Consider the following 230,686-nt stretch of genomic DNA (forward strand, 5'->3'; position numbering starts at 1 on the left):
AGGGGTATGGGTGGAAGACCCTGAAGGCCGCCGTTATATGGATATGCTAAGTGCATACTCTGCATTGAATCATGGTCATAGACATCCTGTGATCATACAGGCGCTCAAGGATCAGGCAGATCAGGTTACGCTGACATCACGGGCATTCCACAGCAGCTCCGCTTCTCTTTTTTATCAGAAACTCTCACAATTCACGGGGAAATCCAAGATTCTCGCCATGAATACAGGAGCGGAAGCGGTGGAGACTGCGGTGAAGGCGGTACGTAGATGGGCTTATCGTTGCAAAGGTGTACCGGGAAATCAAGCCGAGATTATCGTATGCTCTGGTAACTTTCATGGAAGAACTCTGACGGTTACGTCTTTTTCTTCTTCAGCGGAGTATAAAAAAGATTTTGGACCGTTCACACCTGGATTTCGGATTATTCCCTATGGAGATATAGAAGCGCTGAAGCAGGCCATTACACCAAATACGGCTGGTTTTCTTGTAGAGCCTATTCAGGGCGAAGCAGGAATCGTTATCCCGCCTGATGGATATTTGGCAGAAGCTTTTGCTCTGTGTGAGAGCCAGCAGGTGTTGACTGTATCTGATGAGATCCAGACCGGATTTGGAAGAACAGGTCGCCGTTTTGCCTCCGACTGGGAAGGGGTTGAACCGGACATTTGGATTATGGGCAAAGCGCTGGGGGGAGGAGTCATGCCGATCTCGGCTATTGCTGCTGATGCGGAGATACTTGACTTGTTTGAGCCGGGGTCTCATGGTTCTACGTTTGGGGGTAACCCACTCGCCTGCGCCGTAGCTATAGCAGCTCTGAAAGTTCTTGAAGATGAGAAGCTTGCCCAGCGATCGGAGCGTCTGGGGAACTATTTTATGAAAAGACTTCGAGATATTCGCAGTTCAGCCATACGGGATATTCGGGGGAAAGGCTTGTTTATCGGTGTTGAACTGCATGAACCAGCCCGCCCTTATTGTGAGCGTTTGATGTCTGCTGGACTGCTGTGTAAAGAAACGCATGAGACAACCATTCGATTTGCCCCACCACTGACGATTAAAGAGTCCGAGATTGATTGGGCACTGGAGAGAATTGAGCAGGTATTGATCACCAAAGAGGGAGCTGACCTACATGAAAAATGATGATGATGTCCATGGTGGAATAAAAGATACTTCTATTGATACAAGTCAAACATCTGTGCGACGTAATATTGCTATCATTAAGGTTCCTTTTGGACTCGGTGGAGCAAGAGGTGGAGCAGAGTTGGGGCCGGATGAATTGATTACAGCTGGACTGAAGCGGGAGATTGCGAGTCTTGGGCTAGTGCTTTCCAAAGAAGTGCGGGTAGATTGTCCTTCTGAACCAGCTGCCCCTATTGAGCGAAATCGTGTAAAACACTTAAATGAGGTACGTCAGGTCAGTGAGAAGGTGTGTAGTGAAGTATCAGGCGCAGTAGAGGAGGGGGCTTTCCCACTTGTGCTTGGGGGAGATCATAGTGTAGCGATTGGTACTTTTGCCGGGCTAACAGCACACTATTCGAATTTGGGTGTGATCTGGTTTGATGCGCATGCAGACTTGAATACGGAAGAACGCAGCTTGTCCGGTAATATGCATGGGATGAGTGTGGCTGCATCCTTGGGGCATACTGCATTCAATCTGTCGCACATTGCTGGAGCAGGCGCGTTTATTGATCCGTCCAACTTGGTCTATATTGGTCTGCGTGATCTGGATGAGTATGAGAAAGAGCAGATTAAGGGACTGGGAATCCGAGCATTTACGATGCATGATATTGACCGGATGGGAATAAAGCAAGTTATTGAGGAAGCAATAGCTACAGCGGGAAAAGGGGCAGATGGTATTCATGTCAGCTTCGACATGGATTGTCTGGATCCGCGGGAAGCTCCGGGTGTGGGCACTCCAGTACCTGGTGGTCTGAATTACCGAGAGGCACATTATGCATTGGAGATACTTGCTTCCACAAATCAAGTTACGTCGATGGAACTGGTTGAGGTGAATCCGTTGTTTGATCACAATAGACATACGGCAAGGCTTGGTGTGGAACTGATCGCTTCCTTACTTGGTAAGCGCATATTGTAAGCACTGAGAAGTGAAACGGAATGTGTAAGCTGTACCCAAGGAATATACTTTCTTATCTATTATAGAAGGAAAGAAAACTGAGATCTCCGAAAACTAGGGCTAGTCACAATCAATTGTTCACTGCAATCGCAGTGGAAGTGGCTTCCCTGGTTATGTTTAATGGATATGTATATTAGAAGCGCTGTAATAAGGATGCTGAGAGTTATTTGTATGTACAGGAGCGTCAGATTACATATTGTGCTGATGATGTGGGTTGATTATAATTTTTGAAAAAAGACTTGCAATTGAAATCTGTACATGATATATTCTAATTCCGGCCAAGAAAACACGGTTTACACGGTGCGGCAAGCGAATGAAATAAGCTTCGAAAGAAACTTAAAAAAAGAGCTTGCAAAGTTGGTTCGGACATGATATTATATAAGAGTTGCTGAAGAGAACAATATTTAGTAACGAAACAAGTTTGATCTTTGAAAACTGAACAACGAGTGAGTAAACATTCTGCTTGCAGAATGAACGCGAAAGTTTGAAACAAGCCTTGGCTTGAATCGACTGGAGCACAAATGAGATTTTTAATCTCGTCAGATTCAAAATGAGCTTATCGCTCTTTTCAATACTTTATTGGAGAGTTTGATCCTGGCTCAGGACGAACGCTGGCGGCATGCCTAATACATGCAAGTCGAGCGGAGTTGATAGGAAGCTTGCTTCCTTGATACTTAGCGGCGGACGGGTGAGTAACACGTAGGCAACCTGCCCTCAAGTTTGGGACAACTACCGGAAACGGTAGCTAATACCGAATAATTGTTTTCTTCGCCTGAAGAAAACTGGAAAGACGGAGCAATCTGTCACTTGGGGATGGGCCTGCGGCGCATTAGCTAGTTGGTGAGGTAACGGCTCACCAAGGCGACGATGCGTAGCCGACCTGAGAGGGTGATCGGCCACACTGGGACTGAGACACGGCCCAGACTCCTACGGGAGGCAGCAGTAGGGAATCTTCCGCAATGGGCGAAAGCCTGACGGAGCAATGCCGCGTGAGTGATGAAGGTTTTCGGATCGTAAAGCTCTGTTGCCAGGGAAGAACGCTTGGGAGAGTAACTGCTCTCAAGGTGACGGTACCTGAGAAGAAAGCCCCGGCTAACTACGTGCCAGCAGCCGCGGTAATACGTAGGGGGCAAGCGTTGTCCGGAATTATTGGGCGTAAAGCGCGCGCAGGCGGTCATTTAAGTCTGGTGTTTAATCCCGGGGCTCAACCCCGGATCGCACTGGAAACTGGGTGACTTGAGTGCAGAAGAGGAGAGTGGAATTCCACGTGTAGCGGTGAAATGCGTAGATATGTGGAGGAACACCAGTGGCGAAGGCGACTCTCTGGGCTGTAACTGACGCTGAGGCGCGAAAGCGTGGGGAGCAAACAGGATTAGATACCCTGGTAGTCCACGCCGTAAACGATGAGTGCTAGGTGTTAGGGGTTTCGATACCCTTGGTGCCGAAGTTAACACATTAAGCACTCCGCCTGGGGAGTACGGTCGCAAGACTGAAACTCAAAGGAATTGACGGGGACCCGCACAAGCAGTGGAGTATGTGGTTTAATTCGAAGCAACGCGAAGAACCTTACCAGGTCTTGACATCTGAATGACCGGTGCAGAGATGTACCTTTTCTTCGGAACATTCAAGACAGGTGGTGCATGGTTGTCGTCAGCTCGTGTCGTGAGATGTTGGGTTAAGTCCCGCAACGAGCGCAACCCTTATATTTAGTTGCCAGCACTTCGGGTGGGCACTCTAGATAGACTGCCGGTGACAAACCGGAGGAAGGTGGGGATGACGTCAAATCATCATGCCCCTTATGACCTGGGCTACACACGTACTACAATGGCCGGTACAACGGGCTGCGAAATCGCGAGATGGAGCCAATCCCAACAAAGCCGGTCTCAGTTCGGATTGCAGGCTGCAACTCGCCTGCATGAAGTCGGAATTGCTAGTAATCGCGGATCAGCATGCCGCGGTGAATACGTTCCCGGGTCTTGTACACACCGCCCGTCACACCACGAGAGTTTATAACACCCGAAGTCGGTGGGGTAACCGCAAGGAGCCAGCCGCCGAAGGTGGGATAGATGATTGGGGTGAAGTCGTAACAAGGTAGCCGTATCGGAAGGTGCGGCTGGATCACCTCCTTTCTATGGAGAATCGTTTCCTGCAACGGAAACATTCAAATACGCAGCTTAGCTGCAAAACACTTACTCGTTGTTCGGTTTTGAGAGCTCAAACTCTCAAAACAGCTTGCTTTTGCATGGAGCTTGTTCTTTGAAAACTAGATATCGAAACGAAACAAACGCGAATTAGAACATTCCTTTAAGCTGATCTTGTGTAAACAAGTGAAGTGTTTTTATAAGGTAGATTGCACGTACGATGGTATCGAATGGGAGCGACTTTTGGCTTTGCGCAAGCAAAACAAGGGAAGTGAGCAGTCGAAACCGGAGCACGAGGTTAAGCTACTAAGAGCACACGGAGGATGCCTAGGCGCTAGGAGCCGATGAAGGACGTGGCGAACAACGAAACTGCCTCGGGGAGCTGTAAGCAAGCTTTGATCCGGGGGTGTCCGAATGGGGAAACCCAGCTGGGGTAATTTCCAGTTACTCATAACTGAATACATAGGTTATGCAGAGGCATACCAGGGGAACTGAAACATCTAAGTACCCTGAGGAAGAGAAAACAATAGTGATTCCGTCAGTAGCGGCGAGCGAACGCGGAGAAGCCCAAACCAGAGAGCTTGCTCTTTGGGGTTGTGGGACGTCTCACATGGAGTTACAAAGGAACCGGTTAAGCGAAGAGGTCTGGAAAGGCCCGCCAAAGAAGGTAAAAGCCCTGTAGTTGAAAGTTGGTTCCCTCCGAGACGGATCCCGAGTAGTGCGGGGCACGTGAAACCCCGTATGAATCCGGCAGGACCATCTGCCAAGGCTAAATACTTCCTAGCGACCGATAGTGAAGCAGTACCGTGAGGGAAAGGTGAAAAGCACCCCGGAAGGGGAGTGAAATAGAACCTGAAACCGTGTGCTTACAAAAAGTCAGAGCCCGTTTTAGGGGTGATGGCGTGCCTTTTGTAGAATGAACCGGCGAGTTACGTTCCCGTGCAAGGTTAAGGTGAAGAGCCGGAGCCGCAGCGAAAGCGAGTCTGAATAGGGCGACTTAGTACGTGGACGTAGACCCGAAACCGGGTGATCTACCCCTGTCCAGGGTGAAGGTGCGGTAACACGCACTGGAGGCCCGAACCCACGCATGTTGAAAAATGCGGGGATGAGGTGGGGGTAGCGGAGAAATTCCAATCGAACTCGGAGATAGCTGGTTCTCCCCGAAATAGCTTTAGGGCTAGCCTCGGAAAACAGAGTCGTGGAGGTAGAGCACTGATTGGGTGCGGGGCCCGCAAGGGTTACCAAGCTCAGTCAAACTCCGAATGCCATAGACTTACTTCCGGGAGTCAGACAGTGAGTGCTAAGATCCATTGTCAAAAGGGAAACAGCCCAGACCATCAGCTAAGGTCCCCAAGTGTGTGTTAAGTGGGAAAGGATGTGGAGTTGCACAGACAACCAGGATGTTGGCTTAGAAGCAGCCACCATTGAAAGAGTGCGTAATAGCTCACTGGTCGAGTGACTCTGCGCCGAAAATGTAACGGGGCTAAACACACCACCGAAGCTATGGCTTGATGCTTTGCATCAGGGGTAGGGGAGCGTTGTATAAGGGTTGAAGGTGTACCGTAAGGAGCGCTGGACATTATACAAGTGAGAATGCCGGTATGAGTAACGAAAAGATCAGTGAGAATCTGATCCGCCGAAAGCCTAAGGGTTCCTGAGGAAGGCTCGTCCGCTCAGGGTAAGTCGGGACCTAAGGCGAGGCCGAAAGGCGTAGTCGAAGGACAACAGGTCGAAATTCCTGTACCACCGTAAGCCGTTATGAGCAATGGGGGGACGCAGTAGGGTAGTGACGCGGACTGATGGATGTCCGTCTAAGCAGTAAGGCTGATGTGTAGGCAAATCCGCACATTGTAAGGCTGAGCTGTGATGGGGAGCGAAAATTATAGTAGCGAAGGTCATGATCTCACACTGCCAAGAAAAGCCTCTAGCCAGGTGATGGTGCCCGTACCGCAAACCGACACAGGTAGGCGAGAAGAGTATTCTAAGGCGCGCGGAAGAACTCTCGTTAAGGAACTCGGCAAAATGACCCCGTAACTTCGGGAGAAGGGGTGCCCCGGTAGTGTGAATAGCACGAGGGGGCCGCAGTGAAAAGGCCCAAGCGACTGTTTAGCAAAAACACAGGTCTGTGCGAAGCCGTAAGGCGAAGTATACGGGCTGACGCCTGCCCGGTGCTGGAAGGTTAAGGGGAGTGGTTAGGAGCAATCCGAAGCTGTGAACCGAAGCCCCAGTAAACGGCGGCCGTAACTATAACGGTCCTAAGGTAGCGAAATTCCTTGTCAGGTAAATTCTGACCCGCACGAATGGCGTAACGACTTGGGCGCTGTCTCAACGAGAGATCCGGTGAAATTTTAATACCTGTGAAGATGCAGGTTACCCGCGACAAGACGGAAAGACCCCATGGAGCTTTACTGCAGCTTGATATTGAATTTGGGTACGATCTGTACAGGATAGGTGGGAGCCTTTGAAGTGTGAGCGCCAGCTTGCATGGAGGCAACGTTGGGATACCACCCTGATCGTATCTAGGTTCTAACCTGGTACCGTAATCCGGTGCGGGGACAGTGTCAGGTGGGCAGTTTGACTGGGGCGGTCGCCTCCTAAAGAGTAACGGAGGCGCCCAAAGGTTCCCTCAGAATGGTTGGAAATCATTCGAAGAGTGCAAAGGCATAAGGGAGCTTGACTGCGAGACCTACAAGTCGAGCAGGGACGAAAGTCGGGCTTAGTGATCCGGTGGTACCGCATGGAAGGGCCATCGCTCAACGGATAAAAGCTACCCTGGGGATAACAGGCTTATCTCCCCCAAGAGTCCACATCGACGGGGAGGTTTGGCACCTCGATGTCGGCTCATCGCATCCTGGGGCTGAAGTAGGTCCCAAGGGTTGGGCTGTTCGCCCATTAAAGCGGTACGCGAGCTGGGTTCAGAACGTCGTGAGACAGTTCGGTCCCTATCTGTCGTGGGCGTAGGAAATTTGAGAGGAGCTGTCCTTAGTACGAGAGGACCGGGATGGACGTACCGCTGGTGTACCAGTTGTTCCGCCAGGAGCACCGCTGGGTAGCTATGTACGGACGGGATAAACGCTGAAAGCATCTAAGCGTGAAGCCCCCCTCAAGATGAGATTTCCCAGTATGTAAGACCCCTTGAAGACGACGAGGTAGATAGGCTGGGGGTGGAAGTGCAGCAATGCATGGAGCTGACCAGTACTAATCGGTCGAGGGCTTATCCAATAGCAAGTGATAATTCGCGTGTTTCGTTTCGAATCTAGTTTTCAGAGAATGATCTCTGAATGTAAGCTAAGCTATGCGTTTGGTGGCGATGGCGGAGGGGTTCCACACGTACCCATCCCGAACACGACCGTTAAGCCCTCTAGCGCCGATGGTACTTGGACCGCAGGGTCCTGGGAGAGTAGGACGCCGCCAAGCGATTTCCCTTTGGGGTATTTTTTTTGCCCCCCTTGCTAAGGAATAAGGGATATATATTAGGGCCCTTAGCTCAGTTGGTTAGAGCGCACCTCTGATAAGGGTGAGGCCGGTGGTTCGAGTCCACCAGGGCCCATAGCAAGACCACAACAAGAAATACACAGTGTATGGGGCCATAGCTCAGCTGGGAGAGCGCCTGCCTTGCAAGCAGGAGGTCAGCGGTTCGATCCCGCTTGGCTCCACCATTCCCTGATAGCTCAGTTGGTAGAGCACTCGACTGTTAATCGAGTTGTCACAGGTTCGAGCCCTGTTCGGGGAGCCATATGGAGAGGTGTCCGAGCTGGCCGAAGGAGCACGATTGGAAATCGTGTAGGCGTCACAAGCGTCTCGAGGGTTCGAATCCCTCTCTCTCCGCCAGATATTTTTTAGCAAGGCCCGTTGGTCAAGGGGTTAAGACACCTCCCTTTCACGGAGGTAACAGGGGTTCGAATCCCCTACGGGTCATATTATGGAGGCTTAGCTCAGCTGGGAGAGCATCTGCCTTACAAGCAGAGGGTCGGGGGTTCGATCCCCTCAGCCTCCACCATATAACTTTATAACGACGCGGGGTGGAGCAGCCCGGTAGCTCGTCGGGCTCATAACCCGAAGGCCGCAGGTTCAAATCCTGCCCCCGCAATTATACTTTCCTTGAGAAAGTGATCTGGAACCGTGGTGTAGTTGGCCTAACATGCCTGCCTGTCACGCAGGAGATCGCGGGTTCGAATCCCGTCGGTTCCGCCATTTTTTAATTAAATATACACCGTGCCGGTGTAGCTCAACTGGTAGAGCAACTGACTTGTAATCAGTAGGTTGGGGGTTCAAGTCCTCTCGCCGGCACCATTTTTAGTATTTACATCTGAATTTGTGATAGAATGTATATTACAAGTAAAATTGTTAATACTAAGATTCTCTTAGTGGATGAATGGCTTACTCTATGGCGGTCGTGGCGAAGTGGTTAACGCACCGGTTTGTGGATCCGGCATTCGGGGGTTCAATTCCCCTCGATCGCCCCATGATTTTTTAATGGGGATTAGCCAAGCGGTAAGGCAACGGACTTTGACTCCGTCATGCATAGGTTCAAATCCTATATCCCCAGCCATTTCATTACGAGTCATTAGCTCAGTTGGTAGAGCACCTGACTTTTAATCAGGGTGTCGAAGGTTCGAGCCCTTCATGACTCACCATTATATTTTGCGGTCGTGGCGGAATTGGCAGACGCGCACGGTTCAGGTCCGTGTGGGCTAACCCCCGTGGAGGTTCGAGTCCTCTCGACCGCACCATATGTTTTGCGGAAGTGGCTCAGCGGTAGAGCATCGCCTTGCCAAGGCGAGGGTCGCGGGTTCGATTCCCGTCTTCCGCTCCAATATTTGCGCCCTTAGCTCAGCTGGATAGAGCGTTTGACTACGAATCAAAAGGCCGGGAGTTCGAATCTCTCAGGGCGCGCCATTATTCTCATAAGTATCGGGATGTAGCTCAGCTTGGTAGAGCACCTGGTTTGGGACCAGGGGGTCGCATGTTCAAATCGTGTCATCCCGATTTTTTTTATTTGCGGGTGTAGTTCAATGGTAGAACTTTAGCCTTCCAAGCTAATAGCGTGGGTTCGATTCCCATCACCCGCTTCCTAGTAACATATAGAAGAGCCTTTGCTTATAGCAAAGGCTTTTTTTGTGTACAAAAGAATAAGTGTAATTTATTTAAATTAGGGTCAATTGTCATTTGATTAAGGATGGAATCTTTGTTTAAATAAATAGAACAATTCGTATCTGATTAACCGTATTTATTTATAAAGGAGGACAAACAGTAATGAAAAGAGCTCTGGTCATTGGTGGAAACGGAACATTAGGTAAAGCCGTTGTTGCGAAACTGAGAGATTATTCCGTTAAGGTTATTACAGCAGGTAGAAATTCCGGGGATGTTCAGGTGGATATGACGTCGACAGAGAGTATTACTACCCTCTTCGAAACGGTGAGAAATATTGATTACGTCATTGTGGCGGCGGGCCAGACCCATTATGCTAAACTCGAAGAACTGACACCTGAGAACAATATGATTAGTGTGCAGGGTAAACTGCTTGGACAAGTCAATATCGTATTGATTGGACAGCACTATATTAACGACAAGGGGAGTTTCACGCTGGTCAGTGGCATTATACAAGACCACCCTATTGAGAAAGGCGCATCAAGTGCTATGGTCAATGGGGCTATTGATTCGTTTGCCAAAGCGGCAGCGTTTGAGTTGCCAAGAGGCATTCGTTTGAATTCGGTTAGTCCTAATCTGTTTGTAGAGTCTGCGGAAAAATATAAGGATTTCTTTATTGGATTTAATCCTGTACCTGTAGAGAAAGTGGCTAATACGTTTATCCAGAGTGCACTTGGGATTGAAACAGCCCAAAATTTCAAAATATATTAAAAGCCGGAAAGTTATATATGATTTTGATGATTACCTATCCCTAATTAATTGCAGGATGAGAAAGGTGTACATGAAATACATTTAGTTGTTAAGCATGTAGAATGATTTTTCATGAAACAGAACTGAATGAGGCCATTTGAAATATTAAATAAAAAGGAGATCCACCGAAAATCCGGTGAATCTCCTTTTGTTTGTTGTGGATGAAACAGAGGTATATTGACTATTATGGAGCAGGTAGTCCAAGAACTTCGAGCATTTCATTACGTTTGAGCGATTCGGCAATGGGGCCGTCAATGAGCCATTTCTTAGCATTGAGGACATAGACATGACCATTTTGGACAGCGGGTAGGCTTTTCCATACTTGGAGTTGCTGGATTTCGTTGAGTTCATCTTTTGTTTTTTGCAACGCTTCAGCTGACCCATCTGAGCTAATGGACACGATAAACAGATAGTCTGCTTTGATTTCAGGCAAAAGCTCAACCGAGATACTGGCATTCATCCGATCCGGATTCTCTGCCTCGAGTTTGGTAACGAGAGCATCGGGAGTGAATCCAACCTCATAACCCGCTCCTACATAACTGGAAGCTGGAAATGGCGTGGATGGAATGGAAGAGAAGAACAAACGCATATCCTTCTCTTCCAGGCGCAGGAATGCAGCTGTAGGTTTGGTCTTGGTGATATCGGCTGCGAGCTTCTGAGCTTCAGTTACTTGGTCTTTATTTTTTTGTAAAAGCTGTTCAGCCCGCTCTTCAATATCTAGCGCAGTAGCTACCTGTACGATAGATTCCTGCCAATTACGGCGATCATAAGTGATCGTAGGCGCGATCTTCTCGAGTTGTTCGAGAATTTTGGCATCCAAACTGGCATTGGCAATAATGAGGTCCGGGTTGGCGCTGACTACAGCTTCAAAATTGACACTTTCATTGATGGGTTCGACATCCACGCCTTGAGCTTCAAGTTGCTCATTCAGGTAATCTTGCCGACCAATAGGTGTAGCAAGTACCAGTGGTACCTCCAAGGAGAGGAGAATGTCCTCCATATTAATGGACACAATCCGTTCGGGATGTGCCGGGATTTCTTTGCTGCCACTGGCGCTCTCCACGGTCTTAGTAGCTGATTCAGTGGATGAGTCGCCATCTGTCCCCGCAGCTGATTTTACGCCATCTGCAGATGGCTGCGAAGTGCTTGCAGGTGTCTGCCCACACGCAACAAGTAACATGGCGAGTATGAACATGATCCCCGTTATTTTGACATAATGCTGTTTGTACATCATAATCCCCCTGTGTTTCTAATGATATTGATTCTCAGTATACTTTATATTGTAGCGGTCTCATGTTGAGGGAGACATAGCCTTCTGTGCTATCCGGTCATGGATTAATGTGCTGAGTCCCACCAAAAAGTTTCAGGGTTTCATCGATGATCTGATCATGGGCATATGGTGAATAATCCAACCAAGGCATTTCATCAAGCAGATATACATGTTGGTTCTGCACAGGCATCAAATCTTGCCATAGCTGAGTATGTTGTAGTTTATGCCAACGTTGCTGGGATTCTGAGTCCTGGTCCACAATCAGTAACATGCGATCTCCAACCATTTGAGGCAACTCCTGTTCATCCAATGCACGATAGACTTGCCCCGGAAGCAGATCGTGTGAAGGGGACACGCCCAGGTCGTTATATAGAACAGCGCCCCCATTGCGTCGCCCGTAGATTAACAGATGACCCATCATGATATGAATAATGGAGACCGTATCCTTACCGATTAAATGAGTAAGCTGCTCTTTGGCTTGGATTACCTTGTCATCGTACTGCTCCAACCATTGCTGAGCATCTTGTTGCTGTCCCACAATGGAGGCAACTTGTACGAAGTGTTCCCTCCAGCTCAATCCTTTCCATGGAATAACGATGGTAGGCGCAATTCGCTGCAGTGTTCTTTTTAACGTATGGGCTTCGTACTCATTACAGAGTATGAGGTCCGGGCTCGCTTGCATCAACAACTCAACGTTGGTTTGCCAGATATGAGGATTCATTCGTTTGCTACGCCCCAGATGATAAGGGATATTGGAGAAAAAAAGATTCCTGTGTTGATCCCGTCGGTTATCGATCAATGCCGCATGGGGGATGATCTGCAATGCCAGCAGATGGCCAGTGGTTCCGAAGGAGAGAGTAGCAATTTTACTGCGTTTCTGCCGTTGATAGGTAGAGGGAGACACGCCAACATATTTTTTGAATTTGCGACTAAAGTAAAACTCGTCCTGAAAACCAACCTGTGAGGCGATATGTTTGATGGTTTGGCCGGGGACGAGCAGCATCTCTTTGGCCCGGTCCATGCGGATGTTATTCACGTATTCCATGGGACTGATGCCAGTGCTGTTTTTGAATACCCGCGAATAGTGCCATACACTCATGCCTGCCACTCCGGCAAGAACTTCCCGAGAAAGATGCTCAGCATATCCAAGCTCAATAAGTTCAAGCGTTTGATCCAAAGCAGAGGTGTGTTCGGAATCTCCTATTGCACTTTCTTTGGGAGGAGCATACACATGGGTCAACAATTCATGCATCAAAGTCTGAATACGAAATGGACGATTTTCTTGAGGTACAGAGATGCATTCATAGAGCTGGGAGGCAATTCTGGTACATTCCTGAAAAAGTTCATGCGGTAATTCATCAGCGTAAGATGAACGAAGTAACCCTTTTTGGTAAATCTCCCTTACAGTAGAGCCGGAAGTAGCTTTATTGATATCGGAGAGAGGCTTCAACATATCAAAATATATCGCGATGCCCTGTAAAGGATGAACCTCATCCGTTGTATATTCTATCGCTGTTCCTGGCAGGATCAGATACATCTTGCCGAGTGTGGCATGATTCAGTCTGTGCCCAATACGAATATCGGCTTCACCACCAGTACAGATGAGCAGAAGATGTGAGTCCGCTAATACGAATGGGGCAAGAAAAGACGCTTGATCGAGAACTTCGGATGTCTTGAATCTTGCATATAGGTCACGGGTATGGTCACCGTTAGATATCAGTGGAAAGACTTGCAAAGTCACCAGAATCCCTCCTTAACTTACGATAGTAACATTACATATGATGTATTTGAGAATAATTATCAATTATCGCATATTGTCATACAAATAAGAAGTCATATGATAATATGAAAATGAAATAGCGAATTCTGATCATTTAACCGCGTAATTCTCCACTATAAATTGAATTGATAGGTTGTAGATTTGGAAAATAATACATGTTTCCCATCATCCAAACTGTTGAGCGAATAACCAGTAAAATTGCAACCGATGTTAATCTTAGAATTACTTAAATAACTGATCTAATTTAGTTCACTACACAAAAAAGACAAGCTCCTCTCCTATGATGTCCGCCGGAAGAGGAACTTGTCTTTTTAATTAAAGCTTGCGATTAGTATCTTTCCAGAATGGTTTGTGTTTTCAAGCCATCGGCAGGAATCAGCCAGTTGTTGTTCTCCAGCAATTGCAGCAGTTGGGTACGCAGTCCGGATACGGCTACAGCATCATCGGTTTTGAAAGAAACCTCTACGATATTCTCAATACCTGTACCTGCTGCGTCACGGATCGGCCATACTTCGAGCGTAAGCTCTTGACCATTCCACGTACCTTCATAACGTTGGAATGTGATTGGTCCATATGCACGGGATTGAGTCAGTTGCTGCTTGCCCCAGTTGGAGGAAGTCCAGTTTTTCAATTTGCCCGGAAGCTTGTCCAGTAACATGTTCAAGGCTTCTTGCTGCGAAGGAAGTTGGACTCCTGTCGCTTTGGTATCGACTTTTTTGGTGTTGGAGAAGCTCAGCGTCTGTTTGCCATATCCCCAATCAATTTCAGCCTCGTAGTTATCATCCGATTGATCAAATCCCTCTTGGTTAGCCAGAGTCAGCGCTGCGTTGATATCGCCATTGATCACAGGGTAGCGTTTTTTATAAGTCAATTCGTAGTTATTCTTGTCATCCTTTTTGCGAAAACGTACGTTCCATCCTTGTTGATCCAATCCGAGAGCATTGGTGTCGAAGTACTCCACGTTAATGTTTCTTGGCGTGGAACTCAGGCCGAGTGTCTGAATCACTTCACTGCGTGGTGTCCCATCTGTATTCAATACAAGTTCCGGCTTGGCCAGAAACTTTACTTCATATGCAGGAACGGCATTGGCAGCAGCTGAAGCCTGGGGTGCCCCCAGAAATGTCATTCCACTTCCCAATGTTACGATGCTCAGCATCAATGAGGCGGTTACCTTTTTCCACTTTTTCAAAACCAATCACTCTCCTAATCTGGATTAACGTACAGACTCACTTTATCGCCTGAATATATGAAAGCGATTAAAGGGAAGAGCACATTGCGTTAACCCTGCATAGATTTGATGAATGGCAAACGATAGTTTATAGCGGATCATGGCAATCAGCCATGGAAAATGGGAGAGCCGTGACTCACCTCTCGCAGCACTTCTTTGAAGCGGTTTACCTGAACGGAAGGGTGGCGGTCCTTGTTATGTACCGTATAGATATGGCGCGGCGCTTGCTCTCCGGGAATGGGAAGAACTTGAATGAGCCCGTGCTGTTCCTCCCACTGTACCGCCATCCGAGACATGAATGAGACATGCCCCCCGATTAACACGAGCTGTTTGATCGCTTCCAGGGAATCCATCTCCACGGTACTCCGCAAACGAATATCATGTTGCGCAAGCCATTGATTGGTTAGCCGCCGTGTACTGGATTCATTGCCATGTAAGGCAAAAGGAATCTGCGCGATATGATCAGGTGTTAATGTATCCTTCTGGGCCAATCCATGCTGCGGAGAACAGATCAATACTAAGTCGTCTTCACACAGCGTCTCAGCTTGCAGGGCGGGTCCAACAAATGGCTCGGAAGAGATCACACCCAGATCAATCTGATGCCGAATCAGCATCTCGCGAATAACAGGTGATGGTTTGACGGATAAGACGATACGGATGCCCGGGAATTCCTGAGAAAAGGTGTTGAGTATGGTAGGCAGCAAATATGTAGCCGGTACATAGCTTGCTCCAATGTGCAGGGTGCCCCGATAGAGACTGTCATATTCCTTCACTACCCGCCTTGCCTCTTGGGTCAGAGCATTGATTTTGACGGAATAATGGAGCAAAGCCTGTCCGGCCTCGGTCAGAAAGGTCTTTCCACTGCGCGATTCGAATAATCGCACACCCATCTCTTCCTCCAATGACTTCATATGAAATGTAACGGTAGGTTGTTTGATCCCCAGTAACTCGGCCACGCTTGTCATGTGATGATGCTTGTCGATCAGCTCAACAATTTGCAATTTGATCAGATTCAATGTCCCGACACTCCTCTCACTTCTACTAGCCCCAATATATAAGATGATCTAATGTTTTTCATAAAGACGGAGAGTACAGAACCAATCTGAAGAAGCGAAGCGTTCGCCTTTATCCCCGGATTTCTCCCTTCATAAAGGGAATATAAGAAATCTGGGGATAACAGCGATCGGAAGATGGTGCTGTAATCGAAGCGACAACATGAAAATTAATTTAGTTCACCTACTATAGATTTAATCTATGAACATCAACAGAATTCATCTAAAAAGTTAATTCCAATTTTACATACAAGAGATACAACTCGCGAAAGCGGACGTTAGACTGAGAACAGTGCAAGAGATCAAGTAACAGAAGACAGGCAGGGATGCTTATGAAATTAGAGATGACAGGAATTCAAAAATCATTTAATCAAACACCCGCACTGCTGCCAACAGATCTAACGCTTGAACATGGAAAGTTCACGACCCTGCTCGGCCCATCGGGCTGTGGCAAAACAACACTGCTCCGCATGTTAGCCGGGCTGGAACAGCCGGACGCGGGGGAGATTCGTGCAGATGGTCAGTGTATCTACTCTGCGGCGAAGCGGATTGATATACCAACACACAAGCGTAATCTGGGCATGGTGTTTCAGGATTTTGCATTATGGCCGCATATGACCGTATACGAAAATGTAGCGTTTGGCCTGAAGGCCGGAAAACAGAAATCTAATCTGCGGCAAAAGGTGAACGAAGCGCTTGGCATGGTTCGCCTGCAAGGCATGGAAGACCGATATCCTCATCAGCTGTCTGGTGGACAGCAGCAACGGGTTGCTTTTGCCAGAGCCGTAGCGGTCAGACCTGGTGTGATCCTGTTCGATGAGCCACTAAGTGCACTGGATGCTGTACTTCGGGAAGAGATGCGGATTGAGATGATGTCGCTGGTCCGGGACATGGGACTGACTGCGCTGTACGTCACACATGATCAGATTGAAGCGATGTCGATGTCGGATGAGATTGTGGTGATGCAGAAGGGGAGGATATTGCAAAAAGGAAGCCCGGAAACGATCTACTCGGCACCAAGTGATCCGTATGTCGCTTCGTTTATCGGAAAGTCCAACTGGCTCACGCCTAATCAATCGATGGTGCGACCAGAGCATGTCACCTGGAACAAAACAGGTCATGACGATCTGTGTTATCCGGGGACGGTACTTAGTGTCAGCTATGTAGGCGAGCGTTATGAAGTACGAGTTCAGATGGAAGGGCTTGGCGTATGGACAGCCTATATGAACCAAAGAGTGCGCGTAGGGGAGCGGGTGCAGCTCTATGTAACCCCTGAGCGGATATGCCGAATGGACGGTTATGACCACCCGAGTATGAAGCAGAACGAAGCGATCGCAGTGGCATATTAAATTGTTGAACGAGCACGCAGTTGAAAGCAGGGGTACACATTTTATAAGAAACCAGGGGAGATGGACGAATATGTTGGGTATGAAAACACGGAAAAAGAGCGCAATGCTGTTATTAACAGCGGTAATGAGTATCAGTTTGTTCGGATGTAGCACAGGGAACTCGACCACAGGCAACGCGGCACAACCCGCGGGCGAAGGAAACTCGGCAGCAGCGGCGGAAACAACGAAACCAGCTGGCGGCAAGTTGGTCTTGTACAGTGCTGGCCCACAGAAGCTGGCGGATAACATCGTGAGCGGATTTACAGACAAAACAGGGATCGAAGTTGAGATGTTCCAGGGAACGACAGGCAAAATTCTGGCTCGTATGGAAGCTGAGAAATCCAATCCGGTTGCAGACGTTGTGATCCTGGCCTCTTTACCTTCAGCACAGGCTCTGAAAGCCGATGGACTGACTATGCCATACCCTGAAGCAGCCAATGCAGACAAGTTGAACAAGGACTGGTCGGATGCAGAGGGCAACTATTTTAGCAGCAGTGCTTCCGCACTGGGCATTGTGTATAACACCAAACTAGTATCTACACCACCAACAAGTTGGGCAGAGCTGGCTACGCCTGCGTGGAAAGATGCAGTAAACATTCCCGACCCTACATTATCAGGTTCAGCACTCGACTTCATCACAGGCTACCTGAGTGCGAATGGTGAAAAAGGATGGGATCTGCTGAGTGCCTATAAAGCCAATGGTGTAGCGATGGCAGGCGCCAATCAGGAAGCACTTGATCCAGTCATTACGGGTGCCAAAAGCATCGTAGCAGCAGGTGTGGACTACATGGCGTATTCCTCTAAGGCAAAAGGCGAACCACTGGATATCGTATATCCTGAGGAAGGAACGGTAATCAGCCCAAGACCGGCAGCGATTCTGAAATCCAGCCCAAATGTAGAGAACGCCAAAGCGTTCATTGACTACTTGTTGTCCGATGAAGCACAGAAGCTTGTTGCAGATGCCTATCTGATCCCGGGCCGCGAAGACATTGAAGCGACTAACCGTGCCAATGTGAAGGATATTCCACAACTTAAAGTGGATTGGAACTGGATGAGTGAGCATGGTGAAGAAACAGCGGCACGTTTTTCCGAGACTTTTAAATAATAGGATAGGGACAACTAGGCAAAAGGAATACCTGCTGTCTGTGGAAAGTCATGTGAGGTGAACGTAGTGAAACCTGTTGTAATGGACAACAACCGAATTTTTCGGAGAGTGGGCGTGATTCTGGCCCTCTTTCTGCTGACCATAAGCATTGGCGTACCGCTCTTGCTGATCTTCTGGCAAAGTGTGTATCCGGACGGGCAGTGGGATTGGATGGCTCCGATTCGCACGATTACAGGTCATCATCTATCAGGTGTATTGCTGAATTCCGTCTGGCTTGGCATCTGCGTTGTAGCGGTAACTACGCTGCTGGCGCTACCGCTGGCTTGGATGATGGCGAAGACTCGGATGGGTGAGCATCGCTGGGTCGATGTAATCCTGATGATTCCGTTCATGACTCCGCCGTATATCGGATCGATGGGCTGGATTCTGTTTATGCAAAAAGGGGGATATCTCCAGCAATGGGTGCCCTCATCTGCGGGCTGGAGTGAGCTGTTCTTCAGTTTCTGGGGCATGGTGCTCATCATGAGCTTGCACCTGTTCCCGTTCCTGTATCTGCTGCTTAGAGATGCGTTGATCCGCATCGGTGGCAATCTGGAAGAAGCGGGAGCCGTGCATGGTGCACGTGCAGGGTACCGTTTCAGACGTATTATTTTACCCTTATTGTTGTCGTCTTACGGCATGGGGATCATGCTGGTCTTTGTCAAAACGATTGCGGAATTCGGGACACCGGCAACCTTCGGGCGCAAGATTGGCTATTATGTCATGACCTCCGAGATCCATAAGTACATCTCCAGTTGGCCGATTGACTTCGGTAAGGCGACTTCGCTGGCATCGGTGCTGTTGTCCGTCTGTCTGGTGATGTGGTATATGCAGTCTGCCATGAGCCGAAAGTTCACGTATCGTCTGGTTGGTGGCAAAGGGCAACGTTCGAAGCGATATTCTCTTCGTGGCGGAGCAGGATGGTTATGCGGGGTGTATCTTGCAATCCTGTTGATCCTGTCGATAGGTATCCCGTATTTCTCCATCATCGCCGCTTCGACCATGAAACTACGGGGATCGGGAATTGCTTTTGATAATCTGACTTTGGATCATTATAAAGAGCTGTTATCTTGGGGATCAGTGAGTATGAAAGCCATCGGGAACAGTCTGGGATTATCCCTCGCGGCTTCAACCGTTGCTGTTATTATCGGAACGGGGTTTGCGCTGGCGATCGGCAGATCATCTTCATTCATGCAGCGTGTGATTGATTTGTTCAGTTTGTTGCCTAATACGGTGCCGGGCATCGTGATGGTCGTGGGTCTGATTCTCTTCTGGAACTCACCCTGGATGCCAGTCACGTTGTATAACACCTATGGCATGGTTGTGCTAACGTACGTTGTGCTCTTCTTGCCTTACACCGTACAGTATGTAAAATCGAGCTTTACCCAGATTGACGGAACGTTGTTCCAGGCTGGGCAAGTCTTTGGCGGGAAGCCGCTGTATATTCTGCGGCGTATCCTGATCCCGCTGATCCTGCCCGGCATGCTGGCGGGTTGGATGATGACCTTTACGATTGCTACCCGGGAGCTGGTAGGTTCGTTATTGATTCTTCCACCGTCGATGCAGACGTCGGCTACGTATATTTTTGCTCAGTTTGAACAAGGTCAGGTATCACTGGGAATGGCGATGGCCGTTGTGACTGTAGGTATGACGGTGCTGATGCTGCTTGGAATTGAACTGCTGAATTCAAAGAGAAAGTGGAATGCATCATGATCAAACTGAACGTATGGGGCGGTGCAGGGGAACACGGACGTTCCGCCTATCTCCTGAGCGGGAGCCAGTTCCACCTTTTGCTGGATTGTGGTGTGAAAAAAGAAGGCACGGGCGAGTATCCGATGATTGACCCGGAGATTGTCCCGCAACTGGATGCGGTCCTGTTGTCCCACGCCCATGAGGATCATTCGGTCGCCATCCCTTTGCTGTACAAGATGGGCTACCAGGGTGAAGTGTGGACGACGAGAGAGACGAGGGCGCAGCTACGTACGTATTTTGCCAACTGGCGAAGGTTTGCAGAACGTGTCGGAGAGAAGCTCCCTTACGATGAAGCAGATGAGCAGGCTATTCGTTATCGGTATCTGGAAGATGAGGTCGTATCCCAAACCTGGTTCGAACCGATTCCCGAAGTAAAAGTGATGTGGGGCCGTAGTGGACATCTGGCTGGATCGGTGTGGTTTGGGGTTGAAATGGAAGGTAAGCGGATTTTTTATTCCGGGGACTACACGTCAGAATCGATGCTTTTACAGGAGGATTATCCAGCGGAGGCGTTCTTACGGGAAAACATGATTCGTGAAGATACGTTGTTCGATACTCCGAGCAGTGAACAGTGGGGCGCGGAGGAACTAATTACTATAAACAGTGGGCAAAAGGCTGGAGAACTCATAACGTCACCAGATCAGACATCTGTTGCATCAGAAGCGTCGTCAAGAACACTTGTATCCATGGAGATACCCATGAAGCAGAGAAATTTCACATCCAATGGAGCAGATGGAGCAGTCAGAGCAGGCAGAGCAAACGTAGCAGACGCTGCGCCAATATCTTCCGTTGGGCTGGTAGATCTGGCGATCGTTGATGCGGCCTACGGTACGGACCAGGATACACAGGCGGACAAACTTGAACAGCTTGAACGAGCCATTCGCCAGACGATTGCTCAAGGTGGAAAGGTGCTCTTACCTATGCCTGTTGTAGGGCGTGGACAGGAGATCGTACTGTGGGCACAGCAACAATTCCCAGCTATCCCAATCGTAGTGGAACAAGGGCTGGTGGAAGGGATGAAGCAGCTTATGCATGTTCCGTATTGGTTGAGGGAGAAGGGAGAGCATGTCATCGGAAGTTCGTTGAAAGACAAAATTGATTGCTTTCTGACCGGACGAGGATGGGAGCTGCCTACAACCACCCAAGAGCGGGAACAACTGTTGGAACATCATGCTGCTTCGCTATGGTTCATTCCGGACGGTATGATGCAGTCCTCGCTTGCCCGTTGGTACTATAGTCAATTATCGGACAGGGAGGAGAATCTGATTCTGCTCACTGGGCATGTTGCTCATGGTACATTTGCTGATAAGTTGCTACGGGTTCCTGACAAGTATGGAGTGTGTGATGTGCGGAAAATACGTTATAAAGTACATCAGGGCTGGAAGGATGTTGAACGGATGCTGCATCAGATTCCAGCAAGGCATACGGTCCTTGTGCATGCTGACCGGGCAGAGACGGACCGATTAAAAGAAGGTTTGCTCAGAAATAGCCCATCACCGGGAACAGTTATACATTCACTGTCTGCTGGTGACGAGCTATATGTGTGAATTGTGCATGAATCGAATTGATGCTTCAGATTGGAGCGTCCCTGGGGACGTTCTTTTTCCCTTGTTGTCTGATTCGTTAGGGTTCGCGATGAATGGGGTGCTCCAGTTCGGCATGACCCATCAAACTATCAACGGCTTCACCATCCACCAGTATATCCAGACTCTTCACTTCATCAAATTGAAACATCGTTGTTGTTAAAGCTTCCAATGCGAGCAATTCTCCACTGGTACCGAGGTTCGCTTCAGCGGGGATATGAACATCCAAAGTCACCGTACCCTCAGCATATTGGACAGAGAGCAATTCCACCTGCTCCCAGAGGGAAACAAGCTCTGAATCGGTGTTTGTTTGCAATGCTGCAAATGTTTTTTCATATTTTTCGGAGTCATCCTTGTACTCAATTTCCTGCTCTGTTTTCTCTAGCTCAAGTACCTGAGAGTCTGCCAAATATACATCAACGACTTGTGTATTCATTGTGCCCAGATCCACCTCCGTTTCGGATGGGTTTGGTGCCTGCACCTGTCCTCCCTGAACAGCAGGTTCATTCGAACCGGATTGGCTCACTGGCTTCTGGGCACATCCAACTCCGATAAGGATCAAGCATGATAATATAAGTGCACAACCTAGCTTCTTATTCAAAGAAACACTTCCTTTATCTGATTTATTTGATGATTTATAGGCCCAAATACTCCTTGATTCCATCGGCTATCGCTTGAGCGGCTTTCATCTGAACAACTTCGGACGACATCAGTTCTTCATCGATTACATTACTCAAGAATCCTACTTCCAAAAGCACTGCAGACATGGTCGTGTCTCGGATTACTTCCAAGTTGCCATTTTTCACACCACGATCTCTGAGACCCATGGCATTCACCAAACGTTGATGAATGATAGTAGCTAATTCCTTGCTGTTACTGCGTTGATAATAATATGTCTCCGTACCTGTGGCTTGGGGGGCGGACTTCACGCTATTGCCATGGATAGATACAAATACATCCGCATTTAATTGATTGGCGAGTTGAACACGCTCAGGGCGGGTCGGATAGGTATCACCTTCACGAGTCATCACCAATTCGATATTGGGTTCATTGAGCAACAGGGCTTGTACTTTGTGAGCTAATGCCAGATTGTATTCCTTTTCGGGTTTGTTCGTGATGCTGATCGTCCCTGGATCACTGCCACCGTGTCCTGGATCGATGACCACAACCTTGCGTCCTGAGTCGCCTACTGGAGTGACTGGAGCAGGTGTGACATTGTCACCCGCAACATTCAGATCAATAATCAGTTTGTCGGCAATGACGTTCTGGTTGTACTGGACATTCTTCACATTATTCAATTCTACGACAATGCGAACTTGTGCCGGTTCTCGTTTGAACAGTGAATATCTCACTTCTGTCACATTGGGATAACCGCTCACATCCAACTTGCCATTGAGTCCTTGATCCAGCGGCTGGGAGATATCACCAAAGGTGGCTCCGGGCAAGTCCACAACCAGACGATCAGGGTACTTGAGGGTCGTTACTATCGGCTGAACGGCCCCATCGGTGGATAACACGAGCTGATTATTGGCAAATTGGATATCGGTAACCTGAGCGGTAGAGCTTGAATCCCCTTTTCCAGGACTATTACCTGGTTCAATAGCAGGTTCCTTACTGGTGTTTGTTAAGTATACGATCTTGTCTTGATTGTTCCATCTCACCTTAAGCCCCATCTGTTCACTGACAAATCGAATGGGCACCACCAGCGTTTTATTCAAAATCTGCGGTGCTGTGTTCAAAGTGACTTGTTTGTCAGCAACCATGGCTTGCTTTTGATCGACGGTTAGGGAAATCGTCTGTTGATCTTGCTGAATTTTTACAGTGCGTGCTTGTTGGTTCCAATCGACTTTGAATTTCAAATTTTCGGCAACGACACGAATCGGGATCATCACGTTTTTATTGATAATCGTCACCTGTACATCACTTGGGAGGACTAATTCCTCTCCATCCATAAAGATTTTCGACGTGCTTGCAGCGGCATTTCCCTGATTAGGGAGCAAAACGAGTAAGAATAGACTCAAAAACAGTAGTAAAATGGTTTTCTTCATTATGCACCTCGACTAGTATTAGATCATTTTCTTAATTCCAAAATATCCCTTCATATTATAAACGGTAAAAATGTAAAAATGTTTCTCTTCTGATATCTAATTATCAATTGATGGAAGAAAACATGATGTGTGATCGCAAATGGGGTGAATATCTCTCTTTTTATTTTCAATGATGTAATTAAATTTCATATAATGTTTGACTTGTGAAATTTAATATCATATACTGGGTGAAATTATGGCAGGATGGCGTGTTCATCGGGTCTTGCAGGAGGATGGAAGTGGATGGATACAGGCAGCTATCCGATGTGGGAGAAGTATCGTTTGAAGCAGGAGCATCTGGTCATCGGACTAATGTCAGGAACGTCACTTGATGGAACTGACGCGGCACTGGTGCGTATTCAAACCGATATGAGCGGGGCATTACAGCAGATCGAGCTGGTTGATTTTGTCTGTGTGCCGTATTCGAATGGATTGAGAGACGTACTGATCCGGTTATGTTCACCGAGGACGGCGCGTGTCGACGAGCTGACAGCCGCGCATTTTGGTGTATCGGAGTGGTATGCGCATAGCGTTACGGAACTGATGCAGTCTGCCGGTATCTCAACGCAGCAGGTGGATATGATTAGCATGCATGGGCAGACGGTATGGCATGCTCCTGTAGCATCTGCATTTCCAGGGCCAACGGGAGCAAGTATTGATGTGGTATCGACATTGCAGATCGGTGAATGTGCTGTCGTTCGAGAACGGACAGGACTGCCAGTGATTGGCAACCTGCGGGCAAGGGATATGGCCGCTGGTGGGGAAGGTGCCCCGCTTACGCCTTATGCGGATGCTCTGATGTTCCGTAGCCCGACGGAAGGACGGCTGGTGCAGAATATCGGTGGCATTGGCAATGTGACGGTGCTTCCCTCCGAGTCTTCTACCGAAGGTATTTCGGCATTTGATACGGGACCAGGGAATATGGTGATGGACGCCATTGTGCGGCAGGCAACGGATGGGCGGCAGCATTATGATCCGAATGGAAGTATTGCCGCACAGGGGAAGGTCGATCAGGGTCTGGTAGACCTGTGTTTGGAGGATGAGTATTTCAAAAGACTTCCACCGAAAAGTACCGGGCGAGAAGTATATGGAGCCGCGTATGCAGTGAGACTGATGGAGATGGCCGCAAAGCGTTCCTTATCCCTTGAAGATACGCTGGCTACTGCCACCTGTCTGACCGCGGAAACCATCGTGCGTGCAGTGAAGGATTTTATCCTGCCCAAGGTGCAAATATCGGCCATGCTCGCGTGCGGTGGTGGCACTTCCAATGCCACGTTAATGGAGATGATCCGTCAGAGACTACCGAAGGATATCCGTTTGGAGCGAACGGCAGATTATGGTATACCCGATGATGCTCGGGAAGCCATTGGATTTGCTTTACTTGGCCATGAGGCACTTATGGGAAGAACCAATACACTTCCGGCAGTAACCGGCGCGAAACACGCCGTAATCTCAGGCAATCTCACACTTTAGTGAGACCTGACTTTAATATGAGTTCAGTTATGGAAGGGCGAGGAATTCGATTAGACGCGAGTGGAATTATAAGATAAAATGCTTGTACATGAATGCAGTACGGAAAGGAGGAGCGAATGGAAGGCATGAAAGGTGGACTTGTACGTTTACGCGCATTAATGGATGACTTGACCCCGTCCGAACGGAAGATCGGAGCTTATATTCTCGATCACCCGCAAGAAACTGTTCAATCCTCGGTGGCCCAGTTGTCTGAACGGAGTGGAGGCAGCCCAGCTGCCATTATCCGTCTCTGCAAATCACTCAGTGTAACGGGTTTTCAGGAGCTGAAGCTGAAGATTGCCGGAGATTTGCAGACGAGTGAGCCATATCAATATACGGAGATTCGTCCCCAGGACTCCATGGAGAGCATTATTCAGCATGTGTCCGCAAACAATATTCAGTCGGTGAAGGATACGGTTCATATTCTGGACCCACGTCTGGTGGAAAAAGCCGTGGACGTGCTTCATCATGCAAACCGGATCTTTTTCTATGGAGTAGGGGCCTCCAACCTGATTGCGCTGGATGCACATTACAAGTTCATGCGAATCAATCGCACAAGCTTTTCGTTCGCCGATCCGCATATGCAAATTTCGTCCGCAACGACGCTTCGTGAGGATGATGCGGTGGTATGTATCTCGTATTCAGGGGAGACGTCGAACGTAATCTCCTGTCTCAAGCATGCTCACGATGGCGGTGCAGCGACAATCAGCATTACCAAGTGGGGCAGCAATACACTCAGTAGTATGGCAGATGTACCCCTGATGATTACTTCCACCGAAAGTGATATTCGAAGCGGAGCAACTTCGTCACGGATTGCACAGCTGAACGTGATCGACATTTTGTATCTGGCGATTGCCAGTCGGGATTACAACCAGTCGGTGGAGTATTTGGAGAAGAGCCGACAGGCTATTCTGGAGCACAAGTGAAGTAGAACCATATGAATCCCTTTCTGATTATGCAGGAGGGGATTTTTTGACGGATTATATCCGCTTTTAGAATAAAAAAAAGAGCCCAGACTAATGTCGGGCTCCTCTCTTTCAACCTCTAATAATATCCCTTGTACGGCTCAGGAAGGCCCCGCAATGGCGCTACGCACAAATCCGTCAGCCAGATCAAGCCTGTGCTGGGCTTCCGTTGCGTCCACGCCTGCCATCAGCATGACGATTGCCGTTTTTACATGACCGTCTGCACCGGTAAAAGCCTCTTCAATATCCGCTTCATTCGCTCCGGTTGCCAGATGGATCATGCGTTTGGCCCGATGAACAAGCTTCTCGTTCGAAGGATTCAGATCAACCATGAAATTACGGTAAACCTTGCCCAGACGAATCATGGCGGTAGTGGTGAGCATGTTCAGAATCATTTTCTGTGCGCTGCCTGCCTTCATACGTGTTGAACCCATGACAACCTCTGGGCCGACAACAGCCTCAATGCTCACATCAGCCAACAGGGTCATCGGTGTGCCTGCATTATTACTCAGGCTGATCACCGTAGCCCCGATCTCCTTGGCGTGTCTCATCGCACCCAGCACATACGGCGTTCGTCCACTGGCTGCAATGCCAACCACAACATCGTTTTTGTCTAAGCCATGTTCATCAAGGTCGGCAGCTCCCAACTCCTCACTATCTTCAGCACCTTCAACCGGGTCCTTCACTGCCCGGAATCCCCCTGCAATAATACCCTGTACCATGGAGGGCGGGGTTCCGTAGGTAGGCGGGCATTCCGAAGCGTCAAGTATTCCTAATCGTCCACTGGTACCTGCGCCTACATAAAAAAGCCTGCCGCCAGACTGAAACGCCTCCAAGATCCGATCCGCAGCTTGAGCAATGACCGGAATGAGGGGCTGAATGAGCTCCGCAATCCGTTGATCTTCCTTATTAATGAGTTCCATAATTTCTGCCGAAGGCAATTCATCTATATGATCCGTTAGTGGATTGGGTTGTTCTGTTAGTAGTGAATTCAGCATGTGATTCATCCGTATGGCCTCCTTCTCTCTTTTAAAATGATTCATTCAGGGAACAGCGTATTCTTGCCAGTTGTGCTGCGCCAACCGCTGGAGCGGGGGCATCTTCACGATATACAAAGTCCAACTCTCCATAATATCCCGATAACTTCAGGATAAATGTATTTCGGAAAAGTGTAGCGTATCGAAACATTGATCCGGACAGGACAACCGGAGTGGATACAAATTCGGGATGACGGGCAACCAGCGCCTTGGCGGTATCCGCCAATTGTGAGGCTTCGTCGATGATCAGTGCCCGGGCGACCTCATCTCCGAGTTCAGCTGCTTCTATAGCTAAGCGGGCGATGGATGCGGTCTCGGTTTTGCCCCAATCCGTCTGATACACTCGCGTCTTTAACTCCGATATATCCCGAAGGTTCAGATTCTTTAGAAGAAGCGGGGTTAAACAGGTTGGAGGAAGAACACCGTCATAACTCTGCATAACCACTTGGAGTGCACGTTGCCCAATACGATAGCCACTCCCCTCATCTCCGAGCAGATGACCCCAGCCTCCTGCACGGTATCGCTCGCCTTCCAGCGTAAATCCGTACACGATGGAACCTGTTCCAGAGATACACAATACACCGTGCGTATGTCCGAGAGAGGCCATCAGAGCAATCTCTCCTTCGGATACAACCCAGACTGGACAACCTTCTGATGCCTGTTGATTACGACTCTTCATATAGTTATTTACTGCTTCGGCTATAAGTTGCCGTTCTTGGATCGTATCTACACCTGACATACCAAGGCATATACCCTCACAATTTGTCGATAAATCACTTATTAGATTAAATAGCTGTTCCAGCACTCGTTGCAGTTCGGAAATGGCCTGTTCAGTTGATACGCTGTGAGGATTCGTGGGACCGCCGCTGAGTCGGGCAAGAATTTCACCAGATTCAGAAATGACTGCTGCATCAGTATTGGTACCGCCTCCATCTACGCCTACATATACTCGCAAAGTGGCTCACCTCGCTTGCTTGGGTTTTCTTTTTACATAGTATAGTTGCATGAAAAGAAAAAGTAAAATTAAATTTTATAATAAAAAATAATGTTGAATTTTTATTTTACAACTCATATAATGAATTCAATCTACAATTTTGGAAGGAATTAATACTGTTAATGTCAATTAAGTTGACGTTAATATTGCATTTAAGAGATTTAGCCTGCGACTGGCAGGCCCAATCTACAGGGGAGGTGCTTTTCCTTACTGCCGCGTGTATAGGTGGATTGCGTTTGAAGGCCGAACGATCACAAAGGGGTAGCATGGTTAGGCAATGAAAGAATCGGATGATGACATGCAAAGGAGATGAAGGGATGAAAAAGAAGGGTCTGGTATGGGCAATGTTGTTGATGATGGTCTGGGTTACAGCCTGTGGGAATAGCGGAGGTGCTGCTTCGGATGACCCGAATGCCGATGATACGGTAACGGTATGGACCTATCCTGTACATGGCACATATGAAGAAGAACTGAAGGATCTAATCTCTGATTTCAATAAAGAACACCCGAACATTACCGTGAAGACGGAAATGCTCTCCTGGGCGGAAGGGCCAAAAAAATTCGATGTCGCTTTGAACGCGGGCAACCCGCCGGATCTTTACTTTCATAGCGTAGACGGCACATATGTGAATACGGGATTGGCACTTGAGCTGGACAGCTACCTGACACCTGAGATCAAGGACGACTACCTGCCAGGTACGCTTGATTTAGGCCAGATTCATGGGAAACAGTACGGACTACCGTTGTATCAATTCCAATGGGCATGGGGTGGTAACAAACGCATTCTGGAGGAAGCGGGCATTGATTGGAAGTCCATTCAACAAAATGGCTGGACCTGGTCCGAATTCAACGATGCTGCTGCCAAGCTGACCAAAACGCTGGATGGCGGGGCCAAGCAATATGCACTGGTTACCGACGGAACTTCGCTTGACTTCATTGAAATGCTGTCTCGTAACAACGGGATGATCGATGTTCTTGATAAAGACGGCACGTTCCAATGGAATGATGGTCGCATTCTGGATACCCTCTCTTTTATCAAAAACCTGATGGATCAAGGGTATATGCCGAAGGAAACGGCGGCTCTCGCTCCAGCGAAACGGACGGATATGTTCTACGCGGGGGAAACGGCGATTATTTCCAAAGCGATTCCTTATTATGATGTGATGATTCAGAATCGCAACAAGGACATCGATGATGGCAAGGTGCAGGGAGAGAAGATTGATTTTGTCCTGTTGCCTGTACCACATAATGATGATCAACCTGCGGCCACAACGATGGGCGGCGAAGGGTATGTAGCCTTCAAACAGAAAAAGGACAAGGGCGAACAGCATGCCAAAAATACGTTCCTGGTGATGGAGGCGCTTAGTGGTGCCAAAGCAGGGAACTCGGCCAATGAACTGGCGCTTCCATTCGTAAGACAGTCCCAGGTGGATCTGTTTAAAGGAAAAGAGCTTGGTCAACCGGATAATCTGGCTGCTGCAAAAGTCATGGCAGAGAATATCGCGATGCCGGTTGTACTTGAACTGGATATCGACAAAGCATCTCAGCAAAAACAATTCAAGGAACAGGTTGTGAAGCCTAATATTCAGGCGCTGTTCTCGGGTGAAAAATCACCGGAGCAGATCGCAGAAGACTTCAAGAGCAAAGGCCAGCAGATGTTTGGACAATAACTTGGACAATCAAACATAACGTAAAACCACACTGATTAGGAGAGGAGGATTCGCCATGCAGACCGCCCTTGCGCCAAAATCGTCAGTGCCCCGGACTTCCCGGGTTGCCCGGTTTTGGCGAGACTACGGGTGGGCGTATTTGTTTATTTTGGCGCCTGTCCTGCTGTTTCTCATTTTCACACTGTATCCCGTTCTGACGGCTCTTGTGATGAGCTTCCAGAAATACAATATTATGAACTCGACGTGGGTTGGATTGGATAACTATGAGCGTTTGGTGAAGGATGAGACATTCTGGAAGTCGATTAAAAATACAGTCATCTTCACCGTAGGCACAGTCCCGGTCAATATTCTCATTACATTTGTACTGTCCTATTTCATCTATCAAATGAAAAGCAAATGGCAGACATTTTTCAAAGCTACCATGTATCTGCCTGCGGTAGCCTCCGGGGTGACCATCTCCATCGTATGGCTGGCGATCTTTGATCCGACGGATTCGGGATTATTGAACCGCTTCATCGGCTTGTTCGGCCTTGACCCGGTAATCTGGTTGGGCCAGTCGGGAACGGCACTCTTTTCCCTCATTCTGATGAACTGGCTTGGATCGCACGGAGCGGGCATTATTCTGTATCTGGCAGCCATGGGCGGTATTCCGAAATCGCTGTACGAAGCGGCGGATATTGATCATGCCAGCGGCTGGACCCAGTTCAGCAAGATTACATGGCCGCTGCTCAAACCAACGACGCTGTATCTGCTCGTCACGGGTGTCATTACATCCTTCCAGGTGTTTATCTCGGTATATCTGATGACACAGGGTGGACCAAACTTTGCGACAACTACAATCGCTTATCTGATCTATGAGACGGCATTTAAGTTCTATGAGTTCGGATTGGCTTCGGCTCAGTCGTTTGTACTGGCGATTATCATCATTGTCATCTCCGTCATTCAGTTCAAATATTTCTCCAGCGATATTGAGTATTAGAGGTAGTTCAAAACACGTACGATTAGAGCACGTTGCATTAAGCATCCGGGGGTGAATGAAATCCATGAAATCAACACAGAAAAAGATTCTGCTCGTTGTTGCATCCATTCTGCTGGTAGTCTGGGCGCTGGTGACGGTCATTCCGATGTATTGGATGCTCGTTGGTTCGGTGCAGGATAGCGCGATGTCGGCTTCGTTTAAACCACAGATGATTCCGGAGCAGTTGTCGTTATCACCATATGAGCGCTTTTTTGCCAAAACCGATGCCTGGCGCTGGTTATACAACTCGCTGCTCATCTCGATCATTCTGACCGTAACAAATGTATTCTTCGCCTCCCTGGCGGGATATGCGTTTGCCAAACTGAAGTTTCCGGGTAGTCAGGCGGTATTCTGGACTTTGCTTGGGACCATGATGATCCCGGCGCAGGTGACACTGATTCCTTTGTACATTCTGATGGTCAACGTGTTTGACCTAGGGGACACGTATACGGCCATTATTCTGCCTGCTGCCGTTAGTGTGGGCAACATTTTCTTGATGAAACAGTTCATGTCTACGCTGCCCACATCGCTGATACATGCGGCACGTATCGATGCATGTAGTGAATTCGGTATCTTCTGGAAAGTCATTCTGCCGATGGCAAAGCCGGGAATCGCGGTACTGGCGATATTCACGTTTGTGGCTTCGTGGAATGAATTCTTCTGGCCGTTCCTCATTACCAATTCCAACGAGATGCGTACCATTCAGGTGGGGCTGGCTTCATTCGTATTTGCCGAATCAACAGACTTCGGTGCGATGATGGCTGGGGCTACAATAGGTGCTCTGCCCATGATCATTCTGTTTTTCTCACTGCAACGTTACTTCCTGCAGGGCATTACGATTGGTGCAGTTAAAGGTTAATTCCAATATATGTTCAACTAAACATTTACACTATAACGGAGAGGACAGATATAACCTGAAGAAGCGAAAGCGTTCGCCTAAAAGCTTTCTGAAAGAAAGCTACATCGGAAGCTTAAGCTATCACCGGATTTCCCCTTTTATAAAGGAATCAAAGAAATCTGGGGATAACAGCGATCGGAAGGTTGTTCTGTCATCGGAGTGCCAGTGTAAGGATTCGTTAGTTGAACTTATATAGTTCAGGACAAGCGACAACGTAAAGGGGGATCTACCTATGGCACGCGTGGAGTTTCGCCAAGTGCGCAAAGAATTCAAAGACGATCATAAAGGAACGTTCACGGCTGTGGCCGGCTCGGACTTTGTTATAGAAGATAAGGAATTCGTAGTGTTTGTGGGTCCTTCGGGCTGTGGCAAGACAACGTCACTGCGGATGATTGCCGGACTTGAAAAGCAAACAAGCGGTGATATTGTGATTGGTGACCGGCTAGTTAACGATCTGCATCCGAAGGATCGGGATATCGCGATGGTGTTTCAGGATTATGCACTCTATCCGCATATGACCATCCGTGAGAATCTTTCCTTTGGCCTGAAAAACCTGAAAAAGCCAAAGTCCTACATTGATGAACAGGTGCAGAATGCGGCCTCCATTCTGGGACTGGAAGCTATGCTGGAGCGCAAACCACGCGAGCTGTCTGGTGGTCAGCGCCAGCGTGTTGCGGTGGGACGGGCGATCGTCCGTGATCCGCAGGTGTTTTTATTCGACGAACCACTGTCCAATCTGGATGCCAAGTTACGGGTACAGATGCGAGTGGAGTTGGGTGAGCTGCATAAACGTCTCGGTGCCACGATTGTGTACGTGACGCATGATCAGGTAGAAGCCATGACACTTGGGGAACGCATCGTGGTCATGAATCATGGAGATATTCAGCAGGTGGCTTCACCGAAAGAATTGTATGCGAGTCCGCGGAATATGTTTGTTGCCGGATTTATCGGTTCCCCGGCGATGAACTTCATCGATGCCCGGATTGAAGGCACGCAGGTTGTCGTGGACGGTGCATCATTCACCTTGCCAGAAGATCTACTCGCTCGTCTTCAGAGTCATCAAGGCAAGCCGGTGATTATGGGTCTGCGTCCAGAGCATATTTTTGGTGATGATGTCGCTCCGAATATCCCGACAGACCACATGCTGCAGGCGCGAGTTCAGGTTGTAGAACATCTGGGCTCCGAGAATTTGGTATATTTCCATTCCGGTGCCCGTACTGTTACGGCCAAGGTCCACCCGGAAACACATGCTTATGTAGGTATGGACAAAATTTTTGTACTGGACCTGCGTAAGGCACACTTTTTTGATCCAGAGACGGAGCTTGCGATCGGACGTGAGTAAGAGACGATGCCTGGTGAAGAAGGAACGGTGAGAAAGGGGAGAATAAAAATGCGTAAGCTGAGTGAAGTATTGATCAAGTCGGGTGCGGAAATCTATCGGGATATTATTTCGGTGGCCTTGTACAGTGTCGTTAGCTCCATCGTTTTGATTCCCATTCTGATGTTTGCTCCGTTGCCGATCGCGGTGCTGCTTCTGGCCTTGATGTATATGCCCATCCTGTTCGGGGTCTGTTATGCAGTACATCACAGATTGGAACGTAAGGAACGGCGCAATGGGCTTAAGGATATTTGGATCGGAACGTTGAAGGGAATAATTCCGGGAGGATCGGTGGGTGTGCTTTTCGCAGTGCTTGGCTTCATTCTATGGTCAACCTGGTGGTATTACGGTGGACAGGGTGGAATTACAGGTACAGCAGTGGGTGTATTCCAGACGTTCTTTGTTCTCATGGCGCTGATGTCACAGTTCTATACCTGGCAGCTTGTTTTACAAAAAAACATGGGCATCGTTCAGGCGATGGGGGAAAGTGTAAAGCTGTTCTTCCGTCACCCGGGGTACACGATGGGCGCTTGTTTTCAGGCCATGTGCCTGACGGCTCTGCTGATGCTGACTGTCGTTGGTTTCGGAGCGCTGTTTGGAGGTATGTTTGCCATCTATCAACATAAGGTTGCTCTTAATGTGCTGGAGCCTGAAGAAGAGCCTGTCGTAACAGGCGGTAATGATCACCAGCATACAGGCTGGGTCAGCCAGGGGAATGTGTGATGGGTCAGTTGAATGGGACCGAGCAGATCCCGGCTGTAAAAACGGGAGTTGATCTTCTGTCCAGAGGGTTATCGCATCCATGGATAACGGGTAACCGAATCGGTCTAATTACAAACCCGACTGGTATTACAGCGGATTTTGTATCGACAATAGATGTGTTCGCTGGACTGGCTAATACCGAGCTTACAGCGCTCTATGCCTGTGAGCACGGACTGTATGGAGAGCTTCAGGCGGGTGTCAGATTCGGAGACATGCTTCATCCACATCTGGACATTCCGGTGTTCAGCCTGTATGGAGATTACAAGAAACCTACGCCTGCAATGCTGGCTGGAGTGGATACGGTGCTGTTCGACATTCAGGATGTGGGTATCCGTTATTACACATATGCCTCAACCTTGTTCCATATGATGGATGCCTGTGCTGAAGCAGGCAAACGTATGCTGATTCTGGACCGTCCCAATCCGCTGGGTGGAAACGAAGTGGAAGGCGGTGTGCTGAACGCGGGGTATGAGTCACTCGTTGGCGCTTGGCGTATACCTGTACGTACCGGATTAACGATAGGTGAACTCGCCCTGATGGTCAACAGCGAGATGGATGTACCTTGCAAATTGGACGTGGTTGCCATGGAAGGATGGCAGCGCTCCATGGAGTTTGCGGATTGTGGGCTTCCCTGGATATTACCCTCTCCCAATATGCCCACGCTGGACAGTGTGCGCGTATATGCGGGTACGTGCCTGTTCGAAGGCACTAATGTATCGGAGGGCAGGGGCACGACCCGCCCATTCGAGTGGATTGGAGCCCCCTGGATTGAGGGTGAGCGTTTGGCGGAACGATTTCGGGAATACAAGCTGGAAGGTGTACATGTGCATCCAGTGTACATGTCCCCAACATTCTCCAAACACGCAGGTGAGCTGTGTGGTGGCGTAAGGATTTTTGTAACGGACAGTAGGAAATTCCGGGCGGTAGAGACAGGGTTGGTGCTTTTGCATGAACTGGTGTCACTCTATCCGGAGCAATTCTGCTGGCTGAAGCCACCAGAGCCGGGTTCAAGGTACTTTATCGACCTGCTGGCAGGGGGTAAGGAAGCCAGGGAAACGATTCATGACCGCGCGGAATTCATTCGTTTAATGAACGCGTGGAATGTACAGGCAGCGGAATGGAAGGAGCGGCGAAAGCCGTTTTTGTTATATGAATGAACGGATGTTTGTTAGCGGGGGGAGGCATGAAATGAGTGGGCCAAAAGAGTTATACCAGTCGAAGCTGAAACAGATGACCTTGCGTGAGAAAATCGGGCAAATGCTGCTTTGTGGCTTTCATGGCACCGAAGCTGCTGGCGATGTGGAATCCTTTCTCCGAATGTATCCAATCGGTGGCGTAATCTACTTTGCTCGCAACGTTGAGTCGCCAGAGCAGGTAGAGCGGTTATCGTCAGGGTTACAGCAGATTGCCAAAAGCAGCGGTAATGTGTCGCTCTGGATATCCATTGATCAGGAGGGCGGCATGGTTGCACGAATTACCGAAGGAATCGCCTTGATGCCTGGACCAATGGCCATTGCCGCTGCCGGTTCCATTGACGATGCATATCAGGCGGCCTATATCAGTGGGTTGGAGCTGAAGGCCATGGGCATTAACATGAACTTTGCTCCGGTATTGGATGTGAACAATAACGCGGCCAATCCGGTCATCGGAGTGCGATCATTCGGCGAATCTCCACAATCGGTTGCAGAATATGGGGCCAGAACCATTGCGGGAATACAGGACGCTGGAATTGCATCGACAGCCAAGCACTTCCCGGGGCATGGGGATACGGATACCGATTCCCATCTGGACCTCCCGATCATCACTCATGATCGTGAACGGGTAGAGCGCCTGGAGTTGATTCCATTCCGAGCCGCTATCGCCGAAGGTGTCGATGCCATGATGTCGGCGCATATTTATTTCCCTGCGCTGGAGCCAGAGCGTCTGCCCATAACGCTATCACAAACCGTATTAAGCGGTCTGCTTCGCCAGGAACTGGGTTATGAGGGTATGATCGTGACAGATTGCATGGAGATGGATGCTATTGCCGTTAACTATGGCACTGTCGATGCAGCCGTAATGGCGGTAGAGGCCGGGGCAGATCTGGTGTTAATTAGCCATACGGCTAAGCTTCAGGCAGAGGCATTTGAAGCATTGTTAGCAGCTGTGAGGAGCGGGCGGATTAGCGAGAGACGTATTGATGAGTCGGTGAATCGCTTGCTGATGTACAAGGCGAAGCGTGGTTTACTGGAGAGTGGAATGGGCGGTGCAGATGATGATGAAGTGTATGGTTTAATATCGAACGCATCATTGCCAAAGATATCAAACGCTCCTGCTCTATCCAGTTGGTCGGAGCGCAACAATTCTTTACACCAAGAGGTTGCCCGCCGTATTAGCGAGAACAGTATCACACTGGTGCGCGATCAGCTGAATATGCTGCCTCTGAAACCGGAACGTACGCTGGTCATAACGGTTGCCACGTCCGTGACGTCAATTGCCGACGAACAGCTGACTCAGACGTTCACCTTGGGCTCAGCCTTATCCATGTATGGTCTGGATGTTGTCGATCTGACGGTCACGCCCGAGGAGGTTGCCATTCGTTCCGCCCGTCTGCTTCAGGCAGCGGAAGCAGATGACATTCGGCAGATTGTGGTGGGAACCTACAATGCGGGAAGTCCCTCTGGCGATCCACAGTGCAGGCTGATTGGTTGGATACAGCAATTGGGTAAACCACTTGCTGTAGTGGCATTGCGAAGCCCCTATGATCTGCTGGCGCTTCCGGATGCCCAGGTCTATGTAGCGGCTTACGAGAGCCGGCCACTTGCCATGGATAGCGTCGCTCAGGCGATGATGGGATGCATTCCTTTTGCGGGGAAACTTCCTGTAACATTAAAGCAGACAGATGATGAAAGAGCGGATGTCTCCTAGGCAGTAATAAGAATATGAGTAAAACTACCTTTTGCAGGATGGAGAAGAGATGGATTGTGGGTTGAGCGAAACGGAAGTGTGAGTCGTTAAAATGAGAACATATACAACACAAAGAGACGATCCTTTAAAGGACCGTCTCTTTGCTCATTATAAGCTATTAATTATAGATTATTGCAATTGCAGTGCTTTGGCTGTCTGTGCCTCAACTTCATCCAAAAGTGAAGTCATGTCCATACCTGCGTGGTTGCCAAGCAGGATAATGGTGATTTCATCGGACAGATTACGTGAAAAGGCTGTGGCAAACCCGCCACCACTACCGTTGTGGAAGACGGTACGGTTTGCGCCATTCTCTTTAAGCATCCAGGCGTAGCCATAGTTTTTATCAGAATAAGGCTCATACATCTGTTCAATCGTATCCTGGCTTAGAATCTTGTCCGTATACAGCGCACGATCCCATTTCAGCATATCGTCCACCGTGGAATAGATGGTTCCTGATCCGGATTGAGACACATAGTAAGGTGCAGTTACCCATGCGTTATCTTCTTGAACAAAACCACTAATCGTGTGCACTTTACGGGAGGCCTCTCCCGAATTCTTCATACCAAGTGGTTTCAGTATCGTCTGCTGCACGTAGTCGGCATAACTCATGCCAGATACCTGTTCAACGACGTATGCAAGTAAAACATACCCGCTGTTGCTGTACAGATAGGCACTTCCTGGTTCAAACTTCAGCGTTTTGTGGCGAATCTCCTCTACAGTCTCTTCCATAGAAGTTCCTTCACCCCGACCAAATGCAGATGGCAGACCTGAAGTCTGGGATAACAGCATATGCAGCGTGATCTGATCTCCCTTTGGTATACCAGAGATATACTTGGAGATTGGATCTTGCACATTAATCTTACCATCCTCAACCAGACTCAGAATGGACGCGGCCGTGAAGGATTTGCTCAGCGATGCGATTCGGGTCTTTTGATCCGGTCGATTCAGCGTCTGTTCATCGGCAAGTCCGTAGCCTTGCTTTAGAAGTACTTCACCATCGCGGGCGATCAGAGCCATACCTGGATAGTTGATCTCGCGCAGATATGTATCAACGCTGGCAACCTCGCTGTTCAGCAGGCTGACTTGATCAGTGACCATACTTACACTCATCTGCCCCGTGGCTGTACGTTGGACCTTGATGTCTGCTTTGATTGCATTAGCCATGGCCCGAACAGGTACCATCAACGTACCGTTAACAGTACGTGAATTCACACCTGTAGCCAGATCGACCTTGTTTACTTTAATGGAATTGCTGCCAGCCTGATGAATCAGCTTGTCTCTGCCAACGGTAATGGTAGCCGTCTTGGTGCGATTATCCCATTTCAACGTGCCTTTAACCGATGTGACCACATCCCGCAGTGGAACAAACGTTGAGCCTTTGATGATAAGTGGTGCGTTCTTCCAGGATTGTTGCTCACCATTCACTTCAATGTGAACTGCTTGCGTCGCCTGCGCTGCGGATGCCGTAATACCAGCCTGTCCCAGAATCGGGCCTGCACACAGGATGAGCGCTAACAGAATGCGGAACATGGATGAATATACCGTGGAAACATGTTGCCTTTCATTTGCCTTGCGTAAGATTTGAATCCTCTCCTTCCAAACGTTTCATGAATAGCCAGCTTATGAGCATTGTAAACGATCTCGCTAAGGGGGTCAAAACGAATAGAAGGATTAGGTGAATCCATCTAAACTGACCGAAAAGATTAAATTTATTCTAATTTAGTATCTATACATAATATTTTTACAGCAATTGTCCGATAAAAGGATGGGTGAAGATTATGATGGGGGATAGTTTAATGAAGAAAAGGATTCGAAATTGGTTTACTTTAACCGTAAAAAAACGCCTGATCGCTGCATTGCTCCTGTTCCTGATTGTACCGAGCATTACTGTTGGTTGGTTGTCTTATCAAAAAGCTGCTGACCAGGTTAAAATGGAAATTATTCGTTCCGCACAAGCCAAAACAGAAATGCTTAGTCTGCAGATAAATCAAATGCTGGATATGGAGAAGGATAACGCAGCGCAGATGGCTGCGGGTATGACTTCAAACGATATTATTAATAAATCCCCTGCACTGCAAAGGCAGATGGATCGGATGTCTCAGAATCATAAGGAACTGGGTGTACTCACCGCAGGTGCGGAAGATGGTAGCTGGATGAAATCTCCTGATCCCGGGGAACAGATCTATGACCCACGTGAACGTTCATGGTATACGATGGGCATGTCCCAGGACGAACCTGTAATCTCGGATACGTTCCAGTCGGTCACAACAGGTGAATGGGTTGTAACGGCAGCTGCCAAGCTGGCTGATGGCAAAGGGGTATTCGGGGCCAATGTCAGTCTCAATCATCTGAAAGAATCCGTTGATCAGATACGTATTGGTAAAGAAGGCAAACTGTACATGCTGGATAACGGGGGTAAATTCCTTTTCCACTACAATATTGAATCCGGTACACAGTCGGATGAAAGCTACATTAATGAGATGTATACGAAGGAAAGTGGAACGGTGAAGTATACATATGATGGTCACGAAGTGGAAGCTGTGTATTTCACCAATCCGGTGACAGGCTGGAAAATTGTTGGCGAGATGGTTCCTTCCGAAGCAAGTGAAGCCGTAATGCCTATTTTGATCCGTGCAATTACAATTGTGGCATCTGCATTGGTTATCGGGTTGATTCTGCTTATATTCATTATCCGCAGCATTCACCGGCCATTGTTGCAATTAACGCAGGCAGCATCCAAAGTAAGCGCCGGGGACCTCACCGTTCGGGTAGGTTTACAGCGCCGGGATGAGTTCGGACAGCTCGGGGAAAGCTTCGACACGATGACGACTTCCCTGCGTAGTGTGCTTGGAGAGGTGCATGATACATCCAGCCAGCTGGCGGCATCTTCTGAAGAACTGATGGCGAGTTCCGAGCAGACATCCAAAGCCACAGAACAGGTGGCTGAACTGATGCAGGATGCAGCTGCGGGAACGACTTTGCAGAACAATAGTCTTGCTGCTACAGGTCAACTCGTGGGCGAAATGTCCATTGGAGTCAAAGAGATCTCATCAAGTGCTGAAGACACCGCTCGTATCGCTCTGGATGCATCCACCAAGTCGGAAGCGGGTATGGTTACCGTGGAAGAAGCGGTTACCCATATTCAGCGGGTGAATGATGAGAGCAAAGCCATGTCTGTGGTCATTGAGGATTTGCGCGCGAAAAATGAAGAGATTCTTGTGATCGTGGCCGAGATTACGGCCATTGCCAAGCAGACGAACATTCTCGCTTTGAATGCATCTATTGAAGCTTCAAGAGCTGGTGAGCAAGGGCGTGGATTCGCGGTTGTAGCCAACGAAGTGAAGACACTGGCTCACAGTTCAGGCGCTTCAGCCGAGCGGATTAATGAGCTTATGCATGAGATGCAGGAGAAAACCAATGCGGTGCAATCCACTTTTGCCCGTACGGGAGAAGGTATGGTGAAGAGTTCGCAGATGGTTACAGAAGCGGGCGAAGCATTCAATAACATTCGTACTGCGGTTCAGTTGGTGGCTGCACAAGCTGGAGAAGTATCCGCGGCTTCCCGTCAAATTGATGGGGGCATGAGTCATATCAACAAGGCAGTAAGTGATACCATGGTTCTGTCGGACAGAATTGCCTCTGGAACGGAAGACGGATCAGCGGCTGCTCAAGAACAGTTGGCTACAATGGAAGAGGTTGCAGCTTCTTCGGCAGCATTGTCACGTATGGCTGAAGATCTGCAAAGCATGATTGAACGGTTTAAGTTGTAACAGAGATTGAAATGATAATGATTGAGGATAAATGCTTATGGAAGGTGCTGAAATGCCCTTTCTGCGATGAGACTGCAGGGTTGCGACCCTGCGGTCTTTTTTCTGTTGAACAAGGGGCATCCGTTATGTCTTTAAACATAGCATTCTTTTCCGTTATATTGACATATAACAAACAAAAATATATTATATCTATAAATAAACAAACATTATTATAAATATTGATTAATATACGGTTGGAATGACCATACAATGATAAAAAGGAGCTTTTACATGAAATCATCGGAATCCTGGTTGCAAACAGCTTCATTGGAAGAGATCAAGCGTGGTTATATGGAGGAGGGTCCCGCCTATATATGTGTCTGCTGCGGATACAGGACGGAATCGGGGATTATCTACCCTGAAGAAGGAGTGCTCTATGAGGCAGCCCGTTATATGCGAGTGCACATTGAGAAGGTTCATGGATCGGTATTTGAATATTTGCTGGAGCTGGATAAAAGCGTAACCGGATTGTCTGATGTCCAGCGGGGCTTGTTGTCACAATTCTATGAAGGCAAGAAGGATGCTGAAGTACAGAAGACCCTTGGCATCGGGAGTGCTTCCACGATCCGGAATCATCGGTTTGTATTAAAGGAGAAGGAACGGCAGGCCAAAATATTCCTGGCATTAATGGAGCTTCTCAAAAGTAAGGATACACAGGCCCCAGCCGAATGGGTGTCGCCGGTGACAAGGCATGAACATACGATCCATCCGAACTCATTTGATATTACAGAACAGGATCGGGAGAAGGTGCTAAACAAGTATTTTCCAGAGGGTACTGGCGGTCGGCTGACGACGTTTCATATGCAGCAAAAGCATAAATATATTGTGCTTATCGAAATTGCCAAACGATTCGAGACAGAGCGCAAATATTCCGAGAAACAGGTCAATGCGCTGCTGAAGGAAGTTCATGATGATTACGTGGAAATACGGAGGTATCTCGTCGACTATGGTTTGCTGGAACGTGAGCCAGACGGCAGTCAGTATTGGCTGGGAAGCCACGCAGATCAACAGAGCGCCGAAGTTGGAAAACAGGAGCGCAAAGCAAAGGGGGAGCAGGAGAAGATGGATCGTCGCAAAGAATTACAGGAACAGGCCAAAGAAGTCAAAACGGAAGCGGGCGTCTACCAGATTCGGAATGAACGTAACGGTAAAGTTTATATCGACAGCACACTGAACCTGAAAACCATTAACGGACAACGGTTTATGTTACAGATGGGTAGCCATCTGAATCGAAGATTGCAGGCTGAATGGAATGAATATGGAGAGAATGCGTTTGTGATCGAGGTGCTGGAGACATTGAAACAAGACGATAACCCGTATTACGATTCCAAAGATGCACTCGCCAAATGTCTGAATCGCTGGTTTGAACAGTTAGAGCCCTACGGAGATCAAGGTTACCACGGAGATAAAAAGCAATCTGCTGAATAGGAGGGATATTTCCATTCTAGAATGCCCGACCTTTTAACACCCAAAGCCCCTTTGCCAATATGATGGCAAAGGGGCTTTGGGTATTACAGACTACTTAATTTTATAAGTTGAACTAATCGTTTGCACGATAACAGCGATTGGAAGGTTATTCTGTCATCGTAGTGTTATTGTAAACAATCTTTAGTTCAACGACTACAGCTTGAATTGTTCCACCAGCTTCTGCAGCTTGTGAGCCAGATGGGCAAGGGAATCAGCAGAGGATGATATCTCCTGCATGGAAGCCACTTGCTCCTCCGTAGCAGCAGAGATGTTCTCCGTTCCATCGGCATTGGTTTCCGATATGGCGTGGATCTGATCAATGGATTGCACCACTTCGGCTGTACTTGCAGACATCTGTTGTGAGGCGGCTGCAATGTTCTCGAGCTGATGATTGACGACCCCAACAGCCTCACTAATCTGGGCAAAAGCTTCATCTGCAAACTGAACGGCACGAATGCCGTTGCTTACATCCTGTTGCCCGATCTGTACATTGTGATTGGCCATTGAAATCTCCTGTTGAATCGCTCCGACCATCTCTACAATCTTCTGGCCGGACAGGCTCGATTGTTCCGCCAGCTTGCGGACTTCGCTGGCAACAACGGAGAAACCACGTCCATGCTCACCTGCACGTGCTGCTTCAATAGAAGCATTGAGAGCAAGCAAATTGGTCTGTGCAGCGATATCTGTAATGACAGATACCATCTCACCAATGGATGTGGAATGCTGTTCAAGTCGTCCAGCAGTATCTGCCATACCTTGCACAAAGCGACTCACGGAACTCATCTCGGATACGGCCGTCTGCATGGTAGCATTCCCTTTATCCGCGAGCTCACTTGCTTGCATGGCAGCTTCGGATACTTGCTGTGTGCTGTTCGTTACCTGTCCCACACCTCCAGCAAGTTCATTCATCTGCAGTGCCGTATGTTTCAGGTTGCTTGTTTGTTTCTCAAGTCCAGCTGCGGATTCTTCCGTGATTAGGGCGACTTGCTCTGTTGCTTTGGTTGTCTCCGATGAGTTGACTGCCAATTGTGTGGATGAGGCGGTTAACTCGTCAGCTGTATGTCGCACGTCCTGAATAACGGTTCGCAAGGATTCGCTCATCTTATTGAAGCTGGTGCTCAGCTTGCCGAATTCATCCTGTCCCAATACAGCAACCTCGATGGTCAGATTACCATTACTAATTTCGTCAGATGCCTTCACCAAGCGGTTCAGAGGTTTGGTGATTGATTGCACAATCCAGAAAATAATGATGGAGCTTACCGCAATTGCAATCGCGACAACAATAAGTGTGGTATATAGGATCGGACGGACAGAAGCCGTCACTTCCCCACTGTCAATGACACCAACCACGGTCCAGCCCGTCGTTTCATTGGTGGAGAAAAAGGCGTGTTCCTGGTTTCCATTTAGTGTATAGGTCAGACTTCCGTTTTTCTGTGCAAAAATATCTTTATAGGGTGCCATGGTTCCTTCGGTCCCCGGTTTTTCGGTAGGATGTACAATGATTTTATTGGCATTATCAATGATATAGATATAACCCTTCTCGCCAATCTTGGTGGAGTTAACCGTCTTCGAGAGGGCTTCAAGCGACAGGCTGACAGAGACGACACCGTGGCCATCCGCTGAGGTCTGAGCTACCGAAGCAACAACATTGCCGGTATTGCTTGATAAGTAGGGGGTGATTACGGTAGGGACATCTTTGTTCTGCGTAGCAGCCTGATACCACGGGCGTTCGCGCGGGTCATATCCTTCTTTGTTCACCGCAGTTACAGGGGAGTTAATATACACGCCCTGATCGGTACCGATGGAGGCAAGTTCCACGTCATCATGCGTTTCCTTATACGCGTCGAGCAAGGTACGGATGGTATCGGTTTCGTCACCCTGATTGGGTCCGACATTGCCTGCATCCAGCTGACTTGCCAGGAAATCAACATTTTTGCGTGTTGCACCAATGATCTGGTCAATAGTTTGGTTGAGCACAGTAACACTGCTGATCGCGTTCTCATACATTTTCTCTTCAACCTTGGCATCAGCTGTTTGGAACGAGATAATGCCCAGACTAATGGTTGGAATGAGCAATACAATGGCAAATGACAAAATCAGTTTCTCTCTCATCTGCATTGTTCTTTTGACCCCTTGTTTACGAATTTTTTTCATACACATTCCCCCTCTGTGTAACCCATCCCCATGTCTAGTGGACAAGCCCATCTGGTAAAAGATATTTCATTCCATCCTTTCCAGAAGTTTCTGGTGCTATCGTATGACAAATTTCGCGTTTATTCAACATAATTTATGAGTTTCGCGAAAATATTTTTCGATTTTGTAGGTATTTAGGAGTACATCTGTTCTATAAAAAGTAATCTGTCTCTCCCTTAGTGCACATCTTGTGGTATATTTCTGAATTAATGTGAAGTGAATTCTGCAAAATGTGAAATCCATAAGACATGTAACTGGTCATGTTGAATACACAAAGAAGTTGTTTTCATGAAGAGTGGACCTTGATGGATCTACATCCATATATATCGGTTTATGGGGACTGAAATTGGAGAGGGGTTGTAAGGCAGTTGGACCAAAGTACACTACAGATATCTGGACAGGAGAACATGGAAGAGGTCCAGGATCAAGCTACATTCATGCAGGGGGTCAAAGATTGTATCCCAACCCTGCTTGGTTATTTGAGTATTGGCTTTGCGGCGGGTGTTATTGAAATGACCGCGGGTCTGAGTCTGGCGGAAACGGCACTGCTCAGCCTGATTTTATATGCAGGATCAGCTCAGTTCATTGCAGCAGGCATGCTCGCATCGAATGGATCAGCAGTAGCCATCATGTTCACCATATTTTTTGTGAATCTTCGCCATTTGCTGCTCAGTGCAGCTGTATCACCGTATTTTCGGCATCTGACCCCGCTTAAAAATATGTGGATTGGTTCATTGCTTACCGATGAGTCTTTCGGCGTGGCGATGACACGTGCAATTGGCAGAGAAAGGCTCAGTGAACGCTGGATGCACGGTCTGAATATTACCGCATATCTGAACTGGTTCGTGGCTAATATGGCGGGAGCGTACTTTGGACGCTGGATCACTAACCCGGAACGACTGGGTCTGGATTATGCCCTGCCAGCGATGTTTATTGGACTGGTTGTACTCCAGTTGGTGCATCGCAAAAACAAAAAAATACACATTAATGTGGCTATTATCGCCGTTGTCTGTGTAATCTTCGCCAGCATGGCTTCACTTGGCAGCATGAGTGTCATTGTGGCTGCGGTCATTGCGGCAACGATGGGAGTGTTCATGGAACGATGGAAGTAAGATGGGATGTTTTCTGGATTATTATGGGCTCAGCGTTGTTAACATTTATTCCGCGTGTACTGCCACTGATGCTGTTCAGCAAGATACAGATTCCAATGTGGTTATTACGCTGGCTGGAGTATGTACCCGTAGCGGTCATGGCAGCGCTGATTGGTCAGGAACTGTTCATGTCGGACAACCAGTTGGTGCCGATTACGCAAAATGCAGCTCTGTGGGCATCCCTGCCTACGATTGCAGTAGCTATCTGGACACGCAGTCTGCTGGGAACCGTATTGGTCGGTATTGTGGCTATGATGATACTGCGATATTGGATCGGATAATTGCTAGGAGATTCATAAGATGGCGACCCTCAGTGATGAAAACGCTATTTTCTATTGTAGCCGAAAGGGATAAAATGAAGACTGAGGTGTACAGTGTTTCCATTTTGCACAAGAGGAAGGAACGATTTCAATCATGAGTACAAGTCCATCCGTTATATTGTTTCAGGGAGACTCGATTACAGATGGGGGAAGATCACGCAATGATGATCCAAATCATTTTCTCGGACACGGGTATGCGTATCTGATCTCCAGCAAACTGGGTATGGAACTGGCGGGTAAGCAAAAGACCTTCTATAACAGAGGCATCAGCGGGGATCGGGCATCGGACCTGTACGCACGCTGGAATGAGGATACCATTAGTCTAAAACCGGACCTGATCAGCATCCTGATTGGGGTTAATGATGCCTGGCGCACGATGAATGGTGAACCTAGCGGGGTAACGGATCGTTTCGGACGGGCGTATCGCCATTTGCTCGAAGAAACTCGGGAAGTGATGCCAGATACGGGGCTGATTTTGATGGAGCCGTTTATTCTGAGAACCGGAGCGACTGCGGAGAAATGGGAAGCCTGGGAAGAGTATGTCGGTCAATATCAGAAACTGGCCCAAGGTCTTGCTGAAGAATTTGGAGCTGTGTGGGTACCATTGCAGCAGACGTTTAATGACGCTCTGAAACAGGCGGATGCAGCGTACTGGTTGTGGGATGGCGTACACCCAACCGCAGCAGGTCATGAGCTGATTGCACGCCAATGGTTGTCTGTTGTACAGAATTCTTCGCTTGCGATTGTGTGATAACAACAGCGGACAGCTAGGATATGGGCAGCAGCATTATAGGTATTCAGGATTAATTGAGGATGAGGATATAAGATAGTTAAGAATATGAGATAACCATAAAAAGCCTGTGGTGACAGGCAGAATGCAACGGAGAACCTGGCGAAGGTTCTTCGTTTTTTTGGTTAGGAAGGAGAAGGAAGTAACGTCGTGGAAAGGGTTCTAATGGATAATTCTTCAAAAATGCTATCATATCCGGTAAAATGAAATCGATTACATTATAATATGGGCATGACAATCCATTAACGAAGAGTGGTGAATCCAGTGGAAGATTCCATTCACGAAGTCGAAAATGAAAATATAAACCAACGTGGTACTGAGAGCAGAGCATTGAGTTCCTTAAGTGCCGACAGACTCTTGGAGAAGTTATCCCGGCCTGAATTGGCTACGTTATACACAGACTTGAAGGCTTACGGTGAACGTGCCTTGAAAGAACCCATGCCTTCCTTGTCGTTCCGTCTATATCGACAGTTCAGCGATACGGGTGAGCGGAAAGCCTATGAAGAGGCTTATTTCGATCGAAGGGGCAGGCTGGCTGCTGTGGCGATGCTCGCATTAGACACAGCTAGGCCGGATGCACTGCAGGCGCTGGAAGAAATATTGTGGGACGTGTGTGGTGAGTATACGTGGTGTTTGCCCGCGCATCTGGGTACGGGAGAGGTCAACCAGGTGAATGGGAACATCGATCTGTTCGCCGCAGAGACAGTACATATGCTGGCCGAGATTGTGACCATTCACGCCGAGCGGCTGGATCGCCTTGTCATAGAACGGATCAGGTCTGAAGCAGAACGGCGAATCTTCACCCCGCTTTACCGGGAGCAACGGAAGCTCCACTGGCAGACAGCGGATCACAACTGGTCGGCGGTCTGTGGTGGGTGCTGTGGCATGGCCGCATTGTTGCTGCTCGAGGATGAGTCCACACTACAGGAATCGATCTCCCATACGGTCAGCTGTATGAACGCATTCTTGAGCGGATATGGCGAGGATGGCGGCTGTGCCGAAGGCATTGGATATTGGGTATATGGATTTGGTTATTTCACCTATTATGCCGAGATGCTTCGTGAGTACAGTGAGGGCGAACTAGATCTGCTAGCGGGTACCAAAATAGCAGCCATCGCAGCCTTCCCGCTGCGAGTTCATTTGTCAGGTGGAACATTCGTAAATTATTCGGACAGTGCCGAGCAGGAAGAGATCCCTTCCGGATTGCTTTCCCTGCTCGCATCCCGATTTGGGTTGCAGGTGGATTTGCCGCTTCATATCCCACTGCTTACCGATGATCCCTGTCATCGCTGGGCTCATCTGTTGCGGAACGTGATGTGGAGCGATCCGCCAGTGTACGGTGATGAAGGTGCCTCTGGGCAGGCTGAACGAGGATTTATTTTTCAAAATCTGGGATGGATGATTGCAAAAGGACCGTTCGATTCTCCGGATACAAAACATGCGAACGGCGCACCCCTTCATGTGGCTATTTCCATTAAAGGCGGGCATAACGATGAACCTCACAACCATAATGATCTGGGGCAGTTCATTATCCATTGCGGTGGTGAGAATATTCTGTGTGATCCAGGAGCAGGGTTGTATACCCAAGCGTATTTTGCGCCAGGCAGAGAGCAACTGTTCCACATCTCGTCATCCGGGCATAACGTTCCGCTCATTGAAGGCCAGGAGCAATGCTCCGGTCGGCAAGCGCAAGCCCATGTGTTAGAGGCAAAGCTGGCAGAGGGTGGCGGTGAGCTGGATACTACATTGGATCTGACATCCGCATACTCTGGGGCAGCTTCACTGGCTCGTTATACGCGCCAATTTCATTGGAAGATGGCTTCTGACGGGAGCGGGAATGGAGCGGAATTGCGTCTCATTGACCGTTTTCAATGGAAGAGCAGGGTGGTGTCTTCGGCAGAACGATTCTCTTCGGTGGATGATTCAGATGCAGGATGTTCGAGCGTAGTGGAGCGCTGGATGAGCAGAGTACAACCTGAGGTGATGAAGAGCGGTAATCTTCGCTGGCAAGGTGCACATGGGGCGATCCATATGACGTATGATGCGAACCAGTGGAAAATTCTTACGGAGAAACTGGACACAGTTGATCATGACAATGTTCCAGTCACATTCTATCGGACGTCACTATCATGGACAGGTGCAATTGATGAGACGGATGTTCGGACAGAACGCCCTAATCCGCTTGAAACGGTATGTGAGGTACGCTTCATCATTGAACCGAAAATGGGAGAAACCGAGGTGAGCATGCGTGAGTAAATATACATCTGCGTCCACGTATCCATGGAAAGACGAACTCGAACATTACCGTACATTGGCAGAACAAGCGGGCCCCCCTCCGGCAGACGGCTGGAATAGGGAGCGCAAGTTGGCACTTGTTGAAAGTGTTGTTCGCGCTTACACACCATATCAGGACAGCCAGGGGGCAATTATCGACCCGTTCTCAGGTGTTGAGAGATATTATTCTACACCGGCCTATGCAATGGCTGCGGCAGTTCTGGTTGATGCAGGGCGTACAGATTTGCTCCAATCGGCAGCAATAGCCCTGTCACAGAGCATTGATGCCGTGGTCAATGGTAGCGCACCTGACAATCACCCCGATTTTTTTCCGGTTCTCATGATGAGAGCTTATATGTTGTTGAAGTCACATCTGCCTGAACAAGCACAGATCTGGGCTGAGGCACTTAAGACGATCAGTTCTGAACAAGATTATATATTTACGATGAGCAAGATGAACAATCCAAATCGCATGATTAACTGGAACGCCATTATGATCTCTGGCGAATATCTGCGGTGGCATGAACAGCTGGCGAATGAGGGTACTGCGTGGATGGATCGATATCTGGAAGCCTATCATCTACCCCGGTTTACGGCCCTTGGCTTGTATCAGGATGGACCGCTGGACCGTCCAAATTGTCCATTTTCCTATGATATTGCCACCCGTTATCACCTTGGGGTGATGCTTGAAGCTGGTTACGAGGGAACCACTGCCGATACGTTACGTGAGCAACTGCGCCATGGTGCCTTCAGCTCGTTACTGACGCTCTCGCCGCTAGGTGAGATTCCACCGCGTGGTCGCAGCTCCCAGCATCAGTGGAATGAAGCGGCGGCGGCTTATGTATGCTCCACACATGTAACGCAGGCTCTGAAGGCGGGAGATCGGGTGATGGCGGGTGCTTTTGCACGTGCGACCAATCGGTGTTTTGCTGCTGTTGAGCGCTGGAAGATGGAAGATGGACGCTTGAAAATTGTGCGCAATGAATACGCGCCAGAAGATCGGCACGGGTACGAGATCTATACCAACCACACCTGTTACAACCTGTGGACGGCAGCAGCGCTTGCTCACGCTTGTCTCAGTGATCCGGGAGACGATGTGAGCGAAGTATACCTTCCTTCCGAGTTAGGCAGCAGGGTTTTGCAGACCGATGGGTGGTTTGAAACTGTGATTGCTTCCATACCTGGTCAGCAACTGGTATTACACACGGCGATGAATGATCCGTATACGATCCCTGGTTTGGTACGGATTCAGCAGACGGGGTTACCTGGTCTGATTGGTCCGTCCGCTGCCAGCCATGTGCAGGCCGGGTTTACGGAATTTGCCGAAGGGGCGGTTCGTCCGCTCAGTTACTGTCCTGCCTGGAAGACACCAGATGGGGTATGGCACAGTCTTGCAGAGGGGATTCCATCCGGTGGTGCATATGATCGGGATGTTGGATTAGACCCTGCTCAGGGAGGTGGTTCCATTGTGTATGAGAAGGTGGACTATGATACGCGGAACCACGTGGAGCAGCATCTGGCGGAAAGAGCGGCAGAAGATGACGGAGAAGGTCAGGTTAATTCTTTTGCCGTGAGATGGGTCGGTCCATTCCTGGGAATTGAAGCATTGCGTACCCATTATGTGCAACAAGCGGATGTGCTGACCATAACGTATGAATTCGAAGGTGAGATCGCGGCGGCAGGGGCGCTCATTCCATTGATGTTCAGTGATGGTCGTGAACAGGCCGTGATTAATCATACGAATCATAGCGTACGAACGGCGTATCGGGGGGCCTATGTAGAATCTACAGCACTGGATCAGGGAGCCATAATTCATCTGGAGGAACAGGCCGTGGCCTCCCGTAATGGTTTACTGAAGGAAGCCCGGATTGAAGTGAACGGAGCACGTAGGTTGTCATTTGCGATCCGATTGGGCGAGGTTAACTGAAGGTGTTCAGGTTGAGGATCATTAGATCTCCAAACATCTCAAAACAGCTCGAAGCATAGTTAAAAGTGTTATCGTGGATGATTAGTGATATTTAACTGATAGCTATTGCAGTTACGGCATCGACGCTATAGATAAGTTGAGGATGACCTGGAGCATCAAGCATAGATGTCTGGTATTGAATCGAGGAGGGATTATGTTCATGAACACATCAACGTCGGTAAAATGGCTCGAGGAAGCGTGGCAACAGGGCGCTGCCAAGACAATTCGGAATGCAAAGCGGATCAAGGATACATTTCCACACATTGCCCCGCAAGGGACGTATGATCGGAATGATCCGGAATGGTGGACAGCAGGTTTTTGGCCTGGATTGTTATGGCTGGTCTATGGGGATGCGCCGGAAAGTGAAGCGGCGGCTTCGCTACATCGCATTGCCGAAAGCTGTGAGCGGCAACTGGAAGGTTGTCTGCGTGATCCCGAATCGGTGGATCACGATCTGGGGTTCATCTGGCTGCTTAGTGGCGTAGCCAACTATCGCCAGACGGGTAGCATGGATGGACGGCGGCGCGGAATGCTTGCCGCCAACCTGCTCGCTGCCCGGTTCCACGTGCGCGGTGAGTTCATCCGCGCCTGGAACTTCAGCTCGTCAGCAATGGATACGCGCGGCGTAGCCATCATTGACAGCATGATGAACCTGCCGCTGCTCTACTGGGCATCCGAGCAGAGCGGCGACCCTCGCTTCCGTTGGCTGGCGGAAGCACATGCGGACACCGTGGCGCGCGAATTCATCCGCGCGGACGGGTCCATCTGCCACGTGGTGGAGTTCGATCCACACACGGGGCAGAAGCTGCGAGAGCATGGCGGACAGGGCCATGCTCCAGGTTCCGCCTGGGCGCGGGGCACCGCCTGGGCGTTGCACGGGTTTGCGCTGTCTTTCCGGTATACGGGCGAAGCCCGATATCTGGAGACAGCGGAGCGTGCGGCCGATTTCTTCCTCGCCATGCTTGGCGAAGAGATCGTGCCGATGTGGGATTTCCGCGCACCTGCGGAGCATCAGGTGGCGTGGGACTCGTCCGCTGCGGCGATTGCCGCGAGCGGGTTGCTTGAGCTGGCGAAGATGTCGCCACGCGGGGAGACCTATGCCGCCGCGGGAGAGCGTATCGTCCGCGGATTGCATGAGCACTATAGCTCTGGCGACTCGGCAGCGGAAGAAGGTCTGATCATGCAGGGAACGGTGCATTACCCGGAAGGGCGAGGGCTGAATGTGCCGATTATATACGGCGATTATTTCTATATGGAAGCGCTGGCGAAGCTGCGTGGACATGCGGGGTTATTTTAAAAGAAGAATTGAGAACTACGGGCAGGAAGAACCGAAAGTGAGAACGGATTAGTAAGGTTGTCGTGTTATGAGCCTTCGAATTATTTCATTAGATTCAACTAGATAACCAGTTATATATTCAGTATTTATTGTCAGTAGCATCAGTAGCAAACCATCATCACCTGTCCGCATAAGGCTGTCTCCAGGATTAGGAACGATATTCCCTCTACTGGAGAAGGAGTATACTTAAGCTTGAGCTTTGAATAGACAAATCAAGGTGAGCGGACAGGCGGATGGTGTACATAATCGAAGGAAGACAAAAGAATATCTGGCCTATGAATATTCATTCTTACGGGTCCAGTTGGGGTGCAGAATTAGCTATGCTCTACTGAAAAAATCGATTTTCACTTCGAAGGTGTACGTCTCAGGATGACAAAGTCGGCAGAAGATTGATCTGGATAGCGCTGCGGAATAATCTCATGAACTTTGAAATCAGGGTAGTCGAAGAGATACTCAAACAGATTACGGTCCTGGATTGTATCAATCCCTGGGTTGCCGTTTTCTTTCAAACGGGTGTAAAGCACCACCCATGCTGTTGAGGAGTGCAGAATATCATAGAGGGTATTACGAAAATCCGTTTCATCCGTGATGTGATATAACACATCGAGACAGACCGTCAGATCGGCTTGCAGGAAACCACGGTTAATCCATAGGCCTGGTGTATACAGCATGAAACTCTTGGACGAATCCTTGGCAAATTGGGAAGCACAACGCTTTACGGAAGAAGCCGCTACATCCACGCCCAGGTAGTCCTCATAATTCATGTATTGCAACTGGTTGCCATCCCCACATCCAAACTCAATGACACGATGAATCCCTTCACGTTGAATCAGTCCGTTCACGACCTCGGCCTTGAATTCAGCCAAAACCCCGTATGAACCCCTCCCAGAAGTTTCACCCGAACGATATGTTTCCTCCCAATACCCGATGTAATCAAAAGGCTGATGCATTATGTTTCCTCCAATCCTGTTAAAAGAAGTTCAAGACTGCCAATATACATAGGTATGCGCAATATTCGCAGGTATGATCGGTTGAAACAGGAATAGAAGATAAATTAATTTCCATAGAATTCCCTGAAAATTTCCTGAAAGTCTAAACATCTGGAAAGGACTTGCCGACATAAAACATAAGGAAAAAAATGATGATAATCGGGGGGAAATGATGTTAAAGCCAAGATTGACCAAGTACATGGTGATGATGCTGGTGTTGATGCTGAGTATTTCCAACGTAGGCTTGGCCGCTGCGGCAGATAAAGAACTGTCCAAAATTGTGGTTTCCAAGAATGAGATGTCGCTCGAAGTTGGTGATTCTGGGTCTGTTACGGTGACAGGGGTATATTCAGATAATACCTCGGCTAATGTAACGATTAGCACAACCTGGAGTAGCGAAGATACTTCGATAGCAACTGTATATAATGGTGCAATCACGGCCAAAAAAGAAGGTAAAGCGACGATTACCGCAGCTTACCAGGGCCAGAGTCAGACCGTTCAAGTGAAAGTAACGAAGAAGGTCAAAGCTCTTTCGAAAAACGTGCAAAGTCTGGATTTGCGCACGGGAGATACAAAAGAAATTATTTTGACAGCAACGTATAGTGACAATGAAACAAATAATGAAGCAGCAAGTACTGCAGAATGGTCTACCAGTGATGAGAAGGTTGCTACCGTTGTGAATGGTAAAGTAACTGGACAAAGCGCGGGTACAGCTGTGATCACAGCCAAAGTTGGCAGCCAAAGCGTGACGGTGGATGTTAACGTTGAAGTGGTTAAACGTGTAGATGTAGATAAACAGCAAGTTAACTTGCTGTTGAACAAAAGTGAAAGTGTGAAAGTGACGGCTACGTATCCAGATGGTACAACCAAAGATGTAACCGATCTGGCGGAGTGGACATCCAGCAATGAGAAGGTCGCAGACGTTCTCAAAGGCGAAATTACAGGATACTCGGCAGGTTCTGCCAAGATCACAGCCAAATACGGTACGAAATCTGTATCCGTTGACGTGGATGTGGATCTGACCAGCAAGCTGAGTGTGGAGAAACAAAGTATTTTCTTCCGTTTGGGTGGGGACAAGAATACAGCCAATATCGTATTAACGGCTTCTTATCCAACCAGCAGCGATGTGAATGTAACGGATCAGGCGACATGGACATCCAGCAACGAGAAAGTTGCAACGGTATTCAAGGGGCAGATTACAGCCATTAGCGCAGGTTCAACAACGATCAAAGCAACCTATAGTGGAAAAACTGTAGAAATTGCTGTAGATGTAGATACGGCAAGATATCTGGATATCAAAGATGTAAATGACAAGCTCGCCATGAGTGTTACCGGTGATAACAAGTCTAAGACATTGGTAGCCAATGCCGAATATATTGATGCCAGTACAGAAAATGTAACTTCCAAAGCAACATGGACTTCAAGCAATCCAGATGTCGTATATGTATCAAACGGCGATCTAATTGCATACAAATCCGGTACGGCTACGATCACTGTAGCTTATGGCGGTAAAACGGTTAAATTCACAGTGAATGTAGACGTAGCAGACAAGTATGAGATGGACAAGAAGAAAGCATCGGTAGCCGTTGGTGGAACGACTTCTGCCAAAGTACTGGCGTTGTATGGTGAAACATCCAAAGATGTATCTGAAGATGCAACTTGGAGCAGCAGCAGCGACAAAATCGCTGAGGTAGATAGCAAAGGGGTTATCACAGGTGTTGCTACAGGTAAAGTAACCATTACCGCGAAGATTGAAGGCAAAACACTGACTCTGCCTGTTGAAGTAGGTATGGCTAGTGGACTGGAAGCAGATGTGAACTTCGTTGTTCTGTCTGCCAAAGAAACTCAGACGATCCTTCTAACAGGTACGGATGAGGACGGCAACACGTTGGATGTTACATCCGAAGCAACCTGGAAATCCAGCAATGCACGTGTAGCAGATGTGAAAAAAGGCGTGATCACAGGTAACAGCAGTGGTAAAGCCAACATCACAGCAGAATACGGCTCCAAAAAAGTGACGATCCAAGTTGAAGTGGATGTCATCACACGTATTGAAGCTTCCGAGCCGGTTCTTTCCCTGAAATCAGGCGATACAGCTGATCTGACGGTAACTGCCTTCTTGAGCGACGGTAGCGAGCGTGATGTTACGGACAAAGCTGAATGGAAAACGAACAGCTACAAAGTAGCTCAAGTGACCAAAGGTAAAGTCAAAGCTACAGGTTCAGGTAAAGCCAAAATCACAGCAAAATACGGCAGCAAGTCTGTGACGATTGCTCTAGATGTGGATACACTGAAATATTTGCAGACGGATAAAGTAACGTTGACCATGAAACCTGGTGAAAAGGTAACTGTGGCTGCAACTGCAACGTATGCCGATGGCAGTGAAGCCGATGTATCCAAACCGGCTCTCTGGAAATCTTCCCGTATTGCAACAGCATCGGTGAAAGATGGAATCATTCAGGCGAACGGCAAAGGTAAAGCAACGATTACAGTAACATTTGCAGGTGTGAAAACCAAAGTAACGGTAGTGGTTGAAGCGAAGTAATTGCTTTTCCAAATGTGAGCGTGAAACGCGCAAATAAAACGGTGATGCCAGCTAGTAGCTGGCATCACCGTTTTTTGGTCTATAAACTAGAGCGTGTCTTCAAGCGCTAACGAATCTGAAACGTCTTATTCAGGGGTCTGGAGCGTTTGCAGAAATCTAAGGAATCTGAGACACGTTATATCGGAAAGTACAGTCTTTTATAGCGCTTTTATCAGGTTATTTTGGTATATAACGTGTCTGAGATTCCTTACAATTTATAAAGAGGACCTAAAGACCAAATAAGACGTCCTGAGTTCCTTAGAAAATGAAAATAATCTAGCCATTCGCCAACGTCCAGAACCCTTGCATACACCACCCTATTACAGATGTATAACCAAGTGATTCTGTGACGTTCCCTGTATGTTCTACTACTACATCGTGTGAGACAGTACCAGCGCACCATAGGCAAAAGCGATCACGATCAGAATGGCCGGATGCAGCTTGGTTTTGGTCATGACCCAGAGCGAGATGCCTGCAATGATCAACGTCTGCCAGATGCCGATGGAATCAGTGGACAGCTGCCCGAATTCCCATGTGAGCAGAATCATGAGTACGGCGATAACAGGCTGCACAAGCAGGGTCATGCCTTTGACTTTTGGTGACGTGCGATGTTTGTTCAACAGACGAAGTAATATAATTAGTGCGGTCGCGGAAGGTACGATTGTGGCAAAACTTGCGATAATTGCCCCAAACCAGCCTGCTACGTGGTACCCGACAAATGCAGCAATTTTGGTTGCAATCGGGCCGGGAAGGGCGTTACCAATCGCCAGTACATCACCGAATTGCTCGGTGGTCATCCATTGGTAGTGGTTCACAATCTCTTCCTGCATAAGCGGAATGGAAGCCGGACCGCCCCCATATCCCAAGATGTTTGCTACGAAAAATCCCCAAAATAATTCCCACCACGTCTGGAGCATCCTTAGGACACCCCCTTATCGGACTCGCCTTTGGACTTGAAGCGCTGAACCAGATCCAGATGGAAGACACCATATCCCAGGAAAACCGCGATCACAATCCCCGGATGGATATCCAGCAGCTGTAATAGTACAAAGGCAATTACGCCGAATAGGGCGGCAAAAACTTTACCAAGTCCCTTCCAGGCTTTCATGGCAAATTCATAAGCCATCATGCCCAGCATGACAAAAATGACCGGCCGCACGGCGGCTACCATGCCTGCTACCACTTTCGACTCGCGTAGCGCGTACATGGAACCGAGCAGCGCGATAATGGCAATGCTTGTCGGTAAAATATGAGCGAGTACAGACACGATCGCGCCCAGCACACCTTTGGTTTTATAACCGAGATATGCGGCCATCTTGGTCGCGATGGGACCCGGCAGGGCATTGGCGATAGCCAAAATCTCGCCGAACTCCTCATCACTGACCCATTTGTAACGCGTAACGGCTTCGTAACGGATCAACGGAATAACCGAAGGTCCACCGCCATATCCGAGAATTCCGGTTCGTACCATTCCGATGACGAGACCGTTGTAATCTTTCCAACCCATGCTGATTTCCTCCTAGAGTCTCATGCCCATCCGGCTTTTATAACGTTTCAACAATAGCTGTGATTCCACTTTGACGATACCCGGCATCTTATAGAGCTTCTCCAGCAAGAACTGCTCCATCTCTTCCATATCCGCAAAAATACCGTGCATGTGCAGGGTACTCGGGCCTGTCATATGATAAAGGCTGGTGACGGCAGGCTCTTCATCCAGTTTCTCAGCGACTTCATCCAGGAAGGGCGGTTCAACATCGACATTGAAAAAGGCCGAGACCTGAAGCCCAACCTTGCCAGGGTTGATTACAACGGTGAAGCGTTCGATGATTCCTTTTTCGGATAACGCATTGATGCGCGCCTGAACGGCTACACGTGACAATCCGATCTGTGTCCCCAGATCCGTATAGGATATTCGGCTGTTGTGGTGAAGCGCAGCGATAATTTTGCGATCCATCTCGTCCAGATTGTACATTTGTGGAATTTCTCCTCCTTTGGAGGAGCGTTTCTCTGACATGTTGACCATCCTTTTCTCTCGCTATATGAAATAAATAATAAAATTTTACTAAACATACAATGTGTATGTGGCATTCATAGTTTAATGACGAATCGTAACTGGAGTCAATCTATTTATCATGATTATTGAATTTAACCGATTTTGAGCCTTCATTTTGTCATTTCGACCAATCGGAAATAAAAAGACCACTCGCATAGTCCAATAGCGAGCAGCCGTTAAATAATAAATAAGCTGGAGTAAAGCGCAAAGTGTGATACGAAGCATGTACGGTTATCCCTGTGCTGTCTTGGGCAATAAAAGGGTAACGGTAGTCCCTTCGCCAGGCTCGGAAGAAACTCTCAACGTTCCTCCTGCACCACGGGCACGCTCTTCCATACTAAACAATCCAACGCCATTGCCAGCGGTTGCTTCGCTGAATCCAGCACCCTGGTCTTCAATAATAACCATCGTCATGTTCTCAGCGTCTTCTATAGTAACACGTGCCTCGGCAACATCGGCATACTTTGCGACATTGGTTAAGGCTTCCTGAATGATTCGGTAGATGGCTATCTCCCGGTTCATCTCCAGTCGTTTGCGCAAATTACATTCCAAATCAACTTCAATCCCGTAGTGTCGGGTGTAATTCTCGATATACGTACGAATTGCCGGAACAACACCCAGGTCATCCAGAACGGATGGTCTCAGCTCCCATGCCATACCGCGTACATCTTCCATAATACCCGTGACCTGCTTACGAAGTGCTTCAACCCCGGGTTGAGGCTGGTCTGCCAGCAGGCGATCCATCTGAATCACCAGAGAGAAGAGACTCTGTCCAATCCCGTCATGCAGTTCACGCGAGATCCGTCGTCGTTCCTCTTCCTGAATGTTCATCACTTGGGACATCATCTTTTGCAATTCGGCTTCGACGGATTTCAGTTTGGTGACCTCGCTGCGTACAGCCAGGTATTGATAGGGCTCCCCGTCGTTATCAAGGAAAGGCACGATGGTGGTGTTGACCCAATAATGACTGCCATCTCTGGCACGATTGAGAATTTCCCCGTTCCATACCTTACCTGAGGATATCGTGTCCCACAGGTTTTTCATAAAGCTTTTGCCATGGTATCCGGAATTAATGATTCGATGATCCTTACCGATCAGTTCCTCGCGCTCATACTGCGAGATTTCACAAAATTTATCATTCACATACTGGATTTTCCCCTTGCGGTCTGTCAGGGCTACAATAGAGGATTCATCCAAGGCAAATTTCAGATCACTCAGTTGATGCAGGGAACCCTTCAACCTGCTGCGAAATTCATTATCCGTAATGTGATTATCTATTTCGTTCAGCAGGAGGCGTACGGGCTGGTCTGCGAGTCCACTTAGTCTGTTCTTGCGTGCACTACTCAAAGTTCAGCAACCCCTTTTTCATGGCAAACTTCACCAGTTCCGGTCGTGTGCGCAGGCCAAGCTTCTCCATCAGATTGCTTTTGTGGGATTCGACCGTTTTGACACTGATGATTAGATGTTCGGCAATTTCCTTGTTGGCGTAACCCTTGGCAATCCAGGACAAAATCTCTTTCTCCCGCTCGGATAACGTGTCATACGGTCCGGCGTTTTCCTGTTTGGCTTTGTCCAGGTATTCACTCATCAGCCGCTTGGTTGCACTGGGGTACAGATAGGCGCTACCCTCTGCTACGGAACGAATTGCAGCAAGTAATTCTTCATGCGGCGCACTTTTGAGGATATATCCGGATGCTCCCGCGTGGATGGCGCGGAACAGATATTCTTCATCGTCATGCATGGTTAGTATCAAAATGGAGACATCTGGCATCAATTTCTTTAATTCAGCGGTAGCAGTCAGACCGTCTTTGCCTGGTGGCATGCTGAAATCCATCAAGACTACGTCTGGTTTCAACTCTTGAGCCTTGGCAATGGCTTCATCGCCATCTGCGGCATCTCCAACGATATGTATATCATTCTTTCCTTCAAGTAAGGCGATCAGCCCGGAACGCACGACAACATGGTCGTCTACAACTAATAGTTGAATCACATGATTTCCCCCTGTCCGCTTCCTTAGTTCTATCTATATCATAACAAAAAAAGAAGCTATTCAGAGCTTTAATCTCCGAATAGCTTCTCTCACGCTCTAGTTCAAACTTTATCCAAACACCTTCGGCTGAAGATGTAGAGCGATTTGCTCCGTCTGCCGGATCATGTCCGGTGAGAAGGTGCAAGGCAGTCTGCTGCCAACGAGCAGCACGGCGCCAGGCACGCTTCCTTCCTGGAACACAGGTACCGCTATGGCACATACCAGCCGCTCAGCAAGCATTAACGGGCAACGACCGGGTGTATGCTCCCCGGTGGATTGTGCATCAGATCGGGCTGTGCGTCCAGTCCGAAGGGCTGTGCCCACCAGATCTTGTCCGGAACGCATTTCCATGCGTTTCACCCGTTCATTACTAGTCCCAGAGGTATACTTCCAGCGTAGCATTGTCCCGTTCAGACAGGCAAGTCCACAGAAGTCGCTGGATGTGTTCAGGCGCAGGCCGTCGATCATCTCCTGAATGCCAGATGGCAGTTCATCATGCATGAGAGGACACTTCCTTTTTCAAAATTATAACGTACGTGACGTGTAATTATTATCATTAACCTTTGAACAGGATCATCTTAAAGTAAGGGTATTACAATGTTAATTCTATTGTAGACCCTTTCTCGTACGTTGTAATTCAGGGAAAACCCCTATTTCCGTTCTATAATCTACTGAACTTGGGCAGTGGAGGACTCCTGAGTCAGGTGCACCAAGGGATTGAAGAAATGCGAAGGATGAGGCATATCGGTGAAATGTGACTTTTCTCACAGCAAATTCAGGGAGTTTCTCGTTAATGATCAGGTAATCCCCCGATAACCCTCTCGCTACTTTCGCGGTATGATGGATACATAAGGAATCACCGAGGGGGACGAAGGTTATGGGTACAGTATTTGTAGAAAGAACAACCCAAAGAGCAGAGCAGAAACAAACGGAGGCGGGCAAAATGACACGAGAGACAGGCGGAATCCTTTCGTTCGTTACATCTGAGCAATGGGGCCTGATTGAAGCAAAAATGCAGCCCAAACGGGTGAAGTCGGGGTATAGTCTCTTTCTCGAAGGCGATGAAGCCGGATATCTGTACTACATTCGTTCGGGACGAGTGAAAATGACCAAGTCGACGGAGGATGGCAAGGAAATTATTTTATCCATTCAGCAAAGCGGCGATCTCATCGGTGAATTCGGCGGCATCGGAGGATTGAATCATAGCTACAGTGCAGAGATGGCGGAAAAAGGGGAACTGGCCATTATCTCGCTTAGCGATCTGGAAAGTATACTCAGCAAACATGGCGACCTTGCCTTGAAATTCTTGCAATGGATGGCACTCTCGCAGCGGATCACCCAGTCGAGATTCCGTGATTTGCTGCTCTATGGCAAGGCGGGTGCGCTCGCTTCGACACTGATCCGTGCCAGCAATTCGTATGGTAGGGTTACACCGGATGGTATTGTGCTGGACATGAAGCTGAACCATACCGATCTTGCCGAGATGATTGGAGCTACCCGGGAGAGCGTAACGCGGATGCTGGGGGCATGGAAGGAACAAGGTACGCTGGATATGATGGACGGCAAACTGATGATTCGGGATCTGGCAGCCCTGCGCTGTATGTGTGGATGTCCGACATTCCCGAGCTGTCCGGTAGAGCTGTGTCGACTGTAAATTAGTTTGTTCCGAGGTAATCCTATATAAGGAAAGATCAACGGTTGCATCCCTGAGGAACAAATTTGATTTGGATTCCAAATGAGGCTTCAAGGCTTCACCTCCATTGGCGATTGGGGTCGTTACGGAGTAAAAGAAAAGCTGGCGTCCCATATTTGGGAGTCAGCTTTTTGTGTTTCTTTGCAATTGTTCACCTGCATATTCCTTTGCAAGAATCGAATAGATCACAGAGTCATGAAAGGAACCTTTGTAGAACCAGTGCTCGCGTAATAGCCCTTCTCGCTGCATGCCAATCTTCTTCATGACATTCTCCGAAGCTGTGTTGTGCGGACGACATTTGGCGTAAATCCGGTGAATGCCCAGTTCGTTGAAACCGAAACCCAGTAAAGCGCGGGCTGCTTCGGCGGCATAACCTTTCCCTTGATAGGTGGGGTTAAGGACATAACCGATCTCTGCATTGGTTTTCTCCATCACGTGAATACCTACTCCGCCAAGGAGAGTTCCATTACTTTTCAAACATATTGCAAGTTCAAAGCCCTCTCTTGGATGTGCCTGCTGTGTGTCCAACACAAACTGCACGTATGCTCGTGTATCTTCTTCCGTATTCGGGCCCCATGCCGTATGCTGAGTAACTTCTGTCATGGATGTATAGCTATGTATACTTTTCCAATCGGTCTCCCGAATCTCCCGGATGATCAGTCTGTCAGTCTCCAGTTGCATCGTTGTTCACTCCTTCACGTTTGAATAACTTTACTGTTCATTGTACAACAAAAATAGCTCATAACAGATTCAACGAATGAATCGGTCATGAGCCATAATGTAGATCTATGATGTATGTGGAATGCTATTGTGGTTGTTTACATTGAACTGCGGGATAAGTATAAGCCAACTTGCGGATAATTTCCTTTTGCCATCTCGTATCACCCAGATTGGTTGCCAGGTTCAGAAGATCCAAATAATCGTCAAGCTGCAGATCAGCCTTTTGCAGAGTTGTATTCATTCGATGTTCGTTCCCCTTTATCTATAAAATCGTAAAATCATATGCAGTAGAAAGTTACAAAGAGACAAGTTCAAGAATGATAATCATTATCATGTTTATATATTCATTATGCAATGAACGTTGGTAAAATGCAATCCCAAGTCCGCATCGAATTTAACTTTTTTCTGAAAATAGGCTCATCCACAGCACATAGGGAATGTATACACCGAGATATGCAGACGGATACAGGAACCAGCCATTCAACAGGAAATGATGAATCTCGGTGGTGAATGTGGTCATATGAGCATTCGTCGCATACACATCACCTGCGATGACCGTTGCCGCACTATAGAAGCAGAGCAGCGCAAGAATATGAAACAATCGTCTAACCATCCGGGAACGAAGAGCAACATAAGCCATAATCAGCGGAACAATCAACAAGAGTATCAAAAATACCAATTTCATCATCGTTTTACTCCTTCGGTAAATGGAATTCTAATGATAATCAGTATGGGCCAATAGACTCAACTTCTAAACTTTTTCATAAACTTTACAAAAAGAAAGAGGAATTCAGCATATGAACAATTAAATTAAAGGAGGATAACCCATTATCAGGTAATTATGAGGAGGAGAAAGGGAATATGAAAAAGGCGTTATGGCAGCACTGGATCGGGGCATTCCTGGTCTTTATCATGATGGCAACTGCACTGCTGGGGCCGGGTTCGCAAAGTCCGGTACAAGCTGCAGCACCACTTACGGTATCTCAGGCCATCGCTGCCCAGAGCGGTGGAGGAACAGCAACGGTTGAAGGAATCATTGTTGGACATGCTACCGGGTCGCTTACCGCGAAGTTTACATCTCCGTATGCCAATGATTTTAATGTTCTGATTGCAGACTCAGCGTCAGAGCGAACCAACGCCAGATTATTGGATGTACAGGTTCCCTCATCTTTCCGTTCGCAATATGGATTGGCGTCCAACCCCAGTCTTGTAGGCAAAAAGATCATCGTAACCGGAACCCTCGGTGCCTACAACAGCTATGCAGGAGTCAAAAACCCAACGTCCATCACACTTTCCTCCGGAACAACCAATCCTGATCCAGAACCGAACCCGGGCACAACACTGCCGGACGGTACCGGCAAGAAAGTATTGTTCGATAATACCCACGCCCAGACAGCAGGTGCTGCCGACTGGATTATTGACGGGGCATTTTCGGATTTTGCCAATGGTTTGCGAAACGCAGGCTTTGCCGTGGATCAGCTGGAACGCAGCATCCCGTATACTTTCGGTGAGCAAGCCATCACCTATAATAAATTGAAAGATTACGACGTCTTTGTCATTGGCGAAGCCAACGTGCCGTTCAAAGCGACTGAGCAGGCAGCGCTGGTGCAGTACGTGCAGAACGGAGGAAGTATCTTCTTCATCTCCGACCACTATAATGCAGACCGCAACAAAAACCGCTGGGATTCTTCCGAAGTATTCAATGGCTATCGCCGCGGTGCCTTCCTGAATCCGGCCAAAGGCATGTCTTCGGCTGAAGCCGAATCACCAGCGATGCAGAGTGTGACGAGTTCAGACTGGCTCGCGACTAACTTTGGTGTCCGTTTCCGCTACAATGCCCTTGGAGATGTGAACGCATCGGATATCGTTGCACCTGCACAATCCTTTGGCATTACGACTGGTGTTAATTCTGTAGCCATGCATGCGGGATCGACCATTGCGATTATAGATCCTAACAAGGCCAAAGGCTTGGTGTATGTACCAAGTGGTGTGTCCAAGTGGGGCAATGCCGTGGATCAGGGCGTATACAATGGTGGTGGACGAGCTGAAGGAGCCTATGCTGCCATTGCAAAGGTTGGTGCAGGCAAAGCCGCATTTATCGGTGACTCTTCACCTGTAGAAGACGCGACTCCGAAATATTTGCGTGAAGAGACAGGTGCTACCAAGAAGACCTATGATGGATTCAAAGAAGTGGATGATGCAACGTTCCTTGTGAATACTGTGAAATGGCTCGCGGTCAAAGAGAGCTACACCAGTCTGGCACAAGTCCCAGGATTGACATTGGATACGGCAACAAGCCTGCTTCCTATCGAAGCTCCGGCCGCATCAACCGAGCCGCAACTTGAGCCATGGGTTGCACCAGCGGCAGGGTACAAATGGTATGATCCGACTACATTTAAGACAGGTTCATACGGCAAAGCGCAATAAGTAAAGTAGATAAACATCAAATTATTATGCGAATAGGGTCTGACCGTGGAGTTTTGCGGACAGGCTCTTTTTTTGCTTGTTATATCAGTTACAATGAATCCCATGATTAAATCCTACAGCCTGCCATTGCATAAGTATGTGCTCCAGAGGGGAAGGTATGGGTACTAATGATGCGGCGTGAAGCCCAAGCCAACCAAGGAGGCGGCGAATGATGACTCAGCAAGCAGACTGTGACAGTTCCTCGATGAGGCAGAAGCTTAAGGCAGACCTCCATCGTGTAGCAGAGCGTATGAATCTGACGTTATCCCAATTTGACAAAGACAGTGCCTGTCTGCTGGGGCAATTTGCAGAGATTCGAGCGGAGATCAAGCAGATCGAGGTGCTCGCCTCTTCGTTTTATCTGGATTGTTATCTGTCACCCTTTACCGAGAAGTTTGCCGAATTAACATCGAGCGTGCAGCATCTATCTGACCGGAGATATGGGGCGTTGATTGTGATTGAACGGGAGATTCCGTTGGAGTCGATCATTCACTCAGGCGTGACTGTGGATGCACGAGTGACGCATGCGTTGCTGGAATCGCTGTTTATTCCCGGTGCACCTCTGCATGATGGGGCTGTTCTGATTCGTGGTAATCAGATCGTATCTGCTGGTAATGTATTGCCGTTGTCACAGGCGGAAGTGCATGAACGGAAAATAGGCACCCGTCATCGGGCTGCACTGGGACTCAGTGAATTGACGGATGCGGTTGTGTTGGTTGTCTCCGAGGAGACAGGACAGGCTTCATTTGCTGTGGATGGCGATTTGCATCCCATTAATGTGGTTGAGACGCTCCCATAAATTTGAACGATCAAGTGGCCTACTTGGGGCGAATAGGTTGATGTAGTTGAGAGAATTGTACCTTTCTCCTGTGAGGGAGAGAGGTTTTTCTATGGATAGACGATAAAATTATAATCTAAAATTCGACCGCTTTGCTCCCGCCATATGAGAAACATCGATCGATGCTTCTCTGACATTGCGATGTGATTTTGCACAAACTGGGTATTCATGGGTACAATAGAGGATGGTCAATGAATAGAGAACAATGCGATTGGATCGCAAAAATGGTTGGAGGAGACGGTTAGCACATGAGTTGGTTTGAAGCAATGGAGCATCACGATTATGAGGAACTGGTTCTGTGCCAGGATCGAAATTCAGGGTTAAAAGCAATTATCGCCATACACGACACAACACTCGGCCCTGCGCTGGGAGGCACGCGGATGTGGACTTACGCTTCAGAAGAAGCAGCCATTGAAGATGCCCTGCGCCTTGCCCGTGGTATGACATATAAGAATGCGGTATCTGGCCTGAATCTGGGCGGTGGCAAAACCGTTATCATCGGAGATCCGCGGCGCGACAAAAACGAAGCGATGTTTCGGGCGTTTGGACGATATATTCAAGGGTTGAACGGACGTTATATCACGGCCGAAGATGTGGGAACAACGGAAGAGGACATGAACCTGATCTATCAGGAAACCGATTATGTGACAGGCATCTCGGCGAGTTATGGTTCATCCGGTAACCCATCGCCTGCAACGGCTTGGGGTGTATATCGTGGGATCAAGGCAGCAGCCAAAGAAGCATTTGGTACCGATCTGCTGGAGGGTAAAACGATAGCGGTCCAAGGTGTCGGCAATGTGGCGATGCATCTGTGCAAATATCTGTATGAGGAAGGTGCACATCTGATCGTTACGGATATCCATAAGGACTCGGTGAAACAGGCTGTGGACCGCTTCGGCGCGACAGCAGTTGATCCCGCAGACATCACGAGTGTGGAATGTGATATCTATGCACCATGTGCACTGGGCGGCACGATTAATGACGATACGCTCAGAACGCTCAAGGCAAAGGTTGTAGCGGGCTGTGCCAATAATCAGCTGCTGGAGACCCGTCATGGGGATCAGCTGTATGATATGGGCATCGTATATGCGCCTGACTATGTTATCAATGCAGGTGGCGTAATTAACATTGCGGATGAGTTGAACGGTTATAACGCGGATCGGGCGTGGAGCAAGATCGGAGAGATCTATTCCACTCTGGAGAAAATATTCGAAAGCTCACGTACCGAGGGCATCGCAACCTATGTTGCCGCAGATCGTCTGGCTGAGCGACGGATTGAACAGATGAAGAATACGCGCAGTACATTCTTGCAGAATGGTCATCACTCATTGAGTTCCCGGAGATTGCGCAAGTAAACTTAATAGATTCATAAAAAAACTTAAAACGGTCTGTTAGATAACGGCAACATCCATTTCCAAGATGGATAGTCGATCTGACAGGCCATTTTTTTATGTTGCTATCAGAATTTCAAAAAAAGAAAAACAGTGGCAATATCTCCCTAATTGATCAATTTTATTATGGATTTTTCCGATAATGTATGTACATCGTTCAGATGCAGATGGTTCAGGGAAGTGGGGAGAAGGAAATGGGGAAAAGAAAAGGTGTAGGACATAAGATCAAAAATATGTCGCTTAAAATCAAGCTGCCTTTCATGATCAGTGTATTGGTTGTTTTGGTTCTGCTTGGTGCAACGACCACAAGTTATATGATTTCATCTGATGTTGTGGTCAAGAAAAGCAAGGATGAAATGAATGTGATGGCTGACCGCCTTGGGGAAGGGCTTTGGACAGCGATGCAACTTCAACAACAATTGAGTCATTCGATATCCGTACATAGTACTTTTAAAGAACTCTTAAAGTTGCGTGATACAACTGACATGACGGATGAAGAATTTTTATCGGATGAGAACCCGTATTTCAATAAGGCCAATACGATCTTGACCGACAGTATATCGGAAACGGAAGGAAGTAAGCCAGATCTGTTCGTTTTTGATAAGGAAGGAATCATGGTGGCAGGAACCATGCCAGAAGTCATTGGTCAGTCACGGGGAGATCGGGAATATTTTAAGGAATCTATACAGGGGAAATCCTTCATCAGTGACGCGGTCGTCTCTAAGACTGGCAAGAAGCTCATTATTGTATTCTCGGAGCCTATCAGCGATGAAGAGGGGAATAACCTGGGTGTGCTTGCTATGTCGGTGGACAGCAGCTTTTTCCTGGGGCAACTCGGAGACATTAAAATCAATGCCGAGGGCAGAGTTGAAGTGCTGAGCCGTAGCGGCATCATCATGTATGATTCACTGGACCCTTCCATTGTGGGACAAACGCTGGAAGCGGACAAGGAAGCGATGGGAATCATCGAGGCCAGAGCCAATGAGAAAGTGAAAATCACTTCGATGGATCGAGAAGATACCTACTATCGTATTAATCAGATTCCGGGTGCAGATCTCTCTGTGCTCATTATTGACGATTATGACGATATCAAGCGTCCGATAGAGGATATGCAGCGCCAGATGGTTATCGTGATATTGATCGGGATTGCTCTGGCTATTGGTGTGGGATTGCTGATTTCTCGCAGTATTACAAGACCTATCATACGTCTGAGCGGTCTGTTCCAACAGCTTGCTCAAGGCAATCTGACCGTTAAGGCCAATGGCAAGTATAACAGCGAATTCAAGGATCTGGCGGAGAGCTTCAATGGTATGGTGGAGCAGAACAGGAACCTTATTACCGATATGAACAGTTCGATTCATGTCCTTCAGGCCAGCACTCAGGAGTTGGAGGAGACATCCAGACAGACGGCAAGATCCATTGATGAGACATCGGCAACGTCCATGGGGATTGCCAAAGCCATGGAGGCTCAATCGGAAGATACCGAGCAGATTGCAGGCAAATTCAACAGCTTTGGCGATAAAGTGGCTGCCATGAACAACAGTGCACAGGATGTGAAGGCAAGAGCAGATGAGATCGAAACGGTATTCCACAATGGGAATGAAGTCGTGAATGAACTGATGCGTATCAACGAGGTGAACGAACGGGAAGTGGAGAAAATCTCGGAGATTACCGTCAAACTTCAAACCAGTTCGGGCAGTATTAGTCAGATCACGGAAGCCATCAGCCAGATTGCGAAGCAGACCAATCTGCTTGCATTGAATGCTTCAATTGAAGCATCAAGGGCAGGTGAGCATGGCAGAGGATTTGCGGTTGTGGCCGAAGAGATCCGCAACTTGGCAGAGCAGAGCTCCCGCCAATCCAAGGAAATCTCCAGCATTATCGAGCAGAATCTGGCCGATGTCGCCGAGAACAACCAAAGTGTTGCCGAAATTCACACCATCTCGTCCAGACAGGATGAGCTTGTCTTGCAGACTCGCCAGGCATTTGATGTGATTTTGGAGAAGGTAACGGTCATTAATCAACAGATCGCTACGATGGCAGGACAGATGCAGGAGATGTTACAGAACAAGGATGATGTACTGGAGTCAGCCCATAGTTTGTCGGCTTCAGGAGAGCAGGTATCCGCTTCGGTTGAAGAGGTAACAGCAACCATGATGGAGCAATCTTCAACAGTACAGCAGTTGGCCAACATGGTTGATACGATCGATCAATTGACGCAAAAGCTGGCCGAATCGGCTGCGCGATTCAAGGTGGAGTAAGGTGTTAATTGAATAGGTATAAAGGGAAGACAAAAGGCACTCTGTATGAGTGCCTTTTGCTTTGTTTTTTATGGTCTCGATCAATGTGCTCTAGTCCATTTAGTAATCAAGAAGATCAGCGGTTGAAAGAGGGGTACTGAGTTACCTATATTAAAACGTAATGCACTTCTGATTCAGCAGCTTCATGAATTGATCCAGCGCACTGCTGACATACCGATCCTCACCGCGGACAAAGGTTGTCGTGGTATGGGTAAAACGATCTGCCAGATCAAATACGGAGAAATCATCCGGTTTCTTGTGAATAACGTTGCAGGGCATAATGGTAAAAGCAATTCCAGACTCCACACAGCTGAGCAGGTTTTCCATCGTACTCACTTCGATGATATTACGTGCGGACAACCCTTCTTCCTGCAGAAATTCTTCGGTCATTTCACGATAAGGACAGCCCTCGGGGAAAACAACCCATGATACTTGGCACAGACTTTCAGGTGGTGTATCCATCTTCTTGGAGATAATATGAACCGTGTCCTGCATCTCATATTCCACCTTCAGACCCTCCTTCACACAAGCCCCGCTGATAAAAGCACCATCAATCTCATCGTCCTGTATTTTCTTGCGTAGTACTTTGGGTGAAGTGGCGTTGACGAGTGAGATGGACACCTTCGGGTAGGTTATTTGATATTCATTCAGAATCTCCATAAAACGACTGGATGCCGCCGTTTCTACAATGCCGATTTTCAGTGTGCCGGAAGGCTCCCCGGGATCGGTCATATCCTGCTTCAGATCATGCAAAAGGTTGTGAATCTGTGTGGCGTACTGGACGAACTGTTCTCCTTTGGAGGTCAGTACAACACCTTTGGGAAATCGGTTGAACAACTGGATTTGATATTCCTGCTCCAGTTTTTTGATGCGCGTAGTGACATTGGATTGCGCGTAATTCAGTTCTTTGGCGGCCTGTGAGATTTTGCCTGAACGCGCCACCGCGAGAACAATATCGATATCGGAAAGTTCCATGCTGTATCCTCCTGAACGTGGATTACCTTCAATTACTTCTGCAGATGCTGATGTTAGGTATCTCTATGAGAGATACAACTATATATTTCAATCATTTTACGATATATCGGAGCCGCCGTACAATATCCTTAATGACAAAGAGAGTAGGGATATGACATGGATAACACGAATACACGTTCAACATTATTAAGCCCGGTAACGATTCATCAGTGGCAATTAAGGAACCGAATTGTGATGGCACCGTTGACCCGGGGATTTGCTGATGATCAGGAGGGGACCGTGACGGATGAGATGGTGGCGTATTATGAGCAGCGTGCGCGAGATGGTGTGGGGCTGATCATTACCGAGGGCATTAACCCCAATCTGGCAGGCAAAGGCACCTACGGCATCCCCGGTTTATATACAGATGAACAGACGACTTCTTGGAAAAGGGTAACGGATGCTGTCCACAGACATGGCGGCACCATTATTGCTCAATTATGGCATGTTGGCAGGTTGTCCCACTCCGATATGATCGGAACCACTCCAGTGGCACCTTCCAGCCTTGCGGCAGAGGGAAGAGTGCATAAGCTGCATAAGCCGTATCAGGTTCCTCAAGCGATGAGTGCACAGGATATAGCGGATACAATTCAGCATTTTCAGACGGCCGCCCGCAATGCGGTTCTGGCAGGGTTCGACGGGATCGAGCTGCATGCTGCGCATGGGTATCTGATCGACCAGTTTATCAATGAGAAGACCAACCACAGAACAGACAAATACGGAGGAGACACAGCGGGCAGATTGCGGTTCTTGCAGGATATTATTGTGGCTGTGAAAAAAGAGATCAGTGTAGATCGAATATCGGTACGATTTTCCGAGAAAAAGGATGATGATGCATCCTATGCATGGGCAGATAAAGCTGGAATGATCGATGCATATCTTAATTTGTTCCGTGAGACGGGAATTACGATCTTGCATCCTTCAACAGATCAATATACAAAAGCGTGGGAAGAGGAGCAGTCCTTTCACGAGCGGATTCGAAGTCAGTGGGATGGAATCATCATTGGTGTGGGGGATTTGGATGTTCAAACCGCAGAGCACGCGATTGGTGAGGGAAGCATAGATCTGGCAGCGTTCGGCAGACCGTTTATCGCCAATCCAGATCTAGTACAGAGATTGCATACGGGTCAGCAATTGATTGAGTATGATGCGAATGCACATTTGCCTGTTTTGGTGTGAAAATAAAGTGGAAAAAAGGGCAGAACAGGCTGCCCTGAGGTTCAGATACTTTTTGAGTGATCCAGCTGTTTCATTTCATTTCTTCTTGTTGAGCTTTTTTCGATATACCAGAGAATAATCATAGACAACGCATAGAACAGACTGACAGCCAGAATAATGATCCATACACTTTCCATGTCCATGCTTTTGATGAAAATGCCTGTCAAATATGGGCTAAGTGTATAACCCAGGCAACCTACGAATAACAGCAAGCCATTAAACCGGCCCTGATGTGTATCGGGTACACGCGAAGCAATATACAGATTGATATTGGTCTGCACGAGAATCTCTCCAATGGTCCACAGCACCGTGGATAAGGCGACGATGGAAAAATGGGGGAAGGTTCCGAGCAGGTTCAAGGCTCCAAATCCGATTCCATAGAAGAGTGCGCCTGTAGCTATGGAGTTTAGGGCAGTTAATTTGCGTGTAGCGGACAGGATCACTGTGGTAAGAATAATGACGCTAATGGCATTGATGGTCATGACAGAGCCGTAATATGCTGCCCCGTTCTCGCCAAATGAATGATTCATCTGGAGTGGGAGGCTGAATGAGTATTGCATATAGATAAAATAGTTAAGAAATGACACAACGATGAAAAAGGCAACGAGTGGATTTTTCAGCAGTAGTCTGAATAACGGCGAAGGCGGTTGGCTCAATCGTTGTTGTTCTTGTTGTCCAGCATGTTCGCTGTTTGTTGATGCCAATTCCTTGCGCGTGCCGATCTTAACCTGGTTGATGATGATAAAGGTAGATATCAGAAACACGGTGCCGATACTTATAAAGACAATGTTGACGTGATCCTTGATAAAAAAACCGGCGATCAGTGGTCCGATGGCTATACCCAGATTGGCCCCCAGATACATGAGGGAAAAGGCGGACTTTCGCTCTTTCTCCTCCGTACACAGTTGAATAATCAGTGCATTATAAGCAGGCCGGGTAATACTGATGAAAAACATGACTGCAATCAGAAGATAACCAACGGTAATGGTGCCTGACCAAAAAGAGCAGCTTATAATCATGATGGCAGACAACAGTTGCCCGATGACAATAATTGTTTTTTTGCCCATAAGATCGCTTAAATAGCCGCCGAGAAGTACACCGGGTCCGCTAATCAGGGCTGCCATGGACACAAAGATCCCTGCACTGACCACATTCATGCCCATCTTTAACGTAAGCACCAAGGTAATCAGGGAGAATACAAAATCTCCCGTGCTGTTAATCGTTCTGGCTAAACAGAGATAATAGATATCGCGGCTCAGACCCGCGTAGGTTTTGAATAAAGACAATAATTCCAGCCCTCCCCAAGATAACCGTCACTCCAGACCAAAAACAGTGAGGATGATCCGTACATCTTATACGGTTTCAGCAACCGTCACTTCAATCTTGAAGCGATCGTACATATCCAGCAGGGTTTGACGCAATTCCTCGAACGAATCACCCTCCACGATAGCATAGCCTGATCGGGTCATGGTATCGTTGACGTCCCCGGCCCGCTGCCCCACTTGATAGGATACATTGAACTCAATGATGCCAGGGATATCGGCATAATCCTCTATCCCGGATATGTGTTGAATTACCCCTGCACGTGAAGGGAAGCAGATCATGCCTGTGAATTTATGGCGTGTCTGCTGTTGCTTAAATTCATATATTCCAACTTCCAGATCAGTGACGGCTTCGAAGAAATCAACGCCATGAGTGTTCTTGATACAAGGAGGCATAACATGCGATCCCCCGATTCTTGCACCAATTTCTCCAAACACCACTTCTCCTTCTGGAGTCAGAAAAAGTTCGGCATGTGTTACGGATTGATTGATACCCAAGGCAACAATGACCTGTTCATTGAGTTCTTTGATGTGATGGATAAAATCAGCTTCCGTGCCTTCAGGGAACGTAATACTGGCTGGAGGTTTCTGCTTCGTCGCAATATCCAGGCAGTTATACAGGTATTGGGAAACAGATGCAAATACAACTTTGCCCTTGGACACAATGGAATCACAATGAAACTCCGTACCGTGGATGAATTCCTCCAGCAAATCCCTTTGCTGTGCTTGTCTTGTATGGTGTAGATAATGTACCAGTTCATCCATGCTGGACAATTTGAACGTATTGATACTTCCATATCCGCTGAGTGGTTTCACAATAATCGGGAAGCCGTGTACAGCAGTGAAACGAATATAGTCCTGTTCATGTAGAGCAATGGCAATTTGGGATGTCCGAATTCCGCGTTGATGCAGCATTTGTTTCATGATCCATTTATTGCGAACAGCCTCAGCCTGATTGCGCTGCATACCGGGGATCCCGAACTCGGAACGGAGCTGACCACCGATCTCAATCGCATTCTCACCCGGCGTTAACAGAGCAGAGATGGAATGGGATTCTCGGATCTGCATCATATGCTCCCGGATGGCATCTACGGACTCCAGATGATCGACATATCTAATTTCATCAAAGAAGTCCCTGAGGACCTCATCATGATGCAAATTATGCCGTTCAATAATCAGAATTTTCTTGTGATCAGCCAATTTCTGCAAAGGTTTAACGAAGTTTAATCCAGTTGGAAGCCTGAAATCAGATATGTATACAATGGTTTTCATACGTTCTCGTAAATCCCCTTTCAACAAAATACTAAAAATAGTAAAAATTCATTTCATAACATTATAGCTCAATATTTTCCATTTTGAATACACCTTTTGGTTAAAAATATGAACCAAAATACATATTTATGATGCGTTAAAGTGTTAATTGACAATAGGAAATTTTTGGTATACGATCTTTAGCGGATTAGAAATAAAAAGGAGGAAATAGAAATAAATGGAGATCGTTAAAGAGAAATATGCCATACTGGGAACACTGGGAGACGATGAAGGATTCCTGACTTGCAGCATGCATATCGCGAAAAAGCTAGGCAACTCGGAACGTATCAAGCCATACCCTGAATTTGAAGCGGCTGCGGAAGACTTGAGATCAGGGATCATATCCTGCTTACTGGTCCCCGGGGCGTATCCCAAGCTCAACAGCTTCATCATGGATTCTGAACTAGCGGTGTCTGAGAGCTTTGTGGAGAAAATTCCTGCGCTGGTTCTATCCGGCTTCCATGCGGTATGTCCCGATCAGATCGATATTATCTATCATCATCCAGCAACCACATACTTGTTATCTGAACTTGATACAACCTATAGAGAGAACAGCACCGTATCGTCCAACCCTGAAGCTTGCAGGAAGGTCATGCACAACACGGAGAAGTCCATTGCGCTCACGAATCAGCTATGCGCTGATCATTACGGGCTTGTGACCTACAAAGTATTGCGTGAGGGAATCAATATGCCATGGGTATGTTTTACACAAAATACACAGAGGGTGAATACAGTCATATGAAAAGAATTGCTATTATACTGGATAAAAATCTGGAACCTGGCGCCGCCGCTAATGTGGCTGCCCTGTTAATGGGACAAGCAGCCCTGAATGAGCCGGGGTTATATTCTGATCAACCTGTGCTGGATCATAGCGGCGTTCAGCATGCGGGCATCCGATATAGCACTGTCATTCTGAAGGCCGGGGAGAATCAACTGATCAATCTGGCCAAACTCTGCTCAGATGACAGCGGGGGACTGAGCCATGTTGTTTTTTCCCAGACAGGCCAATCGCTCAACAATGCCTTTGAACAATATGCAGTTGAGATTGCTTCGATGGAATTGGAAGCTACCAAAGTGGTAGGTGTCATTGTATGGGGCGAGGATGATCAAGTTAGGGCAGCGACCAAAAAATTTAGTGTCATGAAATAAGGGAAAAGGGCAGAAGCGGATCTTTAGAGATCACTCTGCCCTTCTTTATATATGAAAGAATTGTTATAGAGGTTGTTCTCGGTACTGAAAACCGACCTTTTTGAACATGCACTTATATATGTTTGCTGATAACGGCAGCTTTCTTTTCCGTAAAGTAATACACCAAAGCGAGCAGCGGCATGATCATGCCAATCAGCGTTGTGAGATTCCAGCCTCCGTTAGCATAAGACCAGCTTCCAAGGGATGAACCAATCGCACCGCCAACAAAAAAGATCGACATGAATATGCCATTCACACGTCCTCTCGCTTCACTTCCTAACGAATAGATGATGCGTTGACCCAACACCAGATTTCCCGAGACAGCCATATCGAGTGTGATCGCCACGATCACAAGCAGGGTCAATGCCAACGTGGAGTGGCTTTGGAACACATAAGCAAGACCAAACGAAGCAGCAGCGATCACCATGGCAGCACCCGTCAGAATACGTGTTAGTCCGCGATCAGCCAGTCTCCCGGCGATAGGAGCGGCAATAGCACCTCCGACACCAGCCAGTGCGAACCAGGCAATGCCTTGCTGTGACATGTCAAAATCGTTAGCGAGCCTGAGCGGAACCGTAGTCCAGAACAAGCTGAAAGCACCAAACAGGCTGGCCTGATAGAACGCCCGGCGGCGCAGCAGCGGCATCGTTCTGAACAGTGTGCCCAAGGACACGATTAATTGCCCGTATTTCAAGGTGGGTTCAGGCTGGCGAGCAGGAAGAGCACGTGATAGGAGCAGCATGAGAAGTGTTATGACAATGGCGGAGAATACAAAGACCGTCTGCCATCCGAAGAGGCTGGTGATAAAGCTTGCGACAGGACGAGCGAGCATGATACCAAGCAGTAGACCACTCATTACATTGCCTACAACCCGTCCGCGCTGTTCCTCGGAAGTAAGATATGTCGCATAGGGCACCAGAATTTGAGCGACAACAGAACCTATACCAATGAACAGAGAGGCAGTCAGAAATACAACAGCTGTAGGTGAGAAAGCCGCAGCAATCAGGGCAACAACCAGTACGATGAGGAAAAGAACGACCAGGCGTCGATTCTCGGTAATGTCACTGAGCGGCACGATAAACAGCAAACCAATGACATAACCAATCTGAGTCAACGTTACGATCAATCCGGCAGCGGCAGAAGACAGACCCGTTGTCATGCTGATCGGACCGATAACGGTCTGAGCGTAATACAGGTTTGCCACGATCAATCCACAAGCGGATGCCAGCAAAAAAATAATCCAGGTGGGCACAGGTGCCTTCTTCACTTGTTGTCTCATATCCATCATAATCATCCTCCACATTTCTAAATTGATATTCCCAATAAACAGGTGATATTTAAAAACATTAATTACTAAACGGTGTGTATACTAATTACAAATATATAATAAACTAAACGTACAGTATTGTAAATAGGCTCTACATATTTTAATGAGAAAGTTAATGAGGATAAAAAGGTGAGCGTAGGATGGAATTGTGTGTACTCATGGCAGTTTAGTATAATGAACGTATCGTTTTTATGAAAAATACTGATGATTAAATATATTTTATACATCCAGGAGGGTTCAAGATGACTGCCAAAAGAGGACGTCCACGTAACATGGAAACCCAGAATGCCATTCTTACAGCATCGTATGAGTTGTTGTTGGAGCACGGATTCGGGGCAGTTACAATCGAGAAGATTGCTGAACGTGCACAGGTGAGCAAAGCCACTATCTACAAATGGTGGCCGAATAAAGGCGCTGTCATCATGGACGGATATATGTCTGCTGCAACGGCAAGATTGCCAGTGCCGGATACAGGCTCGGTATTGGAGGATATACGCATACATGCGAGTAATCTGGTTCGTTTTTTGACCAGTCGGGAAGGAAAAGTGATTACACAGATTATTGGGGAAGGGCAGTCGGATGCAGGGCTCGCCGAAGAATACCGTACAAGGTACATCCAACCACGTCGGCGTGAAGCTCGGGGAATTCTGGAGAAGGGTGTGGAGCGCGGCGAATTAATGAGTGGGACGGACATTGGATTATACATTGATCTGATCTATGGGCCGGTGTTTTATCGTATGTTAGTAACGGGTGAAGCGATGGAGGATGCGTTTGTAGATGTGTTGCTCAGTTCATTGTTTGAAGGTATTCAGTCCAAGTAGATATAGGGATAGTCGCGATACAAATGGGAGGAAGAGGGAAGAGGGCGATTCGTAGGAATCACCCTGGAAGGAGCACATGTATATTGTACGTGGGAGATTGTTAGACCTGGAATATAGGTGAGATGGCTGTGGGCCACGAATCTGTAACACTAGAGGAATGGAAGGATGAGTGCTGGGTTAACACCGGGGGTTCATTCCATACCGAACTGGGCAGTTCGCGGCGTAATACAGGGGCAACTTCCTTGGCAAAACGCTCCACTTGCTCCAACTGCTCGCTATGCGTCAGTCCATCTACGCTGATACTCAGCACCTGATGTCCATAAGCGGCATGATAGTCCAGAATTTTCTCAATGATCTGCTCCGGACTGCCGATTAACGCAGGACCTCGTGCAATGTTATCCTCCAGATCGGTGAAGGGCGACTGGTTATGCTGTGCGGCGGCGGTGGCATGGAACGCTTCATAATATGGCTTATAACGGCGGATGGCTTCTTCACCGGTATCCGCAAGATAGAGACTGCCGGCACCAGAGCCAATCACTGCTTGCTGCGGATCATGACCATAAAAATCGAGGCGTTCCCGATAATGATCAATTAACGCTTTGTATTTGGCTTGCGGGTGAAAAGAATTCGACGTAAAGAGCGGCTCGCCATATTTGGCAGCGAGTTCCGTCGAGACCGTGCTGGACGCGCTACCATGCCAGATTGGGATGGATTGCTGAAGCGGCCTGGGCCACGTGGTCACTCCATCAAGCGGAGGGCGATACGTTCCCTGCCAGGTTACATTCTCTTCAGACCACAGCCGTCTTAGCAGATGATAGCGTTCATCGAGTGAGTCCCATTGTTCCTCTTCGCTTATGCCAAACAGCGGATAGTGCCGAGGGTCATTGCCTTTCCCGATGATCATCTCCAGCCGTCCGCCCGATAATTGATCCAACGTGGCATAATCCTCGGCAACCCGGACTGGATCAAGTATACTAAGAACAGTGACGGTGGTTAGTAACCGAATGCGTGTGGTTGCTGCGGCTATTGCGGTTAATACGACAGGTGGCGAGGAAGATAGAAAAGGCGCACCGTGTCGTTCACCGATCCCATAGGCATCGAATCCCAGTCGTTCAGCCAGCTTCGCTTGCTCTAATATATTGTGAAATTTCTGCTGAGTTGTCAGAGCTTCCCCGGTTACGGCATTAGGCAGATTCATCATGAGACTAAACAAGGCAAATTTCATCTGACCTTCTCCTCGAACTGAATTGATAGTATCTGTGTCGTATAATCCTATTGAAATAGTAGGATATATAAGTTGGATTAAATGTATCACGTTCTCACGGATTCTTCTAATGGATTTTTTCTATAAGCAGGAACAGCGAGGCCTCCTTGCATAAATGTGAAGGGAATTGCCACGATTTTTATTGACCGCTGTAAAATTTAGGATTAAAATTGTGCTTATCATATAAATTCAAAATTATGGATTTTCATTGTGGAGGTGGGATACATGGAACCTACAACTACGATACGCTCATATATTGAGGACTACATCAGGAAACAGGGGTACACCCTGCAGTATTTTGCCGATATATCGGGAGTTAACGCTGGAACGCTTAGCGCAATTATTAAGGGGACTCGGCCCATCGCTATGGCGCAACTGGATCTGATTACCCAAGGCATGAAGCTGGAAGAGGGGTATTTCTACGAGATTTATGGGGCTGAATGTTTCGTGGAATCGGCACCTCATTGGAGGAGACTGGAACCATTCCTGCAACGCTGTGCTGAATTGGACAAGCTGGAATGTATTCATAAGGTTATCCAGGAAGTGACGGATGATCGCTCGTATATCTCGGAGTTGTTTGAGATGGCCGAAGGCATGCTTGAACGTGGACAGACGAAGGCTGCACGGATGTTGTACGAATGTGTGGCGGAGTGTGAGAAATACCAACATTCGGAACGTCTGGCTCTGTGCCAGTATCGCATCTTCACGTTATCTCTCGGTCAGAATCAACATGATAACCTGCGGGCCGCTGTGCATTTTGAGCCATATATTAATCGGCTGGATGAGGAACGGCAACTGGATGCGATAAAAGACCTGGCGAATACATACTTGGCTCTAAGATACTGGGACAAGTTATTTTCCCTTTCGGATGAGTTGGATCAGAAAACTAAAATTTTACAATTATATACAAAGAAAAAAATTGATAAAAGTGAACGGTTAACCGCATACCCCTTATTTGTATATAGAGCATACTCAAATCTACTTAAATCTGCTGCTTGTGAGGGGCTGGGAAAATATGAAGAAGCACTTTACTATACAGGGGTTTATACAGATGTAGTGAATATTCATAATTCTAATGAAGAAGATCGAATGTATATATCTAAGTTTAAGGTTTGGGCAGAAGCGAACACATATGTCTATAAATTAATGATGGGTGATCTGAGTATTTTGCCAGCATACGTTGATTTTATCGAAATAAACGAATCAGAAGTGCTCCCTGCTATGACAAATATTTTGGAAGTGGCTAATAAATTCAACCAAGATATCAATGAAATACTTCATAAATTCAGTGTCCAAATCTATTCGGAAATTGATAAATTAAAAGGTTACACCGATCAGGTCAGGTCGGATATCTATATCACATTTTTACTTGGACAAAGTGTTTATCACCTTAATCGTGGTCAGTACCTTGAGGGTATGAATCAACTTTTATATTGTTTGAACGAAGCAGTTAAAATTAATAACCAAAAAGAGACTATACATTGTGCAGCGTTATATGAGAGATATAGACACATATCTACTCCAGATCATGCACAACAGTATAAAAAGATAATGATGGAGGTAGAGCGTAATTATGATAAAAAAGAAAATCGTTTATTTCATCTTGCTTAGTTTGTTAGTCGTTAATGTCAGCCAGTTGGGTTTATTTGATCATGGAATTCCTTTTGAAACATCCCTTACGACTACACATGGTGGTGGTAATTTATAGTCTTTAAGGGGAATTATCAGGTTTAAAAATGGTTTATTTCCGAGATTGGAAGTAAGCCTTTTTGTATTGATAACGTAGTTGAAAATTCTATTATACATAACGAAAAGAGGATTTATCATTGCAGATTGATATTCAGAAGCTTTACGACAAATATATAACGTTGGACCTTCCTAATCCATTCACTTTAGAGCAAATTCATGATCGACTAACCAAGAAATACTACGCTGAGAAGGTGGATTTAGAAGAGTTCTCCGACTTATGCAACGACCCATACGCCGGATTTGATCAGGCGGTTGCAGCTTATGTATTTAAGGATGAGAGGGGAACCAAGCAATTAATTAGCTTGAACAAGGATGAAGATATCCATGAGCCACTGGAATTTGCATGGATAATCAGATCCACTGTGCGAGGATTTTCTCTTCTATTAACTCTTGAGATCGATGTATTTTATGGGATGGAAGAGAGTGAGATGACTCTTGGCAATCAATGTTTTGAGGAATATCTGATCCTGCTCTATTTAACAGGTTACATTGAGTTTGAGAATGACTCCTTCATTAATCCATTACGTGCTCGTTATCGAGAGGGCTACAGACTTCGTTATTTTGGTATGCAGAACGGTGATGAAAATTACCTATACAAATAGATTACTTTTCGATAAATTTATTAACTTCTCGTGAGAGAAAGGTGCGAGAGATACTTAGGGTAAAATGGATAATATGTCCATAACGCACTTTAACGGTAAAGGATTCGCGTATTCTCGAATACGATATGTAGACATGTTATAATTTTCTTTGCCCACATCTTGTAGAAAAGAAGAGACGTCAACTCTCTATGCAAATTGCTTGATGTTGAAAGTATCTCTATGTAAATAAATATTTTATTCTGCAAAGGAATAAAATATGAATTTTTTGGCAATGTATCCTAAAATGTTATACAAAGAGGGGGTGCATGCTGTGAGTGAACCGGTACAGATCACAGATAAAATCGAACGGAACAGGCAAGAGTTGAGTCGTTTGGCGGAGAATCATGGCATGCAGGACAACAAAGTCCTCCGACAGTCCATGGTACTGGACGAGCTTATTAATGAATATAATCGATTCAAATATAAAAGCCATCTCAGGAACAGACAACCGATTGCATAATGCAGTCGGTTTTTTGGTCTAATTAGTGTTCTAAAGAAATAGCGTAGTCGACTGTAGCGATACAGTCGGCTTTTTTGCGTTCACCTGAAATCAATGCGGATAACTTGAAATTCCGTACCAATTCCAGGATTGGCAGGATAGCGGATGATCATTAAAACTGGATATGATGACCCCAGTTATATCCAGATTGATCTGCGAAGGGGGCTCATACAATGATCGGGAGAGGGAGGGATGAACGGAAATGATGGACAAGGTACGCATTTTTTTCGGAAAAAACGTAAACCTGCGCACCAAGTTGCTCCTATTGTTCCTGGCGCTGACGTTGCTGCCGCTAAGTTTGCAGGGAGTGATGAACTACAAGCATTTCTCGCAGACGATGGATCGCAAGACCGAACAGTTCACCATTGATATGGTTCGCCAGATTAACGCCAATCTGAATCGATTGCTGAAGGACTTTGAGCGGTTGTCGCTCTTGCCGCTTTACGATCAGATGGTGCTTGGCATTCTGGGCAAATACAATGCTTCAATGGGGTCGGGTACATGGGCGAGGTCTGAGGATTATCTGAAAATGAAGCTTTACACATCGGGTCAAGCTTATGACCGGCCCGAGATTCGGGGAATTCATCTGATTAGCAACAGCGGCATTTTGTTCTCCAATCTCGATTCGCTGGCGGTCAAGCCGGTATGGGACAGCAGGCAGGATGATTGGTTTGCAGAGCTTGAAGACTCGGAAGGGACATGGCGCCTGCTTCCTCCGCATGAACCCGGCTATTACACGGGTGGTCAGCAAGAATTGTATATATCGGTGGGCAGAGTGCTTCGAGATCCGGGTACGCTCCAGCGACTGGGTTACATTCTGATTGATATCCGGCTGGAGGCCTTCGGTCAACTGTTATCCAATCTCAATTATGAGCAAGATGCAAGCCTGATGATTGTAGACAGCAAACAGCGTCTTCTGTTCGAACGGACCTCAACCGGAGGAATGTCTGCGTACGACCAGTTGCTAATGCATGGACAGCTTCAAAGCTATGCAGGAAACCAAAAAGTTGTTCTGGATGGACAGCCCTATCTCTACGTACAACACCATTCCAGCTATTCCGGGCTTTCGGTTATCAGTCTTACACCTATTGCTGTGATTCAAAAGGAGTCGGGTGAGATGCTCACCTTTACAATATGGTTCGCAGTGTTGTGTATGGCGGGTATAGCGATTCTGGCGGTTCTGTTATCCTATCGTATCACCCGGCCGCTGATTCGACTGAAGCACCACATGATTCGGGTGGAGCAGGGAGATTTTAGCCAGCGTGTATCACACTTCAGCAGTGATGAATTCGGACAGATTAGCCGGGGCTTTAACCGAATGATGGAAGAGATTCATCGACTGTTCAATGAGGTGTTTCTGCTGGGCATTCAAGAGCGGGAGGCAGAGTTGTCAGCGTTGCAAAGCCAGATGAATCCCCATTTTATATACAACACGCTGGAGTCCATTAACATGATGGCCATTCGCCAGAAGCATGCTGAGGTATCGGACATGGTGACGGCGCTTGGCAAGCTGCTGCGTTATACGATTGATAAGGTGGACCGGATGGTTCCACTTGGAGAAGAACTTGCTTTTGTACAATCCTATGTATGCATTCAGCAGGTCCGTTACAACGGCAAGTTAGAGATTATCTATGACATCGAAGAAGCGATAACCGAGTATTTGATTCCCAAGCTGGTACTGCAACCGCTGGTGGAGAATGCAGTCTACCATGGCATTGAAGGGCAGGAAAATGGAGGAGTAATCTGGGTATCTGCCTTGAAATTCGACCACGAGTTGCTGATTAGTGTACGAGACAACGGTAAGGGTATGGCTCAGGCAAAGATTGACGAGTTAAATGAGTCTATATCAAAACAGCCTTCCAATGAGGCATTACGTTGTCATGCCGGTGATAGTCTGGGGCTTAACAATATCGCCCAGAGGCTTCGCCTCATGTATGGGGAAGGCGGCAACCTAAGCATTGATGGAAGTCCCGGGCAGGGCCTGGTGGTCACGATATCCATTCAACTTCTACCGAAAGGGGATTGAAGCGCATGTATAAAGTATTGCTTGTAGAGGATGAGACGGTCATCCGTCAGGGACTGAGGGAGCTGATCGTACAAGTGTCTTCTCAGTTTCAGGTAACGGGCGAAGCGTCGAGCGGTACCGAAGCACTGGATTTTCTGAGATGTGAGGTGCCGGACGTGTTAATCACGGATATCCGCATGCGTGAAATGGACGGACTAACTTTGGTAAGCAAAGCAAGAGACATGTACCCTGAATTGCTAATGCTCATCATTAGCGGCTACGGCGAGTTTGAATATGCACGCAGAGCGATGGAGTTCGGGGTGTTGAACTACCTGTTGAAGCCCATCGATCGTTATGAACTGGCATTATGCATACAAAAGATTCAATTGCTGCTGGATCGCAGATACGGTATTACAACTCTTTCTATCCCTGAGCCATCTGGCAAAACAGAACACGCTGGTGGAGATACACGGAAGATTATCCGAGATGTGAAGGAGCACATCAAGCAACATCCCGATGGAGATCTGCGACTTCAGACGATAGCCGATCTTGTTAACTTGAACCCTACTTATTTAAGCCAATTGTTCAAGAACGAAATAGGCATCAATTATTCCGAATACATCACGGAGGCACGTATGGAGCGGGCCAAGTGGTTGCTGATCAACACGGGTCTCAAAATCTATGATGTGGCACGGTTATCCGGGCATCAGAGCCCCAAACACTTCATGCTGGTGTTCAAGCAGCAGGTGGGATGGACCGCAGGAGAATATCGAGACCGATTCAGTATCTCTTGAAAAACCATACCATTTCTGTAGTTGACGTGATTTCAGGGGGAACGATGCTTTCGTTATACTTTGGTTGCACATGTATACCATGACGTCCATAAGGGGGATTTCCATGAAAAAAGCAGGACTGATACTGGTGTTTATACTCATGATGATGGCTTCAATCGCGTGCACAAGCTCCAATTCCGGCAGTGAATCTGGCAGTTCAAGCGGAGAGAATGGAGAGGTTGAGCTGAAGTTCATGATGTGGGGCAATCAGGCGCATATGGATGTGTACAACAAGTTGATCAATAATTTCACAAAGGAAAATCCAGGCATCAAAGTAACGATGGAATCCGTACCTTTCGCAGAATACCAGCAAAAAATTTCGGTGCTTGCCGCCGGAGGCTCCCTTCCCGATCTCGCCTGGGTATCGGAGCGAATGGTGCCACAATTCAAGTCCAACCACATTCTGGCCGATGTATCCGAGTTCAAGGATGATGCACAGTTTAAGCTGAATGATTATATTCCAAGTACATTGGATTTGTTCCGTGATGGCGATCAACTGCTGGGACTACCTTTTTCTACACCTCCGGTGGTCATGTTTTACAATAAAACGCTGTTCGACAAGGCCGGCCTGACTGATCCAAACACACTTGCCACCCAAGGACAATGGACATGGGGACAGTTCGAAGAGTCCGCCAAAGCCATGACCAGCAAGGATGCGACCAACCGAGTCTATGGTGCCAACTTTTTTCGCGACTGGAAGACCTGGGCGGTGCTATCCTCCTATTCCTGGTCCAATGGAAGCGGTCCATTCGACGAAGGCATGACAACGTTCACCTGGAACGATGCCTATGGCGTACAGACCTTTGAATTGCTGGAACGCATGATGTTCACCGATGAATCACACCCGAAGGCGGGCGAACAGGTCAGCTTTGATGCGGGTAATGTGGGCATGTTCTTTGATAATTACAGCTATGTTTCCAAAGCAAGAGAAATTACGGATTTTGAATGGAGCATCGCTCCTATGCCTTCCGGTTCTCAAGGCAGTGTGCCGATGCTGGGGCAGGCCGGATATGCCATGTTCAACGACAGCAAACATCCAGAGGAAACGAAGAAGCTGTTGAAGTATTTTGCCAGTGAGCAGGGGATTCAGGCGACAGCCACCTACTTTGTGCCTCCGCGTACCTCTGTTCTGAACTCAGATGCATTCATTCTTCAGCCGAATAATCCGAGCAAAGAGCATATCGTGCAGGCGGTCATTGATGAAATGCCAAAAGCGCGCTTAATCCCCGGTCATATCCGTTGGCAGGATATCGACAATGCGGTATTGCAGGGATTTGACCGACTATTTGCAAAGACTGCGACAGCTGAGGATAACCTGAAACAAATGCAGGAAGAGATCCAAAGCGTGTTGCAACCCTAAGTCATTTGATCGAAACCGGAGGTGAGAACAATGGGCAAATTCAAAGAATTACTTGAACAGAAACCACTGTCGCTGGTGATCAGCCTGCCTGAGAATGATATTGGTTTGGCTCGGGCAGCCATGGAAGAGGGCGCTGATGCACTGAAGGTGCATTATAATGTCGGTCATCGCGCCAGCGGGAATCATTTTGGTCCATTGGACATGTACGCCGAGGTGTTTCGGGCGATCCGCAGTGAGTTTGGTGGTCCGCTAGGGGTCGTACCTTCTGGCAGTATTGATGGAGCACAAAGGGAGGATGTGGAGGGACTTTCCGGGCTGGGTTTTGATTTCTATTCCATCTATGCACATCACTTGCCTTCCTTCATGTTGAATGACTTGGGGCTGGACCCAACGTTTGCGATCAATGAAGAATATGATGCTTCCCTCGTAACATCAGCAGCGCACTTCGGCTTTACCGCTCTGGAGGCATCCATTGTACCTGGAAAAGAATATGGTACACCGCTCAGCTTCGCGGATGTGCTTAAGTATCGCCGTCTGGTCCTGCAAGCTCAGATACCGGTATTGGTCCCTTCCCAGCGAAAGCTGGTGCCGGAGGATGTTCGGGTGCTGCGCGATACCGGGGTAAAGGCGATCATGCTTGGGGCGGTCGTGACAGGCAACACGGAGGAACAGCTGCGAAGGGCTGTGAACGGGTTCCGCAATGCGGTGGACAGTCTGAACCGTTCGGACTATATAAGTTGAACTAAAGAATATTTACACTTGCCACTCCGATGCCAGAACAACCTTCCGATCGCTGTTATCCCCAGATTTTTTTTGAATCCCATATATAAAGGGGAAATCCGGGGATAAAGGCGACCACTTCGCTTCTTCAGGTTTTTTCTGTCCTCTACGTTCTTGTGTAAATGTATAGTTCACCTTATATAGAATCGTCACAGAGTTCAGCTTCGGAGGAAATTTTATTAAAAGGGGGAGGCCTGATTGACCCATTCACGTAAGCGCAAAAGAGGGGGGCCGCTCGCCAGAGAGGCCCAGATCGCAGGTTGGCTGTTTGTATCGCCGATGGTGCTTGGGTTTACCCTGCTGCTGTTATTTCCCATGGGTCTCGCGTTATACATGAGCCTGACCGATTGGCCGCTGCTGGGGGATCATCATTTTATTGGATTGGAGAATTACCAGAATATTATGACAGACGCGATGTTCTGGAAAGTGCTTGCCAATACGGTTTATTTCACAGCAGGGCTGGTGCCGCTTAATATTGTGCTCGCCCTGCTGCTCGCGTTGTTGCTGTCCAGAAATCTGCGGGGTATCGGAATTTTCCGAACCGCCATCTTTGTTCCGGTCATGACCTCGTTGATCGTATGGGCCATCGTGTGGAAGCTGATGTATGCGACAGAGTCGGGATTGATTAATCAGCTTCTGTTGATGCTGGGCATCAAGGGTCCGGCCTGGCTTTACAATCAGGATCTGGCAATGCCAGCGATTATCGTGACAAGTGTGCTGAAAAATGTCGGTCTGAACATGGTGCTGTTCATAGCAGCCATTCAGCAGGTACCGCGTTCGCTGTACGAAGCGGCAACATTAGACGGGGCGGGCAAGAGGGGAACCTTCTTTCACGTCACACTGCCCATGATCACGCCAACCGTGTTTTTGACCGTAGTCATGACTGTGATTGGTTCACTCAAAGTATTCGGGCAGATCTATGTGATGACACAGGGCGGGCCGAGCAACAGTACAAAGGTATTGGTTTATTATATCTGGGAAAAAGCATTCAAATTATTTCAGTTTGGCTATGCTTCTGCTCTGGCATATGTACTGTTCTTTATCGTGCTAATTCTGACGCTGCTGCAATGGCAGCTCCGAAAGAGGTGGGTATTCAATGAAGGCGATGCCTAGTCCTTCGGGGCGGAAGATAGGAAGTACTCTGGGGACGTATTTGTTGCTGACTCTGATTTCCCTCATTATGATTGTGCCATTTATCTGGATGATATCGACATCGTTCAAGGAACCCCAGAGCATATTCACCTATCCACCGCAGTGGATACCGGAATCATTCCGATTTCAGAACTATATCGATGTCTTTCGATTGATTCCGTTTCACCGTTTTTATTGGAACAGTATCTATATTTCTGCGTTGGTTGTGCTAGGAACAGTATTTTTTGCTTCCCTCGCCGGTTACGCATTCGCCAAAATTCCGTTTAAAGGACGTAATGTGGTATTTCTCATCCTGCTGAGTGCGATGATGATTCCCCATGAGGTGACGGCGATTCCGATGTTTCTGTTCATGCGGCAGCTGGGGTGGATTGATACCCATCTTCCGCTAATATTATTGCCGATCTTTGGCGCGGGTGGTGTATTTGGCATCTTTGTGATGCGGCAGTTCTTCATTACGGTGCCAACCGAGCTGGAGGAAGCGGCGATGATGGACGGCTGCAACCGATTCCGGATATATGCGCGAATTATGCTGCCCATTGCCAAGCCGGGTATGGCTACGCTGACAATCTTTACGTTTGTGACGATCTGGAATGAGTTTTTTGATCCGTTGATCTTCATTAACTCGCGTGATCTAATGACGCTTCCGCTTGGATTATCCCTGTTTACAGATGAAGTGGGTACAGCCTGGCAATATCTGATGAGCGCCACCGTCATGGCAACCTTGCCACTGTTAATTGTTTTTTTCTTGGCACAGCGGCGCTTTATTGAGGGGGTTGCCATGACGGGACTGAAAGAGTAAGCCGTGTAATACGTGCAATAGAACGAAGGAGGGACAACATTTGCGTGAACGGATAAGCATGAAAAAGGAAGAAGCAGATGTCGTTATTGTGGGAGGGGGCCCTGCGGGTATAGCGGCAGCCATTGCGGCTGGACGACTGGGTATACGAACAGTGTTGGTGGAGCGATATGGATTCGTGGGCGGGATGTCAACCGCCGCTATGGTCTATCCCTGGATGACTTTCCATACGGAGCGCGGTGAGCAGGTTATTAAAGGTATTGCGCAGGAGATTGTAGATCGTTTGCAGGCACGTGGCGGCTCTCCGGGGCATCTGCGCGATACGGTTGGATTTGTTCATACCGTCACGCCGTACCATCCAGCCATCTTTCAGGTGGTTGCAGCAGAGATGTTACAGGAGGCAGGTGTCCGGCTGTTATTGCACAGCTTTGTGGACGAGGTGGTCGTTGTAGAGGATCGGGTGGAAGCGGTGCGAGTGACCAACAAGTCTGGAAGAAAGGAGTTCCAGGCGAACGTATTCGTAGATGCAAGCGGGGATGCGGATCTGGCTTATCTTGCGGGTGCTTCCGTGGTAAAGGGACGAGACGGCGACCATCAGTCCCAGCCGATGACCATGAAATTCCGTATGCGTGGTGTGGATCTTGGACGAGTGAAACAATACATGCTGGAGCACCCGGAGGATTTCTATGTGAAAACTCCCTTTGCTGAACTGGACAGCATTCCGTTAACCGGGGTGAGTGGTTTCTATTCCCAGTGGAAAAAAGCAGGTGTGCCGATTAATCGCGACCAGGTGTTGTTTTTTACCGGACCGGCAGAGGATGAAGTGCTGATTAATTGTACCCGGGTACAGGGACTTGATGCGACAGATGCCGAGGATCTGACCTCTGCGGAACAGGAAGGCCGGAAGCAGGTGCTGATGATCGCTGAGTTTTTGCAGCGTGATGTGCCTGGATTCGAACGGGCTTCGATATCGGCAGTAGCACCGCAGATTGGTATCCGTGAATCGAGACGGATTATAGGTCATTACGCATTGACCAAGGCTGATGTGGTTGCAGGACAAAAATTTGAAGATGTGATTGCCAGAAGTGGTTATCCGATTGATATTCATGACCCTTCGGGTCAAGGCGTTGTGGCTGCCTTTATAGAGGGAGATGGAGCATATGATATTCCGTATCGCTGTCTGATCTCTCGAAATATCCGCAATCTGCTGGCGGCAGGACGCTGCATCTCCACCACACATGAGGCGCATGCAACGACAAGGTTGACTCCAAGCTGTATGGCTACCGGGGAGGCGGCAGGGACAGCGGCTGCACTAACAGTGAAGATGAAGCTGGACCCGGTGGAACTGCCGATCGCGCTGTTACAGGCGGAATTACGTCACAACGGAGCGGCGATCTAGCGGATGATCTGATTGTGGACGAATTGGGCGAATTGGGTGAATCATTAATAGTGGGAGTGGGTGTTTATTTAATTCGCGGTGGTGGCGTAAGTTTTAACGAACCTGAGGCGTCTAATTCGGGAATATAAGCTGAAATGAAAAATGTAACGAATCTCAGTGAAGCTATTTTACTCAAAACCCTGTAATAGGGGGTAAAAGCGGGGTGAATCGGAAGAATAGAGCGTCTACGATTCGTTAGATTAGGAAATGTCCCGAAAAAGGCTAAATAAGCTTCCCTCAGTTCGTTAGAAATGCGTGGGAAGCTCGTGAATTGATGAGCATAAATGTAGCCCCAAAGACTCCAAATCGACTGCATAGGTGGGTTTGGAGCCTTTGGGGCGCTTTCATTTTTTTCATCTATTAGGTTCTTTCCTTCAAGTTCATTTCTTCATATCTGATCAATCATGGGGTCTCGGTTCCGTCATGCTCCTTCATGTTTCGTATTATCTCATGCCTTATTCTCAGCGCTTCATTCATTCAGTCATTCAATTCATCCGTGCCTCAAGTCGTCTTGCGACAATGGACAACGCGTAGTTGATGACAAAATACAATACGGCTGCGAGCAGCAGGGCCGGGATAATGTAATCAAAACTTTGACCGCCAAGGATCTGCACGTTGTGCATCAGCTCCGGCAGAGAGATGATGATCGCCAGTGAAGTATCCTTCAGGAGTGAGATGAACTGGCTGACCATCGGCGGAGACATGCGGCGTAGCGCCTGTGGCATGATGATGCCACCGAGAGTCTGCATGTAGCTCAGGCCCGAGGAGCGGGCAGCTTCCACCTGACCGCGCTCAACAGACTTCAGACCGCTACGGACGATCTCGGCGATCATCGCGCCTTCAAACAGACTAAGTCCAACAACTGTGGACCAGAAGACGGACATTTTAATCCCGAGCTGCGGAAGTACCATGTGGATGAAGAAAATGATGAGCAGCAGCGGCAGATTCCGGATCGTATCCACGATCACTGCGACGATCTGTGACAGAACAGGGATACGGGTAAATCGGATCGTACCCAGCACAGTGCCAAGCACAAAGCTGAATATAATGGATAGCCCTGCTACCTGCAGGGTAATCAGGAATCCATGAAGCAGGAAACGAAGGTTGGGCCACGCATAGGCCCCGCTAAAGTCCATATTTTATTAGCCTCCTTCTGTGTGCAGGAATGGAATATCGAAGATCAATAGATGGGGCATGGACTGTGTATAAAACAACTCAAGCACCGTAGCAGTGAATTACAATATGCACTGTGACATGATCACCAATGCCAGCAAAACACAGACGATCCAGTACTCATTTAAACCACATGGACAAGCCAATATATCTCCCTAAAATCTGCGCAGGTACAAGTCAATCTGTTACATGGTGACCTGACCTGTCGGTTTGTTCTTTTTCGGTTTGCCTTTGGTGCTGCGCGCTTCTGCATCGCTCTGTCCAAACCTGCGCTCCATATAATGCACCAGGAAGCTGAGTGGTAGTGTCAGCACCAGATAGAACAGCGCAACAATGGTGTACACACTTAGCGGCTGGAACGTATCCGAGTTAACCAGGTCGGCAAAATACATAAGATCCATACCAGCGACAACGGCAAGAATGGATGAGTTTTTGACCAAATTGATGAACTGATTGCCGATGGACGGCAGTACAATCTTGATGGCCTGGGGCAGAATGATCAGGTTCATGGCCTGTACATAGGACAAACCTGAAGACCTTGCTGCTTCCAGTTGTCCACGCGGCACGGTCTGAATGCCCGCTCGGATTGCTTCGGCAATGAAAGCGGCGGTGTAGATTGTCAAACCCAGAGTACCGGAGACAAATCCATCCAGCGAGATGCCTAGTGCAGGCAGTCCAAGATAGAAGAAAAACACAACCAGTAACAATGGGATGTTTCGGATAAATTCCACAAAAGCCGTGCCGATCCAGTTCAGCGGTTTCACAGGGGATATCCGAAAGATAGCCAGGATCGCGCCAAGGATAAAGCTGCCAATGAGAGCCATAATGCTCACTTGAATCGTATTCAGGAATCCTTCCAGAAAACGATCCGAGTGTCGCATTAGTACGCTGAAATCCAATGTGCCCATATAGGCGAAGCCTCCGTTCTCCAGATGTAGAAACGGCGATTACGTCTGCTCATGCTTCGCATCCAGCAGACGAATTCGCCGCTTACCTATCTTAATTCGGGTTACTCGGGCTTCGCGCCCAGCCATTTCTCATGTAAAGTGTCATATTCCCCACTGTCTTTCATGCTTTTGAGCAGCGCGTTGACTTCCTCCACGAAGGCAGTGTCACCTTTGCGAATGGCCATACCATAAGGTTCGCTTGTGAAATTGCCACCAACCAATTGGAAGCTGTTATCCGTCTGTTGCATACCGATGAGGATGATGTTATCTGTGGTCAGCGCTTCGCCTTTACCTGCTTTGAGAGCAGTGAATGCATCCTGATAGTTATCGAATTCAAGCACCTCAGCATCCGGGGCTTTCTCGCGAATATTCTGAGCGGATGTGGAGCCTTTCACCGCGAGTACTTTTACCCCGCTGAGGCTTTCCAGGCCGGTAATCGCACTGTCGTTTTTCACCAGCAGGGATTGGCCTGCCTCGAAATAAACATCACTGAAATCTACTTGTTCCTTACGCTCATCCGTAATTGTCATCGTGGCGATGATGATGTCGATGTCTCCATTTTGCAGCATGGGAATACGCGTCTTGGAAGTGACCTCTTTCAGTTCGACCTTGGTCTCATCTCCAAGGATCTGTTTGGCGAGTGCTTTGGCGATATCAATATCGAATCCTTCAACGTTGCCACTTGCAGGATCTTTCAAGCCAAACAGCTTCGTATCGTATTTCACACCGGCGATGAGCTTGCCACGTTCCTTAATCCGCTCAATCGTGCCTTTCGCCTCGGCGTCACCACCACCGCTCGCTGAAGGTGTATCTGTACCTGTACTACAACCTGACAATACAAGGGAGAGAATGAGGACAAGCATAAATGATGGCCATTTCAATAATTTCTTCATGAATAAAAGACCCCTTTCAAAATGGAATAGTGGATTATTCTCAATGATGAATCAGACGGCTCAGGAATTGCTGTGCTCGTTCTTCTCTGGGGTTGTCAAAAAATTCTGCAGCGTTGGCCTCTTCAACAATTCGGCCTTCGTCCATGAAGATGACCCGGTCCGCAACTTCGCGGGCGAATCCCATCTCATGGGTAACAACGACCATGGTCATGCCATTATGGGCAAGGGAACGCATGACATCGAGGACTTCCCCGATCATCTCGGGATCGAGAGCAGAGGTAGGTTCGTCAAAAAGCATGATTTTGGGCTCCATGGCGAGTCCTCTGGCGATGGCTACCCGTTGCTGCTGTCCACCGGACAACTGGGAGGGATAACTGTCTGCTTTGTCGGCAATGCCCACCCGGGTCAGATACTTCATTGCTGTTGCGGCTGCCTGTTCTTTGGGTTGTTTACGCACCTTCATGGGTGCAAGGGTAATGTTATCGATGACTTTTTTGTGAGGATAAAGATTGAAGTGTTGAAATACCATGCCGATGTCACGGCGGAAGAGGTTAATGTCCACCTTTTTCTGATGTAGAGGAATCCCACTGACGACAAGTTCACCTTCGGTAATGGTCTCCAGGCGGTTAATACAGCGGAGTAACGTGCTTTTGCCGGAGCCGGAAGGTCCGATAATGACGACGACTTCTCCTTCTTCAATGTGAAGATGGATATCCTTGAGGACATGAAAATGACCGAAATGTTTCTGGACACCCCTAAATTCAATCAAGAGTACACCCCATCCTTTCTGCAACGTCTGTGTGTAAAAGGAATAATAAGGAATAAATTGAAACTAGTTATTTAATCATACATAGTCATCCTGCTTATGGCAATTGGTTTGTGATAAAACATGACATAAGTAATGGGTTCCCTAGGGCTATAGCCAGAAAATATGTTATATATCTGTCATGTTATTAAACTCCTTGTGACGAATCCTGACAGAAAAATGAATCTATTCTCCTAGTTGCTTTCCAACCTTTGGAATAGTTGTATAGAGTATACTGAAAGTGATGTTTGATTTATGACTCTGATTAACAAAACAAATAGCATCAAGTTCCACGTGTACATGGCAAGAAAGCTCAACCCTACACGTCATGCCATTGATATGATGGAGCGAGAGAGCGTCCGTTTGAACGTAAGTAAGGAAAGTAAAAGCGATGTATTGACCCTATAACAATTCCATTACATGTAGAGAGGATGATTCTGCACGATGAATACATATCACTCCCCAATGTCGACAGGAGCAAGTGCCCAGTCCGATGTTCGAGCTTATGAAGCCAATTTGCCTGTCATTCCTGTACAGGATTTTCAGCTTACAGACTATGGAGCTGTTGGAGACGGCGTAACAGATAATACGGAGATGTTCCGACTTGCCATCGCTTCATGTGCTGAAGCAGGAGGTGGGAGAATCGTAATTCCTGCCGGGGTATGGCTCACAGGTCCGATTGTAATGCGCAGCCGGATCGAACTACATGTGGAAGAAGGGGCACTGGTTACGTTTAGCCGAGATTTTGATCAATACCCATTAATTGCATCAAGCTTCGAAGGCTGGCAGGTGGTACGTTGCCAATCCCCGATCGATGGTGATCAACTGGAGGATATTGCGATTACTGGTGAGGGGATATGGGATGGTGGCGGGGAAGCGTGGCGCCCGGTGAAACGCTCCAAAATGACCACTTCACAATGGAACCAATTGGTCGCTTCCGGTGGTGTTGTAGAGCAATCCGGCGGAGATGAAGAAATCTGGTGGCCTACCACAGCTGCACTTGAGGGCGGCACAATTGCAAATCGATTGCATCAGGAGCAGGTACGTGATGTCGCTGCCTATGAAGAAGTCAGAGACTTTTTACGCCCCAACATGGTAAGTTTGCGCAGATGCAAACGGGTATTGCTGGACGGTCCAACGTTCCAGAACTCGCCTGCATGGAATCTCCATCCCTGGGCGTCTGAGCATGTCACCATTCGTAACGTGAGTGTGCGGAATCCGTGGTTTTCTCAGAATGGAGATGGGCTGGACGTTGAATCCTGCCGTCATGTGGTGGTGGAGAAGAGTGTATTCGATGTCGGTGATGATGCAATCTGTCTGAAATCAGGCAAGGATGCCGAAGGCCGTGAACTGGGTCTTCCATCGGAGTACATCACCATTCGGGATTGCACGGTGTATCACGGTCATGGCGGGTTTGTAATTGGCAGTGAAATGTCCGGTGGAGTGCGGCATGTGCGTGTGTCGGATTGTACGTTTATCGGAACGGACATTGGACTTCGCTTCAAAAGCGCACGTGGGCGCGGCGGAGTGGTTGAGGACATTCAGATTGAGCGCATATATATGAAAGATATCATTATGGAAGCGATCTCGTTTTCCTTTTTCTATGCAAATCAGGAAGGGTCTGCCCGGGGCAGTGATCTATCTCAGGAGATTAGCGAAGAGACGCCAGTGTTCCGAGATATTCGAATATCGGATGTGGTCTGTGCGGGTGCCGACACTGCGTTGCTTGTGAGTGGATTGCCGGAACAGCCTTTGGATGGGGTGATCATCCAGCGTTACAACGTGCAAGCTCGCAGTGGTATCCAATGTGCTCATGCGAAACATCTGCATATCGCTGAATTGCAAGCGCAGATCACCGAAGGTCCATTGGTTCATTTGCACCAGTGCAAAGGGGCGGAGCTAGAGAGCATTCAGGGAAAAGGTGCGGATGGCCGACTTCTGATGGTGACCGGACACGAGTCCGCAGGCATTGTATGTCGTGAAGGCGATGCAGACACAGACGGTCGTCAGATCTCTGTGGGTCCCGAGGTACGAAGTGGTGTGATCATTCGCAGATAAAAAGTATGTAGTAGGGTTATACAATTTGGTCCAATTCAGCCGTAGTGGTGCAGCCATGATCCAGTAATCGTGATGCCTTTTGATATAAGGAATGCGTAATCTCTGGAGCGAGGCTACCCACTCGGCTTTTATATGAAGTTATCTGATGATCTACCGGTGTTCCTTACGATAGCGCAGCGGTGTTGTACCGGTAACCTGTTTGAATGTTTTGTTAAAATGAGCCGTATGTTCAAATCCTACCTTCTCAGCGATCATCTGGACACGCTCTTGTGTGGACAGTAATCTTCGTTGTGCTTCCCGGACACGAACAACCCGCAAATATTCGCTAAATCGAAACCCGGTAAACCGGCTGAACATTCGGCTCAGATAGGATGGACTGATATAAAAACGATTGGCCGCACCCTCCAGTGTAAGTGGTTCGGTATAGTTTTTATTCACATAAGTGACAATTTCACTGATTTTGTCCTGCATTGGATGCAAGGGACCGGGGCATGACTGCCGGATGTCCTCCTCTACCCGATGAATACGGATCAAAAGTTGGGCAAGCAGACTTCTTACGGCGATCTCATAGTGAGGGCGTCGCTCTTTGCATTCTTGCAGCATCTGCCACAATATACGCTCCATCTCGGGCTGTTCCGCTTCAGGCAGGCGAAGGAGTCTTGAACAATTAAAAGGCAACAGACCACATATGCCAAGTTCCATCCCCGTTGCAAAAGCAGGAGAAAAACCGATTAATATCCGTTCGAAGCCGGGAATACTTCCTTTGGAGGTGGTATGTACATCGTGTGGATTAATCAGAATAAAATCACCCTTGCGGGCGGACAGAATCTGACCATTCATGGAATACACTCGTTCACCTTCAAGTAAGTAATACAGTTCGTAGAATGGATGAGCGTGAGGTTGTGGCATACCATTCCCATCATGTCTGCGCATATGTTCAATGGTAAATGAATGTTCACCGATTCGGTATTTGGGTCCAATCCGGTCCTCTATGAGACTCATGGTACAGCTCCCCTCTGCTTCACGGATTAACAACGATATCCATATCATAACGGAACATCCATCTTTTTGTAAACGCTATCATTGGAAATGAAATATTTCTTTAATCCTATCGTTAAATACCGAGAGAATGAATTCGGCATGGTACTTATGTGCTGTCAAGGTGACAAAACTTGAATGATGTTTTAGAGTAGGGGGAGAGAGGCGAAACTCTGGTTAAGGAGTGCCTTCAATATGATTTGGAAGGAAGGAAACAGGTTATGACGACACATGAATTATCGCCATTGGTTGCTGCGCTCAATATGCAACCTCACGTTGAAGGCGGTTGGTATAAGGAAGAATGGAAGGCGTCTTATCAGATTCCACAGTCCGTTCTGCCGGATACATACTCCGGTCCACGATTCTCGGCAAGTTCCACGTATTTCCTGCTACACGCACATGAAATCTCCGAGTGGCATACGGTTCTGTCCGATGAACTTTGGCTGTGGCACAGCGGCAGTCCAGTTGAACTGAAGCTGGGTGGCAATGGGGAGAACCCGGAGAACGAGGAAGTTCTTGTTCTGGGGATGGATATTGCTGCGGGGCAATCACCACAGGTGCTCGTTCCTGCCGGCGTATGGCAGACAGCGCGTCCGCTGGGCGATGAGCCTGTACTGGTAACTTGCGTAGTAGCGCCAGGTTTCCACTTTGATGATTTCAAGCTGGTATCCAAAAGCGAATAGGTTTTAATATGTGAAAATCCCGATCCGAGATGCTCAGTGCATCCGAATCGGGATTTTTTTGGTATTAAATATGCTGAGGTCTATGCCCAGTTCAGGGATGTAGGATTCCCTTTTGGATCAGCATCACTTTTGGCAATAACTAATCACTTCGGATTCTCGTTACTCATCCAGCTGTCCACATAAAACTCCTCATGATAATCCGGTTGTTGAGCGAGTTCTTTGAGCTTCTGTTCAGCTTCTTCAGCGGTAAGATATTCTCCAATAACTGCTGTAAACTCACCAGTGGACGTTTTGAGGAAAGAGATGTCCTCATCCGGATAGGATTCTTTAATTATACCCATCGATTCTCCAAAAGGCATTGATTCTGTGCGGAGAGAGTATACCTTCCGAGGTGTGACCGGTTTGCCGTCGGAAGTCAATTTCACTTCCAGGTATCCAGGGTTCTTGAATTCCGTTACGGCATACTGTACCCCTTCTTTTAAAACAACTACGAATCCGACGGAAGAGTCGTCTAAAATCATGGAACCATAAACATCTTTCACTAAAGGCTGGGTCATGAAGTCGGCTTTGACTTTCTTTATATCCATGTAACGTGCACCGCTAAAAGTGAAGAGGATACGATTCGGTGCTTCTTTGTGTACCACATTATAATGGGGTGCATCATTAGTCTGAGCATGCTCGTCGGTGCTGAAATTGATTTTAAGCGTATTTTCGGTTGCCTCCGATCCCACAGTTACTCCATCTGTAACTTTGCCTCCATCGCCAAATTGCAACACCTGAACAATAGAGCCAACCACAGGTATTTTGGACATGGCGTTTGCTACGGAAGGGATGTTCACCACGAAGAGAAAAGCAGCACATGCCGCTATGACTGAGGCATAACGAATCATTCGAGATGAATTCTTGCGAGCAGTGGCTCTTTTCTGTGCATGATGAATAACGTCAGTAAGTTGAGCAGGGATTTCAATATTTTCGTAACGATCTTTTCCTGTCATACGTTCTCAACCTCTCCTTCAATTAAATCCATTTTTAATTTGTTGATAATCCGATAGAATTTTGACTTAACGGTATTCTCCGACAGGGAGAGCACTTCAGCGATCTCCCGGAAACGCATATTACCAAAGAACTTTAATATAATATAGGCTCTATCTTCGGGCACGAGTCGATCCAGCGCGTCATATAGATCCATTTTTTCTTCCAGTGACGCCCCTCGCTCTGGAGCCACAAACTCCTGCACATGATCCTCCATATAGGTCACTCGCTGGTTGCGTCGAATATGGTCTATCGCTGTGTTAATTACAATTCGTGACATCCAGGAATCAAAATAAGTCATGGACTCCATCTTTCCATAAGCGATGAACCCTTTATAGACCGCTTCGGATACGATATCCAGCGCTTCTTGTTCATTTTTAACATAGCAGTATGCCAGTCGATATAATTTATTTTGAATCTCTGTTATTTTTTCGCTGAACTGTTCTTCTTTTGTCTTTCTATGGTTCAGTCTAATCACTCCTGATCCCCCCTGATCAACCTAAATATTCAAGTCACCGCTCGTTCCAGGCCTGGATTCTATATAAGTGCTTGAGTTCGCTTGACACTCGTTAGACTGGTGAGGAGAAGAAATAGTTCTAAACGGTCAAAAAAACTTTTTTCTTTCGGTCCTGAACAGGATAACGAGCCTCGCCTCCATTCTTAACAACGAATAGATTGCCTATAACATCACATACCAAAACACCCGCTCTTCTAAGATCGAAGGCGGGTGTAATCGAATTCATCTGCTTATATTAGAAGTTAAAGTTGTCTGGATCAGAACCAAATCGTTTATTCTCGTTCAGACTGTTAATCTGCTCTATTTCTTCCGAAGTTAACTCAAAATCATAGAGATCAGCATTCGCGTGAATACGCTCAGGCGTAACGGATTTCGGTATGGTCACGATGCCGTTCTGCAGATCCCAGCGCAGAATTACTTGTGCGGGGGACTTGCTGTATTTGGCGGCGATATCCTTAAGCAACGGATGATCCATCAGATGACCTTGTCCGAGCGGAGACCAGGCTTCGATCTGAATCTGATGTTTGTTGCAGTACTCACGAAGCTCTGACTGAATCAATAGTGGGTGAAGCTCCACCTGATTAACTGCTGGTTTGATCGTGGCATCGATCATCAAGTCTTCCAGATGGTGAATCTGGAAGTTGCTCACACCGATCGCGCGGATGCGTCCTTCTTTATGGAGTTTCTCCAGCGCTCGCCATGTGTCTTTGTACTTGCCCTTAACCGGCCAGTGGATAAGATAGAGATCCAGGTACTCCAGTTCGAGTCGTTCCATGCTTGCTTCGAAGGCAGCCAGCGTGGATTCATATCCCTGATCACTATTCCATACTTTAGTGGTAATGAACAGATCCTCACGAGCTACTCCAGATTCACGAATACCCTGAGCGACACCTGTTTCGTTGTTATACGCTTTGGCTGTGTCGATGCTGCGATAACCAGCTTGAATGGCTGTTTTGACAGCATGAACGACTTCGTCTCCGTCTTTAACTTTGAATACCCCAAAACCCAGCCATGGCATTTTGACTCCGTTATAGAGCGTGGTTGTGTCCTGCACGTGTTTCATGGTCCGAAATTCCTCCTCTTATTGATTCATTGTTCCACTATGTAATTACCCTGCTGTTCAGCAGCCAATCGATATCGAAGGGCCGTCTTGATTGATTATACTAAAATCTTCCTGGTCTTGGTAAAGGGAGTGATCCATTTTACGAAGTAAACGCCGCTATTATCCTTTTTCTTCAACCAGAGGTTTGGTTTTGACGCTTGTGGGTGATAAGATGAAGTATACGAAATATGGAAGCCAAGACTTTGTAATTGGAGAGTTTACATAAGAACAGACGAAGTACGGAATCGGGTACAGACCAGACCGTACGACTAACGATAAAGGAGTAAGAATACAATGGCTAAACCTAAACAAACCAAAAAAGCAGCAGCCTGGTCTCTCGTGGTAATGGGAGCAGGATTTGCTGCATCCTTGCCGTTCCAGGGCGTCCCTGTGGGCAAGTTGCTGGTAGGATCATTTGAAGCGGGACTCGTGGGTGGACTTGCGGACTGGTTCGCCGTTACCGCATTATTCCGTCACCCGCTCGGCATTCCAATTCCACACACGGCATTGCTGCCGAAAAATCGCGATAAAATGACGGAAGGTCTGGTCTCCGCAGTAGAGAATAACTTGCTCAACAAAGACAGCATTACCGAGAAAATTGCAGATTTCAAAGCAGCAGAAACGGTACTTGATACGTTGACACGTGAGCTTCACAGTGACGGGATCAAGATCATGATTGATACGCTCTGCAAGCGAATTCTGGCTGGTCTGCCGTTAGAGCAGATTGCTCCGCTCGTAGCACGTGAGATCAAGTCACAAGCGGGCGCCTTTGATCTGGGTCCGATTCTGGAACGGGCTGCCCACCAGATGACAGAGCGGGGTTACGACGCCAAAGCGCTGGACTATGGACTGAAGCAAGCCGAGGAGTGGCTGGTTAAACCCGAGACGATCATGTTTTTGGGTGAAAGCGGCATGAAAGCCATCAGCGGCATTCAGATGAACGGATTGATGCAGTTTGCGATGAATGCGTTCCTGGGTTATATGAACGAGGAGCGTCTGGGTGGCATTTTACAAGGATATCTCTTCGATCGGGTAGAGGATATGAAACGTGAAGGCAGTGCTCTAAGATACAAGGTGCTTGATATGGTACGTACCCAGACGGTGCGTTTGGCAATGAGTGAGGCTATGCAAGATGGAATCAACAGCTGGAAGAACAATATGTTGGAGGGCTGGAACGCAGAGGAAACGGTGCTGAACAAACTCACCGAACTGAGAGACAAGGCGCTCGCTGCGATGGAAGATGGACAGTATGTAGATACGTATGCACTGCCTGCCATTGAGCGGGTACTGGTTGATCTGCGGGCAGATGACGAGTTGATGACAGGTATGAATGCCAAGATCGTAAATGGCGTCACAACACTGCTGGAGAAAAATCATTCCAAAATCGGTAAACTGGTACGCGAAAATGTGGACAAAATGGACAATGCCACTTTGGTTTCGATGATTGAGGATAAGGTTGGACAGGATCTGCAATGGATTCGGATCAACGGAGCCGTTACCGGATTTGTTATCGGGATTGCGCTGACTGCGCTACAGATGGCATTAGCATAACCTAAAAGAGCCACCCTTGAAGTAATAGGGCAAGGCTCTTTTTGTTATGCAAATATCAATGGAGATATAGATACGCATCTTTTTCTATTTAGAGGTTAACTGCTTGGCTTGCCCTGGCAGATCGTCCGCTGTGACCTCTTCCCAGTGTGTAACACCACGCAGCGTGGATACATATAGTTTCAGATAGGCCCCATTTTTGAGTAGCTTACTGGTGGAGAAGCTAAGTGTTTTGGATTTTCCTTCGTCTGTATAGCCGATCAGTTCATAAGCATATCTGCCATTGTCATCCTTGTTGACTGTAGTCTGATTCACAGTGGTATAGTAGGTTGTTTTGCCGGCAGGGTTATCGGGAGTCAATTTAGCAGGGTCCATGAAGAAGAGCCACAGGCAAGTCAGAATAACGAGTACCAATGCGAGAATAGTGAATGCTTTTTTCATGTTCTTGTCCTCCTTTAATCTCGGTAAATTTAGGACGATGCGATGTCTTTATATTTCAGGCGGCGGATCGACCAGGTAGCAAACAGAAGGATAAAGAGACTGTTCATGAAAAGAAAAACGATATTCTCCGAGGATGTCAGTCCCTTTTGACTCAGAACGCCCATGCCTATAGTTAACAAGGAGTAGGGGAATAACATGCCGATTTTCAGCACATACATGCCTAGTCCCAGAAAGACTGCACAAAGGCTGATGCCAATTGGCGTCGCAAAGCTTCTTATCCGGATCGACAACCCTAGTTGCAGTGCAGCAATAGAGATAGCGGCAAACCATCCTCGCAGGCTCCATACGACGGTCTCCATCGGGAACGGACCCGGAATGACGAACAGTTTGCCTGCTGCCCAGTACATGAGCATGAAGAAGGCTTGAGCCGAGAAGATCAATATGCCAACAATGACCAACTTGGCAACAAATAGGCTGGTGACTGACACTGGAGAAGCCAGAATCATATTCCAGTTGCGATTGCTGTGTTCCAGGCGGCATACAAAGGCACAACAGATAGCGATCAGGATGGGCAGGAAGAATTCTCCGTAAAACAAACTGACCTGTGTCCACAGGCTGTACCACCCGTTTTGTAAAGCCGCTTGATTAAAATAAAAGTTAAAGCATCCGATAAGCAGACTGATAATAGGCAGAATGGCCAGTACCAGGCTGATCCGGGAATGCCGAAGTTTAAGCCATTCTGCGGAAATGCTCCTCAGCATGTGTTCCCCTCCTCAAATCTCTTGTCTTGAAGCATGAATATTCCCTGCAAAATAGAAGATGGCAGCCATCAACAAGGCGGCTAAGAAAAGACCGACAGGCAGCATACCCGATACATAGGTACCCGAAGATGCGCTGTAAATATAAGTGACTGGATTCAGATCCATGTAGTAAGACCAGATGAAAAGGTGACGTACACCTGCTGGAAACAACCCCGATGTTGTTCCGATGAATCCGCCCAGCATACCCAGACATAACGCAAAAGCCTGATTGCGTACTGTAAGAGACAACCATTGCTGAAGAGCGGTGATGGCGAGTGTAGTTAGCATTGTGCCTATAGCGAACTGCCCAAGCAGGGAAAGTGGCAGCGGACCGGAAATATTTTTGGATAAACCGAAACCGACAATGAACACAGCTTGCGCAAGGATACCATAAAGGATCAGGCTGTTCGCACATATGTATTTGGCTGTGTAGACATGATTACGTCCGGTGTTGGTCGTCATTAGCATCTTCCAGGTGTTCCCCTTATGCTCCATATCACAGATGCGGGATACAACGATAGCCGATATAATGGGCAGAAACAGACCGTTCATGGAAGCGATGCTGAAGATCAAGGCTTCCCAGCTCGCATTGGCTGCACTTCGGGAGATGGAGATACTCATGGACATGGAGGCCCAGATCATCTCAGCGGCCAGAAAAAGAGATAGCATGACCCAGATCTTTTTGCGGCGGATTTTAAAATACTCTAAGGATAGAGCTTTCATTACAGGCTCCGCTCCTTTCCGGTCAGATCCAGGAATATACCTTCCAGACTTTTCTTGTATTCCTCGATACGAATCACAGGAATATCGTGTTGTACCAGCACCTTATTCATCTGCGAGACTTCTTCGTCACGAAGGTAGTCGAACACCAGTTGTTTGCCCTGGACTGTAGGCATGTAGCCTTGAGTCAAAAGGATTTTTTCCGCCCTTGCCGTATCCGTCGTCTGAAAACGTATGGTAGCCTTGTTATTGGCCTGAAGACTCTGCATGCTTCCCTGAAACAGAAGTTTGCCATCACTGATAATGCCGACTGAGGTAGCAATCTGTTCGATCTCTGATAACAGGTGGCTGGATAGCAGGACTGTTATGCCGTATTGACCTGGAAGGGACTTGATCAATTCCCTAATCTCACCGATCCCCGACGGATCAAGTCCGTTCGTAGGTTCATCCAGAATAAGCAGGCTTGGGAAGGCAAGCAGGGCCATGGCAATACCGAGTCTTTGCTTCATCCCCAGCGAATACTGATCGGCCTGTTTATGTTTTTGATTTTCAAGTCGAACAATTTTGAGAGCTTCATCAATATTTTTGTTCGGTACGTTCCGTAGTCGCTGCATGACTTTCATATTCTCAAGTCCAGTCAAGTGGCCGTAATAAGATGGAGATTCGATCAGTGAACCTGTCTGATTCAGAATGGAAGGGCGATGTTTATTCAGATCTTTGCCAAACACCTTTACAGTGCCTTCGGTAGGTTTGATCAAACCCAAAAGCATTTTTAATGTGGTTGTTTTGCCTGCTCCGTTCGGACCCAGGAAGCCAAAAATCTGTCCCGTCTCAACTGCCAGATTGACCTGATGTACGCGGTTAGTACCGCCATAAGATTTAGACAGGTTATGCGTTTCCACGATGGGGGAACTGTTTATCATTGATCTCAACTCCATTTCACTAATGTCTCTGTTGCTCTAAATATAGATCAGGCTTCTTGCTCGTAGCTGAAGATAACCTTACAATTACCTTAAATGGAAATGGAAAATATCGGATGATTGCCTTTATGATGTATAATAAAAAGGGTGATATCAATGGAATTATTGAAGAATAAGAAAATATTGATCGTAGATGATGAGCCCGAAATACGGGAAATGATTGAACGTTTTTTACGGAAAGAAGGTTTTTTCCGGATCTATACGGCTGGTAACTTCGTGAATGCCTTGGCGGTATGCAGACTTGAAAAGCCGGATGCAGCTATTCTGGATGTGATGCTTCCGGATGGAGATGGGTTCTCTCTGCTCTCTTCGATCCGGTCATTCTCGGACATGCCTGTTCTGTTCTTGTCTGCACGTGGTGAAGATGAGGATCGACTGCTCGGTCTGGGGCTTGGAGCAGATGATTATATGGTCAAGCCCTTTCTGCCAAGAGAGTTGATTCTCAGGCTGATGGCTATTCTGAAGCGGGTATATGCCTCCAATACGGTGGAGAGATTGCCTGTATTTCGTTTGGGTGGACAAACCATTGATCTGGAGAGCGCTGTTGTACAGAGGACAGACAGGGAGCTTCCATTGACAGCTAAGGAGCATGCCATACTGATCAAGTTGTATGAGAATCAGGGCCGAATTGTAACCAGTGATGCCCTGTGTCAAGCCGTCTGGGGAGACGAGAGTTATGGGTATGAGAATACCCTGATGGTGCATGTTCGGCGAATCCGGGAGAAGATTGAGGAAGATCCATCCAAACCGATATTTCTGCTGACGGTACGGGGACTTGGTTATAAATTGATGGTTCAGGAGTCTAGGTAATGGATGGCGTTGTTCGAATTCTAAGAAGGTTCGTCGGATCAACCATTCTGGTATCTGTGGTGCTATTACTATTCAATCTGATTCTGCTAGGTTCGCTGATCTTCAAGGAAATTCATGAAGGGCCTTCCCCTGGTGCGGTTGTGAAGCAGATGGCTAGTGGCCTGAGCAAGGGAGAGCAGGGGGAATATGCGCTGGACAGCGATGGAATGCAATTGCTGGATACATATCAGGCTTGGGCTATGCTGCTTGATCCCCAGGGCAAGGTACAGTGGAGCGAACAGCTTCCGGCTGAAATCCCGCGCTCTTATAACGTGACGGATGTTGCGAAGTTCTCCCGATATTATCTTATGGAATACCCAGTGTATGTGTGGGAGCGTAAAGACGGATTATTGGTCGTAGGCTACCCCAAGAATACGTACGGAAAATACCAGTTCGACTTTTTGGCAGAGTGGCTTAAGTCATTACCTGTTCGGATCATCCTATTATTGGTGTGTAATGTGGCTCTTGCTCTTCTGGTCTCCGTATTAATTGGAACACGGGTAATCCGTAGTATTCGACCGTTGATCAATGGCATTCATGCGCTGGCAAAGGAAGAGCCTGTTCATGTCGAGACCAAGGGTATATTTAATGATCTGTCTCAAAGCATCAATTCAACATCTCGCATGCTTCAGGATAAGGATGATGCTCTTAAAGCGAGAGATGAAGCTCGATCCAACTGGATCGCAGGCATTTCTCACGATATACGGACGCCATTGTCCATGATTCTGGGTTACGCGAGCGAGTTGGAAGAGCAAGTGGATTTGCCAGCTGAGCAAAAACAGCAGGCATCCATTATTCGTCGCCAGGGTGAACGTCTGCGGTCACTGGTCAGTGATCTGAATTTGGTGTCCATGCTGGAGTATGAGATGCAGCCCTTGCAGTTGAAGTCGATTCGACTCTCTGTTCTGGCAAGACAGGTCGTGTCAGATTTTTTGAACAATGGCCTGGATGAACGTTATCCGATCTCGCTTCATGTTCAGGACGAAAGTCTTCAGGTTATGGGGGATGAGCGATTACTGTATCGTGCAGTAACGAACCTGATACATAACAGTATCAGGCATAACCCGGATGGATGTGCAATTGTGCTGGAAACGAGCCGTTCAGCGGAGGATTTATGTTGTGAATTTGTGGTATCTGATGATGGGATAGGAATTCCAAAAGAGTATCTGGACGATGTGGTGGTACTCCCTTATGCCGCAGGACGTGTACGGCCCTCCCGCCAGGGACATGGCTTGGGGCTTCCAATGGTATCAAGGATTGCAAAGGCTCATCGGGGAAGGCTTATTCTCACGAGTGACAGTGGGGAAGGGTTTAGAGCTGTATTGCAGTTGCCTGCTACTTAGAAAAACACCTGCCTTGGACAGGTGTTTAAAACTTTATACATGTAACAACGAACTATCGCAATTTTGTCATCGTCATAGTAAAAGTAATGTTTCTTGTCAAAATGACGCGAAAATCCAAAGAATGGATTTACAAAAAATAGCAAATTGTGCTAGGATGAATATAGGAAATAATTACATAAATTAAATATTTTGGGATTGTAAAGACTTGAATTCAACCTTGGTGTTTAGCTTTTTTTAAGCTATACATATAAAAAAAATTGAATGGAGGTTTTTTCAATGAAACAATTCAATCTCGAAGCATTGGGAGCAATTGAGGACATCAGTGATGATGAGCTGATGGTCATTACAGGTGCGGTATCTGTAATTGATGTTGAAGCAAGCGGCGGTGTATTCTGTACGGTAAGTCATGAATGTCATTATAATTCGGTTTCACCTTCTTCTTGGCTGACTTGTTGTTAATTTTTACTCTTATCTTCGGGCACATAGCTGATTTCAGTTATGTGCTTGATTTTGTTATATGAGGTTTTGGGCACGAACCATCCAATAGAAGGGGAGATAAAACGATGAACATACAGGAGCGGTTACATGACTCCCGGTGGAGTTATGCACTCTACTTAACGGAGAAATACAAGCAGTTTGTGCAGCGATATGCTGCCCAAGTTCCCAATGATCTCTTATTTAGCGAGGAAATTGCTGTTGATATAAATGAAAAAAATATAACTGCTGACGTTCAGCATGGGGACATGCCTGTGGAGCACACTTCCGAGTCGGGAAGGATGCAGAAATGGCTTGAAAAGTTTTTTCAGGACCAGGAGCTATTGTCCAATCGCTTCCAGGCTGAATCCATGAATATGGAGACGGTGCAGGCTATGTTTAACGATACAGGCTTCATGTACGACTTTGTGCAGATGCCCTGGCATCAGGAACTCTGCAGCACATTTCTGGAGAATGAGCATTTGGAGATCGAATATTTTATTGAGGGGAATACGGAAGAAATCCCGTTCTTTGAGTTTTCTAGACCCTTCCTGCAACGATCCATTCAGATCATGACGGACGGCTTGAATGATGGATATGAATGGCTGGACAAACGACGTGTTACTGGGCTTGTTCTGAAGACCGTCTCGGATAAAGTGTTCCACATGTCTGCCAAGACACTAATCTATGAATTAAATAAAGCGAGATTGCAAGATGAATTGAGAGGTGAGGATTCCCGGCAGCGGTATCTGCACTTTGTGAACCAGAACATGCAGTCCAGGGATCAGATTCTCTCCTTACTACTGGAATATCCTGTTCTTGCACGAGGACTTGTCGAGCACACTCTTCGGATCAGTCTGAATATGATGCGTGTTCTGGAGCGGCTGACAAGAGATCGTCGTGAACTGGAATCTTTTTTTGATTTCAAGCTGGATAAGCTGGAGGATATCGTATTTCTCGGGGATTCCCATAACGGTGGAGCTAGTGTATTGCGGTTGGCATTTGCCGAAGGGGTCAATGTCATGTACAAACCTAGGAACATGGCCATCGACACCGCTTTTGCCAGTCTGTTGCAATGGTTTAACGATCAGCGAATAGGATTACCCTTCCGTATTGCCAAATCGCTGGATCGCGCCGAATATGGCTGGCAGCAATTCATTCCCTATGAGGAAGTCACCAGTCTGGAGGGAGCGGAACGCTTTTTTGAACGGCAGGGGCAGTATCTCGCTATTTTGTATGCCGTTAATGCAACAGACATGCATATGGAGAACATTGTTGCTCAGGGCGAGCATCCCTTCTTCGTCGATCTGGAATCACTGTTGCATAATCAACCTTTCAAATATGAGGAGGAGAAGGCACACTATACAGCGCTGGAGAAGACCCTTTCGATATTGAATGATTCCGTGTTAAAAACGAGCATGTTACCAACGTTGGATTCCAACGCTTTGTATCACAGTGATCTGAGCGGACTTGCAGGGGATGTGGATCAGGTACTCAATACGTATGAGATTCATGATAAAAACACCGATACCATGAGAATCCAACGAAGCAAGGTGAGTGTGAGTCGATTTAGTCATTTGCCTTCATATGAACATACACCCATTAAACCTGAGCGATATATCCAAAGTTTGAAGGAGGGTTTCTATCGCATATACAGTGCTATTATGGAGCAAAAGGAGTCATTTATCTCAACAGTCCGCAATGACTTCCATGGTTGTGCTGTACGTACCATTGTTCGTCCGACCGTTACCTATTTTACGCTGATTGAAGCCAGTTCCCATCCGAAATATCTCAGAGACGGGTTGGATAAGAATCTGTTGTTCGACATGATGTGGATGATTGTGCGGCAGGATCGTGATCGTGAAAAACTGGTGAGATATGAGTGCCATGATCTATTGCATGGCGATGTACCCATGTTCCAGACGTTTATCGGTGAGCAAATGTTGTTCCACCACTACGACAACCAAGCGATTGACGGCGTGTTTTCCTCCGATATTTTAACGCAGACCGCGGATAAAGTGCGGGCGATGAATCCCAAAGACATGGATATGCAATGGGAGTTTACCGAGCGTACAATCCAGACTAAATATGTCCTGGAACGCTCATTCGCCATGGAGAAAAGCACGGAAAGCGTCCGACCGGAAATATTGAATGAAACTCAAATACACATGACCAAAGAAGAATATTTGCAAGAAGCCGTGAGGATTGGGGAGTACATAAAAGATATTGCTATTATGGGAGATGAAGGTCTTTCGGTGTCATGGATCAGTATGGGTATGGATGCAGACGAGAAGCTGATCTACAAATCTTCCGAGTTGGGGTTATATAACGGGGTAACCGGTATTGCCTATTTCTATCTGTATCTGAGTCAGGAGACAGGTGACCACAAATATATGCAGATGGTTAATCTGTGCATTCAGACTGCCTGGGAAATGATTCGCAAAAACATCGACAAAAACATCTCATTGTTCACTGGCTACGGGTCGCTTCTCTATCTGCTGGTGCATAAAGCTAACGTATGTTCCGAGCCGGGGATCAACCCGGATACGCTGGAATTACTCGATATCTTGGACGATATGATTGATAGTGATCAGCAATTGGATGTGATCTCAGGTTGTGCGGGCACATTGATGGCATGTGTGGACATGTATACGAGCTTCCAATCGCAAAAAGCGCTGGATGTGGCCGTGCGATGCGCAGACCGATTGCTGGATCTTGCCCAGCCGATGGATCAAGGTATGGCTTGGGTGACGTCAGCGATCAATAAAACGCCACTTAGCGGTATTGCACATGGCAACGCAGGTATCTGTCTGAGTCTGGCTCGTCTATACAGTACTACAGGCAACAAAGCCTATCTTGAAACTTGTATGGAAGGACTGAAGTATGAGGAAGCCCTCTACAGCCCTGAAGTAAACAATTGGAAAGATCTGCGGTTCACCGATGGCAACATGCCGGAAGAACACTATGTTATGTACTGGTGTAATGGCGCACCCGGTCTAGGGATCGCCCGCGTAGGGATAGCGCAGCAATTGAGGTCATTGGGAGCTATGGATACGATAGAGACAGATATCCGCAGGGCGTTAGCCAAGACGATGGAAGAAGGGTTTACAGAAGTTAGCTATTCGCTCTGCCATGGGGATATGGGCAATCTCGAGCTGTTCCTTCTCGCAGCCGATTACTTGCAGGATGAAGAGTTGAAGGAGTTCTCGGTTCAGATGGCAAATTACATTGTGACACAGGTGAGACGTGATAACCATCATTGGAGATGCGGCATTCCGGGTCGTCAGCAAATCCCAGGACTGATGCTAGGGCTTGCAGGAATTGGATATCAATTGCTCCGACTGTACAATCGTGACCTGCCTTCAGTACTGATGATGGAAGGACCAAAGGGCAAGGGGATAAGGGATATGGCTCAGACATACGCTATGGAAACGGCGTCCGCTCAGCAGCAGATGACTACTATGGAGCAGTCATCCCATATGGGGCAGCATCATGCCTGAACGGCCTGTATTCCGTCTGCGCCGGAAGAGACAACGCAAAATCCCTGTCAAACTGCAAATGAATCAATATGATTGTGGTCCCAGTTGCTTGCACATGTTACTCGCATATCATGGCTATGAAGCTGATTTCACCGATCTGAGGGAACGTTTTGCAATGCTGGGAAACGGCAGGGATGGTAGCTCCATGCTCAAAATGAAAGAGGTTGCTCAGACCTATCACTTGAAAGGGATAGCCAAAAAAGCGCCTGTTGAATCACTTAACAATGATTTTCTGCCAGTCATTTGTTTCTGGGAGGACAATCATTTTGTCGTGCTTGAGCGGATCAAGACGAGTGGGCACTTCATTATTGTTGATCCGGCTTTGGGAAGGCTGGTTATCAGTACGCAGGAGTTTGCGGAGAAATATTCAGGTATTTTTTTGCTCGTATATCCGGATGAGGGCTTTGTACCCTTGTCCGAGAAAAAGATTAGTAAAGTGGCGTACTTCAAGGATTTGATTCGCAGTAACAAAAAATATTTTGGTTGGACCGTTCTACTTGCTCTGGGGCTGCAATTGGTTTCGGTGGCCTTTCCGTTCTTGATGCAGGTTTCGATTGATGCGGCCACTAGCGGTGAGGGCTACTCGTTATTTCCTGTCCTGATCACCAGCATTGTGCTGTTAACCCTATTTCAGATCGGTTTCAGTTATATGAAGGATATGTGCATCGTACGGCTTCAGGAATTGCTGGATTCCCAACTGACGACAAACTTTGTCTCTCATATGCTCAAACTGCCTTATCAATATTTTGAAATTCGTTCGCGCGGGGATTTGATGCTGCGGATTAATAGCAATACGACCATTCGAGAGATATTATCCCAGAAGATGATCTCTACGCTAATCAATCTATTTTTAATTGTTGTGACCTTCACGTATATTGTAATCCAGTCCCGTTTGATCGCTTTTACACTGCTTGGTGTTGGACTGGTTCAAATTCTTGTTTTTGTATACACACGTAGCAGATTCAAGAAACTGACACAGACCCAAATTGTTGCCCAAAGTTTGGCTGGATCATTCATGACGGAAGTGTTGGAAGGCATCTCGACCATCAAATCACTTGGGATTGAAGAGCGTACCGGGGAAAAATGGAGAGCACTATTCATGCGTCAGCTCGCAACGGTCAAGGAAAAAGCTATTTTTCAGACAAGAGTAAATACCGTGACGAATACGCTGAGTTTTATGACTCCGATGCTCATTCTGCTGGTGGGACTATATCAGATTATGCAGGGGAATATGACACTTGGTATGCTCGTTTCATTCCAGTCCCTGGCCGCGCTGTTTCTGGGGCCGCTGAACTCGCTTGCTTTGATGCTGAACGAGTTCGTGATGGCGGATGCGCTGCTGGATCGTATCTATGATGTCATTCAAGCCGAGGAAAGTAATAAATTCAAGAAGAAAACACCGACCCTCCGAGATGTAAAGCTGAATGGGGATATTACAATTGATCAGGTCAGTTTCAGGTATACCGACTACGGGGAAGATGTGCTGAAAAATATTAATATTACGATTAAAGCAGGGCAAAGGGTCGCTCTGGTTGGCAAATCAGGCTCAGGAAAGAGTACCTTGGCGAAATTGCTGGTAGGGCTGTATACGCCCACACAGGGTAATATCTATTTTGACGGCGTGGTTGTAGAAGAACTGGAGCAGCAGGATATTCGTAGCCAGATCAGTATCGTGCTTCAGGATAACTTTGTGTTTAACAACACCGTGTATGACAACATCAGGCTACATGCAGAGGGTTCAACGCTGGAGGATGTAATGTTCGCAGCGAAGCTGGCGGATATTCATGACGATATTGAGAAGATGCCAATGAAGTATAACACACTGATCTCTGAAGCGGGTTCGAATCTGTCTGGAGGGCAGAAGCAACGTGTCGCTCTCGCGCGAGCATTGGTAAGCAGACCCAAAGTTCTTCTGTTGGATGAGGCAACTAGTGCTTTGGATACTGTTACAGAAGCGACGATTGCCCATAATCTGAATATGTTGAAATGCACCCAGATTATCATTGCTCACAGACTCAGTACCATTCGAAGCGCGGACACCATATATGTACTGGATCAGGGTGTACTCGTGGATGCTGGAACACATGATGAATTGATTGGACGGTGTAAATCCTACAATGATCTCGTGTGTGAACAACTGGACGAAACCGGGGCCAGACAGTATGGATGAGGCTAGTGAGGATGATGTTGACGGAAGACAAAAGGCTTTCTTTTCTACACAATATGTGTTGAAGAGAATGCTTTTTTGTTATATATGGAAAATTCGAGAAGCTAAACTGATGCAAAATTCAGGAAATCGGGTAATATACACGCGAACACGCGTATGAATCATATTAGGAAGAAAGATACATAAAAACGATGCTCTCAGCCGATGTGGTCATGTTGATTTTGTACTATGATTCAGTTAACAGAAGCAGAAGGCATGGGTGAATGATCCTGATTCATTGGGTGCACATATACATTGAAATCATAAGAAGAAGGTGATTGGTATGAGGCCAATACAAAAAAAGGTATGTGTATTCTTACTAATTGTGCTATCTATCTTTATTTTGGGAGGCTGTCAGAACATGAAAGAAAGTGAGAAACAGGCACTTTTTCAAGAAGCAGAAGCGAAAGCGGTCAAATATTTCAAAGACAAGTATGAGATGAACGTTGTTATTACCAGCAAGGAGTTGCTACCCGAAATGGCACTGGACTCGATTGCAATGGAAGGGCATGTGGTAGAGCAGGAGGATCAGGAGTTCACTATTTCCTATGACTATAGTGATAAAAAAATCAAAAATTTTGGAATGAGCCCTGCCATCAAGGCAGCCATCATTGAGAAAGGCTACGATCCTTTTGCCAAGTAGATTGTATTGAATTTATGGAGGTGAACATAACATGGGGGATACACCAAGAATTGATGATGAAACATACCGTCTGATGTCGGAACTGGCTTATGAAAATGCCAAAGCAGGTACCGAATATGCGAATCTACCAGGCTGGCAAGTGCTTGAGGATACGCATGGCAACGGTTATTCCGGTTTTGACGCAGTGACTTTTTACAATCCGGAAACGGGGCAGGCGGTCATTTCTTACCGAGGAACAGAAGGAAGTGCCGGATGGGATCGTAAAGGGCCTGATTTTCTGGCGGATGGTCAGATTGCGATCCCCGAACTGGGCAGAAAAATTGAACAATCTACCGATTTCACACCCGATTGGTTATCAGGTGGAATTCAAAAGGTAAAAGACGTCACCGGACTGACTCATTTGGATAATGCGGTGGGTGAGCTGGATAGACAGATTGATAAAAAGCTGAATCCTTTTCCAAATCAAATGTACGAAGCAGAAGACTACGCGAAGGATATGCAGAACAAATATAAGAATTTGGACTTCTCTCTGACAGGGCATTCATTAGGCGGCGGAAATGCTCAGTATGCAGCAGCGCATACGGGAATGACGGCAGTAACCTTTAGTGCGCCATCTGTAATATCCAGCTTGACTCCATCACTGAAACGTAAGGCAGAAGAGGGTGGATTCGATAATCAGATCGTAAACTTTGGTCACCCGGGTGACTTTGTCGCCAGTGGATTCTTTGGTGGCTATGATCGTCATGTGGGTTCCATGTATTACATCAACTCTAATTACAAGGACATGAATGACAACATGAGCATGGGAGATAAGATGGGTAACACCTTTGGTGGGAAGGAATACCACGACCTGAAGCAGTATCAGTTCGAGAATGGTTATATTTCCAATGATCTATACGACCCTACCACTGGTGAGAAAATCAATAAAACTCCCCGTGAACCTTCCAATATCATGACGGAGCTTGCGGATGTTATGCGTAGCTTTGGTGTGCAGACTAACAAGATGGTTGCAGGTGTTGGCTCAGTGGGGGGAGCTTCAGGTCTGATTCAGGTAACGCCGGAAGAACTGAAAAGTGTCGCTTCACGGTGGAAGCAAAATGCACAACAGTGCAATGCGGAGCTGAATCAGGTGCGAACCCGCATGGCCCAATATCTGCATACGAGCCGCAGTCGCAGACTGGAGCCAATTGTCACCCAATTGGACGCATCCATTCATGAGCTTGGCACATGGCATATGAAACACACCAGCCAGTTCCTGAACTTTATTGATGAGAAGGCGGATGCTTTCCGGCAGGCGGACGAGAGTCCGGTTCATTTTTAATTAGGATTTCTGGGTGGCTAGCGTTGATATCACGTACATAGGGGAGGGGAACACGAGTGGGTGGACAATTGCTGGTGGAATTGAATGATCTTCGGATTGCGGAAAAAGAACTTACACAGCTGCTGGCCCGTCTGCAAGCCGATGAGCAAGAAGCGCGGGCGCTATACAGTCGGCTGAACGATTGGAAAGGCCAGTCCGCAGATCATACAAGACAGCAGATTGAAGAGTTTTTTGCGGGCTTGTCCAGACGTATTCAATCCATTGAACAGCAGAAGAAAAGCTTGCTGCAATACATTGAGATCATGATCCAGACGGATCAGGAACGCTAAAGGGTGGTAAGGCTGATGCCAAATTGCGGATGGTAATCAGCGTGGATAAGAGTGTGACCGTGGAGCGGCATGATTAGTGCCTTAACCACGGATTGTAAAAAACATGGGTAGCCAATCAAAATGATGATAGCTAAAAAGCCTACGGCACATCGGGTTTGATCCCGTATGCCATAGGCTTTTTGTTATCTGAATTTTTCTCAGGTTTTCGTAAAACTGTAAGTTAGTTCTTAACGTTTTTTGCGACGTGTAGCCAACGCAATCCCCAAGAAGGACAGGATCAGGGCCAGAATGGATACGATCAATGTTGCTTGTTGAAGCTTCAGCGTACCCGGGTCTGTATCCGTGTTGTTTGGTTCACCTGTAACGGTGTCATTGAGTGCATCGCCCAGCGTGGTGTCATCGTTTGCTTTGCTATCGTCGGTAGCTGCATTATCTCCAGTGGCGCCTTCTGTACCTGCACTATCATGTCCATCGTTGGCATGACCTCCACCTGCCGCAGCATTACCAGCAGCAGCCGGATCTTCGCTAATCGTTGTGATACTGTGTGGGTTGGCATCACTTGGTTGGCCTGTCCATTCTACGATGCTGCCATCACTGTAGTATTGGAAGGCATCCCAAGCTATTTCAGCTTCCGCCTTAGGGTTCTGTGCAACGAAGTTGAACTGCTGGAATTGTCCTGCCAGAATGCCTTCGTTATCGCCGTCAATTTCCCACGTAATCGATGTTACTTCATTGGAATCGTTCTTCTCTGTGGTGATTTTCCAGCCTGCCAGTGGTTGATATTGCTTGAATGCAACACCTTCCGGAACTTTCATGGTGATTTTGGTTGTAGGCAGTTCTTTCTCGGATGGAATCTTAATCGTGTACGTCTGCCATGCACTTGTCTGTGCAACGGATGGGCTAACGGTAACATGAGCGCTAGCGAATCCGGCGAATAACATGAATGCTGCGGTACCTGTTGCGATAGTGGATGTTAGTTTGGAAATCCATGATGTTTTCTTCAAAATAAATAACCCCTCTCAGTTCTTATCATATATGATGCGGTCCATTTTCTTAAATGAGTGTCTATATTCTGTAAAGGCACCATTCGGTTACGAATGGTTCTTTCGAACCCCGTTATTCAGGAATTTTTTATACAACTTTATAAATTCAACTAAATTCGGTTTACACATACACTCCGATGACAGAATAACCCTCAAATCGCTGTTATCCCCAGATTTTTTTGATTCCCTTTTCTCAAAGGGAAAATCCGGTGATAAAGGCGAACGCTTCGCTTTTTCAGGTTTTTTCTGTCCTCTCCGTTTCAGTGCAAACATTAGTTCAATTTATATTTAGTAAGATGAAATCCCGGAATAAAGGCTGAGCTTCGCTTCTCCAGAATCAATTTCGTTCCCTTCACTACATTTGCAGTTTGTAGAAACACTAATTTTAGATTGGGTCACTTTTCAATTTGATCTTTGTGTAACTATGGCTTGCCGGTGTCGATCTCAAAATCGGCATCCAGTGCATCCAACGTCTTGGTCAGGAGATGTACCTTGATATTCCAACGTCCAGGCATGGAGATGTAATCTTCAGCCTTGTACACACCGGTGTCGTTTTTCGGAATGGTAATCTCATAGATCCCCATATCCATGTCCAGATGTGTGAGTGACAGTGTGATCTGTTCCAGATCGTTAACGATACTTCCATCTGCCCGTTTCACATCAACTTCGAATTGGTTCTCTCCCGTTATATTGGGACTCACCTGAAGTGTGATCGCCGAGCCGTCTTCTGTAGTCTTTGTCTCCTGATACGGTCCGACCGCAGCGGGTTGTCCTGGAGACAGGTGTGTCAGTACGGCAGCAAGAGCGAGAATGACAGCACCGGTGGCAAGTTCGGCTTTCAGGCTGCCGGATAATCTGCTTCCCGTTGCTGCTCTTGCCAATCTGGCATGACGCCAGGCGAAGACAAGCATTACAATAAGCAGGACGATCTTGCCGATCAGGACAAGGCCATAAGCTGTAGTGAACAAGGAAGTCAGCAAAGGTGCAGGCAGAATAATCAGACTGCTGTATATCCCTGTAGCAACCAGAGCGGCTACGGCGCCAATCCCCCAGGCGGTAAACCTGCGAATAGCAACCCAGTAGACTTCTCCTCGCACCTTCGATGGCAGCTTATCCGCCAGTGGAGGCAGACATATTGCCATGGCGGTTAGTGCGCCAATCCAGAAAGCAGCACCAATTAGATGTATGAAATCCATGGCAATCGCCAGCGCACGTTGATCCGCCGCAGCCGGATGTCCCGTCATGGCATGCGTGAACAGCCATCCAAGCACGAGCACGAGTGATCCGTAAGAAGACCAGATGCGAGCACGGATGGATCGATCGCGATCATATCCGGAGAGAATCGTGACGGCCAGCAGCATTACAATGAGTATCTGTAACATCCAGATCTGACCAAAGGATGTCAGCTTGAGCGCACTTCCGATCAATCCCCAGCTTAGTTCACCCAGAGCCACACCAGATTCATATAACGTATTCAGTGGCAGGCTGACCAGAGCGGCAAAGGAAGCAGCAGCATAGCTGATCCATAACAATCTGTAGCTGCCCGGAACATCCATAGGTTCCCTTGTCATGGATGTCGGTGCGATTCGCAGCAGCAAGAATGCAAGTGTCCCCAGAATAACAGACAATCCTAGATACTGAATCCAGTCTGTCAGGGATACAATCCATTTCAGCGGCCCGCCTGTTGAACCGGAACCGGATGTAAGATCACTCAGTCCGGCAGGAGAACCGGATGGTTCACCGATATGAAAAACATATGCCCCTTGAATCGGGTGCCCATCGGCAGATACAGCTTTCCAGTTAACGGCATAAGTCCCGTTCCCGAGTCCAGCCTGCAGGCCAGTCTCCAGAATATGAGGGCGATCCACATCGATCTTTACATTTCCATCGTCTGCCTGATTGCCGTCAGGTCCGGTAATTTTGATATCATAAAAGGCCGTCTGCAAGGATTCGTTGAACTCCAGCGTCAGCCGCTCCGGAGCAGCTACGAGGATCTCATTTTCTCCTGGCGAAGCCTTAACAATATAAGCATGGGCAGATGCCCACTGTGGCATAACAAGGCAACATACGAGCAACAGACAGGTGACCAATGCCCAGTGCCGTTTGCCCCATTTCAGGGTAAAGCGTGTAAAAATCAAAAAATCATCACCCTCAGGTTATAGATTTGTAGTCATTCATGGTCCTTTAAACACAATCTAACCCATTATAACTTTGTCCAAAATGACTGCGTATGACTACATTGGGCTATAAAAAAACGATTTGGTCTACATAATTGTGACAAAAGCATGAATGCCATGTCATTTCTCACCTATGTCGGACGCATCATTGACTTCGAATTAACAATGTTTATTTACGAAGTTTACGTCCTGCAAGCCCGCTCTCTAGTGCGTAGCGGGTGAGTTGTACCCGGTTTTCAAGCTGGAGCTTCTGCAAAATGTTTTTGAGATGATTCTTCACCGTCTGGTCTGAAATACCGAGTTGATCGGCAATCTCCCGATTGGTATATCCCGCGGATACCCATTGCAGAATCTCAAGTTCCCGCGCCGTTAGCGGGTTATCTTGCACATCTTCACTGCGTGGTGCGGGGAACTCCTGCAAAATTCGGTAGGCCAGTTCCTTACTGAGCGGTGCGTCGTCACTGACGATGGCGCGCAGGTATTCAAGCCAGGTGGAAGGCGTTAGATTTTTGAGCAAATAGCCTTGAGCGCCTTGTTTCAGTGCTTCGAACAGAAACGTCACATCATCCGATACCGTGACCATAACAACAATAACATAAGGGAATCGCAGCTTGATCTGACGGGTGGCTTCCAGCCCATCCATGCCCGGCATCTGCACGTCCATCAGGATCAGGTCGGGCATCCATTGTCCGGTGAGCTCCAGCGCTTCCTGTCCATTCGAAGCTGTACCAATCACTTCAAACAGGCTGTCCTCGGATAAAATGCTACAGATCGCTTCACGCGCATGCGCATGATCATCAACAACCAATACACGTACATGTTCCATATTAAGCATGCTCCTTTCCTATCGTCATTCGTGTATGACCCGGTCTTGAATCGAGGGTGAAAGACCAACCCATCTCGGCAGCACGCTCCTTCGTAATTCGCAGTCCGTACCGATCCTTCAGATGAAGAGGATCTCCACTTAGTCCATTCCCATTATCCTGAATATAAATGAACCAGGCAATTGGGTTACCTTCCGCGTGAACCTGAACGCGGGTAGCTTGCGCATGTTTGCGTACATTCAGTAGTCCCTCCCGGATACAAGCGAGCAGTTCCACTTGTTCCTTGGCAGAGAACGTTACACCCTTGAGGTCCCAATGAATCTGTGCACCAGGTACCGTTTCCTTGACGAGCACTTCGACCTGCGCATGCAGTGAAATAATTTCTGATGTTACCGTAGAGGCAGGAACAAAACGCAACTGGGCAATAGCTTGCCTTACATATGTATTGACTTCATGCACGGTTTTTTGAATCTCCTGGATCTCATGCTCATGTCCGCTTCCTGCCAGACTACGGCCTGCTTTATCGGTTTTCACGGAGAGCAGAAAAAGGGACTGAGATATGCCGTCGTGAAGTTCTCTTGCCAATTGGTCACGAGCTTCCAGCGCTGCTTTTGCTGCACGTTCCTGCTCCAGAGCAGCCCTGGCACCTTCAAGCATGTGGAACAATCGGCTGAGCAGAGTCACGCTGACGAGGTAAACGATGACGGGTGTTAACCAGTTTCCAGCATCCATTGAAAGGTATGGCATCAGAAACTGATGGCGAATGTATTCCCAGATGCCAACCGTGAATGTGGGGATCAGCAGAATCATCCATTTAATTTGTTTATAGGACATGAATGCAGAACTCCTTTGATCTAGGATTAGCTTATTTAGGTACTTTATTTATACAGGGATGGGATCATTATAACCCAAGCTTGTCCAAGACCCTAGTCTGTGTCTTTGGAGAAAGCTGGGGAGGATCAGGGAGTATTTAGAAGGATATCTAAGAACGACAAGGGGTGAAATGTTGTCACGCTAGGTGAGGGTTGGTGTGACCAGCTGAGGAAGGCTGAGTCCGTTTTCCCTATCGGAGAAGGTCCTCTATACTTAATATAGAACGTGAATTCATTACAAAACATGTTAAGGAGTGAAGCAACAACATGAGTCAAGAAGTATTGGAACGTCGCAGTGAATTGCTCAAAAAGAACATTCATCAGATGCTTGTTCAAGACAATCAGCACGGTATCAGTCGCCAAGACAACATGTTTTTGCAGCAGATGATTAAAGAGCTGCATCAGACCTCACATGAGCTGAATACCAAATCTTAATGTAGAATCTGCACGAGAATGAAGTTGTCTGGTGTACGATTCATTCCATGAAAATGAAAATGGCGCTATCTCCGATCAGACCGGGGATAGCGCTTTTACTTTTTCTGGGCTTATAGAAGAAGTTCTGTTTATTTTACTGCAACTGTTGCTGAGCGGTTCTTTTCTCAATATATTGAATGAACAACTCGGCAAGCTCCGGATCAAACTGTGAACCCGAACATGAGCGTAGCTCCCGAATGGCTTCTTCCACGTTCTTGGTTTCCTGATACGGCCGCTCTGTCGTCATGGCATCAAAGGAGTCAATCACGGTCAGCATCCGGCAGAGCCGGGGTATCTCGTTACCCTTCAGGCCGTAAGGATAGCCTTTGCCATCATAACGTTCGTGGTGAAGTTCAATATACGGAATCAGATCGGCGAAGCGATCGTTTGTGATCACCATTTTTTTGCCCCAGGTGACATGTCCTTTGATCGTTTCCCATTCTTCTGCGGTGAGCTTGTCCTTTTTGTTCAGAATAGACCAAGGAATCTCCAGTTTTCCGATGTCATGAATCAGTGCTCCCAGCACGAAGCGACGTTTTTCCGCATTGTCCAGTGCGAGCAATTCACTGATATCCAGTGCATATTTGTAGACCCGTTTGGAATGTTTAAACGTATCCATATCCTTGTATCTGAACAGATTGAGCTGCTGTTCGATGTCACGAACGTCCTGTACCAGATCAATCTCGTGTTCCATGCCATCATTGCTGCCGTGGCGGTGCACGTTGTTCTTGCCCTGTTTCTTCGCATAATATAGTGCTTTATCCGCCTGATCCACAAGCTGGGATTTGTTATACATATCCACCTGATAGGGTGCGACGCCAGCAGAGAAGGAGAGACAACCGTGTGGAAACACTTCAACGCCTTCAAACGGCGTGTCGTTCAGTTGTTTACGCAACTTGTTCATAAACCTGTAGGATTCGTCCAGCTCCATGCCTGGCATGAGCAAAGTGAACTCTTCTCCTCCATAACGAAAGGCGGTAACAGGTGTGCCTTCCGTCTTTCGCATTAAAAAATCCCCCAGCAGGGCTAGCAGACTGTCACCTTGAAGGTGGCCAAACCGATCGTTATACTTTTTGAAATCATCAATATCAATAAGCCCCAGACATAGCGGTGTGCCCTGCGTTCGAGCGTTAGTCAGTTCGCTTTCTAACATGCTTTCGAAATAGCTATGGTTGAACAGACCCGTACGTTGATCCGTGTTGGCCTTTTCCTCAATCGTCTGATACATCACGAACAACTGCCTGAATGCATGGGAGAGCAGAATGCTAAGACTCAGATACAACAACAGGCCAAGTACGCCATTGTGCACAACCAGAATTGTCAGGACCAGCGCCAGAATCAGCGTACACAGATAAACCAGCAGGGATTCGGTAACGAATGCCCGCTTCATCTGCTGTAATGCATCCTTTGTTGAGAAATGAAAGAATAAGCCAAGTGTGATCGTGTTGATGATGAAGTAGGCTGCGAGTGCTGCAAAATAAGGAATCAGGTTATAGCCGTCCAGAGTTCCAGATTGCCCGCCAGTCCACTCAAACACGGCAGCTGCTCCTGTAATCATGAGACTATAGATGCTGAAATTAACAATGTGTTTCCACCAGGTGAGCTTGCGCTCTTTGATTAACAGGATGATGGAGACAGGAAGCAGTACAGATAAACTGAAAGCTCCGCCAAACATGAATATACAGGCAAGGTAAACCGATGAATCCATGGATTGCTGATTGCCTTTGGGTGGAATCTGGAACGTGAAATAATCCAGAATTAACGCCGCACCCAGCATGGTGTAGACCATAACCCAATCCGCCGTGGTTAGATGAAGGTAAGACCACTTATTCATGTATAGAAAAACACCGATCCCGGTACAACTAAGCAAAATAACATACATACTGCTTCGATCTGCCTTATGGATAAGGTTACGAATAAAGTTCATAAAAAATCTCCTGCTTGAGTTTAGTCTAATCTTGATGTGTATATAGTTGGTGTTCTTCTATAGGGATATACTATATAGATGTATAACATACCAAGTTGCCTGCCAAAAATCCAGACAGAAAAAACAGGCCGCTGGCAGCCTGTTTGTCTTGTTGGGTGGTATGGATACTAGCCGCCCAGCTTGTATCCCGAAGTTAACGCTACAACGACAGAAGCCACGATGATTGCGTTGATGACAATGCGGGAATATTTCACACCTTCAAATTTTTTCATGGAGAAGACCTCCCTTCCTTGGAGTCTACCTGTTTTCTTCAAGCCTGATGAGTTTTAGCAGGTTGCACAGCCTTTTTGTCCCGATTCACCATCATGTATTGAATAAAAAGGAATATGCCAATATTCATGACCACATCACCGATGCTGATGACCTGAGTCCGTGGATAAGGGCTGGAGAGTGGGATGATATCACCGAGAAAAGGCAGATTTGTAGATGCATCCATCATAAAATGCTTTGATACGGCGCCGCCTTCCCGGAGCATGTCTACATAGTAGGGTCCCAGTACAGCGGAGGCTTCCACAGAAAAAGGCATGCGCCCACCGTTTACAGCCATAACGGCAAAATTGAGAAATACCCCAATCCAGATGAGCATGAAACCGGTATGGTGTCTGTTGAGCCACAGGAAAGCGAGCCCTGTAATGTAGACGGCAGCAAAGAGATATCCATTAATGGATGCCACCCATTCGAATCGTTCCTGGAGATAGAAAATAAAGAACTGGATTAGTAGCAATACAGGGAAAATCCAGCCACTTCGCAGCTTGAGTGCTGCAAACTGGTTGAGCCCATGCCGCAACCCGCCCCGAAAAAATCCAACGATCAAGCCTAGTAGAATACCGTCATATACCATGGAGTAACCCCTGTTCGTGCGGAGATATGCAATATGATTGCGTGTTTGTGTACATAAAGGATTCGACCTTATATTGGTAATTCCTGCATGAGAAAAATGATTTTGTAGAAGAAATTTGCAAAATGCTGAACAAAAAACCGCCTTTACGAATCTAGGGGTCGAAACCCCTGTAAAATTCGGTAAGGACGGCTGCTTATGGTGCCAAAATACGAGCTTTAATTCGGTTGAAGACGGAATTTATTTTATTCAGATCCACCGTTCAGATAGTTGAAGAAAGGCTGGTCCACCCAGAAGTCATACGTCGTAATGTCCGCATCAGGTGCCAGTTTCAGGAAACCTTCCCGAATGGATTTGGCATTTTCTTTCAGAGAGAAGGACTGAGCATAATAATTGCCAAGCGCGATCTTATTATTGGAAATGACAGGGTAGTTCGCCAATGCGGTTGGTGAATAATACAGCGGTTGCCACCAGGAGCTGAGAATCAGTGGAGATGTACTGTCGCTGTTCTTTTTGGCATATTTCAGCACTATGTCGTTGAAGCGAACTTTGTCTGCCACATTGTTGAACTCGAACTGAATATCATATTCCTTCGCAGAAGCGATATAGTTACCGTTCTCGATCTGTGTCACTTTATAATCAGGCGTTTCCTTTGGCTCGCCCCATTCCTTCAAATAAATGAAGGCAGATGTCTTCGGCTGGAATTGCACATCAGCATCAATACCTTCGCTACGCAGCAAACCAACCAACTGTACAGCATGTTGAATATTATCGTGGCCGTAGGTAAGTGTCAGTTCATCGATAAAGTTGGAATCAAAGCGGCTATCCTTCAGATTGTAACCTGTTACGAGATCATCTCGCAGGGCCTGATCCACAATTTTTCTCAGCTCAGGTGATTCGATCAGATCCGCTGTGCGATATGCAGCATACAGTTTGGAATAGATGTCCGCATCGCCGGAACGCCCAATCTCATGTTTGTATTTCCCTTGACTGACCAATACGCGTCCAAGCAAAGTATCAGCGAAATCTTTACTTGCTACGCCACCCTTAAGGAGAGCGGGGTATAGGCTTTCAGGAATCAGGCCTGTATCGATCGCCGCAGCCAGTTCCTGTGCGGCTTGTCCCTGAACACGGTTCGGTTTAATGCCAACTTTGGCAAGCGCTTTGGCTGTTTTCTCTGCAGGATATGTATAAGCCAGTTCCTTGAATCCGGCTGCTTTCACCGCGATGAAGACCGCTGCATAAGTGCTCAGTTGATCCTTAGCACGTACTTCTGTACCCGTAAGAACACCATTATTGTATAAGGATACGGCAGCATCATATGAAGAATCACCAGAAGACAGATCGGTAAAGATAGGAGCTTTGGCTTCACTGTCACTTGCTTGAGTTGCTTCCGTGATGGCTGCAATGGCTTGAATGAAATCACCTTTGGTAATCTGTTGCGGCAATTGAATGTTGTATTTCGCTTGCAAGAATTGAGCAAAATCCGCTGCGCTTTCCGTATAGGCAACTGGCGCCTGAGCTACCGGTCCTTTGACACTTTGTGAGGTGGCGGGTTTAGCCGGAGTTGCAGATGCTGCAAAAGCGGAAGCGGGCAAGCTAAGGCTGCCGAGTGTTACCGGAGCGGCGAGTAGGGCCGCCAACGTGATCTGGGTGATTTTTTTCAAATGAATAGCCTCCTTAAAATGGGTTGGAAAATAATTAGCTTTGGGTTATAATTCTGACAATTCCTATAAGAATAGAATAATTGGATTGACTTTAGCACGGAGACGCGCTGGATGTCAACGAAAAAAAGCTTGATACAGAACGGTTTCCAAAGCTTGGTAGAAAGCGAATTGTCAATTATATTCTATTTGAGTGTATACGCTCAAAGATTTATTGACAAGGATCGACAGTATCCGCTAGGATAAGAAAAAAGAATGTTGAAAAGGGGTATTTTCAAAATGAAAAGAGGTTTATCGTTCGTCTTATCGATCATCATGTTGGCTATTTTGTTGGCAGCTTGTGGGAATTCGGCTTCCAAAGACGAACAATCCGCCCAAGGCAGTGATTCGGAGAAATCTCTTCGGATGGCCCTCGTACTTCCCGAAAAAATAGGGGTTAACCCTTTCTTTGTACAGATGGATGAAGGTTTCAAAAAAGCAGGAGAAGAATTCAAAGTAGATACCAAGACGATTGAATCGACAGACCCGGCAGCATTTGAACAAAATCTGCGTGCTGCGGTTGCCGAGAATTATGATCTGATTATTACAGCAACTTTCCAGGCAGAAGATGCATTGAAGAAAGTTGCTGCAGAGAATCCAGACAAGTCCTTTGCGATTGTAGATACAACCGTTGATCTTCCTAACGTTCGTAGCGTTGGTTTCCGTGAATATGAAGGGGCGTACCTGCTGGGTGCAGCTGCTGGATTGTCCACCAAAACAGACAAAGTCGGCATGATCGCAGCAATGGATGTACCATTGATCAAGAAATATACGGAAGGTTTCAAAGCAGGATTGGAATCCGTGAATCCAGACGCAGAATTTCTCGTGAACTATGTAGGTGGATTTAATGACCCGGCCAAAGCAAAAGAATTGGCACTGGTACAATTCGGCAAAGGCGCTGACTTCATCGCTGGCGCATCCGCTGTAGGTGATCTCGGCGTGTTCGAAGCAGCCAAAGAAAAAGGCTTCTACACTTCAGGTCAAGATACGGACCGTACCGTTGAAGACCCGGAACATATCGTATTGTCTCAATTGAAATCAACCGATACGGTTGCTTATGAGACTGTGAAAGATTTTGTAGAAGGCAACTTCAAAGCAGGTGCAGTAAACTACGGTTTGAAAGAAGACGGTGTAGGCCTGACTTACGTTACACGTGATAGTGAATCTCCATTGAATGCTTTTGTCGGACAAGAAGTGATCGACAAGGTTAAAGCAATCAAGGATGATATCGTATCCGGCAAAATCGTAGTCAAAGATCCATTGCAACAATAGTTTTGAATGTTCTTTTCAATGAATGAGTGATGGAAATGATCAGCCGGCTGCCCGATCAGGCAGCCGGTTTTGCTGCTATTAAATGACCGAGACCGAGAGGAGCGAACGCAAGATATGCTGTTGGAGATGGAGCAGATTACGAAGAAGTACGGCGGCTTCACCGCTAACCGGGACATCCGTTTTAATTTGCGTGAGGGAGAGATTCATGCCCTGGTAGGTGAGAACGGAGCCGGTAAAACAACCTTGATGCGTATGCTGTACGGTATGGAACAGCCTACGTCAGGCACAATCAAAGTCCGCGGACGTGAGGTGAGCTTTGCCACGCCGTCCCAGGCGATGGCAAGTGGCATCGGTATGGTGCATCAGCATTTCATGCTGTTCCCTTCCTTTACGGTGGCGGAGAACATCGTGATTGGACGCGAACCGGCTAAGGCAGGCGCATTTGACCGCAAAAAGGCAGCAGCCCAGGTAAATGAGTTGGGCAGACAATATGGCATGCCGGTTGACCCATGGAAAAAAGTGTCCGAGTGCCCACTTGGCATGCAGCAGCGTGTTGAAATTCTCAAGGTGCTGCATCAGGGCGCAGACATCATTATATTGGATGAACCTTCGGCGGTACTGACACCGCTTGAAGTGAAGGAACTGCTGGCGAACATGAAATCTCTCGCCAAGCTGGGCAAAACCTTTGTACTGATCACGCACAAGCTGCAAGAAGTCATGGATGTAGCCGACCGGATCACGGTGCTTCGGGATGGTCAGGTGACAGGTACGTTGGAAGCGAAGGATACACATGTGGAGGAATTGTCCCGTCTGATGGTTGGTCGTGAACTTGTGCGTATGGACAAGCAGCCATCGGTACCAGCGGAAGCGGTGCTTCAGGTGGAAGGGGTTAATCTGTCCGGAGCGAAGGATCGTTCGGCGCTCAAGGACATCCACATGGAGGTTCGAAAAGGTGAGGTTGTTGGTATAGCAGGCATCTCTGGTAACGGCCAGTCTGAACTGATTCAGGTCATTGCCGGACTGCGTAAGGCGGATAGTGGTCGCGTTGTGCTTTCCGGGCAGGATACAACGAACTGGCCTGTACGGCGCATTCGGGAACATGGACTTGCTCATATCCCGGAAGATCGTTACATGTGGGGAGCGGCCAAGGATGCGAGTGTTCGTGAGAACGGGCTGATGGGACACCATCATCGCTTGCAGTCACGCGGTATTATCAAAGCCAAAGCAGCAAGAACAATGGTAGAGAGTTGGATCCAACAGTTCAGCATCAAGACGGGTTCTGCGGAAACCAAGGCACAGTTTCTGTCCGGAGGAAACTTGCAGAAGTTGATTGCTGCCCGTGAATTTGCACAGGATACACCGTTTCTGATTGCAGCCGAACCAACACGTGGTGTGGATATCGGAGCGATGGAGACGATACATGCCGAATTGCTGCGTAAACGCAGTGAGGGCGCGGGTATTCTGCTCATTTCATCCGAGTTGTCGGAGATTTTGCAATTATCTGATCGGATTATTGTCATGTATGAAGGCGAAATTGCCGGAGAACTGAGAGCAGAGGAAGCAACTGAGGAACAGATCAGCTTGTTAATGGCAGGAGGGAAAGAGCGGATATGAATCGGGTAAAAGAAACACTTCGCGGACTCGTGCAGCCGCTGCTTGCCGTATTCATCGGTCTGATTGCAGGGGCTGTGGCGATTCTGATCGTTGGCGGTAATGTGGTGGATACGTATGCGGAGATGTGGAAAGGGGCCTTCGGCAACTTCTACTTCTTCACGAATACGTTGGCTCGTTCCACACCAATCATCTTGGCGGGGCTTGGCGTAGCATTGGCATTCCGTGCTGGATTCTTCAATATGGGAGCCGAAGGCCAGATGATTCTTGGCGGGCTTAGTGCCGCGCTCACGGCGCTCTATCTGCCAGGACCAGGCTGGTTTGTGTGTATTGCTGCGATTGTGGCAGGTATTCTTGCCGGGGGAATCTGGTCCCTGTTTGCAGGCTGGCTGGATGCACGTTTCGGTATGAACTTGTTGATCACAACTCTACTACTTAACTATATTGCCATTTATTTCGGGGGTTACATGGTCTCCTATCCATTTAAGGACCGCACAGGATCTGCAGCGATGGCACAGACTCCGATGATTGACCAGAGTATCTGGTTGCCGAAGTTGTTCCAGGGCATGGGACTGCATGCTGGTTTCATTATTGCCATTGTAGCGGCCATTCTGATCTACTGGTTCACGCATAAAACGGTGACTGGTTACGAGATCCGCATGCTCGGCAGCAACCCGTCCTTTGCAACCTACGGTGGTGTTCGCCGCATTCGCATGATGATGCTGTCCATGGTCATCAGTGGTGGACTTGCTGGACTCGCGGGTGCGGGGGAAGTGCTCGGTACACAGTACCGTTTCCTTGATGGCTCATTGTCATCGGCAAGTTACGCATGGAGCGGCATTATGGCAACGTTGCTTGCCCGCTCGCATCCACTCGGTACAGCTGTAGCAGCTATTTTGCTGGCTGCGCTACAGACGGGTGCCATGGGGATGGAACGGAACACGGATGTACCGCTGGAAGTTGGCAGTGTCATCCAAGCTGTATTGACGTTATTTGTATCAGCTCAGATCGGTTATTCATTCCTGAAGCGGAGAAAGGAGAAAAAGTCCAATGCAACAACTGTTTGATGCAGCCATGTTTGGCTCAACCTTGCGGATTATGACTCCAATCCTGCTTGCAGCGCTCGGTGGGGCTTTATGTTCTCGTGTCGGTCTGTTTAACGTGGGTCTTGAAGGACTGGTTCTGATCGGTGCATTCTCCGCGATTGTCGGCAATTATCTGTTTGGCAATGTGCTGCTGGCTGTACTCTTTTCCATTATTATTGTGATGTTATTCTCGGCGCTCTTTGCCTTTATAAGTATTAATCTGAAGGCCAACGCCATCGTGGTCGGGATATCGCTCAACTTCCTGGCTGCGGGGGTGACGACCTTTGCATTGCGTGCGATTTTTGATGTAAAAGGTGCATACTACGACAAAGACATGGTGGGACTTCCCAAGTGGGATATTCCGCTGATTAAGGACATTCCGTGGGTCGGCGATGTAATATCGGGACATAGTCCTCTGGTTTACCTCGGTATTGTGCTCGTGATTGCACTACAATTTTATCTGTTCAAAAGTGTATCCGGCTTCCGCCTGCGCTCCGTCGGTGAGAATACGATTGCAGCACAGAGCATCGGGATCAAGGTACGTGGCATCCAGTATGGTGCCGTTCTGATGTGCGGCGTGTTGTGTGCTCTGGCTGGAGCGCAGTTGTCACTCGGTCAGGTAACGATGTTTACCGAAGGCATGACTGCTGGTCGTGGTTTTATCGCGCTGGTGGCAACAATGTTAGGACAAGCGAATCCGCTTGGCGTCATGGGCTCCAGTGTGCTGTTTGGCTTCATGGAAGCATTGAGTATTCGTCTGCAAGGATTCTCCCTGCCAACGCATTTCACGTTGATGCTGCCGTATATTGTGACGCTGGTCGCAATGTTCTTTTTCAAAGACCGTACCTATGCACAGGATGCACTGAAAGCGGGCGGAAGCTCGCGTTAATTCTGAATGTCTATGTTAGAGACAGTAAAAGAAGGAGGAATTCCACTTGCATAACAAGGCTGAACGTTTGAAAAAAAGTAAAACCCCGGCACCCAAAACAGGTAACGATCACGGAGATCGGCTGCCGCCAGGACAGATGCTGACGGAGAAATTCCCGATTCTGCATGAAGGGGAAGTGCCGGAATATGACCTGTCCACATGGGACCTGAAGGTATTCGGCGAAGTGGAAGAGGAAAAGGTGTTCTCCCTGGCTGAGTTGCAGGCGATGCCACAGGTGAACACGGTGAGTGATATTCACTGTGTCACCCGTTGGTCGAAATTCGATACGCCGTGGGAAGGTATACGCTTTTCCGATTTTGTGAAACTTCTGGGGGTTAAGCCAGAGGCAAAATACGTCATGATCCATGCAGATCATGATTATGAGACAAATGTACCGCTCGAAGAATTGATGCATGATGATGTATTGCTTGCATTCAAATATAACGGTGAGCCACTGACACCCAAGCATGGTTTTCCACTGCGTATGGTTGTGCCACAACTTTACTTCTGGAAGAGTGCGAAGTGGATACGTGGTCTGGAGTTTATGACAGAAGACCGTAACGGATTCTGGGAAGTGAATGGTTTCCACCATTTTGCCGATCCGTTCAAGGAACAACGCTTCTCGGGTGAAGATCTGCCGATTCCGGAAGACGAGTGGACGAAGAAGGAGTTTGATTGATATGTTGATGCCTATTTTGCAGATTCATTCGGAAGACATGCCTGCATACGCCATCGTCTGTGGTGATCCGGCACGTGCGGAGAAGATTTCTCGTAAGCTGGAGCAGGCGAGAGAACTGGCGTTCAGTCGGGAGTATCGTACATTTGTTGGATTGTATGAAGGGGTACAGATCGCTGTGGTCAGCCATGGTGTAGGTTCACCTGGAGCAGCTGTCTGCTTCGAGGAATTGATTCGCGCGGGTGTAACAACTCTGATTCGTGTAGGTACAGCGGGATCGTATACAGCCGATTATCCTGCAGGCAGTGTGATTGTGAGTACAGCCGCTGTTCGTACGGATGGGTTGACTCGCCAACTGGTGCCGGATGGTTTTCCAGCGGTAGCGGACATTGGGGTGACACAAGCGTTGATCGAAGCTGCTCGTGAGCAAGAAAGCGCGGATGCTGCAACCTTTGCAGGTATAGTGGGCGTTGGTATTACCGTAACACTGGATGCATTCTTTGCAGGCGTGGAAGAGATTCCACACCGCAAATACAAGCAGGCTGGAGCACTTGCAGCCGAGATGGAAATTGCGGCGCTCTACATCGTCAGCACCTTGCGTGGCGCTCGCGCCGGAGCCATTGTCGCGATCGATGGATTCGCGGACAGTGATCTGGCAGCCGAGTATGATCCGCATACGGATGCAGTTGGACAAGCGGTGGAGCGCGAGATTAATGCAGCGCTACGCGCACTAGCCGCGCTTGCTCGCCAAGATCAGGTATAGGTTGGTTAAGGCAATACATTTTTGCTCATTGTTACAAGCAAAACAGTAGATGATGTCCATTTGAGGTGGACAATATAAAAAGGGCGTCCCGTAAGGTCATGAATATGACCCAAGGGGCGTCCTTTCCTTTTTAAGAGGGAGATGCAGGTACAGTAGCGAATTGTATTTGCATGGCATGTCATTAAATTAGGAGAGTGATTAAATATGGGCTGGAGTGAATTACGTGAAATTCCTAATGAATACAGCGATGAGGTACAGCGGATTGATGAACAACTTCTGAAACTGGTTGCAGCCAGAAAGGATATAACCGGAGCAGTCCAATACCAACCTCCTCAAAATACCATCGATGAATGGGTGAGCTTACTGGATATGAAGGAGGAAGATATCCGATATGTTCTCCGTAGCGTGCAACCGATGCCGCAAAGACATTACTTTCCAAGTGAACCTCTTCAATTGACGAGTGTGGTGCCGATTATGAAAAAAATGATTAAAGATTCGTGTGAGTATATGATCACGCATTCGATGCAATATGAAGGTGAAAGCCTCGTTTATGTGGAGATTCAATATAAGGGGAATGAGGCTGAGCGTATACAAATGGTTCCACATTTGGCTCTGGAAATATTCAGCGAACAGAGATATATCACCATGAGACATGGCAGTCGTGGAGGAGGTGGGGAGACGCAAATTAGTTTCCGAGTGGTTCCTGCCCTTCCTTCTTCTCTGGAAAACGTTCGATTCTCCTTGATTCCCTCAATACCAGAGATGGAATACAAAGTAGAGGAAATCATTTTGGATAAACAGGTTGATTTCGATTAACGAAAGGGTTTAGAGATAGATTTAGCTTAACTTGGGAAAGGCCTGATCCTCGAAGAGAATGATAATGCAGAAAGTGGGCACGTTATATAAAGGAACATCAACATGAATACGAAAAAAGGGAGGACTCTATGATGACACAGAACAATCAACCTCAGGACGAGGCGGAAATTCGCAACAAGTTGGATGAAGACGGGGATTCCTTGATGGAGAAAAAGAAGATTTTGAGCGGAGTAGACATTGAGCCGCAGGCGGACGAATGGGCAGCGAAGCCATCACCTGTTGCTTTTAATGAAGGAAATACTTCTTCGAAAAAATAAACAACATGAGCATCATCTGGGCTAGATGGAATGAAGATAAATTTAGCGAAGCAGGTACCCTTATGGTATCTGCTTTTTGGTTGTATAATAATGTAAAATTCAGTAGACGAAAGAGTGATTGGGATGAGTACAGGTACGATTAACATCCGAAAGGCAGAAATGAGGGACTACTCTGGCGTGTCATTGTTGATGGATGAGCTGCACCAGATGCATGTCGAGGCGCGGCCGGATCTATACAGAGCGTTGGAGACTAGAATGGAGAAAAAGGAGTTCATCGAACTGCTGGAAACGGACAAGCGTTACCTATATGTTGCCGAGTCTTCCGAAACGGGCTTGATTCTGGGTTACGGGAGCGCGCAGTTAAGTGTAATTCAGGATAACCCATTGATGGTGGATCGCAAGATGTTGTACATCCATGAACTTGTAGTGGATAACAAACATCGGGGCCAAGGAACAGGTAAACAGTTACTACAAGCATTCATCGAGTTAGGGAGAGAGCTTCAGGCAGACAGCGTGGAATTATCCGTGTCGACGTTTAACTCTGGGGCACAGGCTTTCTATGAACAGATGGGTCTTGTTGTCCGCAGTAGCAGGATGGAGTATACCTTGTAAGATGCATCGCCCTATTTAATTAGGAGGGATTCATCCATTTTTAACAAAATATCAGAATACTCTTGAATACCCCCATGGGGTATGTTACTCTTGGAAAAGAACGAAAGAAAAGGGGTGTTCATGATGGATCATCAGAGCCATCCCGAGGAACCTTTGCAATCCTCCAAGTCAGATTCAACGGAAGCTTTGGCTACAGTCCAAGAAGCAGTATCTTGTCATGCCGAGGGCAGTGATGGGAAGCATGTGCGCAAGAGTCACCATTCGCAGGAGATGAAGAGTAACCTGGTTTCTCGTTTGAACCGTGTGGAAGGTCAGATTCGCGGGATCAAGGGATTGATCGAGAAGGATACGTACTGTGATGATGTGCTGACGCAGATTGCGGCGGCTCAGTCTGCTCTTAATTCAGTAGGTAAACTTTTGCTTGAAGGCCATATGAAGAGCTGTATCGTTGAGCGTATTCAGGCTGGTGAACATGAGGTTGTGGATGAACTGCTGGTTACGATGCGGAAGTTAATGAAGTAAGCTGAATCAATTCACATATTTAATTTTATCATTTTAATATACCCCAAGGAGGAATTTAGAATGTCTAATGTTACGTTGAACGTTACGGGAATGTCTTGCAATCACTGTGTGAAGTCGGTTGAAGAAGCTGTAAAGAATACCGGTGCGAGTGGTAAGGTTGATCTGGCAGCGGGAACGGTAGCGGTGGAATATGATGAGCAGACGGTGAACGTGGATCAGATCAAAGCTGCCATTGAAGATCAGGGATACGATGTAGTCTAACGGGATTACAGGCTTAAACCGAACATGCTCATGGGCGAAAAAGAGGTCAGAGTACCTTTTCCCAAGAGTCAGGTTTAAGCCTAATTTTCTGTCTGATATATACCCCTTGGGGGTATGTTGGGTGTAACATACAAAAATTGAAACGACATGAAAGGAGCTGACATGATGGATAACTCAACGAATAAACCAATGGATAGATCATCCGAACCCACACCAATGGCACCTATGGCAGAAGCACCAGGACTGAAGGCAACACTGCACATCACGGGGATGACCTGTGCTGCATGTTCGACACGAGTGGAGAAGGGCTTGTCCCGCATGGAAGGGGTGCATCAGGCCAATGTGAACCTTGCCATCGAACAGGCAACCGTATCTTATGATCCAAAGACAACTAACGTGAACGCGTTGCGGGATAAAGTAGAGGCGCTTGGCTACGGTACGGTGTCCGAATCGGTTGATCTGAACATCACGGGTATGACGTGTGCTGCTTGTTCTGCCCGGATTGAAAAAGGTCTTTCCCGACTACCGGGGGTATCTCAGGCGAATGTGAATCTGGCGCTGGAAACAGGGCATATCGAATATGCCGCTGGTGCATTGAAACCTTCGGATATTACCGCCAAGATCAAGCAGATGGGCTACGGTGCTGAACTGCAATTGACACAAGAAGAGACTACATCGGTTCGTGAACGTGAGCTGCAACGCAAAAAGTGGAAATGGATGATATCTGCGTTGTTATCGATTCCTTTGCTGTGGGCAATGGTCGGGCATTTCTCGTTCACATCCGGAATCTATGTCCCAGAGCTGTTCATGAACCCTTGGTTCCAGCTACTGCTGGCAACGCCGGTACAGTTCGTGATTGGATGGCAATTCTATGTGGGGGCGTACAAAGCCCTACGTAACCGCAGTGCCAATATGGACGTTCTCGTCGCATTGGGTACCAGTGCAGCGTTTTTTTACAGTCTCTATCTGACGTTATCCAGTGGGTACTTACCTTCTACAACCATGGATCATGGGGCAATGGGAACGAACACAGCCGCCATGCCTTCGGTAGAACTCTATTATGAGACAAGTGCAATTCTGATTACGTTAATTTTGCTTGGAAAATGGTTCGAAGCTGTGGCGAAAGGTCGCTCTTCACAGGCGATTAAAAGCCTGATTGAACTGGCTCCACGTGAAGCCCGTGTCATCCGGGATGGACAGGAAGTGATGGTTCCTGCCGCATATGTCGCGGTGGGTGACTTGGTTCTGGTGAAGCCGGGTGATAGCATCCCGGTGGATGGTATCGTTGAAGAAGGGCAATCCTCAGTAGATGAATCCATGCTTAGTGGAGAGAGCCTTCCCGTGGATAAAAAGCCAGGAGATCCCGTTACAGGTGCTACGCTGAACAAAAACGGGGTATTACGACTGCGTGCGACCCGAGTGGGCTCGGACACGGCTTTGTCCCAGATTATTAAAGTAGTCGAGCAAGCTCAGGGCTCCAAAGCACCGATCCAGCGGATCGCAGATGTCATTTCAGGCATTTTTGTTCCGATTGTTGTCGGCATAGCTGCGCTGACATTCCTGATCTGGTATCTGTTTGCAAGTCCGGGTGACTTCGCCGGTTCCCTTGAAAAAGCGATTGCCGTGCTTGTCATTGCTTGTCCATGTGCACTAGGGCTGGCAACGCCGACTTCTGTCATGGCTGGATCAGGACGTGCGGCTGAATATGGCATTCTGTTCAAGGGCGGCGAACATCTGGAGTCGGCACAACAAATTCAGACCGTGGTGCTCGACAAAACAGGTACAGTAACCCAAGGTAAACCGGTCCTTACCGATGTTGTCACGGCTCCGAATTGGACGGAATCTGGTCTGCTTGAGCGAGTGGGAGCGGCCGAACAGAGTTCCGAGCATCCGCTGGCAGAGGCGATTGTTGCAGGTATTCGTGCCAAGGGTCTGGAGCTAACCCCAACAGAGAAGTTCGAGAACATACCGGGATACGGCGTGCGAGCTTCAGTAAAAGGGCAGGAGATCCTGGTCGGCACGCGTCGTTTGCTTGCAGATGCACAGGTGAATGTCTCTGAGGAAACCGTTCAGCAGATGAACCGTCTGGAGGAACAAGGGCGTACAGCGATGCTGGTAGCGGTAGATGGTCAGTGGGCAGGGATCGTGGCTGTGGCTGACACCATCAAGGATACCTCTCGTGAAGCCATCGGTCGTCTTCAGGCGATGGGGATCGATGTCATCATGATTACGGGAGACAATGAGCGAACAGCTCGCGCTGTAGCTGAACAGGCAGGGATCGGTAAAGTATTGGCTGAGGTTCTGCCGGAGGGTAAAGCTGCGGAAGTGAAGAAACTTCAGGAGAGTGGCCTGAAAGTCGCGATGGTAGGTGACGGCATTAATGATGCTCCGGCACTCGCTACAGCGGATATTGGGATGGCGATCGGAACAGGAACGGATGTAGCGATGGAAGCGGCGGATATTACGTTGATGCGTGGTGATCTGAACAGTATTGCAGATGCCATTGAGATGAGCCGGCGCACGATGGGGAACATCAAACAAAACTTGTTCTGGGCACTCGGATACAACGTGATTGGTATTCCTATTGCGGCAGTTGGCTTCTTGGCTCCATGGCTGGCAGGGGCGGCAATGGCGTTCAGCTCCGTGTCGGTTGTCCTGAATTCCCTACGTCTGCAACGCATGAAGCTGAAGAGAAATGACTGACCGACCTTTGTTTGGAGATATAATCAACGCGTCATTGTCAATGAAGTGAGGATGAATAAATACGCGGTTCGCTGCGGCGGACCGTGTTTTTTGTTGAGAAAAATACAGTTGAGTCGCTAGAAAGTAAGCCTGAATCGTTGGTATTAGATGTTCTTTTCTACGGAGAAAGGAAAGCATAATGCACTTTTGTGAAAATGGATCAATTGTATTCATGAATAAAGCTTACGTTTTCTGAATTTTTCAAAAAATGAGTTGACAATATGGACATATTCACATAAAATTTAAACGATCGTTTGATTCAAACAACTGTTTAAATCAAATTAGAACTATTTGAGTAATGGAGGACACCTTTTATGTTACAGGCTTTACGTACATTGTTTAAAAAACCGCCAGTGATTGTAGGGATCGTAACAGCACTTATGTTCCAAGTGATCTTTAGCGTGATCTGGATGACCGCATATTCTGGAGTAAATGACCGTGCGAAAGAATTGACGGTTGCGATTGTGAACGAGGACGGCGAAATGTCCAAAGGAATCGCAGATTCGCTCGCAGGAACACTGCCTTTCCATACCGTATCCAATCTAAGTGCGGCTGAAGCTTTGGATCAGCTGAATCATCACCAAGTACACATGGTGCTGGATATCCCGGCTGGGTTTAACGAATTGCTTCAGACGGCTGGCTCAACCGCCGAGATTAAATACACCATTAATGAAGCGAACCCGGTTACGATCAAAAGCATGATGCAAGGTGTATCACAAAGTGTGACAAACACGATTAACAAACAAGCTACAGCACAAGGAGTACAGACGGTGTTAACCGCTTCAGGTGCACCTGCCGATCAGGCTGCTGAAGCCGCTACAAACCTGACTACCCGAGTGGAAGGAACGACAACGTCCATCAACCCGGTTAACGGGATGAATAATCAGATGGTGCCGATGATGATGGTACTGGCTTCCTATGTAGGTGCCATGATCATGGGGATGAACCTCCAGACAGCCATGGGTATGCTGTCATCTACCTATTCCCGATTGACTTTGTTTGGCGCGAGAGTAGTCATTAACGTGGGTTCTGCATTGGTCGTTTCCTTGCTGGGATCTTCACTGATTGTGGCACTGGGAGGACAGATTGCACAAGGATTCGTTGCATTCTGGTTGTTCCAGGCGCTCTTCCTGTGCACGTTCATGTTCTTCTCCCAGTTCTTCCTGATCTGCTTCGGACCTGCGGGAAGTCTGTTCAACATCATCTCACTGTCCTTGCAACTGGTATCTTCCGGTGCAATGGTACCGCGTGAATTGCTGAACAGCTTCTATAGCGGCATTGGGCAGTACCTGCCTGCAACATACGCCGTTCAGGGTATTCTGAGCGTGCAGTTGGGAGGCCCAGGAGTTCAGTCTGCTGCGGGCTCTATCGTGATTGTACTGTTGGTTGCCGTTGCGTTGTCACTGGTCGTGACGTTGTTGAAAAAACAACGCATGCCAGCTATGGCTCCAAGCCCTGCTCAAGCAAACAACTAATACAGCAGATGTATACCATTGCATCATAGGATAGGACAAGCACCCCGATGATTTTCATCGGGGTGCTTGGTGTAATATAATAGACAAATGATTCGCTGGCTGCAGTCCTTGAGCTGGAGCGAATGAGATGAACGGACAAGAGGGAGCGGGACGGAATGACTGAACCGGAGTTGGATATCAAAACGAGGATATTGCTTGCAGCCAAGAAGCTTTTTGCACAGCAGGGGTATGACGGGACGAGTGTTCGTCAAATATGTGATGAGGCAGGTGCCAATGTGTCGCTGGTGTCTTATCATTTTGGCGGCAAAGAAAAGGTGTTCGAAGCATTATTTGAGCATTTCTTCCCTGGGCATATGATGAACGCGCTGGCTGAAGAGTCCATGTCCTCGCCTGTGGAAGGTATCCGACGAATTATTGGTGAAGTTGTGAAGTTCACGATGACGGATCGGGAGATGAGCGATATTGTGCAACTTGAAATTACACTGCGTACACATCGTACAGCAACCGTATTTCGTTTTCTAGACCCTGTATGGACCCGAGTGAGGGACCTGTTGCAAGAAGGAAAAGACCAGGGATTGTTCCAGGTCGAGTCCGTATCTTATGCGATGCTTCAGGTTATGGGTGTGGCTTTGGCGCACAAACGGGCCAAGAATTCACGATTTGGCTTTGATTATCAGGATATGAATACAGACGAGCTTGCTGAGCAGACAATTGAGTTCGTACTACGAGGATTGGGAGTGAACAGCCATGAATGAAACCATTGAGTTGATGATGAAACACCGCTCTGTACGCAAATACAAGCCAGACCCGGTAAGTGATGAGCAGCTTGCAGCTATCGTAGCGGCTGGGCAGATGGCTTCCTCTTCAAGTAGTGTGCAAGCATATACCGTAATTGCTGTGACTGACTTAGAGCAAAAAGCCAAGCTGGCTGAATTGGCAGGTAACCAGGCCTATGTCAATGAATGTCCGGTATTTCTTGTATGGTGTGCTGATCTGTATCGGCTGAGTGATGCTGCGAATCGTCATCTTCCTGAGAAGGAATCGTATGCCGATTCAACCGAGAATTTCATGGTAGCCACGATTGATGCTGCACTTGCTTCCCAGAATGCCGCTCTTGCGGCAGAGTCACTAGGGTTCGGAATTGTATATATAGGCGGGCTTCGTACCCGGATTGAGGAAGTTGCTGCGCTGTTGGGATTGCCGGAAGGGGTATATCCGGTGTATGGCATGTGTATTGGTGTTGCAGATCAGGAAACGGGAATTCGGCCGCGTCTGCCACTGGATGCAGTTCTTCATCATAATCGTTATAATGCCGAGCAGAGCATCAAAGGTGTTGAGCAGTATGATGAGACAACGACGGCGTACATGAAAGAACGGACTAATGGTGAAAGAACGACTCCATGGTCCGAACTGATGGCGAAGCGCCTGACTGAGCCGACACGGTTGCAAGTGAGACCGTTCCTGGAAGGCAAAGGATTCTTGAAGCGATAAGTTATATAGTAGACTAGAAGTCAGTCGGTGGCGAAGCCGACTGGCTTCTTTGTGTTGTGCTGGCAGGACAAGCGATAGTACTTGCTGTTACCTGATTGTACTCAAGTTAAGCCATAGAAACGCTTTGTGTTCTGATAAAAGAGCCGGGCGGCCCGCTCGGTTCCCATGCCAGTGATTTCGCTCCATGCCTGGATGACCTGTCTGGTCATGGCCGGGTGTGTCATTCGTCCCTGAAATGGTCCTTCGAAGGGCCACGGTCCGTCGGTCTCGGCCATCACTTGTTCCGATGGATATTGCCGGGCGAGTTCACGAATCTCTTCTTCATACCGAATATCCGGCGTGAAGGAAATGAAATAACCGTTGTCCGCCATGCGCCTTACGGTTTGGCGAGAACCTTTGAACCAGTGGAAATGAGCACGTCGGAACTGATATTGCTCCAGCAAATCACAGACGATATCCGCATCATCGTATACCGCATGAAGGACAAGTGGTTTGTTATGCTTTTTGGCAAGTTGGATGAAACGTTCAAGCAGTTCAATGTACCCGCTCTGATCGAAGCGTTGCCCTGCCTGCTCCGCTTCCTGACGATTGTAATAGGGAAGGCCAACTTCTCCTATGGCTGTGGCTTGTCCCATATGCTTCTCGATCCATTGGAAGAAGAGGTCCATTTCTGCAATGGACGGCAGTTCCTGTTCCGGATGGAAACCGAAGGCCGGATAGATGTTACGTGGATGTTTTTTTGCATGCTCGAGATTGGCCTGGGCAGAAGCGAGACTCATGGACACGGCAATGACTGCTTCGACCTGCTGAGACGGGAAAGATAACAGCATCTCGCGTTGTTCGTCAGGGGTATACTGATCGAAGTGAATATGAGCATCAATTAATGGTGCGAAAGCTTGAGAATGCACGAGGGAATTCCTCCTTGTGTTCATTTATATTCTAACTATGTTACGCGGAATTTCTTGTGGTGGATCACCCATTAAAGGGAATTAATAACTTAAAAACCCGCGCTATTATGATAGGCGGGCTTTCTGTTGTTCTTCTCTCATCCACTGTGCAATCTGCCGTTTACGCTCCAGAAAAGCGGATTCCTCCGTAATTTCTTCTCGTCTTGGGCGATCAAAAGGAACATGTACCTCGTGCAACACTGTTGCAGGTCGGTTGGATAATACATAGACCCGATCCGCTAGCAGCAATGCTTCTTCAATGTTATGGGTGATGAACAGCACCGAGCGGCGGTTCTGTTCCCAGATATCGAGCAGCCAGCGCTGCATGTCACTACGTGTCAGTGCATCCAGCGCGCTGAAAGGTTCGTCCAGCAGCATGAGTTCCTGCGGACTGAGCAGGGCGCGCAAAAATGCAGCACGCTGCTGCATTCCGCCCGACAGCATGTGAGGATAGGCTTTCTCAAACCCGGCAAGACCCACGCTACTTAACCACTTACGAGCTTCTGCAAGTGCTTCGACCCGAGGGGGTGCATTTGAAGCCACTTCTCCAGCAAGCAGTACATTGTCTTCAATGGTACGCCAAGGGAAAAGAGCGGGCTGTTGCGGCATATAACTGATCTTGCCACGTTGGCCCGTCACATTATGACCATTCATGAGCACTTGGCCTTCCTGTGGCTTCAGCAGACCGCCGATGATATGGAACAGGGTGCTTTTGCCACAGCCGGATGGACCAACGATAGCAACAAACTCGCCTTGCTCCACAGTCAGGGACAGGCCGTTCAGAACCGGTAGCTTGCTGCGCCGTTCACGGAATGATGCATGAACATTAACAACGTCCAGTGCAGGTGGAACCGGAGCAGGAGTCGTATTGGCAGGTCGATTAGGCGTAGCCGAGTTTAACTTTTCACCGTGCGTTGGCTCCACTGCGTGTGCTCCTCGTCCAGGCTGGACTTGTTCGTCCTGTTGCCGATTCATATGGTCATCACTTCCTAATATACAGATTACTTCTTTATTATCGCTTCTGTGGCCGCCAGCGCACGAGCAGCTTCTCCAGCAGGGCAATGAACAGGAAGAGCAGCAAGCTGAGCGCGACAATAATCATGATCGCCACGAATAGACGATCGGTGCGATAAGCCGACTTTTGCAGCATCATATAATAACCAATACCCTTGTCTGCACCAATCCATTCGGCGATGATGGCACCCATCACGCTATAGGTAGCGGCAATTTTGACACCGGAGAACACGGATGGCAGCGCATGGGGGAGCTCCAGCTTCCAGAAGATATGGTGACGTTTCGCACCAGCCATGCGCATATAGTTCATCATCGCGGCGTCAGTACGGGTCAAGCCATCCATGGCCGCCACTGCAACGGGGAAGAAACATACCAGGATGATCGTAATCAGCTTTGGCAACAGCCCGAATCCAAACCAGATTAACAGGAGCGGTGCGAGCGCAATGGTTGGGATATTTTGACTAAGAATAAGTAAAGGATACAGGGCTGACTTGAGAAAAGGGACTAAATGCAGCACCATCGCAATCAGTAATCCAACCGCTGTTCCAGCGGCGAATCCAATCAGCGTTAACTGAATGGTTGCAGAAGCGTGCATGCCAAGTCGTTCGGCCTGGGTTGCCGCTTCGCGGGCGATGTCGGACGGTGCAGGCAGCATCCATTTCTCAATATGGAAGAGGGAGACGGCTCCCTGCCATATCGCTATAAAGAGAATAACCGCCACAATGGGCGGCCATACACTTTTGAAATAGGCAGGCATTAGCGATACTTCTCCGTCAGGGTATCCATGCTGAAGCCAGTAGGGCTATGGGCGATTTTGATCTGGGAGATGATGCTTGGGCTGCCAGCCTCCACAAGTACCTCGTGCATTTTACGTACAACTTCCAGCAGTTCCTCCAGTTCCCCCTCCATTGTGGTGTCGAGCGCGTTCACCTGATATTTCAGGCCGGATTGCTGAATAACTTCAATGGCGCGATCAACGTAAGGATAAGAGTTCTCGCCATTTGGCGTTTTGGGAATAACTTGAATGCTAAGTAGTGTGCTTGCCATGAGAGATCACGGCTCCTTTCGTGATAAATAAAATGAACTAATGACTGTTACACTTGCCACTTCGATGACAGAATAACCTTCCAATCGCTGTTATCCCCAGATTTTTTTGATTCCCTTTCTCTAAAGGGAAAATCCGGTGATAAAGGCGACCGCTTCGCTTTTTCACGTTATTTCTGTCCTCTCCGTCATCGTGTAAATATTAAGTTCGTTTTATATGAGAAATTTTATTGGGGTAAAAACTCGTTCGTATATGCCTTGCTCACATCGATCTGTTCATCGAGCAGTTTTTTGCTAAACATCCAGTCGGTGTAGTTCTGCCACACTTTCTGTTTTTGCTCACCCCAGCGCGGGGCGTCATCTGTGTACTTGGGACTAAGCCACTTCTGGCTTGCCAGTACGAGGTCTTTGTCCAGATCCGGTACGGCCTTGATCAGAATGTTCGCTGCGTCTTCGGGATGATCAATTGCGTATTGATATCCTTCTGAAGTGGCTTTCAGGAATGCTTTCACCAACTCAGGGTCGTTTTGGATCGTTTGCTCGTTTGTTACGAGGACAGGCGTGTAATAATCCAGTGCATCTGAATAATCCTTCACATATAACATGTCGATCGGTTCCCCGCGCAGTTCGGCTTCAATCCCCGTCCAGGCGTAGAAAATCCACGCAAAATCAATGTCCCGTTTTACTGCGGTGAAAAAGTCGGCGTCACCCATATTAATGTTTTTCACTTTGGATACATCGGCTCCGTCGCCTTCCATAATGGATTGCATCACGGCTTCTTCGACTGGGGAACCCCAACCGCCATAGGTTTTACCTTCAAAATCTTTCGGTGACTTGATATTCCGATCCGCCGGAGCAGCGAAACCAGATGTATTATGCTGAATAACTGCTGCGATGGAGACCAATGGAAGACCCTGTGTGCGGGCTTGAGTTACACTCTCCTGATAACTTACGCCAAAAGGCACTTCATTGGAGGCAACCATTGTATCTGCGCCACCGGCACCTGGTTGTACAATCTCCACGTTCAAGCCTTCGGCTTTATAAAAACCTTGATCTACAGCTGCATACAGGCCGGTATGATTCGTATTTGGTGTCCAGTCGAGCACCACTTTAATATCTTTCAGGGCGGCAGTGTCACCTTCGTTGCTGCTTTCCGTATTTGTGTTGCCGTTCTGCCCAGCTGGGGCAGCTTCTTTGCCACCACATGCGGCTACAGTCACCATAAGCACGCATAAGAGCAACAATCCCATCGTTTTACGCCATTTCATCTGTGGTTCTCTCCTTCGGTATGTCCGGCCGATTGGCACGGGGTACTCCTTGGCTTCATATCCAATCATCTTGCATAAATCGACAGATTTATACCAGTTGAGATCTGGATAACGTCACTTTTTTTAGCTCTCTGGCTATATAAAAGAACATTAAAAAAGCGCCCCGTATTCCGGGACGCGTGCAGGCGTTAGAGAGGTGGCGTTCAGCCATAGGGCTGTGCCATTTCGATATACTCCGATTCCTACGCTGGCATGATCCAGATCAGGTCTAAGGGTTAGTATCTTGGTGGGATACACTCTCAGCCGGCCAATTCCGACTCCCCTGGGAAACTATGAAGTTACGGGCATTACTAGGTGTAATTATAGGCCAGCCGGTGGAACGTGTCCAGTCATGAACTGGATAGGGACACGTATAAGTTATCAAACAGGCCGTTATACATATGTATAACAGCCTGTTTGGATGTGTTATTTTCAATAATTATCGTGGGGAATCATATAAGGCAATCTGACTGAGTGCAAAAGCATCGGATTTTGGGTCATAACCTACCTGTTTCTGAGTGGTTTCCAGATTTAATCGTTTAAACCGATTATTCGAGATCCCATGCAGTATGGTGAAGGGTTCCAGATCGGTAGTTGTAATTGCTTTGAACATCAAATCACACAAGTCAGCTGGACTAATATACGCGCTCATATCCCTTGCCTCCAGCACGGGTCCGTCCGGTTGAAAATCATCATATGCACCTATACGCACCGCAACACTTTGTAAACCTTCGGTATACGCAAAATAGGAAGCGAGCGATTCTCCAAAACATTTGCTAACCCCGTACAAATTCCGTGGGCGTGTCGGCATGTCCGGATAGACCTGAGCATCAATGGGATACCCCTCAATCGTCTGTGCACTGCTTGCCAGAATGACTCTTCGTACACCTTGGTCCTTGGCTGCACGGAATACATTAAATGTGCCTTTGATATTGATGTCCAACAACGATTCATAAAATCCGGCATGCGGGGAAGGATCTCCCGCCAGATGTACAACCACATCCATGCCTTCGCAAGCATGCTGACAGGCTTCGGGGTCTGTCACATCCAGTGTCATGATCTCATGGCCTGTCCCTTGATACGTATGCAGTCTGTCGATATTCAAATCCGTTAGTCGCAGGTGAAATGTCTCTGACAAGTGTTGGGACAAGTCACGTCCAATTTTTCCGGCTGCGCCGGTAATTAAAATGTTCATGAAATCAGCTCCATTTCTTAGCGCTGGAAGAACTCAATCCATTCCTTTTCAGGTCCATAGATGAAGAAATAGCGGTAACCGTTAGGTAGTGTAATAATCTCTCCATCGATAAATTCGGCTTCGGTGGATTGAATGCGTTTGTACTCAGAATCAAGATCATCCACGTGGATCGCAAAATGGTGCACCGTACCTTCGGAAGGCAGCTTGTCGCTGTATCCTTGAATTAGCTCAATCTCAGTCTCGTTACTTCCATTGAAGCCGAGAAAGGCGAGCTGAATGACGCCGTTAGTATGGGTTACCCGGTCTTTCAATTCAAGACCAACGATCTCCGTGTAGAAACGCAGCGTGGTCTCCAGATCACGAACGGCAATGCCGACGTGGTCAATGCGCTTTTGAAAACTCACAATCAAAACCTCCTTATGTAGTGAATGTTTCTACCATTTTAAGGGATATCATAGAGCTGTACTACATGGTTGTCAAATATAGTTTTAAATTGGAAAAATCACAGTTGTTCACAGAATGTTCACTTATGTGAAGGGTTTCCTCATCTCTATAATTACGAAGGTAAACAGAGAGGATGAGAGAATTGCCAACCAGCAAGAAGGAACAAATTATTTTCGGATTAATGATGTGTATAGGAATGGTCTTGGTCATGATGTTCTTCAATCTATGGCACAGTGGGTTACTCGGCAAGATGTCCCCGCTTGAAATACTGCTTCAATTCATATTATGTTTTGTCATTGCGTTTCTGGTGGAGTCTTTCATTGTTGGTCCTGTGGCGAGAAAGATTGCATTCGCCTTGCCCTTCGACAAGTCCAACAAGATTTTAGGTGTGCTCGTCATGTCATTTTTCATGGTGATTGGCATGGTTCTGATCATGTCCATGTATGGAATGATTTCAGCGTATCTTGCAGACCAATTAAGTGGGGGTTCCATATTCCGTACCTATCTTCAGACGATCGCTCGCAACTTCAGCCTGGCGCTTCCATATCAGTTAATCATTCTGGGACCACTCGTGCGATATGTATTCGGTAAATTCATCAAGGATAACGGGCCCGTAATGCCTGTCGTTAACAAAAGTGTGTGATTCGGTTGGCCATAAGTATTTCCTGGGCAATCTTGTGCAAAAGAATAGATATTATTCTCACCTTTAATGAAAGGTGAGAGAGAGGCAAAGATAGGGCACTTGCCACGATGATTACAGCGCTAACGAATCGAGGACACCTTATTAGTCCAGTTTTTAGGGAATAAAAAATCTAACGAATCTCAGCGGCGTTATTATGCAAAAAACCTCCAACGAGACCTTGAATTTGAGATAATTATCTATAATAATGTCTCTAGGATTCGTTAGATTTCAAACATGCAGAAATGGAGGGGAATAGCGTGTGCTAGGTTCGTTACAACAGAGTAACGCTACAAAAAAATGTCCACCGTCAGGTCATGACAGTAGACATTTCAATCTCAATCTCAATAATAGGTAATTCTAATTCTCAGGACTGCAACGACACATAACTGTTAAGTCGCTGGATCCACCACATGTTTGTTCTGCCATTGATACGTGATTACGCTAATGACAAGCAGGCCAACTGCAAAGATCGCAAGCATCCATGCAGATTGATTAACCGCCAGATGATCAAGACTCCATCCCGTGGTCAAAGGCAGAATGGCACCGCCAACCCCACCTGAGGCAATCAAAATGCTGGGTGTGGATTCTTCAGTTCCGGGCAGCAGTTTACTGGCGAAGACAAGGGCAATGGAGAAAATACCTGACATCGCAAGTCCAAGCAGTAAGATGATGAGAAATGCAGACCAGATTTGGTTTGTAAATGGAAATACCATTAACAAAAGAACAGATGCGAGACAACTGTACAGGACATAGACGCGGTATTGGAATTTTTCTGCGATATATCCGGCGAAGAGTCGTCCCACGGACATGGCAATCCAGAAACAGGTGACACTAAGCGCTGCTCCGGCTTCCTTCATGTTCATTTTCTCAATCAGGATCGCCGGCATGAAGTTCGCAAGACTCATTTCTGTGCCAACATATAGGAAGAAGAACAGAACGAATAATACCAGAAGAGTCCTGTTACGGCCACGATAGGTTGGACTGGGTGTACTTGCAGATGCGGGATGCATCTCACCCGATGTCCCAGCAGAGTGCGTATTTACGGAAGCATGATTTGAATTCTGTCGCTCCAGAAACTTATCGAGTTCACCGAATGATCCTTTTGCCCAGAAAACAAAGGTCAGCGCTGCGCAGATCGCAACAACGAGAAAGGAAAGGCGCCAGTACCCGGCAGCAATCAGACCGCTGGCAATGAGCGGCATGACCATCGCCCCGATCCCGAATAACACTTCCAGTCGACTCATGGCAACGGCTGTATTGTCTTTGATTGCAGCGATGATAATGGTGCCAATAACAGCCTCAACCATTCCGAATCCAAAGCCGGCAGCGGGTGCAATGACGAACATCCAGCCCCATGGTGGCAACAGCATATAGGATAATTCTGCAATACAGAGCAACGCAGTGGCGATTAACAGGCCCCCGCGTTTACCAAAGCGTCTGTTCAGCCATGGAGATAACAATACACCACCGAGGAATCCGGCAAATTGAGCAAAGATCAGCGTCCCGCCCTGACTATAATCTTTGCCGTAATGTTCAAGTGCAACCGGCAGAATGGAACCGAGCACAACGTGGGCAAGTCCAATCAGGAAATAGGACAGACATCCGATCCAAAGTAATTTTTTCATAAAGAACTCCTTCTACTTATATACATAATTGACGATCACAATAAAGCGCAATCTTGAAGACAAAGTCTATCATAACAGGACGTGTTAAGTTGTGCCATGAATTCCTGATCGATACAAAAGGTTGCAATCTGGTCCGGCGTTCGTATATACTGAGACACAACAATTACAGATCGGACCATGCCGTTGAAGAGAATCCAACTCGGAGGCGTTTTCGCCAGGGGAGCGATATTTCCCTAAGTTAACCGGAACCGCCCGTTATCGCGGACCAAGAGGCTGAAAGCAGGATATCCTGATTCAGCAAGTTGGGTGGCACCGCGAGCAGAGCGCTCCTCGTCCCAAGGGATGAGGGCGCTCTTTGTATTTTTACAGCCAAAGGAGACGGTGACCATGTTAGAAATGAAGTGGATTCGTGCACATGCAGAAGAGGTTCAGGCCGCAGCAGACGGGAAAAAAATCAAGATCAACATTCGCACATTGCTGGAGCGGGATGAGGAACGCAGAGCACTTTTACAGGAATCGGAAGAAGGACGCAGATTGCGCAATACGTTATCCGCGGACATTGGCAGACTCATGCAAGCCGGGAATCGGGAACAGGCCGAGGGTTTGCGGGCTCAGGTGAAACAGATCAATGAACAGTTGGAACAGGTGGAAGCGAGGCTCGCCCCTGTGCAGGAGGAAGTAACCAAGCTGCAATGGCTGGTACCCAATATCGTATCCCCGGATACCCCCAATGGCTCGTCGGATGCGGATAATGTAGAGCTGCGACGTGTGGGAGAGGTGCCAACGTTCGAGTATAATACCAAAGATCACGTAGAACTTGGGGAGTTGCATGATCTGATCGATATTCCCCGTGGAGTTAAGATTGGTGGTACGCGAAGCTATGTATTAAAAGGCGCTGGCCTGTTATTACATCGGGCAGTACAGCAACTTGCGCTTGATCTGCTGCTGAAGCACGGCTTCACACCGATGGAGGTACCGCTGATGGTCAGGGAGGACGCACTGGTGAACACCGGATTCTTCCCAACAGGTCGAGATCAGGTCTATGAACTTGAAGGGGAGAACAAGTGGCTGGTGGGAACTTCTGAAGTGCCGCTGGTCTCGTATTATGCGGATGAGATTGTTGATGTTCAAGAGCCTGTGAAGTTGGCCGCGGTATCGACGTGTTTCCGCAGTGAGGTTGGCTCCGGCGGACGGGATGTGCGCGGATTGTATCGTGTGCACCAATTTGCCAAAGTTGAGCAGGTCATTCTCTGTGCCCCTGATGCAGAAGAATCGGAGCGCATGTTGCAAGAGATTACGGGACACGCCGAAGAATTGCTGCAATTACTGGAACTGCCGTATCGTGTTGTCGCTGTATGTACCGGAGATATGTCGCAGAAAACGTATAAACAGTATGACATCGAGACCTGGATGCCAAGCCGCGTTGCATATGGAGAAACGCATTCGTCGTCGAATCTGCATGATTTTCAGGCGCGCCGTTCGAATATTCGTTGCCTGGATGCCGAAGGCAAGTTGGCCTATTGTCACACGCTCAATAATACGGCGGTGGCATCGCCGCGTATCCTGATTCCGTTGCTTGAGAATCATCAGCAGGAGGATGGAAGCATTCGCATTCCGGTAGCCCTGCGGCCCTATATGGGCGGGGCCGAGAGCTTGATTTTGCCAGAGCAGGACGAAGTGAAGTAGAGAGGTTAGGTAACGCTTTAGTAATTCAAAAAGGGGATGTTCCAAACGGCATGTTGCATGTGACGATGGGCATCCCCTTTTAAACTGAAATAGTATTTACATAAACCAAGCTCCTACTATGTCGGGCTAAATTCAAAAGTTTTTATAACGATTACACGCTGATCTCATGAATTGTTCCAAGACTCTCACTCACGTTATTCAACTTTATGCAATTCGTATCCGATATAATATAATAGAAGTAAAATATTGGATTATGGGAGATGGATATAGAAATGAGTAGAATCAAACTGGCGCTTCGAGGCACACTTGCTCTAATTATGGCATTAACAATACTGGTCCCTTCGTTGGCCTTGGCGGCTACCGGTGACGTGAAATCGATTGAAATAACCAATAGCAGCCCGCAGAAGATGAGTGTTTCCGAAACAGCTGCGCTTCAGGTGATGGCAACGGTAGAAGGTTTTGATAACAAGCAGGATGTTACCGAAGGCGTGACTTGGTCCACCAGTAATGCAGCAGTCGCTACGATGGTGAAAGGCAAAGTCAAGGCTGTGGCCGCGGGCGAAGCAACGATTTTTGCAGAAGTAGACGGGTCTAAAGCCCAGTTGGTTGTCCAAGTGCAGGAGAAGATCAAAAGCATCAAAGCTTCACCGAAATCCTACAGTTTTGTTAAAGGCAGTGAAAGCACCCTTCCGAAAGTAAGTATTACCCGTGCGAATGGTAAGGAAGAGGATGTGACGTCTGAGATTGTGTGGTCCGTATCCACTTCTTCGGCTGTGCTGGAAAACGGTAAAATCAAAGGCGTTACACCTGGCAGAGTATTGCTGCAAGGCAAATATGGAACAACGATTGTGAAAGTCCCCGTTGCTGTGACGGATGAAATTACCAAAGTTGAAGTCACTCCTGCCACAATGCAGCTGAACATCAAGAAGTCCAAGGCGTTGAAGGTCATCGGGACCTACGCAAATGGCAAAACGATCAACCTTTCGAAACAGATCGTATGGACCTCTTCCAATACAAATGTAGCTATCGTGAAAAATGGAACCGTTAAGACGCTGACCGAGGGACAAGCCACCTTGACAGGAACTTATCAAAATCAGACAATAAAGGCAGAGGTTACCGTTGTACCTTTGCTCAAAAAGTTGATTACAGGCCAGAAAAAACTGGTTTTGTCCCCACAGGGAAGTACAACGCTGAGTGTGATGGCCCAGTATGATACGGGCAAGACCACTGTTGTGACCAACAGTGCGGTGTGGAGCAGCACAAAGCCGGGCGTAGCGACAGTAACAAATGGCAAGATCGTGGCTGTAGGCAAAGGGAAAACGTCCATCACGGCCAAGTGGGGCAACAAAAAAGTGACGATCCCTGTTACGGTAAAATAAATCTTCATATAATCAAGCATCTTGCATGAATCAAAAGTTAGTTTCAGTACATGACACGTTAAAATCATCAATATCATCAAGGTAACAGACAACTAGGGGCGTAGACATACGCTCCTTTTTTGGATATATAGAAATATGTATCTGAAATGCCTTCTGCTTTAACAACTATATAAGGGGATTGGATGGGAGGAATATGAAAGCTTCGATTATAAGCTCAGACTCTAACTCTAGTGATCTGGCTTACCTGAAATATCTTCTTTTATCCCTAAGTTCCACACTTACATTTCAACGGAGTACTACGATTAAGCGCATGAAGCAACGCACCTATCAAAAATACAGAGAAGGTTACCATTTAAAATGTCATGGTGAAGAGGAGATACCTGAATGAAAGATCCAATGCAACCGGAAAATTGGCCTGCCTGGGCGACAGAGTCGGTAGAGATTGCTCCGGCCAACCCCAATTGGGATGCGCAGGCTCAGGATGAAATCCGGCAACTCAAACGTCTTCTAGAGCAGTTTAATATTCATCAATTCGAACATATCGGAAGCACGTCCATTCCAGGGTTACCCGCCAAGCCCATTATTGATCTGATGGCAGAGGTACAGTCATGGGATGACATGGATCTGATCGCGGATCAGCTGAATCCGTTGGGCTGGAACTACGTTCCGCCTGAACTGGATGGACGGGAGTACAGACGATTCTGGGTCAGGGTTAAGGATGGCAAGAGAGCTGTACACCTTCATCTGATGCGCCCGGGAGAAGAACGCTGGGATCGTCAAATTCGGTTTCGGGATGTGCTGAGAAAACGCCCAGATCTGGTGGAAGCTTACGCCGTCCTGAAGACAAAGCTTGCTGATGAGAACAAGGAAGATAGGGAATCGTATACCGCTGCCAAAACGCAATTTATTTTACAAGTGCTTGATGAAGGCGTGTGATTGATTGAAAAGCGTACTTATCAAAGACAGGCTGATCTATTTCTTCGCAGTCATGATGACCATGGCGGCAGGACTCGCATCCAGACACTTTGGTGATCGATTGCCGGATTGGGTGCATGAACATTTCGGAGATGCATGTTGGGCGGGCATGATTTATTTCGGAGTACGCATGGTGTGGCCTCATCGCAGCTTGGTATGGGCGATGTGTTTGAGCTGCGTATTCAGCTGGATGATTGAGTTCTCGCAGTTGATTCAGACGCCTTGGCTGATTGAGGTACGCTTTACCGTATTAGGTGCTCTTATTTTGGGACATGGTTTTCTGGTGATCGATCTGATTCGATATACGGTCGGTATTCTGTGCATGGTTATGATAGATCGTTATTTCCTGAGAAATAAGATGGCTGGATCATGAACTCAAGTGAATCATGGAGGTGTGCTGCATGAATGTAGAAAAACTTTTTGCCGAATTGCCCGAATTCGAAACACAGCGGTTAAAACTGAGGCGGCTTACGATGGATGATCTTGATGAATATTATGCGTTTGCCTCTGATCCGCGAGTGAGTCAGCAAAGCTTGTGGAACTGCCATGAGACGGTGGAGGATTCAATTCAATATATTCAGCGGGTGCTGGATAATTATGAACGGAAAACGGTACATATCTGGGCTTTTGTTTTAAAGGAAACAGGGACCTTGATCGGGAGAGGTGGCATTTTTCATCTCAACGAACCCATGCAGAGTGCTGAACTAGGGTACGCGATAGCCAGCAGTCACTGGGGTAAGGGGCTCGCAGCAGAAGCGATGCAACCTATCGTGGATTATTGCTTTCAGGAACTGGACTGCAATCGGTTGGATGGGAAATGTAATGCAGGCAACATAGGCTCTGCACGCGTAATGGAGAAGCTGGGCATGTCGTACGAAGGTTTGTTACGCAAACAGTTGAAGGTCAAAGGTGTATTTACAGATCAAAAATTGTACTCCCGTATCCGGGATGATCTATAATACTTCCAATGACACATAGGGTACATCGCAGAAATTGAAGGAGGCGGAACCATGATCTATAGTATTATTTCCCGTTCGTTGTGGGAGCAAGTGTCAAAAGGGACTGAGTATGCACCAGATAGCCTGGAGACAGACGGATTCATTCATTGTTCCACGAAGGAACAGATCCCATGGGTAGCCGGGCAATATTATGCAGGCCGCACAGATCTGTTATTACTTAGTATTGATGAGAAGGCGTTGAAGCCAGAACTGGTGTATGAGGATCTCTACGAATTGAATGAACTATATCCACATATCTATGGAGAGCTCAATCTGGATGCGGTTCGCAAAGTCATTCCATTTGAACCGAATGCAGACGGTACGTTTTCATTTCCTGAATAAATAACATGTGACGCTTCTATTTGGACGTGATCTGGGGACATTATACTTTTTCGAAGGGTGGTTAACGGATGGATATGAATCAGGTTTTTCTGGAGACAGCCGAGAAGCAATTCTTGTATTACAAGCAGCTCGGGGAAAAAGCCATGGCACAACTGGATTCCGAGCAATTGTTTCAATCCTGGAATGAAGACGCGAACAGCATTGCGGTAATCGTAAAACATCTATGGGGCAATATGCTGTCCCGCTGGACGGATGTACTGACAACAGATGGTGAGAAACCGTGGCGTGAACGGGACGCCGAGTTCGTGAATGATATTTCGTCCCGGGAAGAGTTGCTCTCCAAATGGGAGGAAGGCTGGAATTGTCTACTCGAATCCATTCGTTCGTTTACCCCGGAACAATTGTCTCATATCATATATATTCGGAATGAAGGTCATACCGTGATGGAGGCCATTATTCGGCAATTAGCACATTATCCGTATCATGTTGGGCAGATTGTATTTGCCGCGAAAATGCTTAAAGAAACAGCTTGGGACAGTCTCTCGATTCCGAGAAACGGGTCAGATCAATATAATGGCGGCAAATTTTCCAAACCGAAGGCACGCAAACATTTTACAGAAGATGAACTTCATATAGAAAAAGGTGAGGAACAACAATGACTCAAATTGCATTGATTCGCCATGGAAGTACAGCGTGGAATAAGGAAAAACGTTCCCAGGGACAGACGGATAATCCGCTGGATCAGGAAGGCAGGGAACAGGCGGTATTACTTGCCGCGAGACTGGCCGACGAATCCTGGGATGCCATCTATGCAAGTGACTTGGAACGTGCAAGTGAGACAGCTCGCATCATTGGTGATCGCTTGGGTATTCAGGAGATTCATCTGGACCCTAGACTTCGCGAGATGGGTGGAGGACAGGTCGAAGGAACGACGGAAGAGGAACGGTTAGCCAAGTGGGGAGCGGATTGGAGTACTCTGGATCTGGGACGTGAGCTTGTAGATGCAGGGACTGTTCGAGGTAGTGCGGTGCTTGAAGATATTGTACGGCAGCACCCCGATGGAAGAGTGATTGTTGTCAGTCACGGAGCCGTTCTGCGTAATACACTGCGAGGTCTGGTGCCTGAACTGGATATCAGCGTGAAGCTGTCCAACACATCCATTACCCGGATCGCCAAGAATGAGAATACGTGGCAATGCGAACTGTACAATTGCAGCGTGCATTTGGATTCTTAGAGAGAGTCTCAATAGATGGATGCCCTGACGTTAAAACGCTAGCAAACTTTGTGGACAAAGGGGGAGATGGCGCATGACCGAATTGACGTATGCATGGACGGAGGAGATCCTATCTCCGCTGGGTGAGACAGCGGTTATCATCCAGTGTGGAGATCAATTGTCTGACGCTGTGCAGCGCAGAGTGATGTCTGTATGTGCTTTGCTGGAAAAAAGCACTTTGCCAGCCATGATCGAATGGGTGCCTTCTTACACGTCCGTTACAGTATTTTATGATCCGTTCATCTCCTCTTACCCTCAGTTATGCAAGATTCTACTTCAACAGTTGAATCAAATGAAGGAATCCGTACAAGACAAACCCAGAACGGTCACGATTCCCGTATGTTATGGTGGCGAGTGGGGCCCTGATCTGGACTACGTTGCCAGTGAACATGGACTGACCGCAGAGGACGTTATTGCGATTCATACATCCGGGGATTATCTCGTACATATGATTGGGTTTGCACCGGGTTTTCCGTATCTCGGCGGGTTGTCTGAACAGATTGCTACGCCCAGACGGGCAACGCCAAGGCTTCGGGTTGAGGCGGGTACAGTAGGTATTGGTGGCAAACAGACAGGAATCTATCCAGTGGACACACCCGGAGGATGGCAATGTATTGGACGAACGCCACTCCGGTTGTTTTGGCCGGAAGAGAACGTACCGAGTTTGCTGGCAGCAGGTGATCGGGTTCGATTCAAACAGATTACGATGCAGGACTATCTGGCCTTGAAGCGGAAGGAGGGCGAACGATGAGTATCGAAGTGATTCGCCCTGGTCTGTTATCTACCGTTCAGGATGAAGACAGAACCGGCTATCGCCGGTATGGTATTCATCCTGGCGGGGTCTTGGACACCTTTGCAGCCAGAGCAGCCAATATGCTTGTGGGCAACTCCCGACATGCGGCAGTGCTGGAGATGACGATGACGGGACCGGAGCTTCGATTTCAGGAGAGCCAGCTAGTCTCATTATGTGGAGCTGATTTGACGGCAACGGTGGATCATCTGCCTGTACCTTTGTGGCGTCCTGTGCTGGTGCGGGCAGGAAGTGTACTGAAGTTTGGCCCATGTCGTCATGGTTTGCGTGGATATCTGGCGATTGCGGGTGGAATAGCTGTGCCTGAAGTGATGGGCAGTCGAAGTACAGACCTCAAGACAGGTCTTGGCGGTGTGGAGGGCCGAGCCTTGCACGTGGGGGATCTGTTATCCATAGGTGAACCTTCTGGTGAAGCGCAAGGTTGGATGCAGCGTATGGAGCAGCAGGTAAAGCAGAGTGAGCGGGACCACCGAATATTGGCGCCTGCGTGGCTTTTATCTGAACGTGAAAGACCTGACTATTATGGGCAACCTGTTATTCGTGTGATGGAGAGCAAGGATAGTTCGCTGTTCAGCGAGACGAGTCTGGGACAATTCTATGCCGAAAAATACGTGATCTCTCCACAATCCGATCGGATGGGCTATCGCTTGCAAGGCTCCAGACTGGAGCTGGATCAGCCCCTGGATCGGCTGTCTGAAGCCGTTACCTATGGCACGGTGCAGGTGCCACCTGATGGTCAGCCCATCATCTTGATGGCGGACCATCAGACGATTGGAGGTTATCCTGTCATTGCACAGGTAGCTCGGGTGGATATACCAATCCTGGCTCAGGCTAGGCCAGGAACCCAAATTTCTTTTAAAAAGATTACGCATGATCAAGCCGGACAGTTGTATATGGAACAGGAAATCAATATGCAGTTCATGGATAAGTTGATACGCAGAAGAATGGCAGGAATGGGGGGCGCTTAATGAATACCTCGAAAACCTTGGATATCAATTGTGATCTGGGCGAAAGTTATGGTATATATCGCACGCTGTCGGACGAGGCCATTCTACCCTTGATTACATCAGCCAATATTGCCTGCGGATTTCATGCAGGAGACCCGGCTACAATGCGGCTGACGGTGGAGAGGGCATTGGAGCATCAGGTTGCGATTGGAGCCCACCCTGGGTTGCCGGATTTGCAAGGATTTGGCAGAAGACGTATGGACATTACGCCACGGGAAGCATATGACATGGTGGTGTATCAGATCGGTGCGCTGGATGCCTTTGTCCGTGCAAGTGGGGGGCACATGCATCACGTAAAACCACATGGTGCTTTATACAATATGGCCGCAGAAGATGCGAAGCTTGCTGAAGCCATCGCCGAGGCGATCTATCAAGTGCAGCCTGATCTGTATTTGTATGGTCTGGCGGGCAGTGAGTTGATTCATGCCGCGGATCGCATCGGTCTGCGTAGTGTGAGCGAAGTGTTTGCGGATCGAACCTATGGGACGGACGGAAAGTTAACTCCTCGCAGCCAAGCTGGAGCCCTCATTGAAGAATCGGGACAAGCGATTGCTCAAGTGCTTCGGATGGTGAAAGACGAAGTCGTTGTATCCACGGATGGTACGTTGGTTCCCATTAAGGCAGAGACTGTCTGTATCCACGGTGACGGTTCGAACGCTCTCGCATTTGCTCAAGAGATTCGTCGTGTGCTGGAATCGGAAGGCATTAAATTATCTTCGCATACCACGGGATGATAACCATGTTCAGCAGAACAACAGTAGTATCAGGTTGTTCGGATTGAACTTTGAAATTTTGGAATGACAAGGAGTGAATGAACAGAATGAAACCCATACGCAACTCGGCGAAGGCTGTCATTGTGCAGGATGGACGATTGCTGGTCATCCGGCTGGAAGACCAATATGGTACCGCTTATGTGTTCCCAGGTGGAGGACAGGAGAAAGGTGAAGAACTCAAGGATGCGGTCGCGCGCGAATGTCTGGAGGAGATTGGTCAGGCCGTGAACGTGGGAGAGCTGTTACATATCCGGGAGTATATCGGTAAAAATCATGAATTCGCCGAGTGGGATGCAGACATCCACCAGGTTGAATTTTATTTTGCGTGCAGCCTGATAGATCCGGAGGCAACCGTTTTTGAAGGCTCCAATCCAGACGACCACCAAGTCGCCGTGGAATGGATTGCCCTTGAAGAGCTGTCCCAGATTCGTTTATATCCAAAAACCATAGGTGAGTTGCTTCTTCAATCGGGCTCTTCATCAATCTATCTTGGAGATCTGAATTAAATCAGTCATGAAGAATTTAAGCGATAACCCCTTTATGTAAACATTTTTATAAAGAACTTTTCCAATTTTGTCACGTTAGCGTATCGGTTCATGGATTCACCATAGGTGAGGTGGGTACACTATAAGTACAGGCTTATTACAAAAGCATTTGCATTAAGCTGTCTCTAGTAATAAGGGATTAATGAACTGTCATTAAACACAAAGAGATAGTAACAACTACACTTCTCTTGTACTTTTTATTATTCACCCTTAATTGGAAGAACGGTAGACGTAGTGGAGGGGACGGAATCGATTCTGAGGAAGCGAAGTGTTCGCATGTATCTTGGGTTATCAATCATATATCCTTTGGAATTAAGCATTCACACGATAACGGAGAGGACAGAAGAAACCTGAAAAAGCGAAGCGATCGCCTAAAAGCTTTCTGAAAGAAAGCTACATCGGAAGCATACGCTATCACCGGATTTTTCCCTTGAGAAAAGGGAATCAAAAAATCTGGGGATAACAGCGATTGGAAGGTTATTCTGTCATCGTAGTGTCAGTGTAAATCGTCTTTAATCCAATGTATACGATGAAGAGATCAGGATCATTGCAAGATAACAGCGATCCAAAGAACGATCCGCACCCGCAACGGCCTTCTACAGAGTTCTTCCAACATCCCCCCAAACCGAAAGGAGCACTTCCCATGAACCAGACTGAATTGGAACAAAACATTGTAAAAGCATTGGAAAATAACCCTTTTTGCAGCTTCTCCACTGTGGAGAATGGTAAACCGAAATCCCGCTATATGGCGCTTTTCAACGATGGACTGAACATTCATCTGGCAACGAACCGCCGTACACACAAAGTAGAGGAACTGGAGAATAATCCGAATGTTAGCCTGCTACTAGGTTATGAGGCTGGTGGTTCCAAGGAAGTAGTTGAGATTGAAGGAACCTGTGAAGTGACAAAGAACGAAGGCTTGCGTGAGCAAGTGTGGAACGATGAACTGAAGGTGTGGTTCGATGGACCTAATGATCCGAACTATGTCATTCTGGACATCACCCCGGCTCGTATCGAATATACAGGGAAAGATCATGAACATCATGTGTGGGAACAATAATCCGAATATGAACATAACCTCTGCAAAGTAGCGTCCTTATGCGAAAATACGCGCAGAGTTTAATCCAACCGTGAAAGCCATTAAGGTTTCACGGTTTTTGGTATGGATGAATAACGCTGAATTGGATATACATGTAAGGCACATGTAATATACGTATTTCAAAGATAATAAGCACTAAATACCTACTAAAATGTTGAAAAAAATGTCGAAATCACGCATGATAATGTAAACTTACCTAGGTATGTGCGGGTAATGTAAAAAATAATGCTTTTCAATGACTGAACATTGCGTTATGATTTGGAATGTAAACGACAAGCACAGACATAAATAGATGTTCATGTGAGATAAACTTACCTGAAATTCCGATGCATGTCATCAGAGCGTCAGTACGCACAACCCATGAAATCTATCTTTTTTCTGCGCTCTTCGTTTGCCCATTAATGCATGATTCAATGTACATAACCGGGAGGGGTTATTTTGAAAATGAGAAAAAAAGTATTATCAAGCCTGACTGCCGCTTTGGTTGCATTAAACGTGCTTGCGGTATTTCCGGTACCTGTGTCGGCTGCGGATGCTGCCAAAGTTAAACTGCGGATCATGGAGACCACAGACATTCATACCAATCTGGTTAACTATGATTATTATTCCGACAAAGAGACAGACCAATATGGACTCGCCAAAACAGCAACACTGATTAAGAAAGCCCGTGACGAAGCGAAGAACAGCCTGCTGTTTGATAACGGGGATCTAATTCAGGGGAATCCGCTGGGAGACTACACTGCCAAAATTGATCCACTGAAAAAGGGTGAGACTCACCCTGTATATAAAGCGATGAATCTGCTTGATTATGATGCAGGTAACATCGGTAACCATGAGTTCAACTATGGTCTGGACTTCCTGGACATGACGCTGGAGGGAGCGAACTTCCCTTACATTAATGCCAATGTTTATGTAGACGATGGTGATGATGATGAGACAAATGACAAGAACTATTTCACACCGTATGAGATTTTGGATAAAAAAGTAACGGATGAGACTGGCAAAGAACATACGATCAAAGTAGGTGTGATCGGATTTGTACCGCCACAAATCATGCAATGGGACAGCGCTAATCTTGAAGGTAAGGTCATCGCCAAAGACATTATTGCTACTGCGAAAAAATTCATTCCTGAAATGAAAGCCAAAGGGGCCGACATTATTGTAGCTATTCCTCACTCCGGATTTGAGGAAATTCCTCAAACGGATCTGATGGAGAACTCCGTTCTGTATCTGAGCCAAGTTGAAGGCATTAATGCTATTCTGTTTGGACATGCCCACAAAGTGTTCCCAAGTGCTGATTTTTCCGGCAAAAAAGGGGTAGACCTGGAGAAGGGCACCATTAACGGCGTTCCTGCTGTAGAGCCAGGATTCTGGGGGGATCACCTGGGGATTATTGATCTGGATCTAGAACAAGTGGATGGAAAATGGAAAGTGGTCGATTCCAAAACGGAAGCACGCCCAATCTATGACACAGCGGGCAAAAAGCCACTGGTAGAGGCTGATCAGGACATCATTGATGCGGTTCATGAAGAGCATGAAGGTACATTGGAGTATGTTCGTGGTCCGGTGGGCGAAACGACTGCACCCATCAACAGCTTCTTCGCTCTGGTTCAGGATGATCCATCCATTCAGATCGTAACGAATGCACAGAAATGGTATGTCGAAAAACATATGCAAGGTACGGAATATGAGAAAATCCCTGTATTGTCCGCAGGTGCACCGTTCAAAGCCGGTGGACGTTCAGGCGCTTCGTATTACACGAATATTCCTAAAGGCACCATTGCCATCAAAAACGTTGCTGACCTGTACGTGTATCCAAATACGGTACATGCTGTAATGGTTAACGGCGCAGAACTGAAAGAATGGCTGGAATGGTCTGCAGGCCAGTTCAACCAGATCGACCCGGCTAAAGGTGGACAACAACAACTGATCAACAATGACTTCCCAACGTACAACTTCGATGTTATCGATGGTGTAACGTATCAGATTGATGTGACACAACCAGCCAAGTATGACGGCAAAGCAACCGTTGTAAATGCATCGGCAAGCCGGATCAAGGATCTGAGTTTTAACGGTAAACCGATTGACCCAGCGCAAAAATTCATCGTAGCGACGAATAACTACCGTGCTTCTTCGTCCAAGCTGGCTAACCCGGACGGTAAACGTATTGTTCTGGCTGCACCGGATGAGAACCGTCAAGTGATCATCGACTACATCCGTGAGAATAAAACGATTAATCCGGCAGCGGACGGCAACTGGTCCCTGGCACCAATTAAGCCATCTGCTGGGTTAACCGCAGCAGCGCTGAACGATCTTGAAGTTGTGTTTGCTTCTTCCCCGGATGCAAAAGATCTGGTTGAAGCAAACCCGGCGATGTCTTTCATTGGTACAAATGATGATGGTTTTGCTGAATACGGCATGAAATTGACTGGAGAAGCAACAACAACTCCGAAACCAGGTACGGAGCCTGCTCCTACGCCTACAAAGCCAACTAAACCTACGGAGCCGACTACTCCAACCAAACCAACGACCAAGCCACAGCCTGAGAAACCAGCGGGCGGCAAAGTGGTATATGTGGTGAAAAAAGGCGATAACTTGTACCGCATAGGTTTGAAATATGGTGTAGACTGGCGCAAGCTTGCGACAGCTAACCAAATCTCAAATGTGCATAACCTGAAAGTTGGACAGAAAATCGTGATTCCCGCTTCTTAAAGTTTAATAAGTTGAGGGAGACCGACAGTCATCAGACTGTCGGTCTTTTTTTCTGCAAATTTGAATATATTTGTTCCAAGAACCGTCATACAGGAAGTCATCAAAACAGTAGAGATTAATTTTAAGACCCATGATATAATATTTACAAACTTTGGGTATATACAAGTGAACATTAATGGACATGGAATCTAAATTGGCAAGGGGGGTCCTACATGAATTGCAGTGGCTGCAGTCCAATCTATCCTATAGAGGGCCAAGGTACCTTGTACTTGCGTCCCATTTCCCCCGCTTTGCTGGAAGCGCTACAAACGCCGGGAAGACTTATCGAGACGTCGGATGACATGATGTGGATGGATTTTTCGAATCTTGAGACGGTTCAGAATTTAATAAAAGAGATCGGCGAAATTGATCCGACATTACGTGATTCCCTAACCGTTCAGATTCTGCCTATTTACGAACAGGCTAATGAAGAAAGCTGGATTAGTCTAACTATGCAGGAGTCTCGTTTCAAACATGCGGAGCTTGTTTCCATTATTCTGGAGCATCAATTCAGCAGTCATATGCAACCCATCGTTGATGCATCGGAGCAGATTATCGGATATGAGTTTTTGCTTCGTCCTGCTGAGAATGGAAAATCCTTCAGTTCCTATGAATTATTTGAAGTTGCGCGTGAGACCGGACTACATTCTTTTCTGGATCGATTGGCGCGTATTACTGCTATTGAGACCAGTGCTCTTTTTCTGCCGCATGGTGTCAAACGCTTCGTAAATTTCCTGCCTTCCTCCATATACAATCCCGAATATTGTCTGACACATACGTTTGAAGCGATTGAACGTCTTTCGCTGGACCCTAAAGATTTTGTGTTTGAAGTCGTGGAAACAGAGCAGATTCAGCATATGCCCATCTTGCAGCAAATATTTGAGGTATATCGTTCCCGTGGAATGTCGGTTGCACTGGATGATGTGGGTGCCGGATATTCGACAATAGAGTTGATGAATCGGTTAGAACCGGATTTTGTCAAAATAGATCGAAGTCTTATTGACCGTTGTGATCAGGATTCGACCAAACAAGAGAAAATTCTTCATATTGTTGAGATGTCGAGTCGATTTGGAGGGCAAGTCCTTGCCGAGGGGATCGAACGAATGGAAGAGTTTGAATTCTGTCGTTCCATAGGTATTGAGCTTGCACAGGGCTACTATTTTGGTAAACCCTCTGCGCAACCTCCAGGCGGTCCTTACTCTAATACTTCATCTAATTCATGGAATAATTATTAACCTGTACCTTGTACAAGTCGCTTCTGATCAGAGGTGGCTTGTTTGGCGTGCCTGCACATTTTTCTCTCAAATAAATACCCTCATTTAGCCGATATATAAGATAAGCCTTTTAGATTGATCCATACATATAAAGAAAGAGGGCATTTTTACATTTTGAGGGGGAGAAAGACATGAGTGAAACTCAGGATAATAAACCAATGAAAGCAGCGAAACCTACCAAACCAAAACATAGTCAAAATAAAAAGAAGAAAAAGAAAGGTTTTGTCTGGAATATAAGGAACAAACTATTGGTCTCCTTCCTGGCCGTTCTACTCCTGCCAAGCTTGGCAGTCGGCTTAATCACACTAACGATGGCTGAAGATGGCGTACAAGGACAATTAGTGGATAGTGCCATGCAAAGTGTGAGCACTGCCAATACCATTGTAGAAAGCCAAGTGAATTACAAGATTCATGACATTAACTATTTCGCGGATGCTCTTGATCCGAGCCTGATCAAAGGGGAGAACGATAGTCCCGAGCTTCAGTTGAAGCTGGAGCAATATCTGGGCTTGCATCCCGATGCCATGAACATTTTTGTAGGAACAACAGACGGAGTTATGGTTCGAGGTAAACCAACAGCGAGCAGCACACGGGGAGATGCTTATGATCCTAGGGAGCGGGAATGGTACAAACTAGCGATGGAAAAACCAGGTACAGCTGTTGTATCAGCTGTATCTGTTAATACCGATGGTGTTGCAGTTGTGTTTATCTCCAAAACATTAAAGGATCAATCCGGTGTCATCGGTTTATCTCTGGACCTGACAGACCTGCAAGAGCAGACATCCATTAAGGTGGGCAAAGAAGGCTACGTCATTATTATGGATGCAAACAAAAACTATGTCGTATCCCCTGTAGCAGATGCAGGTACGCCGGAAACGAGTGGCTTGCTGGATGAGATGTATGAAGGTCCAGAAGGTCAATTCGATTACGTGTTCAACGATCAGCCGAAGATGATGATTTTTTCAACAAATGAAGCAACAGGCTGGAAAATTGCAGGCACGATGCTCAAGAGTGAAGTAACTAATGCAAGTAAGGATATTCGCATGGCCACATTTATTGTTATTCTGGCGGCTACGTTCCTTACACTCCTCTTTATTATCTGGTTTACACGCTCCATGCTGCGTCCAATTAAACGACTGCAGGAATCTGCCAGAGCCGTGAGTAAAGGTGACTTGACCGTGAAAATGGAAACAGGGCGTAAAGATGAAGTCGGAGAACTGGCGAAGTATTTTGAACGTATGGTCGATAACCTGCGGATGATGATTCTGGGCGTACAGGAAACGACAGAGCAGGTATCTGCTTCTTCTCAAGAGTTGTCTGCCAGTGCAGAACAAACTACCAAAGCGATTGAACATTCAACACTGGCCATTCAGGAACTGGCTGAAGGTGCAGAGCAGCAGGTAAACAGCGTGAAAGACGGATCGGGACAGATGAGCCGAATGGCAGAAGATGTTCGAATGATGTCGGAGCGTGTGCAGTCGATTACGGCGAATATGCGGCATACGTCCGGAGCGGCTTCATCTGGGAATGAGGCAGCAGGACAGGCTGTGGAGCAGATGAACAGTATCCAGGAAACGGTGGAGCAGCTGGGGACGGTGGTTCAATCTCTGAATGCACGTTCCGTTGAGATTGGTAGCATGGTTGACGTCATTGCATCCATCTCCAAACAAACGAACTTGCTCGCATTAAATGCTTCTATTGAAGCGGCAAGAGCGGGGGATGCGGGTCGTGGGTTTGCAGTTGTAGCTGGTGAGGTACGTAAACTGGCAGAAGAATCCGGAAGTTCGGCAGCGCAGATCGGTGAGGTGGTTCATAATATCCGTCAGGACATGGATGCCGCTCTAATCGCTATGAATGCGGCTCAGACTCGGGTAGGAGAAGGAATTCAGGCCGTGAATACGTCAGGACAATCCTTTGCTCAGATTCGGGAGGCGGTGGAAGATGCTGTTCATACATTGGATGACTTGTCCGCAACAACGAAGCAACTGGAGAGTGGTGCATCCCACGTTGCCAAGGCGATGAGTGATATTTCGAATGTGACCCAGGAATCGGCTGCGAATACAGAATCCGTGTCTGCATCTTCGCAAGAACAACTGGCATCGGTAGAAGAGATTGCATCATCCTCGGCACACCTGAATAGCATGGCAGAACAATTACAAGGATTGCTTGGCATGTTCAAGATGGTGGAGGATACACCGAAGGATAAGGGTAAAGAATAATTCCTGGCATTGAACACCATAACTTACCACACATTTTATATTAAAAGAAAATAAAGATAGACAATATTCCTGTTGCCCTGTATAAATATATCGTCTGGTCATTCCGCGCATAGAGCGGTGTAATCTTACAGTATAAGATCGAATTAACGAAATAATATATTGATACAGGGTACAGCAGGAGGCTCTATGGTATACGTAGCAATACTGATTTTTGTAGTAACGATCACCTTGGTGATCTGGCAACCTCGTGGATTGGGTATCGGTTGGACTGCCTCTGGTGGGGCATTGCTTGCCCTGCTATGTGGAGTTGTCAGCTTAAACGATGCCTCGGATGTAGCATCCATTGTATGGAATGCAACGCTGGCCTTTGTTGGCATTATTATGATTTCTCTCATTCTCGACGAGACGGGTTTCTTCGAATGGGCTGCCCTTCATATGGCAAGGCTGGCTGGAGGAGACGGTCGCAGACTGTTCTTCTACTCCATTCTGCTGGGAGCCGCGGTGTCTGCCTTGTTCGCGAATGACGGTGCCGCGCTCATTCTGACGCCAATTGTGCTGGCAATGGTGCGTGCATTGAAGTTTGATGAGCGCATGGTGCTGGCTTTTGTGATGGCGAGTGGATTTATCGCCGATACCACGTCGTTACCGCTGGTCGTTAGCAATCTGGTTAACATTGTGTCGGCCGATTTCTTTGGTATTACATTTGTGGAGTATGCGGTACGCATGGTTGTGCCCAATCTGTTCTCAATCGTAGCGAGTACGGGGATGTTGTTTTTGTTCTATCGCAAAAGCATACCCCTTCGCTACGACATCTCCGCGGCACGTGACCCGAAGGAAGCGATCCGTGATCCACGGATGTTCCGAATCGCCTGGTTCATGCTTGGGCTGTTACTCGTGGCTTATGCATCTAGTGAGTTTCTGCCGATTCCCGTGTCGGTTATCGTTGGCTCTGTTGCGTTGCTGTTCGCTTTGTTGGCACGCAAGAGTGAGGCTGTTGATCTGAAACGGGTAATTAAGGAAGCGCCATGGTCGATTGTGGTGTTCTCGGTGGGCATGTATATCGTCGTATATGGACTGCGGAATGCAGGGTTAACGGATCATCTGAGCCGCTGGCTGGATGCCATAGCAGAGCATGGTCTGCTGGCTGCTTCGCTCGGGATGGGCATTATCGCTGCTGTATTATCATCGGTGATGAACAATCTGCCGACCGTGTTGATTAACCTGCTAGCCATCCAGGGTGCACATACTGAAGGTATCATTCAAGAAGCATTGATCTATGCCAATGTCATTGGTTCCGACCTGGGTCCCAAAATGACCCCAATTGGATCACTTGCCACATTGCTGTGGCTGCATGTGTTGTCCCGTAAAGGTGTGAAGATCACATGGGGGTATTATTTCAAAGCAGGTATCATCCTGACGATCCCAACATTGTTGATCACGTTGGCCGGATTGGCGTTGTGGCTCTGGATTTTAGGTTAGTGCAATCGTATTTTACATTTTCAACTAGCACAGACCGTTAAGTGTCTGGAGTAGGTAGTGTTGTACGGATCGCGCTTATTGTTATGGATGTAGTGGTACTATACACACAAACCAACCTTTTTAGAAGGTTGGTTTTTTTTGTTCTGTTTTCCTTCCCAAACGATTCTTAAATAGAATACTAACTTAGAATTTAAAAAAAGTGGGTATCATAAACGAATACACGATCACTTCCTAACTATTAGGAAAGAGTATAGGCTTGGTGGATATAAAGCGCTTGCATTAGTATGTGTGTAAGGAGGAAAGCCAAATGAGAAAACGTTACATTAAGCTATTAGAGCATTTAAAACAATCTGAGCATGATTTTGTGAGTGGAAGCGAATTAGCTAATCTATTTGATGTAACGACTAGAACGATTCGCAATGACATCAAAGAAATAAATGAAAATTATTTAGATAAAGCAATGATTATTGGCAATACTCGCAAAGGATACAAATTAGTCGGGGATTTATCCAGCCTGTATAAAAATGAAGATGATGACGAAGAAAGAGCATTTCATATTATCAAAGCACTGTTATCGCAGACTGATTTTATTACGTATGAGGATCTGGCTAGAACGCTTTATTTTTCGACTCAAACGATCCGTAAAGACGTGCAAAAATTAGTGCAAACGATTCAAGCAGAAAAGCAGAACATCGAAATTGAAGCGATTATCTTCCAAGGTATCCGGCTTAAAGGAAGCGAAGTTGAGAAGCGGATTTTGCTCAAAAAACTAGTCACTACCGATTGTCTCAAACACATGCCGATAGACGAAGCACTGCAATACTATTTTGGCGATTGGTTCAACGAATCTTCTATTCATTTTATCTACGCTTGTATTGAAGAAGAGGTTGCCAAGTATAATTTATTGCTAAGTTTTCAAGAATTATTCTCGATCTGTGTGAATGTTTTGATCAGTCTTAAACGAGTAAGTCTTGCACAAAAAATAACTGAACAGGATATGAGGTTGGATCATACAAGCTTTGAAGAATTAAAAATAGCCCAATCTATTCTGATCCGTCTGGCTCAAGAAATGGATATCCCTTTTGATGAATATGAGTATCAGTATTTAGGTTACCTGCTGATCGCATTGCAGATCTTACCTAAAAAAAATGAAGAAATCGGGCATGAACACGTGAATGAAATGGAACAAAAAATCAAATCAGTGATCCAAAAAGTTGGAGAGCAATATGGATTCATCAGCTACAAAAACCAAGAGTTACTTGATCGATTATTAGCTCATATTACCAAATCATTATACCCATTAAAATATTATTTCCCTGTCGAAAATCCTTTTATTGCTCAAATAAAATCAGAATATACCAATGCTTATAATGTCGCAGTTGTATTGGCAAAAGAATTGCAATTTTGCTTAAATATCAAAATACCCGAAAATGAAATCGGTTACTTGACGTTACACATTATGGGCATTATTGAGAACTCTCAAGATAACAGAAAACGGATTGCAATTATTTATGGCAAAAATCTATTAGTCGGCAAGCTATTGGAGCGTAAGATTAATCTCTATTTTCCGAATATTAGAATCGATAGTCTATTAGCTAATCATGAAATACATCTTCTTCCCGAAGGAATTGAAACGATTATCACAACGAGCGAGATTGCGGAACAACAGCAGTTAAATGTACAAAATATCATTCTGGTAAGTGAAATGATTACAAGTGATGATATGAAGAATATTTCGATTCAGTTAAATCGTGGACTACTCAAATATTATTTATCACCAGATGATGTTTTTTTCCTAAATGAAGACAATCCAATTGATTTGTTAAAAAAACTTACAGAACTAGGCGATATTCAGCATTTATATACCAGTATTGTGGAAAGAGAAAAAATGTCGAGTACCAATATTGGGAATTTGGTCGCGATGCCCCATCCATTTGATTGTGGAGATAACAAAAAACTACGTGTACTGGTAGCGATTAATAAGCAGAAAATGCTATGGGGTGATCAGATGGCGCAGATCATTTTTCTGTTTATTCCGCCGAAAAATCAGAAGGTGAATAACACCAAATTTTTCGAAGAAATTTACGATGTGTTTAAACAGACCAATATGACAGAAAAACTACTCCATATCACCAATTACGATGAATTTTTGGAAGTCTGGTCTTCCAAATAAATCTAGGAGGAATTCAAATGTTAATTAATATGAAAGATTTACTTAAAGTAGCGTATGAAAATAAATTTGCAGTCGGATCATTTAATGTAGCCAATAGCGAGTTCGTCAAAGTGGTCATTACAGCCGCAGAGGAGCAGAATTCGCCTGCAATTATGCAGATTCACCCGAATGAAATTGATCTAGTCACTGATGGGTTTATAGCCTATGTGCGAGAAGCGGCATCCAAGTCCAAAGTACCGTTTGTTATTCATCTGGATCATGGAGCGACGATCAAAGATATTACGCGTTCGATTCGCAATGGGTATACATCAGTCATGATGGATGCATCTCATTTACCTTTTGAGGAGAATATTGCGGCAACCAAGGAAGCGGTTGAACTGGCTCATCTGGTCGATGTATCTGTAGAAGGTGAACTAGGCACGATTGGGAGTAATGAAGGCAGCTCGGAAGGTGGGGCTGACGAGATTTTGTATACGAATCCAGAAGAAGCGGCGATTTTTGTAGAACAAACAGGTATCGATACACTTGCTGTCGCTGTAGGTACTTCACATGGTATTTATCCTCAATCCAAAGATCATTCGATCAAAATCGATCGTTTGAAACAAATTCATGAAAAAGTAAAAATTCCGTTAGTGCTGCATGGTGGATCAGATAATCCTGATGAAGAGATTAGAGAAGCAGTAAAGCATGGGATAGCGAAGATCAATTTATCAACCGATATGAAGCGAGCATTCTACAACCAATTAAGAGCGACACTCGATGCGAATCCGAAAGCATATGAACCGGATCAGCTGATGCCTGAGGCGACCAAAGCGGCAACAGAACTGGTGAAGAAAAAAATGGATCTGTTCGGTTCTACGGGTAAAGCATCCCTTTATAAACTGGGAGAAATTTAAGAGGAGAGATCCATCATGAAGATTTCTAATGTCTTAAAACCAGAAAATATCATATTAGATGTCACCGCTACGACCAAAGCCGAATTAATAGATGAATTGTCGCAAAAGTTGAACGATAACGGCTATTTAAGCGATATTGAGCAATTTAAAAAAGATATCTGGGCACGTGAAGAACAGGTTCCTACAGAAGTGGGATTCGGAATAGCCATTCCACATGCCAAGTCTACTGGAGTACAGTCCCCTGCCATTATTATGGGCAGATCATTAAGCGGTATTGAATATAGTACCGAATCATGTAATTTATTTTTTATGATTGCAGTCGATCAAAGCTCTTCATCAGAACATTTGCAAACATTATCCAAAATTTCGACCTTTTTGATGGATGAACTATTTAGAGCAAAACTTATCCTTGCTCGAGATCAAGAAGAGATTGTCCGTTTATTTGAACAGGCAGAAGAGCAAGATGCGCAGGCGCTTCATAGTCCTAAAAAGTATGCTGGCAAAAAAGTGGTTGGAGTTACAGGCTGTCCTACAGGAATTGCCCATACGTTTATGGCCGCGGAAGCATTGAAAAATGCGGCCAAGGAACTCGGTGTACACATTAAAGTGCAAACCAATGGATCAACAGGTGTTGGAAATCAATTGACTCCTGAAGATATTGCTGAAGCTGATGGTATTATTGTGGCGGCAGATGTCAAAGTCGATATGGATGTTTTTGGCGATCGTCCAGTGATCAAAACCTCTGTCAAAAATGGAGTTCATCATGCACAAGAGTTAATTGAAGATGCGATTGCTGGAAAAGGTGTCGTTTTGAATCAAGGCAACAGTACTCTTAAAGAAGCAAAAGAAAAAACACGCTTAAAGCAGCCTAAAATATACAGCCATATTATGAATGGTGTATCCTTTATGATTCCTTTTGTAGTGGCAGGCGGTATATTGATTGCGCTTTCGTTTATGTTTGGTATTCATTCGGCTGACCCAAATAGCCCGGACTATAATGCTTTCGCCGCTTTTTTAAGTACAGCAGGGGGTAGTGCTGCTTTTGCATTGATGGTTCCTGTATTAGCAGGGTATATTGCGTATAGTATTGCTGACCGTCCAGGATTGGCACCTGGTATGATTGGTGGGATGCTGGCGACTATTGGAGGTTCCGGCTTTTTGGGAGGTATGCTGGCTGGATTTATCGCCGGTTATACGATCATAGCTCTGAAAAAATTAGTCAAAGGCATTCCTGACTCACTGCAAAGCCTGTCACCTGTGCTGATCTTGCCATTAGTAGGTTCATTTATAACCGCCTTGATTATGTATTTTGTCATCAACAGTCCGATGGCTTGGATCAATGAGTCGTTACAAGGTTGGCTAAATGGTTTAACAGGTTCTAATGCTATTTTATTAGGAGCACTTCTGGCAGGAATGATGGCATCTGATATGGGAGGGCCGATTAACAAAACAGCATCTGCATTTGGACTGGCGATGTTCGCCAATCAAATCTTTGAACCTTCTGCTGCTCTGATGGTTGGAGGTATGGTTCCGCCACTGGGTATTGCATTAGCTACAACATTATTCAAGAATAAATTTTCAATCGAAGAACGTAATGCAGGTAAAGCCGCTTATATTATGGGTGCGTCGTTTATTACAGAAGCCGCGATTCCGTTTGCTGCAAATGATCCCTTGAGAGTTATTCCATCCAATATTGTAGGTGCAGCGATTGGTGGAGGAATGAGCATGGCTCTAGGTATTTCGTTACAAGCTCCTCACGGTGGAATCTTTGTTATTCCCATTGCGGCAAGTAATCCATTACTGTATATTGTCTGTATTTTAGTTGGTTCCATCATTACAGCTTGTATGATTGGATTGTTAAAGAAACCTGTATATCAACCAAAGAGTAATTCAAGCGACCCGTCAGATAAAAAAGCCTTAACAACTATGAAATCTGCATAAATTCTCTAACCAGTTGGTGCCATGCACTGGCTGTGAGGCAGTTTTTGTTTGTTCTATATAACGGATTGATTCAATATCTACATTAAGTATTTACAGAAGGCCAGCCTTTTATAGGGCTGGCCTTCTTTGCCTACTTCCCAGGCAGGAGATTGAAATGCCTGAGATCCAACGAGCGCTGACACAGCGAAGGGAACGGAACGATTGTGGAAAAGCGAAGCGTTCGCCTTTATCCCCGGATGTATTCCTTGGAAAAAGTAAATCATATAAATCCGGGGATAACAGCGATTGAAACAACGTCCGTTCCCGTAGCGACACTTCAGCGCCAAATTGAATCCCAGATATTTCAATATACAGCCGATATTTTTAACATTGCGTTTACAAAACACTGATTTTAAGATGACATACCGAAACTACAATGAGTAAAGAGTTGATGGTGAACAAACAAATTCACAAAACGCCATCACTACATTGGGGGAGGAAAACAAAACATGTTTAAAAAGTTGCCGTTTATTTTGATGACCTTAACGTTCGTACTGGTTCTCGCAGCATGCGGATCGAAAAATGACGCTGGTACAGAGGGTGCCGCAAGCAATGGATCAGGAGAAGCTGCTACTGAGCTTAGCGGTAACATTCTGGCAGTCGGATCGACAGCATTGCTACCTCTGGTAGAACAAGCTGGACAGAAATTTATGGCAGTTGATGAATATAAGAACGTAACGGTTCAAGTTCAAGGTGGCGGTAGTGGTACTGGTTTGACACAAGTATCTGACGGACAAGCTACAATCGGTAACTCTGATGTATTTGCAGAAGAGAAACTGGAGGACGAAGCCAAAGTAAAAGAACTGGTTGACCATCAAGTAGCAGTAGTAGCTATGGCGCCAGTTAGCAACAAAGATGCAGGTGTAGAAGATTTGACGAAGCAACAACTGGTCGACATCTTCTCCGGTAAAGTAACAAACTGGAAAGACGTTGGCGGCGCGGACAAAGCAATCGTTATTGTAAACCGTCCGAGCAGTTCCGGTACTCGTGCAACTTTTGAGAAGTATGCATTGGGTGCAAAAATGGGTGATATCCAAGGTTCGATTCAAGAAGATTCTTCTGGTAACGTAAAAAAATTGGTATCTGAAACGCCAGGTGCTATTGGTTACCTCGCCTTGTCTTACTTGGATGACAGCTTGCAAGTGTTGAAATACGAAGGTGTAGAAGCAACAGTTGAGAACGTAGAAGCAGGAACTTATCCAGTGTGGGCTTACGAGCACATGTACACAAAAGGTAAGCCAGATGCAGCAACACAAGCATTCCTGGACTACATCTTGAGTGACGAAATTCAACAAAACGACGTGACAGAACTTGGATACATTCCAATGTCGGGTATGAAAGTAAAACGCGATGCAGCAGGTAATGTGGTTGAGTAATCTTTGAACTTGCGCATACAGCGAAAGAGGCGGACTTAGGTCCCGCCTCTTTACGCGGTTTGCTCTAAAATAATCCCATATTTTGCATTAATTCTACTATAGAAGGATGGTTGTTATGGAACAGACCGAAGGGGGAACGGTAATGAATAACAAGTTGAAACCGCGCCGGCCCTTAAAAGAGAAACATTATTGGGAAGAGTGGACGGGACGGATCTATACGTCGATTTGTGTCGTTTTCCTGATCGTTGTCATGTTTTCCATTGTTTATTTTGTAGCATCTAAGGGACTATCCACATTTTTCCAAAATGGAATAAGCATCAGCGAATTCCTTGGTGGAAAAACGTGGAATCCGACCGGAGAACCTGCGTTCTACGGGGCATTACCGTTCATCACAGGTTCTTTCATTACAACCTTGCTTGCAGCATTGATCGCAAGTCCGCTTGGCCTGTGTGCAGCGCTCTTCATGACAGAGATTGTTCCGGGTAAAGGCAAAAAGATCTTGCAGCCTGCGATTGAGCTCTTGTCCGGAATTCCATCCGTTGTATACGGATTTATCGGTCTGAGTGTCATCGTACCTTTGCTTCGCAGTATCTTTGGTGGAACAGGCGTCGGGATTGCAGCCGGATGTCTTGTTCTCGCGGTAATGATTCTTCCTACGGTAACAAGTATTATGGCAGATGCATTGTCCGCGTTGCCAAAAGGATTGCGTGAATCCTCCTATGCACTCGGTGCCACTCGCTGGCAAACCATCTACCGTGTCATTATTCCAACAACTTTGCCAGCTTTGTTGACAGGTGTCGTTTTGGGTATGGCCCGTGCTTTTGGTGAGGCACTTGCTGTGCAGATGGTTATTGGTAATGCACCGCATGTTCCAACATCCTTGCTCGAATCAGCTTCAACATTAACAAGTGTAATTACACTCAGCATGGGTAACACCACGATGGGTTCTGTTCATAACAATGCACTGTGGAGTATGGCGCTTGTCCTGTTGGTGATGACATTTGTCTTCGTCATTCTGGTTCGCCTGCTTGAAAGGAGAAACCGGGTATGAAAATGAAGGCAAAGACGGTAGATAAAATTGCAACATCCGTTATCGTTGTACTAGCCCTGTTCATTGTTATTCTATTGCTCGGTCTGCTTGGCTTCATCATGTATAGAGGCATTGGGCATATTAGCTGGAACTTCCTGACGAGCGCACCACAGTTGCTTAAGGGTGGGGGCGGAATTGGTCCACAGCTCTTCAACTCCGTATTCTTGCTTGTCCTGACCTTGATTGTTACCATTCCACTCGGATGGGGCGGCGGGATTTACATGGCGGAATACGCCAAACCAGGCAAGATTACCAGCTTCATTCGTCTGGTCGTTGAAGTATTGTCATCATTCCCATCCATCGTTATCGGTTTGTTTGGTCTCTTGCTGCTAGTAAATCAATTTGGTCTTGGTTTCTCCCTGATCTCGGGTGCCTTGGCTCTGGCGATCTTTAACTTGCCACTGATGGTACGGACAACGGAGCAGGCCTTCCGGGCTGTTCCGAAGGAACAGAAGGAAGCAGGTCTGGCGCTTGGACTGTCCAAGTGGAAGATTATCACTTCCATTCTACTGCCTGTGGCATTGCCGAGCTTGATCACGGGTACGATCCTGGCATCGGGCCGGATCTTCGGTGAAGCAGCTGCGCTGATGTTCACCGCAGGTATGAGTAGTCCACCATTGGACTTTACAGATTGGAATCCGACGAGTCCAAGATCACCCCTTAATCCTTTCCGTCCGGCAGAGACACTTGCTGTCCATATCTGGAAAGTGAATAGTGAAGGTATTGGGCCAGATTCCAAAGAAGTGGCAGCAGGGGCATCCGCCGTGCTTGTCATTCTCGTGCTGGCGTTCAATCTAAGTGCACGCTGGATCGGTCGGGTTGTATTCCGCCGCATGACAGCTTCGAAATAAGGAGGAACCAACATGGCCATACCTTTTGGTACGGAACAGCTAAGCATATATTATGGACATTTTCAGGCGGTCAAGCAGATTAGCCTGACGTTTCCTGAAGCAAGCGTAACGGCTCTTATTGGACCGTCTGGTTGCGGTAAATCCACGTTCCTCCGGTCACTCAACCGGATGAACGACGAGATTGCCGGTTCCCGTACAGAGGGACATATCTGGATGGACGGGAACGATCTGAATGAGCCTGGAACCGATGTAATCAAGCTTCGCCAGAAGATTGGCATGGTGTGGCAGAAGCCGAACCCTTTTCATAAGTCCATCTACAACAATATCGCGTTTGGCCCCCGCTACCGTGGTACGAAGAGTAAGAAGGCACTGGATGAAATTGTGGAAAAAAGCTTGCGTCGTGCTGCGCTCTGGGACGAAGTAAAAGACAGACTGCATGAATCAGCTCTGTCTCTCTCTGGCGGACAACAGCAGCGCCTGTGTATCGCTCGCGCTTTGTCTGTTGAACCACAGATCCTGCTGCTCGATGAGCCGGCATCTGCACTTGACCCGGTATCTACGGGTAAAGTTGAAGAGTTGATTACCGAGCTCAAGAAGGAGCTACGGATTGTTATTGTTACCCATAACATGCAGCAGGCGGCACGCATCTCGGATTACACAGCTTATTTCTATCTGGGAAGCATGATTGAGCACGGGGATACAGAGCATATTTTCACGAACCCGGACAATCGTCTGACGCAAGAATACATTATGGGTCGTTTTGGTTAATTGGATCATGGAGTGTAACATAGAGCAATAGACAGAGAGATAGAGAAATAATAGAGACAAAAGAAAGCACAGTGCCTGGACGTTTGTTCGGGGGTTGTGCTTTTTTAATTTATAATTTTAGTGGGATTTTCTGTATGCGGGATAAACATTATGCTACGATATTTAGTGTGAAGAGAACGTTTACATGACTTCGAAGGAGATGTTGATAATCACTACGGATCAGATGTCTTACGACCATATGGCAGCTCAGATTATACAGAACTACACTATTGAGAAACCTGTCGTTTCATATATTCGTCATAATGAGAATCTGACATATCATGTCGTTGATGAAGCAAGCGGGCAGAAGTATCTGCTACGGATACACCAAGCCGCATATGCAAGTATGACAGGCATTCAGCATACGCTTTCTGCGCTGGAGGCAGAGATGAATCTGCTTCATGAGTTAAATGCAACGACAGCATTGCGCGTGCAACATCCGGTACGCAATGCATCGGGTGAATGGGTCACGCTATGGACAAGTGAGGCAGGGAAAGAGATTTGTTGTACGGTACTGGAGTGGATTGAGGGAAGGGACATCCAGCAGGGGGAACGCCTGACAACAGAGCAGATCTATGATCTTGGGGCACAACTGCAGATGCTTCATCAATATGGGCGTGAGCAGAATCAGACAGATCGAACAAAGGTGAGGCCGGCATATGGCAATAGCCATGAGAACTTGGTCATGCTCGGGCAGCTAGAAGAAGGCGTCCGACTGGGGATTTTTACAACGGAAGACTTCGATCTGCTTCGTGAGACGTTTGAGAACATTAATGAGCAGTTAGAAACATACCCGCATTACGCAGGGACATGGGGGATCATTCATGGGGATATTACTCGCAACAATCTGCTGATAACGGAGCAGGGGATTTCCATGATTGATTTTTGTCTACACGGTTATGGTTATTATCTTTTTGATGCCGGAGGGGCAGCACTTATGTTCAATCGGGAGGAACGTGACATATTTTTATCCGGTTATACCCAACAGATCGCACCACTGACGGATCGTGATATCCGGTTAATGGAAGGGTTTATGTTGATCTTTACACTGGGTTATTATGCCTTTCAGATGGCGAATGAGTCGAGGCACGAATGGATGAAAGATCGCATGCCGAAGCTATGCAGCAAGTATTGTAGACCCTATGTACAGAACGAGAGCATCTTCTATGAGTTATGAGGTGTTTCCTTTTCTAGGAGCTATAACTTAGGATTAAGATTGTGAATATTACCTGGGCGTCCTGAACAATCGGGGTGCTCTTTTTGCATGCATTAGATAACGATCTTAATGGACATTTATGAAGAAAGTATAAACTCTGAGGAGAGTCAACTTTTCTTAGCTACAATATAGTCATGGGAGGATGAAGCAGCGATGAGAGACAGCGAGAATATATTGCTGGTGGAGGATGATCCGGAGATTGCCCGTATTTTGAGAGATCATCTACGTCATGAGGGTTATGGGGTAACTTGGGCATCAAGCGGTTTGGAGAGCTGGGAAGACTTTAGGGAGGGAACCTATCAATTAGTCTTGTTGGATCTGATGCTACCGGAAATGGATGGGTTCACGGTATGCAAAAACATTAGACTGATCAGCGATGTTCCGCTGCTCATGATGAGTGCTCGAATCGAGGAAGAGAGCAAAGTCAGTGGGCTTGGGCTGGGAGCTGACGATTATATTACGAAGCCCTTCAGTCTAACGGAACTTACAGCTCGCATTAAATCTCATCTGAATAGGTACCGCAGATATCAGGGCGTAGAGCCGGATTCGACAGATAGACAGTATAACGATGGGTTATCGATTGATTATTTGAATCAGCGCGCACAGGTTCATGGAGAACATGTGGCACTAACCAACAAGGAATGGGCTTTGCTCATACTGCTTGCTTCTCATCCGGGCCGGGTGTTTACCAAGGCGGAACTGTATGAACATGTCTGGAGTCAGCCAGAGGCGGGGAACTCGAGTACAGTCACAGTTCATGTGAAGAGCCTTCGGGCCAAGCTTGGTGACGAGCCCCATCATCCACGCTGGATTCAGACGGTGTGGGGCAGTGGATACCGGTTCGTGGGGGAGCCTGAGGAATGAAGTTGAAGTACTGGTTAATGCTTTCCTTCCTCATTGTAATGCTGCTGCCTGTCGCTGCTGGGTGGGCGCTGTACTCCCTGTATAACTATTACAATGATCAGCGTGCCGTAACGGAATATGTGGAGTTGTCCGGACAATTGGCTCCTATTGAACTGGCTTTATCTGACCCGGGACTGTACCAGCTGCACTCGCCTGATGCTTTCGCTGCACTCTCCGAATTGGAGAATGGTCGGGTGAACTTTGCTCTGTATTTACCAACAGGGATTCGGGTGTACACATCAGAGGGGAGTACATGGTCTGCTGGAGCTTACACCGTTGGGGGGGCGGAGCTGTATCGTAATTTGTACAACTTACAGATTCGTCATCGTACATTCTCGTTGAAGAAACCCGTATGGGAAAAGGGTGAGTTGGTCGGCATTTACGAAATCGTCATGCTGCGTGGAGATTGGCTGGAAGGCATATCCTTGCGGACTACCTGGGTCATGGGTCTCGCTGCTACTTTCTTTATCCTGTTATACGGAACAGTGCTGTGGTTGCTATCCCGAAAGCTCTTTCGGCCGATGAAATATCTCATAGAACGAATGGATGCTTTTGCACGGGGAGAGGCTGCTACGGATGTGGTACCTGTTCGTCATGATGAAATGGGCATCTTGCTCCAACAGTTTGATGCAATGCAAGACAAGATCAGACATACTCAGGCCGATGTGGAGAGGGAGCAAAAAGAAAAACAGCTCATGATCGCCTCGTTATCCCATGATCTGAAAACACCGTTGATGTCCATTAGTGCCTATACGGAAGTACTTAACGGTGATCGTCAACTGAAACGTCTTGAAAGGCAGGAATATCAGGATGTGCTGCTCGGAAATGTGGAGCGGATGAAACAGATGATTAGTGAACTTGAGATGTATACGGCGCTGGGTTCCAGTGAATCGGAGATGGCCATGGTTAAGGTGGAAGGTGAAGAGTTTTTTGATATGCTGCTTGGGAGCTATGAGGGACTTGCCGAGCGTGGTCAGATTGACGTGAAGATGGATGTCCGCACAGATCAACTGTACCGAGTTCATCCCGAACAACTGATGCGCCTGACAGATAATCTGATAAATAATGCACTACGCCACACAAGGACGAACGGTGTAATGGGACTAGGGGTTATTGCTTCAGATTGGGAGCTTCCTGAATGGATTATTCCTTCGCTTAGAGCTGAATTGGATAACTACAGGGCGGGAGCAACATTGATCATAGTACAAAACGAAGGTCCTGCTATTCCTGAAGAACAGCTCATTCGTATTTTCGAACCCTATGTTCAACACCAGAATCAGGAGGAGAAGACATATGCAGGTGGTTCGGGATTGGGATTGAGTATAGCCAAACGGGTTGCAATAAAGCACGGAGGGGATATGCGCATGTGGTCATACGAAGGATATGGAACGCTGGCAGCATGCCGATTGCCTGAACATGGAGAATGTAAACGCAGAGAGGGTGGATAAGATGATGAAAAAAGGATGGATGATGCTGGGTACTGCTGTGTTGGCAGGCGCCCTGCTTGGAGGTTGCGCGGAGAAGGATATGCTGGCTATGTCAGGAGATGAGATGATTGAGAAGGTTGTCTCAGCAGAAACAGAACCCGCCTCGTATTATGCGGAAGGTGTGATGAAGATATGGGCGGATGACAAGCTGACTAACACGATGCAAATTAAGGAATGGGTAGATGGGGAAACCGGACGAAAGCGCACGGAAACATCAGAGAATGGCAATGTCAGTTACGCAGTTAATGATGGAAAGAAGATCATCATATATGAAAAAGAGACAGGGGCAGCATATTCCATGGATGCATCATCCGTGTCACAACAACCTAATCAAACCCAGAAGCAAATATTGCTCGATCAACTAGAGCGGTTACGTACTACGCATGATGTGAATATGATGGGACAGGAGAAACTTCATGGACAGGACGTCATTCATATTGAGTTGACACCAAAAGAAGAAGGCGCATTCTCCATATCTTCAGAGTATTGGGTAGATCCCAAAACGTGGATGATTGTCAAAGTAAACAGCGCGTATGGGGATGGAAAATCAGAAATGGTCTATGATCCGATTCAGTATGACCCTGAATTCACAAAGGATACTTTCGTAATTGACATCCCTAAGGAGGTCGATGTGAAGGACTTAACCGATATGATGCAGAATTCCGAAGTGACCCTAGAGGAAGCGGAAGAAGCGTTGGAACAGCCGTTCCTACAGGACATGAGTGGAGAATTCGAACTATCACGGATCGAAATGTCTACATCGCGCGGTGAGCTGAGCAGAGATGAAGTAACCTTGTATTATGTAAGTAACGACAAGGTAGAAGTCAGCCTGACGGTATTCAAGATGCCGGAAGAAAATGTGGACGATACACTAATACCGGATGAAGCCGAGATTAAGGTTCGTAACACCGAGGGTTCATATATGAAGAGCATTCGGAACATATCATGGAGTGAGAATGGCTTGCGGTACTCCATCATGGGTGAAAATGAAGGATGGACAAAGGCAAAGCTGCAAGCTTGGGCGGAAGCACTGACCCTTCCCAATCCGTCTAGATGAGCTAAAGAATAATAAGGTTGCCGCAGAAACGAAGCGGCAGCTTTTTTTGTATATTATCCTTTTGGTGTGGTGGATATCTATTCGATCTCCTTTCAGTCCACTCCAAAAAGGCAAGAGGGCAACTTCACGTTTACAGTTCAATATGCATATTTATAGAAAACAATCTTGATTTGGTGATGCAGGCAGGAGAAGGGGGCATCGCAGGATGGCTGTTTTATCAACAGGGCCAATAGAAAATAATATAGTGGTGGGAAGCGGCGAGCGTCCTACACAGAGAATTACAGTGAAGTTGGACAATTGGAGTCTCACTAGTTTCTCTACCGTTCTGGTTCAAGGCTATTATTTGAATGGTGTTCGCACACTATATGTTGAGGAATTGTTTAATGTTTTGCCTAACCAGGTTATAACAAAAGACTATTATGCAGATTTGGATGCATTTGAGTTTATATTTATCACAGGTGATGATACGGAGGATGAAGTTCAGATTTCCGTATGGGGGAAAAACGAGAACGGTCAACTGGTAACGGCACATCGTTTGGTGTCTGAGGAATTGTTAGGAGCGAACCCCGGTCTAGTCGGGGTAACGGGTGCGACTGGAGCTACAGGGACAGCAGGGGTTGCGGGAACAACTGGTCCTACAGGGGCTACAGGTGTTACAGGACTGACAGGAGTTACTGGTCCTCCTGGAGGAACTACGGGATCGACGGGAGAGACCGGTGTCACTGGGACCACGGGGGAGACAGGATCTACCGGAGTGACAGGAGTCACGGGCGCTACTGGAAGTACGGGGACCACAGGAGAGACAGGGCTTACCGGAGTGACGGGTATTACTGGGAGTACGGGAGAAACAGGGTCTACTGGAGCCACGGGGATTACCGGGAGCACGGGAGAAACAGGGTCTACTGGAGCCACGGGGATTACCGGGAGCACGGGAGAGACAGGGTCTACTGGAGCCACGGGGATTACCGGGAGTACAGGAATAACAGGAACGACAGGGGTCACTGGTGTTACAGGTGCAACAGGCGTAACGGGAGTAGCGGGAACGACCGGAGTCACTGGTGTTACAGGAGCGACAGGACTGACGGGAACGACCGGAGTCACTGGTGTTACAGGAGCAACAGGACTGACGGGAACAACTGGAGTCACTGGTGTTACAGGAGCAACAGGACTGACGGGAACGACCGGAGTCACTGGTATTACAGGAACAACAGGAGCTACTGGATCGACAGCAGCTTCTGCCCCTGCGGATTCTTCCTTGTTTGCTGATAGCCAGACCACGGCGTTGGGTCTTTCATTAGTAGCTGAAACGACGATTCAGACACTTAATGTACCTGTAGTGGCAGGTCAACGCGTGAAAATCGATAATAGTACACAAATAGCAATAGTTGTAGGGGCTAACTGGAGTATTGCGTATAACATTAATCTGAGACGTAATGGAGTTTTAATTAATCAATTGCAGCTCTCACGAAGTGGTAATGCTTCGGGAACGTTGAGGTTTCTTTCCTCCAACACTTACGTGGATACATCCCCGGCTACAACGACTAATGCATACACGATAAGTATCCAATTTACGACAACTAGCAACGTCACGAGTGCCTCAGCTGAAGTGAGAAATCTGAATGCTATTCGTTTCAGTTAAAATAGACATCGAACTTATGATAATTACACGTTACTTTTGTTGACATATATGATATTGTACATTACTCTATGGGTATACTTGATCAAAAACTTAGAAATGTACCAATTCGAATCGAATTAAAATAATACAGCGGATGATAACGAGCGGGAGAGACCTGGGTTAGCCGAGCAATATGGCTAGTGTTCAGGCACCGAAGGAGCAAGCTGCTGCGCACCCGGCGCAGTGGTTAATCTCTCAGGTAAATGTACCATCGTTGGACGCAACTCTGGAGAGTGCGCGAACTGCGCCACCCAAGGGGTATATGATCAGTCAGCCCGGTGAACTTGTCTGTAATCGCAGGCAGTGCACCCTTGTTGTGAGACACTGCTGATCGTGAAACTCTCAGGTATCGAGGACAGAGAGAGGGCCTAAGGCCTTCTTCTGTCCTTTTTTGATGTCATCATATCTAAATAAGGGACATTGTGGATGAAACTCCTGGATCGAAATGACGAATACATTTTACAAATATGAATCATGATTAATAATGGAGGGTTATAAAGTGCGATTTAAAGATGTTTTCTCAATTATTGGTCCGTCCATGACAGGGCCTTCAAGTTCACATACAGCTGGAGCGGCAAGGTTAGGGAGAATTGCTCGTCAGTGGCTTGGATGTACGCCAGAACGTGCCCGGCTGACGTTATATGGTTCATTCGCTGACACGTATCAGGGGCACGGAACAGATCTGGCACTGATCGGCGGTCTTTTGGACTATGTCACAGACGATCCACGTATCCCGGATGCAGAGCAATACGCAGAGGAAGCAGGCATGGAGGTTGAGTTTTATACAAGTGGCCTGCCTGCTCCTCATCCAAATACGGTCAAAATTGAGTTATGGCATGGAGAACGTGCCTGCTCCTTAATCGGTGCATCCATTGGTGGTGGCAGTGTATCGGTGCATGCGATGAATGATTTTCGTGTTCAGATTAGTGGTGAGTTTCCAACACTTGTTCTGCGACATGCGGACAAAGCAGGGGTGCTTGCATCTGTAACGTCCACGATCAGTTCATCCGGGGTTAACATCGGGTATATGCAGGTGGACCGGAAAGCCCGTGATGGCGAAGCGCTTACCGCGATGGAAATGGATGGTGTGCCTAATCCCGATATGCTCAAGCGTCTAAGGGAGCTGGACCATGTGCTGGACATTCGTGTTATCGATTTGAAGAGAGGAGTTGATTCGGATGCGGTTTAAACATTTGCACGAACTGAATACGATCTGTACAGCAGAATCCAAAACCATTGCTCAGCTGATGATCGAGGAGCAGGTTCAGGAGACCAATACACCGGAAGCGGATGTTGTGAAACAGATGTCTGAATATTATCAGGTGATGAAGGAAGCGGTACGCAAAGGGTTAACGGAAGATACGACATCACGCAGTGGGTTAACGGGTGGAGACGGTAAAAAAATGGCCGAGTACATTCGCAAGGGTGAGACTTGCTCAGGAGATGCTTCCGCACTTGCCATGGCGTATGCCCTGTGTGTATCTGAAGTGAATGCCTCCATGGGTCGGATCGTGGCAACACCAACAGCCGGTTCCTGCGGCATCATCCCCGGTGTTTTTATTAGCTCACAGGAGCGTTTTGGCTGGACGGACGAACATTTGGTGAACGGGTTGTTCTGTGCGGGAGCGATTGGTTATGTTATTGCCAACAATTCATTTATCTCCGGGGCCGAGGGTGGCTGTCAGGCGGAAGTGGGTTCCGCGATCGGCATGGCTGCGGGTTCCATGGTTGAACTGCGTGGAGGTACACCGGAACAGGTCGTTCATGCCGTTGGTTTGGCGTTAAAAAATACACTGGGCCTTATCTGCGATCCGGTCGCAGGCCTTGTTGAAATCCCGTGCATCGTCCGTAATGGACTGGGTGCGGTTACGGCGCTGGCTGCGGCTGACATGGCCCTGGCCGGAGTGCGTAGTGCCATTCCGTCAGACGAAGTCATCGACGTCATGCTGGAAGTAGGCAGTGCGATGCCGAGCCGCCATCGGGAGACAGCCCAGGGCGGACTGGCCCAGACGCCAACCGGCCGCAAAATGATGCAAAAGCTGGCTAAACCAAAGGCAAAGCGTGCCGAGCCTGAGCAGGAGTCGAAACCAGCGGATTCTGACACAACTACAAGTGGGGCGGACAATGCTCAAGTGGACAAGGGTACTCAGGTTTAAGCTGAACCGGGACCACCGATATATAAATCAGTGACATTATGATGTATAACGGCGAATACAAAATTACAAAACAAGCGTCCGTGAACCCGAATCCGGGTTATGCAGGACGCTTGTTTTATGCTGCCAGATGAAGCGAAGTTAGGATACTTATATTTGACTTCAGATGAATGTGTATTATGACTCTAGTTCTGGCTCACAGCCGTACTCAGTACAGCATATCCATACGCGGGCAGTTCAATGGCCAGTACGCCATCTTCCTTGGCGGTACGATGGTTTCCGCCGAATAACTCGGTCCATTCTTCGTCACCGGCCTCCAGCTCCACAATAGCCGTCTCTTCTGATCGATTGAACAGAACCAGAATGCGTTCCTCCTCATTTTGCCGTTCAAATACCAGTTGGCTGCCATCGGGACGAGCCTGCAAGAAACGAACGGTGCCTTCTGCACGCAGGGCAGGATGCACATGACGCAGGGAGATCAGTTTCTGATAAAAGTTAAACAGCTCTCGGTCCTGCTTCGCTTCATCCCATTCCATGCATTTACGGCAACCCGGATCATGCTCGCCGTCCATGCCAATCTCGTCTCCGTAATAGATGCATGGAGCACCCATGTAACTGAACTGGAATAACGCAGCCAGCTTCATCTTGCGCTGGTCGCCTTCACACAGCGTGAGCAGCCGCGGGGTATCGTGGCTGTCCAGCAAGTTGAACGCCACTTCGCTGGCCTGAAGCGGATAACGGGATAACTGTCGCCCGATGGAGTTTGCGAACTGTTCGGCGTGCATCGTATTTTTCACAAAGAAAGCATTCACGGCATCAGTAAACGGATAGTTCATGGACGCATCGAACTGGTCGCCTTGCAGCCAAGAGGAAGACTCGTTCCATACTTCGCCCAGAATGTAGGCATCCGGATTAGCCGCTTTGACTACACGGCGGAAATCACGCCAGAATGCATCGTCCACTTCGTCTGCGACATCCAGCCGCCATCCGTCCGCACCCACTTCCTTGATCCAATACTCGGCAACCTCCAGCAGATAGGCCTTAACCTCGGCATTCTCCGTATTGAGCTTTGGCATGTGCGCTTCGAATCCGAAGGTCTCATACGTTGGAATGCCGTCCTTCACGTCCAGCGGGTATTCGTGTACATGGAACCAGTCTTTGTATTTGGATTGTTCTCCGTTCTTCTGCACATCTACAAACGGCGCAAATGTCTTCCCGGAATGGTTGAACACAGCATCCAGAAGTACGCGAATTCCGCGTGCATGGCACAGCTCGACCAGTCTTTTCACGGTATCTGCGTCACCAAAGTGCCGGTCTACCCGCAGGTAGTCTTCTGTATCGTATTTGTGATTGGTGGTGGCTTCAAAGATGGGTGTGAAGTAGATCGCATTAATGCCAAGATCGCTGATGTAATCCAGATGGTCGATCACGCCCTGAAGGTCACCGCCGAAGAAATTGAAAGGTGTCGGCTCGCCACCCCACGGTTCTACCTTTTCCGGACTAATATCCGGGTTGCCGTTGGCGAATCGTTCAGGGAAAATCTGATAGAACACCGCATCCTTAACCCATGCAGGGGGTGTGAATACAGCTCCAGCATGAATATAAGGGAATTGGAACATACGACCCGGATCGTCTGGTTCTTCTTCCTGGAAGTCCGTCTCGGTCATCCAGATCTGTTCGTCTCCGTTTTTGAGCAGAAAAGAGTATTTCAGTCGGTGGTAGGGAGGTTTCACCTCACCCTCGTAATAATCGAACATGGAGTCAGAGGTGAACTTTGTTAAGGGAACCAGCGCTTTGGTTGCATCCCACGCATATTTATCCCCGGTCAGGGCATGTACCTCGGTCAGATCATTCTTTTTGGCACGCAGGCGCAGGTGGATTGTATCTTGGTCATAGGCATAGGCCCAGTTTCGTTTCGGTTGATGATAGATGGCTTCCAGCAGCATAATGAAATTCCTCCCGTCAGGTGTAGAACTGATATGTACTTGGTAGACTTGATTAATATGACATTTCCCACGTTAATGGATAAGCTATAATTAGCATGTGTGGTAACGTAAAGGCTTCAACATTGTTTCAACAAGACATGAATCCATATGTTATAGACAGCTTTTACCATGATGATGCTCAGATATATCATTAACCCAATGGGGGCAGAAAGGAAACGAATATTCGGATGAAAACCAAACTGTTATATATTGAAGACGATACGGAAATTGCGACTTGGGTCAGAGCCGATCTGGAGGAGCGCGGTTATGAGGTGGTATGGCTCGGCAGTGGTGAAGGCGCAGCGGAGGCTGCTGTCGGTTGCTCACTCATTATTCTGGATGTCATGCTGCCCGGGCTGGATGGATTTACGGTGGGCCAGCGACTGAAAAAAGAACATCCGGCCGTGCCCATTGTCATGCTTTCGGCCAGAACGTCCATTGACGATAAGTTGCACGGTCTTGATTTTGCCGATGACTATGTGACCAAACCATTTCACCCCGATGAACTGGCTGCCCGGATTGAAGTACAACTGCGTAAGGCAGGAACAGCGGTCTCATCGGATACAGCCCTGAAGCTGGATCATCTCTCCATCTATGAGAAGGACAATCGAATTATCAATGAGGAGACGGGAGATGAGATTATTTTATCGGGAAAACAGTTCCACATCTTCGCCTACCTGCTACGACATATGGGCATGATTCGAACCAAAGAGCAGATCTATGAAGCCGTCTGGAACGAGCCCTATCTGGATGGGGACAAAACCTTAATGGTACATATTCGACATCTACGCGAAAAGCTGGAGCTTGATCCGGCCAATCCTGTAGTTATTCAGACGGTCCGTGGTGTGGGATATCGTGTGAAGAAGCCATGATTCGGTGGTTCAGGGAACGGAAGATCATGAAGGGTGAACGGAAGGGAGAACGAAGCATGGATCAAAAGCAATCCGGGCGGCGCAAGCTTCGCTTTGGGCGATCCTTGATGTCCAGATACATCCTACTGATCTTGGCGGCTGTATTATTTGTCCCCGTCATTCTTCCGATCATGTCCATCATATATGTTGTTGTAGTGAATAACACGAATATGAATCAAGCGGCACCTTACGGTGATGTTACCCGGATCAGTGACCTCTGGTCACATGAAGCGAAGAACCTGGATGGTGCTTCGGATAATGAGATTAAGGCCCGGTTGGAGCTATTACATGGCTCGTATCCCAAATCTTCCATGTATCGTGTGAATGTGAACGGGGAGACCCTCTTTATTCTTGGGGGTGAAGATGTAACGCTTATGAATTCCACGTCTCCGGATGGCAGGACAGACACGACATTGAGATGGTCACTGGATTCCGGACAAACGACAGAGACTTATATTCCAGCCTTATGGAATGCAAACAATACGGTGCAATTCATGAAAGAAGCTTCCTCTCGCGATCCACTGACCGTAGTTGCATATATTGGCGGAGATGAACAGGACAGAGGACAGGGCTTCATGGTCATTGAAGTGCCGCGATCACTTCTGCAAATTCAGAGTAACGGGCTCATGGAACTCTTGTATCTTGGTATCGTAATGACCCTCATCTTTCTGATCTTCATCATTATGTCGATTCTCTTTTTCGCACGCATTCGCAAACGACTTATTCGTTTGCAGACGGCCATGATGACCACAGGCAAGGAAGGTCTCCCGCTTCCGGTAGATATCCGCCGGTCAGACGAGATTGGTCAACTGGAAGAATCCTTCAATCAGATGGTGCATCAACTGTCCGACAGCCGTCACCGTGAACGCGAGGAGGAACAATTGCGCAAACGTCTCATTGCGGGGCTTTCCCACGATCTGCGTACCCCGCTAACGGTGATTCGTGGACATATGCATGCTTTGCACAAGGAAGAGCTGAGTGAGCAAGGTGACCGTTCATTACATCGCATGGAAGCAAAGATGGAGGACCTCGGCGGGCTCATTGACAACATGTTATCCTACAATTTGCTCACGAGTGGGAAATATACACTGAAGCTGGAAGAGAAAGATATACTGCGGATCGTCAGGGAAATGGCGGCGGCCTGGTACCCGGTCTGGGAGAAAGAGCAATTTGAGATTGATATTGACCTGCCAGAGGAACCGCTGATCTGGCATATGGATGAACAGGGCATGCGCCGTATTCTTGATAATTTGTTCCAAAACGTGATCCGTCATGCCGACAGCGGGAAATATATTGGTATATCTACTCAGGAGATTCAGGGTGAGACGGCAATCGTTATTCAGGATCGGGGTCCGGGAATGCAACCGAATTCCGACACAAAAGGCACAGGTCTAGGCTTATCCATTGTAGACCTGTTGATCCGTGAGATGGGTCTGCGCAAGCGGGTAGACAGTTCCGATACGGGTGTCCAGACATATATCTACAGTGGTAAGGGAAACAGGGGAACAACAAACCGCTGAAATAGCTTTTTTAAACTAAACTTAAACTAGAGACTACTTTGGCTTTAACCTTGGAAGGTTACGATAGTTCCGAGGTGATCATACAGTGAGTGAAAATATTATTCAAACGGCGAATTTATGGAAAACATACCGGGACCGTGCAGCGGTCCGTGAACTTGATCTGCATATTAAAAAGGGAGATATCTACGGCTTCCTCGGTCCCAACGGTGCCGGCAAAACAACAACGATTCGCATGCTTCTCGGCTTAATTAAACCAACCAAAGGCGTGATCCGTGTCTTTGACAAGGATATTCGCAAGGATCGCATGGATATTTTGCGCCGTGTGGGCTCTTTGGTCGAATACCCGTCCTATTACGGACATCTGAACGCAGTAGAAAATCTGGAAACTTTGCGCCGCATCATCAATGTACCGAAATCAAGAATTGCTGAAGTGCTGTCCATTGTAGATCTGACCAAGGATGCCAAACGTTCGGTGAAGGGGTATTCCCTTGGGATGAAGCAACGTCTGGGTATTGCCAGCGCTTTGCTGGGTGAACCGGAGCTGCTGATTCTGGACGAACCAACAAATGGGCTTGATCCTGCCGGTATTCAGGAGATTCGGGAACTGATCAAACGCATGCCTCTGGAACATGGCATTACCGTTCTGGTTTCCAGCCACTTGCTGAGTGAAGTCGAACAGATGGCAAGTCGTGTTGGTATTATCCGTGAAGGCAAGATGGTGCTTCAGGATACTATCGCAAGTCTGCATAGTCAGACGGGTAGCTCTATCCGGTTAACGGTTTCCGAGCCGGAAGAGGCTATGAAGCTGGCGAGAGAACAGGGACAATTTGGTCAGCAACAAGGTGCTGCGTTAACTTTCCCTTATATGGATAACAGTTCAGTGGCACTGCTTGTGCGCCGATTAATTGAACAGGATCATGATGTGTATCGTGTAGAGGAACAGCGTCAGTCGCTGGAAGATCTGTTCATGCGGGTCATTGGCGAGGGGGCTTCCATATGACCGGGCGTGCATTATCGTCAGACTGGCTCAAGATTCGGGGGAAAGGGATCTGGTTTCTTGTCTTTCTGGCCCCTCTTGGATTGACAGCGATGCAGGCGCTTAATTTTGGCTTACGGCTGGACTATCTGAAAGAGCAGTATGCAGATAACCTGTGGGGCGGATTATTGGGCAATGTGGTTGTCTTTGTGCCCTTGTCTCTGATGCTGGGAGCAACCATTCTCAGCTCCATGATCGCTAATGTTGAGCATGAACAGGGATCGTGGAAACAGTTGCTCGCGATGCCCATTCCCAGACCAGCCGTGTATTTAGCCAAGTTCCTGCTTGCTTGTGTGCTGCTGGTGATCTCCTGCCTGCTGCTAACCGCAGGAATTGTAGGTCTGGGTCTGATCCTCGGATTCCATGCCAGCGAAATACCTTGGACACATGCGATCAAGCTGGGGCTATTGCCTTTGGCTGGTGCACTTCCGGTGTTGTCACTGGAGTTGTGGCTCACGATGGTTAACAAAAATCAGGCGCTTCCCGTCACCCTGGGCATCGTTCTCGCGATAACGGGTATGTTCTCACTCAGTATCTCACCGAGCTTTCCGCTCGCTTGGGCACAGATGGCCTGGAATGGGCCTAATCCATACCTGTATGCAGGCATGGGGGCAGGTCTAGGGTTATTAATCCTGTTGCTGGGTATGGTGCATTTTAGCCGGAAGGATGTGGCCTGATATGAGCTTTGCGACAACGTACTTCCGAATCTTGTCCGCTGAACGATTGAAAATGAGCAAATCGCCCATATGGCTCCTGATTCTGCTGAGTCCACTCATTGCGCTGCTCATCGGACTGTTGTCCACACCATCGGGCAATTGGCAGGTATTGATGACCACGATGGTTTTCCTGCACGGATTGTTATTGTTACCGATGCTGACTGGTGTGTTTACGTCCTTTGTCTGCCGTTTCGAACATGCAGGTGGAGGGTGGAAGCAGATGCTGGTTTTACCGCTCACACGTTCAGGCGTATATGCAGGTAAACTGACGATTGTGCTCATGCTTCTGGCGGGTACACAAGTATTATTGCTGATGTCCATTCTGCTGGCAGGCATGATTCACGGCATTACGATGCCTGTACCTTGGGGATTCTTGGCGAGCAAACTGCTGCTTGGGTTGCTAGCTTGTGTACCCTTGGCTGCCCTGCAGATGTTCGTTTCATTGGTGTGGAGCAGCTTTGCCGCACCGCTCGCACTGAATTTTGCACTGACCATACCGAATATTCTCATTGTAAACTCTGCGACATATGGGCCGTATTATCCATGGGCACAACCGATGATTCTGATGACACCCGTGGACGGTGCAGGTTTCGGAGCCTACAATGTTCCACTGATCACAATGCTGGCGGTTGTTGGAGGCAGTGCTGTTATTTTCATTGGAATCGGCATGATGTATTTTGCAAAAAAAGAAATCTGAATAATCCGTTACACCCTTGGTTATCGTAAGTCAAAATCCTCTTTAAGCAAAACATGCAAGCTCTATTGTATGTATGCTTCAGGAGGATTTTTTCTAATGTCTGACCCACCCATCATGAATGGTCAACTCCCGAATGATTTTGGCTGGTGCCCCGGCTACAAGTGTATTTTCGGGTACATCTTTGGTCACCGTGCTTCCTGCTGCCACAACTGCATTTCTGCCAATGGTCACTCCGGGCAAAATAAGCGCGCCTGTACCAATCCAGGCATTATCCTGAATCACAATCCGCTTGGCAGTCTGGCTCCCGTCATCCAGAGAGTCAATCCGGTGATAGGCACTGTCGAATATGCTTGTTCGAGGACCAATCATGACGTTATTGCCGATGGTCACTTCAACGTTAGCGGCAATCCCCACACCTGCATTAATCATGACGTCATCGCCAATGGTTAATCGCGCACCTTTAACCACGGTTAACTGGGTTCCCCAAGGTTTGCCTATGATGTTAAGCCGCTTTCCCACCTGCAAGTCACCCAATTTATTCAGATAAACCTTACCCCTGATTCGTGGAAGCAGGCCCATTGAGGGCTGGATTTTACCAAAGATGGCCAAACCTCTTAGTTTACCGTAAGCAATTTTAACTCTGTTGGGCAGCATGATTCATCCGTCCTCTCCGTAGTCAAAAAACTTTTTTAAAGATTATAGCCTTTTCGATACAAAATGTATCGTTAATTTTATATCGAGGCATCATAAGAGCGGATGATCTCTCTTTCTTTGAGAAAATTTGTTTCAGGCGGGGCCGGGGTCATCCTCTCAACTCCCTAACGAACCTGAGGAGTCTTATTTAATGATTTGAAGTGATCTCAGCAATCTAAGGTACCTGAGACATGTTATATCCAATGAAACAACCGTTTGCAGCGTTTATGACAGGAGATTATGGGGATTAACGTGTCTGATGTTCCTTGAAATTTAAAAAGGGCATATGTACGCCAAATAAGATGTCCTGGGTTCTTTAGAAAATTGCTTAGCCACTCGCCAGAATCAGCTGACGTGGAATTGAACTTCAAGCTTGTTAGAGGCTTAATTTGATCCTTGTATAAATTGTCTGCCTTTGTAGGCACCTTCTAAGTAAAATCAAAATTCCAATTATTACCTCACACATCATGTGAATTGAATCATAGATTGTAAGCAAAATGAGACGAGAATCTGGTAAAATAAAAAAAGCTGTTTCTAGGCAGGCTTACATGGTTATTCGAGGGTAGGCCCATTTTTGTAAGGGATAATTAATCCCTGCTGTTAGATGAAGATATTGGCTGAGAAAAGAGGGGTAAGCCTTGGATATTAATAAAACGGAAACCCTGAAGCGCATTATTTCTGAGGGAAGTTCTTACCAATCACTGTTTTTTAACCATCCGGATGCCATTTATGTAATGGACATCCATGGAAACTATATTGATGCTAATCCCTCGGTAGAGCGGATATCTGGGTATACACTGGATGACTTGATTCGTATGAATCAGAGTGAGATCTGTCCTCCGGACAGTGAAAATTCACGTAAACAATACATTAAAGAGGTACTGGCTGGACGTTCAGTCAGTAATCCCATTACTTTTTATCATAAAGATGGTTCCCTGAAACAGGCAGAGATAACGTATGTGCCTATAACGGAGGGAAAAGAAGTTGTAGGAATCTATGGCATTGCCAAAGATGTTACCGATATCCTGGAAGTGCAACGTGAGCTTAAGGAGGCACAGGAGAAATATCAGGTGCTGGCTGACCATGCACAAGATCTGATTACAACTTGTGCTACGGATGGCGAGTTGTTATACGTTTCCCCTTCCGTGTACACCTTACTGGGTTATAAGCCGGAGGAAGTCATAGGAAAGTCCTTCAAGGATTATTGTTATTCGGGAGATTATCCGGACCCTATGGATCTTTCCAAGATCGGCAATGGCTGCAAGATGCGTGTGTTGCACAAGAAGGGACATTATATCTGGATGGAGACATTGGCGAAACCTGTGGCTGGAGAGCGTGGCAAGAGTGTCCAGATTGTAAGCATCAGCAGGGATATCACCCAGCATAAGGATGCGGAAAGACGTCTTCGGGAAAGCCGTCAGCGATACAGATCGTTGTTCGAACATAACCCGGCAGCTGTGTATTCATTGAATCTGGAAGGTAAATACAGCGCAGTGAACAGCAAACTGGTGCAAATGTTGGATATTCCGCGCAATAAGCTTATTGGCCAATCTTTTTTATCCAATCTGGATAAATGCGAAGTGCAATATGGCAAACATTATTTTGACATGGTGAAGCAAGGCGAACCGCAATATTATGAGACCCGAGTCGTTAATTCAAGTGGTCGGAAGATTGAAGTATCTGTTACGAATGTGCCCATTATTGTGGATAAGGAAATGGTGGGCGTCTATGGGATCGTGTCCGATATTACCGAGCGCAAGGAATACACGGAACGGATTCAGGAGCTCAGCAAGCAACATGAGCTGATTCTCAACACGGTTACGGAAGGAATATTTGGTTTGGATGCGGATGGAATCACCATGTTTATGAATCCAGCAGCAGCTTCGATGTTCGGTTATGAGGCGAAAGAATTCATTGGCAAAAACTCACATCCCATCATCCATCACACCCGTGCAGACGGAAGTCATTTGCCACAAGAAGAATGCCCGATCCACATGACCGTGTTGGATGGACAGATACGTTCAATCAAGGAAGATGTGTTCTGGCGTAAAGATGGCAGCAGCTTTCTGGTGCAGTATCAGGTGACGCCGATTATTGAACAGGGACAGATTCAGGGCGCGGTGGTTGTATTTAATGATGTGACTGGCGAACGTGAAATTGTACGTGCCAAAGAGACAGCTGAGCTGGCAGCTCAGGCCAAGTCGGAATTTCTGTCGATGGTTAGCCATGAGATCCGGACACCGATGAACGGGATCGTGGGGATGACAGAATTGTTGATCGGTACCGATTTATCGGAAGAACAGCGTGAATACGCCGAGATTATTCGAGACAGCGGCGATGCTCTGCTGAACATCCTTAATGATATTTTGGACTTCAGTAAGCTGGAATCCGGGAAAATGGCACTGGCTTATGAACCATTTGCATTACGCAAGATGCTGGAACAGGTTGCCGAACTGTTTAAACCGCGTGCAGATGAGAAACATCTGGAGATCAGATATCGTCTCAATCCGAGCATCCCTGAGTTCATGGTCGGTGACGCCATACGTATTCGGCAGATTCTGGTGAACTTGGTTGGCAATGCGCTCAAGTTCACAGATCAGGGAAGCATTGAGGTTGCCGTGGATATTATCAAGGGCAGAAAGCCTGAAGACAGTGTTCTTGATTTTGCGGTGCAAGATACGGGAATTGGCATCCCGGCTGACAAGTTGGATCAGTTGTTTCAGTCCTTCTCTCAGCTACATCCGGTGATTAACCGGAAGTATGGTGGTACCGGACTGGGACTGGTAATCTCCAAGCGACTCGTGGAGATTATGGGAGGCAGTATCAGTGTCGAGAGTATAGAAGGGGAAGGCTCAACCTTCCGGTTTGCTGTTCCTGCGGCGAGTGTAGATGCTTCAGCAGAACAGACAGCAAGTCAGTTCCATCATGATCGTACACGTCAGAGTGATGAGGTCGCCATGCGTATTCTGGTGGCGGAGGATCATCCGGTGAACCGGAAGATTTTACGAGAATATCTGGAGAAGCTCGGATACCACGCAGATGTATGTACCAATGGTGTGGAAGCAATCGATGCCATCTCTCAGAATGCTTATGATATTGTCCTGATGGATATTCATATGCCTGTGATGGATGGACTGAAGGCGACAGACCTGTTACACCGCCTAATTCCACAGGATCGCATACCTCCAATCATCGCAGTTACAGGCAATGCCAAACGTGAAGATAAGGAAGCTTGTCTGGAGATTGGTATGCGTGATTTTATTAGCAAACCGGTTATGCTGAGTGAGTTGAAGCGAGTGTTACAGCAATGGGGACCAAGGGACGAACCTCAGCTTGCACCAAATTGAACAACTACTCAAATCAATTATGAAATTGATTCATCTGGCTGTGAAAAATAATAAACGCAAACATGCCAATAATCCTCCACTGATGGAGTGTTATTGGCATGTTTGCGTTGGCCGGCTTTTGAAGTTGAGCTGAAGCATACAGTGTGGAGTTGTACACGAATGGCTTATACCAGTGTCAGACGATTGATGTTACCTGATAGGATTTCACAGGAATTGTTGAATTTCTCACGTTCCGTTGCATCCAGATTCAATTCGATAATCTCTTGAATACCATTGCCACCGATGATTGCAGGAACACCGACGCAGACGTTATGTTGCTCGTACTCTCCGTCCAGAATAGCCGATACGGCGATGATCTTGTGTTCGTCATTGAGGATGGAACGAGTGATATGCGCGAGAGCATTGCCGATTCCGAATTGGGTAGAACCTTTACGGGTAAAGATTTCCCAGCCGGCATCCTTTGTTTTGCGTGCGATATCCTCCAGATCCAGATGTTTGAAGCGCTCCTTGTGCTGATCCATAATGTGCATAATCGGTTTGCCACCGATGGTCACATGGGACCAGGCCACGAACTGGGATTCTCCATGCTCCCCGAGAGCATAACCATGCACACTGCGTGGATCGATGGAGAAGACTTCAGACAGCAGTGTTTTGAGTCGTGAAGAATCAATGGACGTGCCTGTACCGATGACGTGTTCGCGCGGGAGGCCGGATAATTTCCATACCATATAAGTTACTATGTCAACCGGATTGGCAGCGACGACAAAAATCCCGTTAAATCCACTGTTCATGATCGGGACCACGATGTCTTTGGCAATCGATTCCGCTTCCTCCAGAATATCCATTCGTGTCTGTCCTGGCTTGGGATTTGCCCCGGCAGTTAAGATAATAACATCCATATTGCCACAATCGGCATAAGTGCCTGCATATACTTTGGTGCGGTTATGTGTGAAGTCCATACAATGGGAAAAATCCAGTGCCTGCGCTACAGCACGGTCATACGTCCGGTCCACCATCATAATTTCCCTGCATATCGATTGATTAATCATGGAATACGCACAACTCGAACCGACAAGACCCGCCCCGATCACCGCTACTTTGCCTGATTTGCCTAACACTGCCGTTCAGCCCCCATTTAGATTGATATTTATCCGTTACTAATGCGTCCTATGTTAAGTATAGTCCTTTATTTTATGCTGGAATCCACTTCTACGTTACATAAGATAACACATGAAAAAGCTGTGCAGCAATGATATCCGCTATCGCGGGAGCGTATTGGAGTAAAGGAGTTAACAAAATTGACATGAATAATTCATAATCATATGATTTGACGGCGTTTGCACCTGTGTCATTCGACATGACAGCATTCATGCTCGTTGTCGGATTGGGGGTTATTTGTGCGGATCATATACCTGACAAAACTTCTTAGGAATCCGCAGAAACAGAACAAAACCGCCAAAGGGATCTGCCGAGAAGCTGACGAATACATACGGACAAGCAAAAGATAAGCATACTTGATCCATGAGACAGGTTGCCCCGATCCGATGACGGTTCCAAAAAAAGGAACGCTGAAGCCATAATGTTTTTATCCAAGAATCAATTTCATAACTCACTAAAGATATTATGAAATTGATTCCCAAAAGACTTCATTCCGGGAGGGAATTAATGATGATTGAAGAAGCAGGAGCAACGACGGAAACGGCCAAGAGCCTGGGCATAGGTGCCAGTACTCTTCGTAAATATGCGGCAGCACTGGAAGAACAGGGATACCGGTTCGAACGGTCCGCCAACAAATCCAGACTATTCAAGTCCGACGACATCGAGTGCATTGAACGTCTGATGACTGAACTCAGAGAGCATAATCTACCCCTGGCTGATGCTGTGGTGACTGTATTGGCTCCAGAAGTACCTGTAGCTGTAGTAGAAGTAGATGTCCCGGTGGTGGGAATTGAAGGTCTGTCAGAGACGGAATGTGCAGCGACAGTCATGTCATCCGTATTCCCTGAAGAACCTGAAATAATGGGTAATCTGAGATCCTATGAAGGTCTGGGGCAACTGGTAAGTGAGGTGACTTATGGTGCCGTGGAACAACAGCAGGATGATCGGGTACAGCTGCTGCAACAGCGGGTCGATGAACTGGAGCTGACCCTTCAGCATCTGGCGGAGACACATATGGCTCTTCAGGAACAGATGGAGAAACAGCGTCTATGGATGAACGAGAAGCTGGAAGAGGAGCGGGATCGTGAACTCGTAACCAATCTGCGCAGTTTCCAGGGAAGAAAACGCAAACCAAAAGGAGTATCCCTGCGTATGTTGTTCGGGTTCCTGCCCAAGAAGCATAAGGAAGCTTGAGCAACAGGCATTTACCCATCGTGATTTTGCATTATGGGCCTGATATAATAAGCTCCATACAACATGAAGACTGGCAACGAACTGCTCAGTATAGATAAAGACTGAGTGGATCAGGAAGCTGGCGTGGGAGGATCTGTGGAGCTGCGACGAAGTTGGCAAAGATTGCTTGGACTATGGACGGATCGTCCTCGGCGGGAAGGCACGACCATTGCTGAGCGTTATACAATACAGGAATTGCTGGGTATGGGGAGCTATGGGCTGACATACCTGTGTACAGATGACCAGAACGGCAGGGAAGTGGCATTGAAGGAGTCCAAGCCTAGCAAGGGCAGACTCTCTGCGCACCTGTTGGAGCGGGAGGCGGACGTGATGAGACGTCTGCATCATCCAGCGATCCCTGATCTATTGGATGTGTTCACATCCGGGAGACGAAGTTATATCGTTACCGAGTATATTCGTGGACAGACGCTGGAAGATTGCATATTTGAGCAAGGTCTTCGATATACGGAGCGGGAATGTGTGGAATTGGCAGGTCAACTGCTGGCTCCGGTGGCTCATGTGCATGAGCAGGGATATATTCATGGAGATGTGCGGATTCCCAATGTTATTTTACGTGAAGGGACGGTGCATTTGATTGACTTTGGCCTGGCGAGACGCTTGGGGGAGCCGTTGTTGCCGGAGCTGAAGCGACGTATGCGTGAAGTCCCTGAGCCTGAAGATGAACCGGCTATACCGGATCATGATTTGCAGGATATCGGCCACTTTCTTCTCTTTATGCTGTATTCGGCTTATGAGCCAGAGAAGGGCCGTGAACCCGCCAGTTGGCAGGAGGAACTGAAGCTTACGCCGGAATTGCACCAGATGCTGGAGCGACTCCTTGGACTCCGGCCAAGTTATGAGGGTGGGGCGACAGAGTTACAGGCAGAGATTGAGAATATGTTGCTGAAATTACAATGAAATAAGCTCTGTAGGCGGACCTATATTTGTTATCCGTGACCTCTTCGTATGATATCTGCAGGGGTCTTTTTCCTTTTTACTATATAGAAACAATAAAGGGGTGTTCTGTTAGCCGTGTGTATGGCTAGCGAACACCCCTTTATTACATATTCATTTATTGTAGGGTCCAATAAGCTGGTGTGATCATTACTCTTTAAAAGCAGTCGTGAAAGCCGCTTAGCTGGAGCTATATTTTCTGCTTTTGTAATACCCGGAGCCACTACGGCTATCCCGGTATTTCACATCTGAAGAAGAATAGCGCTTGTAGGAACGCTTGCCTGAGGAGCTGCTGTGACGTTTATATGAGCGCCTGTCGGAGGAGCTATGACGTTTGCGGTGAGATGAAGATTTGGAATCGATAAGTTTGCCAATAATCTTTTTGAACATGAGCTTTCACCCTTTCGACTTCAACTGTTTTAAGCATATACGCAGCTAAATCAGAAGGGGTTTCGATTTTTTCATGGATAATTGTATTCATTGGACAGGAGCTTGGCGTATAATAGGATGTTGCTAATTGCACGGAATTTTTTATTTTGAGTGTTTAGCGTTACAATAGAGGACAGGATAAGATTTTAACGGACAGGAGTAGTTGTTATGATTACAATAAAGACCAAAGAACAGATTGAATATATGAAAAAAGCCGGAGAAATTCTCGCCGCATGCCATAGAGAAATTGCAAAGATGATTCGTCCAGGCATTACGACACAGGAGATCGACCAGTTTGCAGAAGCTTTTATGAAGAAAAATAGCGCTACGCCGGAACAAAAGGGATATAACGGATACCAATATGCGACATGTGCGTCGGTTAATGATGTGATCTGTCACGGGTTTCCGGGAAAATATGCATTGAAAGACGGCGATATCGTTACAATCGACATGGTCGTTAATCTGAATGGCTGGCTGGCGGATTCGGCTTGGTCATATGCCGTAGGTGAAGTGACTCCGGAAGCACAACATCTGCTGGATGTAACGAAAAACTCTCTGTACAAAGGCATTGAACTTGCCGTGGTGGGCAACCGGATCGGAGATATCTCCAATGCGATTCAAGTGTATGCAGAAGGTGAAGGCCTATCGGTTGTGCGTGAGTTTATCGGACACGGCATTGGTGAGAAGATGCATGAGGAACCACAAGTCCCTCACTACGGTCCGCCTCATCGGGGTCCGCGTCTCAAGGAAGGCATGGTTATTACGATCGAACCGATGCTGAATATTGGTACGTTCCGAAGTAAGCTGGATTCAGATGGATGGACTGCTCGTACTTTGGATGGAAGTCTGTCTGCCCAGTATGAACATACGATTGCGATTACGGCGGATGGTCCAGTGATTTTGACAGCACAATAATAGCCAAAAGCAGCTACAATGTGACGATATTTGCATATTTCAAGGCGGCCCACGTTTGTGAACCGCCTGTTTCGGTTTAAACTATTAAGAAGTGATAACACAGAGCCAGTGGTAAGTGATCTCAGCTGACAAGGGTTAACCTTGCGTCCACTTGGCAACAAGGAGGTAATTTTGGTGTCTTTAAATAAACAGATCGTACTTGCTTCTCGTCCCGAAGGTGCCCCATCCAGAGAGAATTTCAACTTCATTGATGCACCTCTTCCTGAACCGGAAGCTGGGCAAGTTCTGGTACGTACATTATATTTGTCGGTTGATCCATACATGCGGGGCCGCATGAAAGATACAAAATCCTATGCTGCACCGTACGCGTTAAATGAAGTGATTAAGGGTGGAGCCATTGGACAGGTTGTGGAATCTTCGGAACCGAATCTGCGCAAAGGTGACCTCGTATCCGGTATGTGGGGCTGGCAGCAATATGCCGCAGTGAATACGGCTGATCTTTCGCTAATTGATACCGAAGAAGCACCAATCACGGCTTACCTGGGTGCGCTGGGCCTGACGGGTCTGACGGCTTATTTTGGTATGGAGGACATAGGCAAACCGAAGGACGGCGAAACGGTTGTTGTATCGGGAGCAGCCGGAGCGGTAGGCATGATTGCAGGTCAGATTGGTAAAATTGTGGGAGCACGCGTGGTTGGTATTGCAGGCTCTGATGAGAAATGCGCTTATTTGAAAGAAAAGCTGGGCTTCGATGTGGTGTTGAACTACAAGAAGGAGCAGGATATGTCAGCGGCCATTGAACGGGCTTGCCCGGACGGCGTAGATGTCTACTTTGACAATGTGGGCGGTGACATCTCGGATGCAGTCTTGCGTCACATCAATCGGAATGCACGTATTCCGTTATGCGGTCAGATCTCGTCTTATAATCTGGAGAAGCCGGATATCGGGATGCGGCCACAGACGTTGCTATTAACAAATACAGCATTAATGAAAGGTTTCCTGCTGGGTGACTATACGAAATCCTTCAAGGAAGGCCGTGCCAAGTTGGCGAAATGGATCAAGGAAGGTCATATCCAGTATGAAGAAAACATTGTGGACGGGTTCGAACAGACGCCGGAAGCATTCATGGGTCTCTTCTCGGGAGATAATCTGGGCAAGCAACTGGTTAAGGTTGCAGATCCTGAATAGATATTGAATGGTTTACATGTACAATTAGGTTGAAAACGAAAAGACACGTTCTGCACACCGAGGGTGCAGCAGAACGTGTCTTTTTTATCTGTAAATCTGTGCGTGGTCTATGTAGGGCGACTAGTGTTCGGCGACCAGCACTTCTTTGTAGTGTTTGTACATATATACACGCCAGCGTACAATCATGCCAAAAGCCAGCAGGAAGAACAATCCGCCTGTTTGCGGAATACTTACATATCGCTGAATGACTTCATGCAGGATCAGGCGTACGGCCAGCAATCCAAGCAAGATAAAAGCAAAGCTGCGAGAACGTGTGGCAAAAATTTCTTCACCTACTCGTTCAAACCGTGTACTGCGAATGAGGGGATAGGAGAAGAGGAACCAGCCCACCAAAAACGCAAAGAATGCCCAGAGTAGAGGAACATGTGTTGCCGGTACAACAAACATGAGAAATCCTGTGCTCATGCCGAGCGGAGGAATAAGGATTTTACGAATGGTCACCGGTCTGTGACTGGCTTTCATGCGGATGAAGATGGCAAGCAGTGCCATGACAAGCATGCCCACGGTTGCTCCGATTTGCAGGTAGTACGGACTGATTTGAGCCACGTAGAACTCCCTCTTTCTGGAATAATATGTTATCCGGAGATCCGGAACCCAATACGAATTGCCGGAATTTTCAGTTCCTATTATATCACAAACGTAGAAAGCCGATAGAAAGCTTAGTGTATCATATACCCGATATGTATTCACAGGGTGTATTTGAAAATTTTGTATTATTGTGCCCGTTGTAAGGCCGTTTATTCGATTAAGGGGAAATCATGCAATGATTGGACAACAATGGATGTATATCAAGCTTATCGGCTCACATCATAGAGGGTGGCTTGCAGGTAATACAGATTGGTTAGTACATGTGGTCAGCCTCATATGTGCAAGTGTACTAGCTTTTTTGCTGGTTATCTACAGTTACATCTTATGGATGAAATATAGCAGTAGACGCAGGGAAAAGGTTAAGACGGTACTGATGCAGGAATTACATTCCGAAGATTCGGTGTTACAGCAGTATCTGGGCCAAGGAGAAGTGAAAGCTGACTTAATGAATATGAGTGGAGATCAACAGAGTGTTTTGCAGCAGCTGTTATTGCAACGGCTTGCTCAAGGTCCGGAAGAGCACGAGACTCTGCGAATTCGTCTGTTATCCTGGCAAGTCTTTGGAAGTTCATACCGGTCGGTTCTGAAGACGGGAAAGTGGAGTGAACGGGTCAACACGTTGTTATATATTGAACAGTTTCATATGATAGAGCTTCTGCCCAGGTTAGAGGATATGTTGCGGGTTACTTCCTGTACGCCGCTTGAACGCTTCATCATATTGCGCATATATGCCAGAACCGGTTATTTCAGAATCGTGAAGGAATTGATGCGTGAGCAATATGTATGGTCCGATACGCAGTATCTGCAGATTCTGCTGTTGCTTACCGATTCATCCTGGACTCGTATGAAGGATCATTTTAAGGATGTACCTTACCAGGTCCAGTCTAATATCGTCCATGCCATTCGTATTCGGGATGACCAGACGGAGGGTGCCGTTGTTCTACTGGAGAAGCTCATTCTTGGAGAGGATGCGTTGCTGCGTACCCATGCTTATCAGGCATTGGCTCAAGTGAGCAGAGGTCGCGAAGAATTGCTGAAGGGGCTATTGCTGGTATGGAACGAATCTGGTGAGGAGAGGCAACGCTCTGAAAGACTAACAGTGACCCAGCTTATGGGTACTGTTCATGCGGATGCTTTTATTCCTAGACTGAAGGTAATGATGGGTGATCCTTCTTTTCAGATCCGACAGGAAGCGGCGAACTCTCTTGCCCGGTACGAGCAGGGACTTGAAGAGCTCCGGGATACGGCTGTAAACCATCCGGATAAATATGCAAGGCAGATAGCGGAGGAAACGCTGGAAAGGATGCAGTATGGACGAAAGATGGATTGAGATGCTGCGGAGTTTTGTTTTGGCATGTTACGAGGGGATATTTATCTATCTGGTGTTAGCGATTGTGACGTGTAGTGTTCTGGTCGTTGCTGCCGCTCGCACATTGATCCGCCAGAGGGATCTGGACCCGCTGCAATATCATGAGATGTTGGATGAAGAACTGGCTCCTGCGGTATCCCTGCTTGTTCCGGTGCGGAATAGCGAGGATACGATCGTACAGCGAATCAGCTGTCTGTTGGATATTCAGTATGCACGTTATGAGGTTATTATCATTAATGATGGATCAGAGGATGAGACCATGCGGCGTCTAAAAGAAACCTATGATCTGATGCCCATTCGGAGTAAAGTTCATTATTCGGGACTCGGTCAGGAGACGGCTCAGATTAAATGTGTCTACCAATCCAGATTACATCATCGTCTGGTTGTGATCGACAAGGCTTATGGGGGACGAATGGACTCCCTGAATGCCGGTCTGAATATCTCGCAATATCCTTATATCGCCTCTGTTGGACCCAGGACAGTTCTGGAACGGGATGCATTGGTGAAGATTATGAAGCCCGTTATGGATGCTCTCCCAGGAGAAGAGGTCGTTGCTTGTAGTGGACGAGTAGATCTCATGGCCTCCAGAAATACGAATCAAACGGATTTAACCGACAACGGCGCAAGAAGGACGGGCAGTACGTTGTTTGTAATGCAGACCATTGAATACGTGCGTGCTTTTCTGATTAGCGGTGTGGGCCTTGTTCGTTATAATATTAATGTGCTTTTATTTACGTCTGAAGTATTCGGTATATTCAAAAAGAACCGGGTGTTGGAAGTTGGAGGTTACAAGCGCGATGACCAGGTCGCTCACATGGAACTGGTGATGCGGTTACAGAAACATATGAAGCAGATTCGGGAACGTGGCCGTATTATATATATTCCCGATCCGATCTGCAGGGTAGAAGTACCCGGTACATGGCATCAGCTGTGCAGACAGCGTATCGGTTGGCACATGCAGCTTGCAAGCAGTCTATGGACTCAGCGGAGCATGATCTTCAATCCGGCCTATGGCTGGATGGGGATGGTATCCATCCCGTATTTTATTTTGATCGAATTGTTGGGGCCTGTGTTGGAACTGGGAGCGATCGTGCTGTTCATTGCAGGCATAGGGCTACAGTGGGTGGATATTAACCTATGCATCATTCTCGTTCTGCTACTGACCCTCTATGGTTCCTTGTTGTCCGCAAGTGTGGTGATGTTCGAAATATGGTGTTCACGCAAGGTATATACGTCCCGAGAGGTGACACGTCTGCTGTTGTATGCATGTACGGAGACGTTCTGGTTCAGACCGCTGAATAACATATCCCGTATATATGGCATGTTGCAGGCTATGGGATTGCGGAAGGCAGAGGAAAAGGACAGCAGACATGGATTAGGGTAATCTAACGATCGATCCTGACAATACCTTGGAACAGAGCAAGGAGGAATACGCTTCATGAAAAAAAGTTACAGGCCAGCCACGATGTGGACGTTGGCTTGTTTTACAGTGGTATCGGTGGTGCTGGTTGTCCCATGGATTATGTGGCAATCCCAGGCCCCGGTTTCACTGAACATCATGATTATTGACAAGAGCAGACCGGACTTGTCCTATCAGGGGCACAAGGGGTTGGTTTGGCTTCTGAATCAACAGAAGATTGTACAGCACACAGGGGAATACTACTCGTATGAAGAGGATTATTACGGTTATGATCTTCAGAACGGGCTTCCACGGATGAAGCAACTGCTGCCTGATGAGGTGACAGATACGGATCTGATCTATCTGACGGCGAATCGGAGTAGTCTGTCTGCACACAAGAGTGAAGGGAAACAAGGCGGAATCTATGAAGGATTAACGATATATGATGTGCAGAAAATCCGCGAGGCTGCGTATAAAGGGGTAACGATTGTTGCCGAATACAGTGCATTGGCAAATACGGCTTCCAAGATGACAAGAGAGCAACTATACCCCATCTTGGGTGTGGACAGCAGTGGATGGCAAGGGAAATCGGTATCTAATCTGCAAAGTATAGAAGAAGTACCCCGTTGGATTCGGACGAACTATGAGCAACAAGAGAAGAAAAAATGGTCTTATCACGGAGCGGGTATGCTGCTGATCCATATGGATGGACAGGTCATGGTACTGGCGAAAGGTCCGGATGTGAAGACAGGCAATATACAGATTGCATTTACACCGGAAGGCAGTGATTGGAGCGGCATAACCCAGGATATACATTATAGTGGCTGGTTCGATATCATTGTGCCGCAAGAGAAGAACTCCATACTGGCCTGGTATAAGACGGATCTGACGGAGACAGGTGAGCAGAAGCTGGTGGATGCAGGAATTCCTGCGGAATTTGCTGCACTGGTCCGGTACGACGACTATAATCGGTCGTATTACATGGCAGGGTCCTTTGGAGAGATGAAGCATTATTCCTTCTGGCGCCGAATCCGTGGATGGGAGGTCGTCCGGTCCAAGCTTACGCCAGATCAGAAAGATATTCCGGACATGTTCTACTGGAAAGTGTACGTGCCCGTGATGAAGCATATTTTGAATGAAGTGCAGGATGGACGGCAGCAATGGCCATAGATAGATTATCGAGAACCGTTTCGATGGAAAAAGGGAAGCCAAAGTCCATTCCACCTTGCGAGAGGAACGGGAGATGTACATATTAGAGAAGTGCGTAGATGTGAAAGGCAAAAGTGCGGTTGAGAGACAAGGCGGATCAAGTAAGGATCAGATGGCCAGGTGAAATGGGACTGGGACTGGGTAGATCGAATATGTTTCAGACTCTTACCGCCCTGAACAATGGGAGTTGTAGCTAGATCCAAAACAAAAATTGTCCCGCTGCGGCGTACATGTAGTGAGATCTATTAAATGATTCGTATTAGGACACGTATTAAAATAAGTACTAAAGTGTGCATCACGACCAGGGTAAGCTCCGTATCTAGAATCGCCCCAATGTGTGTACTGAACTGTAGCGTGATCTATACATGAATACTAATAAAGCATGTACTACCATGTGCATTACGAGCAAGGTAAGCTTCGTATCTAGAATCGCCCCAATGTGTGTACTGAACTATAGCGTGATCTATACATGAATAGTAATAAAACATGTACTACTATGTGCATTATGATCAGAGTAAGATCCTTATCGAGTATCGCCCCAATGTGTGCACTGAACTATAGCGTGATCTATGCATGAATAGTAATAAAACATGTACTACCATGTGCATTACGAGCAAGGTAAGATCCTTATCTAGCCATGTATCCGCATCCGCATGATCAACGCAATTTGGAGCATGAACGCTCCGTATTTAGCTCCATAACACAATGTGTGTCTGGATGTGTGCCGCTATGGCAATGTGATTTGAAGCACCGTACGTAGCACGTTCTAACGAACTCAGCACATCTTATATGTCCTAATTTGGTACGTTGGTAAATGTAACGAATCACAGACACGTTAAATGACGGAATATACTCATTATTCCTGTCCCGCAGCCAGTTTTCTGCGAAATAGGACGTGTGGAGTTCGTTAGTTGTTGTTATTCGCTCTAATTGCCGCTATAGAGTGTCCTCGGTTCGTTAGATTTTGGTCAGAGGGCACCGATCATGGCATCGTGCAACCGAGGCGCCACTTTTCTCTGTATTAAATGAAATTGTAAAGAAAGAAATTATAAAGAACACAAGCGGATGAAAGATGAATTCAAAGTGGATGTTAATGTGTTAAAAGTCATTGGCGCAACTATAACATTATTACTTCCAAATCTATGGGATGATCCAATACACGGCAATGTAAAAAGGACTGCAGATCCTCTGCAGTCCTTTTTCATGATGCAATGCGTGCCTTAACTAGTCCTGGTGAAGATGCCGGAGTCCGTGCAGGAAGGCGGATACGGTCAGACGCAGACTTTCGTCCGGATCAAAGTCCATGCCGAAGCCGCCTTGTGCCTCAATGGAGGCAAATCCATGGCAGAGGCTGCGCAAACCACGAACGGCGTGCAATGCTTCCGCTTCGGTGAGCGGGTAGGGCTGCAAGCTGTGCAGCAGCAACTCCAGCGTGGCTGTGCTGGCCGCGGCGAGCTGTGGCTCCTCGCGGTCCGGGGCATGAAATGAGGCTTCGTAGAGCCCGGGGTGCTCGCGGACGAAGCCAATGTATGCCGCAGCGATGGCCTGAATGGCATCATCGCCAGTTCGGTCAGCGATAGCCGCGGTTAATGCGCGGCTAAGCTGTTGCACGGACATCAGCGCCATTTCCTGGCGAAGCCCGGGGAGTCCGCTGATGTGGTTGTAGAGCGACGGCGAGCGCACATCCAGCCGCTGTGCCAACGCGGCCAGTGTCAGCGCCTGAAAGCCGTCGCTGTCAGCAAGCTGGGTGGCAGCGCTGAGCAGAGCGCCGCGATCCAGCCCTTGCCGGGGGCTCATAGTTGCCCCCCGGCAAGATCAAACCGCTGCTGTGCATCAGCGGTTGCCGCGCGCATGGCGGCCGCGGGCTGGCGCAGCATCCGTCCGTGGCCTACAGCCAGCACGGACGGTTCCAGCTCCGCCAGGCGCTTCGCGCTGGCCAGAGCCGCTTCGCGGTTCCACGTCGCCAGCGCGGGGAACGGGAAGAGCGGGCGCACGCGGCCGGATACGGCAAGGCCGCCTTGCAGCTGGTACGCGTCGCCAGCGATGAGCACGCGGCTGCGCGTATCCATGAAGGACATATGCCCCGGCGTATGTCCTGGTGAGGCAACGGCGACCAGTGAACCAATCTGGTCACCGTCATCCAGCAAGTGGTTTGGCTGGGTGCGCACCGCTTTGGGCTTAGGCACGCCGCCGCGTACCGGGGTTTGAGGCTCACCGGGAAGAAGGGAAGTATCACCCGTCAATAGACGTGCATCTCGTCTGGAGATGAAGACCTCGGCTTGGGGCAGTGCCTCTGTGAGACGATCCAACGCACCAATATGGTCGCTATGCGCGTGAGTCAGAATGATCTTGGTAATGGGTTTTCCAAGGGACTGGGCAGTTGCCAAAATCCCCTTAAGACTGACCGGTATTCCGGCATCAATCAGGGTTAAACCATCTTCCTCTTCAACCAGGTATACGTTCACAGGGAAGAGTCTTGGGAAAAACGTAACTTGAACGACATCAAATTCTCGGGTAATACGCATCGTTAAACCCTCCTTAAAACTAATGGTATTAGTATAATAACTAATGGGATTAGTTTTAGCAATACCTGTTGTTTAATTTATTCAAATAGAAAAAATTTAAAATAATGATGCACTTTACAAAAAAAGCGTTTTCAAATTGGGGAATACCGATTATAATAATCACGTAAGCCCTTTCATATGTCTATCTTATTGGAGCCCTTCGCGTAGCGGAAGGCTCACTTTTTTGTTCTTTTTGGATTAAAATGAAGACGGGATGTTCATCCTAGCTTAATTATGTTGATGAGCTGTAAGTATTGGTATAACAGGAAAAATCACGTTTGATCTCCATGCTGGGTGAAAGTTGACAAACATAACTGTTATTCATATAATGACAGTTATACTTACCTTGAGTTGGAGTTCATCGGTGTTGTAAGCCGGGAAGGAGTAAGTTATGAACAGTGAATTTACCATAGCGGTGCATTGTCTTGTTTTTCTGTCGATGAGAGATGAGTGTATGGCCAATAGTGAAGATTTGTCCCAGAGTGTGGGTACACACCCGGCCAGAGTCCGTAAGGTACTTAGTGTTCTGCGCAAGCATGGTTACCTGACGACCAAGGAAGGTGCTCATGGTGGGTACTTGCTTAGCCGTCCAAGTGAAGAGATCAAGCTGGGAGAATTGTACAGACTGGTAGCTGGTGGTTCACTCGGTCCCAACTGGTGCTCAGGGGAGTCCGGTTCATCATGCGTGGTATCTTCCAATATGCAGGATGTGATGGGGAACATTTATAATGGTGGCGAAGAGGCGCTCAGCGCTTATTTTGATCGTATATCCATTCAGGATGTGAAAGAACGCATAGGTCATGGGGAAACGTTAAACTTATCGCTGAAGGGATTATCTGCAAAGGAGAAGTCCTGACGGAGTCCACAACGAATGGTCCTCCATGAATAGGGTCTTGGTTTAGTCAGGCATGGTGGACAAGTTACGGCATGGGCGTATGCTCCGGTGAAAGATCCATTGATGTTCTCAAGCGATTCCGGGCATAACCTGAACACAGATGAGGAGAGATCGTCTGCGCTGATGTTATTTTCGGAAGGAAAATCCCTGGTAGAGTAAACTTCGAGATCACCTTGCGAAAGTAAAAGAAGTATAAACAAACTAGATTCTGGGGAGTGGAACACATGTCAGGCATTGAAAAAAATGAAACACTTCGCGTTATTAGCGAACGCCATGCTGTCAAAAAGTACGAAAAAGGTTTTGAATTGCCTGAAGCTGATCTCAATGCGATTCTGACAGCAGCTGCGGAAGCACCATCTTCATGGAACCTGCAACACTGGAGATTCCTCGTGATTGAATCCGAAGCAGACAAAGCGAAAATGCTGCCAGTTGCTTACGGTCAAAGTCAGATCGTGGAAAGTTCAGTTACGATTGCTGTTCTTGGAGATTTGGAAGCAAACCGTAACACCGTAATCTACGATCAAGCTGTTGAAGCAGGCGCACTGACTGCAGAGGTTCGTGACGCATTGGTTGGACAGATCAACGGTGCTTACCAAAGCCCGCAAATCGCTCGCGATGAAGCGATCCGCAATGCATCCTTTGCTTCCCAAAATATTATGATTGCTGCACGCTCCCTGGGTTACGATACATGTCCAATCGGTGGATATAATCCACAAAAACTGATGGAAACATTCAACATTCCTGCACGATTTGTGCCAACGTTGTTGATTACTGTAGGTAAAGCTGCACAGCCAGCTCGCCCATCAGGACGTTTACCGTTGTCTGAGGTAGTTGTTAAAGGTTCTTTCTAAGTTAGAAAGTTAAATCTGATGATTGCATCAGTGATATAGGTATAATACAAACGGCCGCACTTTCCTGTTGAGGGAAGGTGCGGCTGTTTGGCATACTGCTTCCACCAAGGAAGTATTACTTCTCAGGTGTTTCCGGGATTTGTGGTGCATGGAACGATTCCATGTACTCGATTGCGTTATACATCATCACTGCTGCTTCGGCGCGAGTAATCGTTTGTTTGGGATTGAAGTTTCCGTCGGCATCCAGTTCATTGATTTTGAGAACGAGTGAACGCTGAATGGCACCTTGATACTCTGGCGTCAGCTCCTGTTCGTCGGTAATGTCCACAGGTTTGATATTAATCATCGGCAGACCGCCTTTGGCTTCGATGCCTTGCATCAGGAACAGTGTGAATTGTTCACGAGTAAGCGGTTTGGACGGATCGATACCCTGTGACATCTGAATGCCATTATATTGTGCGCGGATAAATGCATCACTGTACCATACGCCATCTTTTACAGCAGAGAAGTAGTCACTTGGTACCGGCATTTTGATAAAACGAATCGTGTCCAGATTCAGATTCAGGCCGTCCGCAATCAGTTGAATGCCTTGAGCGGTATTTAACTCCAGTTCAGGTTTGAACAAGCTGTCACTCACACCTTTGATGAATCCATCTTTATGGAGAGATTCGATTTTGTTTGCTCCTGCGATACCTTGAATATCCGTGAATTGGGCCTGCGCAGCGTTGATCGGGCCTGCACTTAGAGACAGCGTGAGCAGAGCTCCCGCAGTTAATGTAGCAAGTATATTTTTTTTCATGATAGGTTCGCCTCACTTTTCCAGGGATGATCCCTTTATATAAAAGTTATTTGCCCCTATAGACGACCCTTCTGTTCAAAAGGTTGCTGGAATTTTCCAACTGAATTCATAATTATTCAGATAGGGCTAAGTAAAGGCATTGCCTCTAACCTTTGGATTTATTTCGATAATCTGTGGGTGAACGTCCCATCATTTTGCTGAACAGACGGGAGAAGTAGTAAGGGTCCTTGAATCCAAGCTCGGAGCTGATCTGCTTCACGGTCCAATCGGTAAAATCCAGATAGCGGCAGGAATGTTGAATCTTCAGCCGCAGGAAATAATCGATGGGCGAATGCCCCGTAGCTTGCTTGAATAACTGAGAGTAATGAGGGACAGACAGCCGCGCGTGAGCCGCCAGTTCCTTGAGGGTGATTCCATTCTCCAGGTGCTCCAGCATATATTGAACGGATTGTTCGGCCGCACGTTTGCTGCTCACGATCCCACCATCTGACCCTGTCGTCTCCGGTCCATAAGCGAGCATGCCCAGCATATAGCCAATAATCTGGGAGGCATACGTCATCGTCTGCATGGAGTAACCCGTCTCAAGTGCGCCGTAACATTCATGAAAAAGCTCAAGCCATTTCTGAGCCTTGGCCGGTGGCATGGTAGTAATATGATGAGTTAACAAGGGTTCTATGTAGGATAAAGCGTGTTCCCCGCGCAGATGAATCCAGAAGATGCTCCATGGTTCAGCTGCGTTGGCTCCGTACACATGGGGGACATGTGCAGGTAATATAACGAGGTTTCCCGGGCTGACATCATATGTCTTGCTGCCATCCATCGTATACCAGCCTGTGCCTTGGACACAGTACATCAGAATGTGTGATTCACAACCATTGGGACGGTCACGGTAATGATGCTCTGCCTCGTGAAAGTAACCGATATCGGTAACATATAATCCGGACGTGACCGGATAAGCTGCGGTTTCTTGCAGCAGGGAGTCCGGAAGCACAATGAGTTTTTGCATACGAAATCCGTCAGATTTACGCTGTAGGGGTGGTCTATTGTTAGGTCTCATACTTTGTATTATGGTGAGAGGCGATAAGGGAGTCAATGACAGATATGAGAGCGCTCACCGGAGGTGTTCTCGATTTAGAAAGCCACGTTACAGGAAGTGAAGCAGTTGCCCGTGAATTGGGTAAGTACATACCAGTGGGAAGAATCAGAACAGTGAATATACAAGATAAGGGAGAGATTTAGATATGGAACCAGTCAAAAAACAGGAAACGCTTTTCTATACAGGTACGTATGCGTCAGCGGATGAACCCGGAATATTCCTATGTGCATTGAATGCGGATACAGGAGAGATGCGAATCGTCAATCACATGGATGGTGTGGATAATCCGTCTTATCTGGCGCTAAGCCCGGATGGAAACTGTCTGTATGTGGCGAGTGAGACGGACGAGGGAGAGGTGTTGGTCTATCGGAGAGATGCGGCAACGAGCGAGCTGCACCTGATGGATCGAAAACAGACCAGAGGGGCTTCTCCATGTTATGTGTCTGTCTCCAAGGATGGTCAGTGGGTGTTCTCATCCAACTATAGCAGCGGCAGTGTCAATGTATTCCCGGTTGGCGATCAGGGGACGCTTGGTGAGATGAGTGCATGGGTGGAGCACACGGGAAGTGGAATCAATGAAGAACGCCAGGAAGGGCCGCATGCACACTCCATTCAACCCGATCCGTCCGGGCAGTATGCTATCGTATGTGACCTCGGTCTGGATCAGATCATTGTGTATCGCTTGGAAGAGGGACGTCTGGTTACCCATCGTGAGATGGATCAGCCACCAGGCGCAGGGCCAAGGCATCTTGTGTTCCATCCCAACTCGAAGTGGGCTTATGTGATCAACGAATTGGACAACACGGTTACGGCATTCCTGTACGATGAGCGCAGAGGGGAGTTCACTACGGTACAGCACATTTCCACACTTCCAGAAGGGCATAAAGGAGAGGGTACGGCTGCAGACATCCGTGTATCTCCATGTGGACGTTTCCTGTATGCATCCAATCGGGGAGATGACAGCATCGTGCTCTATCATATTGATCAGGAGAGCGGTAAGTTGGAAGCCGTAGAGTGGACGTCCACGATTGGGCAGACACCGCGCAACTTTAATATTTTGCCAGGTGGGATTCTGGTTGTGGCGAATCAGGACAGCAATAACCTCGTAGGTTTCCAGATCAGTGAAGAAGACGGACGTCTGACGCATAACGGGTTCAAGCTAGAACTGTCTCGTCCGGTATGTATTGCTCCTGTGGTATAAAAGTTGTCTATAAGCTGTGAAATCATGGAGAAACACATGGTTTTACAGCTTTTTTAGGCTTTTTAAGCGAGTAACTTGAAAATGGTGGATATTATAACATTTTTTATTGACCCTCGTTCGAACGTTCATTATGATCATAATATAGGGTGAAAAAAACCTGAAATCTGGATGTTACACGAAGGGTGGTGCTTTCCTTGGAACCTGCAAATTCAATTCGGGAGCAATTAACCCAGTTTATCGATAAGAACAGTATGACGCTCTCCCGATTCTCGGAAGTATCTGGCATTAATACAGGCACAGTTAGTCGTATTCTAAATGGGAATCGTCCCATATCCGTGAGTCAGTTGATTGCGATATCATCAGGAATGGGCGTGGCAGCGGATCATTTTTTTGCCGACTATGTGGAAGAATGTTTTGCTTATTCCGTATCCATGCGGCGGATCAGACCGTTTATTCTCCGAAGTGCGGAGTTGAATCGGCTGGACTGCATTGAACAGATTCTTTATCGGCTACTGGACGACCTGGATTATGCGACAGAACTATTTGAGATGGCTGAACAATTATTTGAACAAAATCAGCGGTCTGCGGCGGCATTGTTATATAAGAGTGTGAGTGAAGTTGAGAAATATCAGCATTCCGAACGGCTTGCGATGTGTCAGTATCGATTGTTTCTAATTGGACAAGGAGAGAACCTGGAGGAAAATCTAAGGTTGGCTATCTTGTTCGAGCCCTATGTTGACCGGTTGGATGAGGGGTACCAACTTGAAGCCTTCAAAGATCTAATCCATGCTTTTGGCTCGGTAAATAAATGGAGCGAAGTTAAAAATTTCGCTGACAAGATGTTACAGTTAGCCAAAATTCAATATAATACAATTAACATTTCGGAACGACAAAATCAGGAGTGGAAACTAACAGTACGGCCACTTTACTTTTATATACTATATGCTTGGTTGATTCAGTCGACGGTATTTGAGGAGCAGGGAGACTATGACAAAGCATTAGAACTTGTGGGGCTTTATGCAAGTGGACAGAGCTGGGTGCGGGAGGACGATGAGGAGTCTCGACGTGTGCTGAAGCAATTCGAAGAATGGGCAACGGCTAATAAGTATCTCTATCAGATGTTATCTGGGGATATAAATGTTGTTAAAAAATATGCAAATTACATCACACAATACCCGGATGAGATATTTTTGGCATTACGTTACATCATCCAGGCAGCGAATAAGTTTAACTGGAATATTGATGATATTTTAGAGCGTTTCTCGGATTACATTCCTTTACGTACATACAAGACAGAATTTGGACAATACAATTCTTCAATGATGGATCAAAATTATGCAAAACTTCTAGGGGAATTGGCGATATACTATTTAAACCACAATCGCGATGTTGCAATAAGTCGAATTTTAGAAGGATTGAACTTCTCTATCCAAAAAAATAATGATCTCAATTTCATTAAATATGTAATGGCTTTTCTTGAAAAAAGCTTTAGTAGTGAAAATTTTGAAGACAAGGAAAAGCTTAAATTACTAATTAATGAAATGCAGCGAATTAATGCTTAATAGAAGTACTTCAGTTCTGAATCTATTTAGCATTATGATTAAACTGTAATATACTTAACGCAGTCGAAGGAAAAATCCTTTGGCTTTTTTCCTTTACCACCATCCAATTACTAAATTAGACCTATAGATGGAATTATATGTTTAATTTAAAATGAATATATTAAAGCGCTTACATAAAAGATGGCGCTACAAGGGCATCGGGCTTACCAAACCAATTGGGGAGGCAATTGTTTATGGGGAATCGATCATCATTGTGGAAGCGCACATTACGTACAGTAGGAGTATCGTTGTTGAGTTCCGCGTTACTGATTACTTCGCTTGGCCTTGGCAACACGTCGGTAACACATGCAGCGGGTCCAAGGCAGATGGAATATCTGGATCGCGGTGTGGTGGCTGTGAAGACCGGGACAGGTGTGTTTATCAGTTGGCGGCTTCTGGGAACGGAAGGATCGAATGTATCGTTTAACGTATATCGGGATGGAACCAAGGTGAACGCATCGCCCATAACAAACAGCACCAACCTTCAGGATGCAAGCGGGACGAGCAGTTCCAAATATACGGTTCGCGCTGTCGTCAGTGGAACGGAGCAAGCTGCTTCAGCGGCTGCAAGCGTATGGGGCAATAACTATCTATCTGTACCGCTCAGTGTACCTGCAGGTGGGACAACGCCCGATGGAGTAGCCTACACCTACAGTGCCAACGATGCCAGTGCAGGTGACCTGGATGGTGATGGTGAGTATGAATTGATCGTGAAGTGGGACCCTTCCAACTCCAAGGATAACTCCCAGAGTGGTTATACCGGGGAAGTGTTTATCGATGCCTACAAATTAAACGGAACACGCCTCTGGCGGATTAGTCTGGGCAAAAATATCCGAGCGGGTGCTCACTACACCCAGTTCATGGTGTACGATCTCGACGGTGATGGCAAAGCCGAAGTTGCGATGAAAACAGCCGATGGCACCAAGGATGGCACTGGCGTGGTCATCGGGGATGCAAGCAAGGATTACCGTAATTCTAGCGGTTATGTGTTGTCTGGTCCCGAATTCCTGACGGTTTTCAATGGACAGACTGGCAAAGCGCTCTCCACGGTGAACTACGAACCGGCGCGTGGCAATGTATCCAGTTGGGGAGATAACTACGGCAATCGGGTGGACCGATTCCTTGCCGCCATTGCTTATCTGGATGGAGAGCGCCCAAGTCTGGTCATGGCGCGTGGGTACTACACCCGCACAGTGCTCGTGGCTTATAACTGGCGGAATGGACAGCTGACCAAACAATGGACATTTGATTCCAATACCTCCGGTAACTCGGGTTATGCCGGGCAGGGCAATCATAATCTGAGTGTGGCGGACGTAGACGGAGATGGGAAAGACGAGATCGTTTATGGTGCCATGGCGGTGGATGATAACGGCAAAGGATTGTACACAACAGGGCTTCATCATGGCGATGCCATGCATTTGAGTGACCTCGACCCGGACCGCCCTGGACTTGAGGTATTTCAGGTTCATGAGACGCCATCCAATGCCGGAGTGGAGTTCCGGGATGCAGGTACAGGCCAGTTAATCTGGGGGGTCAAAACAACAAAGGATATTGGACGTGGCATGGCGGCAGATATCGATCCAAGATATAAAGGTGCCGAAGTATGGGCAGACGGCAGTCTGTACACAGCCAAAGGGCAGAAACTCGGGACAACCCTGCCTTCCTCCACGAATTTTGGCATCTGGTGGGATGGGGATCTGCTCCGTGAACTGCTGGACAGCAACCGAATCGATAAGTGGAACTATGCTAACAGCACAACGATGAACCTGCTCACCGCTTCCGGCGTATCTTCCAACAACGGAACCAAGTCTACGCCGAATCTGCAGGCCGATCTGTTCGGGGACTGGAGAGAGGAAGTGGTATGGCGGACGAATGACAGTTCAGCACTGCGGATCTATACCACAACAGCAGTTACGGACAAACGCATCTATACGCTGATGCATGATCCAGTGTACCGTCTTGGCGTCGCTTGGCAAAATGTAGCCTACAATCAACCGCCACACACCGGTTTTTATCTGGGAGAAGGCATGAGCACACCACCGGTACCCAATATCCGGTATGCAGGCAGATGAGGAGTGGACAAGGTGTGGCTGTCCAATTCCGTTCATGTTTTCAATAGCCAGCGAAGTATGGGATTCGCTGAAGGGAGCAACGGACGCTGGTTCGTTGTTCCTCTTTTTTTACCAATAGGCCAGAAATCCGGTAAAAATCGGAAAAAACGTTTGACAGGTATATAGACTGCCTTTATTATACGTATATAACTTACTAAACAGGTAGGAATAATAAAAAAATGAATTTGTTTTCATTGTGAAAACAGTCATTTTACAGACAGATGCAACCATGCAACCTGAACAGAATAACGTTCTCACCGTATAGACGGAGGAACACCGCAGCGCATCCTTTCCAGATGGAGCATGCACGGCCTTTAAGCCGGCATGACTTTATGGGGAGAAGTGCGCGGGGGTTCCTCCGTCTTCTTGTTTTTTACGGGGCGTTTGATCCTGTTCAGCCGGCCTGAGGTAGTCATGCAGATCTATATCGGGGGGAGTGTTATTTATGAAAAAGAGAATTCATAAGGGTATTTTGGTTGGTCTGGCACTGGTGTTAACAGGGGTACTGGCAGCATGCGGATCGGATAGCGGCGGGTCCAGTGCAGCAGGAACATCGGGGGGATCGGAAGGCGACACAGAAAAGGCCAAGGCCATCGAGCTGCTGAATGTTTCCTACGATCCAACGCGGGAACTCTATGAGCAATATAACAAAGCGTTTGCGGCGCATTGGTTGAAAGAGAAAGGCCAGGAAGTGACCATCAAGCAGTCCCATGGGGGATCGGGCAAACAGAGTCGTTCTGTTATTGACGGACTGGATGCAGACGTGGTGACGCTGGCATTGGGATACGATATTGATGCGATTGAAGATAAAGGTCTGATTAATGAAGGCTGGCAGGATAAATACGAGCATAACAGCTCTCCGTATACCTCTACGATTGTCTTCCTTGTACGTAAGGGTAATCCAAAGGGCATCAAGGACTGGGATGATCTGATCAAAGGGGATACCCAAGTCATCACCCCGAATCCCAAAACGTCCGGCGGGGCGCGCTGGAACTATCTGGCGGCATGGGGATATGCCCTTAAGCATAATAACAATGATGAAGAGAAGGCGAAGGAATTCGTTGGTGAATTGTTCAAACATGCGCCTGTGCTGGATTCGGGTGCTCGCGGATCTACAACGACGTTTGTTGAACGTGGCATTGGTGATGTGCTGCTTGCCTGGGAGAATGAAGCTTTTTTATCGGTAAAAGAGCTGGGTCCGGACAAATTCGACATTGTCGTGCCTTCGGTTAGTATCTTGGCAGAGCCGCCCGTTGCGATTGTGGACAAAAATGCAGACAAAAAAGGAAGCCGCGACGTGGCGGATGCCTATCTGAAATATTTGTACAGTGAAGAAGGACAGACGATTGCTGCTGAAAATTATTACCGCCCAACGCTGGACAGCGTGGAGGAAAAATTCAAAGATCAGTTCCCGGCACTTGAGCTGTTCACGTTGAAAGATGTATTTGGCACATGGCGGGATACTCAGGCCAAACATTTTAATGACGGTGGTATCTTCGACCAGATCTATGTTCCAGGCAGCTAAGGTTGCTCTGTTCAATGAACACCCGATCAATCGCGCTGTGAGCGGCCAACCAGCCTTACCGGCTGAAGGCAGAGAGGATGAACGTGCATGAGCAAGGTGGTTGTGGCGCGGAGACGCACATTGCCGGGATTTGGATTAACGATGGGTTACAGTGTGTTCTACCTGAGCCTGGTTGTACTTATTCCACTGGCTGCGCTGTTATTTAACTCAACAGGACTGACGTGGGCAACCATGATTGAGGTTGCGACCAATCCCAGGGTACTGGCTTCCTTCCAGGTCAGTTTCTTGACCGCAGGTGCAGCGGCGCTGATTGATCTCGTGCTGGGACTACTTCTGGCATGGGTGCTTGTTCGGTATGAATTCCCGGGCAAAAGGTTGTTTGATGCGGTCATTGATCTGCCTTTTGCCTTGCCGACAGCGGTAGCAGGGGTTGCTCTTACGGCGATCTATGCCGGCAATGGCTGGATTGGGCAGTTTGTAGAGCCTTTGGGCATCAAGCTCGCCTATTCACAGGCAGGGATTACGCTGGCGCTGATGTTTATCGGAATTCCGTTTGTAGTTCGCACGGTGCAACCGGTGTTGGAGGAGCTGGAGTCTGAGGTGGAAGAGGCGGCTGCCACACTGGGGGCAGGAAGATGGCGGATATTCCGTACGATTCTGCTGCCAGATCTGATCCCACCGCTGCTGACGGGTTTTGCTCTGGCTTTTGCCCGGGGCATTGGCGAATATGGCTCGGTTGTATTTATCTCAGGCAATATGCCGATGAAAACGGAGATTGCCCCCTTGCTGATCATGGCCAAGCTGGAGCAGTTCGATTATGCAGGCGCTACAGCTGTAGCTTTGCTGCTACTTCTAGTTTCTTTCATCCTGCTGCTGATTATTAATTCCTTGCAGCGTTGGAGCAGAAAGGCGGGCAGAGCATGACAATGAAGCATGGTGGAGTAAGGATATTAAAAGACGTCACTCACCCAAACCAAAGGAGGTGCAGCATATGGCGGGTTCTGTTCCACTGAGCCCTGTTCCACCCGTTAAGACCAGCCGTGGAACTAACCGTGCAACAACGGAAGCTCCCTGGGTCAAATGGTTGTTGATTGGACTGGCAAGCCTGGTACTCATATGGCTGCTTATTTTGCCACTGGCCATTGTGCTCATGGAGGCGTTGAAGCAGGGCTGGGGTGTGTACATCGCGGCTCTTACCGAGCAGGATGCCATGTCTGCATTGAAACTCACGTTATTAGTTGCGGCGATTACCGTACCGCTGAATACGATATTTGGTGTGGCTGCTGCATGGGTCATTACCAAGTTCCAATTCAAGGGCAAGGGACTCATGATCACCCTGATTGATCTTCCCTTTTCCATCTCGCCTGTGGTGGGCGGGTTGATCTTTGTATTGGTCTTTGGTTCAAATGGGTGGTTTGGGCCGTGGCTGTCCGAACATGATATCAAAATCATTTTTGCGCTGCCAGGCATTGTCATTGCAACGTTGTTTATTACCTTCCCCTTTGTAGCCAGGGAGTTGATTCCATTAATGGAGGACCAGGGAACCCGGGAAGAGGAAGCGGCGGTTACGCTGGGTGCTTCCGGGTGGCGAATCTTCTGGAGTGTAACCTTGCCCAACATCAAATGGGGACTGCTGTACGGTATTATTCTGTGTAATGCCCGCGCTATGGGCGAGTTCGGAGCCGTATCTGTGGTGTCCGGGCATATCCGCGGGGAGACCAATACGTTACCACTTCATGTCGAGATTTTGTATAACGAATATCAATTCTCGGCTTCATTTGCCGTAGCTTCCCTGCTCCTGATTCTGGCTCTTGCCACGTTGCTACTCAAGAGCTGGCTTGGACACAAAGCCGTTTCAGAAAAGTGATGATGAGAAGAAGAAAATACAGATTGACAGCTACTGGAAGCCCTGCTAATGTATAAACCAAGTATATAGGTTGGATAAGAATGATTTATAAATCCGTTGGATGACAGCGTACTTAGGAATATGGCGGGCAATAGCCCGAGAAGAGGAGGCGGCTCTATGGCTAAGCCGTTAAAAGTGGATGAGGTATGGTTGGACCGAATTGCCGGACAGCTGAATGACATGGAGTTTGGTTCATTGCATATCGTGGTGCACGAAGGTCAGATTGTGCAGATGGAGCGGACCGAACGTAAGCGTTTTGAAAACACGCCCTCAGGCAGCGCCTCCAAATCCGGAAGCACGGCACGAAGCAGTTCAGCCCGTTCACTACGCGGATCAAATGCGAGTGCGAAGGGATAGAGAGTGACGTGGCGTCAGGAATCTAGGATTGGTGCATAGGAACACAAATGTATACTTTCCAGAAACTCATGGGAAATGCATGTTCCAGATCTTCCTACCTACTTGTGCACGACTTGTCTCCATATGCTCCGTATACCAATGATTCGCTTCAAGCAATACCTGTTGCCCACCTGCATCCATGAATTCTTCCACAAAGGTATCGAAATACCCCACAGGCTGATCACCAGTGATGATGGAGATGTACGCTCTGTCTCTCATGCGAATCAAATCAGATGAATATTGAATCAGGGCAGGGGTTGCAACCTCCAGGCGATTATAGATACCATTCTCCGTCAACCCTGCAGATGCAGCCCACTGTTCACGTTTATCCGAGGGTGTACCTGGAACCGTCATGCCGATACTTGAGCCGATCATATTAATATAATTCTCCATTCTGTTGTATGGGTAAAGTAAATGGAACGAGTTTGAATCTTCAGCGCTCCAATTCCAGTGTTTTCCTGGAAGGCCATACTCCATTTTGATCTGCTCCTCCGGATCGGGGTTGGCACTTACATAATCGAGTATCTCCAAAATTTTCTCCAGTTTTCCCGGCTCCTTCGCAGCCTCAGCTCCTATAGCAATAAAATTCATCAGCAGATTGTTCCCTTTTGAACCGCTATGTCCATCAGGACCAATAACAGGAGAACCAAATACAACCTCTGCAGTTGCGTTCTTCTGTAACAGCTCCTTAACATTGAACGAGGCTCCCACTGGAGTTTCTTGGCCATTTTCATTAAGGACACGGTAGTCTCCCTCTTGATTCCAATGATAATAGTTGCCCATCGAGGTCATCCCAATTTTTCCATTAATAAAAGCATGGGATAGATGTTTATAGCCGCCTTTATTTTCACCGGTTATGAACTCAGGGTCGATAATTCCGTCCCGATACCACTTTTGCATATAAGTCAGGGCTTTTTTCATCTCAGGCTCCAAAGCACCGATCACGAGTTGGTTGTTTTTTTCATTAAAATACAGTTGCTCGGTGAAAACGGCCTGTCCAAAGGCACCAAACACGACATTTAAGCCCTCTCTGGATAGGCCATACGTATCCTGTTTACCATTTCCGTCCGGATCATCTTTGGCAAAAGCATACATAACCGTTTCAAATTCATCTAATGTCTTTGGCACCTCCAGACCAAGCTGCTTAAGCCAGTCCTCTCGGTATACAACAGGGGTTCGATAGATGTTGGTCTGATTAATGGCCGGAATTCCATATAAGCCACCGTTTATTTTTCCATACTCTAGGTAACGTGAATCATAATCGCGAATTCGCTGTACGATATTTGGCGCATATTGTTCAAGAACTTCCGGGGGAATTTCCGCTAAGACCCCTTGCATTTGATACTTAAGCAGATCATGTGGTTGTCTGATCCGGAAAAGATCCGGTATTTTCCCTTGAGCAAGCTCCAGATCCAGCAGTTCCTCATACCGCTTGTTCTCAAGGTTCCACACCTCCAGATCGACATCAAACCGATCCTCAATATATGTAATCATCTCGGCGTCTTCAGGAACAGGGATATTTTGATGCATGGTCCAGGATATCGTATACTGCGGTGCTGTCTCCTTCTCAGCGCTTGCCAAATGGCCCTGCTGTTGCACTTGTGATCCTTCCCGGTTTAGAAAGGTACAACCGCTCATCAATCCTATAAGAATAGATGTAGCAATCAATAGATATAGCTTTCTTGAAAGGTTGATGTTCATAGCAGTTCCTTTCCTGATTTCAAATTCTATATAGGTTTAATCAAAGAATATTTACACGGACACTCCGATGACAGAACAACCTTCCGATCGCTGTTATTCCCAGATTTCTTTTGATTCCTTCTCTAAAGGAAGAAATCCGGGAATAGCGTATGCTTCCGAAGTAGCTTTCTTTCAGAAAGCTTTTAGGCGAACGCTTCGCTTCTTCAGGTTCTTTCTGTCCTCTCCGTTTTTGTGTAAATGTTAAATTGACCCTATATAGATCCCTGCTCCATTAGATTGCGCATGAAGTTTTTTGGTGTACAGCCGTGAATTTCTTTGAATTTTTTAATGAAATAGGCAGGGGTACGGTAACCGACCGTACTTGCGACCTGCTCAACCGTAATTTCGCGTTGTGTCATGAGTTCCCGTGCGCGTTCCATTCTCTGATTCGTAACATATTCGGAATAAACAATCCCGGTTTCTTCCTTGAAAAGTTTACTCAGATATTTAGGGCTGATGAATACTTGCTCTGAGACATGATCCAGCGTGAGATCGCCCGATAAGTGCTCGTGAATATAGGCTTTGACAGCCGAGATGGTATCCACACTTCGTACCTCACTTCGCTTCTCCATCTGCATCACAAATTCGGTCACGAGATGAATCATCCATTCCGAATAGCGGTTGATATTGTAGAACAATGAAAATTGTTTGTACATATTCAATGAACTCGCCTCGGCAGGTTGCAGGCGCATCTGATTAATACACTCAGCGTAAATAGATACCGTTTTTAATAAGATGATCCGACTGTATTCGGCGGAATAGGGGCCTTCCTTTATTGACGCGACCAATTCCTGAATGGCCTGAACCGTACCTTGCACATCCCGAGTCTGCAATTTCTTTTCAAAGTTTACGAGGTATGACTCCGGGATCTCCAAACTGCTGGCTTCCCTGTTCAGAAGATCAAGATCCTGAATGGCAGACTGCTCGGGAAAAAAGTAGCTGTATCGAATCAGAGTATTCGCCTGATGATAGCTTGTGTGAATCTTCGTGAAGTGTTCTACCCATCCGCCTAACGATAGTACAAATTCCAGACCAAATTTGCTGCTCGCCTCAGCGTGAATAAAGTCTACAATGTGATCAGAGAGCGGTTTTTCGGGTTGGTTGGTACAGATGATTACGGCTATTTTGTGATCCTGCAATTCTTCTGCCAGCAGTTGAGTTCCATCCATTTCTGCAATCTCCAGTTGCTGGATCATCGTATACAACGTATGCTGCAACTGTCGTGGCTGCAGATCCTTCCACTTCTCATTGACAGGGTCAATGACGATGCAACGGAAGCGAGAGTAGTCCATTGAAATGTGAACAGATTGGAGCTGTTCCGTAAGTTCCTCGGGTGTAAATCGATTATTTAACATATTGAGCATGATACTATGCTTAATCATTCTGTGATTGGCCTGTAAGGTTTCTTCAAGACTATCAACTTTATTGGACAGACTGTTAAACGTTGTATCGATGAACCGATATTCGTCCTGCTTTAAGCTGGTTGGGCTATCCATCCGGCTCTTGATGTTATTCAGGATTCGTTTAAGAGGACTATAGTTGGCCCTGGTAAAGATGGACGACATCGCTATCCCAACCGCAACAGCCAATAAACCGAGAAAAACCGAAATCTCCTTCAAGCTATCCAATTTAGAATAAAAGCTTTCATTAGGTGTGGTTGTGTAGATTCTCCATGCATTTCCTTTAAATTGATCTTGGGTAACGACATGAGAGTCATAGTTAAATACAGGTGTGAAGCTCGCATCTGAAGAATGAAAGGTTAGCAGCGACTGCGTCAGATTCTCCTCCGTGGAGCTGCCTATCAACGTTTTGTCCGCGGCAGATATGACAGTTCCATCCTGATCGATGATTAATGTATTCGCATAGTCAGCAGGGAGCATATTTTTAATGATCTGACTGATCGCTGATTCTTTGATATCAATCGCAATCATGGCCTTACTGTCTTGTCCAGACGATTGAAACGGGTAACTATGGACATAGGAAATTAGAGGACTCATCTTGCCTTGTTCCCGTGATTCGATATAAGCATCCTGAGGCACCATGCGAGTCTTCATCCATAAGGAGCTTTCTGGAGTCTCTTTCATCGCAGTAATCCAATCCGTCGTATGATCCACACTCGAAGGCGTGTCCTCATAGAGCAATAGCCCATATACAGATGAGACGATGAAGTGGTTCTTCGTATCGTACACATGAATAGCTTCAATGAGATCGGAGTAATTTTGCACCATATTTTTGAGGGACTGTTCGATGTCCAGGATTTTGCTATGGTTTCCTTTTAAGCTATCTAAATCGATACTAGCGGCGTTACCGAGTGCCAGGGACAGATAGACCTGATTCACCTTCTGGATAACGGAGCTCTCAATAGTATTGACAGTGCTTTTCAGTGACAGCTGATTATTGATTCGAATCTCTTTGCTGTATTGATGGGAGAAGAAGAGGTATAGAATGGAGCCGAAAAGAAGCGCAATGACAAGAACAACAGCAAGGTAGGAAAGAACCATCTTGGATCTCACAGACTGAAATGGCTTATGCATTCTTTTTCCCCCTTCATTTCTCGTTTCTAAACAACTTCATCATTATATAGCAGGCCGAGGACTAGAAATCATGTTGATCGAAATTTAACAAACTCCCACTCCATAATTTACTTTCAGTTAATAAAGCGTTTACAAAAGTAGGTATTTTAATTGATAAATGTAGTATCTAACTCCATTTTTCTTGGCATATAAGCTCCGGAACGTACGATTTTGATATAAAACGGAATTTGTTCTATAGATGCGAAACGCTCCCTAATGCTACAGTAACGGCAGATCAGACATCTGTATAGAGTCTTTCTTACTCATTTGCAGATGCAGAAGCAAAAAAATAATTTACCATAACGGGAGCGTGTATTTGCAAGCCATGAGAAAACCACTTAAAAAGTCACTGGCATTACTTCTAATGTTGTCTATGGTAGGTCCGACATTTGCAGAGAAGAGTTTTGCAGCCGATCAGAAGATTCAGTTCTCTGATATTAAGGGACACTGGGCGGAAGCAAATATTCAAGCGTGGGGTGATGAAGGATTAATTCGAGGTTACCTGGATCATTCATTTAAACCGAATACGTATATTACAAGAGCAGAATTTATGAATTTGGTAAACGGTGCCTTTGGATATTCCGGACAAGCTAAAATTACCTTTAATGATGTGTCTGAGAGTGCATGGTATTACGAAGCAATTTCTATTGCAAATGCGAATGGATATATAGATGGATACACCGATGGCACAATGAAGCCGCAAGATCCGATCACCCGTCAAGAAGCAGCTAAAGTGATTGCTGGCATTTTGAATCTGGAGTTAAATGAAACAGCAGCGAATGTATTTAGCGATTCATCGTCTATAGCGGCGTGGAGCAAGGGAGCTGTAGGTGGAGCGGCAGCAGCGAAAATTATCTCTGGTTATGCAGATGGAAGCTTCAAACCGCTTAATTCCATTACTCGTGCCGAAGCAGTGTCTGCGCTCGTTAAGGCTGTGGAAACAGATGCTACTACAGCTGCCAAACCAGCTAAGCCAAAGGGAACGGCAACTGTGCTGAATGTTAATCCCCCAGCAGATGAAGCTCGGTTGTCCGCCGTGAAGCACGGAGCCAATGCCGGAGACGACACCTTGAAAAATATTGCGGAAACCAATCCGTTTATTGATATTTTGGACGGTTTTGATCAAGTATGGTCCATGAACCTAGCGGATTGGAGAGATGGAACAGCGGCAACTAAAATTGGAGCTGACGGGAAAAATGCAAAGTATGGAGATGGACCGACTCCATATTATGACGGCTTTAAGAATGATCCAACCGTAGCTGTTGCTGATCAGAAAACATATGCAAATGAAGAGATCCGAAACAAAGCAACTTGGGAAGCCAATATCAAATATGTAGAAAAGGTCACGCAAAATCGCACAGGTGAAGAGACATTGGCAGCCTATTATGATGACCAAAGAGATAAGATCTATAGCGTGATGGAGGGCTTTGGTCCGTTGGCTAACACGTATGTAGATATCATCAAGCCAAAGACAAACGTTGAACGAACGGTGGACGAGATGAATGTGGTATTGACCGAAGAAACAGTGGAAGATGAAAGCCAAGGCATTGGAGATTGGGAAGCAAAGACGGAACTTGCAGACTTGGTTCATTTAGTTGATCTGGTTCGATTCAAAATTCCTGCCTCATCTAATCCCTCTAAATATTTCTACTCTTCCCCTAGACCGTGGAGAATGAATTCCAATGGAGAAGTGAAAGAAGTTGTTGACAGCAAAGGACTGCCTGTATGGGAAACCTTGGGCGAAGGTGAGAAAAAAGAAGTACCTTTGGCTTCAGGCGGCACCAAATCAACAGGAGAAAAACATTACCAGCAATACGAAACTAACGTTAAACTTATTCCTGCGTTAACTTATGTCAAACGAATCGCTGAGGATGGAAGAGGGAAAGATGGCGCATTTCCGAGCGGACATACCAGTGCAGCTTACTTATCCGTATTTCCTTTGGCATACGCTACACCAGAACGATTCACTGAATTGTTAACGAGAGCAGCTCAGTTGGGCGAGAATCGAATCGTAACGGGGATGCACTCACCGCTTGATGTTATCGGAGGAAGAATACAATCCACAGCCATGGCTGCATATGCACTTAATCAGGCTGAGAATAAAGATGTGTTAGAGAAAGGTTATAAGAATGCAGGAGAAGTATTTGGAGCTGCAGCCAAGGAAAAAAATATGAGTCTGTATGAGTATGCACATACCGTAACAGAGGATTACACGTTCAAGAGTGCTTACGATGAACACAAATGGGAAGATCATGATGCCAATAAAGCCTTCTATAGAGAAAAGATGACTTACGGTCTACCACAAACCGGAACCAAAGGTTTGGCTCCAGTTGTACCGCAAGGAGCAGAAGCCCTGTTAGAAACACGTCAACCGTATTTAACAGATGAGCAACGCAGACAAGTATTGTATACAACATCCATTGACTCTGGATATCCTGTACTGGATGAATCCAAGGGCTGGGGTAGAATTGATCTGGTCACGGCTGCGGATGGCTACGGCGCATTCTTGAACAATGTAACTGTGGATATGGACGCTTCCAAAGGGCGCTTCAATGCAGAAGATTGGTGGAGAAATGATATCACCGGTAGTGGAATGCTTACGAAAAAAGGAACAGGCACCCTTACATTGACAGGGAAAAATAGCTACACTGGCGGAACATTGCTGCAAGCAGGAACGTTGGTAGCTGAATCTGCAACGGCTTTTGGTACAGGTGATCTGTATGTAGAAAATGGAACAGTTGTCGTTGATGTCGACGGAGCACTCAACTTAGATAGAAACTTTACCATGGATAACGGTACGTTGGAATTGGTAGTGACTGACAACAACAGTCAACTGAATGTCGGCAGAAAGCTCTATATTGATGGAGGAAGTTTCAAACTCGACTTGTCCAACTATAAGATTGAAGGTTCCAAAGATATTACGTTAATCACGGCTAATGGAATTACAGGTGAATTCGACAGTGTAACTGCCGAAGGTTATGACGTGACTGTCACGTACGAAAAGGGCCGCGTCATTGCACATGTTGTAGCCAAATAAGTGAAGTAATTATGCATGATACAAAGTGAACTAAAGAATGTCACACATGCGACTTCGATGACAGAATAACTTTCCGATCACTGTTATCCCAGATTTTTTCCTTCTTCAAAGGAAAAAATCCGGGGATAAGCATATGCTTTCGATGGAGCTTTCTTTCAGAAAGCCTTTAGGCGTAGTGAATGCTTTCGAAGTAGTATTCTTACAGAAAACTTGTAGCTTCGCTTCTTCACGTTATTTCTGTCCTCTCCGTTTTTGTGTAATTATTAAAGTTCTTTTTATATCGTTCAATTCTTCGCAAGAAAAGATTATAGAAAAGGGCTGAAACTACAATGTAGTTTCAGCCCTTTTCGCGTACAGTTACGTTGGGATATAGGGGATGTTTTCAACACGTCCTGAAAGCCGAACTGTATCTGAACGTGTCCGGAGTAGGCAAGCGCTAAATACTAAATGTAAGAGCAAGCAATTAGGACTTCGCAAAAGCGATTTTCCTATTTTCCTCTACCAATGAGAATTTTCGCTTCGTACGAGAGAGAAACGAGGTTTCCTCTCAGTCGCGCTTGGAACAGAGCATGAACAGGGGTTGAGCGCTAACGAATATGAGGCGTCTTATTCAAGGGTTTGAAGCACCCGCAGAAATCTAAGGAATCTGAGACACGTTATATCGAAATGTACGGCGTTTTAGAGCGTTTTTATCGAGCGATTTTGGGAAATAACGTGTCTGAGGTTTTTTACAATTTTGAAAGAGGCTGTAGAGGCCAAATAAGACGTCCTGAGTTCCTTAGAAAATAGATTGGCTACTCAATAGGATCAGCCAGACGGGAGCTCGATAATTTTGGGACACTGACATCCATCATCGTATAGCATGCCGAGTAAGGAGACACGACCTGATCGGTGAAAATCCAGCCGAGGGAGGGCCAAGTCTCGTATCATCGATGTGGGTATCTAAGTTTAATCATACGGAAGCGGCTGAATCGTAGGTTATTCGTCGGTGTTGGTACCAGATGTACGACGTGTATTTCCTTCCAGTTCCGTAGAGACTTGCTTCGTTGGTTCCAGATCCGTATGTCCTGCGTAGGGGCGCTCACTTCGAGAGCGTGTCCCAGTCAACCCGAAACCCGAAGTGAATATAATCAGCTGTAATCCAAGGGCGTAGGGCGCAGCAATAGGTCCAATCAGATGGAGCAACGAGCATAGCGCGATCAGCAAGGAGAGCATTTTGGTTACTGTACTTGACCTATCCCGGCGTGGGCTGGCCCAGAGCAGGTAACCATATATTATGGTGATCATCAGGGAAATTGCGCGAATCCATGGCAAGATGCTGTCCCATGAGTCCACAGGCACGTCCAACATCCGCTGACGAAATACCAGATCTATAACCAGAAACCCTGTAGCCGCCAGTGCGGCTGGTTCGGCTACAGGCCGAAGGATGGTCCAGACCGCTGTGCCCCAATGATCTGCATGAGTCTCCCGGCTGAGTTCATCCGATAATACGGTGCATTCCCGTTCCAGTGCTCTGTGCATCAGTCCGATTCTGGCAGGGTCATGATCCTTAATACAGTCACGGATCTGGTCCTGTAGCTGAGGAGATAGGTAAGATGCAGCTTTGCAGGCTAACATTGCTGTTATCAGATCGTCATGTTCGTGTTCCGATCGTTCATAATTCCGATTTTCCTGGATGGTAAGTTGTCCCAAGAGGGCTGTACTTATGTATAATGTATCTCGTATCCTTCTCATTCGCCTTTCGTGGCTGCGGCGAACTTCAGTGGCAGACCATATGTATATCCCCAGAAGCAAAGCCATGACTCCAAACAGCACAGCCACAGCGCCTGGGCGCGATGTTAGATCTTCAATCCAACGTTGAAACACACTTGTTCCTCCTTTGCACCAACTTCACGTATCATGAAACACGCTTCACGTAAGCTTTCTCTCACTATTACACAGGAAGTAGATGAATTCAAGCAGAATTCATATGTTAAAGTCATGATACTTAGAGTAGCTCAGTGACACAGATGTAATTATAATAGAAAGATTTTAAGGTGGGGAGAAATGAAATTTTATAGGTTTAATCATGATACGAAAACGAAGGTCCTAGCTTCAGTGGAAGATGATCATCATCCAATTAATAGTGATTTCCACGGTCAATCTAAAATAAAAGGATGGACAACAATAGGTTTAGAAACCCTTTATAAAAAATCATACAAGGATTTTCCGAATTACCATATCGGTAAACCTGTGTTCTCAAAAAGAGTTAAAGAGATGATGGAGAAAGAGAGTTTATTAACAAGCGAAGTAGAATTTTTGCCCATAACGAATGATAATATGGAATTGTTCATACTAAATGTTACTAATATATTGGACTGTGTTGATTATCATCGTTCTGATATTGGTAGATTCAAAGATGGGTCTTGGGCACGGTTTAACAAGCTTGTATTCGATCCTGCCAAAATACCGGAAGGAACGTGTATGTTCAAGATTAAGGAAACTCCTGGTGTTCAGGTTTTTGTTACAGAAAAGTTTAAAGAATGGATTGAAGAGCGTAAGCTCAAAGGGCTTAACTTTTCCGTGATATATGATTCTGACCTTACAAATGAAATGGAAGAAGAGCAGCAACGGGGATATGATGCAGCTCTTGAAGAAATTGAACGAAATAAAGGAGAAGAGTATTCCTATGATGATGCCCGTGAACTTGTAGATCAGGGAGAAACCATGGCTAGCGGTCTGTGGAGGATTCGGCTGGATTATCAAGGGAGGTTATGGCTAGGTCAGTTGCTTCAAGATCTGTCTTACCAGTGGATTATG

Annotated in this window: 190 protein-coding genes, 17 tRNA genes, 3 rRNA genes and 2 riboswitches (2 of these 212 running past the window's edge); of the genes, 147 read left to right on the forward strand and 63 right to left on the reverse strand. The window is 47.2% G+C overall.

Annotated elements, in window-relative coordinates; genetic code table 11:
* From NSQ20_RS01620 to NSQ20_RS01730, 23 genes are all read left to right on the forward strand, one after another.
* Window positions 1-1,132: the 3' portion of an ornithine--oxo-acid transaminase gene (locus NSQ20_RS01620; RefSeq protein ID WP_340031679.1), read on the forward strand. Its footprint begins 89 nt before the window's first position; the window shows 1,132 of its 1,221 coding nt (coding positions 90-1,221); its start codon lies off the left edge, out of view; it ends in the stop codon at window positions 1,130-1,132.
* Window positions 1,122-2,087 carry an arginase gene (gene rocF / locus NSQ20_RS01625; RefSeq protein ID WP_083669988.1) on the forward strand — a complete coding sequence of 322 codons (966 nt, stop codon included), beginning with the start codon at window positions 1,122-1,124 and terminating at the stop codon, window positions 2,085-2,087. The genes NSQ20_RS01620 and rocF overlap by 11 nt, the downstream gene beginning before the upstream one ends.
* A gap of 615 nt (window positions 2,088-2,702) precedes the next feature.
* Window positions 2,703-4,255: ribosomal RNA gene (locus NSQ20_RS01630) — 16S ribosomal RNA — on the forward strand.
* Between the two features lie 308 nt (window positions 4,256-4,563).
* Window positions 4,564-7,489 (forward strand): 23S ribosomal RNA (locus NSQ20_RS01635).
* Between the two features lie 78 nt (window positions 7,490-7,567).
* Window positions 7,568-7,684, forward strand: a 5S ribosomal RNA gene (gene rrf, locus NSQ20_RS01640).
* The 16S, 23S and 5S rRNA genes sit together here with 17 tRNA genes alongside, the layout of an rRNA operon.
* A gap of 59 nt (window positions 7,685-7,743) precedes the next feature.
* Window positions 7,744-7,817, forward strand: a tRNA-Ile gene (locus NSQ20_RS01645).
* Window positions 7,818-7,850: 33 nt separating this feature from the next.
* A tRNA-Ala gene (locus NSQ20_RS01650) sits at window positions 7,851-7,926 on the forward strand.
* A gap of 1 nt (window position 7,927) precedes the next feature.
* Window positions 7,928-8,003 (forward strand) — tRNA-Asn (locus tag NSQ20_RS01655).
* Window positions 8,004-8,006: 3 nt separating this feature from the next.
* Window positions 8,007-8,098 (forward strand) — tRNA-Ser (locus tag NSQ20_RS01660).
* 15 nt (window positions 8,099-8,113) lie between these two features.
* Window positions 8,114-8,185: transfer RNA gene (locus NSQ20_RS01665), tRNA-Glu, on the forward strand.
* Between the two features lie 6 nt (window positions 8,186-8,191).
* Window positions 8,192-8,267: transfer RNA gene (locus tag NSQ20_RS01670), tRNA-Val, on the forward strand.
* Between the two features lie 16 nt (window positions 8,268-8,283).
* A tRNA-Met gene (locus NSQ20_RS01675) sits at window positions 8,284-8,357 on the forward strand.
* A 26-nt stretch (window positions 8,358-8,383) separates the two neighbouring features.
* A tRNA-Asp gene (locus NSQ20_RS01680) sits at window positions 8,384-8,461 on the forward strand.
* A 23-nt stretch (window positions 8,462-8,484) separates the two neighbouring features.
* Window positions 8,485-8,560: transfer RNA gene (locus tag NSQ20_RS01685), tRNA-Thr, on the forward strand.
* Between the two features lie 97 nt (window positions 8,561-8,657).
* A tRNA-His gene (locus tag NSQ20_RS01690) sits at window positions 8,658-8,733 on the forward strand.
* Window positions 8,734-8,744: 11 nt separating this feature from the next.
* Window positions 8,745-8,819: transfer RNA gene (locus NSQ20_RS01695), tRNA-Gln, on the forward strand.
* 9 nt (window positions 8,820-8,828) lie between these two features.
* Window positions 8,829-8,904: transfer RNA gene (locus NSQ20_RS01700), tRNA-Lys, on the forward strand.
* 9 nt (window positions 8,905-8,913) lie between these two features.
* Window positions 8,914-9,000 (forward strand) — tRNA-Leu (locus NSQ20_RS01705).
* 8 nt (window positions 9,001-9,008) lie between these two features.
* Window positions 9,009-9,083 (forward strand) — tRNA-Gly (locus NSQ20_RS01710).
* 6 nt (window positions 9,084-9,089) lie between these two features.
* Window positions 9,090-9,166 (forward strand) — tRNA-Arg (locus NSQ20_RS01715).
* A 16-nt stretch (window positions 9,167-9,182) separates the two neighbouring features.
* Window positions 9,183-9,256: transfer RNA gene (locus NSQ20_RS01720), tRNA-Pro, on the forward strand.
* A gap of 12 nt (window positions 9,257-9,268) precedes the next feature.
* Window positions 9,269-9,339: transfer RNA gene (locus NSQ20_RS01725), tRNA-Gly, on the forward strand.
* 184 nt (window positions 9,340-9,523) lie between these two features.
* Window positions 9,524-10,129 (forward strand): short chain dehydrogenase, encoded by a 606-nt coding sequence (locus NSQ20_RS01730; protein WP_340031680.1) that lies wholly within the window; start codon window positions 9,524-9,526, stop codon window positions 10,127-10,129.
* Window positions 10,130-10,352: 223 nt separating this feature from the next.
* On the opposite strand, the gene NSQ20_RS01735 is transcribed toward NSQ20_RS01730, so the two are convergent.
* The 4 genes from NSQ20_RS01735 to NSQ20_RS01750 form a co-directional block, all read right to left on the reverse strand.
* Entirely contained in the window at window positions 10,353-11,402 is a 1,050-nt protein-coding gene (locus NSQ20_RS01735; RefSeq protein ID WP_100527781.1) for an ABC transporter substrate-binding protein, read from the reverse strand.
* A gap of 94 nt (window positions 11,403-11,496) precedes the next feature.
* A complete protein-coding gene (locus NSQ20_RS01740) occupies window positions 11,497-13,179 on the reverse strand; it encodes an AraC family transcriptional regulator (protein ID WP_340027844.1) in 1,683 nt (560 codons plus the stop codon).
* Between the two features lie 367 nt (window positions 13,180-13,546).
* Window positions 13,547-14,407 (reverse strand): hypothetical protein, encoded by an 861-nt coding sequence (locus NSQ20_RS01745; RefSeq protein WP_100527783.1) that lies wholly within the window; start codon window positions 14,405-14,407, stop codon window positions 13,547-13,549.
* 146 nt (window positions 14,408-14,553) lie between these two features.
* A complete protein-coding gene (locus NSQ20_RS01750) occupies window positions 14,554-15,462 on the reverse strand; it encodes a LysR family transcriptional regulator (RefSeq protein WP_340031681.1) in 909 nt (302 codons plus the stop codon).
* Between the two features lie 368 nt (window positions 15,463-15,830).
* Here NSQ20_RS01750 and NSQ20_RS01755 point away from each other — a divergent pair, with 368 nt between their 5' ends.
* The 4 genes from NSQ20_RS01755 (at window position 15,831) to NSQ20_RS01770 (ending at window position 21,329) form a co-directional block, all read left to right on the forward strand.
* Window positions 15,831-16,847, forward strand: coding sequence for an ABC transporter ATP-binding protein (locus NSQ20_RS01755; RefSeq protein ID WP_340031682.1), 1,017 nt, complete (start codon window positions 15,831-15,833; stop codon window positions 16,845-16,847).
* Between the two features lie 70 nt (window positions 16,848-16,917).
* On the forward strand, window positions 16,918-17,991 hold the full coding sequence (locus NSQ20_RS01760; protein ID WP_340031683.1) for an ABC transporter substrate-binding protein: 1,074 nt from the start codon (window positions 16,918-16,920) through the stop codon (window positions 17,989-17,991).
* 81 nt (window positions 17,992-18,072) lie between these two features.
* A complete protein-coding gene (locus NSQ20_RS01765) occupies window positions 18,073-19,743 on the forward strand; it encodes an iron ABC transporter permease (RefSeq protein WP_076319625.1) in 1,671 nt (556 codons plus the stop codon).
* Window positions 19,740-21,329 (forward strand): MBL fold metallo-hydrolase, encoded by a 1,590-nt coding sequence (locus NSQ20_RS01770; protein WP_340031684.1) that lies wholly within the window; start codon window positions 19,740-19,742, stop codon window positions 21,327-21,329. Before NSQ20_RS01765 ends, NSQ20_RS01770 begins: the two co-directional genes overlap by 4 nt.
* A gap of 76 nt (window positions 21,330-21,405) precedes the next feature.
* Here the strand turns inward: NSQ20_RS01770 and NSQ20_RS01775 are convergent, their stop codons facing one another.
* The gene (locus NSQ20_RS01775; RefSeq protein ID WP_340018961.1) at window positions 21,406-21,966 is read right to left on the reverse strand and encodes a GerMN domain-containing protein; all 561 of its coding nucleotides are present in this window, start codon (window positions 21,964-21,966) and stop codon (window positions 21,406-21,408) included.
* A gap of 34 nt (window positions 21,967-22,000) precedes the next feature.
* On the reverse strand, window positions 22,001-23,413 hold the full coding sequence (locus tag NSQ20_RS01780; protein ID WP_340031685.1) for an N-acetylmuramoyl-L-alanine amidase family protein: 1,413 nt from the start codon (window positions 23,411-23,413) through the stop codon (window positions 22,001-22,003).
* Window positions 23,414-23,695: 282 nt separating this feature from the next.
* Between NSQ20_RS01780 and NSQ20_RS01785 the strand changes: the two genes are divergently transcribed.
* Window positions 23,696-24,925, forward strand: coding sequence for an anhydro-N-acetylmuramic acid kinase (locus tag NSQ20_RS01785; protein ID WP_339285121.1), 1,230 nt, complete (start codon window positions 23,696-23,698; stop codon window positions 24,923-24,925).
* A gap of 125 nt (window positions 24,926-25,050) precedes the next feature.
* On the forward strand, window positions 25,051-25,890 hold the full coding sequence (locus NSQ20_RS01790) for a MurR/RpiR family transcriptional regulator (RefSeq protein ID WP_340032978.1): 840 nt from the start codon (window positions 25,051-25,053) through the stop codon (window positions 25,888-25,890).
* 140 nt (window positions 25,891-26,030) lie between these two features.
* Here NSQ20_RS01790 and murQ read toward each other — a convergent pair whose 3' ends face one another.
* Window positions 26,031-26,936 carry an N-acetylmuramic acid 6-phosphate etherase gene (murQ, locus tag NSQ20_RS01795; RefSeq protein ID WP_100527788.1) on the reverse strand — a complete coding sequence of 302 codons (906 nt, stop codon included), beginning with the start codon at window positions 26,934-26,936 and terminating at the stop codon, window positions 26,031-26,033.
* A 22-nt stretch (window positions 26,937-26,958) separates the two neighbouring features.
* Window positions 26,959-27,921, reverse strand: a complete 963-nt coding sequence (locus NSQ20_RS01800; RefSeq protein WP_340031686.1) for a BadF/BadG/BcrA/BcrD ATPase family protein — start codon at window positions 27,919-27,921, stop codon at window positions 26,959-26,961.
* A 356-nt stretch (window positions 27,922-28,277) separates the two neighbouring features.
* Here NSQ20_RS01800 and NSQ20_RS01805 point away from each other — a divergent pair, with 356 nt between their 5' ends.
* From NSQ20_RS01805 to nagZ, 7 genes are all read left to right on the forward strand, one after another.
* Window positions 28,278-29,630, forward strand: a complete 1,353-nt coding sequence (locus NSQ20_RS01805; protein WP_340031687.1) for an extracellular solute-binding protein — start codon at window positions 28,278-28,280, stop codon at window positions 29,628-29,630.
* Between the two features lie 55 nt (window positions 29,631-29,685).
* A complete protein-coding gene (locus NSQ20_RS01810) occupies window positions 29,686-30,609 on the forward strand; it encodes a sugar ABC transporter permease (protein WP_101314840.1) in 924 nt (307 codons plus the stop codon).
* A gap of 64 nt (window positions 30,610-30,673) precedes the next feature.
* Entirely contained in the window at window positions 30,674-31,507 is an 834-nt protein-coding gene (locus tag NSQ20_RS01815) for a carbohydrate ABC transporter permease (RefSeq protein ID WP_017691096.1), read from the forward strand.
* 271 nt (window positions 31,508-31,778) lie between these two features.
* On the forward strand, window positions 31,779-32,888 hold the full coding sequence (gene ugpC / locus NSQ20_RS01820) for a sn-glycerol-3-phosphate ABC transporter ATP-binding protein UgpC (RefSeq protein ID WP_076329882.1): 1,110 nt from the start codon (window positions 31,779-31,781) through the stop codon (window positions 32,886-32,888).
* Between the two features lie 48 nt (window positions 32,889-32,936).
* A complete protein-coding gene (locus tag NSQ20_RS01825) occupies window positions 32,937-33,647 on the forward strand; it encodes a hypothetical protein (RefSeq protein ID WP_340031688.1) in 711 nt (236 codons plus the stop codon).
* Window positions 33,647-34,843 carry a DUF1343 domain-containing protein gene (locus tag NSQ20_RS01830; protein ID WP_340031689.1) on the forward strand — a complete coding sequence of 399 codons (1,197 nt, stop codon included), beginning with the start codon at window positions 33,647-33,649 and terminating at the stop codon, window positions 34,841-34,843. The genes NSQ20_RS01825 and NSQ20_RS01830 overlap by 1 nt, the downstream gene beginning before the upstream one ends.
* A 31-nt stretch (window positions 34,844-34,874) precedes the next feature.
* Complete coding sequence (gene nagZ / locus NSQ20_RS01835; protein WP_340031690.1) at window positions 34,875-36,593, forward strand: beta-N-acetylhexosaminidase; 1,719 nt, start codon at window positions 34,875-34,877, stop codon at window positions 36,591-36,593.
* A 168-nt stretch (window positions 36,594-36,761) separates the two neighbouring features.
* Here nagZ and NSQ20_RS01840 read toward each other — a convergent pair whose 3' ends face one another.
* Window positions 36,762-38,162 carry a serine hydrolase gene (locus NSQ20_RS01840; RefSeq protein WP_340031691.1) on the reverse strand — a complete coding sequence of 467 codons (1,401 nt, stop codon included), beginning with the start codon at window positions 38,160-38,162 and terminating at the stop codon, window positions 36,762-36,764.
* A gap of 266 nt (window positions 38,163-38,428) precedes the next feature.
* Here NSQ20_RS01840 and NSQ20_RS01845 point away from each other — a divergent pair, with 266 nt between their 5' ends.
* Window positions 38,429-40,402 (forward strand): methyl-accepting chemotaxis protein, encoded by a 1,974-nt coding sequence (locus NSQ20_RS01845; RefSeq protein WP_340031693.1) that lies wholly within the window; start codon window positions 38,429-38,431, stop codon window positions 40,400-40,402.
* A gap of 270 nt (window positions 40,403-40,672) precedes the next feature.
* The gene (locus tag NSQ20_RS01850; protein ID WP_340031694.1) at window positions 40,673-41,869 is read left to right on the forward strand and encodes a DUF2087 domain-containing protein; all 1,197 of its coding nucleotides are present in this window, start codon (window positions 40,673-40,675) and stop codon (window positions 41,867-41,869) included.
* 192 nt (window positions 41,870-42,061) lie between these two features.
* On the opposite strand, the gene NSQ20_RS01855 is transcribed toward NSQ20_RS01850, so the two are convergent.
* Window positions 42,062-44,062: a methyl-accepting chemotaxis protein gene (locus NSQ20_RS01855; RefSeq protein WP_076329889.1), complete on the reverse strand. Its 2,001-nt coding sequence runs from the start codon at window positions 44,060-44,062 to the stop codon at window positions 42,062-42,064.
* A 446-nt stretch (window positions 44,063-44,508) separates the two neighbouring features.
* Between NSQ20_RS01855 and NSQ20_RS01860 the strand changes: the two genes are divergently transcribed.
* The 6 genes from NSQ20_RS01860 (at window position 44,509) to NSQ20_RS01885 (ending at window position 51,899) form a co-directional block, all read left to right on the forward strand.
* On the forward strand, window positions 44,509-45,213 hold the full coding sequence (locus NSQ20_RS01860; RefSeq protein ID WP_036616527.1) for an AzlC family ABC transporter permease: 705 nt from the start codon (window positions 44,509-44,511) through the stop codon (window positions 45,211-45,213).
* Complete coding sequence (locus tag NSQ20_RS01865) at window positions 45,204-45,533, forward strand: AzlD domain-containing protein (RefSeq protein ID WP_076319591.1); 330 nt, start codon at window positions 45,204-45,206, stop codon at window positions 45,531-45,533. The genes NSQ20_RS01860 and NSQ20_RS01865 overlap by 10 nt, the downstream gene beginning before the upstream one ends.
* Window positions 45,534-45,666: 133 nt before the next feature.
* Window positions 45,667-46,323: an SGNH/GDSL hydrolase family protein gene (locus tag NSQ20_RS01870; protein WP_047840427.1), complete on the forward strand. Its 657-nt coding sequence runs from the start codon at window positions 45,667-45,669 to the stop codon at window positions 46,321-46,323.
* 303 nt (window positions 46,324-46,626) lie between these two features.
* A complete protein-coding gene (locus NSQ20_RS01875; RefSeq protein ID WP_340031695.1) occupies window positions 46,627-48,618 on the forward strand; it encodes a heparinase II/III family protein in 1,992 nt (663 codons plus the stop codon).
* Window positions 48,611-50,563 carry a glycosyl hydrolase gene (locus tag NSQ20_RS01880; protein WP_340031696.1) on the forward strand — a complete coding sequence of 651 codons (1,953 nt, stop codon included), beginning with the start codon at window positions 48,611-48,613 and terminating at the stop codon, window positions 50,561-50,563. Before NSQ20_RS01875 ends, NSQ20_RS01880 begins: the two co-directional genes overlap by 8 nt.
* A gap of 199 nt (window positions 50,564-50,762) precedes the next feature.
* A complete protein-coding gene (locus tag NSQ20_RS01885) occupies window positions 50,763-51,899 on the forward strand; it encodes a glycoside hydrolase family 88 protein (protein ID WP_340031697.1) in 1,137 nt (378 codons plus the stop codon).
* A gap of 383 nt (window positions 51,900-52,282) precedes the next feature.
* Here the strand turns inward: NSQ20_RS01885 and NSQ20_RS01890 are convergent, their stop codons facing one another.
* The gene (locus NSQ20_RS01890; protein ID WP_036616541.1) at window positions 52,283-52,888 is read right to left on the reverse strand and encodes a class I SAM-dependent methyltransferase; all 606 of its coding nucleotides are present in this window, start codon (window positions 52,886-52,888) and stop codon (window positions 52,283-52,285) included.
* Between the two features lie 211 nt (window positions 52,889-53,099).
* Here NSQ20_RS01890 and NSQ20_RS01895 point away from each other — a divergent pair, with 211 nt between their 5' ends.
* A complete protein-coding gene (locus NSQ20_RS01895) occupies window positions 53,100-55,472 on the forward strand; it encodes an Ig-like domain-containing protein (RefSeq protein WP_340031699.1) in 2,373 nt (790 codons plus the stop codon).
* A 410-nt stretch (window positions 55,473-55,882) separates the two neighbouring features.
* Here NSQ20_RS01895 and NSQ20_RS01900 read toward each other — a convergent pair whose 3' ends face one another.
* From NSQ20_RS01900 to NSQ20_RS01925, 6 genes are all read right to left on the reverse strand, one after another.
* Complete coding sequence (locus NSQ20_RS01900; protein WP_340027830.1) at window positions 55,883-56,428, reverse strand: chromate transporter; 546 nt, start codon at window positions 56,426-56,428, stop codon at window positions 55,883-55,885.
* A 2-nt stretch (window positions 56,429-56,430) separates the two neighbouring features.
* A complete protein-coding gene (locus tag NSQ20_RS01905; RefSeq protein WP_017691071.1) occupies window positions 56,431-57,018 on the reverse strand; it encodes a chromate transporter in 588 nt (195 codons plus the stop codon).
* Between the two features lie 12 nt (window positions 57,019-57,030).
* Window positions 57,031-57,525: an Lrp/AsnC family transcriptional regulator gene (locus NSQ20_RS01910; RefSeq protein ID WP_036616550.1), complete on the reverse strand. Its 495-nt coding sequence runs from the start codon at window positions 57,523-57,525 to the stop codon at window positions 57,031-57,033.
* Window positions 57,526-57,795: 270 nt separating this feature from the next.
* A complete protein-coding gene (locus tag NSQ20_RS01915) occupies window positions 57,796-58,911 on the reverse strand; it encodes a PAS domain-containing protein (RefSeq protein WP_315371581.1) in 1,116 nt (371 codons plus the stop codon).
* On the reverse strand, window positions 58,904-59,554 hold the full coding sequence (locus NSQ20_RS01920; RefSeq protein ID WP_017691068.1) for a response regulator transcription factor: 651 nt from the start codon (window positions 59,552-59,554) through the stop codon (window positions 58,904-58,906). Before NSQ20_RS01920 ends, NSQ20_RS01915 begins: the two co-directional genes overlap by 8 nt.
* 108 nt (window positions 59,555-59,662) lie before the next feature.
* Window positions 59,663-60,094 (reverse strand): GAF domain-containing protein, encoded by a 432-nt coding sequence (locus NSQ20_RS01925; protein WP_339190208.1) that lies wholly within the window; start codon window positions 60,092-60,094, stop codon window positions 59,663-59,665.
* 376 nt (window positions 60,095-60,470) lie between these two features.
* Here NSQ20_RS01925 and NSQ20_RS01930 point away from each other — a divergent pair, with 376 nt between their 5' ends.
* Window positions 60,471-61,247: a Crp/Fnr family transcriptional regulator gene (locus NSQ20_RS01930; RefSeq protein ID WP_235193905.1), complete on the forward strand. Its 777-nt coding sequence runs from the start codon at window positions 60,471-60,473 to the stop codon at window positions 61,245-61,247.
* A 162-nt stretch (window positions 61,248-61,409) separates the two neighbouring features.
* Here NSQ20_RS01930 and NSQ20_RS01935 read toward each other — a convergent pair whose 3' ends face one another.
* From NSQ20_RS01935 to NSQ20_RS01945, 3 genes are all read right to left on the reverse strand, one after another.
* Window positions 61,410-61,967 (reverse strand): GNAT family protein, encoded by a 558-nt coding sequence (locus NSQ20_RS01935; RefSeq protein WP_340027829.1) that lies wholly within the window; start codon window positions 61,965-61,967, stop codon window positions 61,410-61,412.
* 124 nt (window positions 61,968-62,091) lie between these two features.
* Complete coding sequence (locus tag NSQ20_RS01940; RefSeq protein ID WP_017691064.1) at window positions 62,092-62,247, reverse strand: hypothetical protein; 156 nt, start codon at window positions 62,245-62,247, stop codon at window positions 62,092-62,094.
* 153 nt (window positions 62,248-62,400) lie between these two features.
* Complete coding sequence (locus NSQ20_RS01945) at window positions 62,401-62,694, reverse strand: hypothetical protein (RefSeq protein WP_339786951.1); 294 nt, start codon at window positions 62,692-62,694, stop codon at window positions 62,401-62,403.
* A gap of 224 nt (window positions 62,695-62,918) precedes the next feature.
* Here NSQ20_RS01945 and NSQ20_RS01950 point away from each other — a divergent pair, with 224 nt between their 5' ends.
* From NSQ20_RS01950 to NSQ20_RS01965, 4 genes are all read left to right on the forward strand, one after another.
* Window positions 62,919-64,433: a DUF6359 domain-containing protein gene (locus NSQ20_RS01950; RefSeq protein ID WP_340032979.1), complete on the forward strand. Its 1,515-nt coding sequence runs from the start codon at window positions 62,919-62,921 to the stop codon at window positions 64,431-64,433.
* A gap of 208 nt (window positions 64,434-64,641) precedes the next feature.
* On the forward strand, window positions 64,642-65,271 hold the full coding sequence (cdaS, locus tag NSQ20_RS01955; protein ID WP_253505129.1) for a sporulation-specific diadenylate cyclase CdaS: 630 nt from the start codon (window positions 64,642-64,644) through the stop codon (window positions 65,269-65,271).
* 287 nt (window positions 65,272-65,558) lie between these two features.
* The gene (locus tag NSQ20_RS01960) at window positions 65,559-66,665 is read left to right on the forward strand and encodes a Glu/Leu/Phe/Val dehydrogenase (protein ID WP_340031700.1); all 1,107 of its coding nucleotides are present in this window, start codon (window positions 65,559-65,561) and stop codon (window positions 66,663-66,665) included.
* Between the two features lie 230 nt (window positions 66,666-66,895).
* On the forward strand, window positions 66,896-68,962 hold the full coding sequence (locus NSQ20_RS01965; RefSeq protein WP_340031701.1) for a methyl-accepting chemotaxis protein: 2,067 nt from the start codon (window positions 66,896-66,898) through the stop codon (window positions 68,960-68,962).
* 150 nt (window positions 68,963-69,112) lie between these two features.
* Here the strand turns inward: NSQ20_RS01965 and NSQ20_RS01970 are convergent, their stop codons facing one another.
* Window positions 69,113-69,976 carry a LysR family transcriptional regulator gene (locus NSQ20_RS01970; protein WP_036673084.1) on the reverse strand — a complete coding sequence of 288 codons (864 nt, stop codon included), beginning with the start codon at window positions 69,974-69,976 and terminating at the stop codon, window positions 69,113-69,115.
* A 156-nt stretch (window positions 69,977-70,132) separates the two neighbouring features.
* Between NSQ20_RS01970 and NSQ20_RS01975 the strand changes: the two genes are divergently transcribed.
* Window positions 70,133-71,194: an alkene reductase gene (locus NSQ20_RS01975; RefSeq protein WP_340031702.1), complete on the forward strand. Its 1,062-nt coding sequence runs from the start codon at window positions 70,133-70,135 to the stop codon at window positions 71,192-71,194.
* 41 nt (window positions 71,195-71,235) lie between these two features.
* Here the strand turns inward: NSQ20_RS01975 and NSQ20_RS01980 are convergent, their stop codons facing one another.
* Window positions 71,236-72,519, reverse strand: a complete 1,284-nt coding sequence (locus NSQ20_RS01980) for an MFS transporter (protein ID WP_340031703.1) — start codon at window positions 72,517-72,519, stop codon at window positions 71,236-71,238.
* Window positions 72,520-72,585: 66 nt separating this feature from the next.
* Window positions 72,586-73,827: an ATP-grasp domain-containing protein gene (locus NSQ20_RS01985; protein ID WP_340031704.1), complete on the reverse strand. Its 1,242-nt coding sequence runs from the start codon at window positions 73,825-73,827 to the stop codon at window positions 72,586-72,588.
* Window positions 73,828-74,044: 217 nt separating this feature from the next.
* Between NSQ20_RS01985 and NSQ20_RS01990 the strand changes: the two genes are divergently transcribed.
* Together NSQ20_RS01990 and NSQ20_RS01995 are read left to right on the forward strand one after the other, a co-directional pair.
* Window positions 74,045-74,608, forward strand: coding sequence for a hypothetical protein (locus NSQ20_RS01990; RefSeq protein ID WP_036673091.1), 564 nt, complete (start codon window positions 74,045-74,047; stop codon window positions 74,606-74,608).
* On the forward strand, window positions 74,605-75,015 hold the full coding sequence (locus tag NSQ20_RS01995) for a DUF2000 family protein (protein WP_047840412.1): 411 nt from the start codon (window positions 74,605-74,607) through the stop codon (window positions 75,013-75,015). Before NSQ20_RS01990 ends, NSQ20_RS01995 begins: the two co-directional genes overlap by 4 nt.
* A 112-nt stretch (window positions 75,016-75,127) precedes the next feature.
* Here the strand turns inward: NSQ20_RS01995 and NSQ20_RS02000 are convergent, their stop codons facing one another.
* Window positions 75,128-76,342 (reverse strand): MFS transporter, encoded by a 1,215-nt coding sequence (locus NSQ20_RS02000; RefSeq protein WP_340031705.1) that lies wholly within the window; start codon window positions 76,340-76,342, stop codon window positions 75,128-75,130.
* 281 nt (window positions 76,343-76,623) lie between these two features.
* Here NSQ20_RS02000 and NSQ20_RS02005 point away from each other — a divergent pair, with 281 nt between their 5' ends.
* The gene (locus NSQ20_RS02005; protein ID WP_340031706.1) at window positions 76,624-77,202 is read left to right on the forward strand and encodes a TetR/AcrR family transcriptional regulator; all 579 of its coding nucleotides are present in this window, start codon (window positions 76,624-76,626) and stop codon (window positions 77,200-77,202) included.
* Window positions 77,203-77,302: 100 nt separating this feature from the next.
* On the opposite strand, the gene NSQ20_RS02010 is transcribed toward NSQ20_RS02005, so the two are convergent.
* Window positions 77,303-78,427 carry an LLM class flavin-dependent oxidoreductase gene (locus NSQ20_RS02010; protein ID WP_340031707.1) on the reverse strand — a complete coding sequence of 375 codons (1,125 nt, stop codon included), beginning with the start codon at window positions 78,425-78,427 and terminating at the stop codon, window positions 77,303-77,305.
* 264 nt (window positions 78,428-78,691) lie between these two features.
* On the opposite strand from NSQ20_RS02010, the gene NSQ20_RS02015 reads away from it, so the two are divergent.
* The 10 genes from NSQ20_RS02015 to NSQ20_RS02060 all read left to right on the forward strand — a co-directional run bounded on the left by NSQ20_RS02015 (window position 78,692) and on the right by NSQ20_RS02060 (window position 89,680).
* A complete protein-coding gene (locus NSQ20_RS02015; protein WP_340031708.1) occupies window positions 78,692-80,077 on the forward strand; it encodes a helix-turn-helix transcriptional regulator in 1,386 nt (461 codons plus the stop codon).
* Window positions 80,078-80,292: 215 nt separating this feature from the next.
* Entirely contained in the window at window positions 80,293-80,817 is a 525-nt protein-coding gene (locus NSQ20_RS02020; protein WP_340018994.1) for a pyruvate kinase, read from the forward strand.
* A 310-nt stretch (window positions 80,818-81,127) separates the two neighbouring features.
* Window positions 81,128-81,316, forward strand: coding sequence for an aspartyl-phosphate phosphatase Spo0E family protein (locus NSQ20_RS02025; RefSeq protein WP_036616818.1), 189 nt, complete (start codon window positions 81,128-81,130; stop codon window positions 81,314-81,316).
* A 241-nt stretch (window positions 81,317-81,557) separates the two neighbouring features.
* Window positions 81,558-83,381 (forward strand): sensor histidine kinase, encoded by a 1,824-nt coding sequence (locus NSQ20_RS02030; protein ID WP_340031709.1) that lies wholly within the window; start codon window positions 81,558-81,560, stop codon window positions 83,379-83,381.
* A gap of 5 nt (window positions 83,382-83,386) precedes the next feature.
* Window positions 83,387-84,154: a response regulator gene (locus NSQ20_RS02035; RefSeq protein WP_074093192.1), complete on the forward strand. Its 768-nt coding sequence runs from the start codon at window positions 83,387-83,389 to the stop codon at window positions 84,152-84,154.
* A gap of 103 nt (window positions 84,155-84,257) precedes the next feature.
* Window positions 84,258-85,553 (forward strand): sugar ABC transporter substrate-binding protein, encoded by a 1,296-nt coding sequence (locus NSQ20_RS02040; protein ID WP_340031710.1) that lies wholly within the window; start codon window positions 84,258-84,260, stop codon window positions 85,551-85,553.
* Between the two features lie 30 nt (window positions 85,554-85,583).
* Window positions 85,584-86,294: a hypothetical protein gene (locus NSQ20_RS02045; protein ID WP_340031711.1), complete on the forward strand. Its 711-nt coding sequence runs from the start codon at window positions 85,584-85,586 to the stop codon at window positions 86,292-86,294.
* 237 nt (window positions 86,295-86,531) lie between these two features.
* Window positions 86,532-87,446 (forward strand): sugar ABC transporter permease, encoded by a 915-nt coding sequence (locus tag NSQ20_RS02050; protein ID WP_340031712.1) that lies wholly within the window; start codon window positions 86,532-86,534, stop codon window positions 87,444-87,446.
* Window positions 87,430-88,284: a carbohydrate ABC transporter permease gene (locus NSQ20_RS02055; protein WP_340031714.1), complete on the forward strand. Its 855-nt coding sequence runs from the start codon at window positions 87,430-87,432 to the stop codon at window positions 88,282-88,284. Before NSQ20_RS02050 ends, NSQ20_RS02055 begins: the two co-directional genes overlap by 17 nt.
* A gap of 58 nt (window positions 88,285-88,342) precedes the next feature.
* Entirely contained in the window at window positions 88,343-89,680 is a 1,338-nt protein-coding gene (locus NSQ20_RS02060; protein ID WP_076319622.1) for an FAD-dependent oxidoreductase, read from the forward strand.
* Window positions 89,681-90,204: 524 nt separating this feature from the next.
* On the opposite strand, the gene NSQ20_RS02065 is transcribed toward NSQ20_RS02060, so the two are convergent.
* The 4 genes from NSQ20_RS02065 to NSQ20_RS02080 form a co-directional block, all read right to left on the reverse strand.
* Window positions 90,205-90,855, reverse strand: a complete 651-nt coding sequence (locus NSQ20_RS02065; protein ID WP_036673117.1) for an amino acid ABC transporter permease — start codon at window positions 90,853-90,855, stop codon at window positions 90,205-90,207.
* A gap of 222 nt (window positions 90,856-91,077) precedes the next feature.
* Complete coding sequence (locus tag NSQ20_RS02070) at window positions 91,078-91,800, reverse strand: amino acid ABC transporter permease (protein WP_076253897.1); 723 nt, start codon at window positions 91,798-91,800, stop codon at window positions 91,078-91,080.
* A 101-nt stretch (window positions 91,801-91,901) separates the two neighbouring features.
* Complete coding sequence (locus tag NSQ20_RS02075) at window positions 91,902-92,732, reverse strand: transporter substrate-binding domain-containing protein (protein WP_036673119.1); 831 nt, start codon at window positions 92,730-92,732, stop codon at window positions 91,902-91,904.
* A 40-nt stretch (window positions 92,733-92,772) separates the two neighbouring features.
* Window positions 92,773-93,501: an amino acid ABC transporter ATP-binding protein gene (locus NSQ20_RS02080; protein ID WP_051449904.1), complete on the reverse strand. Its 729-nt coding sequence runs from the start codon at window positions 93,499-93,501 to the stop codon at window positions 92,773-92,775.
* Window positions 93,502-93,981: 480 nt separating this feature from the next.
* Here NSQ20_RS02080 and NSQ20_RS02085 point away from each other — a divergent pair, with 480 nt between their 5' ends.
* Complete coding sequence (locus NSQ20_RS02085; protein WP_340031715.1) at window positions 93,982-95,595, forward strand: glycoside hydrolase family 28 protein; 1,614 nt, start codon at window positions 93,982-93,984, stop codon at window positions 95,593-95,595.
* A 150-nt stretch (window positions 95,596-95,745) separates the two neighbouring features.
* Here NSQ20_RS02085 and NSQ20_RS02090 read toward each other — a convergent pair whose 3' ends face one another.
* Complete coding sequence (locus NSQ20_RS02090; protein ID WP_036616653.1) at window positions 95,746-96,597, reverse strand: AraC family transcriptional regulator; 852 nt, start codon at window positions 96,595-96,597, stop codon at window positions 95,746-95,748.
* Between the two features lie 257 nt (window positions 96,598-96,854).
* Here NSQ20_RS02090 and NSQ20_RS02095 point away from each other — a divergent pair, with 257 nt between their 5' ends.
* Entirely contained in the window at window positions 96,855-97,316 is a 462-nt protein-coding gene (locus tag NSQ20_RS02095) for a cupin domain-containing protein (RefSeq protein ID WP_017691032.1), read from the forward strand.
* 143 nt (window positions 97,317-97,459) lie between these two features.
* On the opposite strand, the gene NSQ20_RS02100 is transcribed toward NSQ20_RS02095, so the two are convergent.
* The 3 genes from NSQ20_RS02100 to NSQ20_RS02110 form a co-directional block, all read right to left on the reverse strand.
* Window positions 97,460-98,311, reverse strand: a complete 852-nt coding sequence (locus tag NSQ20_RS02100; RefSeq protein ID WP_340031716.1) for a hypothetical protein — start codon at window positions 98,309-98,311, stop codon at window positions 97,460-97,462.
* Window positions 98,308-98,826, reverse strand: a complete 519-nt coding sequence (locus NSQ20_RS02105; protein WP_340031717.1) for a sigma-70 family RNA polymerase sigma factor — start codon at window positions 98,824-98,826, stop codon at window positions 98,308-98,310. Before NSQ20_RS02105 ends, NSQ20_RS02100 begins: the two co-directional genes overlap by 4 nt.
* 274 nt (window positions 98,827-99,100) lie before the next feature.
* Entirely contained in the window at window positions 99,101-99,928 is an 828-nt protein-coding gene (locus NSQ20_RS02110) for an aldo/keto reductase (RefSeq protein ID WP_036616658.1), read from the reverse strand.
* Window positions 99,929-100,261: 333 nt separating this feature from the next.
* Here NSQ20_RS02110 and NSQ20_RS02115 point away from each other — a divergent pair, with 333 nt between their 5' ends.
* Window positions 100,262-101,518, forward strand: a complete 1,257-nt coding sequence (locus tag NSQ20_RS02115) for a DUF445 domain-containing protein (protein ID WP_036616660.1) — start codon at window positions 100,262-100,264, stop codon at window positions 101,516-101,518.
* An 84-nt stretch (window positions 101,519-101,602) separates the two neighbouring features.
* On the opposite strand, the gene NSQ20_RS02120 is transcribed toward NSQ20_RS02115, so the two are convergent.
* The 4 genes from NSQ20_RS02120 to NSQ20_RS02135 are packed head-to-tail and all read right to left on the reverse strand — an operon-like array spanning window position 101,603 to window position 104,396.
* Entirely contained in the window at window positions 101,603-101,956 is a 354-nt protein-coding gene (locus tag NSQ20_RS02120) for a YxeA family protein (protein ID WP_036616662.1), read from the reverse strand.
* 29 nt (window positions 101,957-101,985) lie between these two features.
* Window positions 101,986-102,717, reverse strand: coding sequence for an ABC transporter permease (locus NSQ20_RS02125; RefSeq protein WP_036616664.1), 732 nt, complete (start codon window positions 102,715-102,717; stop codon window positions 101,986-101,988).
* A gap of 12 nt (window positions 102,718-102,729) precedes the next feature.
* Window positions 102,730-103,479, reverse strand: a complete 750-nt coding sequence (locus NSQ20_RS02130; protein ID WP_036616666.1) for an ABC transporter permease — start codon at window positions 103,477-103,479, stop codon at window positions 102,730-102,732.
* Window positions 103,479-104,396 (reverse strand): ABC transporter ATP-binding protein, encoded by a 918-nt coding sequence (locus NSQ20_RS02135; RefSeq protein WP_036616824.1) that lies wholly within the window; start codon window positions 104,394-104,396, stop codon window positions 103,479-103,481. Before NSQ20_RS02135 ends, NSQ20_RS02130 begins: the two co-directional genes overlap by 1 nt.
* Window positions 104,397-104,552: 156 nt before the next feature.
* On the opposite strand from NSQ20_RS02135, the gene NSQ20_RS02140 reads away from it, so the two are divergent.
* The 8 genes from NSQ20_RS02140 to NSQ20_RS02175 all read left to right on the forward strand — a co-directional run bounded on the left by NSQ20_RS02140 (window position 104,553) and on the right by NSQ20_RS02175 (window position 115,160).
* Complete coding sequence (locus NSQ20_RS02140; protein WP_036616668.1) at window positions 104,553-105,266, forward strand: response regulator transcription factor; 714 nt, start codon at window positions 104,553-104,555, stop codon at window positions 105,264-105,266.
* On the forward strand, window positions 105,266-106,648 hold the full coding sequence (locus NSQ20_RS02145) for a HAMP domain-containing sensor histidine kinase (protein ID WP_036616670.1): 1,383 nt from the start codon (window positions 105,266-105,268) through the stop codon (window positions 106,646-106,648). The genes NSQ20_RS02140 and NSQ20_RS02145 overlap by 1 nt, the downstream gene beginning before the upstream one ends.
* A gap of 276 nt (window positions 106,649-106,924) precedes the next feature.
* Window positions 106,925-107,107 carry a type A2 lanthipeptide gene (locus NSQ20_RS02150; protein WP_036616672.1) on the forward strand — a complete coding sequence of 61 codons (183 nt, stop codon included), beginning with the start codon at window positions 106,925-106,927 and terminating at the stop codon, window positions 107,105-107,107.
* 104 nt (window positions 107,108-107,211) lie between these two features.
* Entirely contained in the window at window positions 107,212-110,622 is a 3,411-nt protein-coding gene (locus NSQ20_RS02155; RefSeq protein ID WP_036616674.1) for a type 2 lanthipeptide synthetase LanM family protein, read from the forward strand.
* Window positions 110,615-112,831, forward strand: coding sequence for a peptidase domain-containing ABC transporter (locus NSQ20_RS02160; protein ID WP_051447441.1), 2,217 nt, complete (start codon window positions 110,615-110,617; stop codon window positions 112,829-112,831). The genes NSQ20_RS02155 and NSQ20_RS02160 overlap by 8 nt, the downstream gene beginning before the upstream one ends.
* 397 nt (window positions 112,832-113,228) lie before the next feature.
* Window positions 113,229-113,510, forward strand: a complete 282-nt coding sequence (locus tag NSQ20_RS02165) for a hypothetical protein (protein ID WP_036616676.1) — start codon at window positions 113,229-113,231, stop codon at window positions 113,508-113,510.
* Window positions 113,511-113,541: 31 nt separating this feature from the next.
* Entirely contained in the window at window positions 113,542-114,831 is a 1,290-nt protein-coding gene (locus NSQ20_RS02170) for a hypothetical protein (RefSeq protein ID WP_036616678.1), read from the forward strand.
* Window positions 114,832-114,887: 56 nt separating this feature from the next.
* Entirely contained in the window at window positions 114,888-115,160 is a 273-nt protein-coding gene (locus NSQ20_RS02175; protein WP_017691024.1) for a hypothetical protein, read from the forward strand.
* Window positions 115,161-115,387: 227 nt separating this feature from the next.
* Here NSQ20_RS02175 and NSQ20_RS02180 read toward each other — a convergent pair whose 3' ends face one another.
* The 4 genes from NSQ20_RS02180 to NSQ20_RS02195 all read right to left on the reverse strand — a co-directional run bounded on the left by NSQ20_RS02180 (window position 115,388) and on the right by NSQ20_RS02195 (window position 120,038).
* On the reverse strand, window positions 115,388-116,164 hold the full coding sequence (locus NSQ20_RS02180; protein WP_036616680.1) for a YcnI family protein: 777 nt from the start codon (window positions 116,162-116,164) through the stop codon (window positions 115,388-115,390).
* Between the two features lie 461 nt (window positions 116,165-116,625).
* Window positions 116,626-118,341, reverse strand: coding sequence for a copper resistance protein CopC (locus NSQ20_RS02185; RefSeq protein WP_340031719.1), 1,716 nt, complete (start codon window positions 118,339-118,341; stop codon window positions 116,626-116,628).
* 208 nt (window positions 118,342-118,549) lie between these two features.
* Window positions 118,550-119,206: a response regulator transcription factor gene (locus NSQ20_RS02190; protein WP_036616682.1), complete on the reverse strand. Its 657-nt coding sequence runs from the start codon at window positions 119,204-119,206 to the stop codon at window positions 118,550-118,552.
* A gap of 1 nt (window position 119,207) precedes the next feature.
* Complete coding sequence (locus NSQ20_RS02195) at window positions 119,208-120,038, reverse strand: histidine kinase (protein ID WP_076253890.1); 831 nt, start codon at window positions 120,036-120,038, stop codon at window positions 119,208-119,210.
* Between the two features lie 305 nt (window positions 120,039-120,343).
* Between NSQ20_RS02195 and NSQ20_RS02200 the strand changes: the two genes are divergently transcribed.
* Window positions 120,344-120,511, forward strand: a complete 168-nt coding sequence (locus NSQ20_RS02200; protein WP_017691019.1) for a hypothetical protein — start codon at window positions 120,344-120,346, stop codon at window positions 120,509-120,511.
* Between the two features lie 133 nt (window positions 120,512-120,644).
* Here NSQ20_RS02200 and NSQ20_RS02205 read toward each other — a convergent pair whose 3' ends face one another.
* The 3 genes from NSQ20_RS02205 to NSQ20_RS02215 all read right to left on the reverse strand — a co-directional run bounded on the left by NSQ20_RS02205 (window position 120,645) and on the right by NSQ20_RS02215 (window position 125,042).
* Entirely contained in the window at window positions 120,645-122,477 is a 1,833-nt protein-coding gene (locus tag NSQ20_RS02205) for a diguanylate cyclase (RefSeq protein ID WP_051449905.1), read from the reverse strand.
* Between the two features lie 310 nt (window positions 122,478-122,787).
* Window positions 122,788-123,378, reverse strand: a complete 591-nt coding sequence (locus tag NSQ20_RS02210; RefSeq protein ID WP_340031720.1) for a DUF5317 domain-containing protein — start codon at window positions 123,376-123,378, stop codon at window positions 122,788-122,790.
* A gap of 242 nt (window positions 123,379-123,620) precedes the next feature.
* Complete coding sequence (locus NSQ20_RS02215) at window positions 123,621-125,042, reverse strand: hypothetical protein (protein WP_340031722.1); 1,422 nt, start codon at window positions 125,040-125,042, stop codon at window positions 123,621-123,623.
* 276 nt (window positions 125,043-125,318) lie between these two features.
* Here NSQ20_RS02215 and NSQ20_RS02220 point away from each other — a divergent pair, with 276 nt between their 5' ends.
* From NSQ20_RS02220 to nfsA, 15 genes are all read left to right on the forward strand, one after another.
* A complete protein-coding gene (locus tag NSQ20_RS02220; protein WP_017691014.1) occupies window positions 125,319-126,350 on the forward strand; it encodes a BMP family protein in 1,032 nt (343 codons plus the stop codon).
* 114 nt (window positions 126,351-126,464) lie between these two features.
* The gene (locus NSQ20_RS02225; RefSeq protein ID WP_127551676.1) at window positions 126,465-127,964 is read left to right on the forward strand and encodes an ABC transporter ATP-binding protein; all 1,500 of its coding nucleotides are present in this window, start codon (window positions 126,465-126,467) and stop codon (window positions 127,962-127,964) included.
* Window positions 127,961-129,028 carry an ABC transporter permease gene (locus NSQ20_RS02230; RefSeq protein ID WP_100528174.1) on the forward strand — a complete coding sequence of 356 codons (1,068 nt, stop codon included), beginning with the start codon at window positions 127,961-127,963 and terminating at the stop codon, window positions 129,026-129,028. The genes NSQ20_RS02225 and NSQ20_RS02230 overlap by 4 nt, the downstream gene beginning before the upstream one ends.
* Window positions 129,012-129,935, forward strand: a complete 924-nt coding sequence (locus NSQ20_RS02235) for an ABC transporter permease (protein ID WP_340031723.1) — start codon at window positions 129,012-129,014, stop codon at window positions 129,933-129,935. Before NSQ20_RS02230 ends, NSQ20_RS02235 begins: the two co-directional genes overlap by 17 nt.
* A gap of 46 nt (window positions 129,936-129,981) precedes the next feature.
* Window positions 129,982-130,653, forward strand: a complete 672-nt coding sequence (locus NSQ20_RS02240) for a sulfite oxidase-like oxidoreductase (protein WP_017691010.1) — start codon at window positions 129,982-129,984, stop codon at window positions 130,651-130,653.
* Between the two features lies 1 nt (window position 130,654).
* Window positions 130,655-131,413, forward strand: coding sequence for a nucleoside phosphorylase (locus NSQ20_RS02245; RefSeq protein WP_340031724.1), 759 nt, complete (start codon window positions 130,655-130,657; stop codon window positions 131,411-131,413).
* Between the two features lie 204 nt (window positions 131,414-131,617).
* Window positions 131,618-132,229 carry a hypothetical protein gene (locus NSQ20_RS02250; RefSeq protein ID WP_339196663.1) on the forward strand — a complete coding sequence of 204 codons (612 nt, stop codon included), beginning with the start codon at window positions 131,618-131,620 and terminating at the stop codon, window positions 132,227-132,229.
* 131 nt (window positions 132,230-132,360) lie between these two features.
* A complete protein-coding gene (locus NSQ20_RS02255; protein WP_036616704.1) occupies window positions 132,361-132,546 on the forward strand; it encodes a hypothetical protein in 186 nt (61 codons plus the stop codon).
* A 123-nt stretch (window positions 132,547-132,669) separates the two neighbouring features.
* The gene (locus tag NSQ20_RS02260) at window positions 132,670-133,158 is read left to right on the forward strand and encodes a GNAT family N-acetyltransferase (RefSeq protein WP_100528171.1); all 489 of its coding nucleotides are present in this window, start codon (window positions 132,670-132,672) and stop codon (window positions 133,156-133,158) included.
* A 90-nt stretch (window positions 133,159-133,248) separates the two neighbouring features.
* Window positions 133,249-133,680, forward strand: coding sequence for a metal-sensitive transcriptional regulator (locus NSQ20_RS02265; RefSeq protein ID WP_340031725.1), 432 nt, complete (start codon window positions 133,249-133,251; stop codon window positions 133,678-133,680).
* A 60-nt stretch (window positions 133,681-133,740) separates the two neighbouring features.
* The gene (locus NSQ20_RS02270) at window positions 133,741-133,941 is read left to right on the forward strand and encodes a copper ion binding protein (RefSeq protein WP_017691004.1); all 201 of its coding nucleotides are present in this window, start codon (window positions 133,741-133,743) and stop codon (window positions 133,939-133,941) included.
* Between the two features lie 216 nt (window positions 133,942-134,157).
* Window positions 134,158-136,644, forward strand: a complete 2,487-nt coding sequence (locus tag NSQ20_RS02275; protein WP_340032980.1) for a heavy metal translocating P-type ATPase — start codon at window positions 134,158-134,160, stop codon at window positions 136,642-136,644.
* A 353-nt stretch (window positions 136,645-136,997) separates the two neighbouring features.
* The gene (locus NSQ20_RS02280; protein WP_036673157.1) at window positions 136,998-138,158 is read left to right on the forward strand and encodes an ABC transporter permease; all 1,161 of its coding nucleotides are present in this window, start codon (window positions 136,998-137,000) and stop codon (window positions 138,156-138,158) included.
* Between the two features lie 155 nt (window positions 138,159-138,313).
* The gene (locus NSQ20_RS02285) at window positions 138,314-138,913 is read left to right on the forward strand and encodes a TetR family transcriptional regulator (protein WP_076319536.1); all 600 of its coding nucleotides are present in this window, start codon (window positions 138,314-138,316) and stop codon (window positions 138,911-138,913) included.
* Window positions 138,906-139,649, forward strand: coding sequence for an oxygen-insensitive NADPH nitroreductase (nfsA, locus tag NSQ20_RS02290; RefSeq protein ID WP_340031726.1), 744 nt, complete (start codon window positions 138,906-138,908; stop codon window positions 139,647-139,649). The genes NSQ20_RS02285 and nfsA overlap by 8 nt, the downstream gene beginning before the upstream one ends.
* 101 nt (window positions 139,650-139,750) lie before the next feature.
* Here the strand turns inward: nfsA and NSQ20_RS02295 are convergent, their stop codons facing one another.
* From NSQ20_RS02295 to NSQ20_RS02325, 7 genes are all read right to left on the reverse strand, one after another.
* Window positions 139,751-140,581, reverse strand: coding sequence for a TatD family hydrolase (locus NSQ20_RS02295; protein ID WP_340031727.1), 831 nt, complete (start codon window positions 140,579-140,581; stop codon window positions 139,751-139,753).
* 81 nt (window positions 140,582-140,662) lie between these two features.
* Window positions 140,663-141,571, reverse strand: a complete 909-nt coding sequence (locus NSQ20_RS02300; protein ID WP_340031728.1) for an ABC transporter ATP-binding protein — start codon at window positions 141,569-141,571, stop codon at window positions 140,663-140,665.
* 37 nt (window positions 141,572-141,608) lie between these two features.
* Window positions 141,609-142,367: an ABC transporter permease gene (locus NSQ20_RS02305; protein ID WP_017690997.1), complete on the reverse strand. Its 759-nt coding sequence runs from the start codon at window positions 142,365-142,367 to the stop codon at window positions 141,609-141,611.
* Window positions 142,367-142,657: a thiamine-binding protein gene (locus NSQ20_RS02310; RefSeq protein WP_017690996.1), complete on the reverse strand. Its 291-nt coding sequence runs from the start codon at window positions 142,655-142,657 to the stop codon at window positions 142,367-142,369. The genes NSQ20_RS02305 and NSQ20_RS02310 overlap by 1 nt, the downstream gene beginning before the upstream one ends.
* 224 nt (window positions 142,658-142,881) lie before the next feature.
* On the reverse strand, window positions 142,882-143,922 hold the full coding sequence (locus NSQ20_RS02315; protein WP_340031729.1) for an ABC transporter substrate-binding protein: 1,041 nt from the start codon (window positions 143,920-143,922) through the stop codon (window positions 142,882-142,884).
* A gap of 221 nt (window positions 143,923-144,143) precedes the next feature.
* A riboswitch (TPP riboswitch) is annotated at window positions 144,144-144,256 on the reverse strand.
* Window positions 144,257-144,400: 144 nt separating this feature from the next.
* Entirely contained in the window at window positions 144,401-145,156 is a 756-nt protein-coding gene (locus tag NSQ20_RS02320; RefSeq protein ID WP_340031730.1) for an NAD(P)-dependent oxidoreductase, read from the reverse strand.
* 17 nt (window positions 145,157-145,173) lie between these two features.
* Window positions 145,174-145,560 carry a VOC family protein gene (locus NSQ20_RS02325; protein ID WP_076253877.1) on the reverse strand — a complete coding sequence of 129 codons (387 nt, stop codon included), beginning with the start codon at window positions 145,558-145,560 and terminating at the stop codon, window positions 145,174-145,176.
* A 173-nt stretch (window positions 145,561-145,733) separates the two neighbouring features.
* On the opposite strand from NSQ20_RS02325, the gene NSQ20_RS02330 reads away from it, so the two are divergent.
* Window positions 145,734-146,243: a hypothetical protein gene (locus NSQ20_RS02330; RefSeq protein WP_340031731.1), complete on the forward strand. Its 510-nt coding sequence runs from the start codon at window positions 145,734-145,736 to the stop codon at window positions 146,241-146,243.
* 428 nt (window positions 146,244-146,671) lie between these two features.
* On the opposite strand, the gene NSQ20_RS02335 is transcribed toward NSQ20_RS02330, so the two are convergent.
* Window positions 146,672-147,907 carry an MFS transporter gene (locus NSQ20_RS02335; RefSeq protein ID WP_340031732.1) on the reverse strand — a complete coding sequence of 412 codons (1,236 nt, stop codon included), beginning with the start codon at window positions 147,905-147,907 and terminating at the stop codon, window positions 146,672-146,674.
* Window positions 147,908-148,294: 387 nt separating this feature from the next.
* Here NSQ20_RS02335 and serS point away from each other — a divergent pair, with 387 nt between their 5' ends.
* The 31 genes from serS to sdaAA all read left to right on the forward strand — a co-directional run bounded on the left by serS (window position 148,295) and on the right by sdaAA (window position 184,188).
* Window positions 148,295-149,593: a serine--tRNA ligase gene (gene serS / locus NSQ20_RS02340; RefSeq protein ID WP_047840368.1), complete on the forward strand. Its 1,299-nt coding sequence runs from the start codon at window positions 148,295-148,297 to the stop codon at window positions 149,591-149,593.
* A 272-nt stretch (window positions 149,594-149,865) separates the two neighbouring features.
* Window positions 149,866-150,972, forward strand: coding sequence for an Ig-like domain-containing protein (locus NSQ20_RS02345; RefSeq protein ID WP_047840367.1), 1,107 nt, complete (start codon window positions 149,866-149,868; stop codon window positions 150,970-150,972).
* Between the two features lie 384 nt (window positions 150,973-151,356).
* The gene (locus NSQ20_RS02350; protein WP_047840366.1) at window positions 151,357-151,908 is read left to right on the forward strand and encodes a GrpB family protein; all 552 of its coding nucleotides are present in this window, start codon (window positions 151,357-151,359) and stop codon (window positions 151,906-151,908) included.
* A 4-nt stretch (window positions 151,909-151,912) separates the two neighbouring features.
* A complete protein-coding gene (locus tag NSQ20_RS02355) occupies window positions 151,913-152,320 on the forward strand; it encodes a DUF2809 domain-containing protein (RefSeq protein ID WP_340031734.1) in 408 nt (135 codons plus the stop codon).
* A 28-nt stretch (window positions 152,321-152,348) separates the two neighbouring features.
* Entirely contained in the window at window positions 152,349-152,906 is a 558-nt protein-coding gene (locus tag NSQ20_RS02360) for a GNAT family N-acetyltransferase (RefSeq protein ID WP_047840364.1), read from the forward strand.
* A 51-nt stretch (window positions 152,907-152,957) separates the two neighbouring features.
* Window positions 152,958-153,287, forward strand: a complete 330-nt coding sequence (locus NSQ20_RS02365; RefSeq protein ID WP_036673184.1) for a DUF952 domain-containing protein — start codon at window positions 152,958-152,960, stop codon at window positions 153,285-153,287.
* 68 nt (window positions 153,288-153,355) lie between these two features.
* Complete coding sequence (locus NSQ20_RS02370) at window positions 153,356-153,946, forward strand: DUF1572 family protein (RefSeq protein ID WP_047840363.1); 591 nt, start codon at window positions 153,356-153,358, stop codon at window positions 153,944-153,946.
* The gene (locus NSQ20_RS02375) at window positions 153,943-154,521 is read left to right on the forward strand and encodes a histidine phosphatase family protein (RefSeq protein WP_047840362.1); all 579 of its coding nucleotides are present in this window, start codon (window positions 153,943-153,945) and stop codon (window positions 154,519-154,521) included. The genes NSQ20_RS02370 and NSQ20_RS02375 overlap by 4 nt, the downstream gene beginning before the upstream one ends.
* Window positions 154,522-154,594: 73 nt before the next feature.
* Complete coding sequence (gene pxpB, locus NSQ20_RS02380) at window positions 154,595-155,311, forward strand: 5-oxoprolinase subunit PxpB (RefSeq protein ID WP_047840361.1); 717 nt, start codon at window positions 154,595-154,597, stop codon at window positions 155,309-155,311.
* Window positions 155,308-156,339, forward strand: coding sequence for a biotin-dependent carboxyltransferase family protein (locus NSQ20_RS02385; RefSeq protein ID WP_340031735.1), 1,032 nt, complete (start codon window positions 155,308-155,310; stop codon window positions 156,337-156,339). The genes pxpB and NSQ20_RS02385 overlap by 4 nt, the downstream gene beginning before the upstream one ends.
* Window positions 156,339-157,112 carry a 5-oxoprolinase subunit PxpA gene (locus NSQ20_RS02390; RefSeq protein WP_047840359.1) on the forward strand — a complete coding sequence of 258 codons (774 nt, stop codon included), beginning with the start codon at window positions 156,339-156,341 and terminating at the stop codon, window positions 157,110-157,112. The genes NSQ20_RS02385 and NSQ20_RS02390 overlap by 1 nt, the downstream gene beginning before the upstream one ends.
* Before the next feature lie 86 nt (window positions 157,113-157,198).
* Window positions 157,199-157,657, forward strand: a complete 459-nt coding sequence (locus NSQ20_RS02395; protein ID WP_047840358.1) for an NUDIX domain-containing protein — start codon at window positions 157,199-157,201, stop codon at window positions 157,655-157,657.
* Between the two features lie 682 nt (window positions 157,658-158,339).
* Entirely contained in the window at window positions 158,340-158,756 is a 417-nt protein-coding gene (locus tag NSQ20_RS02400) for a pyridoxamine 5'-phosphate oxidase family protein (RefSeq protein WP_339190096.1), read from the forward strand.
* A gap of 483 nt (window positions 158,757-159,239) precedes the next feature.
* The gene (locus tag NSQ20_RS02405; protein ID WP_340032981.1) at window positions 159,240-161,507 is read left to right on the forward strand and encodes a bifunctional 2',3'-cyclic-nucleotide 2'-phosphodiesterase/3'-nucleotidase; all 2,268 of its coding nucleotides are present in this window, start codon (window positions 159,240-159,242) and stop codon (window positions 161,505-161,507) included.
* A gap of 212 nt (window positions 161,508-161,719) precedes the next feature.
* Entirely contained in the window at window positions 161,720-162,781 is a 1,062-nt protein-coding gene (locus tag NSQ20_RS02410; protein ID WP_340031736.1) for an EAL domain-containing protein, read from the forward strand.
* A gap of 170 nt (window positions 162,782-162,951) precedes the next feature.
* On the forward strand, window positions 162,952-165,039 hold the full coding sequence (locus tag NSQ20_RS02415; RefSeq protein WP_340031737.1) for a methyl-accepting chemotaxis protein: 2,088 nt from the start codon (window positions 162,952-162,954) through the stop codon (window positions 165,037-165,039).
* 186 nt (window positions 165,040-165,225) lie between these two features.
* Window positions 165,226-166,518, forward strand: coding sequence for an arsenic transporter (locus NSQ20_RS02420; protein ID WP_047840355.1), 1,293 nt, complete (start codon window positions 165,226-165,228; stop codon window positions 166,516-166,518).
* A 307-nt stretch (window positions 166,519-166,825) separates the two neighbouring features.
* Window positions 166,826-168,691: a PRD domain-containing protein gene (locus NSQ20_RS02425; RefSeq protein WP_340031738.1), complete on the forward strand. Its 1,866-nt coding sequence runs from the start codon at window positions 166,826-166,828 to the stop codon at window positions 168,689-168,691.
* Between the two features lie 17 nt (window positions 168,692-168,708).
* Entirely contained in the window at window positions 168,709-169,587 is an 879-nt protein-coding gene (locus NSQ20_RS02430) for a ketose-bisphosphate aldolase (RefSeq protein ID WP_036616777.1), read from the forward strand.
* Between the two features lie 15 nt (window positions 169,588-169,602).
* Window positions 169,603-171,528, forward strand: coding sequence for a fructose-specific PTS transporter subunit EIIC (locus tag NSQ20_RS02435; protein ID WP_340031739.1), 1,926 nt, complete (start codon window positions 169,603-169,605; stop codon window positions 171,526-171,528).
* 488 nt (window positions 171,529-172,016) lie between these two features.
* Window positions 172,017-172,943 carry a phosphate ABC transporter substrate-binding protein PstS family protein gene (locus NSQ20_RS02440; RefSeq protein WP_047840352.1) on the forward strand — a complete coding sequence of 309 codons (927 nt, stop codon included), beginning with the start codon at window positions 172,017-172,019 and terminating at the stop codon, window positions 172,941-172,943.
* A 142-nt stretch (window positions 172,944-173,085) separates the two neighbouring features.
* Window positions 173,086-173,994 carry a phosphate ABC transporter permease subunit PstC gene (pstC, locus tag NSQ20_RS02445; protein ID WP_100528178.1) on the forward strand — a complete coding sequence of 303 codons (909 nt, stop codon included), beginning with the start codon at window positions 173,086-173,088 and terminating at the stop codon, window positions 173,992-173,994.
* 2 nt (window positions 173,995-173,996) lie between these two features.
* The gene (pstA, locus tag NSQ20_RS02450) at window positions 173,997-174,884 is read left to right on the forward strand and encodes a phosphate ABC transporter permease PstA (protein WP_026081329.1); all 888 of its coding nucleotides are present in this window, start codon (window positions 173,997-173,999) and stop codon (window positions 174,882-174,884) included.
* A 12-nt stretch (window positions 174,885-174,896) separates the two neighbouring features.
* Window positions 174,897-175,652: a phosphate ABC transporter ATP-binding protein PstB gene (gene pstB, locus NSQ20_RS02455; protein WP_036616781.1), complete on the forward strand. Its 756-nt coding sequence runs from the start codon at window positions 174,897-174,899 to the stop codon at window positions 175,650-175,652.
* A gap of 184 nt (window positions 175,653-175,836) precedes the next feature.
* Entirely contained in the window at window positions 175,837-176,868 is a 1,032-nt protein-coding gene (locus NSQ20_RS02460; protein WP_340031740.1) for a phosphotransferase, read from the forward strand.
* Window positions 176,869-177,060: 192 nt separating this feature from the next.
* Window positions 177,061-177,771, forward strand: a complete 711-nt coding sequence (locus tag NSQ20_RS02465; protein WP_340031741.1) for a response regulator transcription factor — start codon at window positions 177,061-177,063, stop codon at window positions 177,769-177,771.
* Complete coding sequence (locus NSQ20_RS02470; protein ID WP_340031743.1) at window positions 177,768-179,258, forward strand: HAMP domain-containing sensor histidine kinase; 1,491 nt, start codon at window positions 177,768-177,770, stop codon at window positions 179,256-179,258. Before NSQ20_RS02465 ends, NSQ20_RS02470 begins: the two co-directional genes overlap by 4 nt.
* A gap of 1 nt (window position 179,259) precedes the next feature.
* Window positions 179,260-180,354: a hypothetical protein gene (locus NSQ20_RS02475; RefSeq protein WP_340031744.1), complete on the forward strand. Its 1,095-nt coding sequence runs from the start codon at window positions 179,260-179,262 to the stop codon at window positions 180,352-180,354.
* Between the two features lie 205 nt (window positions 180,355-180,559).
* The gene (locus tag NSQ20_RS02480) at window positions 180,560-181,993 is read left to right on the forward strand and encodes a collagen-like protein (RefSeq protein WP_340031745.1); all 1,434 of its coding nucleotides are present in this window, start codon (window positions 180,560-180,562) and stop codon (window positions 181,991-181,993) included.
* Between the two features lie 134 nt (window positions 181,994-182,127).
* Window positions 182,128-182,252: riboswitch (glycine riboswitch) on the forward strand.
* A 279-nt stretch (window positions 182,253-182,531) separates the two neighbouring features.
* Entirely contained in the window at window positions 182,532-183,221 is a 690-nt protein-coding gene (gene sdaAB / locus NSQ20_RS02485) for an L-serine ammonia-lyase, iron-sulfur-dependent subunit beta (RefSeq protein ID WP_133386922.1), read from the forward strand.
* Entirely contained in the window at window positions 183,211-184,188 is a 978-nt protein-coding gene (gene sdaAA / locus NSQ20_RS02490; RefSeq protein ID WP_340031746.1) for an L-serine ammonia-lyase, iron-sulfur-dependent, subunit alpha, read from the forward strand. Before sdaAB ends, sdaAA begins: the two co-directional genes overlap by 11 nt.
* Window positions 184,189-184,370: 182 nt before the next feature.
* Here sdaAA and NSQ20_RS02495 read toward each other — a convergent pair whose 3' ends face one another.
* The gene (locus tag NSQ20_RS02495) at window positions 184,371-186,131 is read right to left on the reverse strand and encodes an alpha-glycosidase (protein WP_340031747.1); all 1,761 of its coding nucleotides are present in this window, start codon (window positions 186,129-186,131) and stop codon (window positions 184,371-184,373) included.
* A 227-nt stretch (window positions 186,132-186,358) separates the two neighbouring features.
* On the opposite strand from NSQ20_RS02495, the gene NSQ20_RS02500 reads away from it, so the two are divergent.
* The 5 genes from NSQ20_RS02500 to NSQ20_RS02520 all read left to right on the forward strand — a co-directional run bounded on the left by NSQ20_RS02500 (window position 186,359) and on the right by NSQ20_RS02520 (window position 191,050).
* Window positions 186,359-187,042, forward strand: a complete 684-nt coding sequence (locus NSQ20_RS02500) for a response regulator transcription factor (protein ID WP_036672191.1) — start codon at window positions 186,359-186,361, stop codon at window positions 187,040-187,042.
* 56 nt (window positions 187,043-187,098) lie between these two features.
* Window positions 187,099-188,601 (forward strand): HAMP domain-containing sensor histidine kinase, encoded by a 1,503-nt coding sequence (locus tag NSQ20_RS02505; RefSeq protein ID WP_340031748.1) that lies wholly within the window; start codon window positions 187,099-187,101, stop codon window positions 188,599-188,601.
* A gap of 85 nt (window positions 188,602-188,686) precedes the next feature.
* Window positions 188,687-189,601 (forward strand): ABC transporter ATP-binding protein, encoded by a 915-nt coding sequence (locus NSQ20_RS02510; RefSeq protein ID WP_047840345.1) that lies wholly within the window; start codon window positions 188,687-188,689, stop codon window positions 189,599-189,601.
* On the forward strand, window positions 189,598-190,314 hold the full coding sequence (locus NSQ20_RS02515) for an ABC transporter permease (protein WP_047840344.1): 717 nt from the start codon (window positions 189,598-189,600) through the stop codon (window positions 190,312-190,314). The genes NSQ20_RS02510 and NSQ20_RS02515 overlap by 4 nt, the downstream gene beginning before the upstream one ends.
* A 1-nt stretch (window position 190,315) precedes the next feature.
* Window positions 190,316-191,050 (forward strand): ABC transporter permease, encoded by a 735-nt coding sequence (locus NSQ20_RS02520; protein WP_340031749.1) that lies wholly within the window; start codon window positions 190,316-190,318, stop codon window positions 191,048-191,050.
* 93 nt (window positions 191,051-191,143) lie between these two features.
* On the opposite strand, the gene NSQ20_RS02525 is transcribed toward NSQ20_RS02520, so the two are convergent.
* Window positions 191,144-191,704 (reverse strand): DapH/DapD/GlmU-related protein, encoded by a 561-nt coding sequence (locus NSQ20_RS02525; RefSeq protein ID WP_101314919.1) that lies wholly within the window; start codon window positions 191,702-191,704, stop codon window positions 191,144-191,146.
* Between the two features lie 677 nt (window positions 191,705-192,381).
* Here NSQ20_RS02525 and NSQ20_RS02530 point away from each other — a divergent pair.
* Window positions 192,382-195,090, forward strand: a complete 2,709-nt coding sequence (locus tag NSQ20_RS02530; RefSeq protein ID WP_340031750.1) for a PAS domain S-box protein — start codon at window positions 192,382-192,384, stop codon at window positions 195,088-195,090.
* A 164-nt stretch (window positions 195,091-195,254) separates the two neighbouring features.
* On the opposite strand, the gene NSQ20_RS02535 is transcribed toward NSQ20_RS02530, so the two are convergent.
* Complete coding sequence (locus tag NSQ20_RS02535; RefSeq protein ID WP_340031752.1) at window positions 195,255-196,208, reverse strand: L-lactate dehydrogenase; 954 nt, start codon at window positions 196,206-196,208, stop codon at window positions 195,255-195,257.
* Between the two features lie 547 nt (window positions 196,209-196,755).
* Here NSQ20_RS02535 and NSQ20_RS02540 point away from each other — a divergent pair.
* From NSQ20_RS02540 to NSQ20_RS02555, 4 genes are all read left to right on the forward strand, one after another.
* Window positions 196,756-197,442, forward strand: coding sequence for a hypothetical protein (locus NSQ20_RS02540; protein ID WP_211084252.1), 687 nt, complete (start codon window positions 196,756-196,758; stop codon window positions 197,440-197,442).
* A 135-nt stretch (window positions 197,443-197,577) separates the two neighbouring features.
* Complete coding sequence (locus NSQ20_RS02545; RefSeq protein ID WP_340031753.1) at window positions 197,578-198,399, forward strand: protein kinase; 822 nt, start codon at window positions 197,578-197,580, stop codon at window positions 198,397-198,399.
* 633 nt (window positions 198,400-199,032) lie between these two features.
* The gene (gene map, locus NSQ20_RS02550) at window positions 199,033-199,779 is read left to right on the forward strand and encodes a type I methionyl aminopeptidase (protein WP_340031754.1); all 747 of its coding nucleotides are present in this window, start codon (window positions 199,033-199,035) and stop codon (window positions 199,777-199,779) included.
* Window positions 199,780-199,953: 174 nt separating this feature from the next.
* The gene (locus tag NSQ20_RS02555) at window positions 199,954-200,967 is read left to right on the forward strand and encodes an NADP-dependent oxidoreductase (protein ID WP_076215938.1); all 1,014 of its coding nucleotides are present in this window, start codon (window positions 199,954-199,956) and stop codon (window positions 200,965-200,967) included.
* Between the two features lie 120 nt (window positions 200,968-201,087).
* Here the strand turns inward: NSQ20_RS02555 and NSQ20_RS02560 are convergent, their stop codons facing one another.
* Entirely contained in the window at window positions 201,088-201,573 is a 486-nt protein-coding gene (locus NSQ20_RS02560; RefSeq protein ID WP_036607484.1) for a cytochrome c biogenesis protein CcdC, read from the reverse strand.
* Window positions 201,574-201,790: 217 nt separating this feature from the next.
* Here NSQ20_RS02560 and NSQ20_RS02565 point away from each other — a divergent pair, with 217 nt between their 5' ends.
* From NSQ20_RS02565 to NSQ20_RS02575, 3 genes are read left to right on the forward strand one after another with little or no spacing between them, the layout of a single operon-like run.
* Window positions 201,791-202,945 (forward strand): HEAT repeat domain-containing protein, encoded by a 1,155-nt coding sequence (locus NSQ20_RS02565; RefSeq protein WP_036672182.1) that lies wholly within the window; start codon window positions 201,791-201,793, stop codon window positions 202,943-202,945.
* The gene (locus tag NSQ20_RS02570; protein ID WP_051447038.1) at window positions 202,926-204,368 is read left to right on the forward strand and encodes a glycosyltransferase family 2 protein; all 1,443 of its coding nucleotides are present in this window, start codon (window positions 202,926-202,928) and stop codon (window positions 204,366-204,368) included. Before NSQ20_RS02565 ends, NSQ20_RS02570 begins: the two co-directional genes overlap by 20 nt.
* A 54-nt stretch (window positions 204,369-204,422) precedes the next feature.
* Window positions 204,423-205,553 carry a hypothetical protein gene (locus NSQ20_RS02575; protein WP_036607479.1) on the forward strand — a complete coding sequence of 377 codons (1,131 nt, stop codon included), beginning with the start codon at window positions 204,423-204,425 and terminating at the stop codon, window positions 205,551-205,553.
* Window positions 205,554-206,816: 1,263 nt separating this feature from the next.
* Here the strand turns inward: NSQ20_RS02575 and NSQ20_RS02580 are convergent.
* Together NSQ20_RS02580 and NSQ20_RS02585 are read right to left on the reverse strand one after the other, a co-directional pair.
* The gene (locus NSQ20_RS02580) at window positions 206,817-207,389 is read right to left on the reverse strand and encodes a TetR-like C-terminal domain-containing protein (RefSeq protein ID WP_036607476.1); all 573 of its coding nucleotides are present in this window, start codon (window positions 207,387-207,389) and stop codon (window positions 206,817-206,819) included.
* Window positions 207,386-208,117, reverse strand: coding sequence for an MBL fold metallo-hydrolase (locus NSQ20_RS02585; protein WP_076254456.1), 732 nt, complete (start codon window positions 208,115-208,117; stop codon window positions 207,386-207,388). The genes NSQ20_RS02580 and NSQ20_RS02585 overlap by 4 nt, the downstream gene beginning before the upstream one ends.
* Before the next feature lie 430 nt (window positions 208,118-208,547).
* Between NSQ20_RS02585 and NSQ20_RS02590 the strand changes: the two genes are divergently transcribed.
* On the forward strand, window positions 208,548-209,012 hold the full coding sequence (locus tag NSQ20_RS02590; RefSeq protein WP_047840338.1) for an Rrf2 family transcriptional regulator: 465 nt from the start codon (window positions 208,548-208,550) through the stop codon (window positions 209,010-209,012).
* A 263-nt stretch (window positions 209,013-209,275) separates the two neighbouring features.
* Window positions 209,276-209,902 (forward strand): nitroreductase family protein, encoded by a 627-nt coding sequence (locus NSQ20_RS02595; RefSeq protein ID WP_076329674.1) that lies wholly within the window; start codon window positions 209,276-209,278, stop codon window positions 209,900-209,902.
* A 115-nt stretch (window positions 209,903-210,017) separates the two neighbouring features.
* Here NSQ20_RS02595 and NSQ20_RS02600 read toward each other — a convergent pair whose 3' ends face one another.
* Window positions 210,018-210,701 carry an S-layer homology domain-containing protein gene (locus NSQ20_RS02600; RefSeq protein ID WP_076329675.1) on the reverse strand — a complete coding sequence of 228 codons (684 nt, stop codon included), beginning with the start codon at window positions 210,699-210,701 and terminating at the stop codon, window positions 210,018-210,020.
* Window positions 210,702-210,846: 145 nt separating this feature from the next.
* Window positions 210,847-211,707 carry an AraC family transcriptional regulator gene (locus NSQ20_RS02605; protein WP_179087964.1) on the reverse strand — a complete coding sequence of 287 codons (861 nt, stop codon included), beginning with the start codon at window positions 211,705-211,707 and terminating at the stop codon, window positions 210,847-210,849.
* A gap of 235 nt (window positions 211,708-211,942) precedes the next feature.
* Between NSQ20_RS02605 and NSQ20_RS02610 the strand changes: the two genes are divergently transcribed.
* The 7 genes from NSQ20_RS02610 to NSQ20_RS02640 all read left to right on the forward strand — a co-directional run bounded on the left by NSQ20_RS02610 (window position 211,943) and on the right by NSQ20_RS02640 (window position 220,498).
* The gene (locus NSQ20_RS02610; RefSeq protein WP_076329676.1) at window positions 211,943-212,998 is read left to right on the forward strand and encodes a lactonase family protein; all 1,056 of its coding nucleotides are present in this window, start codon (window positions 211,943-211,945) and stop codon (window positions 212,996-212,998) included.
* Between the two features lie 194 nt (window positions 212,999-213,192).
* Window positions 213,193-214,560, forward strand: coding sequence for a helix-turn-helix transcriptional regulator (locus NSQ20_RS02615; protein WP_083677579.1), 1,368 nt, complete (start codon window positions 213,193-213,195; stop codon window positions 214,558-214,560).
* A 365-nt stretch (window positions 214,561-214,925) separates the two neighbouring features.
* Window positions 214,926-216,671 (forward strand): rhamnogalacturonan lyase, encoded by a 1,746-nt coding sequence (locus NSQ20_RS02620; protein ID WP_218640812.1) that lies wholly within the window; start codon window positions 214,926-214,928, stop codon window positions 216,669-216,671.
* A 484-nt stretch (window positions 216,672-217,155) separates the two neighbouring features.
* Entirely contained in the window at window positions 217,156-218,235 is a 1,080-nt protein-coding gene (locus NSQ20_RS02625; RefSeq protein ID WP_036672174.1) for a sulfate ABC transporter substrate-binding protein, read from the forward strand.
* Window positions 218,236-218,322: 87 nt separating this feature from the next.
* The gene (gene cysT, locus NSQ20_RS02630) at window positions 218,323-219,159 is read left to right on the forward strand and encodes a sulfate ABC transporter permease subunit CysT (RefSeq protein WP_036672173.1); all 837 of its coding nucleotides are present in this window, start codon (window positions 218,323-218,325) and stop codon (window positions 219,157-219,159) included.
* Window positions 219,160-219,226: 67 nt separating this feature from the next.
* Complete coding sequence (cysW, locus tag NSQ20_RS02635) at window positions 219,227-220,102, forward strand: sulfate ABC transporter permease subunit CysW (RefSeq protein WP_036672171.1); 876 nt, start codon at window positions 219,227-219,229, stop codon at window positions 220,100-220,102.
* A 156-nt stretch (window positions 220,103-220,258) separates the two neighbouring features.
* On the forward strand, window positions 220,259-220,498 hold the full coding sequence (locus NSQ20_RS02640; protein WP_036607453.1) for a YezD family protein: 240 nt from the start codon (window positions 220,259-220,261) through the stop codon (window positions 220,496-220,498).
* 66 nt (window positions 220,499-220,564) lie between these two features.
* On the opposite strand, the gene NSQ20_RS02645 is transcribed toward NSQ20_RS02640, so the two are convergent.
* A complete protein-coding gene (locus NSQ20_RS02645) occupies window positions 220,565-222,238 on the reverse strand; it encodes an extracellular solute-binding protein (protein WP_340031756.1) in 1,674 nt (557 codons plus the stop codon).
* Between the two features lie 251 nt (window positions 222,239-222,489).
* Entirely contained in the window at window positions 222,490-224,811 is a 2,322-nt protein-coding gene (locus NSQ20_RS02650; protein ID WP_340031757.1) for a helix-turn-helix domain-containing protein, read from the reverse strand.
* Between the two features lie 364 nt (window positions 224,812-225,175).
* Here NSQ20_RS02650 and NSQ20_RS02655 point away from each other — a divergent pair, with 364 nt between their 5' ends.
* Window positions 225,176-227,887 carry an S-layer homology domain-containing protein gene (locus tag NSQ20_RS02655; RefSeq protein ID WP_340032982.1) on the forward strand — a complete coding sequence of 904 codons (2,712 nt, stop codon included), beginning with the start codon at window positions 225,176-225,178 and terminating at the stop codon, window positions 227,885-227,887.
* 978 nt (window positions 227,888-228,865) lie between these two features.
* Here the strand turns inward: NSQ20_RS02655 and NSQ20_RS02660 are convergent.
* On the reverse strand, window positions 228,866-229,753 hold the full coding sequence (locus tag NSQ20_RS02660; protein ID WP_340031758.1) for a hypothetical protein: 888 nt from the start codon (window positions 229,751-229,753) through the stop codon (window positions 228,866-228,868).
* 180 nt (window positions 229,754-229,933) lie between these two features.
* On the opposite strand from NSQ20_RS02660, the gene NSQ20_RS02665 reads away from it, so the two are divergent.
* On the forward strand, window positions 229,934-230,686 hold the 5' portion of the coding sequence (locus NSQ20_RS02665) for a DUF1629 domain-containing protein (protein ID WP_036672166.1). Its footprint extends 66 nt past the window's final position; 753 of the gene's 819 nt are visible here — the first part of the coding sequence; the start codon lies at window positions 229,934-229,936; its stop codon lies off the right edge, out of view.

Source organism: Paenibacillus sp. FSL K6-1122 (genome assembly GCF_037977015.1).
GTDB lineage: Bacteria > Bacillota > Bacilli > Paenibacillales > Paenibacillaceae > Paenibacillus > Paenibacillus amylolyticus.

Bases quoted from the DNA above. Each gene is read 5' to 3' on its own strand.
- rocF (WP_083669988.1), top strand. From the start codon at position 1,122: ATGAAAAATGATGATGATGTCCATGGTGGAATAAAAGATACTTCTATT.
- NSQ20_RS01730 (WP_340031680.1), top strand. From the start codon at position 9,524: ATGAAAAGAGCTCTGGTCATTGGTGGAAACGGAACATTAGGTAAAGCC.
- NSQ20_RS01735 (WP_100527781.1), bottom strand. From the start codon at position 11,402: ATGATGTACAAACAGCATTATGTCAAAATAACGGGGATCATGTTCATA.
- NSQ20_RS01755 (WP_340031682.1), top strand. From the start codon at position 15,831: ATGAAATTAGAGATGACAGGAATTCAAAAATCATTTAATCAAACACCC.
- NSQ20_RS01760 (WP_340031683.1), top strand. From the start codon at position 16,918: ATGTTGGGTATGAAAACACGGAAAAAGAGCGCAATGCTGTTATTAACA.
- NSQ20_RS01765 (WP_076319625.1), top strand. From the start codon at position 18,073: ATGGACAACAACCGAATTTTTCGGAGAGTGGGCGTGATTCTGGCCCTC.
- NSQ20_RS01770 (WP_340031684.1), top strand. From the start codon at position 19,740: ATGATCAAACTGAACGTATGGGGCGGTGCAGGGGAACACGGACGTTCC.
- NSQ20_RS01780 (WP_340031685.1), bottom strand. From the start codon at position 23,413: ATGAAGAAAACCATTTTACTACTGTTTTTGAGTCTATTCTTACTCGTT.
- NSQ20_RS01785 (WP_339285121.1), top strand. From the start codon at position 23,696: ATGGATACAGGCAGCTATCCGATGTGGGAGAAGTATCGTTTGAAGCAG.
- NSQ20_RS01790 (WP_340032978.1), top strand. From the start codon at position 25,051: ATGAAAGGTGGACTTGTACGTTTACGCGCATTAATGGATGACTTGACC.
- murQ (WP_100527788.1), bottom strand. From the start codon at position 26,936: ATGAATCACATGCTGAATTCACTACTAACAGAACAACCCAATCCACTA.
- NSQ20_RS01805 (WP_340031687.1), top strand. From the start codon at position 28,278: ATGAAAAAGAAGGGTCTGGTATGGGCAATGTTGTTGATGATGGTCTGG.
- NSQ20_RS01810 (WP_101314840.1), top strand. From the start codon at position 29,686: ATGCAGACCGCCCTTGCGCCAAAATCGTCAGTGCCCCGGACTTCCCGG.
- NSQ20_RS01815 (WP_017691096.1), top strand. From the start codon at position 30,674: ATGAAATCAACACAGAAAAAGATTCTGCTCGTTGTTGCATCCATTCTG.
- ugpC (WP_076329882.1), top strand. From the start codon at position 31,779: ATGGCACGCGTGGAGTTTCGCCAAGTGCGCAAAGAATTCAAAGACGAT.
- NSQ20_RS01825 (WP_340031688.1), top strand. From the start codon at position 32,937: ATGCGTAAGCTGAGTGAAGTATTGATCAAGTCGGGTGCGGAAATCTAT.
- NSQ20_RS01830 (WP_340031689.1), top strand. From the start codon at position 33,647: ATGGGTCAGTTGAATGGGACCGAGCAGATCCCGGCTGTAAAAACGGGA.
- nagZ (WP_340031690.1), top strand. From the start codon at position 34,875: ATGAGTGGGCCAAAAGAGTTATACCAGTCGAAGCTGAAACAGATGACC.
- NSQ20_RS01840 (WP_340031691.1), bottom strand. From the start codon at position 38,162: ATGTTCCGCATTCTGTTAGCGCTCATCCTGTGTGCAGGCCCGATTCTG.
- NSQ20_RS01845 (WP_340031693.1), top strand. From the start codon at position 38,429: ATGAAGAAAAGGATTCGAAATTGGTTTACTTTAACCGTAAAAAAACGC.
- NSQ20_RS01850 (WP_340031694.1), top strand. From the start codon at position 40,673: ATGAAATCATCGGAATCCTGGTTGCAAACAGCTTCATTGGAAGAGATC.
- NSQ20_RS01855 (WP_076329889.1), bottom strand. From the start codon at position 44,062: ATGAAAAAAATTCGTAAACAAGGGGTCAAAAGAACAATGCAGATGAGA.
- NSQ20_RS01860 (WP_036616527.1), top strand. From the start codon at position 44,509: ATGGAAGAGGTCCAGGATCAAGCTACATTCATGCAGGGGGTCAAAGAT.
- NSQ20_RS01865 (WP_076319591.1), top strand. From the start codon at position 45,204: ATGGAAGTAAGATGGGATGTTTTCTGGATTATTATGGGCTCAGCGTTG.
- NSQ20_RS01870 (WP_047840427.1), top strand. From the start codon at position 45,667: ATGAGTACAAGTCCATCCGTTATATTGTTTCAGGGAGACTCGATTACA.
- NSQ20_RS01885 (WP_340031697.1), top strand. From the start codon at position 50,763: ATGAACACATCAACGTCGGTAAAATGGCTCGAGGAAGCGTGGCAACAG.
- NSQ20_RS01890 (WP_036616541.1), bottom strand. From the start codon at position 52,888: ATGCATCAGCCTTTTGATTACATCGGGTATTGGGAGGAAACATATCGT.
- NSQ20_RS01895 (WP_340031699.1), top strand. From the start codon at position 53,100: ATGTTAAAGCCAAGATTGACCAAGTACATGGTGATGATGCTGGTGTTG.
- NSQ20_RS01900 (WP_340027830.1), bottom strand. From the start codon at position 56,428: ATGCTCCAGACGTGGTGGGAATTATTTTGGGGATTTTTCGTAGCAAAC.
- NSQ20_RS01905 (WP_017691071.1), bottom strand. From the start codon at position 57,018: ATGGGTTGGAAAGATTACAACGGTCTCGTCATCGGAATGGTACGAACC.
- NSQ20_RS01910 (WP_036616550.1), bottom strand. From the start codon at position 57,525: ATGTCAGAGAAACGCTCCTCCAAAGGAGGAGAAATTCCACAAATGTAC.
- NSQ20_RS01925 (WP_339190208.1), bottom strand. From the start codon at position 60,094: ATGCATGATGAACTGCCATCTGGCATTCAGGAGATGATCGACGGCCTG.
- NSQ20_RS01930 (WP_235193905.1), top strand. From the start codon at position 60,471: ATGGGTACAGTATTTGTAGAAAGAACAACCCAAAGAGCAGAGCAGAAA.
- NSQ20_RS01935 (WP_340027829.1), bottom strand. From the start codon at position 61,967: ATGCAACTGGAGACTGACAGACTGATCATCCGGGAGATTCGGGAGACC.
- NSQ20_RS01940 (WP_017691064.1), bottom strand. From the start codon at position 62,247: ATGAATACAACTCTGCAAAAGGCTGATCTGCAGCTTGACGATTATTTG.
- NSQ20_RS01945 (WP_339786951.1), bottom strand. From the start codon at position 62,694: ATGATGAAATTGGTATTTTTGATACTCTTGTTGATTGTTCCGCTGATT.
- NSQ20_RS01950 (WP_340032979.1), top strand. From the start codon at position 62,919: ATGATGGCAACTGCACTGCTGGGGCCGGGTTCGCAAAGTCCGGTACAA.
- cdaS (WP_253505129.1), top strand. From the start codon at position 64,642: ATGATGACTCAGCAAGCAGACTGTGACAGTTCCTCGATGAGGCAGAAG.
- NSQ20_RS01960 (WP_340031700.1), top strand. From the start codon at position 65,559: ATGAGTTGGTTTGAAGCAATGGAGCATCACGATTATGAGGAACTGGTT.
- NSQ20_RS01965 (WP_340031701.1), top strand. From the start codon at position 66,896: ATGGGGAAAAGAAAAGGTGTAGGACATAAGATCAAAAATATGTCGCTT.
- NSQ20_RS01970 (WP_036673084.1), bottom strand. From the start codon at position 69,976: ATGGAACTTTCCGATATCGATATTGTTCTCGCGGTGGCGCGTTCAGGC.
- NSQ20_RS01975 (WP_340031702.1), top strand. From the start codon at position 70,133: ATGGATAACACGAATACACGTTCAACATTATTAAGCCCGGTAACGATT.
- NSQ20_RS01985 (WP_340031704.1), bottom strand. From the start codon at position 73,827: ATGAAAACCATTGTATACATATCTGATTTCAGGCTTCCAACTGGATTA.
- NSQ20_RS01990 (WP_036673091.1), top strand. From the start codon at position 74,045: ATGGAGATCGTTAAAGAGAAATATGCCATACTGGGAACACTGGGAGAC.
- NSQ20_RS01995 (WP_047840412.1), top strand. From the start codon at position 74,605: ATGAAAAGAATTGCTATTATACTGGATAAAAATCTGGAACCTGGCGCC.
- NSQ20_RS02000 (WP_340031705.1), bottom strand. From the start codon at position 76,342: ATGATGGATATGAGACAACAAGTGAAGAAGGCACCTGTGCCCACCTGG.
- NSQ20_RS02005 (WP_340031706.1), top strand. From the start codon at position 76,624: ATGACTGCCAAAAGAGGACGTCCACGTAACATGGAAACCCAGAATGCC.
- NSQ20_RS02010 (WP_340031707.1), bottom strand. From the start codon at position 78,427: ATGAAATTTGCCTTGTTTAGTCTCATGATGAATCTGCCTAATGCCGTA.
- NSQ20_RS02015 (WP_340031708.1), top strand. From the start codon at position 78,692: ATGGAACCTACAACTACGATACGCTCATATATTGAGGACTACATCAGG.
- NSQ20_RS02030 (WP_340031709.1), top strand. From the start codon at position 81,558: ATGATGGACAAGGTACGCATTTTTTTCGGAAAAAACGTAAACCTGCGC.
- NSQ20_RS02035 (WP_074093192.1), top strand. From the start codon at position 83,387: ATGTATAAAGTATTGCTTGTAGAGGATGAGACGGTCATCCGTCAGGGA.
- NSQ20_RS02040 (WP_340031710.1), top strand. From the start codon at position 84,258: ATGAAAAAAGCAGGACTGATACTGGTGTTTATACTCATGATGATGGCT.
- NSQ20_RS02045 (WP_340031711.1), top strand. From the start codon at position 85,584: ATGGGCAAATTCAAAGAATTACTTGAACAGAAACCACTGTCGCTGGTG.
- NSQ20_RS02055 (WP_340031714.1), top strand. From the start codon at position 87,430: ATGAAGGCGATGCCTAGTCCTTCGGGGCGGAAGATAGGAAGTACTCTG.
- NSQ20_RS02060 (WP_076319622.1), top strand. From the start codon at position 88,343: ATGAAAAAGGAAGAAGCAGATGTCGTTATTGTGGGAGGGGGCCCTGCG.
- NSQ20_RS02065 (WP_036673117.1), bottom strand. From the start codon at position 90,855: ATGGACTTTAGCGGGGCCTATGCGTGGCCCAACCTTCGTTTCCTGCTT.
- NSQ20_RS02070 (WP_076253897.1), bottom strand. From the start codon at position 91,800: ATGGGCACATTGGATTTCAGCGTACTAATGCGACACTCGGATCGTTTT.
- NSQ20_RS02075 (WP_036673119.1), bottom strand. From the start codon at position 92,732: ATGAAGAAATTATTGAAATGGCCATCATTTATGCTTGTCCTCATTCTC.
- NSQ20_RS02085 (WP_340031715.1), top strand. From the start codon at position 93,982: ATGAATACATATCACTCCCCAATGTCGACAGGAGCAAGTGCCCAGTCC.
- NSQ20_RS02090 (WP_036616653.1), bottom strand. From the start codon at position 96,597: ATGAGTCTCATAGAGGACCGGATTGGACCCAAATACCGAATCGGTGAA.
- NSQ20_RS02095 (WP_017691032.1), top strand. From the start codon at position 96,855: ATGACGACACATGAATTATCGCCATTGGTTGCTGCGCTCAATATGCAA.
- NSQ20_RS02100 (WP_340031716.1), bottom strand. From the start codon at position 98,311: ATGACAGGAAAAGATCGTTACGAAAATATTGAAATCCCTGCTCAACTT.
- NSQ20_RS02110 (WP_036616658.1), bottom strand. From the start codon at position 99,928: ATGAAACACGTGCAGGACACAACCACGCTCTATAACGGAGTCAAAATG.
- NSQ20_RS02115 (WP_036616660.1), top strand. From the start codon at position 100,262: ATGGCTAAACCTAAACAAACCAAAAAAGCAGCAGCCTGGTCTCTCGTG.
- NSQ20_RS02120 (WP_036616662.1), bottom strand. From the start codon at position 101,956: ATGAAAAAAGCATTCACTATTCTCGCATTGGTACTCGTTATTCTGACT.
- NSQ20_RS02125 (WP_036616664.1), bottom strand. From the start codon at position 102,717: ATGCTGAGGAGCATTTCCGCAGAATGGCTTAAACTTCGGCATTCCCGG.
- NSQ20_RS02130 (WP_036616666.1), bottom strand. From the start codon at position 103,479: ATGAAAGCTCTATCCTTAGAGTATTTTAAAATCCGCCGCAAAAAGATC.
- NSQ20_RS02140 (WP_036616668.1), top strand. From the start codon at position 104,553: ATGGAATTATTGAAGAATAAGAAAATATTGATCGTAGATGATGAGCCC.
- NSQ20_RS02145 (WP_036616670.1), top strand. From the start codon at position 105,266: ATGGATGGCGTTGTTCGAATTCTAAGAAGGTTCGTCGGATCAACCATT.
- NSQ20_RS02150 (WP_036616672.1), top strand. From the start codon at position 106,925: ATGAAACAATTCAATCTCGAAGCATTGGGAGCAATTGAGGACATCAGT.
- NSQ20_RS02155 (WP_036616674.1), top strand. From the start codon at position 107,212: ATGAACATACAGGAGCGGTTACATGACTCCCGGTGGAGTTATGCACTC.
- NSQ20_RS02160 (WP_051447441.1), top strand. From the start codon at position 110,615: ATGCCTGAACGGCCTGTATTCCGTCTGCGCCGGAAGAGACAACGCAAA.
- NSQ20_RS02165 (WP_036616676.1), top strand. From the start codon at position 113,229: ATGAAAGAAAGTGAGAAACAGGCACTTTTTCAAGAAGCAGAAGCGAAA.
- NSQ20_RS02170 (WP_036616678.1), top strand. From the start codon at position 113,542: ATGGGGGATACACCAAGAATTGATGATGAAACATACCGTCTGATGTCG.
- NSQ20_RS02190 (WP_036616682.1), bottom strand. From the start codon at position 119,206: ATGGAACATGTACGTGTATTGGTTGTTGATGATCATGCGCATGCGCGT.
- NSQ20_RS02195 (WP_076253890.1), bottom strand. From the start codon at position 120,038: ATGTCCTATAAACAAATTAAATGGATGATTCTGCTGATCCCCACATTC.
- NSQ20_RS02200 (WP_017691019.1), top strand. From the start codon at position 120,344: ATGAGTCAAGAAGTATTGGAACGTCGCAGTGAATTGCTCAAAAAGAAC.
- NSQ20_RS02205 (WP_051449905.1), bottom strand. From the start codon at position 122,477: ATGAACTTTATTCGTAACCTTATCCATAAGGCAGATCGAAGCAGTATG.
- NSQ20_RS02210 (WP_340031720.1), bottom strand. From the start codon at position 123,378: ATGGTATATGACGGTATTCTACTAGGCTTGATCGTTGGATTTTTTCGG.
- NSQ20_RS02220 (WP_017691014.1), top strand. From the start codon at position 125,319: ATGAAAAGAGGTTTATCGTTCGTCTTATCGATCATCATGTTGGCTATT.
- NSQ20_RS02225 (WP_127551676.1), top strand. From the start codon at position 126,465: ATGCTGTTGGAGATGGAGCAGATTACGAAGAAGTACGGCGGCTTCACC.
- NSQ20_RS02230 (WP_100528174.1), top strand. From the start codon at position 127,961: ATGAATCGGGTAAAAGAAACACTTCGCGGACTCGTGCAGCCGCTGCTT.
- NSQ20_RS02235 (WP_340031723.1), top strand. From the start codon at position 129,012: ATGCAACAACTGTTTGATGCAGCCATGTTTGGCTCAACCTTGCGGATT.
- NSQ20_RS02245 (WP_340031724.1), top strand. From the start codon at position 130,655: ATGTTGATGCCTATTTTGCAGATTCATTCGGAAGACATGCCTGCATAC.
- NSQ20_RS02250 (WP_339196663.1), top strand. From the start codon at position 131,618: ATGGGCTGGAGTGAATTACGTGAAATTCCTAATGAATACAGCGATGAG.
- NSQ20_RS02255 (WP_036616704.1), top strand. From the start codon at position 132,361: ATGACACAGAACAATCAACCTCAGGACGAGGCGGAAATTCGCAACAAG.
- NSQ20_RS02260 (WP_100528171.1), top strand. From the start codon at position 132,670: ATGAGTACAGGTACGATTAACATCCGAAAGGCAGAAATGAGGGACTAC.
- NSQ20_RS02270 (WP_017691004.1), top strand. From the start codon at position 133,741: ATGTCTAATGTTACGTTGAACGTTACGGGAATGTCTTGCAATCACTGT.
- NSQ20_RS02275 (WP_340032980.1), top strand. From the start codon at position 134,158: ATGGCACCTATGGCAGAAGCACCAGGACTGAAGGCAACACTGCACATC.
- NSQ20_RS02280 (WP_036673157.1), top strand. From the start codon at position 136,998: ATGTTACAGGCTTTACGTACATTGTTTAAAAAACCGCCAGTGATTGTA.
- NSQ20_RS02285 (WP_076319536.1), top strand. From the start codon at position 138,314: ATGACTGAACCGGAGTTGGATATCAAAACGAGGATATTGCTTGCAGCC.
- nfsA (WP_340031726.1), top strand. From the start codon at position 138,906: ATGAATGAAACCATTGAGTTGATGATGAAACACCGCTCTGTACGCAAA.
- NSQ20_RS02295 (WP_340031727.1), bottom strand. From the start codon at position 140,581: ATGAACACAAGGAGGAATTCCCTCGTGCATTCTCAAGCTTTCGCACCA.
- NSQ20_RS02300 (WP_340031728.1), bottom strand. From the start codon at position 141,571: ATGAATCGGCAACAGGACGAACAAGTCCAGCCTGGACGAGGAGCACAC.
- NSQ20_RS02305 (WP_017690997.1), bottom strand. From the start codon at position 142,367: ATGCCTGCCTATTTCAAAAGTGTATGGCCGCCCATTGTGGCGGTTATT.
- NSQ20_RS02310 (WP_017690996.1), bottom strand. From the start codon at position 142,657: ATGGCAAGCACACTACTTAGCATTCAAGTTATTCCCAAAACGCCAAAT.
- NSQ20_RS02315 (WP_340031729.1), bottom strand. From the start codon at position 143,922: ATGAAATGGCGTAAAACGATGGGATTGTTGCTCTTATGCGTGCTTATG.
- NSQ20_RS02320 (WP_340031730.1), bottom strand. From the start codon at position 145,156: ATGAACATTTTAATTACCGGCGCAGCCGGAAAAATTGGACGTGACTTG.
- NSQ20_RS02330 (WP_340031731.1), top strand. From the start codon at position 145,734: ATGAGAGAATTGCCAACCAGCAAGAAGGAACAAATTATTTTCGGATTA.
- NSQ20_RS02335 (WP_340031732.1), bottom strand. From the start codon at position 147,907: ATGAAAAAATTACTTTGGATCGGATGTCTGTCCTATTTCCTGATTGGA.
- serS (WP_047840368.1), top strand. From the start codon at position 148,295: ATGTTAGAAATGAAGTGGATTCGTGCACATGCAGAAGAGGTTCAGGCC.
- NSQ20_RS02345 (WP_047840367.1), top strand. From the start codon at position 149,866: ATGAGTAGAATCAAACTGGCGCTTCGAGGCACACTTGCTCTAATTATG.
- NSQ20_RS02350 (WP_047840366.1), top strand. From the start codon at position 151,357: ATGAAAGATCCAATGCAACCGGAAAATTGGCCTGCCTGGGCGACAGAG.
- NSQ20_RS02360 (WP_047840364.1), top strand. From the start codon at position 152,349: ATGAATGTAGAAAAACTTTTTGCCGAATTGCCCGAATTCGAAACACAG.
- NSQ20_RS02365 (WP_036673184.1), top strand. From the start codon at position 152,958: ATGATCTATAGTATTATTTCCCGTTCGTTGTGGGAGCAAGTGTCAAAA.
- NSQ20_RS02370 (WP_047840363.1), top strand. From the start codon at position 153,356: ATGGATATGAATCAGGTTTTTCTGGAGACAGCCGAGAAGCAATTCTTG.
- NSQ20_RS02375 (WP_047840362.1), top strand. From the start codon at position 153,943: ATGACTCAAATTGCATTGATTCGCCATGGAAGTACAGCGTGGAATAAG.
- pxpB (WP_047840361.1), top strand. From the start codon at position 154,595: ATGACCGAATTGACGTATGCATGGACGGAGGAGATCCTATCTCCGCTG.
- NSQ20_RS02385 (WP_340031735.1), top strand. From the start codon at position 155,308: ATGAGTATCGAAGTGATTCGCCCTGGTCTGTTATCTACCGTTCAGGAT.
- NSQ20_RS02390 (WP_047840359.1), top strand. From the start codon at position 156,339: ATGAATACCTCGAAAACCTTGGATATCAATTGTGATCTGGGCGAAAGT.
- NSQ20_RS02395 (WP_047840358.1), top strand. From the start codon at position 157,199: ATGAAACCCATACGCAACTCGGCGAAGGCTGTCATTGTGCAGGATGGA.
- NSQ20_RS02400 (WP_339190096.1), top strand. From the start codon at position 158,340: ATGAACCAGACTGAATTGGAACAAAACATTGTAAAAGCATTGGAAAAT.
- NSQ20_RS02405 (WP_340032981.1), top strand. From the start codon at position 159,240: ATGAGAAAAAAAGTATTATCAAGCCTGACTGCCGCTTTGGTTGCATTA.
- NSQ20_RS02410 (WP_340031736.1), top strand. From the start codon at position 161,720: ATGAATTGCAGTGGCTGCAGTCCAATCTATCCTATAGAGGGCCAAGGT.
- NSQ20_RS02415 (WP_340031737.1), top strand. From the start codon at position 162,952: ATGAGTGAAACTCAGGATAATAAACCAATGAAAGCAGCGAAACCTACC.
- NSQ20_RS02420 (WP_047840355.1), top strand. From the start codon at position 165,226: ATGGTATACGTAGCAATACTGATTTTTGTAGTAACGATCACCTTGGTG.
- NSQ20_RS02425 (WP_340031738.1), top strand. From the start codon at position 166,826: ATGAGAAAACGTTACATTAAGCTATTAGAGCATTTAAAACAATCTGAG.
- NSQ20_RS02430 (WP_036616777.1), top strand. From the start codon at position 168,709: ATGTTAATTAATATGAAAGATTTACTTAAAGTAGCGTATGAAAATAAA.
- NSQ20_RS02435 (WP_340031739.1), top strand. From the start codon at position 169,603: ATGAAGATTTCTAATGTCTTAAAACCAGAAAATATCATATTAGATGTC.
- NSQ20_RS02440 (WP_047840352.1), top strand. From the start codon at position 172,017: ATGTTTAAAAAGTTGCCGTTTATTTTGATGACCTTAACGTTCGTACTG.
- pstC (WP_100528178.1), top strand. From the start codon at position 173,086: ATGAATAACAAGTTGAAACCGCGCCGGCCCTTAAAAGAGAAACATTAT.
- pstA (WP_026081329.1), top strand. From the start codon at position 173,997: ATGAAGGCAAAGACGGTAGATAAAATTGCAACATCCGTTATCGTTGTA.
- pstB (WP_036616781.1), top strand. From the start codon at position 174,897: ATGGCCATACCTTTTGGTACGGAACAGCTAAGCATATATTATGGACAT.
- NSQ20_RS02460 (WP_340031740.1), top strand. From the start codon at position 175,837: ATGACTTCGAAGGAGATGTTGATAATCACTACGGATCAGATGTCTTAC.
- NSQ20_RS02465 (WP_340031741.1), top strand. From the start codon at position 177,061: ATGAGAGACAGCGAGAATATATTGCTGGTGGAGGATGATCCGGAGATT.
- NSQ20_RS02470 (WP_340031743.1), top strand. From the start codon at position 177,768: ATGAAGTTGAAGTACTGGTTAATGCTTTCCTTCCTCATTGTAATGCTG.
- NSQ20_RS02475 (WP_340031744.1), top strand. From the start codon at position 179,260: ATGATGAAAAAAGGATGGATGATGCTGGGTACTGCTGTGTTGGCAGGC.
- NSQ20_RS02480 (WP_340031745.1), top strand. From the start codon at position 180,560: ATGGCTGTTTTATCAACAGGGCCAATAGAAAATAATATAGTGGTGGGA.
- sdaAA (WP_340031746.1), top strand. From the start codon at position 183,211: ATGCGGTTTAAACATTTGCACGAACTGAATACGATCTGTACAGCAGAA.
- NSQ20_RS02495 (WP_340031747.1), bottom strand. From the start codon at position 186,131: ATGCTGCTGGAAGCCATCTATCATCAACCGAAACGAAACTGGGCCTAT.
- NSQ20_RS02500 (WP_036672191.1), top strand. From the start codon at position 186,359: ATGAAAACCAAACTGTTATATATTGAAGACGATACGGAAATTGCGACT.
- NSQ20_RS02505 (WP_340031748.1), top strand. From the start codon at position 187,099: ATGGATCAAAAGCAATCCGGGCGGCGCAAGCTTCGCTTTGGGCGATCC.
- NSQ20_RS02515 (WP_047840344.1), top strand. From the start codon at position 189,598: ATGACCGGGCGTGCATTATCGTCAGACTGGCTCAAGATTCGGGGGAAA.
- NSQ20_RS02520 (WP_340031749.1), top strand. From the start codon at position 190,316: ATGAGCTTTGCGACAACGTACTTCCGAATCTTGTCCGCTGAACGATTG.
- NSQ20_RS02525 (WP_101314919.1), bottom strand. From the start codon at position 191,704: ATGCTGCCCAACAGAGTTAAAATTGCTTACGGTAAACTAAGAGGTTTG.
- NSQ20_RS02540 (WP_211084252.1), top strand. From the start codon at position 196,756: ATGATGATTGAAGAAGCAGGAGCAACGACGGAAACGGCCAAGAGCCTG.
- map (WP_340031754.1), top strand. From the start codon at position 199,033: ATGATTACAATAAAGACCAAAGAACAGATTGAATATATGAAAAAAGCC.
- NSQ20_RS02565 (WP_036672182.1), top strand. From the start codon at position 201,791: ATGATTGGACAACAATGGATGTATATCAAGCTTATCGGCTCACATCAT.
- NSQ20_RS02570 (WP_051447038.1), top strand. From the start codon at position 202,926: ATGGACGAAAGATGGATTGAGATGCTGCGGAGTTTTGTTTTGGCATGT.
- NSQ20_RS02575 (WP_036607479.1), top strand. From the start codon at position 204,423: ATGAAAAAAAGTTACAGGCCAGCCACGATGTGGACGTTGGCTTGTTTT.
- NSQ20_RS02580 (WP_036607476.1), bottom strand. From the start codon at position 207,389: ATGAGCCCCCGGCAAGGGCTGGATCGCGGCGCTCTGCTCAGCGCTGCC.
- NSQ20_RS02585 (WP_076254456.1), bottom strand. From the start codon at position 208,117: ATGCGTATTACCCGAGAATTTGATGTCGTTCAAGTTACGTTTTTCCCA.
- NSQ20_RS02590 (WP_047840338.1), top strand. From the start codon at position 208,548: ATGAACAGTGAATTTACCATAGCGGTGCATTGTCTTGTTTTTCTGTCG.
- NSQ20_RS02595 (WP_076329674.1), top strand. From the start codon at position 209,276: ATGTCAGGCATTGAAAAAAATGAAACACTTCGCGTTATTAGCGAACGC.
- NSQ20_RS02600 (WP_076329675.1), bottom strand. From the start codon at position 210,701: ATGAAAAAAAATATACTTGCTACATTAACTGCGGGAGCTCTGCTCACG.
- NSQ20_RS02605 (WP_179087964.1), bottom strand. From the start codon at position 211,707: ATGCAAAAACTCATTGTGCTTCCGGACTCCCTGCTGCAAGAAACCGCA.
- NSQ20_RS02610 (WP_076329676.1), top strand. From the start codon at position 211,943: ATGGAACCAGTCAAAAAACAGGAAACGCTTTTCTATACAGGTACGTAT.
- NSQ20_RS02620 (WP_218640812.1), top strand. From the start codon at position 214,926: ATGGAATATCTGGATCGCGGTGTGGTGGCTGTGAAGACCGGGACAGGT.
- NSQ20_RS02625 (WP_036672174.1), top strand. From the start codon at position 217,156: ATGAAAAAGAGAATTCATAAGGGTATTTTGGTTGGTCTGGCACTGGTG.
- cysT (WP_036672173.1), top strand. From the start codon at position 218,323: ATGAGCAAGGTGGTTGTGGCGCGGAGACGCACATTGCCGGGATTTGGA.
- cysW (WP_036672171.1), top strand. From the start codon at position 219,227: ATGGCGGGTTCTGTTCCACTGAGCCCTGTTCCACCCGTTAAGACCAGC.
- NSQ20_RS02640 (WP_036607453.1), top strand. From the start codon at position 220,259: ATGGCTAAGCCGTTAAAAGTGGATGAGGTATGGTTGGACCGAATTGCC.
- NSQ20_RS02645 (WP_340031756.1), bottom strand. From the start codon at position 222,238: ATGAACATCAACCTTTCAAGAAAGCTATATCTATTGATTGCTACATCT.
- NSQ20_RS02650 (WP_340031757.1), bottom strand. From the start codon at position 224,811: ATGCATAAGCCATTTCAGTCTGTGAGATCCAAGATGGTTCTTTCCTAC.
- NSQ20_RS02655 (WP_340032982.1), top strand. From the start codon at position 225,176: ATGAGAAAACCACTTAAAAAGTCACTGGCATTACTTCTAATGTTGTCT.